Genomic DNA, 224,250 nt, shown 5'->3' with positions numbered 1-224,250 from the left:
TCAGCTTGACGTGGGCCGCGGCCCCGTTGCGACTGTTCTGGTGCAAAACGGCACGCTGCGTCAGGGCGATATTTTTGTTGTCGGCGAACAGTGGGGCAAAGTCCGTGCGCTGATCAACGACAAGGGTGAGCGCGTCAAGGAAGCCGGTCCTTCGGTCCCGGTCGAGGTTCTTGGCCTCAACGGCACCCCCGAGGCTGGCGATGTGCTGAACGTCACCGAGACCGAAGCACAGGCCCGCGAAATCGCCGAATACCGCGAGAAGGCCGCCAAGGAGAAACGCGCCGCCGCCGGTGCCGCGACCACCCTTGAACAGTTGATGGCCAACGCCAAGGCGGATGAAAACGTCAGTGAACTTCCCATTTTGGTCAAGGCCGATGTGCAGGGTTCTGCCGAAGCAATCGTTCAGGCGATGGAGAAAATCGGCAACGATGAAGTCCGCGTGCGCGTGCTGCATTCCGGTGTCGGCGCGATCACGGAAACCGACATTGGACTTGCCGAAGCGTCCGGTGCGCCGGTGTTCGGCTTTAACGTGCGTGCGAACGCATCCGCCCGCAACACCGCCAACCAAAAGGGCGTCGAGATCCGGTATTATTCGGTGATCTATGATCTTGTGGATGACGTCAAAGCGGCTGCGTCGGGCCTGCTGTCAGCCGAAATCCGCGAGAAGTTTATCGGCTACGCGACGATCAAGGAAGTGTTCAAGGTTACGGGCATTGGCAAGGTTGCTGGTTGTCTTGTGACCGAAGGGGTTGCGCGGCGTTCGGCAGGTGTGCGCCTGCTGCGCGATGATGTTGTGATCCACGAAGGCACGCTCAAGACCCTCAAGCGTTTCAAGGACGAAGTCCCCGAAGTGCAGTCGGGTCAGGAATGCGGCATGGCCTTTGAGAACTATGACGATATTCGGCCCGACGATGTTATCGAGATTTTCGAGCGCGAAGAAATCGAACGCTCGCTGTAATCGGTCCGATACCAAAAACGAAAAAGGGGACGCTAGCGCGTCCCCTTTTTATATCGAAATGAAGTGCGCGTGCCTAAACAGGCTTTCCTTCAAATGTCCGCTCACCAACGCTGATGACCACTTTGCCATTTGCGAGGGTGCGCACCAGAATACCTTGAACCGAAACACAGCTGCCGACCATGATGGTGCGAAGCATGTTGAATCCTCCCAGATGAAAACCTGTGGGTAACTTAGGGGTATTTTGGTTAATGGTCGATTAATTTTCGACACATTGTCGCCTTATTTGACACAATTTTGCCTTAATTCGGTCAAAGCCAGTCTCTGAGGATCGAAATCAGCGGGATATCGGCGGGTGGCATCGGATAGGTTCGCAGGTCGCGGGCGCGCACCCAGGCCAGCGTTTGTCCTTCCTGTGCGACAGGCGTGCCCTCCCATTTACGGCAGGCAAACAGCGGCATCAGCAGGTGAAAATCGTCATAGGCATGACTGGCAAATGTGAGCGGTGCGAGGCAGGATTGCCAGGTGTTGATCCCCAGTTCCTCGTGCAGTTCGCGGATCAGGGCAGCCTCGGGCGTTTCGCCTTGTTCGACCTTGCCACCGGGAAATTCCCACAGACCGGCCATAGATTTACCCTTAGGGCGCTGGGCAAGCAGCACGCGCCCATCCACGTCGATCAAAGCAACCGCCGAGACGAGTATCGTTTTCACGAACGGTAATCCGCATTGATTTTGATGTAGTCGTGGGTCAGATCGCAGGTCCAGACCGTCGCCATGCCACCGGCGATTCCCATATCGACTGCGATGCACAGGTCTTGCTGTTTCATATAGGCGGCGCCAGCGGCTTCAGTGTAGTCGGGCGAAACCCAGCCGTTTTCAGCGACGATAATATCGCCAAATCGGATCGTGAGTTTGTCACGGTCCGCCTGCGCGCCCGATTTTCCCACGGCCATGACGACGCGACCCCAGTTTGGGTCTTCGCCAGCGATGGCGGTTTTGACGAGCGGGCTATTGGCGATGGCCAAGCCGACCTTGCGCGCGTCCGTGTCCGACGCCGCGCCACTTACCCGGACCTCGACGAATTTCGTCGCCCCTTCGCCGTCACGCACAACCTGATGTGCAAGGTCCAGCATGACATCGTGCAGGGCCTGGGCAAAGGCGACGCTCTCGTCAACATCGACACCCGAAGCACCCGTCGCGCCCATCAAGAGCGTATCAGACGTGGATGTGTCGCTATCAACTGTAATGCAGTTGAACGTTTGATCGGTCAGGGTGCGAAGCAGTGTTTGCAAAGCTGTCTGGCTGATCACGGCGTCCGTAAAGATATAGACCAGCATTGTCGCCATATCGGGGGCGATCATTCCGGACCCTTTCGCGATTCCGGCGATTTTGACAAGTTTGCCATCAATCGAAACCGTGCGCCCGCTGCCTTTGGCAAAAGTGTCGGTCGTCATGATGGCCTTGGCGGCGGATTGGATCCCGTCAGCGCCAAGCGTAGCGTTCAGATCGGCCAGCTTGGCGGTGATCCGATCATGGGGCAAAGGCTCGCCGATCACACCCGTCGAGGAGGTAAAGACGCGGTCGGCGCCGATACCTGTCACATCCGAAACGGCCCCGACAATCGCGGCGACCGACCCGTCACCGGCGGCCCCTGTAAAGGCGTTGGAATTGCCGGAATTAACCAGAAATGCCGCGCGCCCCGTGCCATTCAGGCCGATCTTGCTCTCGCAATCGAGAACCGGGGCAGACCGGGTCGAAGACCGCGTAAAGACTCCTGCGACAACCGACTCTTCCGCCAGTTCAGCAAGCATGACGTCGGTGCGGTTCTTGTATCGCACCCCCGCCGCCACGGCCGAAAAGCGCACCCCGTCGATGACGGGAAGATCCGGAAAGCCAGCCGGGGCGAGGGGCGACAACGCCATTCTTATTCGTCCATCAGGAGGTCGAGGTTGACGAGAACTTCGGGATCAAAAGCGCCCTCTTCGGGCATCGTGATCTCGGCTGCGTCTTGCAATTCTGTCAAGCGCGATTCAATCGCGGCTGATTGCAACTGACCGGTCAGTTCTTCACGGACATCATCGAGGCTTGGCAGTTCCTGGGCGCGGCTCTCGTTCAGTTTGATGATGTGCCAGCCGAATTGCGTTTCCACTGGGCCAGAGATTTCGCCAACCTCAAGTGCGACGACCGCTTCCTCGAACGGCGCAACCATCATGCCAGCACCAAACCAGCCCAGATCGCCGCCGTTCGGGCCAGAGGGGCCGGTCGAGACTTCACGCGCGGTTTCGGCGAAATCGGCACCGCCATCAACGCGGGTCTTGACGGCGACGGCTTCTTCTTCTGTGTCGACCAGAATATGCGCGGCGTTGTATTCCGTGGAAGGCTCTGCACCCGCAAAACGTTCGTCATAGGCGGCCTGCAGGGCTTCATCGGTCACGGCATTATCGGTGATTTCAGTGATCACCTCGCCAGCGCGAAGGCTGCGCGCTTCGTTCAACAGAGCGATGGCAACGCGGCTTGGATCGACCTCAAGCTGGTCGGCCAAAAGTTGCTGCTGGATCAACTGGTCGAGAATGCCCGTGAACAGCACGTCATTGGGCAGGGACTGATATTGCTGTGGAAGCTGCGCGCGGGTGATGATCATTTCACCCAGTGTGATATCGGTGCCATTCACCGAAGCGACAACATCGCTCGCGGATTGCGCATGCGCAGCCGTGGAAATAACCAGCGAGAGTGCCGCGGAAGCCATAAATTTCGCCTTAAAGTGCATATTAACGATCCCTTGATGGGCCACGCGGGTGCGTGACGTTGACAGTGTGTATGTGGCCCCTTACATCGCTTTATGGTCCTTAGGGGGCCGGTCTTGGCGCTATTTCTAGGGGCCACGCCCGACAGGGGCAACCAACCTCCTCATTTTTTGACCAAGGCAGGCGGCGGAGAGAATATGCTGGGTATCGGAACTATGGCCAAAAAGGTGTTTGGCACACCGAATGACCGCAAAATCAAGGCTACGCGGCCGCTGATCGAAAAGATCAACGCGCTCGAGCCCGAGTTTGAAAAGCTTGATGACGATGGCATCAAGGCCAAGACCGAGGAACTGGCGAAACGCGCTATGGGCGGTGAATCGCTTGATGCGATCCTGCCCGAGGCCTTTGCCAACTGCCGCGAAGCCGCAAAACGTGCGCTGGGGTTACGCGCCTTCGATACACAACTTATGGGCGGAATTTTCCTGCATCAGGGGAACATCGCCGAGATGAAAACCGGCGAGGGCAAGACCCTTGTCGCGACCTTTCCCGCCTATCTGAATGCGTTGACCGGTAAGGGCGTGCATATCGTCACTGTCAACGACTATCTTGCCAAACGTGACGCCGAATGGATGAGCAAGGTTTATGGCGCCTTGGGCCTGACCACCGGCGTGATTTACCCACAGCAACCCGACGACGAAAAGAAGGCCGCGTATCAGTCTGACGTGACCTATGCGACAAATAACGAGCTTGGGTTCGACTATTTGCGCGACAATATGAAGTCCGAGCTGAACCAGATGCACCAACGCGGTCACAACTTTGCGATTGTCGACGAGGTGGACAGCATCCTGATCGACGAGGCGCGCACGCCACTGATTATATCCGGCCCCGCGCAGGATCGCAGCGAGCTGTATAAAACCATCGACGCCGTGATCCCTTTCCTAAAGGACGATCATTATTCGTTGGATGAAAAGACCCGCAACGTGACTTTTACTGACGAGGGCAACGAGTTCCTTGAAGGACGTCTGCAGTTCGAAGGTATCCTTCCCAAGGATCAAACGCTTTATGATCCCGAAAGCACCACGATCGTGCACCATGTCAATCAGGGTCTGCGCGCACACAAGCTGTTCACGCGGGACAAGGATTACATCGTACGTGACGGCGAAGTTGTGCTGATTGACGAATTCACCGGTCGGATGATGGCGGGCCGCCGTTTGTCGGACGGGTTGCATCAGGCGATCGAGGCCAAGGAAGATTGTAAGATCCAGCCAGAAAACGTCACGCTGGCCTCTGTTACATTCCAAAACTACTTCCGGCTTTATGACAAACTGGCCGGTATGACCGGCACGGCGCTGACCGAAGCCGAAGAATTTGCCGAAATTTATGGGCTTGGCGTGGTCGAAGTGCCGACAAACCGCCCCATTGCCCGCGTTGACGAGCATGATCAGGTTTATCGCACGGCCAAGGAAAAATTCGATGGTGTCGTGAAGGCCGTCAAGGAGGCGAACGCCAAAGGCCAGCCGATCCTTGTTGGCACGACCTCGATTGAAAAGTCTGAATTCCTGAGTCAGATGCTGACCGCCGAAGGGATCATACACAACGTGCTGAACGCCCGTCAGCACGAGCAGGAGGCGCAGATCATTGCTGACGCCGGTAAGCTGGGCGCGGTGACGATTGCCACCAACATGGCGGGTCGCGGCACCGACATCAAACTGGGTGGCAATGTCGAAATGCAGGTGATGCAGGCGATTGATGCCGATCCCAATGACGACAACGAAGAGGTGCGCCAGCGGATTGAAGCTGCGCACAAAGCCGACGAAGAGGCCGTCAAGGCCGCCGGTGGGTTGTTCGTTCTGGCCACCGAACGCCACGAAAGTCGCCGGATCGATAACCAGCTGCGTGGCCGGTCGGGCCGTCAGGGCGATCCGGGCCGTTCGTCGTTTTTCCTGTCACTGGAAGACGACCTGATGCGCATTTTCGGGTCCGAGCGTCTGGACAAGGTATTGTCCAGCCTGGGCATGAAAGATGGCGAAGCGATTGTGCATCCTTGGGTCAACAAGTCGCTGGAACGCGCGCAGGCCAAGGTCGAAGGCCGCAACTTTGATATTCGCAAGCAGTTGCTGAAGTTCGATGATGTGATGAACGATCAGCGCAAGGTCATCTTTGGCCAACGCCGTGAGATCATGGAAGCGCAGGACTTGGCCGAAATTGCACAGGACATGCGTCATCAGGTGATCGAAGACCTTGTGAACCAGTATCTGCCGCCGCGCAGCTATGCCGACCAATGGGATACCGAAGGCCTTTATGCGGCCGTGATTGCCCAGCTTGGCATTGACCTGCCGGTCATGGCCTGGGCCGATGAAGACGGCGTTGATCAGTCTGACATCCGCGAGCGTCTGGAAGAGGCGACCGACGAATTCATGGCCGAAAAGACCGAAAGTTTCGGTGCCGAAACAATGCGCAACATCGAAAAGCAGATCCTGCTACAAACGATTGATGCGAAATGGCGCGAGCACCTGCTGACACTGGAGCATCTGCGTTCGGTCGTAGGGTTCCGTGGCTATGCCCAGCGCGATCCCCTGAATGAATATAAAACCGAGAGCTTTCAGTTGTTTGAAGGCTTGCTTGATAGCCTGCGCGAGGATGTGACACAGAAACTGGCGCAAATCCGCCCGATGACCGAAGAAGAGCAAAAGGCAATGATCGCGCAGGTCACAGCGCAGCAAAAGCAGATGCAGGCGGCTGCGGTGGCTGCGGGTGCGGCTGCGCCGACCTTGGCCGCGGCCAAGGATGGGTTTAACGAAAACGATCCCGCAACATGGGGAAATCCGGGCCGCAACGATGAATGCCCCTGTGGATCAGGCAAGAAGTTCAAGCATTGTCACGGGCGGCTGGTCTAGGGCCAGAGTCCGGATTTTGCCCGAATTCAGCCTTGAACATACCCTTGTCGTGACCTTCTAAGGCCACCATCACTTGGCACATTGCCTCCAAATCCGTCAGGAGAAGGAGGCATATCATGTCCCGAGTGAAGCAGATTGTCATGGCAGGCGGCACCTTTGCGGTGGCGCTTGGTATTGGTTTTGTGATGCAAAATGGCGACGCGCTTGCGTCCCGTCTGGGCAATGACGCCTCGCGCCCTGCGGCTGCAACCGTTGCCCCCATCGCGATGCCCGAGGAGGTCAGCGAAGCGGCGCCCATGACCGTCGAGGATATGGCACCCGTCCAAGAAGCCGGTTTGACACCCAAGCCTGAGGAAGGCCCGATGATTGTCGCGCCCAAGGCCGAAGATATCATCGCCGCGATCGCCGTCCCCGAGGCAGAACTGGCACCCGAACGCATTGAAGCTCCAGTGCAGATGGCCGCTGTGGAAACGGATGCGCCCGTCATGGACGCAATCCTTGAAGATCCAGTTGCAGCCGAAGCTTGCACAGTCGACATGACCGGCGTTGCAGGCGACATGGCTATGGTTGACCTGGTGTTGTCCGCGCCATGCCAGCCCAACGCCGCCGTTACGATCCACCATCAGGGCATGATGTTTACGGTCGTCACCGACGATGAAGGCAACGCTGAATTCTCAAGCCCCTCGCTTGCTGAAATGGCAGTTTTCATTGCCGCATTTGACAGCGGTGAAGGCGCAGTTGCGACCCTTTCAACGCCTGAGGTCGCGGATTATGACCGTGCCGTCTTGCAGTGGAGCGGTGACACCGGTCTGCAACTTCACGCGCTGGAATTTGGTGCCGACTATGGTCAGGACGGCCACATTTGGGCCGCTTCACTGGGCAACAAGGATGGGGCGACGACGGGCGCGAACGGCTTTATGTCGCGCATGGGCGCTGCCGAGGTTGATTCTGCCTTTATGGTCGAAGTCTACTCTTTCCCATCAGGTAAGGGGGTGCTGAATGGCGATGTTGCCCTGAGCGTCGAAGCCGAAATCACCGCAAACAACTGTGGCCGTGACATCGCTGCGCAATCTATCCAGATTATCCCGGGTGCCGAAACCCAGGCGCTTGATCTGACGATGACGTTGCCGGGTTGCGACGCGGTTGGTGACTTTATTGTGTTGAAAAATATGTTCCAGGACCTGACACTCGCGTCGAGATGACGTGTAGACAGATTGGTGACAGCTTTTCAGGATGGAAGGGTGCGGCATATCTTGCCGCACTTTTCGTTTTTCTGTGCTCATCCGCCTGGGCGCAGGATGATGACATCCAGCTTGCTTTGCCAGACAGTGATTTTGCAGTGTCAGGCCGGTTTCTTGGCTTTGACGGACAGTTCATTCGGGTCGAAACACCTGCGGGAGAAGTCACGCTTGCCTATGATAGCTTGACCTGTGTGGGTGCGGCCTGCCCCGATGCGAATTTCGTTCCGATTGTCCGTTTTTCTGGGTCGCAGCGTATAGGGCAGCTCATCATGCCGCCGCTGATAGAAGCTTATGCGCGCGACGTTGGGGCCACTGTCGCGATTGCGCGCCGGATCGATGGCGTAGTGACCTTTCAGCTTCACAGTGTCGATTCGGGCAAGGGCCTGATGCAGATTGTCGTGCGATCAACCACCAGTGCGGATGGGTTTGCGGACCTGGTTGCCTCCGAGGCTGATATCGTCATGTCCGCCCGTGAAGTGACCGCCGCTGAACTTGCGCTTGCGCGTGAAGCCGGCCTTGGGCAGCTTGACCGGCAGGGGCGCAGCCGGATTATCGCGCTGGATGCTTTGGTGCCTGTGGTGTCCCCGGAAACGGGCCTGGCGCAAATTTCGCTCGAGAATGTGTCGCGTATCTTCGCGGGCGAGGTCACGAACTGGGCTGATATTGGCGGGTCAGACGCCGCGATTGCCCTGCATCTATTGCCCGACTGGCTGGGTCAGATGCAGGGGTTTCAGGCACGGGTTCTTGCGCCTGCTGGCCGCACTGTTTCCCCTGATGTGCAGCGTCATGCCACCCCCGAAGGACTGGCGGCCGCCCTTATGAATGATCCGCGCGGCTTTGGGGTTTTGCCGTTTGGCGCGCTGGGCGATACACAGCCAATGCGGTTGGTTGGAAGCTGCGGGATCGGCGTTGCGGCGCGCCTGATGACGCTCAAGACCGAAGATTATCCGCTAACCATGCCATTGTTTCTATATTTGCCCGCGCGCCGCCTGCACCCCGAAGTTGACGCGTTTCTTGGTTGGTTGCGTCGCCCGTCTGCGCAGCTGGTGATCCGGCGCGCCGGGTTTGTAGATCAGACGGCGATAGCGATCCCTGTTGCGCAGCAGGGGGACCGATTTGCGCAGGCCATCACAGCGGCGGGCGCAGAAGTTCCCTTGGCCGAGTTGCAGCGCATGGTGCGTATTTTGGGGCCACAGGTGCGGCTGTCCACGACTTTCCGCTTCGAGGTGGGATCAACCCGTTTGGACGCGCAGTCGCGCTCGAATGTGCTGCAACTGGCGCGTGATATTCGTGACGGACGACATGATGGGTATGTGCTGATGTTGGTCGGGTTCAGTGATGGGCGCGGCCCGGCAAATGCGAATCGTGACCTGTCCAGCGCGCGCGCGCAGGCTGTCCGCCGCGCAGTCATAGCGGCCCTGGAGCCGGGGTTGCCGCCGCAAGTCTCGCTTGAAACCGAGGCATTTGGCGAAGCCTTGCCGATGGCCTGCGATGACACTCTGTGGGGCCAGCAGACTAACCGCCGGGTTGAATTGTGGGTGGCTGACCGCCGCTAAAGCAGCCCGGCGGATCGAAAACTGAGTTCGCGTGATTTACCAATGATCAGGTGATCATGGACCGTGATATCAAGTGATCCCGCCGCCTCGTTTATTTGCCGAGTCATATCGATATCGCTGTCCGATGGCGTTGGATCACCCGAAGGGTGATTATGCACCAGAATCAGCGCGCTCGCGTTCAGTTCCAGAGCGCGTTTCACGACCTCGCGCGGGTATACCGGCACATGATCAATGGTGCCTTTACCCTGCGCTTCATCGGCGATGAGGGTATTCTTGCGGTCAAGATAAAGCACGCGGAACTGTTCAGTATCGCGGTGCGCCATCACCGTATGGCAATAGTCCAGAACGGCATCCCAGCTTGAAATCACGTGCGTTTTCATCACTTTGGCGCGGGCTAGGCGTTGCGAGGCGGCCTCAACCAGTTTGAGTTCGCAAACGACGGCATCGCCAACACCGTTGATCTGGGTTAGGCGCGCGGGCGGGGCCGACAGCACGCGGTTAAAATCGCCAAAGGTGTCGATCAGGGTGCGCGCCAGCGGTTTGACGTCTTGACGCGGGATCGCGCGGAACAGCACCATCTCCAGCATTTCGTAATCGGGCAGGGCATCCGCGCCACCAGTCATGAACCGTTCGCGCAGACGTTTGCGGTGGTCACTGATATAGGATGGAATTTTTGCAGCCTTGGGCATGGCTGGCACGATCGTGACCTCGTCCTGCCCCATCAGATCGGGTTCAAGCAAGGGGAGGGGCATTTCGCCCATTGAGCGGAGTTGTTTCATGCACCCAGACTGGCGCGATTCGCTTACCGTTTGGTTAATGATTGGCTAAGATCAGCCCTTCATTCCGTCCCAGAACGATTTGACCGAGCTAAAAAAGCTGGAGCTTTGCGGATTGTTGTCCTCGGCCAGCTTGTCGAACTCGCGCAGCAGCTCTTTTTGCTTGCTGGTGAGGTTCACAGGTGTTTCGACGGCTAGTTCGATGAACATATCGCCCGCGCCGGCACCGCGCAGGGCTGGCATACCCTTGGCGCGCAGACGCATCTGGCGGCCCGATTGGCTGCCTTGGGGGATTTTCACGCGCGAACGGCCACCGTCGATGGTTGGCACTTCGATATCGCCACCAAGGGCGGCATCGGTCATCGACACGGGCACGCGGCAAAACAGGTTGTTGCCTTCGCGTTCGAACAGCTTGTGTTCACGCACTTCGATAAAGATATACAGATCGCCGGTCGGACCGCCGCGCATGCCCGCCTCGCCTTCGCCAGCAAGGCGAATACGGGTGCCGGTTTCGACGCCCGCGGGGATGTTGACCGACAGCGATTTTTCTTTTTCGACGCGGCCCTGACCGTGACAGGATTTACAGGGGTTCTTGATCGTCTGGCCCATGCCGTTGCAGGTTGGGCAGGTGCGCTCAACGGTGAAAAAGCCCTGTTGCGCACGCACCTTGCCCATGCCCGAGCAGGTCGGGCAGGTTTGCGGCTCAGCGCCGCCTTCAGCACCGCTCCCGTGGCAGGTGTCACATTCCACGGCTGTCGGGACGGTGATGGTTTTTTGCAGGCCGGTATAGGCTTCTTCGAGGTCGATGCGCAGGTTGTAGCGCAGGTCGTTGCCACGCGCCGCGCGACGTCCGCCGCCGCCGCGCTGGCCACCCATGAAGTCGCCAAAGAGGTCGTCAAAAACGTCGCTGAACGCGCTGGCGAAATCGCCTTGGCCACCGCCACCGGGGCGCCCGCCGCCGCCGCCCATGCCGTTTTCAAACGCGGCGTGGCCGTAGCGATCATAGGCCGCCTTTTTGTTGGCGTCTTTCAGGACTTCGTAGGCTTCGTTCGCTTCTTTGAACTGGGCCTCGGCCTTGGGATTGTCGGTGTTACGATCAGGGTGAAGTTCTTTCGCCTTGGTGCGATATCCCTTCTTGATCTCGTCGGCGCTTGCGCCCTTCGAGACCCCGAGAATTTCATAATAATCGCGTTTTGCCATGACTTTGTGTTCCCTTGGGAAGGCAAAGACCGGCCCGGCAGTGCTGCGGGCCGGTCTTATTGTTCACCTGCGCTTAGTCGCGCTTGTCGCCATCAAGGTCTTCGAAGTCGGCATCGACGATATCGTCGTCCACGTTCTCGGGGCCTTCTTCGCCGGCTTCGTCTTGGCTGGCCTTGTAGATTGCCTCGCCCAGCTTCATGGCAGCTTCGGTCACGTTCTGGATACCCGACTTGATCTTGTCGGCAGTGGCGTCGCCTTCGAGGTCGTCCTTGAGGGCGGCAACAGCCAGTTCGATCGCTTCGATCGTTGTCGGATCAACCTTGTCGCTGTGTTCCTCAACCGATTTTTCGGTCGAATGGATCAGGCTTTCCGCCTGGTTGCGGGCCTCGACCATCTCGCGGCGTTCCTTGTCGGCGTCGGCGTTTGCCTCGGCGTCCTTGACCATCGCTTCGATGTCTTCGTCCGACAGACCGCCCGAGGCCTGGATCGTGATCTTTTGCTCTTTGCCGGTGCCCTTGTCGGATGCGCCTACCGACACAATGCCGTTGGCGTCAATATCAAAGGTCACTTCGATCTGGGGCAGACCACGTGGTGCGGGCGGGATATCTTCAAGATTGAACTGGCCCAGCATCTTGTTGTCCTGCGCCATTTCGCGTTCACCCTGGAATACCCGGATTGTCACCGCGTTCTGGTTGTCTTCGGCCGTGCTGAAAATCTGCGACTTTTTCGTCGGGATCGTCGTGTTGCGGTCGATCAGACGGGTGAACACACCACCCAGCGTTTCAATCCCAAGCGACAGTGGCGTGACGTCCAGCAGAACCACATCCTTGACGTCGCCTTGAAGAACACCGGCCTGAATGGCGGCACCCATCGCGACGACTTCATCCGGGTTCACGCCCTTGTTCGGCTCTTTGCCAAAGAACTTGGTCACTTCTTCGATCACCTTTGGCATGCGGGTCATCCCGCCAACCAAGACAACTTCGTCGATGTCGTTGATCGACAGGCCAGCGTCTTTCAACGCGGCTTGGCATGGCTTGATCGAGGCCTTGATCAGATCGCCCACAAGGCTTTCCAGCTTGGCGCGGGTCAGTTTCACAACAAGGTGCAACGGCTGACCGGATGCGCCGTCCATCGAAATAAACGGCTGGTTGATTTCGGTCTGGCTGGACGAAGACAGCTCGATCTTGGCCTTTTCAGCAGCTTCTTTCAGACGCTGGAGGGCCATCTTGTCCTTGGTCAGGTCAACGCCGTTCTCTTTCTTGAACTGCTCGGCCAGATAGTTGACGATGCGCATGTCAAAGTCTTCACCACCAAGGAACGTATCACCGTTGGTGGACTTCACTTCGAACAACCCGTCGTCGATTTCCAGAATGGTCACATCGAACGTGCCACCACCAAGGTCATAAACCGCGATGGTGTGCGTTTCGGTCTTATCAAGACCATAGGCCAGCGCGGCGGCTGTTGGTTCGTTGATGATGCGCAGCACTTCAAGGCCGGCGATCTTGCCGGCGTCCTTGGTGGCCTGACGCTGGGCATCGTTAAAGTAGGCAGGCACCGTGATGACGGCCTGCGTCACTTCTTCGCCAAGATAGCTTTCGGCGGTTTCTTTCATCTTGCCGAGGATGAAAGCGGAAATCTGGCTGGGAGAGTATTTTTCGCCCTTGGCTTCAACCCAGGCATCGCCATTTCCGCCGTCAATTACGTTAAACGGCATGTTCTTTTTGTCCTTGGCCAGATCTGCATCGTCAAAGCGACGTCCGATCAGGCGCTTGACACCAAAGACGGTGTTTTCGGGGTTCGTGACAGCCTGACGTTTGGCCGACTGGCCGACAAGGCGTTCATCGTCGGTAAAGGCGACGATCGACGGCGTTGTGCGCGCACCTTCCGAGTTTTCGACAACGCGCGGTTTGGAGCCATCCATGATGGCAACGCAAGAGTTGGTGGTTCCGAGGTCAATACCGATGACTTTGGCCATGTTTCAAATCCCTTCTTAAGGCAGTTTGAGCGGAGCGGACCCGTTCCGGCATCCGCGCCCGATAGTTAATGCGATAGGGGGCAAGCCCGTCTCGCGGATCACTGGGGTATATAGGGATGGGTTTGGGGCGCTGCAACCTATGCCAGCACAGCATTTTCGCCAATTTTGCAGAAGTGGCAGTTCGGTGTCGGTTCTGTCTAGCGTTCTGCGATCGAACAACAGCCACGCAAGACCGCACCATCGCGCAAGCCACCCTCGGACCCGTCAATGATCATGCGCAGGCTCAGGCCAAATTCACGGTCCGACATGCCGTCATTGCATGACTCTGCCTCGATATAGCTGACGATCTCCCCATCGGGGATGTCGTGGCGCAGGATCATGCGCAGCGGATTACCCCAGGCGCCGCTTTCCCAGACCGGGATCATGGGACCGTAGGCGTCCGCGTTGAGGGTAAGCGTCGACGGTGCGCGCGGGGTTAGCATAACATCCCAAAACGGTTCTGTTCCGTAGCAGGCCAAGGGTGATGACATATTTGTCCACATCGCGTCAGGCACCAGTCGCAGATAGGCCAAAGACACCCAGCCCGCTTGTTCCCCCGCATTGACGATGGCCCAGTCTTTGGCGTCGTCCGTTCCGACAACCTCAATGCCCTTGGCATCGTGTTGCAAGGTTGCGATGATGTCTGACGACGCCTCCGGGGCGCTGCGGATATTGAGAACATCATCGCTGGCCACCCCTGACACATCATATAGGGCGGGAAAGTTAGTAGTTTCCGCCCAAGCCGCCGTTGCCCAAAGGCACAAGGCGGCGCACAGGCGCCAGATCACCGTGCCGCTTCCCAGCTGATGGATGCGTTCTTGCGTGTGTAGAACTCCAGCATCATGCCGATCATGATCAAGACAACGCTGACGGTCACAGGATAGCTGATCGAGCTATAGTGCGGATTGTAGTTGATAAAGACGAAGCCGCGCGACTGATCGATGCTGTGAAACAGCGGGTTCCAATCGAACAACGGGAGCATCGTGCTTGGCAGTGAATTGGCCACAAACATCTTGCCCGATGCGATCATGTTGGCGCGTGCATAGATCGACGACGCGATCTGCGTGAACCCGGGCAGCCAAGGTTTGAGCGACAGAAAGATCACGCCGACAGCGACGCCCGAAAACCACGCCAGCAAGAGGGCGCCAAAAGCGCCGATTGGCTTGTCGATGTAAACCGGCGTGATCGCTACGTGGTAGACGAACAGCACCGCCGCCATCGACAGCACCTGAATGTAAAGCGAACTGAGTGCGGCAGCCGTGATCGCGATGATCGTGTTCATCGGCGCGTGTTTCATCATCGCCGAGGATGGCCCTTCAGAGCGGAACACGGCTGTCATGGCTTTGGTATGGGTCAGGAATAGAAAAATGCCTGACATGATATAAAGCAGGAAATCACCGCGGATCGCGCTGCCCTTGAGCCCCAGCACCGAAAACATGAAATAGAACGCCGCCACAAAGACGATCGTTTGCATCATGTTCATCAACAGCCCGACAAGCGCATTGCTGCTATCCTTGCGGATATCGCGCACGATGCTGTGGTAGATCAGCCCCAGCATGGAAAAGGCCGTGCGTGACCTTGTGACTGGTCGTGTGTCTTCAAACATTGTGGGCCTGCCTTTGCCGCTGTGCCTCTGTTTGGCACGAAAATCTTGCCGATCTCTTAGCACAGGACCATAAGGGGATTGCCCCCTTTTTTCAATAACAAGGCCGTGGGGTGTTTGTGTGGCCACATGAGGAACCAAAGGCATGGATTTTGACAAGCTGGGCCGGGTGATGCGCCGTCTTTCCCTGGAAGCGGGCGACAAGATCATGGAGATCTATAATGGCCCCGATTTCGAAGTGAAGACCAAGAGCGATGAGAGCCCCGTCACCGCTGCCGACGAAGCAGCGGACGAGATCATTTCTGCGGGTTTGCGCGCCGCCTTTCCAGAGGTGACACTCGTGACCGAGGAACAGGCCGCGACTCATGCGCAAAGCGCCAGCACCTTTTTGATTGTTGATCCGCTGGATGGAACCAAGGAGTTCGTCCATCGCCGTGGCGATTTTACCGTGAACATTGCTTATGTCGTTGACGGTGTGCCTGTGCGCGGCGTGGTCTATGCACCCGCCAAGGGGCGCCTGTTCTACACCCTTCCCGACGGCCAATCCGTCGAAGAAACCGGCGCTTTCGCCAAGGATACCCCCGGCCCGACTGCGCCGATCAGCGTGTCATCGCCCGATAACGCGGCATTGATGGTTGTCGCGTCAAAATCGCACCGTGATCAGGCCACGGACGACTACATCAACAAATACGCCGTCAAGGATATGAAAAGTGCAGGCTCGTCCCTGAAATTCTGTCTGATCGCTACGGGCGAGGCTGATATTTATCCGCGCGTCGGCCGCACAATGGAATGGGACACCGCCGCTGGGCACGCTGTTCTTACTGGTGCAGGCGGCCATGTTGTGCGCTTTGATAATCACGAAACGCTTGCCTATGGCAAAGCGGGTTTCGCGAACCCGTTTTTTATCGCCTATGCCCCCGGCGTTGACCTGAAGCAGGCGTAACATGGGCACCCTGATCGTCATTCCCGCCCGCTATGCCAGCACCCGTTATCCGGGCAAGCCCTTGGTCGAATTGCGCGGTGCGGACGGTCAGGCCAAAAGCCTGATCAAACGTTCGTGGGAGGCGGCGATGTCGGTGCAGGGCGTGGATCGTGTGGTGGTGGCCACCGATGACGATCGCATCAAGGCGGCGAGCGAGGCGTTCGGCGCCGATGTCGTGATGACATCCCAAGACTGTCAAAACGGGACCGAACGCTGCGCCGAAGCCTATGATGCCTTGGGTGGCGGCTATGATGTGATTGTCAACTTGCAGGGCGATGCCCCTCTGACGCCCGCATGGTTTGTCGAAGATCTTGTCAGTGCCTTGCGCGTGCACCCGGTCGCCGAAGTTGCAACGCCTGTGTTGCGCACCGAAGGGCGTGCCTTGAACGGGTTTCTCGAGGACCGTCGCGCGGGGCGTGTTGGTGGCACAACGGCCGTGTTCGGGGCTGATCACAACGCACTTTATTTTTCGAAAGAGGTTATTCCCTATACCGGCAAGACCTACGCCGATACTGATGAAACGCCCGTGTTTCATCACGTTGGCGTCTATGCTTATCGCCCCTCGGCGCTTGCGGCCTATCCCCGTTGGGCGGCTGGACCGCTTGAGCAGCTTGAAGGGTTGGAGCAGCTCCGGTTTCTTGAACGCGGCGCGCATATGCTTTGCGTCGAGGTCGTGGCGCGTGGCCGCCAGTTCTGGGAGCTGAACAACCCCGAAGATGTGCCGCGGATCGAGGCGATGTTACAGCAGATGGGGGCAGTGTGAGCGCAGAAAACGTCAGCATTGTCGTTGTCAGCCGTGGCCGCCCCGATGCTTTGCGTTTGTGCCTGATGGGTATCAGCCAACTGCGTTATCCGCATTTCGAGGTGATCGTCGTTGCGGACCGCGAGGGGCTGAAAGCCGTTGACGGGTTGGCTGACCGGATCAAGACGGTTGCCTTTGACGCGCCGAATATCTCGCAGGCCCGCAACCTTGGCATTGCGCAGGCCGCCGGCAAGATTGTTGCTTTCATCGACGATGATGCCGTGCCCGAACCCACGTGGCTGTCCTACCTGGTGGCGCCCTTTGGTGATGCGGCTGTCAGCGCTGTGGGTGGTTTTGTCATCGGGCGCAACGGCATCAGTTTCCAGTGGAAAGCCCGCGATATTCGCCCCGATGGCAGTTCGGCCCCGATTGCGATCGATGAGACCCGCCCGACCCTGTTGCAAGGCACGCCGACGCGCGGGATCAAGACCGAAGGCACGAACATGGCGTTTCGGCGCGACGTTCTGGCGCGGCTTGGCGGGTTCGATCCAGAATACGCGTTCTATCTGGACGAAAGCGATCTGAACATGCGCCTTGCCGCAACCCAAGCCAGCACTGCGATTGCGCCGCGCGCGCAGGTGCATCACGGGTTCGCGGCCAGTGCCTATCGCGCCGCCAATCGGGCGCCCAAGGATTTGACCCACATCGGCGCAAGTCTTGTGGTGTTCTTGCGTCGCAATGCGCCCAATGCGGATCATTCCGGTGTTGTTGCTATGGAGCGCGCGCAGCAACGCAAACGGCTGCTTCGTCACATGATCGCGGGCAATCTGATGCCAGGCGATGTGACGCGCCTGATGCGCGGTTTTGACAAAGGCTGCGCCGAGGCGGAATCGCGCGACCTTGCAACGCTGACCCAGCTTCCCCCCCCGCAATCGCCCTTCCTTGCGTTTGCGCCAACCGTGCAGGCCAAAGGCCATATGGTGCTGTCGGCGCGGCGCTGGAACTGGCGTGAACGGCGCGCCGATGCCGTGCGCGCCGTGCAGGATGGCGCGATTGTCAGTCTTTACCTGTTCTCCACTTCTGCGCGTTATCACAGGGTCGGCTTTCATCAGGATGGCTACTGGGAACAGTGCGGCGGGTTGTTCGGACGGTCGCTGCGCAGTGATCGTATCTGGTGGCCTTACCGTTGGAAAAGCCGCCTGAAACGCGAGGTTAATCGCGTTGCGCCCGTGCGGAGCGGTGCGGATTGACAACTATGACCGGATTTTCCCCGCCGATTATGGGGATTGGTCATTCTTTTGACGGGGGTTTCCGTGTTAAGATTAACCAAACGATCCCGAAGGCATCGGGGCTAGTGAGTGGGTGGCGCGATGAAAAAGAAAGTAACCAAGGCAATCTTCCCTGTGGCCGGGTTGGGGACACGCTTCCTGCCCGCGACGAAATCCGTGCCCAAGGAAATCATGACGTTGGTGGACCGTCCACTCATTCAATACGCCATTGATGAAGCCCGCGCGGCCGGCATCAAGGAATTCATTTTTGTCACGTCACGCGGAAAATCCGCGTTGGAAGACTATTTTGACCACTCTCCCGAGCTTGAGAATACGCTGCGTAAAAAGGGCAAGAGCGACCTGCTGGAGACTCTTAAGACAACAAACATGGACAGCGGCGCGATTGCCTATATCCGCCAGCACAAGGCGCTGGGTCTTGGTCACGCCGTCTGGTGTGCGCGCCGTCTGGTGGGTAACGAACCCTTTGCCGTGATCCTGCCTGACGATGTGATCGCGGCGGAAACGCCCTGTCTGCAGCAGATGGTCGAGGCGCACGCTGAAACCGGCGGCTGCATGGTCGCCGCGATGGAAGTGCCGCAGGACAAGGCATCATCTTACGGTATGCTGGACATTAGGGAAGACATGGGTGGCATGGTGTCGGTCAAGGGTATGGTTGAAAAGCCCCCGGCAGACGAGGCGCCATCGAATCTGGCCGTTATCGGCCGCTACATCCTGACCCCGAAAATCATGCAAAACCTTAACCGGATCAAATCCGGCACGGGCGGTGAAATTCAGCTAACCGACGCTATTGCCGAAGAAATCGCACAGGATCGCGATGTTTATGGGTTCCGGTTCCGTGGCCAGCGGTTTGATTGCGGGTCCAAGGCCGGGTTCTTGCAGGCGACCGTGGCGTTCGGCCTAGCCCGCGAAGACCTGCGTGAAGAATTCGGCCAGTATCTGGCCGAGATGATGTCGATGCGTCAGGCTGCGCAGTAGGTCCCGTTGGACCGGAATCCAAAACCCCGCTTGCTGAATCTTTCGCGGCTATTGTCGCGTGCCGGGCGTGTCCTGACCGGGGTTGATCGGGTCGAGCTGGCTTATCTGCGCCGCTTTTTGGCAGATGATCGGCCTGCCTTTGGGTTGATCCGCACGTCGGTCGGATATCTGTTGGTGGATCGTGTTGGTATGGCCGCAATCCTGAACGCGACGCAGTCCGGTGACTGGGGCCACGCGAACACCTTTGCGCGCCTGTCTTACCGTCTGTCGCGTCATCAGCAGGCCGCCTTGACCCTTGCGCGCCGTGTTTCTGTCGCTCGGTGCGGGCGGTTTGGTCTGGCAAGGATGCTGCGACAGTTTCAAGGCGGCGTCGATTACTATGCCGTGGCCCACAGCAATCTGACCCGTCGCACGCTTGCGCCGATCAAGGCGCTTAGGGGTAGCAGGATCAACGTGCTGATCCATGACATGATCCCGATTGATTTTCCACAGTACCAGCGCGCCAGTGTAAAGGAAACCTTCACGCGCAAGATCGCGGCGACGGTCGAATTTGCGGACCGCGTGATTTTCAACTCGCAAGACACGCGCGGCAGGTTTCACGCGCATGTCGGGACCACCAACGGCGTCGAGGTCGTGGCGCATCTGGGTGTTGATCTGGCGGCCCCCGATCCGGCGGCCCTTCCCAAAGGGGTCGACCTGTCGCGCCCATATTTTATTACCGTCGGGACGATCGAACCGCGCAAGAACCAAGCGCTGTTGCTGGATATCTGGGAGAGGTTGGGCGCAGATGCACCGCAGTTGTTCATCTGCGGCAGCCGCGGCTGGCAGAATGAAGATGTGTTTGCCCGCCTCGATACGGGTATCGTGGGCGTGACGGAAATGCCGGGTTTAAGCGACGGTGCGATTGCCGCTCTGACCCAAGGCGCGCGCGCCATGCTGTTCCCTTCATTTGCCGAAGGATTTGGCCTGCCTCCGGTCGAAGCAGCTGTGCTGGGCACGCCTGTCATCTGTGGCGATCTTGCCATCTGGCGCGAAGTGCTCGGCGACAGGGGCGTTTACCTAGACGTCACAGGCAGTTATGAGTGGGAAAAGATAGTTAAGATGATCGCAGAGCAGCAGGATTGTCGCCCCAATGACAAGATGATCGCGCCCACTTGGGCAGATCACTTCAAGATCGTGTTAAGCATGACATGATATCGCGGGTGTGCGAGGCTGGGTGCCTCTGAAGATCAAGGGAAGTAAATGGGTGCTTGGCAGTCATATCGGCTTAGGTTGCAGCGCAAGCGCTGGCGCATCCGTGCGTTCCGCAAGCGTCGGCAACTGAAGCCCGTTCAGGACCGCACCAAGCAAATCAAAAAGGGTGATATCCTCGTCTTTTCGACCTTCCGAAACGAAGATATCCGCCTACCGTATTTCCTGAAATATTATCGCGACAAGGGCGTGAACCATTTTCTGATGGTCGACAACGACAGCGATGATGGCGGGCGCGAATATCTTGCTGATCAACCCGATGTGTCGCTTTGGACGACCAAGGGCAGCTATAAACGCGCGCGGTTCGGGGTTGATTGGCTTAACTGGCTGCAGATGAAATATGCGCACGGGCATTGGTGCCTTGTTATCGATCCCGATGAATTTCTGGTCTATCCGTTTTGCGATACGCGCCCGCTGCGCGCGCTGACCGATTGGCTTGATGCATCGTCGATCAAATCCTTCGGGGCGATGCTGCTGGATATGTATCCCAAGGGGCGCATCGATGATGTGCCTTATCAACGCAATCAGGATCCGCTTGAAATCGCGTCATGGTTCGATGCGGGCAACTATTCGATCTACAAGAACCGAAAATTTGGCAATCTGTGGATTCAAGGCGGGCCGCGCGCGCGCAAGTTTTTCCCCGATGAACCCTGGCGCGCGCCTGCTCTCAATAAAATCCCGCTTATCAAATGGGATCGCAACTATGCCTATGTCAGTTCCACACATATGGTGCTGCCGCGGGGATTGAACCTTGTTTACGACGAGTGGGGTGGCGAAAAGGCGAGCGGCGTTTTGCTGCATACCAAGTTTCTCGACACCTTTAGCGTCAAGGCCGCCGAGGAACTGTCGCGCAAGCAGCACTATGCCAATAGCCACGAATACAAGGCCTATGCTTCGGGCCTGTCGGACGATCCCGATCTTTGGTGCAAGTGGAGCGAGAAATATATCAACTGGCGGCAGCTGGAAATTCTGGGACTGATGTCTAAAGGGAACTGGGCATGACCGTCGGGATTGTCATGCTGGTGCACGACGCGCTGGATCGCGCTGAACAGGTGATCCGGCATTGGGCCGCAAGTGACTGCCCTGTCGTCGTTCACGTCGACAAATCCGTTGATCGCGCAACCCATGATGCTTTTGTCGCCGCACTGGCGGATCTGCCCGATGCGCTGTTTTCCAAGCGCCACCGCTGTGAATGGGGTACATGGGGCATCGTCGCCGCATCACAAAGCGCATCCGAGCTGATGTTGGAAAAGTTCGCGCAGGTCAGGCATGTTTATCTTGCGTCCGGGTCATGCATGCCGCTGCGCCCCGTTGCCGAACTTCAGCGCTATCTTGATGCCCGGCCGCGCACCGACTTCATCGAAAGCGCGACAACGGCGGATGTGCCGTGGACAGTTGGCGGACTTGACCATGAACGGTTCACGCTGCGGTTCCCGTTTTCATGGAAAAAGAACCGGTTTCTATTTGATCGCTACGTTGAATTTCAGCGCCGCTTCAAACTTTATCGCCGCACACCTGACGGAATCGTTCCGCACATGGGTAGCCAGTGGTGGTGCCTGACGCGGCAAACGCTTTCGGCCATTTTGCAAGACCCCGATCGCCCGACCTATGACCGCTATTTCAGCAAGGTCTGGATTCCTGACGAAAGCTATTTTCAGACGATTGTGCGGCTGTATTCGCAGAATATCGAAAGCCGTTCGCTGACCCTGTCCAAGTTCGATTTTCAGGGCAAGCCGCACATCTTTTACGACGATCACCTACAGCTTTTGCGCCGGTCCGACTGTTTTGTAGCGCGCAAGATCTGGCGTCATGCGGATCGGCTTTATGATACTTTTCTTGGTGACGATGCTGGCGCGATGAAGGGCGCCGAGCCCAACCCTGGCAAAATTGATCGGATCTTCGCCAAGGCCGTCGATCGCCGGACGCGAGGACGCGCGGGCCTTTATATGCAAAGCCGTTTCCCCAACGAAAACTGGGAAAACGGTTTCACGTCGGCGCCCTATTCCGTGTTTCAGGGGTTTGGCGACTTGTTCGAGGATTTCGACACTTGGCTGGCCAAGGCCACGGGTGCGCGAGTGCATGGCCATCTGTTCGCGCCCGATGTCGTCGAATTCGAGGGTCGGCAAGAAACCTTTAGTGGTGCGCTGTCCAACAACCCCAATGTGCGGGATTATAACGCGCGGATGTTTCTGACGAACCTGATCTGGAACACCCGTGGCGAACGCCAGTGTTTTCAGTTCGGCCCGCGTGATACACAGATCATCAACTGGGATATGGCCAAAGACCCCAACGCGCAAATCAGCGTCATTTCCGGCGCCTGGGCCGTGCCCTTGTTTCAATCCAACCGCAACTTTGCCGATCTGCGGGCCGAAGCAGCCGCGCTGCAAAAGATCGAAAGCGATCATTTGAATGTCCTGCGGTCGCCCTATGCCAAGGCGCGTATTCGAATCTGGAGCATGGCAGATTTTATCGAAAGCCCGATGGAAGCATTGCAAGGAATCGTCGATGAAATGGGCGGCAAGAGCCTGCGCCGCCTGGCCGAAGCGCCGCGCCTTGTCGATTTGACAGGCTTTGGCCAGTTTCTTCAGAACCTCAAGAACCAGGGGATGCACCCATATTTGATGGGTGATTTTCCAACCGAAACGGCCCCCGACAACGTGCAGCCCAAACCGCGCAAACCCTATTTGGTCAGGTAACTCATGGCGTCTTTTGACTATTTTGTTGTGTTCGCCGAAATGCGCACCGGGTCCAATTTCCTGGAAACGAACATCAATGCATTCGATGGGCTGGCGTGTGTTGGCGAGGCGTTCAATCCGCACTTCATCGGGTATCCCAACCGCGAGGAAATCCTTGGCGTCACGCAATCGGAACGTGATGCAGACCCTGATCGGCTGATGAACCGGATCAAGGATAATCCCGACACGCTAACTGGTTTCCGGTTCTTCAATGACCATGACAAACGCGCGCTTGACGTTTGCCTGCCCGATCCGCGCTGCGCCAAGGTGATCCTGACCCGCAATCCGGTCGAAAGCTATGTGAGCTGGAAAATCGCTCAGGCCACGGGTCAGTGGAAGCTGACAAACGTCAAACATGCGCGTGTCGAGAAAATAATCTTTGATGCCAAGGAATTCGCGGCCCATTTGGCCGCGCTTCAGGAATTTCAGGTGCATCTGCTCAATACGCTGCAACGGTCAGGTCAGACAGCGTTTTATCTGGCCTATGAAGACCTGCAGGACGTCGCGGTGATGAACGGTTTGGCTGCCTATCTGGGATGCGATACGCGCCTTGATGCGCTGGACAATAGCCTGAAGAAACAAAACCCAAGCCCGATGTCTGACAAGGTCAAGAACTATGACGAGATGGAAATTGCGCTGGGGCAGATCGACCATTTTAACCTGACCCGAACGCCGAATTTTGAACCCCGCCGTGGCCCTGCGGTGCCGACATTCGTGGCCGCTCCGCAAAGCCCGCTGCTTTATATGCCCATCCGTTCCGGTCCCGAAGCTGTGATCAATCAGTGGCTCGCCGCACTGGATGGGCAGGACCAGGACGCGTTGATGTCCGGCTTTAACCAAAAAAGCATTCGCCAATGGAAACGCCAGCACGCAGGCCATCGCAGTTTCACTGTTGTGCGCCACCCTGTTGCCCGTGCCCACGCCGCGTTTTGTGATCGTATCCTGCAAACGGGGCCAGGCAGTTACGGTGAAATCCGCGCGACCCTACGCCAGCGGTTCAAACTGCCGATCCCAAAGAGCATGCCTGACGACAGCTATGACAGGCAGGCGCATCGCACGGCGTTCCTTGCATTTCTGGGGTTCCTCAAGGCGAATCTCGCATCGCAAACCGGCATCAGGGTTGATGCCGCCTGGGCTTCACAAGCAGGGGTCTTGCAGGGGTTCGCGCATTTCGTGCTGCCTGATCTGATCCTGCGTGAGGACCGGCTTGGCGAAGACCTGGCGATACTTGCGGCCCAAATCGGCAAGGACACCATGCCGCGACCCGCAGAGGCCAGTGACCCGCATGCGGCGCGTCTGGCGGAAATCTATGACGCCGAGATCGAAACCGCGACCCGCGCCGTATATCAGCGCGACTACATGACCTTTGGTTACGGTGATTGGGGTTAGGCCGCCTGCGTAGCGTGCACTTCGGTCAAAATTGAATGAAGGGTATCGGGGTCCGTGTTTGCGCGCAGTTTGGCGCAGACATCGGCGTCACGCATGGTGCGAGAGACAAGCGCCAGCGCCTTGAGGTGTTCCGCGCCTGCCGCTTCGGGGGCAAACAGGGCAAACACCAGATCGACCGGCTGGCGATCCACAGAATCAAAATCCAGTGGCTTTTCCAAACGCACGAATAACCCGCAGACCTTGTCCAGCCCCGGCAGGCGCGCATGGGGCAGGGCGACACCATGCCCGACGCCGGTGGGACCAAGCGCTTCGCGGTCAAGCAGTGCATCGACCACGTCAGTCTGCGAGAGATCGAACGAATCAAGCGCCATTGCGCCAAGATCATGGAACAAACGTTTCTTGCTGGTGGCAGCGCCAATTACCTTGACGCCGTCCAGTCGCAACAAATCCGATAGCTGCATTGGTCTTGTCCCTTAGCCGGGCATCTGCCGACCTTTAGCCTGAATTTCGTGGATCAACCCAGCCGATGTTTCCATCGTCGCGCCGGTAAACAACGTTGACCCCGTTATGTCCTTCGTTGCGGAAAACCAGAACCGGAGCATTTGCCAATTCCATCTGCATCACCGCCTCGCCGACAGATAGCGAAGGAATCTTCGCTTCCATTTCGGCCACGATCATCGATGTGACATTCTCAGGTTCGGCGTCTTCCGACTCCTCCGATGCGGCGAGGATATATGAGCCTGCGTCCGAAAGTTCAACAGGTTGCGAACGATCCTTGTGATGATCTTTCAACCGGCGCTTGTAGCGGCGCAGCTGTTTTTCCATTTTTTCGCTACAGCCGTCAAAAGCCGCATAGATTTCAGTAGCATGGGCCTTGGCCTGTGCCGTCAATCCAGTTGACAAATGCACAACAGTCTCACAAACAAATTCGTGCCCCGACTTGGAAAAGACCACATAGGCCTCGGTCGGACGGCCCGCATATTTGTCGAAAATTTCCCCCAGTTCGGTTTTCACGTGGGTTTGTAGCGCTTCGCCAATGTCGATTTGCTTGCCACTGATCTGATACCGCATCGTTCCTCCTTTATGTTCAGGCACGCGCAATTTTCCGAACGGGCCAAGGCCCGGCAAAAAACTGCAGGTTACGGGTATGATGGCAGAATCTTGGTTCTATGACACAAGTCTGGCCCAAAAGCCCGACGTGTGGTGCAGGAGAAAACCAAGTGTGTCATCACCTTCATTTGGCGACAGATCAACCAAGGTGTCAATGGCCTGCCACGACATTCAGCGACAACAATTAGTTGACGCGAAAACTCTGGCCAAGATAGACGCGGCGCACGTTTTCGTCCTGAACCACCTCATCTGCGGTGCCGGTCATCAGGACTTTGCCATCGTGCAAAATATAGGCGCGGTCCACAATTTCGAGGGTTTCACGCACGTTATGATCCGTGATCAGCACGCCGATTCCGCGTTTTTTCAAATCGGCAACAAGGTGGCGAATCTCGCCGACCGCGATCGGGTCGACGCCCGCAAAGGGTTCATCCAACAGCACGTATTTCGGGCCAGCGGCGAGGCAGCGCGCGATTTCAACGCGGCGGCGTTCACCGCCTGACAGGGCAAGGGCAGGCGCGCGGCGCAGGTGTTCGATGGAAAATTCGCTGAGCAGCTCTTCGAGTTTTTCGCGGCGCACGCGACGATCCGGTTCGGCGATTTGTAGAATAGCCAGAATGTTGTCCTCGACCGACATGCCGCGAAAAATAGACATTTCCTGTGGTAAATAGCCGATACCCAACTTGGCACGCCGATACATTGGCAAGGCCGTCACATCGCGCCCGTCGATGATCACATGGCCGCCCTCGGGGGTCACAAGCCCGGCGATGGAATAAAAACAAGTCGTTTTGCCCGATCCGTTCGGACCCAGCAGGGCCACGACCTCGCCGCGCCCGAGATCCATCGATACATCGCGGATCACCACCTTTTTGCGATAGCTTTTGCGCAGGTTGACGATACGCAGCCCAACATCACCATCGGTGACGGTCAGATCAGGAGAGTCGGCCATCAGTTTTCGCCTTGCTGAAAGACGGTGCGCACCCGCCCGTCCATGCGCGCGGCGCCAGTTTCCAGATTTACCGTCATACGGTCTGCGGCAATCGCGCTGGGGCCTTGGGTGACAAGCACTTCACCGCTCAGTGTCAGCTGACCGGTTTCAAGATTATAGGACGCCGTTTGCGATTCGGCGGCTTCAGTTGCCGTTACAAAGGTGACGCCGCCAGTAATGTCGAGCGCGTTGATCTCGCCCGTGGTGTCGTCATAAACCACGCGCACTTCTCCGGCGGACAAGCGCAGATCGCCCTGTCCAACAACCACATTGCCCGTAAAGATCGCTATTCCAGTGTCTTGATCCACGCTCAGGCTGTCGGCGGTAATTTCGAGCGGTGCCGCCGGATCGGCGTTCAGACCACCTAGGGTGATTGCAGTCCCCTGTGCCGATGCGGGCAGGGCAAGAAGTGAAAACAAAGCAAAAGCGAGGGCGCGCGAAAGTGACAATTGAAAAGTTCCTTATTCTTGCGGCGTGTATATCAGGCGAACGCCCTCGTTGAAAAGCATCCGCTGCCCATCGGCCCCTTCGGGTGTTTCGATCACCAATTGCCCCGCTGTCAGCGAGCCAAAAGGCGTGCGAACCTCAAGCGCGCCGTGGGATTCGATCCGACCCGATGCAAGCGAGGCCGTCAGCCCGCTGGTTTCCATCTCGTAGCCATTTGATGTGACCACCCGCGCCAGCCCTTCAAGCCGTGCGATGCGTTGCGCGGTATTTACAAATCCCTCACCGGCGCGAATTTCAATGTGCGTGCCTTCGGCGGTGTCGATTTCGGCGTTTAGGCCATCAACAAGAAAGCTGCTTTCACCTTCGATCGGGCGTGCTGTCTGGGCAGAAATGGAAATCACCGATCCGTCCTCGGACATACCGGTGAAATTGGGTGACGCGATGCGGGGCTCGCGGGCAATGGCCTCGATCTCGGCATAGGGAATTTCGGTTTCACTGCCGCTTCTGTCCGAATAAAGGAACAAGGTTGAAAGCAGCGCGATGGCGGCCAGCGGCAAGGCAACCTTGAGGTAGGCGACGACCTGCGAATACAGGTTATCGGCACCCATCAGTCTAAACCACCCCGGCCCGCAGGCAATCGTGGATGTGCAGAATGCCCTTGGCGTTTCTTGATCCCCTGGGATCGACCACGAACAGGCAGGTGATTTTCTTGTCGTTCATGATCGCCACAGCCTCCTCGGCCAATGAATCGGGTCCGATCGTTGTCGGCGCCTTGGTCATCACCTCGCCTGCGGTCAGGTCAAGCAGCCCGTTCATATTGCGGCGCAGGTCACCATCGGTGACGATACCGCAAAGATATCCTTCGTCATCCAGAACGCCAACCACACCAAATCCTTTTTGGCTGATTGTCAGCAAGGTGTCGCTCATGGGGGCCCTGGTGCTGGCAAGAGGCACCGCATCGCCGCTGTGCATCAGATCGCTGACCTTTGAGAGGCGCGCACCCAGTTTGCCGCCCGGATGGAACTCGCGAAAGTTCTCGGGTGTAAATGCGCGATGTTCCATGATCGCAACGGCCAATGCATCCCCCAACGCCAGAGTCATTGTGGTGCTGGTCGTGGGGACAACGCCAGTGGTGCAGGCTTCGGCGACTTTGGGCAAAAGAATGCCCACATCGGCCTGTTTCATCAACGTGCTGTCGGCGCGGCTGGCGACCCCGATCAACGGAATCCGAAAGCGGCGCGTATAGGCGACCATGTCGGCCAGCTCGGGTGTTTCGCCTGAATTGGACAGCACCAGCACAACATCGCCCTGCGCCATCATGCCAAGATCGCCGTGGCTGGCCTCGGCGGGGTGGACGAAATGCGCAGGCGTTCCCGTGCTTGCGAACGTCGCCGCCATCTTGCGGGCGATATGGCCGGATTTCCCCATGCCGGATACGATCACACGGCCCTTGGCGTTCAGCAGCAATTCCACAGCATCGGCAAAGGGCTGTGACAGGCCGTTGGCAAGCGTGTTCAGCGCATCGGCCTCGGTTGTGATGACGCGGCGGGCGGTCTGAAGGAAGGTTTCTGAATTTGGCATATCAGTGCGCGAATATGTCGATTTCGGGCCAGCCGGTCAGGTCCAGCTGGGCGCGCATCGGCAGAAAATCAAAGCAGGCCTGGGCCATTTCGGTGCGGCCTTCGCGGGCAAGGCGCATGTCCAGTTCGTCGCGCAGCTTGTGCAGGTAAAGCACATCACTGGCGGCGTAATCCAACTGTGCCTCGGTCAGGGTTTCGGCGCCCCAATCTGACTGTTGCTGGTGCTTCGAGATGTCGACGCCGACAAGATCCTGCAGCAGAAACTTCAGCCCGTGCCGGTCGGTAAAGGTGCGTACCATCTTTGAGGCGATCTTGGTGCAGTAAACGGGGGCCGTGACCACACCAAAGGCATGCAGCATCGCCGCAATGTCAAAGCGGCCAAAGTGAAACAGTTTCAACACGTTCGGATCGGCCAGCATCTTGCAGAGGTTGGGAGCGCTGGTCTGCCCCTTGGCCACCTGCACCAGATGGCAGTTGCCATCGCCGCCCGACATCTGGATCAGACACAGTCGGTCGCGATGCGGGTTCAGTCCCATCGTTTCACAATCGATCGCGACGACGGGGCCAAGATCAAGCCCGTCGGGCAGGTCGTTCTGGTAAAGCGTGTTGGTCATCGGCGAAACTCATCTGAAAGGGCGCTGCCCCGTCATATAGCAGCCGTCCGCCACACCACAATGTCTAAGGGGATGAATGGTGCCCAGAAGAGGACTCGAACCTCCACACCGTTGCCAGTACTAGCACCTGAAGCTAGCGCGTCTACCAATTCCGCCATCTGGGCACAGATCACGTGAGGGGCGATGTAAGCGTGCAGGCGGGTGCTGTCAACGCGATTCCGCTGCGACTGTGGATTGATGGCACAAAGTTTGCCTAGCAGGAAACCACCGCGGTAAAACTGCGCAAACCATGCTCAAATGCGCCTTGTTTCACGGGGGGCGTGGGGGTAAACCCAAGCCCAAGCAGCAGCAGGGAAGTTCCTCATGGCCAAACTTGTCACGATTTTCGGCGGATCAGGGTTTGTCGGGCGCTATATTGCCCGCCGCATGGCCAAAGAGGGATGGCGCGTGCGCGTCGCCGTGCGTAACCCCAACGAGGCGATGTTCGTGCGCACTTACGGTGTTGTCGGGCAGGTCGAGCCGGTCTTTTGCAACATTCGTGACGATGCCAGCGTGCGCGCCGTGTCCCAGGGTGCCGATGCGGTTGTGAACTGTGTTGGCGTGCTCGACGAGGTGGGCAAGAACACCTTTGATGCCGTGCAGGCGGATGGTGCCGAGCGTGTCGCCCGGATCGCCGCCGCAGAAGGGATCACCCGCATGGTGCAAATTTCGGCAATCGGTGCCGATGCGGAGTCGGACAGCGAATATGCCCGCTCAAAGGCCGCTGGCGAAGCAGGTGTTTTGCAGCATATGCCCAAGGCCATGATCCTGCGCCCGTCAATCGTGTTCGGACCCGAGGATGATTTCTTTAACCGCTTCGCCGGGATGACTCGTTTCGGACCTGTCGTGCCAGTCGTTGGTGCGGACACCCTGTTTCAGCCGGTCTATGTCGATGACGTTGCGCAGGCGGCAGTGCTTGGCGTGACGGGGGATTTGTCTGGCGTCTACGAGCTTGGTGGCCCCGATGTGCATACCTTTCGCGAATTGATGGGCACGATGCTGCATGTGATCCGTCGCCGCCGCATGGTTGTGAACATTCCCTTCCCGATCGCACGGCTCATGGCGTTCGGCTTCAGCGTTGGGCGTGTGTTGTCGCTGGGTATGGTGCGCGGCCCTCTTACCAAGGATCAGGTGATCAATCTCAAGAACGACAATATCGTCGCGCAGGGTGCGCAGGGATTTGCGGCGCTGGGCATTGCGCCCGTGCCGATGGAGGCGATCCTGCCTGACTATCTGTGGCGCTTTCGCCCGTCAGGCCAGTACAGCGAGATCAAAGAATCCGCGCGTAATCTCAAGGTCTGATATACATGACCGAACCTACAATGTTGATCGCCTTTTTCCTTGGTATCTTGGAGGGGCTGACGGAGTTTATTCCGGTATCATCGACCGGCCACTTGCTGCTGGCGGGGTATTTCCTTGGGTTTGAAAGCGCGGGCAAAACCTTTGAGGTTGTGATCCAGCTTGGTGCGGTTCTGGCAATTCTGACACTTTACTCTGGCAAGCTGTGGGCGGTGTTTCGCGACGCACCTCATGACCCTGCGGCGCGCCGCTTTATCCTGTCCGTGCTGATCGCCTTTTTGCCGGCTGCGGTCGTTGGTGTTTTGGCGCATGGGATTATCAAAACGATCTTGTTTGAAACGCCGATGCTGATCGCAGTCATGCTGATCCTTGGTGGGATTGTGCTGCTGTTCGTGGATCGCATTGCGCCGCCTGCCGTGCATGAGGATGCCACCGAGATTCCGATTGGCAAATCGCTGGCGATTGGAGTGGTTCAGGTTCTGGCGATGATTCCGGGCGTATCGCGGTCGGGCGCGACGATTGTTGGCGCGCTGATGCTGGGAGTTGGTAAACGCGCCGCGGCAGAATTTTCGTTCTTTTTGTCAATGCCGACGATGGCAGGCGCCTTTGCCTATGATCTGTATCAAAACCGCGATGTGCTGGATGCTTCGGCGATGGGCGAAATCGCGGTCGGTTTTGCGATGGCGTTTATCACGGCGGTATTGGTTGTGCGTTGGGTGCTGAACTATGTGACGCACAATGGATACCGGATTTTTGGCTGGTGGCGAATCATCGTCGGCGGCGTTGCGATGGTTGCTCTTTTGGTTGGGGCATAGCTGCTAGGTAAGGCATGCTGACCTAAAATACTGCCGCCTGCGCAAGAATCTTGAGCGCGCCACCGAAAATACCGTATTTAGGTCAGTGTTGCTGACTTTTCATTGCGGCAGACCCATTCTATCAGATACCTCCGGGATCATGACGGAGGATGTGGCATGGCTGGTCAAAAGATGTTGAAATTCGTGACGGTCGGGCGGGATATGCCTGAAAAGCGCGTGCCTGACCTGCGCAGTCAGGATTTCGACGAAATCTACGCCGAATACGCCCGCGACAAGGCCGAAGAACAAGCCAGCCGATGCAGCCAGTGCGGCGTGCCTTATTGTCAGTCCCATTGCCCGCTGCACAACAACATCCCCGACTGGTTGCGCCTGACGGCCGAAGGGCGGTTGGAAGAAGCCTATGAGGTGTCACAGGCGACCAACACGTTCCCCGAAATTTGCGGCAGAATCTGCCCGCAGGACCGGTTGTGCGAAGGCAACTGTGTGATTGAACAGTCTGGCCACGGCACTGTTACCATCGGCGCCGTCGAAAAATACATTACCGACACTGCGTTCGATCAGGGCTGGGTCAAGCCGATCCGCCCTGCGATCGAGCGCACGGAAAGCGTGGCAATCATCGGTGCCGGCCCTGGTGGGCTGGCGGCGGCCGATCGTTTGCGCCGAGCCGGTGTGCAGGTCACGGTTTATGACCGGTATGATCGCGGTGGCGGTCTGCTGACGTATGGTATTCCGGGCTTCAAGCTGGAAAAAGACATCGTCATGCAGCGGATGGCGCAACTGGAAGACGGCGGTGTCGAATTTGTCCTGAATTGCAATGTCGGCGAAGACCTGTCGTTCGACGCCATTCGCGGCAAACACGACGCGGTGCTGATCGCCACGGGTGTTTACAAGACACGCGACCTTCAGGCACCCGGGTCTGGTGCCGAAGGGATCGTACGCGCGATTGATTATCTGACCGCCAGCAACCGCAAAAGTTTCGGCGATGTTGTCGAAGAGTTTGAAAGCGGCGAATTGAACGCGGCTGGCAAGAAAGTGGTTGTCATCGGTGGCGGCGACACGGCGATGGATTGTGTTCGCACCGCGATCCGACAGGGCGCAGAAAGCGTGAAATGCCTTTACCGTCGCGACAAGGCCAACATGCCCGGCTCGCAGCGCGAAGTGCAAAACGCCGAAGAAGAAGGCGTTGAATTTGTCTGGCTCGCTGCCCCCAAGGGGTTCACGGGCGATGCCGTCGAAGGTGTCATGGTGCAGAAGATGCGCCTTGGTGCGCCCGACGTGTCGGGGCGTCAGATGCCGGAATTGATCGAAGGCAGCGATTATGTCGAAGGTTCGGATCTGGTGATCAAGGCGCTGGGCTTTGAGCCCGAGGACCTGCCTACCCTATGGGGCGCTCCCGATCTTGAAGTCACCCGATGGGGAACGATCAAGGCCGATTTTGGCACTGGCAAAACCAACCTCGAAGGTGTTTATGCGGCGGGCGATATTGTGCGGGGCGCCAGCCTTGTCGTCTGGGCAATCCGTGACGGGCGCGAAGCGGCTGATGCAATTCTTGATTACATCAGCCAAGCCGCAAGCGTGGCCGCCGAATGATCCGCGTTGCTTTCATTCTTGCATTGCTGGGCGCACCTGTTTTTGCCCAGTCGTTCCAGCCGCCGCAGGGCTGCACCGGGACGCTGACAGTGCAATATCGCGCGTGCATCGTCTCTAATGTTTGGACCTGCGCGGGCGATGCCGAAGGCGATCAGTGGATAGCCGTGTTCTCCCAGATGGGCCCGTTTCAGGTTCGCAAGGTTGACCGCGAATTTCAGTGGCTCGAAACCTATTATGCGATGCCGCCGCGCACCGAAACAATGGTGCTGCCCGCGCCTGATCCCGAAAGCCTGACGGTGTTGTTCGGTGAAGGTTATGACACATACGACTTCACGACTGTGCCCAGTATCAACGCTGCACCGGAACGCTATGTTGGCTATGACCGTTTGACCGGCGAAACAACTGTGATTGATGGCGAGCCGCTGTTGAACACCGAATACGCCTACGACCAGATCGACCCACAGGGAAATATTATTTCGTCCAATGCGGGCCGCCAATATGTAAGCGAGCGTCACCGCCTGTTCTTTTTTGGCACCTCGTGGAGCACCGACGCGCCTGACGAACAGTTTGATGCATCGCCCGTCGAATTCATCTATCCGGGCGAGGCGGGCTTTTTCACCGATCAACCAAAATACGGTTGCGGCACCATCATGAGCAGCTACGAGGCCACGCGATGATCCGCGCTGCCATGTTCATTTCCGCGCTGGCTGGTCCCGCCGCCGCGCAGACATTCAACCTGCCGCAGGGCTGTGAAGGGTATGTGACAATCCAAAAGCGCGAATGCACGGTGACGCATAACTTCATCTGCGCCACCGATCCCGAGGGGTATCAGCGGCGCGTCGACCTTACGCAGGCGGGCATGGTCTATATGTCGACCATCGATGCAGAGACCCAATGGGTCGAAAGCTACAGCCCGCTGTCAGGCGAAACCGAAATTCTTGGCCCGGTGATCGAAGATCCGGCGTCATTCAGTGATCTTCTCGAAGTTGGTGCGGATTCGTGGAATTTCAGCACCACGTCGGATCAGGTCGGTGTGACACAGTTTACCGGACTTGATCGATTGACTGGCCGCACGGTTGTGATTGATGGCGTGCAGTTGGAAGAAACTGAATATGAGATGACGGCACGCAACATAAGCGGTCAAGAGCTTTGGCGTTCCGAGGGAGGCGAGTTCATCAATCGCGACTGGCGCGTCTTTCTGTCCGGCACGCGCCAGGTCACCACAGCCAACGACTCTTATAGCCGCGACAGCACGCCGGTTGAGTTTTCTTTTCCCGGCGAGCCGGGCTTTCTGGCCGCCGAACCGATCTATGACTGTGACGTTATTCTGTCTTCGGCAGACCCCGTTGATATTCCCTTGCCCACGCGGGCAAGCGCACCATGAAGGAGCATACCATGACGCAATATGATGATCGCTGGGCCGCTGACGAAACCGCCCGCCGCGAATGGTTGGCTGAAAACGGCCTTTATGCCCACGAGGACGAGAAAGCCAACTGTGGCGTTGGACTTGTCGTGTCGATCGACGGCAAGAAGTCCCGCCGCGTTGTGGAAAACGGCATTGCCGCGCTCAAGGCGATCTGGCACCGCGGCGCTGTCGATGCGGATGGCAAGACCGGTGATGGTGCCGGTATCCACGTGCAAATTCCGGTTGAATTTTTCTATGATCAGGTGCGTCGCACCGGCCACGAGCCGCGCAAGAATGAAATGATCGCTGTCGGCCAGGTCTTTCTGCCGCGCACGAATTTCGGCGCGCAGGAAACATGCCGCACAATCATCGAAACCGAAGTCCTGCGGATGGGCTATTATATCTATGGCTGGCGGCATGTGCCCGTCGACATTTCCTGTCTGGGCGAAAAGGCCAACGCGACCCGCCCCGAGATTGAACAGATCCTGATCTCGAATGCCAAGGGTGTGGACGAGGAACAGTTCGAACGTGAACTTTATGTTATTCGTCGTCGCATTGAAAAAGCGTCTGCCGCTGCGGGTATCCGCGAGCTGTATCTGGCATCACTGTCGTGCCGATCTATCATCTATAAGGGCATGATGCTGGCCGAGCAGGTCGCCGAGTTTTATCCCGACCTTCTGGATGACCGGTTCGAGAGCGCTTTTGCAATCCATCACCAGCGCTATTCCACGAACACCTTTCCCCAGTGGTGGTTGGCGCAGCCGTTTCGGATGTTGGCCCATAATGGTGAAATCAACACCCTCAGGGGCAACGTCAACTGGATGAAAAGCCACGAAATCCGCATGGCGAGCGCCACTTTTGGTGACATGGCAGAGGATGTGAAGCCGATTATTCCGCTTGGGTCGTCGGATTCCGGTGCGCTTGATGCTGTGTTTGAAATTCTTGTGCGTGCGGGCCGCAGCGCGCCGATGGCCAAGACCATGCTGGTGCCCGAAAGCTGGTCAAAGCAGGCGACCGAATTGCCGCAGGCCTGGCGTGACATGTATTCCTACTGCAACTCCGTGATGGAACCTTGGGACGGCCCGGCCGCCCTTGCCATGACCGACGGTCGCTGGGTTTGCGCCGGTCTTGATCGCAACGGGCTACGCCCCATGCGCTATGTCGTGACGGGTGACGGCCTGCTGATTGCCGGCTCCGAGGCGGGTATGGTGCCGATCGACGAGGCAAGTGTCGTTGAAAAAGGCGCGCTTGGCCCCGGGCAGATGATTGCGGTGGACATGCGCGAAGGCGGGTTGTTCCACGATGTCGAAATCAAGGACAAACTGGCCGCGGGCCGGTCCTTTGGTGAATGGGTCGGCAAGATCAATGAACTGGACGAGGCGCTAGGATCAGTGACTGAAACGCCGTTGTTTGAGGGTGCTGAATTGCGCAAACGCCAGATCGCGGCGGGCTACACGATTGAAGAGCTTGAACAGATTTTGGCCCCGATGGCCGAGGACGCCAAAGAAACGCTTGCCTCGATGGGTGACGACACGCCAAGCGCGGTCCTGTCGGAGAAATATCGCCCGCTGTCGCATTTCTTTCGCCAGAACTTTAGCCAGGTCACCAACCCACCGATTGACAGCTTGCGCGAATTCCGAGTGATGAGCCTCAAGACGCGGTTTGGGAACCTCAAGAACGTATTGGACGAGGATTCCAGCCAGACCGAAATTCTGGTACTCGACAGCCCGTTTGTTGGTAATGCGCAATGGGACGCCTTGAAGGCCGCATTCAACGCGACCTGCACCGAAATCGACTGCACCTTTGACGCTGATGGTGGCCCCGCCGCCCTTGGCCAGGCGCTGGAACGTATCCGCGCCGAGGCCGAAGATGCCGTGCGTTCGGGAGCTGGCCACCTGATCTTGACGGATCAGTTTCAGGGCCAGGACCGTGTCGGGATGCCCATGATTTTGGCGACCAGCGCGGTGCATAGCTGGCTGACACGCAAGGGTTTGCGCACGTTTTGTTCGCTGAATATCCGGCCGGCTGAATGCATTGATCCGCACTATTTTGCTGTGCTGATCGGCTGTGGCGCGACGGTCGTGAACGCCTATCTGGCCGAAGATTCGCTTGCGGATCGCATCGGGCGTGGGTTGCTTGAAGGCACCCTGACCGAGGCTGTGGCGCGCTATCGCACCGCGATTGACCAAGGCCTGCTCAAGATCATGGCCAAGATGGGGATATCGGTGATTTCCAGCTATCGTGGTGGCCTGAATTTCGAGGCTGTGGGTCTGTCCCGCGCGATGGTCGCTGAATATTTCCCCGGCATGCAGTCACGCATTTCCGGTATCGGCGTCAGCGGTATCCAGAAAAAAGTCGCCGCTGTGCATGAGGCCGGTTGGCGTGGGGGCAGTGATGTGTTGCCCATCGGCGGGTTCTACAAGGCGCGCCGTTCGGGTGAAAAGCACGCCTGGGAAGCGCAGACCATGCACCTCCTGCAGAACGCCTGTAACCGTGCGTCCTATGAGGTTTGGAAGCAGTATTCGTCACTGATGCAGAACAACCCACCAATCCATTTGCGTGATTTGCTGGCGATCAAACCGATGGGTGACGCAATCCCGATCGAAGAGGTCGAAAGTATTACCGCGATCCGCAAGCGGTTCGTGACGCCAGGCATGTCGCTGGGCGCGCTGTCGCCCGAGGCGCATAAAACGCTGAACGTGGCAATGAACCGGATCGGTGCAAAATCCGACAGTGGCGAGGGCGGAGAAGACCCCGCGCATTTCGTGCCCGAACCCAATGGCGACAATCCTTCTGCCAAGATCAAGCAGGTTGCATCGGGGCGTTTCGGCGTCACGGCCGAATACCTGAACCAGTGCGAAGAGCTCGAAATCAAGGTCGCCCAAGGGGCCAAGCCCGGCGAAGGTGGCCAGCTGCCCGGCATGAAGGTTACCGACCTGATCGCCCGTCTGCGCCATTCAACCAAAGGTGTGACGCTGATTTCGCCGCCGCCACACCACGATATCTATTCCATCGAGGACCTGGCGCAGCTGATATATGATCTGAAACAGATCAACCCGCGCTGCAAGGTGACGGTGAAACTTGTCGCCTCAAGTGGGGTTGGCACGATTGCCGCCGGTGTGGCCAAGGCCAAGGCCGATATCATCCTGATTTCTGGCCACAACGGCGGCACGGGCGCGTCGCCCGCGACCTCTATCAAATATGCGGGCCTTCCGTGGGAAATGGGGCTGACCGAGGCGCATCAGGTCCTGTCGATGAACAACCTGCGCAGCCGCGTTACGCTGCGCACCGATGGCGGTTTGCGCACGGGCCGTGACATCGTGATGGCCGCGATGCTGGGGGCCGAGGAATACGGCATCGGCACCGCCGCACTGATCGCGATGGGCTGTATCATGGTGCGCCAGTGCCAAAGCAACACTTGTCCGGTTGGTGTCTGCACCCAGGACGAAGCCTTGCGCGACAAGTTTACAGGAACGGCGGACAAGGTTGTGAATCTGATCACGTTTTACGCCACCGAAGTGCGCGAAATCCTTGCCAGTATCGGCGCGCGGTCCTTGGATGATGTGATTGGCCGCGCTGATCTGCTGACGCAGGTGTCACGTGGGTCGGCGCATCTGGATGATCTTGATCTGAATCCACTGCTGATTACCGTCGATGGCGCGGCCGATATCGTTTACGACCGGAACAAGCCGCGCAATGCGGTGCCTGACACGCTGGATGCTGAAATCGTCAAGGACGCCGCGCGCTTCCTTGATGACGGGGAAAAGATGCAGCTGGAATATGCGGTGCAGAACACGCTGCGCACCATTGGCACGCGCACATCCAGCCATATCGTCAAGAACTTCGGGATGCGCAACGCGCTGCAGCGCGACCACCTGACGGTAAAGCTGAAAGGTTCGGCGGGGCAATCGCTGGGGGCGTTCGCCGCACCTGGCCTCAAGATCGAAGTTTCGGGGGATGCCAACGATTATGTCGGCAAGGGCCTGTCGGGCGGCATGATTACCGTGCGTCCACCAATGGCAAGCCCGCTGGTCGCGTCCGAGAACACGATCATCGGCAACACCGTTCTTTATGGTGCGACCGATGGCTATCTGTTTGCCGCAGGGCGCGCAGGCGAGCGTTTCGCAGTGCGCAATTCCGGTGCAAAGGTCGTGATCGAAGGTTGTGGCAGCAATGGCTGTGAATATATGACCGGCGGGGTTGCGGTGATCCTTGGGTCGATTGGCGCGAACTTTGGCGCTGGTATGACGGGTGGCATGGCCTATATTTATGACGAAAATGGCGATGCGGCTCCACTGATTAATATGGAAACACTGGTCGCCTGTCCGGTAACGGTCGATCACTGGGAAACCCAGCTCAAAGACCTGATCCAAGAACATCTGGCTGAGACGGGAAGCCGCAAGGCCGCAGATATTCTGCAGCATTGGGACTATGAAAAAGGCAAGTTTCTTCAGCTGTGCCCCAAGGAAATGCTGGTTCATATCCCAGCACCACTGTCACATGAAAGCGCTGCGGTGCCTGCCGAATAGCGTTTCCAAATCGCAAACAATAGCGCAGAGCCGGGGTCGATTGGCCACGGCTTTGCCGCAATTTGGCTAAAACTTACCTCAACGTAACCCCAATCGCGGCACAATCGGCCTTCATACCACGCACTGTCCGAAATTTGACAACAGTGAGTATGAGGCAGTCATGCCAACGAGTTATACAGACCAGTTTTTCCTGATGGATCCGGCCAACCCGCCAGCGGGTGGAACGGCGTTGAACTATGTGAATCTCACGCTTGTTGATCAAAACGACGACAATGATTTTGACCGTTTCGACAATGACAGCGTGAATGGCTCTGATATCTCAAGCTCTTATCCGGGTGATACTGTAACGATCAATGTGGCAGGTGTGGGGAACGTGACTTACACCGGAACCACTTTTTATCTTGCCAACGGGCAACAGGTTTTCACGCCGACGGATGGTCAGGCCCTCCAGAACGGAACATTCGTGTCGTCGACCTGGGTCAATGGGCAAGGCCCGCTTCTGGTGTCGGACCTTGGCCCACCCTGTTTTGTCGCGGGAACCCTGATCGAAACCGATCAGGGGCTGCGACGGGTCGAGGATCTGGGCGTTGGTGATTTGATCATGACGCAGGATAGCGGCCTACAACCTTTGGTTTGGACGGGCAGCCGCACTGTCATTGGCGGTGGTGATTTTACGCCGATCCGCTTTGCACCGAACGCGTTGGGCAACGATCGCGCGCTGCTTGTTTCACCGCAACACCGCATTCTGATCACCGGCTGGCGCGCAGAGCTGTTCTTTGGAGAGGACGAGGTTTTCGTGGCAGCCAAGCATCTTGTGAACGGGGATACGATCCATCGGCTGCCGATGCGTGACGTGTCTTACCATCATATCATGTGCGACAAGCACGAGGTCGTTTTTGCCGAAGGGATCGCCACGGAAACCTTTTTCCCCGGCGATGTGATGATGGACGGGGACCCGGAGTTGCGAGCAGAGATTTCGGCGCTCTTTCCCGAGTTTGCCGGCGATGCACCCTGTCACACCATCGAAACCGCGCGCTGTGTGCTGCGTGGCCGCGAGGCAAGCGTGCTTTCTGCACCACTGGCGGCTTGACCACGGGGCGCTGCCCGTGACTTATACCAAGCAATGGCAAAGCGATCCAAAGCGACATCAAAGGCAAAATCCGGCAAGGACGGGCGTGGCCCGATCACGCGGTCAATCCTTTGGGTGCGGCGCTGGATCATCCGAGGGGGGTTGCTTGTCTTGAGCATTGTTGTTTTGGCCGCAGTCGTCTTTGCATTCGTGAATCCGCCAACCACGCCCTACATGTTTTCCGAAGGGCGGCGCGTGGGTGGTGTCGCGCAGGAATGGGTCGCGATCGAAGATATCGCCCCCGTGATGGCGCGATCTGTCGTTGCCGCCGAGGACGCCAATTTTTGCCTGCATTGGGGGCTGGATGTGAATGCCATTCGCGCCGCCCTTGATGAAGGTGGTGCGCGCGGCGGGTCAACCATCACCCAGCAGGTCGTTAAGAACGTCTACTTGTGGCAAGGCCGCAGCTGGCTGCGCAAAGCCCTTGAGGCGGGCATGACCCCGGTGGTCGAGGCTGTCTGGAGTAAACAGCGTATTCTCGAGGTTTATCTGAACGTCGCCGAATTCGACGAAGGCGTGTTTGGTATCGAAGCAGCCGCCGTGCACTACTTTGGTGTTCGCGCTGCCGATCTGAGCGCGGTGCAGGCGGCGCGCCTTGCCGCGATCCTACCTGATCCCAAGGGGCGTTCTGCCAGTCAGCCCTCGCGATATGTGCGTAATCGTGCGGCGGGTATCGTCGATGGTGCAGCGACAATTCTGGCGGACGGCCGCGCGGCATGTTTTGAAAGATGACTCGGGATTGATCACCGCCGCGCAATCGGGCATTGAAGTGGGGTCTTAGTTGGTAAGGTTCCGATGCACAACGCGACCCACAAGCTCTATCATTTTCCGCTTTCGCCGTTTTCGCGCAAAGTTCGCCTTTCACTGGCTGAAAAGCGTATCGAAGTTGAACTGGTCGAAGAACGCTATTGGGAACAAGACCCTGACTTTTTACGCCGCAATCCGGCAGGCAAGGTGCCTGTGTTGCGTATGGATGGCCGGACGTTTGCAGATAGCACCGCGATTTGCGAATATCTTGAAGAAATCCACCCCGAGCCGGCCCTTTTGCCCAAAGCGGCGGAACAGCGTTACGAGGTGCGCCGCTTGGTCGCGTGGTTTGACGACAAGTTCAACGCCGAGGTGACGTCGAAACTGTTGGGAGAGCGGGTGTTTCGCAAGCTCATGGGAACAGGTTACCCTGACAGCGGCAACGTCAAGGCCGGGTCCAAAGCGATCAAGTATCATCTGGATTACATGGCGTGGTTGCTGGATCAGCGGCGCTGGTTGGCTGGAAATGACCTGTCATTGGCGGATTTTGCAGCAGCAGCGCATTTGTCCTGCCTTGATTACGTCAGTGACGTGGACTGGAACCGCTCCGAAGTCGTGAAGGATTGGTATGCCAAGATCAAATCGCGCCCTGCGTTTCGGTCCTTGTTGGCTGATCAGGTGTCGGGTTTTCCACAGCCGTCACATTACGCCGATCTTGATTTCTAGGTGACTGCCGACCTCAAGGAACGATTGCGCGCGCAGGCCTTGTCCGAGGGGTTTGCGCAGATGGGTGTGTGCCGCCCCGATGCCGTTCCTGACCTGCCGGACCGGCTTGCGGCATTTTTGGCCGATGGTCGCCACGGGCAAATGTCATGGATGGCAGAGCGCGCAGGCTGGCGCGCTGATCCAGGTGCCCTTTGGCCTGCGGTGCGATCCGTAATCATGCTGGCCGAACCCTATACGCCTACCCATGATCCACTTGCGGTGCTGGACCAGCCTGACCGCGCGGCGATTTCCGTTTATGCGCAGAACCGTGACTACCATGATGTCGTAAAGAAGCGGTTGAAACGCCTGGCCCGCTGGCTGATTGATCAGGCCGACGGTGCCGAAATCAAGGTGTTCGTCGACACGGCGCCGGTCATGGAAAAGCCCCTGGGCGCGGCGGCGGGTCTGGGCTGGCAGGGCAAGCATACCAATCTGCTGGGGCGCGATCTGGGAAACTGGTTTTTTCTGGGGGCGATTTTTACGACTGTCACGCTTGAACCGGACGAAGCTGGCGTTGAAAGCTGTGGCAGTTGCACGGCCTGTCTGGACATCTGCCCGACAGATGCGTTTCCCGCGCCGTTCCAACTGGATGCGCGCCGTTGTATTTCATACCTGACAATCGAACATCACGGGCCGGTTGACGAAGATCTGCGCGCCTTGATGGGCAATCGGATATACGGCTGCGACGATTGTCTTGCGGTTTGTCCGTGGAACAAGTTCGCGCAAGAGGCGCGCGAGGCAAAATATCACGCACGCCCTGAACTGGTTGCGCCTGATTTGGCAAAACTGGCAACACTTGATGATGCTGTGTTTCGTGCGCTGTTTTCGGGAAGTCCCATCAAGCGGATCGGGCGAAACCGTTTCCTGCGAAATGTGCTTTATGCGATTGGTAATTCCGGTGAGGCGAGACTGATGGATTCGGCCCGGCTCCATGTGGATGATCCCGCCGCCGAGGTTGCCGATGCGGCGCGCTGGGCGATTGCGCGTCTGACCCCCTAGCAAGCCATTGCGCGCGGGCGTATGGCTGGGCTATGGAGCGCGCCGAAACATCCCAACACGCCCCCGCGTGGGGCATCACCTTGATGGTTCTGTCCGTCACAGTGTTCACTGTCATGTCGGCATTTATCAAGGCGGCGGACCGTGTGCCTGCGGGCGAGGCGATGTTCTTTCGCGCCGTTTTCACCCTGCCGGTTATCATCGTGTGGCTGGTGTTGCGCGGTGAACTGGTGACGGGGATCAGAACCAAAAACATGCGATCGCATGCCGTGCGTGGTGTCGCAGGGTCAGTCGCGATGGGGTTGGGTTTTGCGGGGTTGAAATATCTGCCCCTGCCCGAAGTGACCGCGATCCGCTTTGTGACACCGGTGGTCATGCTGGTTTTGGCGGCTGTGCTGTTGGGGGAACGCCTGCGCCTTGTGCGCATTTCGGCCGTGGCAGTCGGGTTGATCGGAGTGCTGATCATCGTGTGGCCGCGCTTGTCCACCGGTGCCGGCACGAGCGAGGCCTTCGGCGCGATGATTGTGCTTGGCTCGGCCTGTCTGGCCGCGCTAGCGCAGGTTTTCGTGAAATCAATGGTGGGGCGGGAAAGCACGGCAGCGATCGTGTTTTATTTTGCGCTCACGGCGTCAGTCTTATCGCTGTTTACCCTGCCATTCGGCTGGGTCTGGCCCACATCGCAGGAGGCCGCACTGTTGATCGGTGCCGGGGTCGTTGGCGGGCTTGGCCAAATTTTGCTGACCTCAAGCTACCGCTTTGCCGAGGCAGGCGTGCTGGCCCCCTTCACCTATGTGTCGATGTTGTGGTCAATCATCATCGGTTATGTCTGGTTCCTTGAAATACCGACACGGCAAATGCTGCTTGGCGCGGGGCTGATCATCATGGCGGGGGTGATTATCGTTTATCGTGAACGCCAGCTTGGCACGCAAAAAACCGCTCGTCGCAAGGTCGAAGCCAAGGGGATTCAGTAGCAGGGGGTGAAATCATGCACCTGATATGCTATCTACAAGTTGCGTCACAGACTGGGAGGACCATTCATGCAACGCCATATCACCGATCAGAAACGCGCGCGGCACAGCGCCATTCGCGCCCGTGAATACCTGCGCATGGAGCGCGAGCAGGTGCCCGACAAGGCAACCGTTGAGCTGCAAAAACGGCCCCACACCGATGGTGCAGGCCGTTTGCGTCAGTTTCTTCGGATCGCGCGAGGCCAGATAACCTAGGCGCGGACCAGTTTTTCGTAAGCTTCGGATATGTCGCGCGTCAGGGCGCCGACCTCGAACTTGTAATCACCGATCTGGCCAACAGGTGTCACTTCGGCGGCGGTGCCCGTTAGCCAGCATTGTTCAAACCCTTCAAGCTCTTCGGGCATGATGTGACGCTCGTGGACCTTGATTCCGCGATCCTGCAACATCCCAAGAACGGTCTGGCGGGTGATCCCGTTCAGGAAGGCATCAGGCGTTGGCGTGTGCACTTCGCCGTCCTTGACGAAAAAGATGTTGGCACCCGTCGCTTCGGCCACATAGCCGCGATAATCGAACATCATCGCATCCGAGCACCCTTTGGCTTCGGCGGCGTGTTTGGACATGGTCGCGATCATGTAAAGACCGGCTGCCTTGGCTTGTGACGGGGCAGTTTCGGGGCTGGGGCGCTTCCATTTGGCGATGTCGAGCTTGGCCCCCTTCATCTTGGCATCTCCATAGTAATTCCCCCACTCCCACACCGCCACAGCCATGCGGACCGGGTTGCGCGCCGAAGCGACGCCCATGTCAGGGCCAGCGCCGCGCCAGGCAACCGCGCGCACATAGGCGTCTTTCAAACCATTGGCATCAAGGGCCGCTTGTTTGGCCGCCTCGATCTCGTCAACTGTATAGGGGATATCGAAGTCTATCAGCTTGCCCGAGTTGATCAGGCGCTGCGAGTGTTCGCGCGATTTGAAGATTTTGCCGCTATAGCAGCGTTCGCCCTCGAACACGCTGCTGGCATAGTGCAGGGCATGGGTGAGGATGTGGACATTGGCTTCGCGCCAGTCGACCAACTGGCCGTCCATCCAGATTTTCCCGTCGCGATCATCATATGCACCAGCCATCATAGCCTCCCTCAGATTTGCATTAGTTGCGCGAATAGGTCCGAAACGGACACAAAGTTGCGCTATTTCGAGGATTCGCTACCAGTCCGGTATTGGAATGTCAACAAGGCTGACGTATTATCGGTGCACCACGAGGGAGACAGGCAGATGGCTGAGGGTGGCATCGAGGGCGGGCAAACGCTTCTCTTTTTGACGGACGAACAGGTCCGCAAGGGGATCGAGGCAATGTTCTTTGCCTACCGTGGGTTCACGGCTGACCCTGATCGAATTTTGGCGGATATGGCTTACGGACGCGCGCATCATCGGGCGATTCATTTCATTCATCGCAATCCCGGAACGACAGTAAATAACCTGCTCGCCATTCTTGGCGTTACAAAACAATCGCTTAATCGTGTGTTGCGCACGCTGATCGCCGAAGGTCTAGTCGCCAGCAAGGTCGGGCGGCAGGACAAACGCGAACGTCACCTGTATCTGACGGAAGAAGGTGCCGCCCTGGAACAGCGCCTGTCGGATGCGCAGCGCGACCGCATGCGTGCGGCCTATCGGGCAGCGGGGCCAACGGCAGTTGCCGGTTTCCGGCAGGTGCTTGAGGCGATGATGGACGACGATATGCGGCGGCAGTTTGAAGCCATGAGGGATCGAGGATAGCAATTTGGACGAACCACATCTTTTGATTGTTGACGACGACGAGCGCATTCGCGGCTTGCTGCAAAAATTCCTGATGCGTTCGGGGTTTCTTGTCAGCACGGCGCGCGATGCCGCCCATGCCCGCCGAGTCCTGAGCGGGTTGGAGTTTGATCTGATCGTTCTTGATATCATGATGCCCGGCGAAGATGGCGTAACCCTGTGCCGGTCGTTGCGCGAAACGGTTACCACGCCGATCCTGCTGTTGACCGCCAAGGGCGAAACCGAAGACCGTATCAACGGGCTTGAGGCAGGCGCGGACGACTACCTTGCCAAACCGTTCGAACCAAAGGAATTGCTGCTGCGGATCAACGCGATCTTGCGCCGCGTCCCTGCGGCTGAACCCGCAGTGCAAGCGCCAAAGGTTCTGCACCTTGGGCCGTTGCGCTACGATATCGAGCGGGGCGAACTTTGGCGTGGCGAAGACCTTGTGCGCCTGACGGCCACTGAAAACCAGCTGATGCGGATATTTTCGGCCGGGCCAAACGATGCCGTGAGCCGTGAATCATTGGTCGAACAGCTTGGCCGGTCTGGTGGGCAGGCGCAGGAACGCGCGGTGGATGTGCAAATCACCCGCCTGCGCCGCAAGCTGGAAACCGACCCTAAACAGCCCCGCTATCTGCAAACGGTGCGCGGCGCGGGCTATATGCTGGCGCCTGATTAATCCCCTTCGGGAAAGAAGCAGGCGGCGGGATGGTCTGATCCGTCCAAGGTCGGGCGTTCCTTGCGGCAACGGTCCTGCGCCTTCCAGCAACGCGGTGCAAAGGCGCAACCGGGCGGCACGTTCAACGGCGAGGGCAGTTCGCCTTCGAGTTTGATACGCTGTTTTTCCGCCGTAGGGTCAGCCACGGGTGTCGCCGATAACAGCGCCCGCGTGTAGGGGTGGCGTGGATTGGTGAGCACATCTTCGATGGTGCCCGATTCGACGGGGCGGCCCAGATACATGACGATGATGTCGTCAGCCATGTGTTTCACGACCGACAGATCGTGGCTGATGAACAGATAGGCCAGCCCCAGACGATCCTGAAGCTCCACCAGCAGGTTGAGGATTTGCGACTGAATCGACAGGTCCAGCGCGCTCACAGGTTCATCCAGCACCAGCACCTTGGGTTCAAGCATCAGCGCGCGCGCGACCGCGATCCGCTGGCGCTGACCGCCGGAGAACATATGCGGGTAGCGATCGAAATGTTCAGCGCGCAGCCCGACCAGTTCCAGCATCTCGCGCGCCTTGGCAGTGATTGCTTCGCGCGACATATCGGGGCGGTTGATCCGTAGCGGTTCCTCGAGGATCGCACCAACACGGTGGCGCGGATTGAGCGATCCGTAGGGGTCTTGAAAGATGATCTGTACGGATTTGCGCAGGCCGGACCAATTCGCGGGCGTCGCTGGTGTGCCATCAATGGTAAATGTGCCAGCGGTCGGTTCTTCGATCAGGGTGATCAACCGTGCGAGGGTGGATTTCCCGCAGCCGGATTCGCCGACCACGGCCAGCGTTTTACCCGGATAAAGTTCAAACGAGGCTTCGGAAAGTGCGCGCACAACCTGCTTGGGGCCGAACAGCGCGCCCTTGACGTTATAATGGCGCGACAGGTCCTTGGCGGTGACAATAGCCTGGGTCATGCTGCACCCGCGGTTTTGGTATTCAACGGATAATGGCATCGCGCGAGTCCCAGTTCAGGGCCGCAGGGTGTGGGCGGAGTGCTGTGGCACCTGGCATCAGCGAAGGCGCAGCGCGGTGCAAACAGGCAGCCCTTTGGACGGTCAAACTGGCCCGGAACAACACCGCTGATCGTTGGTAGCAAACGCCCTGTGGCCCGTTCGGGCAGGGCATCAAGCAGGGCCGATGTGTAGGGGTGGTGTGGGGTTTCAAACAGGCCGACAACGGGTTGTTCTTCGACCTTTTGGCCTGCGTATTGCACGCTGACCCGTTCGGCGGTTTCGGCGACAACGCCCATGTCATGGGTAATCAGGATCAGCGCCATGTCACCGTCGGCCTGAAGCCCTGTCAGCAGATCCAAGATCTGCGCCTGAATGGTCACATCCAGCGCGGTTGTCGGCTCGTCCGCGATCAGCAGGCGTGGCTTGCAGGCGATGGCCATCGCGATCATCACCCGTTGGTTCATGCCACCCGAAAGCTGGTGCGGGAACACCTTGAGCCGACGTTCAGGATCGGGAATGCCGACCTGTTCCAGCAATTCGACGGCCCGCAATTGCCGTTCACGCGACGATAGATCAAGGTGCTGGCGCAGTGCTTCTTTGATCTGAAAGCCGACTGTGAAACAGGGATTGAGCGACGACATGGGTTCCTGAAAGATCATCGCGATGTCTTTGCCGATCAGCCCGCGCCTGTTGCGCGCGGTGACGGTGCGCAGGTCGATCCCGTCGAATTCCAGCACATCGGCGGTGATTGTCGCGGTCCAGGGCAACAGGCCCATCATCGCCAGCATCGACACGGACTTGCCCGACCCGCTTTCGCCGACGATGGCAAGGATATCGCCCTTGTCCACGGTCAGATCCACGCCGTCCACCGCGCGAAACTGGCCGCCCGAGGTTGAAAAATCCACGCTGAGGTTTCTGATCTCCAGTAACGACATATCAGCTCCTTTTCAGCTTGGGGTCGAGGGCATCGCGCAGCCCGTCACCCATCAGATTGATCGCCAACACTGTCACCAGGATCGCGATGCCGGGCAGGGTCACGACCCACCATGCGCGCAGGATAAATTCCCGCGCTTCGGCCAGCATTGTGCCCCATTCGGGTGTGGGCGGTTGTGCGCCCATCCCAAGAAAGCCAAGCGCGGCCGCATCCAGGATCGCGTTGGAAAACGACAGTGCTGCCTGCACGATGATCGGCGCAAGACAATTGGGCAGGACTGTCACGAACATCCGCCGGAACAGACCCGCACCCGCTACACGGGCCGAGGTCACGTAATCTTTCGATAGTTCACCCAGCACCGATGCACGCGTCAGACGCACGTAGTGGGGCTGCAAAACGATGGCAATGGCGATCATTGCGTTGATCAGCGACGGCCCAAGGATCGCCACCAGAACCAGCGCCAGCAAAAGCGATGGAAAAGCCAGAATGATATCCATGATCCGCATGATGATCGTGTCGAGCCACTTTGGGGCAAAACCTGCCAGCAGACCGATCAGAATGCCGCCCGTGGCTGCAACCGCCACAACGACAATCCCCACGAAAAAGCTGAACCGCGCGCCGTGCAGTAGGCGTGACAGCATATCTCGGCCCAGCGGGTCGGTGCCCAGCCAGAATTTGGTGCTGCCGCCTTCCTGCCAGAACGGCGGCACGAGGGTGTAGTCGCGGAATTGTTCCGTGGGACTGTAGGGCGCAAGAATATCAGCACCTGCTGCCATGACGATAAAGGCAACGAACACCCACAGGCCCATCACCGCGCCGCGGTTTTCGCTGAAGTAGAACCAGAATTCGCGTAACCGGCCCGGGCGGGCTTTGGCGGCTGCGGTGGCTTCGGGGGTCAGGTCGGTCATCATTGCTTCCTGATTTTGGGATTGATGAAGCCGTAAAGCACATCGACGGTAAGGTTCACGATCATCACCATCAGTGCGATCAGCAACAGCCCGCCCTGCACGACCGGATAGTCGCGGCGGAAAATGCTATCGACCATCCACTTGCCGATGCCCGGCCAGCTAAAGATCGTTTCGGTCAGGATCGCGCCGGCCAGCAGGGTGCCGACCGACAGGCCGATCACGGTGATCACGGGGATCAACGCATTGCGCATGGCGTGCAAGCCGTTGATGCGCGCGGGGCGCAGACCCTTGGCCCTGGCGGTGCGAATGTAGTCTTCGCTCAGGACTTCAAGCATCGCCGAGCGGGTTTGGCGCGCGATCACGGCCAATGGCACCGTGGCCAGCACGATCGTCGGCAGGATCAGGTGGCGCACGGCGGATGTGAATGCGCCTTTCTGCCCGGACAGCAGGCTATCGATCAGCATGAACCCCGTGACATCATCGAAGTAGTAGATCAGGTCGATCCGGCCTGACACGGGCGTCCATTGCAGGTTGCCGCTGAAGACGATGATCAACAGCAAGGCCCACCAGAAAATCGGCATGGAATATCCGATCAGCGCGGTGGACATCAGCGCGCGGTCAAAGAACTTGCCACGGTTCACGGCGGCAATCACACCGGCGGGCAGCCCGATCAGGATCGCAAGGATCATCGCACAGATCGACAGTTCCAGCGTGGCGGGAAACAGCGCGAAAAATTCGTCCCAGACGGGGCGTTTGGTGACAAAACTGTTGCCAAGATCGCCCTGAATAACGCCGCCCAGATATTCCCAATATTGGACAAGAACCGGCCGATCAAAGCCCATTTCCTGCACCAGTTCGGCATAGCGTTCATCGCTCATCCCGCGTTCACCAGCCATGACGATGATCGGATCGCCGGGCAGGACACGGATGAACGCGAACGATATCAGTGTGACGCCGATGAACGTGGGCAGGAACGTCAGCAGACGTGACAAAAGGTATTTGAGCATCAGGTCTTTCCTACGATCATCAGATCTTTGGGGAAGGTGGTGAGGGAGCGGCAGCCCTCGGTGGTGATCAGCACATCATCTTCGATGCGCACGCCAAAGTTGCCGATCTCGTAAAGGCCGGGTTCGTTGGTATAGACCACGCCAGCGTTCAGCGCCGCATGATTGCCGCGCATGATATAGGGGGCTTCGTGCACATCGCGGCCCAACCCGTGGCCGGTCTTGGTGCGGATACGGTTGGCATAGGGCGAGGCTTCGAGGGTGCTGATCACGGCGTCGTCGATGTCGTGTGCGGTCACGCCTGCCTTGGTCACGGCAAACCCTGCAAGGTTCGCGGCCAGTACGGTTTCATATACAGCGCGACCTTCGTCGCTGACGTGATCCACGAACACAGTGCGGGTGATATCGGCGGCAAAGCCATGTTTGCGCGCGCCAAAATCCAGCAGTAGGGCATCGCCTGCCTTGATCTGGTAATCGGCCCGTGCGTGGGCGTGGGGGCGGGCAGAGTTTTCACCAGCGGCAACGATAGGTTCAAAAGCCAGCCCTTCGGCCCCTTCGGCAAACAGCCGCCCCACAAGAATCGCCTCGACCTCGGTCTCGGTCATGCCGGAGCGGACCTGATCGAGCGTATGGGCAAGGGCGCGTTCGGATATGGCGATCGCGGCCTCGAGCGCTGCGATATCGGCATCGGTCTTAATCATCCGCAAGCCGCTGATCGCCTTTTCGCCGTCGGTAATCTCAAGCTGCGGCATCGCCTTTTTCAGGGCGTGATGCACAAAAACGCGCATCACCTGCCCTTCGACAGCAAGGGTATGGATGTGCAGGTCGCGGGCAAGCGCATCAAAGGCAGGCTGATAGCCGTCCTGATCGCGCCAGTCATAAACCGGACCATCAAATTTGACCTGCTCCCAAGAGCCAAGCTCGAGATTGGGAACAACGGCGGCGGGGTCTCCCTTGGCGGGGACGATCAAGACGAAGGGGCGCTCGTGGCTGGCAAATGACTGCCCCAGTGCGCGCGTGAAATTCGGGCCGGGCACCAGCGCGACAGCGTCGACCTTCAGGTCAACAGCGGTTTGGCGCAGGTCTGCAAAACGGTCTGTCATTTCGGGGGCTCCGGCGGGGGTATCCGGGGCCAGATGCGGCCCCGGACGTCTTTGTGATTATTCGGCGAGCGTCACGCCATAGAAGATGTGACCACCAAGCGGGTGAACAATATAGCCCTCAACCTCGGGGCGCACGGGCATGTAAACCACCGAGTGCGCGATCGTTGCCCAGGGTGCCTGATCCTTGAAGACAACCTGCGCTTCTTCGTAAAGGCGGGTCCGCTCGGCTGGATCGGTTTCGACCTTGGCAGCCTGAATCAGATCCTCGAACGGCTGGTAGCACCACTGTGCCCGATTGGAGTTTTCGATCCCGTCACAGCCCAGCAGAACGGCCAGGAAGTTATCCGGATCACCGTTGTCACCGGTCCAACCCAGCAATACCGCACCATCGCGATCAATCTCGCGCGAACGGGACAGGTATTCACCCCATTCATAGGATACGATTTCAACATCAACGCCGATTTCGGCAAAGTCAGCCTGCATCAGTTCCGCCATGCGGCGGGCGTTGGGGTTGTAGGGGCGCTGAACCGGCATGGCCCAGATCTTCATCGACAGATCGGTGACGCCGGCGGCTTCGAGAGCGGCGCGCGCTGCTGCGGGGTCATAGACATCATCGACGATTGCGTCGTTGTAGGACCACATGGTCGGCGGGATCGGGTTCTTGGCGATCTGACCGGACCCCTGGAACACCACGTCGATGATTGCCTGCTTGTCGATTGCCATGTTCAGGGCACGACGCACCGCCGGATCGTCGAACGGCGGAATCTGCGTGTTATAGGCAAGGTAGCCGACGTTCAGGCCTTCCTGCTCGAGCACGTTGATATTTTCGTCCGCGACCATCGCTTCGATGTCGGCAGGGTTCGGGTAAGGCATGATTTGGCATTCGCCAGCCTGAAGTTTCTGATAGCGCACGGATGCATCCGGCGTGATCGCAAAGATCAGGTTGTCAAAGCCGGCCGCGCCACGCCAGTAGTCGGCGTTGGTTTCATAGCGGATCACGGCGTCCTTCTGGTAGGCGACAAAGCTGAACGGACCGGTGCCGATTGGCGCCTGGTTCAGCATTTCGGGCGTGCCCGCGTCCATCATCGCATCGGCGTATTCAGCCGATAGGATCGAGGCGAAATCCATCGCCATATTGGCAACGAACGGCGCTTCGGGACGGGTCAGGACAAATTTGACTGTGTAGTCATCGACCTTTTCGACCGAGGCAACCAGATCAGGCATGGACATGCCTTCAAAGTATTCCCAGGTGCCGCCCGAAACCTCGTTGTAGGGATGATCGGCTAGGCGCTGGCGCTCAAAGCTGAAAATCACGTCGTCGGCGTTGAAGTCACGCGACGGGGTGAATGAATCGTTTGAGTGGAATTGCACGCCACGGCGCAGGTTAAAGGTATACTCCAACCCGTCAGCAGAGGCTTCCCAGCTTTCGGCCAAGCCGGGAATCACGTTTGTGGTGCCGGTTTCGAATTCCGTCAGGCGGTTGTAGATCGGGTGGGACGAGGCATCAAAAGTCGTGCCAGCCGTGTAAAGTGCTGGGTCAAAACCTTCGGGTGATCCTTCGGAGCAATAGACAAGCGTCTGCGCCGAAAGGGCGGTGCCGCCTAGGATGGCCATTGTGAGGCCGGCAGCGAGGTTACGTTTCATAGACATTTTTCTCTCCTGTCTGGTTATCGTTCGTATTGGTGGCAGGCGGGTCTTACCGCGCTGCGCTGCGCCTAGTTTGGCGCCAGGGCTGACATGACGGATGGCTTTCCGCGCTGCGCCCCGTTTTCTGGTTTTGCCTTGCCCGATTTCTCGTATTGCATCCGGCCCACCCAAAGGATGCGGGCCGGTGCGTCGGTCTTGTTGGACCAAGAATGCGGACTGGTGCCCAAGTAGTGAAGGCTGTCCCCCGCCGTCATGGTATGTTCGACCCCATCCACGACCTGCGCAATAGCGCCATCAAGGATATAGATCATTTCCTCGCCCTCGTGGCTGACCTCTTCGGAGGTGTAACCGGCGGGAACGTGAAGGATAAACGACGTCAACTCGTGACCGGGAAAATCCGCACCGATCTGCTCATAGGCGATCGAAGAACCGGATACGGAAAACTGTGGGCGCTGTGCGGCGCGCGTCAGGCTGTCGACAGTCTTGGGGGTCGCGATAAAGAAATCTACACCAACATGCAGCGCCGCAGCAATTTGCGACAAGGTGCCAAGGGTCGGCGTGGCATTCCCGCGTTCGACCTGACTAAGGTAGCCAACCGACACACCCGAATCAGTGCCCAACTGCTGTAGGGTCAGCCCAAGCCGATGGCGCTGGCGGCGCATACGAGGGCCAAGGTCATTCACGCGGTTGGACTGGTCTTTGGTCACAAAATTCCCCCAAAATCGCGCCATTCGTGTTTGTTTTTGGCAGGGCGCGACCCGACTCAGCCTGTTGAAAAATCCATTTTGCGTCAACACAATTTTTTTACTGGACTTCGACGTGCCCCGAACCTTTCGCTTGAGTTCGCCCATCAGGAGGTGTTCCTTTACACAATGGTAACTGCCCTGATCACCCATGCTGATTGCTATGATCACGTCACCCCGCCCGGCCATCCTGAGCAGGTCGCGCGGCTTGATGCGGTGCTGGGCGCGCTTGTGGAAATGGATCTGCGTCGTGTGAATGCGCCGCTTGTCGCGGACGATGATTTGCTGCGCGTCCACCCCCAGGGCCACATCAATTCCATCCGCAACGCCGCCCCGCGCGAGGGCTGGCGCTCGCTTGATGCCGACACGCATATGTCTGTTGGGACTTTGGCAGCGGCGTATCGGGCGGCGGGTGCTGTCGTGCGGGGGGTTGATCTGGTTCTGGGCGGCGAGGTTGCCAATGCCTTTGCTGTCGTGCGCCCGCCCGGTCACCACGCCGAACGCGAGACGGCGATGGGGTTTTGTTTTTTTGGATCGGTCGCTGTGGCGGCGAAGCATGCGCTGGACCATCACGGGTTGAAACGGGTCGCGATTGTCGATTTCGACGTGCATCATGGCAACGGCACGCAGGATCTGGTCGAGGACGATGCGCGCATTTTGTTCTGTTCCACCCATCAGTCGCCACTTTATCCTGGCACGGGGGCGGCGCACGAGGTTGGCGGGCATGACAATGTGCTCAATGTTCCGCTGCCTGATGGTGCGGGATCAAAAGCCTTTCGTGATGCGATGGAGCGCGTAATCCTGCCGCGTGTTGATGCCTTCGCCCCTGAACTTCTGCTGATTTCAGCCGGATTTGATGCACATCAGGATGATCCATTGGCCGGGATGATGCTGAAAACTGATGATTTTGCGTGGATAACTGGCCGGTTGTGTGATTTGGCGGATAAACACTGCGCCGGGCGCGTGGTATCCAGCCTTGAAGGCGGTTATGATCTTGAGGCATTGGCCGAAAGCGCCGCCGCCCATGTTGCCGTTCTAGAGGAGAGAGGCCGATGACCGACCAGTCCGTTGACAAGATGAGCTTTGAGGATGCGATGCGTGAGCTTGAAGGCGTTGTTGGCCAGCTTGAACGCGGTGATGTCCCGCTTGAGGAATCGATCACACTTTATGAGCGGGGTGCCGCGTTGAAAAAACGTTGCGAGGCCAAGCTGAAAGAGGCCGAAGAAAAGGTCGCCAAACTGACACTGGATGGTGACGGGCAGCCCACGGGAACTACCCCGCTTGACGCGGGTTAAGCCAAGCTAAATGCGCTCCTTTGCAGACACTTTGGCCGCTGCGTCAGGCATGGCCCAAGACCAGATTGGTCAGGCGCTGCACGGTGTTGATGGCCCTGTTGCCGATGCCATGCGCCATGCGGTCAAGGGCGGCAAAGGGCTGCGCGCCTTCCTGGTGATGGAAAGCTGCCGGTTGCATATGCGGCCGATTCAACAAGCCGCCGCCTGCGCAGGCGGGATCGAGGCGCTACATGCCTACAGCCTGATTCATGACGATCTGCCTTGTATGGATGATGACGATCTGCGCCGCGGCCAGCCAACCGTGCATCGCAAGTGGGACGAAGCAACGGCGGTTCTGGCGGGCGATGCGCTTCAGGCGCTGGCGTTTGAACTGGTCGCGCGGGCCGGTTCGGTCGATCTGCTGCGTGCCATGACCACGGCGGCGGGTATTCGCGGGATGGTTGGTGGGCAGGCGCTGGATATCGCGGCTGAAACGTCCGACACAGCCCTGACGATCGACCAGATTACGCAGCTTCAGCATGGCAAGACCGGCGCGCTGATTACATGGTCTGCAACGGTCGGTCCGGTTCTGGATGGTGCTGACGCGGCACCCTTCATGGCCTATGGTGAAGCCATAGGGCTGGCGTTCCAGATCTGGGACGATGTGCTGGATGTGACTGGTGATGCGGCAACGGTCGGCAAGGCGGTGCGCAAGGACGCGGCGGCGGGCAAGGCGACATTCGTGTCCCTGCTGGGGCTTGATGGGGCGAAGCGCCGCGCCCAAGACCTCGTGACTGAAGCCTGTGATGCGCTATCATCTTATGGCGACGACGCGGAAACCTTGAAGGAGGCTGCGCGTTTCGTTATTGCCCGCGGGCATTGATGAAAGGCCGAACATATGGCTGACCGACCCAAAACACCCACGCTTGACCGTGTTCATCTGCCCGCCGACCTGCATGAAATGTCGGACGGTGATCTGTATCGTGTTGCGGATGAACTGCGCGCTGAAACCATTTCGGCAGTGTCGGAAACCGGCGGGCATCTGGGTGCCGGCCTTGGTGTGGTCGAGCTGACGGTCGCATTGCACGCGGTCTTCGATACACCCCGCGACAAGATCATTTGGGACGTGAGCCACCAATGCTATCCGCACAAGATTATCACGGGGCGGCGCGACCGTATCCGCACCCTACGCCAAAAGGACGGACTCAGCGGATTCACCAAACGTAGCGAATCCCCCTACGACCCCTTTGGTGCGGCCCATTCCAGTACCTCGATTTCCGCCGCGCTTGGCTTTGCGGTAGCTGCCGATCTGGGTGGTGATCCGGGCGATGCGATAGCGGTGATCGGCGACGGATCCATGTCAGCGGGCATGGCCTATGAGGCGATGAACAATGCCGGTCATCTGGGCAAGCGGTTGTTCGTTATTCTGAATGACAACGATATGTCGATTGCGCCGCCGGTTGGCGCGATGTCATCCTATCTGAGCCGTCTTTACGCGGGCGCGCCGTTTCAGGATTTGAAAGCCGCCGCCAAGGGCGCGGTATCTTTTCTGCCGCCGCCTCTGCAAGAGGGCGCGCGCCGCGCCAAGGAAATGCTGAAGGGCATGACCGTTGGTGGCACCATGTTCGAGGAACTGGGATTCAACTACGTCGGCCCGATTGACGGGCATGATATGGAACAGTTGTTATCTGTCTTGCGCACCGTGAAGGTGCGCGCCGATGGGCCGGTGTTGATCCATGCGATCACGAAGAAAGGCAAGGGATATGCCCCCGCCGAGGGCGCGATGGATCGCGGCCATGCCACGGCAAAGTTCGATGTGGTGACGGGCAAACAGGCCAAGGCAAAAAGCAACGCGCCCAGCTATACCAGCGTTTTTGCCGAAGCCTTGTTGAAGGCTGCTGCCGCCGATCCGAAAATTTGCGCTGTCACGGCCGCCATGCCCGATGGCACTGGGTTGAACCGGTTTATGGAACGCTATGCCAGCCGTTGTTTTGACGTGGGGATCGCCGAACAGCACGCCGTGACATTCTCTGCCGCACTGGCGGCGGGCGGGATGAAACCGTTTTGCGCGCTTTATTCGACGTTCCTGCAACGCGGTTATGATCAGGTCGTGCATGACGTCGCGATCCAGCGCCTGCCGGTGCGGTTTGCGATTGATCGCGCTGGGCTGGTCGGGGCCGATGGCGCGACCCATGCGGGTAGTTACGATATCGCCTATCTGGCTAATCTGCCCGGTTTCGTGGTGATGGCCGCCGCGGACGAGGCGGAACTGGTGCGAATGGTTGCCACCGCCGCTGCCCATGACGATGGCCCGATAGCCTTTCGTTTTCCGCGCGGTGAGGGTGTGGGCGTGGACATTCCCGAGGATGCGCAGCCACTTGAAATTGGCAAGGGCCGGATCATCCGTGAAGGTAAACAGGTTGCGATCCTGTCGTTCGGCACCCGCCTGCAAGAGGTCGAAGCGGCCTGCGAGGCACTGGCGGCAAAGGGGATCACGCCGACCATCGCAGACGCCCGTTTCGCCAAACCTTTGGACGCTAGGATGATCCTGAAACTGGCATCAGATCACGATGCCCTGATTGCAATCGAAGAAGGGGCCGTGGGTGGCTTTGGCAGCCATGTGGCGCAACTTTTGTCAGATGAGGGCGTGTTTGATCACGGCCTGCGGTTCCGCTCTATGGTCCTGCCCGACACCTTTATCGACCAATCCAGCCCGCGCGATATGTATGCTACTGCTGGTCTTAATGCCGCAGATATCGAACGCAAGGTCTTGCAGGTTCTGGGCGTTGGCGTGATCAATCAGCGGGCCTAGGACTTGGGCGGCAAACGGTCTTCAATCGCCTTGAGCCGCTCCAGCACTTCGTCGCGGTAGGTATCGGTGCGGGCCACGTCGTCTTCGTGATGGGCGTCTTGCATTGAGTTGACGATCAGACCGACCAACAAATTAACGACCGCGAATGTGGTCATCATGATGAAGGGCACAAAGAACGCCCATGCGTAGGGGTAGGTTTCCATCACCGGGCGCACGATGCCCATCGACCAGCTTTCCAGCGTCATGATCTGAAATAATGAATAGGCCGACAGCCCCAAGTGGCCGAACCATTCGGGAAAGACATCGCCGAAAAGTTTTGTGGCCATGACGGACCCGATATAAAAGATGATCATCATCAGCAGGAATACGCTGCCCATACCAGGCAAGGCTGTCACGAACCCTTCGACGACGCGGCGCAAACGGGGTGCTGCGGACAGCACGCGCAGCACCCTTAGGATTCGTAGCGCGCGCAGGACCGTAAATGCCTGTGCGGCGGGCACCAGCGCAACCCCGACGATCACGAAATCAAAGATGTTCCAGCCCGAGCGAAAGAAACGCGGGCCATAGGCATACAGCTTGGCCGTGATTTCGATCACAAAAATATAAAGGCAAAAGGCGTCGAGCGCGTAGATCAGCGTGCTGAAATTCGCCATGACTATATCAGAGGTTTCCAGCCCAAGGACCACCGCGTTGAACAGGATCACGCCAATAATTCCGTTGCGCACGAAATCACGTTCAAGGTAACGGGCGGTCTTTTCACGCAGAGTCATCGGTGTCTCGTTCAGTTTCATTCGGGTGATATGAGTTGTCAGGGTCAGGGACGCAAGCCTATCCATCCACCGAAAGCATGGTCTGCAATCCGCGACGGTAGTCCGGATAGATCAGTCTGACGCGAAGTTCATGCTTGATCCGGTCATTTCGAACCTTCTTGCTTTCTGCGTAGAAACTGCGCGCCATCGGAGTCATGTCGGCGTTTTCAAAGGCCACGGCGGGCGGAATGGGCAAGCCCAGCAATTCGGCAGCATATGCGATCACGTCTTGTGGAGGGGCAGGATCGTCGTCGCACAGGTTGTAGATTGCGCCGGGGTTGGGGTGCCTGATTGAGGCCGCAAGCACCTGCGCGATATCGTCAACATGGATGCGGCTGAAGACCTGTCCGTCTTTGATGATGCGCCGTGCGGTGCCGTTACGCACCTTGGCAAAAGGGCCACGACCGGGGCCATAGATACCTGCAAGGCGGAAGATATGCAGCGGCAGGTCAAGTGATTGCCAATCTGCCTCGGCTGCGACGCGCATTTGCCCGCGTTTGGTCGATGGTGACAGAGGGGTGGTTTCATCGACCCAGCCGCCTTCATGATCGCCGTAGACACCCGTCGTCGACAGGTAGCCAACCCATTCAAACTGATTGCGCCGCGCCACAATTTCATCGCGCAGGGCGTTCAGCACAGGGTCGCCCTCGGCGTTTGGGCCTGCAGAAATCAGCAGATGCGTGGCCTGATCCAACTGCGCAGTGATCGACTTGCCGGGCCAGATCAGCGGGGTTGCACCTGTGCCGCGCACCCTGTCGGTTTTATCAGAAGAACGGGTCGTGCCATAGATGGTCCACCCCTGACGCAGCAGGATCGGGGAGAGCGCGCCAGCGCTATACCCGTGCCCAAAGGACAATAAGGTCTTAGCTGGCATAGGTCGCGCCTTCTTCATCAAGGATCGCGCGCAACTCGGCCAGATGGCGCACATCCTGTTCGGGGTAGTTTTCCAGTTCGCGCGCGGTCTTTTCGGCAATGTCATCGGGCAGGATACGCAACGGCTGGCCGGTTTGCAGCGCGCGGATATAGGTTTCGGCAGCCCGTTCAAAATAGAACATGCGGTTGAATGTTTCCGCAACCGTGTCGCCAATCACCATGACGCCGTGATTGCCCATGATCATGACCTTTTGTTTCGGGTCGGTGAACAGGGCGGCACAGCGCGCACCCTCGTCCTCGAATGCCAGCCCACCATAGTTGTCGTCAATCACGTGGCGGTTAAAGAAGGTGGCGCAATTCTGATCAATCGGGGGCAGGCGGCTGTCGGCAAGAGACGCCAAAACGGTTGCGTGGATAGAATGCACATGCATGGCGCAGCGTGCGTGGGGGCAGTGCCTGTGCAACCCGCCGTGCAGACCCCACGCAGTCGGGTCCGGTGCATTCGGGCCGGTCAGGGTTTCGGGATCATTGGCATCGACGACGATCAGATCGCTGGCCTTGATCCGGCTGAAATGCATCTGGTTGGGGTTCATCAGGAACCGCGTGCCGTCATCATTGATCGCCATCGAAAAGTGGTTCGCGACGCCTTCGTGCATATCGAGCCGGGCAGTCCAGCGAAACGCGACGGCAAGATCACTGCGTTCATCCCAATGGGTCAGGTTGTGATGGCTGGGCATCTCGGTGGCTCCGCTGTTCATTTTGCCCAGTTTGGCAGTTTGGCTTTGCAGGTTACAGTGATTTCACGTCACGTCTTGCAGACCTGCGCCGGATCGTGTCAGATTTGGTGATGTTGATCACCCCTACATATCCAAGGATCCCGCTGCATGAGCGCTGATACGACTCTGCCCGTAGTTTCGCCTGCACTGGCCACCCCCGAGGTCTATACCGATGCCAAGGCTGCGGTCGCGCGCTTGATTGCGCTTTATGACGAGGCAACCGAGTTTCTGTGCGCCTCGTTCACCGAAACCCTGCAATCCGGCCAGCCAGCCTCGCGATACCGCGCGTTCTACCCCGAGGTGCGTATTCGCACGACAAGTTTTGCGGTGGTCGATAGCCGGTTGTCATTTGGGCACGTGGCCCAGCCGGGTAGCTATTCCGCGACGATCACGCGCCCGCGCCTGTTCGCCAAATATCTTGAGCAGCAGATCGGCTTGCTGATCCAGAACCACAATGTGCCGGTTGAAATCGGGCAGTCGATGACACCGATGCCGGTGCATTTCGCCGTAGCGAACGAGCAAGACGTGTCAGTCCCTCAGGAAGGGGCGGGCGATTTCACATTGCGCGATGTGTTTGACGTGCCCGATTTGGCCACAACGAATGATGATATCGTCAACGGCCTTGGCTTTACCTTTGAGGACGGGTCACACCCGCTTGCGCCATTCACAGCACAGCGCGTCGACTATTCGCTGGCGCGGCTTTCGCATTACACAGCCACAGCGCCCGACCATTTCCAGAACCACGTGCTGTTCACCAACTACCAGTTCTATGTCGAGGAATTCGAAGCCTACGCCCGCCATATGCTGGCCGACAAGGACAGTGGTTATACTTCATTTGTGGCCACCGGAAATGTCGAGATCACCGATCCGGATGCGCCGCTTGATGTGCCCGCCAAGATGCCGCAAATGCCGACGTATCACCTGAAACGCGCTGGCGGGGCGGGGATCACGCTGGTCAATATCGGCGTTGGCCCGTCAAACGCGAAAACCGCAACAGATCATATCGCCGTGCTGCGGCCTCATGCCTGGTTGATGGTTGGCCATTGCGCGGGCCTGCGCAATTCGCAGCAATTGGGTGATTTCGTGCTCGCGCACGCCTACTTACGTGAAGACAAGGTTCTGGACGACGATCTGCCCGTTTGGGTGCCGGTGCCGGCCCTTGCAGAGATCCAGATTGCGTTGGAGACCGCCGTGGCCAAGGTCACCGAACTGGAAGGCTTTGATCTCAAGCGGATCATGCGGACTGGCACCGTGGCCAGCCTTGACAATCGCAACTGGGAACTGCGCGATCAACGCGGCCCTGTGCAGCGCCTCAGCCAAAGTCGTGCCGTGGCACTGGACATGGAAAGCGCGACAATCGCCGCAAACGGGTTCCGGTTTCGGGTGCCCTACGGAACGCTGCTTTGCGTCAGTGACAAGCCGCTGCATGGCGAATTGAAGCTACCCGGCATGGCCTCGGATTTCTACAAAACGCAAGTTGCGCGCCATTTGATGATCGGAATTAGGGCGATGGAACATCTGCGTGAAATGCCACTGGAACGGCTCCACAGCCGGAAGTTGCGCAGTTTTGAGGAGACAGCCTTCCTTTGAGGCCCAAAAAACGGCACAAAATGCATGTTTTTATGGGCGGAGGCGATACTATTCGTTGTGGTCTGACACCATATGACGTTAAATGCGCAGACATGAGGCCCCAGAGTTTGGGCAGAAGATGGAGAGAATAACATGGCAAAACCAATGACCAAGACGCAGCTTGTAGCTGCACTGTCCGAAGATATGGGCACCGACAAGAAATCCGCTGCTGCCGCTCTGGAAGCGATCTGCGGCCTGATCACACGTGAAGTGTCCGGCGGCGGTGCTGTCACCCTGCCCGGCGTTGGCAAAATCTACTGCCGCGAGCGCCCCGAGCGTATGGTCCGCAACCCTGCCACCGGTGAGCAGATCAAGAAAGACGCCGACAAGGTCGTGAAAATGACCATCGCCAAAGCGCTGAAAGACAGCGTGAACGGCTAAGGTCGCGCGCCGGGGCTTGCACCCGGAACGAGATTTCGAAAGGGTCGCCCAAGTGGCGGCCCTTTTGCTTTGCGGGTCTTGTTTGGGGACACCTTCATGGACCTGCGCGCGATTATTCTTGGGCTTGCATTTGCATTAATGTGGTCGTCGGCCTTTACCTCGGCGCGGGTCATCGTTGAATACGCGCCACCGCTCACGACGCTGGCCCTGCGGTTTGCGATATCTGGCGGATTGGGAATCGGGATTGCGCTGCTGTTGGGGCAGTCGGCGCGTCTGTCGCGGCGCCAATGGATTGGTGTGCTGACCTTTGGAATTGCGCAAAATGCCCTTTATCTGGGTCTGAATTTCGTGGCGATGCAGACGGTCGAAGCCTCGTTCGCGGCGATCATCGCCTCGACCATGCCCCTTCTTGTAGCGCTGGTTGGCTGGATCGGTTTTGGTGATCGTATCCGGCCGCTTGGCATGGCCGGACTGGTGGCTGGCGTTCTTGGCGTCACCTTGATCATGGGCGCAAGGTTGCAAGGCGGCGTCGACCCGTTTGGCGCACTGCTTTGCGTGATCGGTGTGGCTTCCCTGACCGTGGCAACCCTTTCAGTGCGCGGCGCGTCCTCGGGTGGCAACCTGTTGATGATCGTCGGCCTGCAGATGTTGGTGGGCAGTGCAGTGCTTTGGGTGCCAGCATTGGCCCTTGAAACCCTTGCGTTTGACTGGAACTGGAAACTGGGCGTGGCGTTCACGTACACTGTGTTGGTTCCGGGGTTGGCGGCCACATACATCTGGTTCTTGCTGGTCGACCGGCTCGGCGCGGTCAAAGCGGCGACATTCCATTTTCTCAACCCGTTTCTTGGGGTGGCCACTGCGGCGATGCTACTCGGGGAAAAGCTTGGCCCGCTTGACGTCGTCGGCGTGCTGATCATCGCCGCAGGCATTCTGGCGGTGCAACTGTCAAGACAGGGCGTAAAGGTCGTCTAGCCGATCTTGCCGCGGATGCCGCCGGTCTGGCCGCGATCCAACAGGATGTGATCAAGGATCACCGCTGCCATCATCGCCTCGCCCACGGGCACGGCGCGGATGCCAACACAGGGATCATGGCGGCCCTTGGTCACGACTTCGTAGGGGGTGCCATCCATGCGGATTGACTGGCGCGGCGACAGGATACTGCTGGTCGGTTTCACAGCAAAGCGCACGACAACGTTTTGGCCGGTGCTGATCCCGCCAAGGATGCCGCCGGCGTGGTTTGATGAATACTCCGGCCCGTTCGGCCCCATGAAAATCTCGTCGGCGTTATCGCGGCCCGTCAACGCGGCGGCGGCCATGCCTTCACCAATTTCGACGCCCTTGACCGCGTTGATGCTCATCATTGCGGCGGCCAGATCAGTATCTAACTTGGCATAAACCGGCGCGCCGATGCCTGCTGGAACGCTCCGCGCGACAACCTCGATCACGGCACCAACGCTGTTGTGATCATCCTTGCGAAGCCATTGCAGGTAGTCTTCCCATTCGACGGCGGCCTGCGCGTCCGGGCACCAAAAATCGTTCTGGTCGATTGTGGCCCAATCAAACCGGTCGCGGTCGATGGTCTTGTCGCCCATCTGCACCATGTAGCCCTTGATTTCGACAGCGGGGGCGATCGCGGCAATCGCCTGACGCGCAATCCCGCCCGCGGCGACACGCGAAGCGGTTTCGCGCGCACTGGACCGGCCACCGCCGCGATAGTCCCTGATCCCGTATTTCTGGTGATAGGTGATGTCTGCGTGCCCAGGGCGGAATGTGTCGGCAATGTCACCATAATCGCGCGACCGCTGATCGGTGTTCCGGATCATCAGCTGGATCGGTGTTCCCGTGGTCTTGTCGTCAAACACACCCGACAGAATTTCGACCGCATCGGGTTCCTGGCGCTGGGTTGTGTTTTTGTTCAATCCGGGGCGACGTTTATCCAGCCACTGCTGAATCATCGGCGCGGTCAGTGGCACGTTGGGCGGGCAACCATCGACTGTCGCGCCAAGGGCAGGCCCGTGGCTTTCGCCCCAGGTAGTCACGCGAAATAGGTGTCCGTAGCTGTTCATCGACATGGGCCGCTCCTTTTGCCTGATCGGTCTAGCGGGGCGTTGCCGATGCCTCAAGACCTTTCCCTTGTCTTTACTCGGTCACGGCCCTAGGTTTCGCTTTACCTCGGGGGGCCAATCATGGCTGAGATGCGCAAGCGGACCCGTTGAACCTGAACCGGTTAAGACCGGCGGAGGGAAGGTCTTGCATCCAAAGATGCTGCCCCCATCCGTCCGGCACATTTGGAGGATGACCATGTTTAAGACCCATCTGCCGACTGTTGCGGGACTTTGTCTTGGTGCCACTGGCGCTTTGGCTGAAGTGCCTGTTCTCACAGTCTATACCTACGACAGTTTCGTGAGCGATTGGGGCCCCGGCCCCGTGATCGAGGAAGCATTCGAGGCAGAATGTGCCTGTGATTTGCAGCTCGTCGGTAACGGTGATGGCGCGGCCTTGCTGGCGCGCTTGATGCTGGAAGGGCCGCGCACTGATGCCGATATCGTGCTGGGCCTGGATACTGCGCTGATCGCAGGTGCGCGCCAAACGGGTCTGTTTGCCGATCACGATGTCACGGGGGCATTTGATCTGCCGGTTGCATGGGACGATCCACAGTTCCTGCCCTATGACTGGGGCTACTTCGCCTTTGTCGGTAATGCGGGCGGGGATGCCCCATCAAGCATCGCCGAGCTGGCTGCCAGCGACATCAAGATTGTGATCCAGGACCCCCGTTCATCGACCCCGGGCCTGGGTTTGCTGATGTGGGTAAAGGCGGCCTATCCCGATGAGTCCGCCGCAATCTGGGAGGCCTTGGCTGACAATATCGTCACAGTCACGCCAGGCTGGAGCGAAGCCTATGGGCTATTCCTTGAGGGCGAGGCAGATGCGGTTCTGTCATACACGACGTCCCCCGCCTATCACATTTTTGCTGAAAATGATGATACCAAGGTCGCATGGCCCTTTGATGAAGGTCACTACATGCAAATCGAGGTAGCCGCGAAACTGGCCAGCACCGATCAGCCTGAACTGGCGGACCAGTTCATGGCATTTATCGTATCCCAAGGGTTCCAATCTGTGATTCCGCGCACCAACTGGATGTATCCTGCTGTCACGCCTGACGGGGGGCTTCCGGCGGAATTTGAGGGTCTTATCAAGCCTGAAACGTCGCTTTTGCTTGCCCCCCAAGAGGCGGCGAGCATCCGCGACACGGCAGTAGAAGAATGGCGCACCGCGCTGTCGCAATAAACGAAACACCCCGTTGGCCCGGCAGGATCGTTGTCGGGCTGGTGTTGGTGGTTCTGTTCGGGCCGTTGATTGCGGTGCTTTGGCGTGCCGAAGGGATCGCCGCCTTGTCGCCTGCGGATGTGTCTGCGATCTGGTTCACGGTTTGGCAGGCGGCTTTATCGGCGCTGATCAGCATCGCGTTTGCCATTCCGGTGGCGCGGGCCTTGGCGCGGCGGCAATTTCGCGGACGGCAGGCGTTGATTACCCTGCTTGGCGCGCCGTTTTTGCTGCCGGTGATTGTGGCAATCCTTGGGTTGCTGGCCGTGTTTGGCCGCGCAGGCATTCTCAATGGGTTTCTTGCCGCGCTGGGCCTGCCGGATGTGTCGATCTATGGCGCGCATGGTGTGATCCTGGCGCATGTGTTTTTTAACATGCCCCTTGCGGTGCGCCTGATCCTACAGGGATGGGTCGCGATTCCGTCCGAGAGGTTTCGACTGGCCGCGAGTTTGAACGCGCCGATTTGGCAAGTGTTAGAAAAGCCGATGCTGCGCAATGTTCTGCCCGGTGCCTTTATCGTCATCTTTCTAATTTCCCTCACCAGTTTTGCGGTCGCGCTGACTTTGGGCGGAGGCCCGCGCGCCACGACGATTGAACTGGCGATTTATCAGGCAATGCGGCTGAGCTTTGATCTGGCGGGCGGGGCGACACTGACATTGGTGCAGATCGCCATCTGTGCCCTTGTTGCGCTGCTTGCCTTCGCGATCACGGCCCCCGATGCCATGGGGCGTGGATTGGACCGCGTTGTCGCCCGTTGGGACGGATCGCTTTGGGGTGATGCGTTATGGATTACAGCTGCGGCGCTATTTTTGCTGGTGCCTTTGATCATGGTCATTTGGCGTGGCGTGCCCGGCCTTTTTGACTTGCCAGTATCAGTCTGGTCGGCAGCGGCACGATCGGTTGTGATTGCAATGGCGGCGGCAGGTTTGACATTGGCGCTGGCCCTGGCGCTGGCCCTGCGCGGCGGGCGGTGGGCTATGATCATCGGCACCTTGCCGATGGCATTTTCGGGGCTGGTGTTGGGGACTGGATTGTTTTTGATTGCCTTTCCTGTGGTCAATCCGGCCAAGCTGGCGCTGCCTGTGACGGCCCTGGTGAACAGCTTGATGGCGCTGCCCTTTGTGATGCGGGCCCTGGTGCCAGCGGTCGCACAGATTGACGCGCAGTTTGGCCCACTTGCAGGGGCGCTGGGATTGCGTGGGTGGGCGCGGGTTCGGATCGTGCTGTTGCCGCGCCTGCGCCGCCCGCTTGGGTTTGGTGGGGGGATCGCGGCGGCCCTATCGATGGGGGATCTTGGCGTTATTACCCTGTTTTCCACCGGTGAGCGGTCGACTTTGCCTCATGAAATGTATCTTTTGATGGGTGCGTATCGGATGGATGCGGCGGCAGGGGCCGCGTTGGTGCTTGTGAGCCTGAGTTTGGGGTTGTTCTGGCTGTTTGACCAAGGGGGGCGGATGGATGCTGACGCTTGATAAACTGATGCTGACCTTCCCAGACTTTTCGCTTGCGGCCGACCTTACCGTGCCCGCAGGGGGAATTACCGCCGTGATCGGCCCCTCTGGCGAAGGGAAATCAACGCTCCTATCGGCTATCGCGGGGTTCATTCAACCAAACGCCGGACGGATTGTGTGGGACGGGCTGGAGATCACCGGCAGGCCGCCAGCAGAGCGCCCCGTCAGCCTGTTGTTCCAGGATAATAACCTGTTTCCGCATTTGACCGTGGCGCAGAATGTGCTGCTTGGGTTGCGCCCGGCGATACGGATGCAGGCGGGGGACGCAGACAAGATCGCGGTCGTCCTGAACAAGGTGGGGCTTGCGGGGCTGGATGCGCGCAAGCCCTCGGCGTTGTCAGGTGGGCAGCAAAGCCGCGCGGCCCTTGCCCGTGTCCTGCTGGGGGGACGTCCAGTCGTGTTGCTGGACGAACCCTTTGCCGCACTGGGTCCGGCGCTGCGAGACGAGATGCTGGACCTTTGCGCCGAAATCCTGGCGACCCAGGGGCGCACTGTCCTGATGGTAACCCATGATCCACGTGATGCTGCCCGCGTGGCGGGGCAGACGATTGTTGTGATGGACGGACAGGCGCAAAAGCCCATCAAGACGGGACCGCTGTTGGACGATCCGCCGGATGGTTTACGCGCCTATCTGGGCGAATAACGAAAAAGGCGCGCCCGGTCGGGCGCGCCTTTATTCAATTGCCGCAGCGTGATTTACGTGTCGCCGCTCTTGGCTTTTTTCTTGTGAGGTGCCCACAGTCGCTTGTTGGTTGCATAAAGCAGAACCGACAGGATTGTCAGGAAGATCACGCCGGTCAGGCCAGCCTGCTTGCGTGCCATCATCTTGGGTTCGGCGGCCCACATCAGGAAGGCGGCGACGTCTTGTGATTCGCTGCGGATATCCGAAGGGCTGCCATCGGCAAAGATCACGTCGTCACCCCAGAGGGGTTGACCCATTGCGATCCAGCTGCCCGGAACCATGTGGGCGCCATCTTCGTCGATGCATTCCTCGGGGAAGCCGCCATAGGCGAAGGCCACGTTATAGCTGCCATCCATGTCGTCGGGCGCACATTCGGGTGGTTCTTCGTAACCCGCCATGAGAGAGGCGATGTATTCCGCGCCGCCCATACCGTTGAACAGTTGTGACAAACCGGTCCCATACGGGCCGCTGAAACCCTTACGGGCCTTGGCCATCAGGCTTAGGTCAGGGGCGCTTTCAACTGCGCCGACGGGAAATTGGTCGGCTGGCGTTGCCGGGCGATAGTCCTCGAGTTCTTCATCATAGACTTCGAAAAACTGCTCGGCGTAGGCCCGAACCTGATCTTCGGGTAGCTCGGGGCCGCCTTCATCGCCGATTGTGCGGATCGGCACATACTTCAATCCGTGACAGGCCGAGCAAACCTCGGTGTAGATTTGCAGGCCGCGTTGAAGCTGCAATTGGTCAAAGGCACCGAACGGGCCTTCAAACGAGAAGTCGAAGTCTTCGATACGTGTTTCGACAGCAGCGTGGACTGCGCCTGCGCCAAGGCCCAGGGCAATTGCGGCGGAGAGGGTGAGTTTGCGGAACATCTGTTTCTCGTCCTTTCTCACTCGGCCGGAGTTTCGGCCGAGGCGCCGTAGTGCGCGTTGAAATCGTCTTCGATGGTTGCTGGCGGTGTGTCGGGCTTTTCGATCACACCCAGCAGCGGCAGGATCACCAGAAAATAGGCGAACCAATAGGTTGCACCGATCAGCGAAATAATCGGGTAAATGCCTTCGGCGGGCATAGCGCCGCCCCACATCAATACGATGAAATCGATCACGAGCAGTGCAAACCACCATTTGAACATCGGGCGGTAGCGACCCGAACGCACCGATGATGTATCCAGCCAAGGGGCCAGCGCCATCACGGCAATCGCGCCAAACATCGCCAACACACCAAAGAATTTGGCGTCAATGATGCCAAAGCTGATCCAGTCAACGAACATCACGACCCATACATCGGCAGTGAATGCCCGCAGGATGGCGTAGAAGGGCAGGAAATACCATTCAGGAACGATGTAGGCCGGTGTCGCAAGCGGGTTCCCCTCGATGTAGTTGTCGGGGTGGCCAAGGTAGTTGGGCATGAAACCGACAACCGCGACAAAGATCGCCAAGATCACGGCAAGCGCGAACAGGTCCTTGATCACAAAGTATGGCCAGAATGGCAGGGTGTCTTTTTCCGCTTCGGCTTTGGAGCCGCGGCGCACTTCAACACCCGTTGGGTTGTTGTTGCCGGTGTGGTGGAACGCCCAGATGTGAACGATCACAAGGCCCGCGATCACAAAGGGCAGCAAATAGTGCAGCGAGAAGAAGCGGTTTAGCGCAGGCTGACCCACTGAGGAGGCGCCCAAAAGCCAGGTTTGGATCGAATCGCCGATGAAGGGGATTGCGCCAAACAGGCCAGTGATCACGGCAGTGCCGTGGAGCGACATCTGACCCCAGGGCAGAACGTAGCCCATAAAGGCGGTGCCCATCATCAGCAGGTAAATCAGCATGCCGATGATCCACGTCACTTCACGTGGGGCCTTGTAGGAACCGTAATAAAGACCGCGGAAAATGTGGGCATAAACCGCCAGGAAGAACAGCGAGGCGCCATTCATGTGGAAATACCGGATCATCGCGCCGCCATTCACGTTGCGCATGATGTGTTCGATACTGGCAAAGGCCAGATCGACTTGGGGCGTGTAGTGCATCACCAACACAACGCCGGTGGCAATTTGCAGCACCAGACAGAATGCAAGCACGATACCCCAGATCCACATCCAGTTCAGGTTCTTGGGTGTGGGAATCATCAAGGTGCTGTAGATCAGGCTGATCACGGGCAGGCGGCTTTCAAGCCACTTGGCACCGCGCGAATTTGGTTCGTAGTGGTCGTGGGGGATACCGGACATGAGTCTCTCTCTCCTTAACCGAGTTTAATCGTTGTGGCGTCGATGAATTCGGCGACGGGAACAAGCAGGTTCTCTGGAGCAGGGCCTTTGCGGATACGGCCCGCGACATCATAGTGCGACCCGTGGCAGGGGCAGTACCAGCCGCCAAAGTCACCTGCGCCATTTCCAAGCGGCACACAGCCAAGGTGGGTGCAAATGCCGATTTGAACTAGCCATGCCCCTTCGGCGTAATCAGACCCTTCGGGCGCCTGAAGCGTCCGGTTGGCGTCGGTCGCGGGTGTTTCAACGTTGTCAAAGTTCTCGTTGCGCGCAACCTGATCTGGCATCGAGTCAAGATCGGCCTCCTGTTCCATGGCCAGGGCGATCTCTTCTTCGGTGCGATAGCGGAAAAAGACGGGTTTGCCCTGCCACAGGACAGTAAGCTGTGTGCCGGGGCTAACAGCGCTCACGTCCACGCGGATCGAGGAAAGTGCCTGCACATCTGCGGAAGGGTTCATTTGATTGACCAGCGGCCAAACGGCGGCGCCGGTGACAACAGCCCCTGCGCCAGCGGTGGCGTAGTAGATGAAGTCGCGGCGTGTGCCTTCGTGTTCGTCTGCGTGTGACACGGGGTGCATCTCCGGTTTTATTCAGGGCCGTAGCCCCAAGAAAAGACAGACAGGGCGCACCCCATCACTTCCGGCGTTTATTAGCCCTTCAAACCTTGCCCGTCCAGCAGACATTCGCCCATTTTGCCCAACTGCGGCGAATAGACCTGTCTTGGGGTCCATTGAAGCATGCTGAAAAAGAGCTTATCCTATCATAAGCCGCTCTTGTTTTAGAAAGAATCGTCTGATGAAACGCGCCGTCCTTGCCGCACTGGTGGCCGCAGCCCCCACGTTTGCGGCAGCCGAAACCGAGTTGAGCTTTTACCTTGGGATACAGGAAAGCCCGCATAGTCAGGTTGATGGCACAGACCCGGGCAACGGGGTCGATCCCAATCTGGATTTCACAGCCGGCTGGGATGGGCTTTCGTTTGAAATGCCGCCCTACTATGGCGTTCGCGCGACGTTCTGGCGCACCGACACTTTCGGCTGGGGCGCTGAAATTACTCATACCAAGGTCTATGGCGATGCGGCGACCCTGACTGATAACGGGTTTACGCGTTTCGAGCTGACCGATGGGCTTAATATCATCACGTTGAATGCCATGCGCCGTTGGCCCAATCAGTGGGGCAACGTCACGCCCTATGTGGGCGGTGGCCTTGGGATTGCGGTGCCGCATGTGGATATCGAATCTGCTGGCGGCAAGACATTTGGTTATCAACTGACCGGCCCTGCCGTGCGGTGGACCGCCGGCGCCAGCTATGACCTTAATGATCAGTGGGCGGTATTCGGCGAATACCAAGGCACCTATTCGATGAACCAGATTGATCTGGACAGCGGTGGCAGCCTTGAAACCGATATCATTACCAATGCCCTGAACCTTGGGGTCAGCTTTAGCTTTTAGGGTTTATACCGGCGCTGTCAGTTTCATCGAATCGCGCTGCGCAAACGTTGTATACCACGTGGCGAGCGTGTCGTTTGCGCCGCGCCAGTCCCGTTCGGGGTGCCTGAAATCAAGATAGCCCAGCGCGCAGCCTACAGCGATATGTGACATATCAAGAGGGCCGTTCAGGTGGCTCATCCATCGGGTATTGATCGCGGCAAGGGCGCGCGTGATTTTGGCCCACTGCGCTTCAATCCAGTCACCGCTTGCGCCTTCGGTGCCCTTGAAACGGGCCTCATAGACCATGCCGACAGCGGCATCCATGATCGCATCACCGGTCGCTTCAAGGGTCAGGACTTCCCAGATGCGTGTGTGAGGGTAGAGAGGGCCATTCACCCGTTCATTCAGGAAGCGCGTGATGACGCGGCTGTCGTATATGGCAGGGCCATCGTCGCGAACAAGCGCGGGAATTTTGCCAAGCGGATTGGCAGAAATGGCTACCGGATCAGAAACAAGCGGCGTGGTGGACACATTCACCTCTTCGACCGCGTCCTGCTGGCCGGTTTCGATTATCATCGCGCGGACCTTGCGCACAAACGGCGAGGGAGGAGACATGATCAGTTGCATGGGGGCCTTTCAGGTTGGCGCGTCAGTCGCGCGGTGGGGCAAGCATCAAGGCGGCAAGCATGGCAGGTTCGCTACCTATACCATAGCCGTTCACGAAACCGGCGGCGCTTTCGCGCACCGTGTCGGGTTTATTCTGGTTCAGTTTCCACGTGCCATCGACGCTTTCAACCCGCATCCGGAACGGTACAATTTGACGCATCATCTTTTCCAGCACGTCGGGGGTCATTTTGGCGGTGGTCCAGGGCGCTTTCGGCGCCAATTGATCCTCGAAACGGGCCGACTGGCGGTCAATCACATCGCGCAACTCGCTGTCGGGCAGGCGCTCCAACGTGCCACGCAGATGCACGGCGACATAATTCCACGTCGGCACCTGATCAGTGACACCATACCAGTCGGGCGAAATATAGCTGTCCGGCCCGGTTACAGCGATCACGGCCCTGACGGGGGCATCCAGCGCGCGGGCAATCGGGTTTGAACGCACAAGATGTAGATCAAGGCTTTGATTGTTCTCGGCCAGCAGGAAAGGGACATGCGACATCAATGGCCCGTCATCACCGTTGATCGACAGCGCCCCGAAACTGCGATCACGGGCAAAGTCGAAATTGCGACTTGCGTCCGTCTTGCGGAAAATCGGGTTGGGGTGCATCGGCCTCTCCTGTGGTCAGGGGAAATGAACGGTATCCTGCCCCGCTTGCCAAGGGGGGTATTTGGTCATGATGCTGACAAAAGCGTCCGATGTCAGGAAGGCCTCAAGCCAGCGGATCAGATTTGGCCAAGGCTGTGCATCAAACCACGCGTGGTCAATATTGGCGAATTGCCGCACGAAGGGCGCGATGGCCATATCCGCCAATTTCGGGGATGGGCCAAACAGATAGGGCTGATCACCCAAGCGGTCGTTCAGGTCATGCAGGAAGTGCGCCGCCTTGACGCGTTCCACCGCCGTGTCAAGGTCAGGGTAGCGCACCGCATACTTCGTGTGATCCAGCGCCGTCTTGAACGGCCCATCACATCTGTCGATCAGCACGTGCCCCGCTGGCGGCATGTCCAGCCAGCCTTCGGGATCGTTCTGGCCCAGCGCCCAGACCATCACATCGCGGCTTTCCTCGATCACCGTTTTGCCCGTGTCGATTACCGGCACAGTGCCCTTGGGCGAGGACGCCAGAAACGCGGCCGGTTTGTCGCGCAACAGGATTTCGCGCAGGTCCACCTGCACGCCTGCGCTTTGGATCGCAAGGCGCGCGCGCATGGCATAGGGGCAGCGCCTGAATGTCCAAAGGATCGGAAGGTTTGCCATATCAGGAGCCTCCGGCGGGAGTTGTATTGGCCAAGATGAAGTTCAAGCGGTCAGTTGATGACCTGACTGGCCGGTGATCACGGCTGAGATGATTGCACTTTCAGGGTGGTCGCTGGCGAAAGAAACTTCGGTGAATTGTTCGGTGCGGCCCATTCGGGTGTTCTCCATCAGGATGTGATGGGTTTTACCCTGCTGCGCGGCAAGATGGCGCTGCACTTGCGCGTCACCCGCAGCGCGCAGGCGGGCGGCCCGGGTCTTGATGTCTTTGCCGTTCACCGCGGGCATTTTCGCGGCGGGAGTGCCTTGGCGCGCGGAATAGGGAAAAACATGCAGCCAGGTGAGGGCGCAATCATCCACGAGTTTCAGTGAGTTTTCGAAATGCGCTTCGGTTTCGGTCGGGAAACCGGCGATGATATCCGCGCCAAAGGTCATATCGGGGCGCAGTTTGCGCGCATCTTCCGAGAATTTGATTGCATCATCGCGCAGGTGGCGGCGTTTCATCCGCTTGAGGATCAGGTCGTCGCCGTGTTGCAGGCTAAGGTGCAGGTGAGGCATCAGGCGCGGTTCGGTGGCGATGGCCAGCATCAGGTTATCGTCCACTTCGATACTGTCGATACTGCTGATCCGCAGGCGGCGCAGATCAGGCACAAGGCGCAGGATGCGCATGACCAGATCGCCAAGTTTGGGCTGAGCGGGCAGGTCGATACCCCAACTTGTCAGATCGACGCCGGTGAGGACGACTTCGTTATAGCCGCGATCCACAAGGCGTTTGATCTGATCGACAACAACGCCAGCGGGGACCGAGCGGGAATTGCCGCGCCCGTATGGGATGATGCAGAAGGTGCAGCGATGATCGCAGCCGTTCTGGACCTGAACATAGGCCCGGCTTCGGGTGCCGAAGCCGTCGATCAGGTGGCCTGCGGTTTCGGTAACCGACATGATGTCATCAACCTGCACGGGTTCGGTCGTGCCGATCAGGTCGGGGGTCATGCCTGCCCAAGTGGCCGCCTGCATCTTTTCAGTATTGCCGATGACGCGGGATACTTCGGGCATGGCCGCGAATGTCGCCGGTTCGGTCTGTGCGGCGCAGCCTGTGACGATCACGGTCGCATCGGGATTCTCGCGGCGCAGTTTGCGGATTTCCTGTTTGGCTTTGCGCACGGCCTCGGCGGTGACGGCGCAGGTGTTCACGACCACGGCGTTTTGCACGCCAGCGGTGGTGGCCAGTTCCTTCATTGCCTCGGTTTCATAGGCGTTGAGGCGGCAGCCAAGGGTGGTGAATTTCGGAGCGGTCATGGGCGCCATACACCGTCAAAGACATGGGCCGTTGGGCCGGACATCCAGATGCCATCGTCGCGCCAGTCAATCATGATCTGGCCACCATCAAGATCCATCGTGACCTGGCCGTTGACCAAGCCGCGCCGCCGTGCGGCAACGGCAGTCGCACAGGATGACGACCCGGATGCCAGCGTGACGCCCGCGCCCCTTTCCCAGACCCGCATGCGAATGTGGTTTTCACCGATGATACTGGCGAACTGGACATTCGTGCGTTGCGGGAAAAGCGGATCATGTTCGAACCGCGGGCCTTCGGTTTCAAGTTCGATCGCTTCGGCGTCATCGACAAAGAACGTGCAATGGGGGTTGCCCATTCCTGTCGCCACGGGCTGTCCGGGCAGGGGGAGCTTCAACGTGTCCATTTCGCGGGCCAGCGGGATGTCCTGCCATTCCAGCGAGGGATGTCCCATGTTGACCGTGATCGTGCCGTCTAGATCGCGCGCCAGATGCGCGCCCCGTTCAGTCGTCACGGTCACCTCGGTCACGCCTTTTTCCTGCATCAGGTAGCGAGCGATGCAGCGTGTCGCGTTTCCGCAGGTCGCCGAATGGGAGCCATCGCTGTTCCAGAATGTCAGATGTGCGTCACCATCCGGACTGTTCGAAATGACCGCCAGTTGATCGAATCCGATACCACGATGCCGATCAGCCATCGCCATGACAACGGGTTGCGTGGCGCGCACGATGCCATCGCGTTCGTCGATGACGACAAAGTCGTTGCCGAGACCGTGCATCTTCATGAACGGCAGGCCTGAGGGGGTCTGTCCTTGGTGCATGGGGGGCATATAGACTCCGCGTGAATATGAATCCAGAGGTAGGTGCATTTGGGGGTTGACCCCATGTGTTGCGCTTTCTAGATAGCGCCCCTAGTGGGCCGTTAGCTCAGTTGGTAGAGCAACTGACTTTTAATCAGTAGGTCGATGGTTCGAACCCATCACGGCTCACCATTTTTTCACTGAATATCAGGCGTTGGGGTTTGTTGGTGCGGTGGAATTGCCGCTGTGCAATCCGCTCTGGGCCCGCGTCCAAAGAATCGCTGTTCCCGGAGGACCGAGCGTTTGACGCGTAAATGCTGTTTGTGCCGCAAGTCTGGTTTGTTCACTATTGTAGCTGTGCTAGCATTTTGGCGGTGGGGGGCTTGAAAAAATGACCTATCGTGACGCAGGTCAGCCGGTTGATGACAGAGTCGTTGATCTGCTTGACCGGATGACGCTGGACGAAAAGATTGCGCAGCTTCATGCCTTGTGGCTGCATTTGTCCGAGGATGGCAATCACACGGTGCGCAGCGATGCGTTCACGGGCGCGAGTGATGGGCAAAGTGTGAATGCTGCGCTGACCCACGGGCTTGGCCAGATCACCCGCCCCCTTGGCACCCGTGCGGTTGCGCCGCAAGCAGGTGTGCGCGCGCTGAATGCCCTACAGCGGTTTCTGGTCGAGCAAACCCGCCTTGGCATACCTGTGCTGGCCCACGAGGAATGCTTGTCAGGTCTGATGGGTGATGGTGCGACGCTGTTCCCGTCCTCGCTCGCTTATGGGGCGACGTGGAATCCCGACCTGATCAAACAGGTTGGCGCGGCGATTGGTGCTGAGTGCCTGTCGGTTGGTGCGCGTCAGGGTCTTGCGCCCGTACTTGATGTGGCCCGCGATGCCCGCTGGGGCCGGACCGAGGAAACCTTTGCCGAAGATCCCTATCTGACGGGTGTTTTGGCGACGAAATATGTGCAGGGCCTACAGGGCGAGGACCGTCAGGTGCTGGCAACCCTCAAGCATTATGTCGGGCATTCCTACAGCGAAGGCGGGCGTAACCATGCGCCGGTGCACATGGGCTGGCGCGAGTTGAACGACGATTTCTTGCTGCCGTTCGAGATGGCCGTCAAGTTGGGCAATGCCGGGTCGGTGATGCCGGCCTATCACGATATTGATGGCGAACCTGTCCATGCCTCGGGCCACCTGCTGACCGAAGTTTTGCGCAATCAGTGGGGCTTTGATGGGTTGATCGTTGCGGACTATATCGGTGTGAGCCTGCTGCACACCCATCACGGTGTAGCGGCGGATGCGGCCGAAGCGGCAGCGCTGGCGTTCAATGCAGGTCTGGACGTTGAACTGCCCGGTGACGATTGCGCACCGCATCTGCGTGCGGCCCTTGATCGCGGGCTGATTTCGATGGACACGATCGACGCCGCCGTTGGCCGCGTGTTGCGCGAAAAGTTCCGGTTGGGGTTGTTCGAGCACCCCTATGTGGACGATGCGGCGATTGCCCTTGCCCAGCAGCCCGCACTTGATCTTGCACGCGAGGTCGCGTCGCAATCGGTGACGATCCTGGACAATAACGGTGTGCTGCCGCTGGATCCGACAGCGCGGATCGCCGTGATAGGCCCGACTGCGGATGATCCTTTGGCGATGCTGGGCGATTACAGTTTTCCGGTGCATCTGATCAATCTGGATCGACCTGGCAATGCAGATCGGGTTGTCACGCCGCTTGCAGGGCTGCGTGCCGCGCTGGGCGACGAAAACGTTGCCTTTGCGCAGGGCTGTTTCATTCTGGAAACCCGCAGCGCCGGTGCGCCAGTCTTTCCCGGTGACGTGTCCGATAGCACGACCCTTGATCAAACGTCGCCCCTGTCCACGCGGCGCGACCTGATCCCCGAAGCGGTGGCCGCGGCCAGTGCCGCCGATATTGCGGTGGTCTGTGTCGGTGATCTTTCCGGCATTTTCCAGACCGGCACGGTTGGCGAAGGGTCCGACGTTGATACGCTTGATCTGCCCGGCATTCAGCAAGAGCTGCTGGCGGCAGTGGTTGCGACGGGAACGCCCGTGGTTGTCGTGCTGACAAGCGGGCGACCCTATACACTTGGCGGGCTTGAGGGCGCGCTGGCAGCGCAAGTCATGGCGTTTTTCGGCGGTGAGCAGGGCGGTGCGGCATTAGCTGATGTTTTGACCGGGGCGGTCGAACCCTCGGGACGATTGACGATTTCGGTGCCGCGCAGTGCTGGCGCCGCGCCCTATTACTACAATCACAAATTCAAGGCGTCCGGGACGCCTATCGCGCGGCATTTCGGCAGCCAGTATCCGTTTGGGCACGGGCTTGGCTATACCAGCTTTGCCTATAGCGATCTGTCGCTTGCGGCCGATCCGGTGGATATTGACACTGGCACCATCGATCTGTCTTTCACCCTGACCAACACGGGCGCGCGGGCGGGTGTTGACGTGCCGCAGCTTTATGTGCGCGACAGACTGGCGTTCTTTGTACGGCCCGTGAAGGAGCTCAAGGCCTTTGGTCGGGTGAACCTGCCTGCGGGCAGGGCTGCGCGCGTCACCTTTCGCGTGCCCGTGGACATGCTGAATTTTACCGGCGCAGCGGGCAAACGGATCGTTGAACCGGGGGATTTTGATCTGATGATCGGTGCTTCTAGCAATGACATAAAACTGGAAACGCGCGTGACAGTCACCGGCAATACCCGCACACTTGCGACCCATTGGCGGATGGAAAGCGATTGCAAGGTGCAGCCGCTGCGGCGCCGCCCATAGTGAAAGGACAACTGATGGCGACCGGATTTTTTAACGGCCTCAACAAGGTCACCTTTGAAGGGGCCGACAGCACAAACCCGCTAGCCTTTCGTCACTATGACGCCGATGCGGTGATCATGGGCAAGCGGATGGAAGACCATCTGCGATTTGCCGTTGCGTGGTGGCATTCTTTTGCGTGGGAAGGCGGTGATCCTTTTGGTAGTCAAACGTTTGAGCGCCCGTGGCACCCCCAGGACAACATGGCCAACGCCCGCCTCAAGGCTGATGTGGCGTTTGAGATGTTTGATCTGCTGGATGTGCCTTACTTTTGCTGGCACGATCTGGACCTGCGCCCGGATCAGGGTAATTTTGCCGATAACCTCGCGACCCTGAACGAGATCACGGATTACATCGCCGACAAGATGGCATCGGCCAAAGCGGGCTGCCTTTGGGGCACTGCGAATATGTTTAGCCATCGGCGCTGGATGTCAGGCGCGTCGACAAATCCTGACCCGGATGTCTTTGCCTTTGCCGCTGCGACCGTCAAAAGCAATATGGACGCGACCCACAAATTGGGCGGGCAGAATTATGTGTTGTGGGGTGGGCGTGAAGGCTATGAAACCCTGCTCAATACAGACCTCCGGCAAGAGATGGACCACATGGGCCGGTTCCTCAACATGGTGGTCGATTACAAACACAAGATTGGCTTCAAGGGCACGATTTTGGTCGAACCAAAGCCGCAGGAACCTTCAAAGCACCAGTATGACTTTGATGCGGCGACCTGTATCGGCTTCCTGCGGAAATACGGGCTTGAGCGCGAAGTGAAGCTGAACCTTGAACAGGGTCACGCGATTTTGGCGGGCCATTCGTTTGAACACGAACTGGCGGTGGCTGCCTCCGAAGGGATGCTGGGCAGCATCGACATGAATCGCAACGACTACCAATCGGGCTGGGACACGGACCAGTTTCCCAACAATGTCCCCGAGGTTGCGCTGGCATACTATCATGTGCTGAACGCGGGCGGGTTTGATACGGGCGGCACCAATTTTGACGCGAAACTACGGCGTCAGTCGCTTGATCCGCAAGACCTGATTGCGGCGCATGTCGGTGGGATGGATATCTGCGCACGCGGCCTCAAGGCGGCGGCGGCAATGATCGAGGACGGCGGGCTAAGCGACGTGTTGCGCGATCGTTATGCCGGGTGGGACAACCCCGAAGCGCAAGCGATGCTTGGCAGTGACCTTGGGGCGATCACGCAGCGCGTTCTGGACCTGGGGATCAATCCCGCCCCGCAGTCGGGCCGTCAGGAAATGCTTGAAAACTACGTAAACCGGTTCGTTTAACGGCGACGCAGCGTGTCACCAAGGCTTAGCGTGGGGCTAAGTTCGATCCGCTCGCCCTCTGGTTCGGTCGGGTCGGTGTTGCGGCGCGCGATAATTTCGGCCGCCTTCTGGCCGATGTCACGACGGCAGGCATCCATCGTGGCCAACTGGCGGGGCAGGCCGTCCAACAGCTCAACGCCATTGAACCCGGCGAGGCCGATTTGGGTCGGGATATCGACACCTTTTTCCAGCAGGTAGAGCAACCCGCCAGCGCCGATCATGTCGTTGGAATAATACAAGAAATCGATGTCGGGCGTGCGATTCAACATGGCCTGGGTCATCTCGCGACCCTTGGCTAGCGCCGATCCACCTGAATAAAACTCCTGATCCGCGATCTCGATCCCCGACTTGGCGAGGGTTTGCGTAAATCCTTCGAACCGTTTGCGGGCGCGGTGATCAAGCGGCATTTTCGTTCCCAGGAAACCGATCCGCTTGTAGCCCGCTTTCAGGATTTCCTCGGCCATGATCCGGCCCGCGCGGCGATGGGAAATGCCCACGCTTGCGTCGATCGCTTCGCCGTCTACATCCATGATTTCCACAACGGGAATATCGGCCTGCGACAACATTGCGCGCGATGCCTCGGTGTGTTCCAGCCCGGCGATGATCACGCCCGAAGGACGCCACGACAGCATCTCGAACAGGACTTTTTCCTCTTTTTCGGGCATGTAGTTGGTGACGCCAACGACGGGCTGCAAGTCTGTGCCATCAAGGGTCTCCGAAATACCCGACAGCACTTCGGGGAATACCATATTGCCAAGGCTGGGGATGATCACCGCGACAAGGTTCACCCTTTGACTGGCCAGAGCGCCTGCGATCTTGTTGGGCACATAGCCAAGCCGCTTGGCGGCATCCTGCACCTTGATGCGGGTCGCTTCGCTGACGTCACCCTTGTTGCGCAACACGCGGCTGACGGTCATTTCGCTGACGCCGGATGCTTCGGAAACATCCCGCAAGGTAAGTGGTCTTTTGGTCCGTGTGGTCACGCTGTCGCCGCCCTGAAATTTCTTCCCTGCCCCTTGTTACTCTGGCAAGCGCGCCTTGTCCAAGCCCGATGCACAACGTTGACCTTGGCGCCAATTACAGGCATTCACATTCCCCGTGGTCCCGTGGCTCAACTGGATAGAGCAGCCCCCTCCTAAGGGGCAGGTTGCAGGTTCGAATCCTGCCGGGGTCGCCACTTCTTTCGGTTTGAAATGGCTCGTCATTTTGATTTGGCTACCGTTGTGGGCGTTGCCGATGTATGACGATGGTGGATGGATTAAGTGGTAGCGTTTTATGCATCGGGGAAATATCGATCTGATGATCGAATATTCGGTCGCGGTTCTTGCCACGGGTGAGGCAAAAAGCATTTGTGCGCTTGTGCGCGACCTGGCGCGCAAATGGCCGCGCGAGAAGGCGCTGAGCATTTGTTTTGCGATAACGTCTGCGGCGTCTCAGTTCGAGGATCTTGTAAAAGGTCAGGCCGCGCCCGCTGCCTTGGCCTACAAGCTGTCGGCGCTTGTTGCTGCCGACATTCTTGCGATTGAAGCGTTGGGTCGTCATCCGGCTACGGGTCAGGATTTATTGCACTTCTGGCGCCGAGTTGATCCGTATTTCTTTGAGATTTGATGAAATTGCCGCTTCTAGCCGACAAGATCAGCGCACTCGCGAAGGGCCCAGTCAAGAATACGATGGTCTGCCCAGGCTGCCCCTGTCGCCGACGTGAAACCGATATAGGCGCGGTCGGTCGCGAATAGCGCGGCCAAGTCAATATCAAGTGTCAGCAATGCTTCAGTTGGACGTTCGTCATCGCGGCCCAGGCGCAACTCCAGAATTGGATTCCGGTAGTCGACCCAGGCAATCCATGCGCCGCCGTCCTCAAGTTTGCCGGGGACTACGGCAGGAGTTCGGATCACCGACCCGTTTGCGTAAGTGGCAACGATTTCGGTGTGGTTGTCGTTCGGGTCGCCACGATTTCGGTAGGTGTCAAATTCGATGGCAAGGCTTGGTGACGATCCAACATAGCCTATGCCGCCGCCAATACGGCCAAGCTTGGTCGGAGTGTCTTGAAGGACCAGGGCCAGACCGTCGGCTCCGGAATTGCCGGGGTCCGAAATGGCAAAAGTGAATTTGGTCGAGAAAGAACTCAAACAGATCGGATCGGCGCGAAATCCACCCCCGACCTGCCCTGCGAGCGAGGGAACCAGCTGGATTGAACCATCTGCCATCGTCGCATCACCGCTCATAAGGATCGGACCAATTGTTGAGAAACGCATCGTCTGATCGGACTGCGCAGTTGCGATGTTTGCAGCTGCCAGAAAAAGCAATCCGAGTAAGACGAAACGGCAGTGTTGAGCAACTCGCACAGACATCCGGGTCACACCATGCGAATGACATCTTTGTCGATTGCCAGCATATAGCCGCGCCGTGCGATGTTTTTGACCAGCAATTCGCTGATCATCTGGTTGCCAAGGGTGTCGCGGAGGCGCTTGATCCGTGTGGCACCGGCAGCCTCGTCGCAGTCAGCGGCACTTCGCCCTGAAATGACGCCTTCGATCTCGGCACCCGACAGCACTTCGTCGTCCATGCGTGCCTCGGCCAGCACGGACAGGGTTTCGATCGCGGCTTCGGTCAGTTTGAATTCAAAGTTGTTCAGGTAAACGGTGTTCTGGTCACGGCTGATCAGGAGCGAGTTCACCTCGATCCCCTGCCGTTCGATTTTGCCCATCCGCCTGTTCAGCGCCACCAACATCACAAGGAATGCTACGGCGGCGATCAACATGGCCGTGGCAAAGATCAGCAACACGAAGATAACGAAACGGTAGCTGGACAATGTATCGCTGAATGCGGTGCCGGACTGGGCAAGGATTTCCAGCAGCTTGATTTCCGCGTTACCGGTCAGCGTATCGTTTTCGATGAACAGTTGCTCGACCCGCGCATTAAAGGCGTTCGCATCAGGAAGGTTCATGAACAGCAACACCGCCGCGGCGAGCAGAATCAGGACGATCGCCGCGATTCCGGCGGCGACCACGCGGCTGCCTGTCTGGCGCGCTTCAATAGCGGAGGTAGTATTGTCCTGCACTCTCTCTCCTCTCGTCCAGACCGGCATCGTCAAAGACCCCCAGCACGTTCAGCAGTTGCCAGCCGTCTGCCGCAAGCGCGCCCCTAAGCTGCGCCGCTGCATTTTCGACATTACAGGCCCCGTCGATTTCCGCCACCCCGTAGTGGAGGCGCAAGGGATCGTCCTGTTTGGCCTTGTAATCTGCATAGCAGGCGGCCTGCGCGGCCCCTGTCATCAGCCCAAGGGCGAGTATGGATAAGATGAGGTGTTTCATGGGTCCAAGATGCGCCGGAACGCCTGTGATATTCAATAACCGATCCGCCCTGCGGCTTTGTCAGCCGATAGCAGTATGGCGTTATTGTTTGGCATGCATTACCGCCGTCAATCTCCTTTCATCGCGTCGGGCCCGCTGCCCAGGGCGCCCAACCGAAAGGAAACGCTATGTATAAGACAATGATTGCAGGTGCACTTGCCCTGACCCTTGGTATGACCAGCCTTGCCCCGACACAGGTGCGGGCCGAGATTTCAAACGAGGAAGCATGGGGCGCACTATTGGGCTTGTTGGTTCTTGGTGCCGTCATTCGTGAAAGCCGCAAGAACGATCCGGCGCCCGTGGTGAACCCGCGTCCGAACCGCAATGTGATTCCTGCGCAGTGCCTGCGCCGGATCGAAACGCGTCGTGGTGAAACGGTGCGCCTGTTTGGTCGCCGCTGTATGCAGAATAACTATCGCGGGTTTGATCGTCTTCCCGAACGCTGCGAAGTCACGGTGCGCACCGACAATGGCCGCCGCAACGGGTTCCGTCCGCGTTGTTTGCGTCAAGCTGGTTTTCGCTGGAATCGTTAAAGAGGTCGAGCAGAGCGCACCTTCCTCCAGAGGGCGCGTGACAGGGGCAGGGGCGGGTGCTTGGACATGGTCGCCCGCCCCTGTTCTTTTTGGCGGTGATGGTGTTGATTGCGATCATGGCCAAACAGTCCCCCGATTTCAGTTTTGAACAATCCGCGTTTCAGCGCGGGTTGCTACGTGTCGCGGGAGTGGACGAAGTGGGGCGTGGGCCCCTGGCGGGGCCGGTAACGGCAGCGGCTGTGGTGCTGGACCCGGCGAACATTCCGGAGGGCCTGAACGACAGCAAGGCGCTGACGGCCAAACGCCGCGATGTGTTGTTTGATATTATCATGGATGTGGCCGAGGTCAGCATCGCCCATGCGAGTGTCGCCGAGATTGACGCGCTGAATATCCTGCGCGCTAGCCATCTGGCGATGATGCGCGCGATTGCAGGGCTTGGTGGGGTCGATCATCTGCTGATTGATGGCAATATGTTGCCGCGTGATCTGACAGGTTCTGCCGAAGCGATCGTGAAGGGCGATGGGCGATCCGTGTCGATTTCGGCGGCCTCAATTATGGCAAAAGTTTGTCGCGATCGGCTGATGGTGGATTTGGCGCAACAGCATCCTGGCTATGGCTGGGAGACAAACGCCGGATACGGATCGAAAAGCCACATGGCGGCGCTTCAAAATCTTGGTGTGACCCCTCACCATAGACGTTCGTTCAAGCCAGTCCACAATATCTTGTATCAAGAAAAAATCGTAAGTGATTGATTCAATAAAGTTTTTGACACCGAATCGCCTCTGACTCACATTGGGTGCAACCAACGAGCGGATCAACCGCCGGGACAGAGGCAAAAAATGACAACGAAAACCAAGGTTCAGAGTGCGCGAGCGCTCCCTCTCAATACGATTATCGACGGCGACTGCATCGACGTCATGAACAGCCTGCCCGAGGGCAGTGTTGACCTGATTTTTGCGGACCCGCCCTATAACCTGCAACTTCGTGGTGATCTGCATCGCCCTGATAATTCTAAGGTGGACGCGGTTGACGATCACTGGGACCAGTTCGACAGCTTTGCCGCATACGACAAGTTCACACGCGAGTGGCTGGCTGCCGCCCGACGGCTGTTGAAACCCAGTGGCGCCATCTGGGTGATTGGCAGTTATCACAACGTGTTTCGCATGGGCGCTGAATTGCAAAATCAGGGCTTCTGGATTTTGAATGATGTTGTCTGGCGCAAGTCGAACCCGATGCCCAATTTCCGTGGCAAGCGTTTTACCAATGCCCATGAAACGATGATCTGGGCGTCGAAATCCGAAGGCGCGAAATACACCTTCAACTACGAAGCGTTGAAGGCGCTGAACGAAGGCATTCAGATGCGAAGCGACTGGGTGCTGCCGATTTGCACGGGCCACGAACGCATCAAGAATGACGAGGGCGACAAGGCCCATCCGACGCAAAAACCCGAAAGCCTGTTGCACCGTGTTTTGCTGGGCAGCACCAATCCCGGTGATGTGGTCCTCGATCCGTTCTTTGGCACGGGCACCACGGGTGCAGTTGCGAAAATGCTGGGCCGCGATTTTATCGGCATCGAGCGCGAGGCCGAATACCGCGCTGTCGCGGAAAAGCGCATCAGCAAGATTCGCAAGTTTGACAAGGAAGCGCTTGAGGTATCGACATCGAAACGTGCCGAACCGCGGGTGGCATTTGGTGTGCTGGTCGAACGCGGCATGTTGCGCCCCGGCGAGGAGTTATGGAGCATGAACGGCCGTCACAAGGCCAAGGTCCGCGCTGACGGCACCCTGATTGGGGCCGATGTCAAAGGGTCGATCCATCAGGTTGGTGCCGCCTGCGAAGGTGCGCCAAGCTGCAATGGCTGGACATATTGGCAGTTCAAACGCGAGGGCAAGAAAGTCCCGATTGATCTGCTGCGCCAGCAAATCCGCTCGGAAATGCGCGCAAACTAAACTTACAGAATTACCGCCGGTGCCTGTGGCCAAATCCACGGCACTAACTTTCACCCCGCCGTCTATTCGTAGCACGGCGGGGCTTTTTCTTTTGTTTTGCTTGTCCCTTGGGCCGTCCCGCCTTAGGGATTTGGTTAACGAGTATGAGGCGAGAATGAGCAAGACAGTCCTATTGACGGGTGGCGCAGGCTATATCGGGTCACATACCTATCTGGGATTGGTCGCAGCCGGTTACGATGTTGTCATCCTCGATAATTTCTCCAACGCACAGGAAGACGTGCCGCTGCGGCTTGCGCGGATCACCGGATCGCCGGTGAAACTGCACCGTGGTGACGTGCTTGATCCGGTGTTTCTGGCAGGTGTCTTTGCGGCGCACAATTTTGATGCTGTCATTCATTTCGCGGCAAAAAAGGCGGTAGGGGAATCTGTGGCCAAACCGCTGGATTATATCCAGACCAACATCGGCGGTTTTGTGAACCTGTTGCAGGCGATGGATGCGGCTGGTGTGCGCCACATTGTGTTTTCATCAAGCGCAACGGTCTATGGTGATACGCTGGTCCAACCCATTCCCGAAGATCACCCACGCACCTACACCAGCCCCTATGCCTATACCAAGATTTCCGGTGAGCAGATATTGGAGCAACTGGTCGCCGCTGATCCCCGCTGGGCGATCGGAACGTTGCGATACTTCAATCCCGTTGGAGCGCATAATTCGGCGCTGATCGGCGAAGACCCGCAGGATATTCCCAACAATCTGGTGCCCTATATCGCCAAGGTCGCGATGGGTGAATTGCCCCGGCTGCAGGTTTTCGGCGATGATTACGACACACCCGATGGCACCGGATTGCGCGACTATATCCATGTTGAAGACTTGGCTGAGGGCCATGTGCTGTCGGTTAATGCGCTGATCGAAACGGGGCGGTCGCATACGGTAAACCTTGGCACCGGCGAGGGATCGACCGTTCTGGAAGTGCTGCGTGCCTATTCCGATGCCTGCGGCAAGAACCTACCGTTCGAGATCGTGCCGCGTCGCGACGGGGATGTCGCGGTGCTGACGGCCCGCCCTGATCTGGCGCGCGAGATCCTGGGATTCAACGCCACCCGCACGCTGGATGATATGTGCCGATCAAGCTGGGCATGGGTCAGCGGTCAGTTGCGCAACGATCCCAAACCTTAACGGGGCATCGGTGTCGTGCCGTTCTTGTAAGGCTGCCAGTCGGTGATTTCGGGATAATACATCGCCCGCCATTTGCGCACCCGGGGGTTCATCACACGCCGCCAGATCGGTGGCACCATCGCCGCCATCGTCATGATCGGATAGCCGTAGGGCAATTGCGGGGCCTCTGCCTCGCCGTAGGTTTGCAGCAGCGGAAACCGGCGATCGGGCTTGTAGTGATGATCGGAATGGCGTTGTAAATTGATCAGCAGCCAATTTGACGCAAGCTGCGATGCGTTCCACGAATGGCGCGGCAAGACGTGTTCGTATTTGCCGTTTCCCAGATGCTTGCGGGTCAGCCCGTAGTGTTCGACGTAGTTTGTCAGTTCCAATTGCCAAATCGCCACGAAGGCCTGCACCAGGAACAGCCCAAGACCGGCCCAGCCACCGATGATCACGGCGAGGGCGATGAACGCGATTTGCAGCGCCCAATATTTCCAGAACGGGTTGCCGCGGTCATGCCACGGCAGGTTTTTACGTTTCAGCATCGCTTTTTCGGCGCGGAACGCCGAGACAGGTTGTTCGCGGATCACACGGAAAAAGAAGCGGTGGAACCCTTCGTTATATCGTGCAGTCACAGGGTCGCGCGGGGTGCCGACATAGCGGTGATGCACCAGCAGGTGTTCGCTGCGGAAATGGGAGTAGAGCACCATCGCCAGCAACAGATCGCCCATCCAGCGTTCCAGTTTCGGTTTCTGGTGGCAGAGTTCGTGCGCATAAACGATCCCGACCGCGCCGGAAATCACGCCGATCCCAAAGAATAGCACGATCTGTTCCAGCGTCGTCAGATGGCCTGATTGGGTCACATACCAAAGCACGCCAAAGACCGTCACAAACTGGATCGGAAACCAGATGAGCGTGACAAGCTTATACCAGAACAGCTCGTCCTCGGTGGTTTCAAGATCGGCGTTTTCTTCGTAAAGACCCGCGATTCCGTCGATGATCGAAAACAGATACCACGTTGAAATCGGCAGCAGGATCACCGTCCAGCCGCCATAGACCGCACCGATCCATGCAAGCGGGACAAGCGCGAGGGACACCCAGAACGGCAGCGCGCGCGAGAGTTTGGCCATATTGTCGTGCGGGATCATGGGGTGCTCCGGTTATTGTTGCACGCAGGTTATCGCGGGGCCGCACCGCACTCAATCGTGGCGTAGCGTCGCGTCGGCAAGGTCAAACACCTTGCGCATGACGGTGGGCAGATCAGACGGGCGGAAATCGGTCGCGGAGATGAACCGGCCGCGGGACGGCGTTGTATCACTGACGGTCGTCGTGAGAATCTGCAAGCGAAGGTGAAAATGGGTGAAGGTATGGCGGGCCTCAGCGCCCAGATCGGTCCAATCCGCGTCAAGCGGTGGGGCGGGTTGCGGCGCATCGCCCCAATCGGACACGGGCCACCCCAACATCCCGCCCAGCAACCCTTTGTCGGGGCGTGTTTCCAACAGCCATGCCCCATCATCACGCCGCGCGACATAGGCGATGCCAAAGCGCGTTGGCGTTTTCCTTTTTGGGGTCTTTTTTGGCAGGTCTGCGGCTGTTCCCGCGCGCCGCGCCGCGCAGGGTGTCCGCCACGGGCAAATGCCACAGGCGGGCGATTTCGGGGTGCAGATCGTCGCGCCAAGGTCCATCACCGCCTGGGCATAATCGCCCGCGCGCCGGGCGGGTGTGAGGGCGGCTGCCCGCGCGGTTAATTCCCCCTTGGCGGCAGGCAGTGGTGTATCGATATCATGCAGCCGCGCCATGACGCGTTCAACGTTGCCGTCGACGACTGTGGCCGGTTCATCAAAGGCGATCGCGGCGATCGCGGCGGCCGTATAGGGGCCGATACCGGGCAAGGTGATCAGCGCGTCACGGGTGTCAGGAAATGCGCCGCCATGATCAGCGACAACCGCGCGAGCGCACTTCAACAGGTTGCGCGCACGGGCATAATACCCAAGGCCGGCCCATTCCCCCATCACATCCGCATCGGCGGCGCCAGCTAAATCCTGCACTGTTGGCCAGCGCGCGGTGAAGCGTTGGAAATAGTCGCGCACAGCAGCAACGGTGGTTTGTTGCAACATCACCTCGGACAGCCAAATGCGGTAGGGATCGGGGCGTTGACCCTCCTTGCGGTCTGTCGGGGCGACGCGCCACGGCATCACGCGGGCGTGGGCATCATACCAGTCAAGCAGGTCCGCGCTTAGGTCGTCGTGCAATGTTTTTGTCCTTGGATGCAGGGTTTCGCTGGCATGGGCGCGCTGGTGCTTTAGAATAGAGCTCTAGAATGGCAGAACAACGCAAACATAGCACCACACGAGGTTTTTCCCGCGCTGCGTCCTTGATGCAGACACGGATTCGCGGCGCGAGCGAGGCTCGGGGCTTTGCCGTGACCCGCCTTTTGACCCATTGGGCCGAGATTGTCGGCGAAGAAACCGCCCGCATCGCGCATCCCGTCAAAGTTGGCTACGGGCAGGGCGGATTGGGCGCAACGTTGTCGATTTTGACGACCGGGGCGCAGGCGCCCATGCTGGCAATGCAAAAAGACCAGATTCGCGACAAGGTGAATGCCTGCTACGGCTATCGCGCCATTTCACGCGTGCGCATCACCCAGACAGCACCAACAGGATTCGCCGAAGGGCGCGTGGCGTTTGATCACAACCCCAAGGAAAATCCCGGCCCGGACCCAGAGGCGCTTGCCCAGGCTGATATCCTTTCATCCGATGTGGCAAGCGACGATTTGCGCCTTGCACTTCGCGCGCTTGCGGCCAATGTTCTGACCAAGCGGAAACGCCAGAAAAAGGCAGATTGATATGACAAATAAACTCTCAATAGCGGCGCTTGCCCTTGCCATCATCGCAGGTGGCACATGGTTCCTGAGCCGCCCCACGGCACCAACCGATCCATTGTTCGGGGCAGCGTTGGCACAGGACGCCGAAGCCGATACCAGCGGTATCATCGAGATGGTTCAGGGCAGCGAAGACGCCACCGTTGAAGTAATCGAATACGCGTCATTCACTTGCCCGCATTGTGCCAATTTCCACGCTGATCAGTATCCACAGATCAAAGCAAACTACATTGACACCGGCAAGGTCCGCTTTGTTTACCGCGAGATCTATTTTGATCGCCCTGGCCTTTGGGCATCGATGGTCGCGCGCTGTGGTGATCAGATGCGGTTTTTCGGAATCGCCGATATGATCTACGATCAACAGCGCGACTGGGCCAGTGCTGGTGATCCTGCGACGATTGCCAACAGTCTTCGCAACATTGGTAAGATCGCCGGTTTGACGGACGAAGACCTTGATGTCTGCATGGCTGACGCCGAAACGGCGCAGGCGCTTTACACGTGGTCCGAAGCCAACCGCGAAGTGGATAATATCAGCAGCACGCCCAGTTTTGTCATCAACGGCGAACTTTATTCGAACATGGCATATGCCGAGTTTGCAACCATCCTGGACGAAAAGCTGGCTGAATAATGTCCGCCCCGCTTGACGGTTTGAAAGTCGTCGAACTGGCGCGGATATTGGCTGGCCCCTGGGCCGGTCAGACCCTCGCTGACTTGGGGGCCGAGGTGATCAAGGTTGAATCCCCCGATGGCGACGACACCCGCACTTGGGGCGCGCCATTTGCGACCCCGAATGGTGATACATCGGCGGCCTACTTCCATTGCTGCAACCGCGGCAAACGGTCGGTTGTGATCGACTTTCGCACCGTATCGGGGCGGGCGCAGCTACTGAAGCTGATCGCTGACGCTGATATCCTGATTGAGAACTTCAAGGTTGGCGGGCTGGCGAAACACGGGCTTGATTATGACAGCCTGCACGAATTGAATCCGCGACTGATCTATTGCTCGATAACGGGGTTTGGGCAGGATGGCCCTTATGCCGAAAGGGCCGGATACGACTACATCATTCAGGGCATGTCCGGCCTGATGTCGGTCACGGGCGATCCGGCCGGACAACCGCAAAAGGTGGGGGTCGCCTTTACGGATATTTTCACCGGAGTTTATGCCACTACGGCGATTTTGGCGGCGGTGCACCAGCGCGCGGTGACGGGCAAGGGGCAGCACATTGATATGGCATTGATGGATGTCGCGACCGCCGTGATGGCCAATCAGGCGATGAATTACCTGAGTTCCGGCCAGGTGCCGCAGCGTTTGGGGAATGCCCACCCCAATATCGTGCCCTATCAGGTGTTTGAATGTTCTGACGGGCATATCATTATTGCAGTGGGCAATGACGGGCAGTTTCGCAAGTTTTGCACGGTGTTGGGCTTGTCGGATATTGCCGATGATCCCGCCTATGCGACCAACCCCGCGCGCCTGAAGAACCGCGATGCCATCACCGATATTCTGGGGGCGGAAGCAATCAAGATGACCAAGAAGGCGCTTTTGGCCGCCTGCGAGGCGCGTGGTGTTCCGGCGGGGCCGATCAACGCAATGGATGATGTCTTTGCCGATCCGCAGATCGTGCATCGCGGGATGCGGGTTGAACTGGATGGTGTTCCCGGTGTGCGCTCGCCGATCAAGTTTTCTGATGCCGAGCTGAACCTGCGTCATGCCTCGCCGAAACTCGGCGAGGGTCAGGACCTCATCGAGGAGTGATCCCGAGCTTTGCGAGTGCTGTATCAAGGGGGGACCAATCCGATATTTCCAATCGCACCGGAAGCGTCAGCACCTTTGGCCGGAATGATGCAGGCAGGCGGACGGCATCTTTTTCAGTTGTGACCAGTTGGGCGGTGCGGGCCTTGGCTTCAAGTTCGAGGCGTTTCATCAGGGTGTCCGTCAGCGGCTGATGATCGTTCAGCGGTTCACCATGAAGCACCTCGGCGCCAAGGTCGTGCAGGGATTGGAAAAACTTTTCCGGATGGCCGATCCCGGCAAAGGCCAGCACGCGCAGGCCGGTCCACGACATCCCTGTTTCAAGCGGAGCAAGGTGACCGCGCAGATGGGGGGTGCCGTTGATCTGGTCGTGCCAAAGGGTGCCGAACCGGTCCTGATCCTGATGTGATCCGATAGACAATAAGACATCCGCGCGCGCCAGACCGGTCGACACCGGTTCGCGCAGCGGTCCCGCGGGCAAAACCCGCCCATTTCCAAAACCGCGGCGCGCATCAACGACAACCACTGACAGGTCCTTGTGAACAGACGGGTTTTGAAACCCGTCATCCATGACGATTACATCCGCGCCAGCCTCTTGCGCCAAACGCACGCCGGCGGCGCGGTTTCGGGCCACCCAGGTGGGGGCGAAGGCAGCAAGCAAAAGCGGTTCGTCACCGACATCATGGGCGCTGTGCTTGGCGGGATTTACGGCAACTGGCCCCGCAAGCGCGCCGCCGTAACCACGGCTCACGACATGCGGGAGATAGCCCCAGGCGATCAGGCGCTGGACAAGCGCAATGGCCGTAGGGGTCTTGCCGGTGCCGCCCACGTTAATATTGCCAATGCAGATCACCGGCACATCGGCGCGCATCGGCGTCCCCGCGGCCAGTCGGCGCGCGGTTGCCGCGCCATATAGCGCCGCGATCGGCGCAAGGATACGGGCGCGCAGGGCGGGCTTGGCCGGATCGGTAAACCAGAAACGGGGCGTGGCCATGACCTAGCCCCCTTTTGCGTCAAGGTGCGCGCGGATCATCGCCAGCACGCGATTGGTGACCTCTGCGCCGTCGGTCACGACAGCCCAGCCCGCTTGGGCCATTTGCGCCATGCGATCGGGCGTGTTCATAAGCCCCACGGCCTCGGCAAGGCGTTCTGGTGTGTTGGCCGCGCGGCACGCCGCTGCGGCGGTTAACCGTTCATAAGCCGTGCCGTGCCGTCCCGTTGCAGGGCCGTGGATCACCACGGACCCAAGCGCTGCGGCTTCGAACGGGGACCGACTGGCGCTGCCCGCCAGCGTGCCGCCCATAAAGGTCACGGGGGCAAGACGATACCAAAGACCGTGTTCGTTATCGAGATCGGCAATATAGATCTGCATTTCGTCGTGCGGTTCGTCACCATCACCACGCACGCCGACCTGCAGGCCAAGATCACGCAGTTTCTGTGCCATATCGGCGGAATCGTTGACGTCTCGCGGCGTGATCACCAGCAACAGTCGATAGCCACGTTTGCTGGCCAATTGATAGGCTTCGGCAATCGCTTCGATTTCGCTGGCGGCAAGGTCAGATGCGAACCACACCGGGCGCGCGCCAATCAATGCCGCCATCTCGTTGCGCTCGGCTTCATTGAACGGCAGGGCGATGCTTTCTTCTTCCAGCGCGCCCGTCACTTCGATCCGATCCGGATTGTATCCTGCGCGCCGCAACCGCGCTGCGGCACCCGTGTCCACGGCCATGACCGCCGTAAATTCTTCCAGAATTGCGCGTGAGGCGACCCGTTTCCAACGCCCCGCCCAGTTCAAGGCTGTTGTTTGTTTGGCATTCAACTGAACCATCGGGCATTTGCGCGCGACGCATTCGGCCAGCAAGACAGGCAACAGCGTATCCTGCATCCAAAACAACATGTCGGGGTGCCAGTGATCCATAAACGCCCGCGCGCCGGTTTGCGTGTTGGGCGGATCGGGCTGGAAAATCACGTGCCGGTTTTCGGGGATCGCGCCCGAATCAAGCAGCGCGCCGGTGATAAGAAACGTTGCTTGATCACTTTCACTGGCAAACCGACTGGCAAGGGTTGTGATAGCCCGCAGGTTGCCACCTGCCCCAATGTGAAACCAGATCAACGGCCCGCCGGGTCGATTGGGGCGTGCCACGCCTTCTTGTTTGGGCGCATCCTTTGCGGGACGTTGGCCAATGAGCGAGCGAAGCGAAAGGGCGCGCGCCATTCGGGTGTGCCTAGCTGCCCAGTTCTTCGGTTGGCGAGGCCTCGACGCCCTCGTCGCGCAGACGGTGAATATGCGCGATGAAATAACGCATATGGGCGTTATCCACGGTGCGCTGGGCGTTTTCCTTCCACGCATTAAAGGCGGTCTCGTAGTCGGGAAACATGCCGACGATATGGATGTCGTTCACATCCTTGAATGCGTTTTTGGTCGGGTCGATCAATTCGCCACCAAAGACGAGGTGCAGGCGTTGGGTCATGGAAGCCTCATGTTGCAAAACGGTGTTCGGGGGCAACCTAGGGCTTTGGGGTGATGTGGTAAAGCGATCAGGCGAGGGCGGCGAGCAGCGGTGCATGAAGTCCGCCACCTGCAATAACCCCGTCCACTTGCGGATGCGGGTTGTTGAACCTCAGCGGCGCGCCCTTGCGGGTGGTGGCGGTGCCCGCGGCCTCGGTCACGATCAGCGTGCCTGCGGCAATGTCCCATTCCCATGTCGGGCGCAGTGTCAGCATCGCGTCGAACTGCCCGTTTGCAACCAGGGCCATGCGGTAGGCAAGCGACGAGCGAAAGTGGCGTTTGAACGAAGGCGCACCGTTTTCCCAATGTTTCGGATCCATGTTGGGGCGGGTGGCCAGCACGTTGCTGGCGTCCAGGCTTGCCTGCACTGTCGTCGTGATAGGAGCGCCGTTCAGCGTTGCACCACCCCCTTTTTGGGCTGCAAACAGCAGATCGCGCAGGGGCAAATAGATTACCGCCGCCGTGATTTCTCCGCGCTGTGCAATGGCAAGAGAATGCGACCAGTCCTTGCTTTTTTCGATGAATGCCCGCGTGCCGTCGATCGGGTCGACGATGAACAGGCGGTCGGTGGTCAGACGGGCAGGCGTGTCTTCGGTTTCTTCAGACAGCCAGCCATAATCGGGGCGCGCGGCGCACAATGTGTTGCGCAGCATGGTGTCGACGGCCAGATCGGCCTCGGTCACCGGGCCAGCACCATCGGGTTTGTCCCAAACCTCGGGCGATTCGGCAAAGTGGGCGGTCGCGATGTCCCCGGCAGCACGCGCGGCGTCCACCAGCAGATCAAGATCAGTTGCCGGCAAGGGTCATTCCTTCGACCAGCAGCGAGGGCACGACCCGCGTCAGATGCGATTGCGCATCGTTGGCCGGTGTCAGCCGCTTCAGCATATCGCGCAGATTTCCGGCGACGGTGCATTCATTGACGGCATAGGTTATTTCGCCGTTCTCAACCCAGAACCCGCTGGCACCGCGCGAATAATCACCGGTGTTGGGATTGATCGTCGAGCCGATCATCGACGTCACAAGCAGGCCGGTTCCCATCTCTGCCATCAATGCGGCAGGGGATTTTTCGCCTTGGGTGAGCGCGATATTCGTCAAACCGGGTGACGGGGCCGAGGAGGTGCTGCGCGAAGCGTTTGCGGTGCTGGTCATGCCCAACTGGCGCGCTGTGGCCAGATCGAGGGTCCAGCCGGTCAGCACGCCGTTATCGACGATTGCGCGTCTGGTTGTTGGTAGGCCCTCGCCATCGAATAGTCGCGATGCGGCGATGCGCGCGCGGTGCGGGTCTTCGATGAGGCTAAGGCCTGTGGGCAATATTTGTTCTCCCATGGCATTGCGCAGCCAGCTTGATCCGCGCGCGACCATTGCACCATTTACCGCTGAGAGCAGGTGTCCGATTAACGAACCGGCGATGCGTTCGTCGAGAAGGACCGGATATGCGCCGGTCTTAGGTTTGCGCGCCCCCGAACGGGCCACGGCGCGGGCTGCGGCCTCGGTTCCGATGTCTTCAGGGCGGCGCATGTCGCTACCATAGACGCGGCTGTCGAAGTCATAGTCGCGCTCCATGTTTGCACCTGTGCCGCTGATTGCGACGCACGACAGGCTGTGGCCCGTGCGTGCGTATCCGGCGGAAAACCCGTTGCTGGTGCCGAGGTGAACGCGGCGACGGCCATAGGATGCACTGGCTGATTGCACCTGACTGATCCCGGGGTTTGCCTGTGCGCCGGCCTCGGCGCGAGCGGCGGCGTCTTGCAGGGCTTGCGGATCCGGTTCGGCGCCCGGGTCGAAGAGGTCAAGGCTTGCCGTATCCGTGTCCGTTGCAAATTGTGATGGATCGGCGAGGCCGATATGGGGATCCTCGGGCGCTTCGCGGGCCATCAGCACGGCGCGCTGCGCCATTTGCTGCATGGTATCCGGGCGCGTGTCAGAGGCCGACACATTTGCCTGCCGCCGGCCAATCATCACGCGCAACCCGATATCAATGCCTTCGCTGCGTTCCGCCTGTTCCAGTGCGCCGCCACGCACGTCGATCGACACCGATGTGCCATCCACGACGATCACGTCGGCAGTGTCGGCACCGGCCTTGCGCGCGGCGTCAAGCAATCGGTCAGCGAGAGTGGCGAGAGGTTCTGGCATGCGGGCTCCTGATATCTGGCCCTGAGGTAGTCCGCAATGTGGTGCCTCGCAAGGGGGAGGGTGCAATGGGGGCTGCCAGCGCAGCCCCCGGAACCGGTTAACGCAGGCGCTGGCCGTTGGCGAGAACGTGGCCTTCCCCGTTGATTTCGATCGTCGACGTCAATTCGTCGTCACCGACAGGTGTCGCAAACATGCCCAGCATCAAGCGGGGTGTCATCAATTGTTCCTCGGGGATGAAGCCGAGCGCGGAAAGTTTGTCCATCAACCCGTTGACGCCTGTCAACGTCATTTCAAGCGCACCTTCGGGACGCGGAAACCCTTGGAAGGTCGCCATATCGGTATTGTCGAGGCTAAAGGCACCCGCGGCAGTGACTTCGGCACCGGCGGCGGCAATTGTCATGCTGTTCAGCGTCACTTCGTCAACCAGCACAGGTACATCGCCACCTGGGGACAAAGACATCATCGCCGCAATATCCAGCAGATCAAGGCCAGTCACGCCGTAGCCGGACAGATCAAGTGCGACGGTCGCCGGATCGCGTGGCAGTTCCCCGGATGGGTCAAACAGCCCCCAGATTTCTTCGCTGACCGTGATGCCGTTCAGACCAAACGCATAGCGGAATTCCTGCTGTGCCTCTGATGCGTTCACGGGCAGGGCGTAATTTGCGGTGATTTGTTCAATCGCGGCTTCGATGGGAAAAGGCATCAGTTCTGCCATCGTCATGGCCACCGCGATATCTTCGACACTGCCAACAACCGCCAGCCCGTCTTCACCCAAGCGGAGCGTGACTTCGGATGCACCAGTGGTCGTGTCCTGATCGGTCACGATCTGGCCGTTCATCGTTGTTGTCGCGGTGCCTTGTGACCCAGTGCCGCGCGATGCGATATCGACTGACAGGCCGTCACGGATTGCCTGTGACAGGTTCATGATATCCGAGCCGCCAACGGGCAGCGCAAGCGACATCGTCGCATCCGTGGTGCCATAGCTGCCGGTGTTGGTCGACTTGAGTCCATCAGGGCCTACAATGTTGAAAGAATAAGCGTTTTCGCCCATCGTTTGCGTGCTTTGCGCGGTGATCAGGTTGCCTTCGGTCACGCGGGTTTCATAGCTGAAACTGGCGATGGTGCCGGTTGCATCAATCGTCCAGTCTTCGCTGCCATCAAATGTGATATCACGTAGGGTATAGGTCATGTTGGTGGCCGTGCCCGTGTAGGTCACATCGCCCGCGTCACCGGATGCGGTGACGACATAAGCGTCCTGTTCGCTTTGGACCGTCGCAGCAAACGCGCCAACTTCTTGCAGGTTGCCGGATACGGCGACGGTCATCGGCGAAGGGTAGGTAATTGTTACGGCCCCATCGCCGGTTTCTGTCATCGTGATGTCAGAAACAGCCACCGCGATATTGCCAAAGCCAAACGGCAGAACAAAATCCACCTTGGCGTTCGCGATTGTTGTGACGGCGCCGCTTGTCGACAGGTCGCCCGATATGGCGCCACCAACCGAAGCGAGATAGGCATCGTAGTTCGACCAGACGTCAGCGGCCGAAACTTCGGCCATTGCGGTGGTCGCGCCGAAACCAACGGCGATCAGGGAAAGTGTGGAAACGCGTGTGCGCAGGGTCATAAGCCGGAGTCCTTTGACAGAAAATTGGGCCGCGCAGTCTGGCGCGACGCCTCACATTACGGAAAACATCTAGCGCAGGCGTTGGCCGTTGGCCAACACATGTCCTTCGCTATTCACTTCGATGGTCGAGGTCAGCATATCATCGCCGACCGGGGTAGCGAACATACCCAGCATCATGCGCCCGCCCATCGCCTGTTCCTCGGGCAACAGGCCCATCTGGATCAGCTTGTCGATCAGGCCGTTCACGCCGTTGATACTCAGCTCAAGCGCCCCCTCTGGGCGGGGAAAGCCGTCAAAGGTGGCAAGGTCGTCGTTATCAAAGGTAAAGCTGCCGTCACCAGTGATCAGCGCACCGGCAATCGCCAGTTTCAAGCTATCAAGCGAAAGGCTGTTCAGCTCTCCCGGGATATCGGACATGGCGGCGGCCTGCGCCTGTTCGGGATCAAGCAGATCAAAAAATGGGGTCGCTGTGCCCGACAGTGCAAGAGATGCGGTGGCCGGATCGCGTGGCAGAATTTCGCCGGGATCGACCATGTTCCAAATGCCGTTGCTGACGGCAAGATCGGCAATGTTCAGAGACAGTGCGAAATCACGCGGTTCGTCGGCGCTGCTGAGGGGGACTTCCATCGCAAAACCATAAGCGCCCAATTGGGCCTCAACAGGGAAAGGCAGTTCGCCCGGAATGTTGAGCAGGACATTCAGTCCACGGGTTTCGCCTTGGTAAAGCAACCCGTCAATGTCCATTGCGACGGTCAGCGACCCACCTTCGATGCTGGCGGCGCCGTCGGCCTGTTCGCCGTCAGCATCGATTGCAAAGTCATAGCTGGTCGCGCCGAAGGAATAGCCGCCTGCGATCGACAACCCGTCAATAAATGCGGTTTCGGGCGCGTCCATATCCATATCGATCGGGAGGGCAATCTTTGCCTGTGCTGTCACATCGGCAAAGGTGCCGTTCATCACGAACATGCCGTCACCGCCCGGTTCGCTCACGTCAGCCGCGATATCAACGGATTCGACCGCAAGGGCGTAGTCCACCCGTTGCAGATTGTCTGAGCGGGTGACGTATGTGCCCGACAGATTGGTCATGGTAACCGCAGCGGCGTTGATGTCGATTTCGTCGGCGCCGTCACCTGCGATCCCTTCAAGCGCGATCACGTAGCTTGGCGCGTTGAGGGCGTATTCCATGACGTCCGGTGTGCCGCTGACGATCACCGACATGCCCTCGTTGCGTGCGACGATATTCAGGGTGGTCGGATCGCCAGACGTGGGGGTGAAGGTCACTGTCATGGGATAGGTATCGGACATCGTGATCGACACTGTGCCATCGCCCATCTCGCTAAGCTGGATTTCATCAAGGGTGGCGGTGATGTTTGCTTCCGGGTCGCTCATCTGGATCGAAAGGTCGCTTACGGTAAGCGTGCTACCGGACATCGTTTCGCTGCCGATGGTCACGCCGCCTTCGCCGTAAAGGTCCAACTGATCTTTCCAGTTATCCCATACCTGCTGCGCGGTGACTTCTGCGAAAGCGGTCGAACCTGCCAAGATTGCGGCCAGACAAACCGCGCTGCGTGCACCTTTGAAAACGATCATTTGAAAACCTTTCCTGATATCCAATGACGTAAATGTCCAATGCCTGCCCCCTAAGGTCAAGGTCAGGAAATCTGGACCTTTAGGTAGGGGCAGATTAGCAGGTTGGAAAGATGTGAAAGGGATGAAGCATGGATATGACAGATCAAGCCGTGATGATTACGGGTGCAAGCCGCGGAATTGGGGCCGCGGCGGCGCGGGCATTTGCCGCGCAGGGGGCCAGGGTTGCGCTGTTGGCACGCAGCGCTGAGGCCCTCGCCGCACTTGCCGCCGACATTGGCCCGAATGCCATCGCCATTGCGTGTGACGTAAGCGACCGCACGTCGATGGGAGCCGCTGTGGACAAGACCTTGCAGCGTTTTGGCCGCCTTGATGTGTTCGTTGGCAATGCAGGTGTCATTGATCCGATTGGCCAATTGGCCGACACGGACCCTGACGCATGGGGCGCGCTGATTGATGTCAACCTCAAGGGGGTGTTCCACGGGATGCATGCTGTTCTGCCTGTCATGCAAAAGCAGGGGCGCGGCACGATTATCACCATATCGTCGGGTGCGGCACATGGGCCGGTCGAAGGCTGGTCGGCTTACTGTTCGTCCAAGGCGGGTGCCTATATGCTGACGCGTGTGGCCGACAAGGAATATCGCCAGCACGGTGTGCGTGTACTCGGCCTGTCGCCCGGCACCGTCGCAACCGATATGCAGCGCGAGATCAAGGACTCGGGCATCAATCCGGTCAGCCAGCTTGACTGGTCCGATCACATTGCGCCCGAATGGCCAGCGCAGGCCCTGGTTTGGATGTGTTCCCCGGCAGCAGACGGTTTTCTTGGCGATGATATATCACTGCGTGATCCCGAAATTCGCCGCACGGTGGGGTTGATATGATCCGCAGTGCGACCGCTGATGGCGTGCTGACGCTGACCCTTGCGCGGGCTGACAAGGCGAATGCGCTGACCGAAGGTATGCTGAACGAACTGACTGATGCGGTGCTTGCCACGAACGCTCAAGTAATTGTTTTTACAGGGGAAGGCCGGGTTTTCAGTGCCGGTGCTGACCTTGAGGCGGTGGCGCGTGGACTTGCCGCCAGCCCCGCTTGGGAAAAGCTATCAGGTGCAATTGCGGGATTTCCTGGGCTGACCATTGCGGCGCTCAATGGCACGGTCGCGGGTGGCGCGCTGGGCATGGTGCTGGCCTGCGATCTGCGTCTGGCCGTAGACGGCGCGAAGTTCTTTTATCCCGTGGTCAAAATGGGCGTCTTGCCGCAGCCATCTGACCCTGCCCGCCTGCGTGCCCTTGTCGGGCCAGCGCGCGCGAAGATGATACTATTGACCGGTGCCAAACTGACCACCGCCGAAGCCTTCGCCTTTGGGATGGTTGATCGGGTGGTCACTGATCAGACCGCGCTTGGGCCAGCGATTGATGCGCTGAGCGAACCTGCCAAGACCGCCAAAACGGGCCTCTTGGCGCAGATAAAGGCAATGATCTAACGTTGTGCGCTGCGTCAAAGCAGTGCAAAACCGATGCGAACCGGCGCGGAGGGTGTGATGGGCCAAGGCAATGATATTGTCGCGATGATCCAAGGGTATCTGGATCAGGGGATCGCGCTTGCGCGTGACTGGTTGCTAAGTCCGGCGGCCTGGTCGCAGTTTGGTATTCTGGTGGCGGCCTATCTGCTGGCTTTGATCATCTCTCGCAAGGCCACGCCCCGGCTGACGAAACTGCTTGAACCGGCGCCAGAAAGTCAGAACCTGATCGCTAAGGCGCGCCGGTTTGTATTGGTCTTTCTGCCGTTGTTGCTGCCGCTTCTGGCCTATGCCCTAACGGCGATTGGCGAACAGATCACGGTGTCGCTGTTTGGCTCGGGTGCGGTGATCGCCTTTGGCAAGCGGGTGTTTCTATTCCTTGCAGTCCGCGCTCTGGCGCAGGACATGCTCAGGGATCCGTTTCTTAAAATGCTGGGCAAATATGTGCTCGTGCCTATCGCCGCGCTTTATGTGGTGGGGCTCACTGGACCGGCGGCTGCCAGGCTTGAAGCGACTGTCGTGCCGTTGGGCAATCTTTCGTTTGACCTGCTTTGGTTGCTAAAGTTCATCGTTGTTGCAGGCGTGATTTTCTGGTTTGGCCGCTGGTCGAATGACCAATCGACACAGTTCTTGTCGGGTCAAAAGGAAATGCGCCCCGCAACCCGCCAATTGGCTGTGAAAGCCGCCGAGATCGTGATTTTTGGCGCGGCATTTCTTGTTTTGATGAACATCATGGGGATTTCGCTGACCTCGCTTGCCGTCTTGGGCGGGGCCATTGGTGTAGGCCTTGGTTTCGGTCTGCAAAAGATCGCGTCCAACTTTATTTCCGGTGTGATCCTGTTGCTTGAGGGGCAGGCCACGGTGGGCGATTATGTTGAGCTGGATGGCGGCGAAGCGGGCACAATCGTCAAGATGACTGCGCGCGCCGCGATTCTGGAATCTTTTGACGGGCGCTGGATCGTTGTCCCGAACGAGGATTTCATCACCACACGGGTCGTGAATTATTCGGATTCCGGTTCGGCAAACCGTTACGAGGCCGCGTTTTCCGTCAGTTACGATACCGATATCAACCTTGTTCCTGCCCTGGTCGAGGCAGCGGTGGCGACCCACAAAGAAGTCCTGGACAAACCATATCCGCCGGACTGCGAATTGCGCGGATTTGGCGATAGCGGCGTTGATTTCGCTGTTGAATTCTGGGTGAACGGGCTGGACGACGGGCGCAATAAATACACCTCTGATGTGCTGTTCCTGATCTGGAACGCCCTGAAGGCGGAGGGCATCGAAATCCCATATCCGCAGCGCGTCGTCGAGATCAAGGGCGGGCTACCGGTGCCGTCGTCGTCGTGAAAGTGGCACTGGTGATCGGGGCTGGCCCCGCTGGCCTGATGGCCGCCGAGGAACTGGCGGCGGCAGGTCTGCAGGTCATTGTCAGCGATGCAATGCCTTCGGTCGGTCGCAAATTTCTGATGGCAGGAAAGTCCGGTCTGAATCTGACAATGGATGTCGATCAGGGCGCGTTCCTCGGGGCTTTCCCGACGTTGCCACCTGCATTGCGCACGGCCTTGGACGGTTTTGGGCCGATGCAGGTCAAGGATTGGGCGCAAGGTTTGGGGCAGGATGTATTTACCGGATCTTCGCGGCGGGTTTTCCCGACCGCGATGAAGGCATCGCCCTTGCTGCGCGCATGGTTGCGGCGTTTGGTGGACGCGGGGGTGACGTTTCGTTTGCGGTGGCGCTGGACGGGATGGAGCGGCGGGGACGCGGTTTTTGATACACCGGAGGGTCAACAGACCGTAGCGCCAGATGTGACGGTTTTGGCAATGGGCGGCGCGAGTTGGTCGCGGCTGGGATCGAACGGAACCTGGGTGGCGCAATTTGTTGATTTGACCGCGCCGTTTCAGCCCGCGAACGTGGGCTTTATGGTGTCGTGGTCCGATCACATGGCCCGTCATTTCGGAAGTGCCGTAAAAGGCTGCGCCCTGTCGGCCAGGGGCCAGCACGTGCGCGGTGAATTTGTTGTCTCCGCGCGCGGGATCGAGGGTGGCGGCGTTTATTCGGTGTCAGCCGCGATGCGGGACGGGGCCGAACTCACGCTCGATCTGTTTCCTGATCTTGGCCATGACGATATTGCGCAACGTCTTGCGCGCCCGCGTGGCAAGGCAAGTCTTGCAAATCACCTGCGCAAGGTCTTGCGTCTTGAGGGGGTGCGCGCGGCTTTGGTGAACGAATTTGGGCGACCGTTTCCGCAGGATATGGCGGGTCTGCTCAAGGCGTTGCCTGTGGCCCACCTTGGGCCACGGCCCTTGGACGAGGCGATATCGACTGCAGGTGGTATTCGGTTCGATGCGCTGGATGCGGACCTGATGTTACATACGCACCCCGGCGTATTCTGCGCTGGTGAAATGCTGGATTGGGAAGCCCCGACCGGCGGTTATCTGATTACCGCCTGCCTGGCCACGGGGCGGCGCGCGGGGCGGGCTGCGGCGCGATTTACCTAGCTTTGGTAGTAGCCGGATGTGCCGTAATTCCCATAATCCTGGCCGTAGCCATATTTCTTCATGCCACGCGCATTAATCTGGCTTAGCACGGTCCCCGTGACCTGCACGCCCACAGTTTCAAACGCACGGATCCCCTGAAGCACCTGTTTTTCGCGGGTTTTATCCCAGCGGACGGTGTAAAGAACAGCATCGGCGAGCCTGCCAATGACCCTTGCGTCCGGTACCAGCAGCACCGGCGGCGTGTCGATCAGGATTACGTCATAGGATTTGCGTGCAGTTCGGATCAGTTGACGAAACTGGCGCGACGAAAAGAGATCGGCGGCGTTGGCGGGGGCTTCATCACCAAAAAGCACGTCAAACCCCAAATCGGGGTTGCGCCAGACGGCCTCGTCCAGTTTGGCCTTGCGGGACAACACTTGCATCATGCCGGGTGTGTCGTGCGCGCCGAAATAATCCTGAAAGACGCGGCGGCGCAGATCCCCTTCGATGACCAGCACCTTGTCGCGCACACCCGTCAAGTTGTGCGCTAGCGCCAGCGTTTGTGTGGTTTTTCCTTCGCCCGGCAGCGACGAGGTTGAGACGATCACACGAGGCACGGGGGCGTCACCCGCCATGAAAAGGGACGTGCGTAGATTGCGAAATGCCTCAACCGGGGCCGAGTTTGGCTTTTGCCGGATGTAATCAAGAACGTTTTGCCGCCGCCGCGCGGGAATCCGTGGAATTTGCCCCATGACAGGCAAACCTGTGGCCATTTCAAGCGCGTCTGCGGTGCGGAAGGTTGCGGTGCGCGCTTCAAGGACAATCAGGGCGATTGTCGCGACAAATGCGCCAAGGGCCGCGCTAAGGATCGCAACAAGTGTCGGGCGTGGCGCAGAGGGCACTTCGGGGACCATCGCAGCCGACATCAGGCGCGCATCCGCTTGCTGGATGCCTTCTTGCACCGATGTTTCCTTGAGCCGACCAAGGAAATACTCGTAAATCTGGCGGCTTGCCGCGGCTTCGCGTTCGAGTTGTTCCAGCGCAACCAGATCTTGGGATTGGCGTGCAATTTTTTCCGACAACTCGGCCTCAAGCACCCGAAGTTGATCAATCCGTCCTTGCGCGCGTGTGGTTGAATCGCCGCGATCAATGGTTGCCTGCCGTGCCGCGATACGGTCGCGCACTTCCTTGAGCTGCTGTGAAAGTATATCAAGCGTTTCTGCGCTGATCAGCTCCATCTGCGCGGCAAATTGATTCGTCGCCCCCTCGGCCGTTTCCAGCTCGACCTCAAGCACGGCGACCTTTTCGCTAAGCCATGTCGTGGCGCGCTGCGTGGCCTCGAATTTGGTTTCCAACTGGCGCACGAGATAACGCTCCGCAAGCAGGTTCGCGAGAGTGGCCGACTTTTCCGCATCACCTGTTTCGAGCGCGATTTCAAATACCATGCTGTCAGGGACGTTTCGCACGATCAGCGCGTCGCGCAAGGATGCAATGGTCGCCGTCATCGCGCGCCTTTCAATGCGTTCCGTGGCGAGGGGTGGCGCGGGTGGCACGCCAATCAGATCAAGCGCACCGTTAATCGCCAGATCTGACAGGCCTGCGGGGCGTAGCGCCGGATTGAATTCCGGATCGGCCGTCAAATTGGCCTGCGTGACGACATCGGCCAACAAACTGACAGAGCGCAGCACTTCCAGTTCCGTGTTCACGACCGTTGCATCGCCGGTCATCATCGGCAGAAAATCTGAAAATTCGACCACCGGCTCGCGGCCACCGTCGAGCACCACGACGGCCGTTGCACGAAACCGGGGATCGGCCACGCCGATGGCCCAGACCAACCCAGCAATCGTGGTGAGCAAGGCGGCGCTGACGATCCAGAATTTCCCGCGCCACAGGGTCAGCAGCATTTCACCAAGGTCCATCACATCGTCGCCCCGTGCGGCAACTGGCATGCGCGCAACAGGTTCCATCGCGGCGGGGTCTGGCAAGGCGTTCATACAGCGCACCTTTCTGGAAACATCTATTTTGAACGACTTTAGGCGCGGGGAGTGGAGGATTTCTTAACCGCAACCCGAGAAATTGAAAGCGGAGTGAAAAAGAGGGTGACCAAATGAAACACGAGGTTTTCGATGTTCCCGGATTTGTGCAGCGCAATCCAGCGCGTGTGCGGTCTGCGCGCTATCTTTCCAACGGAAAACGCGCGCTTGATGTTATCGGTGTGCTGGCGCTCGCGCCGATTGCCGCCCCGCTTGTCGGGGCGTTGTGGTGCGCCGTACGGCTGGATGGCGGTGCGGGCTTTTTCGGGCATGAACGTGTCGGGCAGGACGGGCGGGCGTTTCACTGCTGGAAATTGCGCACGATGGTGCCGGATGCCCGCGCGCGCCTGCGCGACCACCTGCGGCACGATCCGGCGGCTGCCCGCGAATGGGCCCAAACCTACAAGCTGCGCAACGATCCGCGCGTTACGCGTCTGGGTCGGTTCTTGCGCAAAAGCAGCCTTGATGAATTGCCGCAGCTTTGGAATGTCCTGAGGGGCGAGATGAGCCTTGTTGGCCCGCGCCCCGTGCCACGTGCGGAACTGTTGGAATACGCAGGTTTCGAGCGTGCGTATTATGCGATGCGCCCTGGCATCACGGGCCTTTGGCAGGTGAGCGGGCGCAATAAGGTCGCATATGCTGATCGGGTTCAGATGGATATGACCTATGCGCGCAAGGCATCTTTGTTAATGGATTTGCGTATCCTTGGCCGGACGATCGGTGTCGTGCTGCGCCGCACAGGGTGTTGAGCAGTCAGGGCTGCGGCCGGAATGGCAAGCCATAGCCAGTTTGTGTAGACGCCACGGTATCCCGTCACCAACAGCGCTGTCAGAAAACTGCCGACAGCGATGACCGTGAGCGCCGCGATGATCGGATCCTGGGCGCGCGTGAACGCCGTGCGCAACAGAAAAGACAATGCAATTGCAAAGCTGATCACGGCGGGCCACCCTTCTTCAAAGATGCGGGCGATGATCTGGGAACTGACCCCTTGGGGTAGCTGGCCAAACCGGAGATCAAGTGCGCGACCGATGTCATAGGCGCGGCGCAGGATTTCCTGATTTTCACCGAGACCGACACCAAAGACCTCCCCTCTCCAGAGTGTTGAAAGCCCGCCCAAAACAGAAGCAAGGCGCATGGCAGCGGACCGCGAGGCCGCGGCGGTTTCAAGCCGTTCAGCGTAAAAGGTGTTGAAAAACACCGTCAATAGAAACGCCCCCAAGCCAGTGATCAACACAAGCCATAACAGCGTGCGTGAATCGAGCTTGCGCGCGTGTCCCGCCGCCAGTGCGCATAGGAGGGGCGCGATCACAAGAAAGCTGGTCGAGCGACTGAGGAGAAGAGCCAGGATCAGACCTGTCGCGAGCGCGATCAATGTTCGGGGTCGGTGCGCGGTTTTTTCCGGGTGAAGCAGCAGACAGATGCAAACGGCCAAGGCAATGATGCTATGGGTCGCGTATGTGGACACTTCGGGGAACAGAGCAAATCCGCGCCGATATTGTGGGGGCAGACTAAAGGCGGTGTTGGTGCGAAAATCAAGTGCTTCTGCCCCGATCAGGATTTGAGCGAAAAACAGCGCTACGGAACCGCCCGCACCGATCAGAAAGCCGTTCAGGAGACCCAGGCGCGCGTTGGGATACCGTAGCGTGATACCGACCAACAAAATGAACGGGAGCGCCAGCGCCAGCGCATGTAACAACACCAGCATTTCCCCGCCCGCCACGAAAAATGACATGCCAACAGATGCGACAAAGGTCATGGCGATGGCCCCAAGGCGAACGCATAGTTTCCGCCAGTTGATTGCGATGAGAGGGACACCGGCAAGCACGAGAAAATCCATTGGCTGCAGGGGCAGGGCGACCATTGGAACCCCTACCGCTGGCACCCAAAGAAAAAGACCCGCAAGGCAGGCCCAGGCCGTGATCAAACGTTCACTGCGCCGCATGTCGAACCCATCCTTCGTCAAGCCAGTCGCGCAGGACATGCAAGGCATTTTCGTCAAAGTTTACCGCGGCATTCAGGGCCGCACCGCGTTGAAGATCGGTTAACATCCGGTCTGCGCGGTCCGGGCGCAGGCAAAGTGCGGCGAGCTTGCTCGCGGCCTCACGGGTATCGCGGAACCGCAGCTGCGGCGTGGTGACCAGTTCGCAGATACCGCCATCGTCGAACACCAATGGGGTGACGCCGTGCAGGATCATCTCGGCCACGGCGATGCCAAAGTGTTCGCCGCGAAACATATGCAACCCAAAGCGGGCCTCGGCCAGCGCGCGGGCGCGGGTTGCACCATTGGCGTTTGGCGTGACGCGGACATGTGCCTTGCGCGATAGCTGCGCGACAAGGCGGCGGGCATATCGGCTATCTGCACGCCCCAGCACTTCGACTTCGATGGGGAAACCCTGCAAATGCAGGGTTTCGCACACCGCGATCGCATCTTCGATCCGCTTGTTCGGGACGATCCGGCCCAGAATCAAAACGCGGTAAGGCTTGCGCATGTTTAGCGGCGCGGTGGGGCGGTCAACTTTGGGGTAAAGGATGCCGTCACTTGGGAAGCCAGCGACATCGGCGCAGATCTGCGCGGTCCAACGAGTATTGCACAGCGTTGTCGTTTGATGGGGGCCTGCGATCGGCCCCGCAACCCGCCGACAAAGCTGAATATAGGCGCGCCGCACCCCGGTCGGTCGCGCGCCGACACAGGCAAGCAAACGGGCATCGGTTGCGAATAGTGTCGGGGAATGGCGCAGGGTCAGTGTGGGGACGGGCAGCGGTGGCCCTTCGCCATAGGCAAGAATGACGCGGTCATAATCCAGCGCGATCTTTGGAAGTGCGCGGCAGACCTGCGCCCAGTTCCACAAGGCACGACCTGTGATCGCAAGCGGCAAACGGCTACGCTTGCCGCCCGGAGGTGTATGGCCGCGCACATCAATGGTGCCAACCGCGTGCCCATCGTTGATGAGTACGTGCCTGAGGGCAGCTGCATAATTCTCGGCCCCGCCCTTCGCTGCGGCGCTCGCTTGGGCAATCAGGATGCGCATTGTGCCTCGAGCGCGGATTTCAGCGCTGCGATTTCAGCGGCATTTATGGGCGCGCGGCAATTGTCGTTAAACCAGAGCCGGCGCAGATAAGGTTTTACGGGTGCTGGCAGGATCTGCCGGAGTCGCGTTTTTAACCCGCTGCGCATCAAGAGAGCGTTCAGCTGCGCGAACCGGGGTTCGGCACCTGCGTTTTGTGCCCGGGCGGTGACATCAAAGCCAGTCGGGTCAATATCAAGGAGACGCGCAACCTGGGCCAACGCGGCTTGCGGCGATTTAATCATGGCCTCGAATTGCAGGGTTGTGGACCGTTTTGGAAAGATCCGTTCAAATCTGGCAACCCCCGGCAATTGCAATGACGGGCGCAACAGGTAGCACGCTGCGCATGGCAATTGGCCTGATATTTCTGTCTCTAGTTCGTCCATCAAGCTGGCCTGCGTTCGCCCCGTGCGCCGTGCCAATTGGTAATGCGACAGCGCGCGGGCAACCGGTTCACGGTGCAGCAGGATCACCCGTGCGTCGGGGCAGGCTGCGGCAATCAATTCTGGGGATTGCGGGCACGACAGGTAGCTTGTCGATGCCTCCATCCGCCAGCGTGTTGTCATGTTTTCAAACAACGCGCCATAGCGGGCTGGATCGCGGAAAACGGCAAATTGTGTGGGGCGCGTCACGGGCTTGGTGGGGTCGACGTCATCCAGGTGCGATGCACTGACATAGGCGGAGTCAAATTCATGGGCGGCAAAGAAGTTGGGTTCTTTGACAAGAGAGAGTGAAATGTCCGGATGGGTCGCCAGCCAGCGCGCCAATTGCGTTGACCCAGCGCGCGGCGCGGCGATCAAAAACAGGTTCGGCATGGTCATGCGGCGGCCTGACTGATCGTGCTGGTTGCGGACCTGATGCGCAATGCGGCAAGGCTGCCGAGTCCGAAACCAAAGTGCATGAGAATGCCAAGCCAGATGATGCGGAGGCCTGTGCGGGGTGCCAAACCTGCAGCGCGTGCTGCCAGCATTGCGAGCGCGCCAAGGTAGGCAAGCGCCGGGATTGTGAACGGAAACCAAATCCAGCCCAGGGCCAGTGATAGAGGGCAGGTGACCGTGGCGACAATCGGAAGAAGCTGGCGCAATGCGGGCCGCCGGCGGTGATGGCGCAGCATCCGCATCCGCCAAAACCCGTTGCGCCAGTATTGACGGAATACATCGTGGGGTGTCGCGCGCGGACAATAGCGCACAGGAAGATGTCCGGCGAGGAATATGCGACCGCCTGCCTTGATCAGGCGATGGTCATATTCGGCGTCTTCGTTGGCGCCGAAGGATGTATCATATCCGCCAAGTGCCCGAAATGCGGCCAATCGAAAGGCGGCGTGATGGCCATGCCCGACCCAGCCGGATTTCGCGGCGTTGCGATGGAGCGCCCCGCCATTCCCAAGCCACGACCGTTGCAGCAAGGCAGAGGCTTGCGCCCAAGGGTCGCGCTGGTCGGTGGCAATAAGGGGCGTGACGACACTATCGGCGCGCTCATCTTGAACCAGGCGGACCAGCGCATTGACGAACCCTTTTGGATATCGCGCATGCGCATCCACGCGCACCAGAACTTGCGCGCCCAGCGTTTGCGCCAGATGCGCGGCCGCGTTTATCGCATGTGCCTGCGTGCGTTGCGGATTGCGCCGGAGCGACACGCGCGCATGCTGCCGCGCAAAACGGCGCACGATGTCGCAGGTTCTGTCGCTGCTTCCGCCGTCGAACACGACAATCGGGAAGGCGTGGCAATCTGACAGAAGGTCCGAAAGCACCGCTGCGATTGTGTGTTCTTCGTTAAGGGTTGGGATGGCGACCAAGGCATGTGTCATGGGTCAAGCCGCACCTAGCAGGTTCGGTCTGGCATAGCCGAAATGCGCAATGTCCCATGCGTATCGCCGTGCCACAAGCGCGCTGGTCGAGGGCGAATACCACTGCGAGACATCGACCGGATCACGCGCGTTGTGTTGCGGTAAAGCAGCTGTCGGCGCCGCGATATCCAACGCATCGAGGAGTGGCGGAAGATCATGTGCGAGTGTTTCAAGGCGCAAGGTGTCACTGATCCTGTCACCGCACCAATGCTGCGCGGACCACGTGCCATAACGCCGCCAGCGTTGATGCGCCCGCCCACCGCCGCCGCGCCCGTTGGGCCGCGTGCTGCGCAACCAGGTTTCAAAATCCGGTTGTCCAAGTCCGGCCCTGCGCCGCAACCGCCAAAGCCCGTCCACATCGGCGATCATCCGGTAAAGCGATACGAGCCGCGTAAAAGGGTCGCGCACGCAGGTGATGCGCCGATAACTGCGAAAGGCGAGGCCGAGCGCATCAAACGTCCATTCCGCCTCGACGGGGGACATATGTGGGTAGAATGGCCGCTCCCGCGTGCGGGCGCGATAGGCCACGACGGGTTCTTCGGCGAAGGGGGCCAGAAGCGCGCGCATGGTTTCCGAGCCCGTCTTGGGGTTCGAGAAAAAAATGAATCGGCGACTGTGGCAAATGATCATGCCACTTTGCTAGCGCAGGGATGGTTAAGATTTGGTGGCTGTCAGCCGCCTAGACATCATAATATTCGCGATACCACGCGACGAAGGCGTCGACGCCGTCCTGAAGGCTGGTTTGCGGCGCATATCCCGTCAGCTCGCGCAGCAGGTCTCCGTTGGCCCAGGTTGCGGGCACATCTCCCGGCTGCATATCGACCATATTGCAGATGGCTTTCCTGCCAGTGGATTTTTCGATGGCTTGGATGAACGCAATCAACTGCGTGGGTTCGCCATTGCCGATATTCACGATGCGGTAGGGCGCGACGGGGGACAGGCTATCGCCCTTGGCGGGCGTATCTTTGGGCCGTTCGGGTGCCGCATCAATCAGCAGGCGGATCCCCTCGACCAGATCGGACACATAGGTGAAGTCGCGGCTCATATCCCCGTGATTGTAAACGTCAATCGGATCTCCGCTCAGCATCGCGCGGGTGAACTTGAACAGGGCCATGTCGGGACGGCCCCACGGGCCGTAAACCGTAAAGAACCGGAACATCGTGATCGGGATGTCATAAAGGTGGGCATAGGAATGGCCCATCGCCTCGTTGGCCTTTTTTGTGGCGGCGTAGAACGACATCTGGCTGTCGGCCTTGTCGGTTTCGCCGTAGGGCATATCGGTATTGGCCCCGTAAACCGATGAGGTGGAGGCCATCAGCAAATGCGTGCAAGGCGTGGCGCGCACAGCTTCGAGCAGATTGAAGGTGCCGATCAGGTTGCTTTCGACATACGAGCGCGGCGCGTCGATGGAATAGCGCACACCAGCCTGCGCAGCGAGGTGGACGATGATGTCGGGCTTTTCCTGCGCGATCAGATCATGCAGCACACCGTCATTTTCCAACCGGTCGTTCACAGCGCGAAAGCGTTGCGATTGCAGCAGGTTTGCTTGCCGCCGCTGTTTCAGCCGCACATCATAATAATCGGTCATCGCGTCAAAGCCGATCACATCAAACCCGTCCGCCAACAGCCGCTGACACAAGTGATATCCGATAAATCCGGCGGCGCCGGTAACTAGGGCTTTGGGCATTTCGACCTCTTTGTGCGTGCGGGTCTGTGGTGTGGCACCCTCGCCGCGCTGTCAACCTTGTGATCGGTTTGGACCTGTTAACCCATGTGTGCCACAGTGCTGTCAAACTCAGCTGTTAACTACGATTGAATCGTAAGGGAGAGGGTGCAAGTGATAACCCCGATCATTTTGGCAGGCGGATCAGGAACACGGCTCTGGCCGCTATCGCGCAAAAGCTTCCCCAAGCAGTTTTCGTCGTTCGGCGGCGACAAATCCCTGTTCCAGGACACGGTGTTGCGCCTGTCCGGCAAGGGGATGAACCGCCCCATTGTGCTGACTTCCGAAGATTTTCGTTTCGTCGTGACCGAACAGTTGGGCGAGGTTGGCGTGCTGCCCGAGCAGGTATTCATTGAACCCGAGGGGCGCGATACGGCGCCTGCGATTTTGCTGGCGGCGCTGTCGTTACAGAATGACCCCGACGCGCTGATGCTTGTGGCCCCGTCCGATCATGCGATCCCTGATGGCCCGGCATTTTGCGCAGCGGTTGCTGCGGCACAAACGGTGGCGCGGGACGGTGCGATTGTGACATTCGGAATTTTGCCTGACCGCCCCGAAACGGGGTATGGCTATCTTGAGGTCGGCGGCGCACCCAAGGGCGGCGCGATTTCCCCGCTGACCCGTTTTGTTGAAAAACCAGATCGCGGCACCGCCGAACAGATGCTGGCGACGGGTCGGTATCTTTGGAATGCCGGGATTTTCCTGTTCAGCGTAAGACGTATTCTGGATGCCTTTGCCGCCCATGCGCCTGATCTGATCCCACCGGTGCAAGCAGCCCTTGACGGGGCCGAACGCGATCTGGGCTTCAAGCGACTGGATGCGCGCGCCTGGGCGCAGGCGGACAAGATCAGCATTGATTACGCGATCATGGAAAAGGCTGACAATCTGGTGGTGATGCCTTTCCCCGATGGGTGGACCGATCTGGGTGATTGGGAGGCTGTGCGCTGGACCAACGCTGACAAAGATGGCGTGATGGCGCAGGGCGATGTCACGGCGATCGATTGCAGCGATACGCTGCTGTGGTCGGAGGCCGAAGGGCAGGCGCTGGTCGGGCTGGGGCTTGAGAATATCATTGCCGTCGCTATGCCGGATGCCGTGTTGGTGGCCGATAAGCGCCGCAGTCAGGATGTGAAAAAGGTTGTCGATGCCCTGCGCGCCAAGGGTGCCAAGCAGGCCGAAACCTTTACCCGTGATCACCGCCCTTGGGGGTGGTTTGAAAGCCTTGCGATGGGGCCGCGGTTTCAGGTGAAACGCATTTGCGTGCACCCCGGCGGCAAGCTGTCCCTGCAAAGCCATGTGCACCGCGCGGAACACTGGATCGTTGTCGAAGGATCGGCGAATGTTACCGTGGGCGACACGCAAAAGATGGTGTTCGAGAATCAGTCGATCTATGTGCCTCAGGGTGATCTGCACCGTCTGGAAAACCCCGGCAAGGTCATGCTGACCCTGATCGAAGTGCAGACCGGCAGCTATCTGGGCGAGGATGATATCGTCAGGGTCGAGGATGTTTACAGCCGCCGCTAGCACCTAGAACAGAAAATCATCGTCGGTCAGATCGGCGATCAGCAATTGGCCGCTGTCGGCTTCAATGCGGAAACGGTCATCGCCGATGGTGATTAGCACGCCATAGCCCTTTTGGGTCATGTCCAGTTGTGCCATCGAGTAAAGCATCGGAAAATCACGCAGGTCGAGCTTGTCCTCGCCGGGGGTGAAATCGGTGACGATATCCATGCGTCCGTCGTCCGTGAACATGAATACGTCCGCACCCGTGCCGCCTGTCATCGTGTCCGCGCCCGCGCCGTCGATGATCCGGTCATTGCCACCCTTGCCGTCCAGTGTGTCATTGCCATCCTTTCCGGCGATCAGATCGTCCTTGCCGTTGCCGGTGATGAGGTCGGCATTATCGGTGCCGGATTTGATATCGGCGATATTGCCCATGTTGATGGAGAATTGGGTAAAGCCGGTCTGCGACCCACTGACGAAAACGATCACTTCACCGTTGATGACGGTGGCGGTGATTGCTTCAACGTCCATCAGGGTGGTGTTCAGTTCGTCGGGGATGCTTTCAATGAGATAAAGGCTGCCGCCCGGTTCGATTTCGAACAGCGACAGCCCGTCATCAGATCCGCCCGCCAGCAGGAAGGTGCGATTGCCGATGCTGAAGGTTTCCAGCGCGCTGACACCTGCGAAACGCGAGTTCAGGTCGTCCATTACATGATCTTCGATGAACAGGCTGCCCCAGTTATTGACGCGCAGAACGCTGAGTGTGTTGCTGCCGGCGGAACCGACGATAATGTAGAGCTTGCCATCAACGGTTGCCGTTGCCAGGGCGCTGGGCGCGGATACCCACAGCCCGTCCGACACGCCAATTGATCCGCGCTCCTTTACGTTGCCCCACTTGCCCATCCAGAAGCTGGTGACGCCTGCGTCTTGGGCCGAGGCCGCAAAAAAATAGCTGCGCCCGTCCACCGTGGCCGATGTCAGCGCGGAAATGTCGCCGACATAGGTATTGGCCGTGTCGCCCCATGTGCTCTTGTGTTCCAGCGTGAGGTTGTCGCGGATTTGGTAGGCCTGAAATCCGGCCTGACCCATCTGCGACGAGACCAAAAACGTCTTGCCCGCCACCTGAAGCGTGACCGACTGGTCAAGGTTGCCGATCAGGCTGGGGCTAGCCCCAAGGATCGTGACACCGTCAAATTCACCGGTCGCATTAAGTTCGTGAAAGGCGAGTCTGTCGTCATAGCTGCCCGATGGCACCAGAATATCCTGTCCGTTGACAGTGACCACATCCAGATCATTGACGCCGTAAGTGCCACGGTTTGGGGCGGCACCGATCTTGTCAAGGTAAGTCGTGCCCGTGCTTTCAACCAGATATGCGGTCAGGCCACCGTCAGCCTTGCTGGCGGTGTAAAGATAGGTCTCGCCATTGATCACGGCCAGCGCCATTGCGCTGATCCCGTCAAGATGCGGACCTGATTCCACTGTCGAGACGTGACTGAAAACGGACAAAACGTTCACCCCAATGGTGTGTTACCTGCGGGGGATAGATTGCCAGTGCCGTGGGTATTCGGTCGGGCAGAAACGTGGCCCAAAGTTGGCGTTTCAGGCGGTTTTGAATCAATCGCTGCCAGATTGCATCGGCAGGCGACCGATCGACACATAAGACTGAAAGCCCGCCTTCTTGGCGTCCTTGTTGGCATAGATATTGCGCAGGTCGGCCATGCGGGGCGTTGCCATGTGTTTGGCGATGCGTTTGAGGTCAAGCGCGCGAAATTCGTTCCACTCGGTCAGCAGGACGACCAGATCGGCGTTGCGCGCGGCCTTGTAGGCATCCGCAACCCAGTTGACACCGGGCAAGAGCGCCTCGCCCTCGTGGTGTCCCTGTGGGTCGGTGACACGCACTTTGGCCCCGCCGCCAACCAGTGCGGGAATGATCGTCAGGGATGGGGCGTCGCGCATGTCGTCGGTGTTGGGCTTGAAGGTCACGCCCAGCACGGCGACGACCTTGCCGTTGAAACTGCCGTCACACAGATCAAGTAGCTTGTCGACCATGCGGCGCTTGATCTCGTCGTTGACCTTGATGACGGCCTCGGTGATCTGCATCGGGACAGCGTTTTCCTGCCCGATGCGGGCCAGCGCCTTGGTGTCCTTGGGAAAGCATGACCCGCCATAGCCGGGACCGGCGTGCAGGAACTTGTTGCCGATGCGCCCGTCAAGACCCATGCCCTTAGCGACCTGTTTCACGTCGGCACCGGTGCGTTCACACAGCGCCGCAATTTCATTGATAAACGTGATCTTGGTCGCCAGAAATGCGTTGGCGGCGTATTTGATCATCTCGGCACTTTCCAGATCGGTCACGACAATTGGAAAATCGCGCAGGAACAGCGGGCGATAGATTTCGGCCATGACATCGGCGGCGCGGTCGGTCTGAACGCCGACAACCACCCGATCAGGGCGCATGAAATCGTCAATTGCCGCGCCTTCGCGCAGGAATTCGGGGTTCGAGGCCACGTCGAATGCCAAGTCGGGGTTGGCCTTGTGGACGGTCTGTTTGACCTTGCGGTTGGTGCCCACAGGCACGGTCGATTTGGTAACGATGACGATGTAATCCCTGACGATCCCGGCGATTTCCTCAGCGGCGGCCATCACGTAGGTCAGATCGGCGTGACCGTCGCCGCGCCGTGTCGGGGTGCCAACGGCGATGAACACAGCCTCGGCCCCGTCCAGCGCGCTGGGCAGATCAAGGGTGAACGACAGGCGGCCCGCCTCAACGTTTTTGGCCATGAGTTCTTCGAGGCCCGGTTCGTAGATCGGCACCTGACCGGTGTTGAGTTTGTCAATCTTGGCGGGGTCTTTGTCGACGCAGACAACATCATGCCCGAAGTCGGAAAAGCAAACACCCGACACAAGGCCAACATAGCCGGTACCAATAACTGCAATCTTCATGCTCGGACCCTTGTTTTTCTTTTTTGTTTGGGCGTTGGTGGCCCTTGTGTCAACTGATCCTGCTTAGGTTTGCAGGAAATCAACGGTGCCAGTGGGGCTGATTTTGGCGGCAGTCAGGGTGCCGGAATAATAGGCACCGGTGTCCACGGCGATCCGGCTGGCGGCGAAGTGCGGCTGGTCGATGATGGTGTGACCATGCGCGACCCAAAGCCCGTCGCGGCGCGGAAGTGTCAGGAAGTCGCGGTGCCCCCAGATGCGGGTGCGGTCGCTTTGCCCGTCGGGCGGTGCGTTTGGATCAAGGGCGGCGTGGACAACCACGAGATTGCCGCTGTCCCACTGCGTGGGCAGCGCGCGCAGCCATTCAAACATGGCCGGTTCTGTTAGGTTCAGGAATTGATCGCGCGCCGCCATCAGGCGATCAGGCGGGGCACTTTCAGTGATTCCCGACACGCCCATACTGGCGAGCGTCTGCAAGCCCCCGTTCCGCAACCAGCGCTGGCCCCGCTCGGCGGTCCGGTCAATGAAATCAAGCAGCATGCGTTCGTGATTGCCCATCAGGCAGACGAATGTTGCGGGTGTTGCGGTTTGGCGCGCGCGCAGCAACTCAAGCACCGCGCCGGATTGTTCGCCCCGGTCGACGAAATCGCCAAGGCAGATGCAGACCGCATGAGGGTCATGCCTGCGATCTGCGTCGATTTGCACAAGCAGGTTTTCCAACAGGTCCGCGCGCCCGTGAATGTCACCCACCACATAGGTGGTCTGCAGGGGGCGTGGCGCGCCAAGGTCGGTTGGGGCAGTGGCTGGCTTGGTGCCAAACAGACGCTTGAGCAGTGACATGACGGACCTGTGCGCGGTGGAAACGGTTAACCAAACCTATAGCGCCAGTTCGCGCGCTTAGGAATGCCACAACTGCTTTGCCGGAATGTTGCGCCAACTTGCAACAGCCCGATGGACACAGCAAATGCCAGATACAACGAACCGTCTTTCCCTGCCGACGATCCTTCCGGCGCAGGCACAAAAGCACGTCACCCATAACGAAGCCCTGCAAATATTGGATGCGATTGTGCAGTTGGTGGTGGTGTCTGATGACCAGGTTGCCCCGCCCTTTGGCGCGCTTGATGACGAGGTTTACATCGTCGCGCCCGGCGCAACGGGTGACTGGGCGGGGCAATCGGGTGCTCTGGCGATCCTGCAAGGTGGGGCTTGGATGTTTCTTGTGCCACGTCCCGGGTGGCGTGCGATGGTGCTGTCGCGCAACACGATGGTTTCCTTTGACGGCACGGCCTGGTCGGCGATGACGGCGTCGGAACTGGGCGATGTGCAGTCCATCGGTTTGGGTCAGGCAGTTGATCCTGCGGCGCCATTTGCCGCAACGCTGAATACCGCCACCTGGTCTGCGGTGACGGTGGGCGACGGCGGCAGCGGTGATATGAACATGGTCCTGAACCGCGAGGGATCGGGCGATGACCTTGGGTTCACATTTCAGACGAGCTTTACGTCGCAGGCGGTGCTGGGCCAGTTTGGCAGTGATGAAATCCGTCTTTCGGTATCCGATGACGGGATCACGTTCCGCGACGGCTGGTCGGTTGATCTGGCCAGCGGGCGGGTGGCGCAGCCCAACCTGCCGCGGTTCAAGGCACATATGAATTTCGACCAGCTTGTGCTCGCCGATACATGGGCCAAGTTGAGCGTGAACACCGTCGATCACAATGCCCAAGGCGTGTTCGATGCCACGACCAACCGTTTCGTTGCGCCGGTGATGGGGACCTATCTGATCGGCGGGTCGATCATTTTTGTCAAAGACTTTGGCGTGCCGCGCCATTCGATCCGCCTGGTCAAGAATGGTGTCACTGAAATTTATGGCACCTTTGCCGAAAACTCGGGTGGACATGTTGACGGGCGCACGGGCATGACGACCCACACGCTGGAAATGCTGAACGCCGGCGACACGGTCGAACTGCAAGGCCACAGTCGCATCTACGATTCCTACTTTGGGGCCAATCATACGGCCATGTGGGGTGTCTTGATCGGCTAGTGCGCCGATCGAGGGTGGTATTGTCGTCACATTCCTTGTGCCCGTCACTTTTGGCGGGCACTTCTCTTTCTTGGATCGTGATGCTGCTATAGGGTCGCTTCGAACGCGTCGGAGATCGGTCATGGGTAGTGTTATGCAAATCGCCAGACGAGGTGTTTGGGGCCTTGCTTTGGGCCTTGGCGGCGCTTTTGGCGCGCAAGCCGAAGACTGGCGGTCGAGTTACACAATTTTTGGCACACCCGGTCTAATCGAAATGCCCAGCGCGGGCGTGGCGCCAGACGGTGAAATTGGCATGACACTTGGCGGATTCGCGCTGCAGCAGCGTGGGTCATTCACCTTTCAGGTCGCACCACGCCTAAGTGGCACTTTTCGCTATTCCCGCTTTGATGAATTTACCGGTCCGGGGACCGACGATCTTTTTGATCGTAGTTTCGACATCCATTATCTGCTCATGGATGAGGGGCGCTTTCGTCCGGCCTTTGCCATTGGCCTGCGCGACTTTCTGGGCACGGGGCTTTACAGTTCCGAGTATGTCGTCGCGACCAAAACCGTCACCCCAGATCTGCGCGTGACTGCGGGCCTTGGCTGGGGGCGCATGGGAACACGCAATGGGTTTACGAACCCTTTGGGCGTGCTGGACAGCGGCTTTGAGGTGCGACCGTTCAACGATTTCGGTCTTGGTGGCAATGTTGCCTTTGATCAGTATTTCCGTGGTGATGCAGCCGTTTTCGGCGGTGTCGAATGGCGAGTTGCTCCCGATTATACGCTCAAGCTGGAGTATTCGTCCGATGCTTACACCGAAGAGACAGCCGACGGCACCTTCGCGGCCAATTCGCCGTTCAACGTTGGTCTGACATACAGCCCGCGCCCCGGCTATGCGCTCAGCGTTTATTATCTTTACGGTAGGGAGGTTGGCTTTAGCGCGACGACCTATTTTAACCCGCGCGGTGCCGATTATGTCAGCGGTCTGGATGTCGCGCCGATCCCCGTTGCCGTGCGTGCCCAAGACCGCGCAGCCGCCGCAAGTTGGGATCGCACCGCCGAACCCGCCGGCGAAATTCGCGCGACTTTGGCCGAGGTTCTGGCCCGTGACGGGATCATTCTGGACAGCACCGAAATCACTGACCAGCGGATGCGCGTGCGCTATACCAACACCCGCTATCGCGCCGAAGCGCAGGCGATTGGTCGTGTCGCGCGCGTATTGACTCAATTGGCACCTGCGTCGGTTGATACCTTTGTGCTTGAACCCATGCAGCGCGGAATTGCAATGTCAGCCACGACGATCCAGCGCGGCGATATGGAAGACCTCGAGAACGAGCCGGATGCCGCGTGGACATCCTTTGCCCGCGCCCAGATTGGCGAAGCCGAGGGCGCTGACGGTTTGGTCGATGTTGCACCTACAGAGCCCACCTTCTTGTGGGGGCTTACACCTTATACCGAGGTGGCGCTGTTTGACGGCGATCAACCCGTCCTATGACGGGCTGATGGTGGCTGGCCTGCCGGTCAAGTCGCCCGGCGTGTTGCGCAGCGCTGCGGCCAGCTGGACGCCCGCCGAACCGACGCCATAGATTGCAACTGGAAGGCGAGTTGTTCCACGTTCACGTAACTTGTCGAGGATGGCAATCGCGATCAAACGCGTCCCAAGCGACATACCAAAGAACAGGGCGCCAAAGATAAGTGGAACCGAGCGCGGCTCGCCCGAGGCAATGAGATAGCTGGCAACGATAGCCGTGACCGAAAGTATCGCTGCCGTGAGGGCAATGCGCGCGACCGCTTGCACTTCAAGTGACTGAAGTTTGATACGTGGCAGCCCCATAGCGATGATGATCGCGCCTGACAAAATCGTCACCAGCACCACCAAAGGAGTTTCGTTCAGGACGACTGGTGTAGGATTTGGCATGCCGTATCGCAGCGCAAATGCACTCACCAGCGCGACCGGCACAAGGGCAACATCCATGATCAAAAGAATGGTGCGCTTTACTGGTCGAGAGAGACTGTCAAGAAAATCGATCATACCGGGGGCCAATTCGCTAACATTCACCCTCGAAGGTATACAACTAGAGCGCGCGGATCGCAAAATTTTTGCGGCGGTGCTGTTTTTCGCAATGATCCGCCCAAAAGCAATTCTTAACAGATTGCGTGATAGCTTGGTTGCGAAGCGCTGCGTTCCCCGCTGCGTGGCCACATCAACTTGGGAAAAAATGCCAAAACGCCTGTTAAATAACGTGCTTGTCAATGCGATCCGCCTGTTAGTGACACTTGGCATAGGCCTTTGGATGATCCGTCTGGTCGCAGGCTTGGGACAGGATGCGCTTGCGCTTTATCTTATGGTTCTGGCGTGGCGATGGATTGCAATGTTGCCGGGCAACATCGCCGAAACGGTCTCTGTGCCTCTGCTCGCACGCGCACAGGCCCATGTGAACCAAAAGATTCGCCGGTTTCTGGTGATCCTGCTTGTGGCTGCGGGTCTGGCATCGGGTGTCGTGCTTTTTGCGGGGCAGGGCCGGTTTGCGACCAATGCCTTGGCTTGGGGGTTGGCCAGTTCGCTGATTTGGGGGCTGGTGCACACCGTCCTGTCGCCCAAGATGGCGGGTTTTCTAATCGCCGGCCAGCAGTTGACATATACCTGTCATATGGCTTTGCGGCGCGGTGTTGAAGTGGTTTGTCTGTTGGCAATCAGCCGAGCAATCGGTGACGCTCCACCTGATCAAATGATGCTGTGGTTCTTTCAGGCGCTAAGTCTCGCTTTGATTGGGGTGATGGGTGTTGGCCTTGTCTGGCCCGTTCCGGCGATCACCCGACAGGATCTGGACCCGGTAAATCCCTGGGTATTATTACGCCAAACCGCCCTTTTGGCGGTGTCGGGGCAGTTCACCTTGCGGTTGCCGGTGATTGCTGCAGGGGCGCTTGTGGCACCGGCGAAATTTGTGACACTGGCGTTGATTTTTGTGCTGTTGGGGTATCTTCGGCAATTGGCGACCGTGCTATTGATCGGGCTTGACGGTCTGGCAGCGCGGCTTGGACCTTTGCGCGCGCATCGGCTGCTCTGGCGCGCCACAGCGGTGCAGGTGATTGGGATCGGGGCGGCGGGCCTGACGCTGGCGATCTGGCTGCCCGAAGCTCTGGCGATCCTGTCGCCATATGGCCCCGCACCGCTGCCATCGGATCTGCTGTTTGCACGATTGATGCTGGTCGCGTTGGTCTTGCGGGCCGTCACCGAAACATGGGTCAAGATTGCGGTCGGTCGCGGCAGTTTGGACAAAATCGCAGGCCCGGTCGTGTGGACAAGCGTTGGATTTTTCGGCGCTGTGGTCCTGGGCGTTTGGGTTGCGGGCGCTGCGATTGGTCTCAATCTTGCGGCTGGCACGCTTTTGGTCGGCCAGCTTTGGCTTGTGATCCGGGTCTTGCCGCCGCGGATCGGGCTAGCGCGCGGTGCGTCGGGCCAACATGGCGATTCGGATCAACATTCTTTCGACCAGCGCGCCTTTTGGCGCCGTATCGGCCGAGCGTAGCTGGAGATCGGTATCAATCAGATGCGCCAGGGCCTCTTCAAGGTTGGCGCGGCCCCATTTGCTGGCCTGGCGCGCCATCCTTTCGCGACGTGGGCCAAAGACGGGTGGGCGCAGCCGACCGATACCCGCATTCACGCCGCCGGGATCACTGGCAACGGTGTGGAGCGCGCGAAAATGCCGGTTTGCACCAATGCACAGCGCGACAGGGTTCACACCCTGGGCATAAAGTTTGCGCAGGGTCGGACCGATCTGGTCCGCTTTGGCCTCGGCCACGATATTGAGGACATCGTCCAGCGCGGCCTCGCTTGATTGGGGTGCGCAGGCGTTGATGTCGGCGATGCTCACCTCGGTATCATCACCATGCTTATACAAGCCCAGCTTTTCCACGGTCTGGCGAAAATCGCCGGGTTCAAGCATGCGCGACAGCACGGTCAACTGCTCCATCGCGTCGCGGCCAACGGTGGGAAGCCTGGCAGATTTCATGATCGCCTCGATCTCCTCACGTGACGGTGGATCGTCATAAAGGCCTACGCAATAAGCGTTATTGTGCCCCTCGAACAGCTTGCGCAGGGCCGACTTCGCGGTCAGTTGGCTGGCGGTGACGATGATCTGCGCGTCTCCCTTTTGCCAATCATCCAGCGCGGCCCCGATGGGTTTGGCCAGCGCATCGCTCGCGCCCTCAACAAAGGCCACGCGCGCGCCCGGGAAAAACCCTTGTTCCTTGATCGCGTCCCCCAGCAGGGCGGGATCCTTGCGCAGATCACCCGCGTTGATGCGGGTCAGGCGCATCTCGGCCTCGCCCTCGGGGCCGACAAGTGCGGCAATGACCTCTTGGCGGCGGGTGGCCACGCGTATGGCGTCGGCGCCGAAAATCAACAGGCCGGTGCGGTCGGGATCTGGCTTGCGGAAATAGCGGGATGCGTCGCGCGGGGATAGCTTCATCGCGCTACAGGTCCTGCGCGGCGATCATCAAGCGCGTGATGATCAGGTCGGCGAGGGCCGTGCCAAGCCGGTCGCGCGCATCCCCTTCGGCTTCGCGGGTTGCAACCGTGGTGCCTGCCGCGGAATAGGCGGTAAAGGTGTCGACTCGCCCGCTGGCGATGGCGGTATCGTCACCCATTTCCATCAACGTCCATGTGGCGATGCCGGGTAGGTTATAACGGGTCGTGTCTTGCTGCGTCGTGATCGCGATTGGGCTTGCGTCAATATCCAGCGTAACCCGCAAGCGGTAGCGGGGCGATGTCGTGCGTCCCAACCGGTCTTCAACGCGGGCGCGCAGCCGGAACCCTTCGCGGGTGGCGGGCGTTTCGATATCGACGGCGTTGCGCAAGACCCCGCCCGCGCCCTGCGTGCCATAGACCGGCGTAAAGCCGCAGCCGCCCAAGGCTAGCGCCCCAAGGATCACGGCGCGGCGGGCGATGGCAGGACTAGATGACGACATTGACGATCCTTCCGGGCACGACGATCAGCTTTTTCGGCGCGGCCCCGTCAAGGGTGCGCAGCACAGCTTGGTCCGCGAGCACAAGTTTTTCAATCTCATCCTTTGCCATATCCTTGGGCACGGTGATTTCCGAGCGCCGCTTGCCGTTGATCTGGATCGGCAGGGTTACGCTATCCTCGACCAACATCGCATCATCCGCAACGGGCCAGGGGGCGTTGGCGATCAGGCCGTCACCACCCAGCATCGCCCAGATATCCTCGGCCAAATGCGGCGTCATCGGCGACATCAGCTGCGCAAGGGTGCGCATGGCCGTGCGTTTGGCCTCTGCCCCCGCCTTGGATTTCGCAAGGGTGTTGGTAAAGGCGTAGAGTTTCGCGATAGAGGCATTGAAGCCAAAGGACTCAACGCCTTGGGTCACATCAAAGATGGTTTTGTGCATCTCGCGCGCAAGCTGCTCGTCAGCTTCGCGGGTGGCGGATTCGCTGGATTGCGCAATATCATTTGCAATCCGATGCACCCGCGACAGATGTTTGAACGCCGCTTCGGCACCCGACGCGGTCCATTCCACATCGCGTTCGGGTGGGCTGTCGGACAACACGAACCAACGCGCGGTATCGGCGCCGTATTGGTCGATGATGGCAACGGGATCGACCACGTTGTTCTTGGATTTCGACATCTTGGCCGATGGGATCACCTCGACCTGCGTGCCATCCGCAAGGAACGCGCCACCGTCACGCAGCTCAACCGTTTCGGGATAGTGATAGACAGGGCGGCCATCTGCGCCGGTCGTTTTGTAGATCGCGTGCGTCACCATGCCTTGGGTGAACAGCGCATTGAACGGCTCGATTGCCTTGGCAGGCAAGTGGCCTGTTTTCGCCATCGCGCGGGCAAAGAACCGCGAATAAAGCAGGTGCAGAATCGCGTGCTCGATCCCGCCGATATATTGATCGACGTTCATCCAATAGGCAGCGTCTTCGGCATCGGTGGGCGTGGCGGCATGAGGCGAGGTGAAGCGCGCGAAATACCAAGACGAATCCACAAATGTGTCCATCGTGTCGGTTTCGCGTTTCGCGGGCTTGCCGCAGGACGGGCAGGGCGTGTCGCGCCATGTGGGGTGGCGGTCAAGCGGGTTGCCGGGGATGTCGAAACTTACATCATAGGGCAGCTCGACAGGCAGGTTTTCCTTTTTCTCGGGCACCACACCGCAGGCATCACAATGCACAACGGGAATCGGGCACCCCCAATAGCGCTGACGCGAAAGGCCCCAATCGCGCAGGCGGAATTTGGTCACGCCCTGCCCCACGCTATTTGCTTCGCAGAACGCGATCGCGGCGTCGATGGCATCGGTGCCGGTGGTCGCGGGTTCCCAATTGAATGGTGCGACCCAGTGCACCATTTCGGTCTTCGTCGGCACGAAGGCCTCGACCAATTGCGGATCGCTATCGGCGCTGGGCAGGAAGGTCGGGATGATGGGCAGACCGTATTTCGTGGCAAAGTCGAAATCGCGCTGGTCATGCGCGGGGCAGCCGAAAATCGCGCCAGTGCCGTAATCCATCAGGATGAAGTTGGCGACATAGACCGGCAATTCCCATGCGGTATCAAACGGGTGGCGCACCCGCAGGCCCGTGTCGAACCCCATTTTGTCGGCTTTTTCCAACGCTTCTTCAGTGGTGCCACCTTTGCGACATTCGGCGTTGAAGGCGGCAAGGTCGGCGTTGTTCTGTTCCAGCTGTTTGGCCAGCGGGTGATCGGGCGAAATACCGATGAATGACGCACCCATCAGGGTGTCGGGGCGGGTGGTATAAACTTCGATCCGGTCATGGCCTGCGGGGCCGTCGATCATCGAAAAGGCGAACTGCAGGCCGCGGGATTTGCCGATCCAGTTGGCCTGCATCAATTTCACCTTGGCAGGCCAGTCGTCCAGCCCGTCAAGCGCGTCCAGTAGTTCTTCGGCCATGTCTGAGATTTTGAAGAACCACTGGGTAAGGTCTTTGCGTTCAACCTCGGCACCGGACCGCCAGCCTTTGCCGTCGATCACCTGTTCGTTGGCCAGCACGGTCATATCGACCGGGTCCCAGTTCACGGTGGCGTTCTTGCGGTCAATCAGGCCCGCATCCAGCATGTCGATGAACAGGGCTTGCTGCTGGCCATAATAGTCGGGATCGCAGGTCGCGAACATGCGCGACCAATCAAGCCCGAACCCCAGCGGTTTCATTTGCGTGACCATGTCGTCGATGTTTTGATAGGTCCAGTCCTTGGGGTGGCCGCCGCTGGCCATCGCCGCGTTTTCGGCGGGCATTCCAAAGGCGTCAAAGCCCATTGGATGCAGCACGTTATGCCCCGTTGCCAGTTTATAGCGCGCGATCACGTCACCCATCGTGTAGTTGCGCACATGGCCGATGTGGATACGACCCGACGGATATGGGAACATCTCAAGCACATAGTATTTCGGTTTGTCGGCGCTGCGCACCGCCCTGAAGGTGCCGGCCTTATCCCATGCGGCTTGCCACTTTGCTTCGATTTCGGCGGGAGTGTAGGGGGACATATGTCGCGGTCCTTGAATATGAAACGCCGGGCGCGTTGCAGGCCCGGCGTGGTCGTTAAGAGAGGTGCCGTGCGGGCCTAGAGACTACCGTCCGCGATGCGAAGCTGGCGCGCGCGTGCGAGGATCGCATCCTCGACCGCGCGGGTTGTTTCAACGCTGGCGGGGCCAGAGCGCGTCAACAGTGACAGGTTCAGCGAGCGGGCATCAAGCGCGGGATCGGTGATGTAGATCGTCGCGCGATAGCTGCGGCTGCCACCGGGCGGCGTGCCATAGCCCGTGGAAATCACGCCGGTAAAGGGATCAACGCTTTCGATCGGCAGAAAGCTCAGCACATCAATCGACGCAGCCCAAAGATAGCGGTTCACAGCCACATTTTCAGCGCCGCGTGTGCGCACGGCCTGGCGGGTCGCCGTATCTGTCGAACGCGCACCCCCGCCGGAAATGCCAAGACTACCGATGCTACCCAGCGGGTTGCTAGCAAGGCTGCCCGAACTGCCACAGGCCGTCAGTGCAGTCAGCGCGCCTACGGCGACGAGTGAACGAAATGATAGGATATGTGCCAAAACCCGGCCCCCGTTGTATTTGTCCCTGAATACCTAGCCAATGTTGCCAGTCCTCACAAGAGTCTGTCGCGTGCCTTAGTCGGGCAAAGGCACGCCAAATTCCCGCAACGCATCAAAGAGTGGTGCAAGATCGTCCGCATATCTCTCCCAACTACGCACAGAACTGCGGTAAATTGGCTGCCGGACCTGATAAACTGACAGGGTGCGCACCGAATTGTCGGACTTGTGAAAGTCGAGCACGCCATCTTCCCAAGGCAGGTCACAATAATCGAGCAGCTTGCGCGCTTGCCCCTCGGGGTCAGCGGTGAGTTCGTCATAGTCCAGCACATGGAAACTGTCGGGCCACAGCTCCTGCCAGAACTCCAGCCATCTCAGGAAACGGGAATAGTAATAGGCGAGCGCTCGCAGGTCAGTGTTGTAGTGCAGCCCGTGCGCGTTGAACCGGTTCTTGTAGATTGAAAGCAGGTTGTCGCGCGGGTCACGTTTCATCACCACAACGCGTGACTTTGGCATCGCCGCCCCAAGCAGGCCGATATGCTCGTGGTTTCCGACGACCTTGTCGACGATGCGCAGCGCATTCGGGGCTTCTTCGTCAGACATCGCCTGATAGGCTTGGCCCGCCGCAATCAGCGCAGTGTTGATCTGTGCTGCGCTCCATTTTCCGGACTCGCCGTTGGCAATGAGCGGATGCAAGGCGGCACGGCTCCAGAACGCCTCGCCCACACCCGTGGTTGTGCTATGCGCCCCAATGATCTGTTCGGTCAGCGTCGTGCCCGAGCGGGGCAAGCCAGTGACAAAAATCGGATCAACCGGATTCCTGTTGGTCGTTCCAAGCGCGCGCAAGTCGGTGCTTGTCGCAATCGTTTTGATATGATCCTCAAGTCGGTTGTATTCGTCGTGGTTCCAGGGGGTTTGCGCCGCGAGCGCATCATTTGCGGATCGAAGATAGGTGAATACCTTGTCATACTGTTTGGTATCTTCGTGAATCTTGGCCATTGCATATGATGTGCCGGGATCCTGCGCTGCTGCCGGAGATCGTGCGATCCGGTCTTCGATTTCCGTGATGAGCGGGTCGCCAGCCGTAAATTTTGTGCCCATGACAAGCTGATAGTAAAGATCGGTAAGCGTTGGATCGATATCGATTGCGCGTATAAAATCAGCGACGGAGGCCGCGAATGCACCAACCTGTTGATAATGACCGGCTCGCAAAACAAGCGCTTGTGGCAAGCCACGGTCATGCGCGATCAAATCATCGAAAAGCGCTTCGGCCTCTTTTGTTTTGCCATTAAGCGAACACGCGCGGGCAAGAATCATCTGGCAGTAGGCGTCTTGCGGCAGTAATTTGACGGCTTTGTGCGCGGCATCTTCGGCTTGCTGCGTCTTGGAGGTTTCGCAAAGCGTATCGGCAAGCAACGCGAACAGTATGCCGTTTTCGGGTTGAAGCTGTGTGGCGCGCTGCAAGTGCTGTTCGGCTGGCAGATACTGTTTTTGTTCTTTCAGAAAGCGGGCATAATTGGCGCGAACCGACACTGCGAATGGATCGCGCAAAATCGCGCGGCGAAAAAGCAGGTCCGCGCTGACAGTATCGCCCAACAGATCGTGCGCGCTGGCAAGGCCGTTGATGATCAGGGCGGTTCCTGGGTGTTTGCGATCAAGGGCCGTCGCAAGCGTCAGGGCCATGTCACCGTCACGATTCACCAGTGCGCGAATGAGAGCGTCCATGTCGGCCTTGCTTGCGCCGCCGAATTCCGGTGGCCGGTTGATTGCCATCTTGGCTGTCAATTCAGCTTTGACCGTGGCGGGGATCGGGGCGGACTTGAGTTCGGATTTGAAACGCTCGATTTTTACGGCATCACCCAAGACACCCAAGGCAATCGCGCTCAGCTGCCAGACGGGGGGCTGTTTTGGTGCGGATTTACGTGCGGCGGACAGGTGTTTTGCCGCGCCCTGGGGGTCGTTTGCGTCCAGCAGGATTCGGGCCAGTTGAAACCGCGCCTGTGCCATGTTGGGAACCGCTTTGACGATCCGCTCAAAGCCCGCCTTGGCCTCCGCCAGCTTGCCGGCTTTGTGGGCGGCTGCGGCGCGCGCGAATGCTTGATCAAGCGCTTGTTTGTTCATGGATGTCATTGCGGTCGCGGCCCTTTGGTTTTGTCAGCCCTGCATAGCCCGCCAGCGGCACAAAAGAAAAGAGCGGCCCCGAAGGACCGCTCTCTCTTTAGGATAACTTCGGAGTTCTTAGAACTCGAAGGAAACCTCAACAGTTGTGCCAACCTGGTATTCGCCAGCACCGATTTCGTCTTCATCAACGTTGTCGTCGTCTTCAGCATAAGAGACGAGGAGCGAAGCGCCGCCACCAAGGTCATAGCCACCTGCAACGTAGAAACGATCTTCAGTTCCGTCTTCGGTCAGGTAACCAGCATAGACCATCAGGCCGTTGCCAACATCATACGAACCTTCGACTTCGATCTTCTCGACGCCTTGGTCGTCCTGGTAATCAAGACCAACAGAGATTGGGCCGTTTTCGTAGGCTACGTTGATGCCCCAGTTGTCGCCGGTTGGGTCGGACTCGGACACGTAGTATGCGCCAAGAACAACAGGACCGACAGGGTAAGAAACGCTCAGACCGGTTGAATCTTCACCAGAAGTTTCGTTCGAGGCATAGGCCAGACGGAAGTCTGCACCAGCGAAAGCTGCGCCAACGGAGATACCGAAGATTTCGTCATCGCTGAAGTCGCCGTTTGCAGCATAGAAACCGCCAGCTTCACCGGAAGCTTCCTGATAGGCCACAGCAACGTCAAAGTTACCGAAAGTTGCGACCATACCCAGCGACAGCTGGTTCAGATCGTCAACCATGTTAATTGTGCCACCGCTTTCGGCCAGAACGTAAGAAACAGATGCTTCAACGGGACCATAAGAGATGTCGCCGCGCAGTGCTACTTCACCGTCAGCTTCGGAGAAGCCGTCAGCTTCCATGTCACCGGCAGAAACCCAGCGGGTTTCAGCAGCAAATGCTGTGTCGCCAAAGAACAGGCCAGCTGTGTCGGATTCGACGAACAGAACATAGCCGCCGGTCGTCAGTGTTGTGCCCAGGTTTGTGGCTGCAACGTCAAAGTCGAAAGTTGCGCCAGCGGTCAGGCCGTTGTCCAGTGTCTGCGACAGGGTCACAGCAATGTTTGCTTCCCAATAGAAGCCGAAGTTATCACCGGTTCCGTTGTCAAAGTCGTTGTAGCCCAGGGTGGCTTCGCCACCGAAGGACACTTCAGCTGCAGCAGCGCCGGCCAGGGCGATTACGGCAGTCGAGGCGAGAAGGATGCTTTTCATGGATATATTCCCTCGTGTTGTGCATTCTCAGAATGCCAGATAGCCCAGCATTGAGGATGTCTTTGCGCGCATCGGGCCGCTCACTCAAGTCAATTGCGCCTATTTTCGGGCAGTCCGTTAAAAATGATGCATCAGTGCCACACACCAATTTCGACAGTTTTACCCATGACAGAGGGCCGATTGCCGCCTATGACCAAGGGAACAAGGAAAACCTGAACGATAACAGGAGGCTGGGAATGTCCCTGCAAGAGATACGCGAGAAAGTCGCCAAGCAAGAATCCGCCTGTGGCCGTGTCCCCGGGGCAACGACCCTGATTGCCGTGTCCAAGATGCAACCCAACGAGAGGGTGCAGGCGATTCTTGATGAGGGCCACCGCGTCTTTGGCGAGAATCGCGTGCAAGAGGCCGCAAGCAAATGGCCCGCCTTTCGCGAACGCTATGACGGAATCGAGCTGCATTTGATCGGTCCCTTGCAGACCAACAAGGCGCGTCAGGCGATGGAACTGGCCCAGGCCATTCACACGCTTGATCGCCCCAAGCTGGCCGGGACCATCGCGCGCCTTGCTCAGGAAATGGGCGCGTGCCCGGATTTGTTCGTGCAGGTCAACACCGGAGAGGAGCCGCAAAAGGCGGGCGTCCTTCCCGCCGCGGCCGATGGGTTTATCAAGGAGGCGCGGGCCTTGGACCTGCCGGTGCGCGGACTGATGTGTATTCCGCCCGTGGATGAAGAACCCGCGCTGCACTTTGCCCTGTTGGCCAAGATTGGGGCACGCAACGGGCTGACGGGCCTCTCGATGGGGATGAGCAGCGATTTTGAACGCGCGATTGCGCTGGGGGCGACGCATATTCGTGTCGGCTCCGCCATTTTCGGTGAACGGGCGCCCGCCTAAAGCACGACCAGCCGGGTGTGATGCCGGATGCGCGGGGCGATCCAGTGCAGATCGGTGCGACGTAAGCCGATGCAGCCTTCGGTTGGGTAACCGGCGCGCCGCCATTGATGGATGAAGATGGCCGATCCACGCCCCTTGACCGCATAGGGCCAGTTCCAATCGGTCACGATCACCAGATCATAAAGCGGATCCGCGCGATCCAGCCTTTCGTGACTATATAAGTGTGGCACGCGGACCATTGTATTATAGGCGGGGTCTTTGACGTCATCGGACCAGCGGTCACCGGGGCGGATCGGCACGGCCCAATCGCTTGGCTTTGCCAGCCGGTCAGGACGATACAGCATTCCGACAAGGCGGTGTTGCCCGCGCGGGGTGGCGCCGTCACCTTCCTGTTTGCGATCCGAGATCCCGCCTTTCCCCCGGGTGCAGGGAAACCTGCGCCCCAAAAAGCGCAGATGGGTCGGCGTTACGATCAGATCACAGGGTGTCATGGTGCGGACACTAAGCGCGCGACGTCAGGTGGCGCAATCCTTGCAAAACGGGGTTGCGGGCAACAGATCGAGCCGCAGTTCGCTGATTTTCGCCCCACATTTAACGCAAAAGCCGTATTCTCCGGTCTCAAGGCGGGCCAAGGCGGCGTCGATCTGCGCGATCTCGGATTGCGCGGCGTGGCCAATCCCTTCGAACACTTCGTCCTGTTCGCGTTCAGTCGCGCTGTCTTCCCAATCCTTGCTTGTGTGGGAATCAAGCTCGGCATCGGCATCAATCATGCGCTGTTGCAGTTCGGCGCGGCGCTTTTCCAGCTCGGCCTTGCGTTTGTCATGGGTCGTCATTGCAACTCCTCCGTTTTGTGAAAGCATGGCGCAAGACGCTGGCCCGCACCTTGATCCCAATCAATCCATTGCCAATCAGGCACAGATTTGCACATCTAGGCAAATGACAACATCCGTGATCCTTGCTGTTCTTCTGGCCGCCGTGCTTCACGCGTCGTGGAATGCGATGGCCAAGGGTGGCAAGGACAAGACCCTGAGCATGGCGGCGGTGATTATCGGTCACTCGCCTTTTGCGCTGGTTGCCTTGGTTTTCGTGCCGCTGCCGACCGTGGCCAGCCTGCCGTATCTGGCGGGCGGGATGGTGCTGCACTTTGGCTATCAGGTGTTTTTGATCAACTCCTACAAGATCGGTGATCTGACACAGGTTTACCCCATTGCCCGCGGAATAGCGCCGCTGATCGTGGCGGCGGTGTCGGTGCTGTTCTTGAATGTGCATCTGGGGTGGACGGAAACTTTTGCCGTGCTGTTGATCGGTCTGGGAATCCTGAGCCTTGGTCTGGTGCGCACACATGGCGGCGGGCGCAACCCCAAGGCGGCAATGCTGGCCGTTACGACGGGTTGTTTCATCGCAGGGTATTCGCTGGTTGATGGGATGGGCGCGCGGGTCGCGCAAACGGCCGTCGGGTTTTACAGCGTGTTGGCCCTGCTGAACGCGGTGGTGTTTGCGATCTATCTGCGCTGGCAGCGTCCCGGCGTGCTGTCACGCTTGCCCCGCGAGGGCGCGCGCACGTTTGTCTTGGGCGGGTTTGCATCATTCGCCGCCTATTCGCTGGTGGTCTGGGGGTTCACGCAGGCCCCGATCGCGCTGGTCACCGCCCTGCGCGAAACAAGCATTATCTTTGCACTGTTGATCGGTGTATTCTTCATGAAGGAACGGCTGGACCTTGCCAAAGTGCTGTCCACTTTTATGACTTTGGCGGGCGCGATCCTGCTACGCTTCGCAAGATCCTAAAGCAAATGCCCTGATTTCGTGGCCTTGGTGGCAAGGTAGTGATGGTTGTGGCGGTTTTCGCCGACCTTCAGCGGCACGCGTTCAACCACTTTGATGCCGGCTTCCTCCATCCGCGCGACTTTGGCGGGATTATTGGTCAGCAGGCGTACACTGGCAAACCCCATCCGTTTCAGGATTTCGGCACCGATGCGAAAATCGCGCTCGTCATCCTCGAATCCCAGCCGGTGATTGGCCTCGACCGTGTCAAAGCCCTGATCCTGCAGGGAATAGGCGCGCATCTTGTTGGCAAGGCCGATGCCGCGTCCTTCCTGGTTCAGATATAGCAGCACGCCCGTGCCTTCGGCCCCCATTTGTGCCAAGGCACCACGCAGTTGCGGGCCACAGTCGCATTTCAGGCTGCCCAAAAGGTCGCCGGTAAAACAGGCGGAATGCAGGCGCGACAGGACAGGCTGGCTGCGATCCGGGTGGCCGATTTCGATGGCGTAGTGTTCTTCGGCGCCGTCATCGGGGCGGAAGATGTGCAAGCGTCCTGCTTCGGAGACTTCGAGCGGCAAGCGGGCGCTGATCACCGGGTTGAGCGGGCTAAAGTCCGTGTTGAGGGCCGCATCGACAGGCAGGACCGTCAAATCGTGGGCGGCAGCAAAGCCGGTGACATCGCTGAGCGGGGCCACCACAGCCGCGGGCAAAAGCCGCGCGGCCTTGGCCAGGGCAATCGCGGCGCGGTGAAGGTCGGCAGGCCCATCACGCTGGCTGCGCAACGGGCCCTTCATCGGTGACTTCAGATCATCGGCGGGGTCGGCCACTGCACGTACCCAGTGCAGCGCAACATCCGGCGGCAGGACAATCCGCGCAACATCACCGTCATAGGCTGGGGCGTGCAGGGTCTGCGCGCGCCACGATGTGATCGCCAGCACGCCGCCGCCCAGTGCGCGCAGTTGCGCCAATCGGGCAGCGTCAAGCGTTTCGGCGGCCAGCACAATCGCCCCTGTGCCACCCGCGTCAGACAGCACAACCGGCACCCCCATGCGCAGATCAGCGCGGGCGCGGGCAAGGCGTTCTGTAATGTCGGGCGCAAATGTCATGGCAATCCGTAACCTGTTCGCCCCTCAGATAGTGGATTTTGCCACAAAGTGAAACATTTGCGGCATTTGCCACACGAGGGCGTGAGCAATTTGCAGCATCACTTGTCGGAACCGTGTCTTCGTCACATTTGTAACGCAACAATACCGGAGACTGTTATGGCACAACTCAAGAAAATTCTGCTTGTCGACGATGACGAAGACCTGCGCGAGGCGCTGAGCGAACAGCTGATCATCACCGAAGATTTCGATGTTTTCGAGGCTGGTAACGGTTCCGAAGCGATGAGCCGTGCCAAGGAAGCGCTTTATGATCTAGTCATCCTTGATGTGGGCCTGCCCGACACGGATGGTCGCGAACTGTGCCGCCTGATGCGCAAGCAAGGCGTGAAATGTCCGATCCTGATGCTGACGGGCCATGACACCGACAGCGACACCATTCTGGGCCTTGATGCCGGTGCCAATGATTATGTTACAAAGCCGTTCAAGTTTCCCGTTCTTTTGGCCCGTATCCGCGCGCAGCTGCGCACACACGAACAATCCGAAGATGCGGTGTTCCAGCTTGGGCCATATACGTTCAAGCCCGCGCAAAAGATGCTGTTAACGGATGATGACAAGAAAATCCGTCTGACGGAGAAAGAGACAAATATCCTCAAGTTCCTCTATCGCGCGACTGAAGGTGTTGTCGCCCGTGACGTGCTGCTGCACGAGGTTTGGGGCTATAACGCCGGCGTCACCACGCATACGCTGGAGACCCACATCTACCGTCTGCGTCAGAAGATTGAGCCTGATCCGTCAAACGCGCGCCTGCTTGTAACAGAAAGCGGCGGCTATCGTCTGGTTGCTTGATCTGGATCAATTCGCGGTATGCGAATGCATACTATCAAGATACTGTTCCCCGTGGTGATGGGGCAAATCACCAACCTCCCTGTTGGACTTCGCCCCGGCCCTTTGGTCGGGGCTTTTTTCTGTTTGGGGGGGGGTGTGTAAATGACCACTTTGCGGACAAAGCGACGGGACAGAGCTTTACGACAAAGGTCTGCTTTAGGCGTAAGTAAGAAAAATACGCTGCCAAACTCACGCAGGCTGAATAAGCTGAAAGTTAACCACATTTCTGGACACCAAAAAAACGCGTATGCGTTAGCTTACTTGAGTTGTGACCTTAAAAATGGATTGGATGGAGAATGAACCGAGATGTGACAATGACCGGTGGCTGTATGTGCGGCGCAGTACGATACGCAACCACAGGAGACGCATTTATCGTTGGCCATTGTCATTGTGAGAGCTGTCGCAAACACAGCGGTGCCGGGGTTGGGACCCTCGTGGGTTTCAAGGCCGATCAGGTGACCTTCAACGGTAAACCGCGCGACATCTACGAGTCCTCCCCAGACGTTGGCAGGGCTTTTTGCAGTAAATGCGGCACACCTTTGACATGGGAGGGCGAGGGCGGCGACATCGGGCCGATTGTGGAAATTCACATCGGCACTTTTGACAGCCCTCACATTTTTGTACCAACGAGCCATGCGTTTTACAATGAACGTTTGCCTTGGGTCGACAAACCGGAACAGTTGCCGCGTTACGAGGGTTTTCCGGGCGATAGCCCGATCCTGCAACACGGACCAACAAAGGAGGGTCCGCTCAAAGCTTGAATGCAAAGCAATCCTGTGCGGAACGTTTCCTCAAGCGGACGGACAGACTTATTGTAGCATCGGTCAAAGTGGGCCCAGAGCCGACCTTTGGCATAACCGAATTCTCTTGAGCACTTCCCCTCCTCCACGCTCCTGCTATGCTTTACGCAATACCAGTCAGGAGCAGCCTCATGTCATTTACCCTCGCCACCTGGAACATTAATTCGGTGCGGTTGCGCGAGGGGTTGGTGGCGCGGTTGATGACCCAGGAAATGCCGGATGTTTTGTGTTTGCAGGAATGCAAAAGCCCTGTGGAGAAGATGCCTTTGGAGGCCTTTGCCGCACTGGGCTATACCCACCACGTTGCGCGGGGTCAGAAGGGGTATAACGGCGTTGCAATCCTGTCGAAACTGCCCATTGCGGAGGTCGGGGCCGAGGATTTCGCGTCCCTTGGCCATGCCCGCCATATCGCGGGACGGTTGGAAAACGGTGTGACGATCCACAACTTTTACGTTCCCGCAGGCGGCGATAAACCCGACCGCATGATCAACGACAAGTTCGGTCAAAAGCTCGACTACCTTACCGAGATGCGCGATCATTTCCACGCCAGCGCGCCGAAAAAATCCATTCTTGTCGGGGACTTGAACATCGCCCCGCGTGAAGATGACGTATGGGACCACAAGAAACTTCTCAAGATCGTCAGCCATACTCCGGTCGAGGTCGAACACCTTGCCCAGACGCAGGATGCGGGCAAATGGGTCGATATCACGCGGCAGGATATTCCGCAGGGTAACCTTTACAGCTGGTGGTCGTACCGTGCCGCCGATTGGGACGGGGCCGACAAGGGCCGCCGCCTTGATCACGTTTGGGCCACGCCCGATATTTCCAACGCCGCCCATTCCAGCCGTGTTTTGCGCGATGTGCGCGGATGGCAACAGCCCAGCGATCACGCACCGGTTTTCGCGACGTTTGACCTTTAGGTAATCGCTGCAGCGACCGCTTTGGCCAAAACCGCGTGGCTTTCGGCCTCGAAATGCACACCGTCTGACGGGCTGACAGCGATATGCGCGCCCGCGTCCAGAAACCGCATACCCCGTGTTTTGGCATAGATTTCCAGCAGGGGCGCAAGCGCGCGCGATTTCGCCTCGCAGCCGATGAATTCATCCGCAAGCAAGCCAGCCTCGACACAAACGGGCGGACAGATCAGCAAGATGTCAAAGCCGCCATGGCGCTGCTGGATGTCCTCTTGCATCGCGATATCGACCAGCGAGGCGAGGCCCGCAGTGATTGCTTCAGCAGATGCGCCAAAGCGCGCCTTGCTGTCGTTGGTGCCCAACATGATCGTCAGCCAGTCAATCGAGCCGTGGCTGGCCAGCGCCATTTTCAGCCCCTCGCGCCCGTCCATATGCGCGCCCATCACAGGGTCGGGCATTGCGGTCGTGCGGCCGGGCAGGCCTTCCTCGATCAGGGTCCAATCATCACCAAGGGCGCGGGCCGCTAACGTGGGCCAGCGGGTTTGCGGATCAAAACGCTGATAGTCGCGTGTATCGCGGAACGGCGCATTGCCGTGGGTGTTGCTGTCGCCGAATGTTAAGAGTGTTGGCATGGGACCCCCTGTTTTGCCCGAGGCTATGTTGCCATGCGAATTGGGTAAAGCCTCCCCCTTGGCCTTTGCGCCATCACAGCCCATATAGGGCGCAACACAGCAATTGATGGGGGCTAAAATGCTCAACCTTGGTGATACGGGCGCGGAGGCGCCAGCAACAGATTTGATCAAAGACGGTGGCGATGCCACATTCATGCAGGACGTGATCGAGGCCAGCAAGACGGTGCCGGTGATCGTCGATTTCTGGGCGCCGTGGTGTGGTCCGTGCAAGACCCTTGGCCCCGCCCTTGAGGCGGCGGTGACCAAGGCAGGCGGGCGCGTCAAGATGGTTAAGGTCGATGTGGACCAGAACCAGCAGGTCGCGGGCCAGTTGCAGGTGCAATCGATCCCGACGGTTTACGCGTTTTATCAGGGCCAGCCGGTTGACGGGTTCCAGGGTGCGCTGCCCCCGTCCGAGATCGAGGCCTTTGTGAACAAGGTTGCCGATATGGGTGGTGAAGAAGACAACGGCCTTGCCGATGCATTGGACGCCGCCGAAACAATGCTTGCCGAAGGCGAGGCGGCTGACGCGATTGAAACATTTGCCGCGATCGTCGACGAGGATGGCACGAATGCCGCCGCTTTTGGCGGTCTGGCCCGTGCGCACATCGCGCTTGATCGGCTGGACGAGGCCGAAGCCGTGCTCAATGGTGCGCCCGCTGAAATCGCGACAGCGCCGGAAATGGAAGCGGCCCATGCGCAGCTTGATCTGGCCCGTCAGGCCGCAAATGCCGGCCCGCTGGACGCCCTGCGCGCCGCGGTCGCCGCCGACGAGGGCAACCATCAGGCGCGGTTCGATCTGGCCACGGCGCTGCATGCCTCGGGTGATGTCGAAGGTGCGATCGCGGAACTGCTGGAACTATTCCGCCGTAACCGCGAGTGGAATGACGGCGCAGCGAAGGCACAGTTGTTCACGATCTTTGATGCGTTGAAGCCAACCGATCCGGTTGCGTTGAACGGGCGGCGCAAACTGTCGTCAATGATATTTGCCTGACGGGTTTCACACGCTAGGTTAAGGGCATGATCACAGAGACCGACCTGCCCGACACGATTCCGGTTTTTCCATTGCCCGGTGCGTTGCTTTTGCCGCGCTCGCGGCTGCCGCTGCATCTGTTCGAGCCGCGCTATCTGGCGATGCTGGATGATGTGCTGAAATCGCCCGCGCGCCTGATCGGGATGATCCAGCCGTTTGATGGGCCCCATGGCACCAGTAAACTGCACAGTATCGGCTGTGCGGGCCGTGTTACCGCGTTTTCGGAAACCGAGGACGGGCGCTATATGATCACCCTGTCGGGTGCCTCGCGGTTCCGCATCCTGAAAGAGGTTGAGGGGTTTACCCCCTACCGGCGCTGCGATGTGTCATGGGAAGGGTTTGGTCGCGATCTGGGGCCTGACGAAAAAGACCCCGGCTTTGATCGTGCGAAACTGATGGCGCTGCTGGAACGGTTCTTTGAGGAACGTGGGTTGTCGACCGATTGGGACAGCATGAAAGAGGCGGACGATGAATTGCTGATCAATTCCCTGTCGATGCTGTGCCCGTTTGATCCCGAGGACAAGCAGGCGCTGCTTGAGGCCCCGTCGCTGACGACCCGCCGCGAGACCTTGTTCACCCTGATCGAATTTGCAATGCGTGGCGGCGACAACGAGGAGATCATGCAATGAGCGACACGCAGGCCTTCGACCCCAAGATGCTCGAGGCTTTGGTTTGCCCGCAAACGCAAGGGCCGCTGAGCTACGATGCGGAAAAGCAGGAATTGGTTTCCAAGGCCGCGCATCTGGCCTATCCGATCCGCGGCGGTATCCCTGTGATGCTGATCGATGAGGCGCGGGAACTGGATTAGGTTTTCATCAGGCGGGGCAAGTCACCGCTTAGCCCTGCTGCCTCGCGGATGAATGACCGCCGCGCGGAGGGGATGGCGTTGACCACGCCCATGCCGATGTCGCGGATCCCGCGAAGCAGGGGATTATCGTTTGAAAACAGGCGGTTGAATGTATCCGTTGCCACGGCGAGCGTGGCTGTGTCGAACCGCCGCCATTGTTGATAGCGCTGCAAGACTTGCGCGCTGCCGATGTCTTCGCCGCGCGCACGGGCATCTGACAGAACCTCGGCCAGAGCGGCCACATCGCGCAGGCCCGCATTCAGTCCCTGGCCTGCAATCGGGTGCATCCCATGTGCCGCGTCCCCCACCAACGCGACGCGATCAGCGATGAAATGATCGGCGAGCGTCAGGTTCAGGGGGTAGCTGAACCGCGCACCCGCAAGGCTGATGTCCCCTAGGAAACTGCCGAATGCGGGGCGCAGGGCATTCAGAAAACCGGCGCCGTCCATCGCCGTCAGTTCGGCCGCGCGGGCGTCTGTTTCGCTCCAGACAATCGAACTGCGGTTGCCCGTCAAAGGCAGGATCGCAAGTGGGCCGTGCGGCATAAAGAACTGATGCGCGATGCCGCCATGGGGTTTTTCATGATTTACGGCGCAGACAACGCCGGTTTGCCCATAGCCCCAGCCGGTGCGGGTGATCCCGGCGCGCTGGGCGGTGCCGCTGCGCCGCCCGTCCGAGCCGATCAAAAGCGCAGCCGTCAGTGTTTTGCCAGAGGCAAGCGTGACCGTGACGCCCGCCGCGTCGACGGCTTGCGCGACCACGGTTTCACCGGCGAGTTGGGTGATCCGGTCGTCGGCGGCCAGCGCATCAAGGAAGGTGCGGCGCAGGTGGCGGTCCTCGACCATATAGCCCATCGGTCCTTCTTCGATTTCGGCGTGATCGAAATGCAGCATCCAGGGGCTTGGCCCTTCGCCCGCGCGCCCGTCTGTGACCTTGATTTCCAGCATTGGTTGGGCGTGATCGGCCACACCGCCCCAAACGCCCAGGTTTTTCAGCAACCGCTGCGAGGCGAGCGCAAGCGCATAGGCGCGCCCGTCGAAATCCGGGTCTTTGCGCGTATCAAGGGCCAGCGTGTCGATGACCGTGACGCAAAAGCCGCTTTGGGCTAGGGCCAGCGCAAGGGCCGGGCCGTTCAGCCCGCCGCCGACAATCGCGATGTCTGTATCATGTGTCATGCCCTTGCATATGACGCGGCGGGCGGGATTGTCCATGCGCCCCTTGGCCGCTACCCTGCGGCAAAACGGGGGCTTTTATGCAAGACTGGGTGTGGATGTCGGCGGCGGATCTGGGTCGCGGGATTGGCGCGGGTGACATCGACGCCGTGGCGTTGACGGACACATATCTGGCGGCGATTGACGCCCACCCCCTGCGCGACCGGATCTATGCGCGCGTCACGGCGGACCGGGCGCGGGCCGAGGCGCGCGCGGCAGCGGCGCGGGCCAGGAATGACCAGCGGTTGTCGCCGCTCGATGGTGTGCCGGTATCGTGGAAAGACCTGTTCGACACTGCGGCCGTTGGTACCGAGGCTGGCACGGCCCTGATGGCGGGGCGTGTGCCGCAAATGGATGCCGAGGTATTGCGGAATGCCACGGCAGCAGGACTGGTCTGTCTGGGAAAGACGCATATGTCGGAAATCGCGTTTTCCGGTCTTGGCTATAACCCGATCACCGCCACGCCGCCCTGTGTGAATGACGCAGATGCGGTGCCCGGCGGGTCGTCATCGGGTGCGGCGGCCTCGGTTGCGTTTGGGTTGGCGGCGGCGGCTGTTGGCTCGGATACCGGCGGATCGGTGCGGATTCCGGCGGCGTGGAACGATCTGGTGGGGCTGAAAACCACACACGGGCGGCTGTCGCTGCAAGGTGTCGTGCCGCTGTGCCTAACGTTCGATACGGTCGGCCCGCTTTGCCGCACGGTCGAAGATGCGGCGCTGATGCTGGCTGCGCTTGAAGGATCAAAGCCGGTTGATCTGGCTGGTGTAGACCTGAAGGCCGCGCGGTTCATGGCGCTGGATACGATTGTCATGGATGATATCGAACCCGCCCCGGCTGCCGCCTATCAGGCAGCGATTGACCGCCTGCAGGACGCCGGTGCCCAAGTGGTGCGCGCCGAGGCGCCGGAATTGGCGGAAGCCTTTGATTTATCGGCCGTTCTTTATACCGCTGACGCCTATGCCAACTGGCGTGAGTTGGTCGAGGATGCGCCGGAAAAGATGTTTCCACAGATTCTCGAACGGGTCAGAGCCGGGCGCGACGTGCTGGCGCATGACTATCTACATGCGTGGAAACGCCTGCATGCGATCCGCGCGGACTACGTCGCGGCAACGGCGGGGTTTGATGCGGTGATTTGCCCGACAGCGGCGAATATGCCGCCAAACCTGGACCGTTTGATCAGCGATAATACGTATTACAAGGCGTCCAACCTGATGACCCTGCGCAACACACGGGTGGCAAATTTGATGGGTTTGGCAGCGCTGACCCTACCAACGGGCCAGCCCAGCACTGGCCTTATGCTGAACACCGCACCAGAATCTGAGGCGCGATTGCTGCGTCTTGGGGCGGCGGTTGCGGCGGCTCTGGCCTGATCGCCTGACCCAAAAGACACAATCGCTTTTGGCAACCCCTAAAAATCGCGGTGTTTTTCTGGACAGCGCCCTGCGATGCGCGCTAGTTTGAGAAAAAGCGGGACACTAATGATCCCGTAACCAGAGGCAGCGATGTTGTACCCCGAGCGGTTCTCGAACCTACCGGCCTATGCGTTCCCGCGTTTGCGGGCTTTGCTTGACGTCCATGAACCGGGCGGCGCGCCCATCGCCATGTCCATCGGTGAACCGCAGCATGATTTCCCTGTCTGGGTGGGTGATGTTCTGGCCAAACACGTTGACGAATTTGCGAAATACCCCCCCAACGAAGGTGCGCCTGAACTGCTGGCTGTCATCGCGGGCTGGCTTAATACCCGTTATGGGGTGAGCATCGCGCCTGATCAGATTATCGCCCTGAATGGCACCCGCGAAGGGCTATATAATGCGGCGATGGCGCTTTGCCCTGAAACCAAGAACGGCAGAAAACCGGTGATCCTGACGCCGAACCCGTTTTATCAGGTTTATGCCGTGGCGGCGCTGTCGGTCGGGGCCGAACCTGTTTATGTGGCGGCCACGCCCGAAAGCGGAAATCTGCCCGATTATGCCCGGTTAGACACTGAAATTCTGGAGCGCACGGCCATTGCCTATGTCTGTTCGCCCGCCAATCCGCAGGGTGCGGTGGCCGGTGAGGATTACTGGCGCGACCTGATTACGCTGGCGGAAAAGCATGATTTCCGCATTTTCGCGGACGAGTGTTATTCCGAGATTTACCGTGATTCCCCGCCTGCGGGCGCCTTGGAGGTTGCGGCCAAGATGGGCGCTGATCCTGAACGGGTCGTGGTGTTTCACTCCCTGTCAAAGCGGTCGAACCTGCCCGGTTTGCGGTCAGGCTTTGCGGCCGGTGGTGTCGAGAGTATCGCGCGGATGCGGCAGTTGCGCGCCTATGCGGGCGCGCCCTTGCCCCTGCCGTTGCAGCGTGTGGCCGAAAAGCTCTGGGCCGACGAGGCGCATGTGATCGAGAACCGGGCGCAATACTGCGAAAAATACCGTCTGGCGGACAAGATCCTAGGCCACATCGACGGCTACTCCAGCCCCGAAGCGGGGTTCTTTTTGTGGTTGCCCGTCGATGACGGCGAAGCGGCGGCCCTTCGGTTGTGGAAAGAAACAGGCGTGCGGGTCCTGCCCGGCGCTTATCTTAGTCGCGATGTTGCGGGCGATAACCCCGGCACGGGATTTATTCGGGTTGCGATGGTGGCCCCAATACAAGAAATGCAGCGCGGTCTGACCCAGATCCGCGACTGTTTGTACGGTTAAGGCGAGGCACGAGAATATGGCGTATCAAACACGACAGCGCGACCCATTGCTTGATAGCAAAATGCAGGCGGCCATCGAAAAGCGTGGCAAGGAACTGCTGGGGCTTGGCCTGATCGTGCTGGGTGTGCTGGCGGCGATGATGTTCGTATCCTACAGCCCCGACGATCCCAACTGGATGTCGGCCACCGATGCACCCGTGCAGAACTGGCTGGGTCGGTTCGGGGCCTCGGTTGCGGCACCGATCTTTATGATTGTCGGCTGGGGTGCCTGGGGTATTCCGGTGACGCTGGTCGGCTGGGGTGCGCGGCTGGCGTTGCATCGCGGTGAAGAACGCGCGCTGGGCCGTTTGATTTTCGCACCGATCGCGGTCGCGGTTCTGGCGGTTTATGCATCGACATTGGTGCCCGGTGCGGGTTGGAATCACTCGTTTGGTTTGGGTGGCATGTTTGGTGACACGGTTCTGGCGCTAGCCCTGACGATTGTGCCGTTCAGCGCTGCATTCGGAGCCAAGTTGATGTCGTTCATCACCGGTGTTTCCATCGTTGCACTGGGTGCGTTCGTGCTGGGTTTCACCTGGCGCGAGATCAAGGTTCTGGGCCGGGTTCTGCTGATCGGCTTTATTATGCTTTATGCGTTGTTTTTACGCTTGTTGGGGCAGGGCGCCTCGGCGTCGATGCGCGCGGCCCAAGGGACCTATGCCAGCGTGCAGCAACGCCGTGCCGCCGCGGCCGAACGTGCCGAGGCCGCACAAGAAACCGCCGCGTATCACGCCGTTCCCGCGCCACAAAGTGAAGCGGCCCGCGTGGCCGCCGTGGTGCGCGCCGCCCCGGCCATGCCGACGCGGGAGGCACCCTTGACCGCCCCCGAACGTATGGCCGAACCGCAATCGGGCGGCTTGCTGGGCGGCTTGATGCCGTCCCTGCGCAAGCGTGAAGCCATGCCCGAACCCGAACTGGTTGAACCACGTCTTAGCGTGAATCTGGCCGAACAGCCCCCTGACGAAGACCGGATCAGAAGCAAGATCAGCGATGTGATCCGTTCGCGCGTGCGCCAGCCGATGCAGGCCACGCCGCCGCCTGCCGCCGCCCCTGCGGGTCGTGTTGAACCCGTGCTGGCGCGACGCCGTGGCCCCGATCCGCTGTTGCTCAATACCAATCGCACGCCCGAAGGGTTGCCCGCCGAACCGCCGGTGATGGCCGCCTTTGACGAAGCGCCGATGGATCTTGATGTGATCGACGATGACGTTGCAGTTGCGCCGGAAATGCCCGTTGCGACGCAGCCAGTGTTTGTCGCTCCCGAGCCGCGCAAAGTTGTGCAGCACCCTGTGAAAAAGCCCGTGCAGCCCAGCCAGAAGGCGAGGGCCGAGGCACAGCCAGCGCTGCAATTTGAAGAAAAGCGCGTGGCCTATGAAATCCCGCCGCTGGGCCTGCTGAGCAGCCCCGAAACAGTCGAACGCCATCACCTGTCTGACGACGCGCTGGAAGAAAACGCGCGGATGCTGGAAAGCGTGCTGGATGATTACGGTGTGAAGGGCGAGATTGTGTCGGTGCGCCCCGGTCCTGTCGTGACGATGTATGAATTGGAACCCGCCCCCGGTTTGAAAGCCTCGCGCGTGATCGGTTTGGCCGATGATATCGCACGGTCGATGTCGGCCCTGTCGGCCCGTGTGTCCACAGTGCCCGGACGGTCGGTGATCGGGATTGAACTGCCCAATGAAAACCGCGAAATGGTGGTGCTGCGCGAAATCCTGTCGGCCCGTGATTTTGGCGATAGCAACATGCGCTTGCCGTTGGCGTTGGGCAAGGATATCGGCGGTGATCCGATCGTTGCCAACCTTGCCAAGATGCCCCACCTGTTGATTGCGGGGACAACCGGTTCGGGTAAGTCCGTGGCGATCAACACGATGATCCTGTCGTTGCTTTACAAGCTGACCCCCGAGGAATGCCGCCTGATCATGATCGACCCCAAGATGCTGGAACTGTCCGTCTATGACGGCATCCCGCATCTGCTGTCGCCCGTTGTGACCGACCCGAAAAAGGCGGTTGTGGCCCTGAAATGGACCGTGGGCGAGATGGAGGAACGCTATCGCAAGATGTCGAAGATGGGCGTGCGCAACATCGAAGGTTATAATGGCCGCGTGCGCGATGCGCTGGCCAAGAACGAAATGTTCAGCCGCACTGTGCAGACCGGTTTTGACGATGAAACCGGCGATCCGATCTTTGAGACCGAAGAATTCCAGCCCGAGGTTCTGCCCTATATCGTCGTGATCGTTGACGAAATGGCCGACCTGATGATGGTCGCGGGCAAAGAGATCGAAGCCTGCATCCAGCGCCTTGCGCAGATGGCGCGTGCATCGGGTATTCACCTGATCATGGCCACGCAGCGTCCGTCGGTGGATGTGATCACCGGCACGATCAAGGCGAACTTTCCAACGCGGATATCGTTTCAGGTTACATCGAAAATCGACAGCCGCACCATTTTGGGGGAACAGGGCGCCGAACAGCTGCTGGGCATGGGTGACATGCTATATATGGCGGGTGGCGCCAAGATCACCCGCGTCCACGGCCCGTTCTGTAGCGACGAGGAAGTCGAGGAAATCGTCAACTACCTTAAAGGGTTCGGCCCGCCCGAATATATGTCCGGCGTGGTCGAAGGCCCCGACGAGGACACCGAAAGCAGCATTGATCTGGTGCTCGGTCTGGGTGGCAATACCGATGGCGAAGACGCGCTTTATGACACGGCGGTGGCCATTGTCGCCAAGGATCGCAAGTGTTCGACGTCCTATATCCAGCGCAAACTGGCGATTGGCTATAACAAGGCCGCGCGACTGGTTGAACAGATGGAAGAAGAAGGAATCGTGTCCGCCGCCAACCATGTGGGCAAACGCGAAATCCTGATCCCTGAACGGCAATAAGGTGCGGCACAGAATTGGCGGGGTCCGGGATTACCCTTCGGACCCCGTTTTTGTGTCGGCTGCGGCTGCGATAATGGCTTTGATTTCGGCCTCGAGATCGCTCTGCCAGTCGTCAGACATCGCGCGAACACGGGTCATATAGGCTTCGTTCTCGGTCGGACGCACGTCTGGGTCGTAATGCTCGGCCATTTCGATCATGACTTTGCGGTCCATTTCGTCAAAGGTATCGCGGATCTGTTCGGCGGTCTGGCGCGAATGGCCCAAAGCCTCGAACAATGATCGCCCCATGCGCAAAGAACTGTCATAGGTTTCGCGGATAATATCGCGGCAACCGGCAGCATAAATTCGTAGACGTGGTTGCGATCTACCGCGCGGGCGATGATGTGAACATGCGGGTGGTTCATGTGCACGTAGTGGACCAGTTCCGTGGTCTGGTCTTTGCCGTCGATGGCGATGACCAGCACCTTGGCGTCCTCGATGCCAGCGGAATGCAATAGATCGGGTCGCGTCGCATCGCCGAAATAGGCACGGAAACCGAACTTGGCGAGCATGTCGATCTGGGCGGCCGAGAAATCAATTACCGTCGCGCCGACCCCCGCGCCGCGCAGCATACGGGCCACAATACCGCCCACGCGGCCGTGGCCTGCGATAATGATGTGGTTGGATTCTTCGATCGTGTCCGTGTCGCGGTCTTGATCGGTGTGAGAACGCGGCACGATCACCCGGTCATGCAGAATGAACAACAGCGGCGTGAGCAGCATCGACAGCGCCACGACCAGCAGCAATTGGTCGGCCACGCCCGTCGGGATCACATTGTTGGCGACGGTAAAGGACAAGAGCACAAAGCCGAATTCACCGGCTTGGGCAAGGCCCAGACCGAACAGCCACTTATCGCTGCCTTGCAGTTTGAATATTTGCGCGAGCGCCAGCAACACGACAATTTTCAACGCGATCAGCCCGAAGGTCAGCGCAAGGGTCACCCCAAGGTTTTCCGACAAAAGCGCAAAATTGATGCCTGCGCCGACCGTCATAAAGAACAGCCCCAAGAGCAGCCCCTTGAAGGGATCAATGTCGGATTCAAGTTCGTGGCGGTATTCACTGTTGGCCAAAACGACCCCTGCAAGGAAGGTGCCAAGCGCCGGGGAAAGCCCGACGAGTGACATGAGCAGAGCGATGCCGACGACCATCATCAGCGCTGTCGCGACGAACAATTCACGCAGGCGAGCGGCGGCGATAAAGCGAAAGACAGGCCCCGTCAGGAAAGACCCGCCAAAGATCACGACGGCGATTGCGCCAATGGTGACGCCCGCAGTTTGCCAGCCATTCAGGCCCGCGACCAGGCTCAGCTCTGCCTCGTGGTCTTCGGTCACGGCTTCGCTAGCAGTTTGCATCAGATCGGGCATGGCCAGCAATGGGATCAGCGCCAACATCGGGATTACGGCGATGTCCTGGAACAGCAGCACGGAAAAGCTGGACTGCCCGCCATCGCTTTTCATCAGGCCCTTTTCGTTCAGGGTTTGCAGCACGATCGCGGTGGATGACAGCGCCAGCACCAAACCGATTGCCAGCGCGATCGTCCAGGGTTGCCCCAGCACCAGCGCCACACCCATCACGGCCAGTGCTGTCAGTCCGACTTGCCCGCCGCCAAGGCCCAGCAATTTGGCGCGCATGTCCCAAAGCAGGCGCGGTTCAAGTTCGAGCCCCACGAGGAACAGCATCATCACCACGCCAAATTCCGCAAAGTGCTGAATGGCAACCACATCCACCTGCAGTAACGCCAGCACCGGACTGATCAGGATACCGGCAATCAGATACCCAAGTACCGATCCAAGCCCAAGCCGCGAGGCAATCGGCACGGCGATCACACCCGCCACCAGAAAGATAAACGCCAGCATCAGAAAATCGATCATGAAACAGCCCCCCGCTTTCACATCTTGGTTAGTCTAGGCGGGAAAGGCGTTTGCTGTAAGCGCGAATTTTCCAGCGTTCCTGTCGCGTTATCCCATAGCATCTGGCGTGATATCGCCTAGCGGCTGACAATGCGCCATCTTTCCCCCTATGTGATGGGATGCAATGATGCCCCCAAAGACTTAGGTAGGGTTTATGAAACAGTTACGCCTTCTTTTATTGCTTGTGCCGCTTGGCTTGGCCGCACTTGCCGCACCGTCCCATGCGCAACAATTGTCGCTGGCGGCGATCTCGCAGTATTTGAACCAGTTGCAGACGGCGACGGGGGAATTCACCCAGATCAACAGCGACGGCACCATTTCGACGGGCACGATCTATATCAAGCGGCCCGGGCGCGTGCGGTTTGAATATGCGCCGCCGGAACGGTCGCTGGTGGTTGCCGGCGGTGGGCAGGTCGCGATATTCGATGCGCGCTCTAACGATGGGCCGGATCGCTACCCGCTAAACCAGACGCCGCTGAGTGTCATTCTGGCGCGCAATGTTGATCTGACCCGTGCAAGTATGGTCACGGGCCAGACCAGTGACGGCACGACGACGACCGTGACGGCCCAGGATCCCGATAATCCCGAATACGGCACGATCCAGCTGGTGTTCACAAGCGATCCGGTCGAGCTGCGCCAGTGGGTCATCACCGATGACCTGGGCGAGCAGACAACCGTGATTTTGGGTGATCTGGCCACGGGCGGCAATATCCGTGACATCCTGTTCAACATTCAGGCCGAGATGCGCAGCTGGCAAAACTAGCCCCGCCGACATGATAGAAAGGGGCGTCCGGTCGGGCGCCCCTTTTTTTGGTTCAGCGGCGGTTACAGGTCCGCAGCTGGGCGTCATACATCACCGCGCGGTCGGCGACTTCGCCCGCGATACGCACCAGCCATGCCTTGCTGTTGTAAGTCCCGCGCTTAAAGCCCGAGCGCCCTTCGTGATAGGCAAGGTATTGGTTGCGCGTGTCTGACAGTGCCACGCCGGTTTCACGCACGGTCTGCGCCATATACCAGCCCATGAAATCGGTCGCATCGCGGATATTGTCGCGGCGCGCGCTGCGTCCGCCTTGCCGGCGCTGGTATTCTTCCCATGTGCCGTCAAGCGCCTGCGAATAGCCATAGGCCGACGATTGCCGCCCCATCGGGATCACACCCAGCGCATATTGATGCGGCGGGCGGTTGTTGCCGATGAATTTGCTTTCCTGATAGATGATCGCCATCAGGGTAGGGATTGGCACACCCCAGTTGCGTTCGGTTGCGCTGAATGCGCGCAAATAGTCGGGATTCTGGCGCACAATACTACAGGCGTTATCAATGTCGCGCGGCGCAGAGTATTGCCTGCTGCCGCAGCTAGCCACCAAGACCAGTAATATCATCGCGCGAAAGATTTTGCTCATCTGCCTCTCGCTCGTTTTGTTTTTATTGCGACTATTCTAGCTGATCAAAGACGGTCTGGAAACAGGCTTGTCATGACACAAACGCGATGACGCGCCTGACTGTCTGGCGTGGGTTCACAGACTGTTTCCCTTAATTTGGCCGCGCAGGCGTGGACAGTGCCCCTCTTGAACGTCTAGTAACGGGACGGGAGCTGTGAATCGATGCTGAAAACGCGCGCGAAATATCATCTTGGGCAGGTTGTCCGTCATCGCAAGCACCCCTTTCGTGGGGTGGTGTTTGATGTGGATGCGATGTTTGCCAACACTGATGAATGGTACGAGGCGATCCCTGAAGAGGCGCGCCCCGAAAAGGACCAGCCGTTTTACCATCTGCTTGCGGAAAATGACCAAAGTTACTACGTGGCCTATGTGTCCGAGCAGAATTTGGTGGCTGATTATTCCGGCGAACCGGTCGATCACCCTGATCTTGACGATCTGTTCGGCCCGTTCGAGGACGGTGGCTATCCGTTGCAGTTCCAGATGAATTAGGCTGGTGGGGGAAACCCCGCCCGACGCCTAATACCCGATTGCGCAACCGTCCTTGCGCGGATCGCTGCCGCCTTCGAGAACTTCGTCGTGAATCCGGATCGCCTGTGCGCCGCCAATGGGGCCGGCGGGCCGCTGCACGTTGTGGCCAAGGTCCGACAGGGTGCGGGCCACGTCATCGCCATAGCCGGTTTCCAGTTTCAGAATGCCATTTTCGGCAAAGGCGCGCGGAGTGTCGATCGCGGTCTGCGGGTCCATGCCGAAATCGGTGATGTTGCTGACGAACCGTGCATGCCCGGTTGACTGATAGGACCCGCCCATCACACCGAACGGCATGATGGTTTTGCCATCCTTGCGCAGCATCCCCGGAATGATCGTGTGCATCGGCCGCTTGCCTGCACCCGCTTCGTTGGGGTGGCCCGTTTCAAGGGTGAACCCCGCGCCACGGTTCTGGAACAGGATGCCGAACCTGTCACTGGCCAGTCCTGACCCAAAGCTGTGAAAGATCGAATAGATGAAGGAAACCGCCATGCGGTCGCGGTCGACAACGGTGATATAGACCGTGTCCTTGTGCACGGCCCCGGCGCCTTTCAGATCAACGGTGAGCGCGCGTTTGGGGTCAATCAGCGCGGCGAGCGATATGGCGGTGTTCTTCGACAGCATATGATCGACGCGACTGGTATGATCAGGGTCGGCGATAAAGCGGTTGCGGGCATCATAGGCAAGTTTTGTCGCCTCGGCCTCGATATGCAGGCGCTGGGCACCCAGCGGGTCCATCGCCGACAGATCGAACTGTGACAGGATGTTCAGCAGCAGGATCGCAGTGGCACCCTGACCGTTTGGCGGGTGTTCGACCAGTTCGATGCCTGCGTAAGTCCCGCTGACTGGCGTTGTGTAGTCGCAGACGACCTGCGCGAAATCATCCAGCGTGTGGCTGCCGCCCATCGCGCGTAGCGAGGTGACCATGTCTTCGGCCACTTCGCCCTCGTAGAACCCTCTGCGCCCCTCGGTGGCGATGCGGCGCAGCACCTTGGCCTGATCCGGCGCACGGAATATCTGGCCGATGCGTGGCGGTTTGCCGTTCCACAGGTAGGCGCGTTTTGCCGCGCCCTGCAACACGCCGGATTCCTGGGCATAGTCGCGCGCGACGCGGGGTGCGATCGGCACCCCTGCCTCGGCGTAATGGATCGCGGGGGCCAGCGCGGATGCCAGCCCGATCCGCCCCCAGTCTTTGGACAGGCGACAGATCGCATCGATTGCGCCGGGCAGTGTCACGGCTGCGATATCATTGAGCGGCACGGTGGTATGACCCGCCGCGCGCAAAGCGTCCGCGTCATAGCCCGCTGGGGCGCGGCCCGATCCGTTCAGCGCGACGATCCTGTCGCTGTCAGGCGGGGAGATCAGCGCAAAGCAATCCCCGCCGATGCCGGTCGATTGCGGCTCGCACACCCCAAGCAAGACCGCGCCTGCGATGGCGGCGTCTACGGCGTTGCCGCCAGCTTCGAGGATTTGCACAGCCACCTTGGCCGCAAGCGGGTGCGAGGTGGCACAGATGCCGTTGCTGGCAAAAACGGCGGATCGTCCGGGTTGTTGGAAATTGCGCATGAGCCCCCCTGTTTTTCGACAACCCTAGGGGCGGGATCGCGCAAGGGGAAGTATCCCGACGGCCCGCACTGGGTGGGGGCTGTTCACGCGCCGCCGGGAGAAGCCTATGCAGCTACGGGGATCAGGGTGCACCGGGTTTCGGGCGGTCGTGTGATTGTGTCATGGCGCTTTTGTGGCTTTTCGTTTCAATTGCGTCCTTGTCGGTCTTGTGTTCAAGAATGTGCAAGTTCCTGCCCAGCCAAAGGTTCAGCCCATGCCTGATTACGCGACGCTTGCCAAAACCATCGCCAGCCTGACCAAGGGCGAGGACGATCCGGTTGCATTGATGGCGACCGTGACCTGCGAGGTGCATCACAGCGATCCGCGCTTTGACTGGACGGGCTTTTATCGTGTGACGGCGCCCGAGATGCTGAAAATTGGCCCCTATCAAGGGGGGCACGGCTGTTTGCAGATCCCGTTTTCGCGCGGGGTTTGCGGTGCGGCGGCGCGCACGGGGCAGGTGCAACTGGTGGCCGATGTTGACGCCTTTCCGGGGCATATCGCCTGCGCCAGCTCCACGCGGTCGGAACTGGTCTTGCCGGTGTTTAACGGTTCGGGGCAGGTGATTGCCGTCTTTGATATCGACAGCGACCAGCCCGATGCCTTTACGCAGGCGGATGCCGATGCGCTGGTGGCGATTTTGCACGATGTCTTTGCGCGATCGTGAAATTTTGCTTTGAGATTTCACGGAATCATGGCAGCGTGAAATTCCGGGCAATAATTTCACGACGGTTCCATGATTCACGCTACCCCACAGCACGGAACACTGGGCGCTGATCTGCGCGCGTTGCGCCGTGCGCGGGGGGTGACGCTGGCCGCCTTGGCCGATCAGCTTGGTCGCTCGGTGGGGTGGCTTAGCCAGGTTGAACGCGATCTTTCCCAACCCTCGATCACTGATCTGCGCGAGATTGCGGGACTTCTGGATGTGTCGGTCAACAGCCTGTTTCGCTCTGACGCGCCAAGTGGCGAACAGGGCTTTATTGTGCGCCGCGATGCACGCCGCCCGATCGGGTCGCGCGCTGCGGGTCTGGTCGAGGAGTTGTTGTCGCCCGATCTGACGGACGATTTTGAGGTGGTGCATTCCACTTTCGCCCCGCATTCCCAGATCAAGACCCCGGTATGCCGCGCCACCCAAGAGGTCGGCTTTGTGATGAGCGGACGTATGGATATCTGGATCAAGGGCCAGACCCATCACCTGAATGCAGGCGACAGTTTCCGTGTGCGCGGAGAGCCGTTTCGCTGGATGAACCCCTATGATGCCCCTTGTGTCGCAATCTGGGTTATCGCCCCGCCGGTGTATTGATGACCTTTGCGGGGTGGAGCATTTTCGCGACCTTCTGGCTGGTGTTTGTCACTACGCCCGGGCCGAATGCCGTCAATTGCATCACCAACGGCATGACGCTGGGATTTTGGCGCAGCCTGCCTGCGGTCGCGGCGATCCTGACGCAGGCGGCCTTGTTTCTGGCGCTGTCGGCATTTGGGGTCACGGCGCTGATAGCCGCGTCACCACAAGCGTTTTCGGCCGCAAAGCTGGTCGGTGCGGGGTTTCTGGTTTTCCTTGGGCTACGCGGCTGGCTTTTGGCCAATCGTGCGCCGAAAATCGCGCAGGGCGGCGGGTCGGTCTATTGGCGTGCCTTTGCCATCGCGACGATCAACCCGAAAAGCGTGGCCGGATATCTGGCTGCGTTCAGCCAGTTCGTGCAGCCTGATGTGCCGCTGGGCACGCAGATGTGGGTGATTGTCCCCACGGCGCTGACCCTAACCGCCTGCAGCTATATGACCTATACCGCGCTTGGTGCGGGGTTGGGCCGTGCGGCGCTGGGGGCTGTGTTCAACGTCTGGCTGCGGCGCGGGCTGGCGGTGTGTTTCATTATCTACGGTGTGCTGCTGGGCAGCGCGCAAACCCCGGGGAGGGTCTGATGCAAGGATCATGTTTGTGCGGCGCAGTGATGTTTGAGGTAAAGGGCACCGCCCGCGACCCCGCCGCCTGTCATTGTTCACAGTGTCGCAAGCAGTCGGGCCATTACTGGGCCGCCGTGCAGGTGATGGACGATGATCTAACGATCAAAGGTGATGTGCGCTGGTATCGTGCCAGTGACGCCGCCAAGCGCGGGTTCTGCCCGACCTGCGGGTCGTTCCTGTTCTGGAAAGGTCACGCCGACCCGGACACAGGTGTTGCCCTAGGCGCGGTTGATGGCCCCACGGGTCTGCACCTTGAGCGCCATATCTTTACCGCCGACAAGGGCGATTACTATGACATCACGGACAACGTCCGCCAAGAGGAGCAAGAAAATGGCTGATTTCCCGACAACGGCCCGCGTGGTCATCATTGGTGGCGGTGTCGTCGGCACCTCGACGCTGTATCATCTGGCGCTGGCGGGCTGGACCGATTGCGTGCTGCTGGAAAAGAACGAGCTGACCGCCGGGTCCACGTGGCATGCCGCGGGCAACTGCCCGTCGTTCAGCACGTCCTGGGCGGTGATGAACATGCAGCGCTATTCCCTGGGTCTTTATGCGGGTCTGGCCGAGGCCGTGGATTATCCGATGAATTACCATGTGACGGGATCAGTCCGGCTGGCCCATGACAAGAACCGGATGATGGAATTTGAACGCGCCCGTTCTATGGCGCGTTATCAGGGTCTGGACGTCGAGATGATGTCGATTGCCGATATGAAGGACGCCTATCCCTTTCTGGAAACGCATGATCTTGCGGGCGGCCTTTGGGATCCCGATGATGGCGATATCGACCCGGCACAGCTGACTCAGGCTTTGGCCAAGGGTGCCCGCAGCCTTGGCGCGCGGATTGAACGGTTCTGCCCGGCCACCGGCGTGACCCGCGATGGTGATGAATGGATCGTGCACACCGAAAAGGGCGATATCCGTTGCGAAAAGGTGGTTAACGCTGCCGGTTATTATGCACAGCGCGTCGGTGAATGGTTCAAGCCCTATGGTGGCCGCACTGTGCCGATGACGGTGATGTCGCACCAGTATTTCCTGACCGAGGAAATCCCCGAACTGGCCGCCTGGACCAAGGCGCAGGGCCGCAAGGTGCCGCTGCTGCGCGATGTCGACAGCTCGTATTATCTGCGTCAGGACAAGAATGGCCTGAACCTTGGCCCCTACGAGCGCAACTGCAAGGCGCATTGGGTCACCCCCGACGATCCCATGCCCGAGGATTTCAGTTTCCAGCTATACCCCGACGATCTGGAGCGGTTGGAGTGGTATATCGAGGACGCGATGGCACGTGTGCCGCTTCTTGGCACCGCCGGTGTTGGCCGCGTGATCAACGGCCCGATTCCCTATGCCCCCGATGGCTTGCCGCTGATGGGGCCGATGCCCGGCGTGCCAAACGCCTATGAGGCTTGCGTGTTTACGTTCGGGATCACCCAAGGGGGCGGCGCGGGCAAGGTCATGGCCGAATGGATCATCGAGGGCCAGACCGAGTGGGATATGTGGGCCTGCGATCCGCGCCGCTATACTGACTACACCGATCAGGATTACTGCGATCAAAAGGCGCGCGAGGTTTATGGCCACGAATACGCCATGCATTTCCCGCAGCACGAGTGGCCCGCCGGGCGCGACAAGAAACTGTCACCCGTCGATGCCAAGGTGCGCGCGCTTGGCGGTGTTATGGGTGCCTATAACGGCTGGGAGCGGGCGAATTGGTTTGCCAGGCCGGGCGATGATACCTCCGAGGACTCAACGCATACATGGAGCCGCAAAGGCCCGTGGGAGGCCCGCGTGCGCGAAGAATGTGAAGCGGTGCGGGATCATGTGGGTGTGCTGGATCTGCCAGGGTTTTCGCGCTTCAAGTTTGAGGGACCAGGTGCGGACGAATGGCTGCGCGGTCTTGTTGCTGGTGCCTTGCCCAAGGTGGGTCGTGCGGGGCTGGTCTATTTTGCCGATGATCGCGGCCGCATTCTGACCGAGATGAGTGTATCGAGAGAAGCGGAGAACCTGTTCATTCTCGTGACCGCCGCCACTGCACAATGGCATGACCGGGAATGGCTGGAACGCCATATGCCCAGCGACGCCGCTTTCACAATGACTGATTGGACCAACAAAATGTCCACTCTGATCGTCACTGGCCCCGCGTCACGCGATCTCATGGCGCAGATTTGCGAGGCCGATCTGGATTTGCCGTGGCTCAGCCTTCAGGAAACCGCGATTGCCGGAGGGTGGGCGGCGCTGGTTCGGCTTTCGTTTGCGGGCGAACTGGGTTGGGAAATACACGCGGAAAACGCAGATATCGCCGCCATTTATGATGCAGTGCTGGCCGCGGGGGCGAAACCGTTTGGCATGTATGCGCTGAATTCCTTGCGGATCGAAAAGGGGTATCGCGCGTGGAAGGGCGATCTGTCGACGGATTATTCCCTGCTCGAAGGTGGGCTGGACCGGTTTATCAAGCTTGATAAGCCGCAGGATTTCCCGGGCAAGGCGGCGATCATGGCGGAAAAACAACGCGGTGTGGCCAAGCGGTTCGTGACCCTGATCGTTGATGCGGGTGATTGCGACGCGCCCTATATGTCGACCCTGTCATACGATGGGCAGATCGTTGGCGAAACCACTTCGGGCGCTTATGGGCACCGCGTTGGCGCATCCATCGCGCTGGGCATGGTGCGCGCCGATCTGGCGGTGCCGGGCACCCAATTGCAGGTCAATATCTTTGGCGAAATGTGCCGCGCGGTGGTGCAGGAGGATGCGCCGCTGTGGGATCCGTTGAACGAAAGACTCCGTGCATGAACATAGCCCTTCTGGATGGCGGCATGGGGCAGGAACTGGTGCATCGCGCCGGTGACCGGCCGACCCCGCTGTGGTCAACGCAGGTGATGGTCGATCACCCCGGCATGGTGCAGCAGGTGCATGCGGATTACTTTGCCGCCGGTGCCACGATCGCCACGGCCAACACCTATGCGATCCACCATGACCGGCTGGCGGGCACGGCAATGGACGGGCAATTCGCCGCGCTGCATGACGCGGCGCTGGCCGAGGCCGAGGCCGCGCGCGCAGCCCAGGGCAGTGGGCGCATCGCGGGTGCGATTGGCCCGCTTGTCGCCAGCTATCGCCCGGACACCCACCCGCCGCACGCCGAGGCCGTGGCGAAATACGCTGAAGTTGCGGCATTGATCGGCCCGCGCGTTGATCTGATCCTGTGCGAAACCGTTGCATCTGTGGCGCATGCGGTGGCGATTGCCCAAGGCGCGCGGGCGGCGGGAAAACCTGTGTGGCTGGCCGTAACGGTGAGCGATCGCGACGGCACTGTTCTGCGATCAGGTGAACCGATTTCGGCGCTGGCGGGATTGGCAAAGACCGGACAGGTTGCCGCCTTTCTGGCGAATTGTTCGGCCCCCGAAGTCATGGCGGATGCGGTGCGTGAACTGGCGGCGTTCGGGCTGCCGGTGGGCGCCTATGCGAACGGATTCACCCAGATCACCGAGGATTTTCTAAAGGAAAAGCCGACCGTTGATGCCCTGTCGCCGCGCCGTGATTTAGGGCCGGATGTCTATGCCGACTATGTTCTGGACTGGGTTGATGCGGGCGCCACAATCGTCGGGGGCTGCTGTGAGGTTGGCCCGGCGCATATCGCTGAAACGGCCCGCGCGTTGCGCGCGGCGGGCCATGAAATTGTCTGAGGTGCCATTATGACTCTTCCAACCCACGCCCGCGTTGTCATCATTGGTGGTGGCGTGATTGGCTGTTCCGTCGCCTATCATCTGGCCAAGCAGGGCTGGAAAGACATTGTCTTGCTGGAACGCAAGCAATTGACCAGCGGCACGACCTGGCACGCGGCGGGGCTGATCGCGCAGCTGCGCGCGACCGCGAATATGACGAAACTGGCGAAGTATAGCCAAGAGCTTTACGGCAACCTTGAGGCCGAAACCGGTGTTGCCACCGGGTTCAAGCGCTGTGGATCAATCACGGTGGCGCTGAGCGCGGAGCGGCGCGAGGAGATTTTCCGCTCTGCGGCGATGGCACGGGCGTTCGGCGTGGATGTGGACGAAATCTCGCCTGACGAGGTCAAGGCGATGTATCCGCATCTTAATATCGCGGGCGTCGCGGCAGGTGTTTATCTGGACAAGGACGGGCAGGGCGATCCGGCCAATATCGCGCTGGCACTGGCCAAGGGCGCACGCCAGAACGGCGCGGTCGTGGCCGAGCGAACCAAGGCCACAGGCGTGACACGCGACGGGCGGCGCATCACCGGCGTTGACTGGCAAAGCGGCGGCGAAAACGGCCATATCAGCTGTGATCATGTGGTGAATTGCGCAGGTATGTGGGGCCACGAGGTTGGCCGGATGCTTGATACCAACGTCCCGCTTCATGCTTGCGAACACTTTTATATTGTGACCGAGGCGATCGCGGGGCTGACGCAAATGCCGGTGCTGCGGGTGCCTGATGAATGCGCCTATTATAAGGAAGACGCGGGCAAGATCCTGTTGGGTGCGTTTGAACCCAATGCGAAACCCTGGGGTATGGAAGGCATATCGCCGGACTTTGAATTTGATCAACTGCCCGAGGATTTCGACCACTTCGAACCGATCCTCGAACAGGCCGTGAACCGTATGCCGATGCTGGCCGAGGCCGGGATACATACGTTCTTTAACGGGCCGGAGTCGTTCACGCCTGATGATGCCTATCACCTTGGGCTTGCGCCCGAGATGGACAATGTCTGGGTTGCTGCCGGGTTCAATTCCATCGGCATTCAATCGGCGGGTGGGGCCGGTATGGCGCTGGCGCAGTGGATGGATGAGGGCGAAAAGCCCTTTGATCTGGGTGACGTCGATATCAGCCGGATGCAGCCATTTCAGGGCAACAAGACCTATCTTTTTGAACGCTCCAAAGAAACGCTGGGACTGCTTTACGCCGATCACTTCCCCTTTCGGCAAAAGGCCACGGCGCGCGGTTTACGGCGCACGCCCTTCCATCAGCAGCTTTTGGACCAAGGCGCGGTGATGGGTGAATTGGCCGGGTGGGAGCGGGCCAACTGGTTCAGTAATCTGGGTCAAGACCCAGCTTACGCCTACAGCTGGAAGCGCCAGAACTTTTTTGACAATGTCGCTGCCGAACACCGCGCGGTGCGTGAAAATGTCGGCATTTATGACATGTCGTCGTTCGGTAAAATTCGTGTCGAGGGGCGTGATGCCACGGCGTTTCTGAACTACATCGGCGGCGGCGAATATGACGTGCCGGTGGGCAAGATCGTCTATACGCAATTTCTGAATAGTCGCGCTGGGATCGAGGCGGATGTGACCGTGACGCGGTTGAGTGAAGTCGCCTATCTGGTGGTCACGCCTGCGGCCACGCGGCTGGCCGATGAAACATGGATGCGCCGCCATCAGGGTGATTTCAACGTGGTGATCACCGATGTGACCGCGGGCGAAGGTGTGCTGGCCGTGATGGGCCCGAATGCGCGCAAGCTGTTGCAGACCGTGTCGCCCGCTGATTTCAGCAATGACGCGAACCCGTTTGGCACAGCGCAAGAGATCGACATTGGCATGGGCCGCGCCCGCGTTCATCGCGTGACCTATGTGGGCGAGCTGGGTTGGGAGGTTTACATCAGCACCGACATGGCGGGCCATGTGTTCGAGGTGTTGCACGGTGCCGGGAAGGATATGGGTGCGAAACTGTGCGGGATGCACATGATGGACAGCTGCCGGATTGAAAAGGGTTTCCGCCACTTTGGACATGACATCACCAGCGAGGATCACGTGCTTGAGGCGGGTTTGGGCTTTGCCGTAAAAACCGAAAAGTCGGCGTTTCTCGGGCGTGATGCGGTCTTGCGCAAAAAGGACGAAGGGCTGAACGCGCGGATGGTGCAGTTCCGGCTGACGGACCCCGAACCGCTGCTGTATCACAACGAGCCGATCGTGCGGGACGGACAGATTGTCGGCTATCTGTCGTCGGGGGCCTATGGCCATCATCTGGGCGGCGCGATGGGGCTGGGCTATGTGCCGTGCAAGGGGCAAAGCCCGGCGGATGTCTTGGCCAGCACCTACGAGATCGACGTGATGGGCACGCGCGTGCGCGCCGAGGCGTCATTGCGGCCGATGTATGATCCCAAATCGGAGCGGGTGAAGGCGTAACGTGGGTTGAAACCCACTTTACCACTGATATGAGGGGGCATGAGCCATCCCAACGCCCTTGCAACACCGATCCAGAGCGGTGATAGCCCCGCTGGTCTGGGTTTTGCCATTTCGGCCTATGTGCTGTGGGGGTTTCTGCCGCTTTACATGAAGCTGGTGGCGCATATCCCATCCGCCGAAGTTGTCGCGCATCGGGTGATCTGGTCGGTGCCGATCGCGGCGGCAGTGCTGGTTGTCCTAGGCCGCACGGGTGACATTCGCGCCGCGCTGTCATCGCCACGCACGATCCTTTTAGGGTGCCTGACAGCGGGTCTTATTTCCATCAACTGGGGGATATACGTCTGGTCCATCGCCAATGATCAAGCGCTCGAAGCTGCGCTGGGCTATTATATCAACCCGCTGTTCAGCATGTTTTTGGGCGCGGTGTTTCTGGGTGAGAGGTTGAACCGTCTGCAATTGGTCGCCATCGCGCTGGCCGCCAGTGCGGTGCTGGTGCTGACCTTTGATCGCGGCGGGTTGCCGGTTGTGGCTTTGGCGCTGACCCTGACCTGGGGGCTTTATGCGCTGTGCAAGAAATCCCTGCCGATTGGCCCTAATCAGGGTTTTCTGCTGGAAGTGCTGATCTTGCTGTTTCCGGCGCTGGCCTATTGGGGCTGGCTGGAAAGCACAGGCGCAAGCCACTTTACCGTGTCGGGCGGTGATGTCTGGCTGCTGCTGGGCTGTGGTGTGGTCACGGCGGTGCCCTTGTTGCTTTATGCCAATGGGGCGAAACGTCTGCGCCTGACCACCATCGCGATCCTGCAATATATCGCGCCGACGATGATCTTTCTGGTGGCGGTGTTCCTGTTTGACGAACCCTTTGGCCAGGCCCGCGCGATTGCCTTTCCGATGATCTGGGCGGCGGTTGCAATCTATTTGCTTTCCGTGTTCCGGCGCCGACGATGAGCAGCAGCGACTATGACCCCCCAACCGATCCGCTGGTGATCCTGCACGAGGACCATGAGGTTATTCTGGTGGATAAACCTGCGGGTCTGCTTTCAGTGCCGGGCAAGGGTGAACATCTGGCCGATTGCCTTTTGGCGCGGGTGCAGGCGGTGTTTCCCACGGCCCTTCTGGTGCATCGCTTGGATCGCGATACGTCGGGTGTGATGATTTTTGCCGCGACGCGCCATGCGCAGCGCCATTTGGGCCTGCAGTTTGAAAAACGCCAGACGAAAAAGACCTATGCCGCCCGTGTCTGGGGCGAGATGGCGGAGAAGACCGGCACGGTCGATCTGCCCTTGATCGTCGATTGGCCCAACCGGCCGCTGCAAATGGTCTGTCACGAAACGGGCAAACCAGCGCAGACTGATTGGCGTGTTGTGCGCAGTGGCGGCGGGGAAACAAGGGTGCGGTTGATGCCAAAGACCGGGCGGTCGCACCAGTTGCGCGTGCATATGCTGTCGCTGGGCCATCCGATTTTGGGCGATCCGTTCTATGCGACGGGTGTGGCGCGCGATTATGACCGGATGATGCTGCATTCGGAAACCTTGCAGTTCCGCCATCCTGACGGCGGCAAGGGGATGCGGATCACGGCCGCTGCGCCGTTTTAGGGTGGAACACTCGGCCCGGACTCAAGCCGAAGCCGCCGATCACCCGTCTTGCATCGAATCAAAGAGAACGGGCGCGAGGTTTCCCCCGCGCCCTGCTAACCTGCGGTGTGCCTACTTGGAGACCCATCCGCTGACGGCTTTGACTTCAAGGAAATCTTCAAGCCCGAACGTGCCGCCCTCGCGCCCGTTGCCGGATTGTTTGTAGCCACCAAAAGGCGAGCCTTGGGCAAAGCCCTGACCGTTGGTTTCCACCATGCCCGAACGCAGGCGCCGCGCGACCCGCTGACGTTTTTCGTCGTCTGGCGTCTGGATGTAATTGGTCAGCCCATAGGGCGTGTCATTGGCGATGGCGATGGCTTCTTCTTCGGTATCAAAGGGGATGACCGACAGGACCGGGCCAAAGATTTCCTCGCGCGCGATGGTCATGGTGTTGTCCACATCGGCAAAAACGGTCGGCTTGACGTAAAAGCCGCGGTTCAGCCCGTCAGGGCGGCCAAGACCACCGGCGGTCAAGCGCGCCTCGCCCATGCCGACCTCGATCAACCCTTGGATCTTGTTGAACTGTGCCTCGGACACGACGGGACCGATATGCTTGCCTTCCTCGCTGGCGGGGCCGACGCGGGTGTTGTTGGCGACTTCGCTCACGACCTCGACGGTGCGGTCATAGACGGACCGTTCGACCAGCAGGCGGGTTGGCGCATTGCAGGACTGGCCCGAGTTGCGGAAACACCGGTCGGCGCTGTAGTGCATCGCGTTTTCGCCCGCATCCGCAAAGAGGATATTCGCGCCCTTGCCACCCAGTTCAAGGCTGACCCGTTTCAGCGTATCCGCAGCGGCCTTGGAAATGGCGATACCTGCGCGCGATGATCCGGTAAAGCTGACCATGTCGACCTCGGGGTGGGTTGAAAGCTGGGTGCCGACACCCACGCCGTCCCCGTTCACAAGGTTAAACACGCCTTTGGGGAAACCGGCCTCATCGCAGAAATCTGCGAACAACAGACCAGACAGCGGAGCGATTTCCGATGGTTTCAGCACAACAGTGCAGCCCACGGCCATCGCAGGCACGGCCTTGAGGACGATCTGGTTCATCGGCCAGTTCCACGGCGTGATCAGCGCACAGACGCCGATCGGTTCCAGCAGGGTCTTTTCGGTCGCGGTGAAGTCGCGCTCGAATTCGAAGTTTTCAAATGCTTTCAGGAACCCTTCAAGGTGCCAACTGCCCGCGCCGACCTGATTGACGCGGCTCATGGAAATGGGGGCGCCCATTTCCATCGACATGGCCTGCGCCATTTCTTCCTGCCGGTCGTTGTAGACTTCAAGCAGGCGCTTGATCAGGGCGATGCGGTCGCCCTTGGGCGTAAAGGCCCAGCCATCAAACGCGGCGCGTGCGGCGGCGACGGCTGCGTCGGTATCGGCTTGACCACCCAGCGAGATTGTCGCGCAGACTTCCTCGTTGGAGGGGTTGATGACATCAAAGTCATTGGCTTTGGCCGGGTTCACCCATGCACCATTGATGTAGAATTTGCGGTTGTCGACCATGACAGCTCTCCCTTGAAATTTGCGTCACACTGTCACCGCACAAAACGAGGTGCAAGCGGTGGTAGTAGTGCAGGTTTCGCCCCCTTATATAGGTGGATGAGACGGCCGATACGAGTGGCCGCGACATTGGCATAAGGAGTTACGACATGAGTCTGCGTATCAACGACACGATCCCGAATCTGACAGTTGAAACCGATCAGGGCACATTCGATCTGCACGAATGGATTGGCGACAAATGGGCGATCCTGTTTTCCCATCCCAAGGATTTCACGCCGGTTTGCACAACGGAATTCGGTGCCGTGGCGCAACTGGCCGATGAATGGGCTGCGCGCGACACCAAGGTGATGGGCATATCTGTGGACGGCGTGGCCGAACACAAGGAATGGAAGACCGACATCGAAGCTGTCGGGGGTGCCAAGGCCGGTTTTCCGATCATCGCTGACGAAGACCTCAGGGTTGCCAAGGCGTTCGATATGCTGCCCGCCGAGGCCTATTTGCCCGATGGCCGCACGCCTGCTGACAGCGCGACCGTGCGCGTGGTTTTCATCATCGGTCCCGATAAAAAGCTGAAACTGTCGATGACCTACCCGATGAACGTAGGCCGTAACTTTGCCGAGGTGCTGCGCGCCCTCGATGGATTGCAGACAGCGGCACGCGAAAACGTGGCCACGCCTGCAAACTGGCAGGTTGGTCAGGATGTGGTTGTGCCGACAACTGTGTCAGACGCCGATGCGATCGCGAAATACGGTGCGATCGATACGAAACTGCCCTATCTGCGGATGGCCAAGCTGCCGTCCTGAGCCGGTTGAAATTGCGAATGAAAGGCCCCGTTAAGGCGGGGCCTTTTGCGTTTCGACGGCTGGACAAATGCTGGCGCAGGCGTAGTGTGGATAAAACTGAACAGGACGGTTTAGGTGCAGGATATCAAAACCAATACCGCCACAGACCTGCCCGATCTGGTTGTGCGCCATGACGGCACTGAAAACGAAATGTCACAGGTCGCCCCGCCAAAGCCAAGCCGCTGGCGGCATCTGCGCCTTTTGGCGATTCCCGCGTTGTTGTTTCTGGGCGCTGTTATCGGGCTATATTTTCAGCCTCCGGGCCTGCAAAAGTTTTTTCAGATAACTGGCCTGCAACCCGGTGCGGGGACCAGCGCGCCGATTGCGCTGCCGCCTGAAATTTCCCTACCCGCTGACGTGATGCAGACCCTGCAGGTGACTGATGTGATCGGTCTGGCCCGTCTGATGCCGCGTGGCGATATTTCGACCGTCGCGCCGCCTTTTGGTGCGGGCGATGCCCGTGTTGCGCAGGTTTTGGTGGCTGAAGGTGACCGTGTCGCCGCTGGCGATGTAGTTGCCCTGCTGGATAACGCTGCGCAGTTGGAAAGTGCGGTTGCCCGCGCCCAAGCAACCGTGGCGGTGCGCGCCGCGAGCCTGCTGCAGACCCGTCAGGCCGTCCAGATTTCCACTGACGAGGCCCGCGCAAGCCTGGAGCAGGCCGAGATTGCAGCGCTTGAGGCGCAATCGGAATTGATCCGCAGTCAGGAATTGTTCCAGCGCGGTGTGACCACGCAGGCCGCGCTTGATGTCGTGCAATCGGCCAGTCTGCAGGCCGATCGCGCGGTTGATCGCGCCCGTGCCACGCTTGCCCGCTATGAAAGTGCCGATATCGATGCCCAGCCCGACGTCCTGGTGGCGGCGCGCAATCTGGACGCCGCGCGCAGTGACCTGGCCAGCGCACGCCGCGATTTGTCGCGTGCCCAAGTGGTCGCGCCGATTGATGGCGTCGTGCTGGATGTGCATGTCCGCGCCGGTGAAAAACCGCCCAGCGACGGGATTCTGATGATGGGCGATACCGAAGTGATGATGGCCGAGGTCGAGATTTATCAGGATCGCATTTCGATGGTGGCAGTCGGTCAGCCGGTTGAACTGGTGGCCGAAGCGATCCAGCGCACCCTGTCGGGGCGGGTCGTCAGTATCGGCCTGACGGTTGGCCGCCAATCATTGTTGTCAGACGAAACGGCGGCAAACACCGATGCGCGGGTTGTTACGGTGCTGGTGGAACTGGACGCGGAGTCTTCGGTGATAGCGGCGCGGTATACCAATCTAGAGGTCATCGCGCGGATCGACACGCGGGCGGCGCAATGAGCCGGTTACTTGCTGTGCTATTCGGGCGCTTGCCGATTGGCTGGCTACAGCTGACCCATTCCAAGGGGCGGTTGGCGGCGGCGATTACCGGCGTCGCCTTTGCCAATGTTCTGGTGTTTGTGCAGCTTGGGCTGGCGTCGTCCATTTCGACGGCGACGCTGCGCCCTTATGACTTTTTCAACGTCGATATCATGATCTCGGCGCAGGACGCGAATGCGTTGACCGAAGGTGACAATGTTGCCCGCCAATGGATGTTTCAGGCTTTGGCCGACCCGGATGTCATTGCCGCCACGCCTGTCTATATCGGCATGATGAACTGGCAGCAGTCCGACCAGACACTGGGGCTGTTGGCGTTTGGGATTGACCCCAACAGCGATGGATTTCTGTCACCTGATCTGCAGCGCAAACTTGCGCCGTTGCGGCTGCAAAACGGTGCGATCATCGACATGAACACGCGCGGATTGTCGCCCGATATCGCCGCGGCTATCCGCCCGCAATCACCGCAGACATTCGAGGTATCGGGCCAGACTGTGACCCTGTTCGATACCTTTCAAGGTGGCGGCGGATTTATAAGTGACGGGCATATGGTCATGTCGGACCAGTCGTTTCTGGCGTTGTCGAACGGGCGCAGTGCGGGTGCGCCCGATCATATCTTTTTGCAGGTCGCAAGCGGGGCCGATCCGGCAATTGTGGCCGACCGGTTGCGCGGCGAAATATCGGATAAAAGCCTGCGCATCCGTAGCTACGCGGACGCCATGCAAGAAGACATTACCTATCAAAACACGCAGCGCCCGACGGGGATCATTTTCGGCTTCGGTGTGGTGATTGGCATTCTTGTGGGGATCGTCATTGTCTATCAGGTGCTGTCCACGGATGTGGCCGATCACATGCGCGAATACGCGACCTTCAAGGCAATGGGATACGGGCAGATGTTCTTTCTTGGGATCGTTCTTGAGGAGGCGCTGATCCTTGCGGTCTTTGGCTTTATCCCGGGGTCTATCATCGGCTATGGACTTTTGTCGGGGATGCGCGAGGTGACAACACTGCCGATCGTTTTGACGGGTACGATGGCATTTCAGGTGTTCTTCGGCACGCTCGCGGCCTGTGCCCTGTCGGGTGTTCTGGCCACACGCAAGCTGGCTGCCGCCGATCCGGCCGATCTGTTCTAGGGGCGTCGCATGGGTGATGAAGTGTTGCAGATCGCGGGGCTGAACCACTGGTTCGGGACGGGCGAGGCGCGCAAACAGGCGATCTTTGATTTTGACCTGAACATAGCACGGGGCGATCTGACAATCCTGATGGGGCCGTCCGGGTCGGGCAAGACGACGATCCTGACGCTGGCCGGTTGCTTGCGTGATGTGCAGGACGGATCAGTGCGTCTGCTGGGCCATGAATTGAATGGCGCCCTCAAGGCGACGCATGAAATGCTGCGTAAGCGTTTGGGGTTCATTTTTCAGGCGCACAACCTCCACGAAAGCCTGACCGCAGAACAGAACGTGCTGATGGGATTGCAGGTGCACGGGCTGCAGGGGCCGACCTATACGCAGGCGGCACGCAAGGCGTTGGAACTGGTGGGTTTGGGCGACAGGATGACCTATCTGCCGCAGAACCTGTCGGGAGGGCAAAAACAGCGGGTTGCGGTGGCGCGTGCGCTGGTGGGCAACCCCGATATCATCTTTGCCGATGAACCAACTGCCGCGCTGGACAAGGACAGTGGCGTTAATATCGTGCGGATGCTTAAGGAACTGGGCCGGGTGCGCGGGACGACCACGGTGATGGTGACCCACGACAATCGCATTTTGGACATGGCCGACCGGATTTTAACGATGGAGGATGGCCGCCTGATCAAGGATAGTGCGGCGTCAGTGTAGAACCGCGCACGGGATTTTTTGGTTCGTCGTTCCGTCCGGTTTGTTTGGGTCGGATGCATCTCACATCAAAAAAGCCCCGATGGTTCCATCGGGGCTTTCTAAATTTCGCAAAGAGTTGGGGATTAGCCCTCGGCTTTTTCTTCTTTGGCCTCTTCACCGGTTTCCTGATCGACGACTTTCATCGACAGGCGCACCTTGCCGCGGTCGTCAAAGCCCAGCAGCTTGACCCAGACGTCCTGACCTTCTTTCAGCACATCCGAGGGGTGGTTCAAACGGCGGTTTTCGATCTGGGAGACGTGCACAAGGCCGTCCTTCTTGCCAAAGAAGTTCACGAAGGCACCAAAATCGACGATTTTGACGACGTTGCCCTTGTAGATTTTGCCTTCTTCTGGCTCGGCGACGATGGACCAGATCATGTCGTAGGCTTTCTTGATCGCCTCGCCGTTTGGCGATGCGATCTTGATGATGCCTTCGTCGTTGATATCGACCTTTGCGCCGGAGACTTCGACGATCTCGCGGATCACTTTCCCGCCCGAGCCGATCACTTCGCGGATCTTGTCGGTGGGCACCTGCATCGTTTCGATGCGTGGTGCGTGAACGCTGAAATCGCTGGCCGAGGTCAGGGCCTTGGACATTTCACCAAGGATATGCATGCGCCCGTCCTTGGCCTGCGCGAGTGCCTTTTCCATGATTTCGGGCGTGATGCCCGCAACCTTGATGTCCATCTGCAGCGAGGTGATGCCGTTTTCCGTGCCGGCAACCTTGAAGTCCATATCGCCAAGGTGGTCTTCGTCACCCAGGATGTCCGACAGAACCGCATATGAGCCGTCATCTTCGAGAATCAGACCCATCGCAACACCGGCAACTGGTGCCTTGAGAGGCACACCGGCGTCCATCATCGACAGCGAACCGCCGCAGACAGAAGCCATTGAGGACGACCCGTTGGATTCGGTGATTTCGGACACAACGCGGACTGTGTAGGGGAAATCGGTGGCGGCGGGCAGAACAGCCTGAAGGGCGCGCCAAGCCAGTTTCCCGTGACCAATTTCACGACGACCCGTGAACCCAAAGCGGCCCACTTCACCAACCGAATAGGGTGGGAAGTTATAGTGCAGCATGAAGTTTGACTTGTAGGTGCCATGCAGCGCGTCGATCATCTGTTCGTCGTCGCCTGTGCCCAATGTGGTCACAACCAGACCTTGGGTTTCGCCACGTGTGAACAGGGCCGACCCGTGCGTGCGGGGCAGGATGCCGACTTCGCTGATGATCGGACGGATCGTATCAAGGGCGCGCCCGTCGATCCGCTTGCCGTTCTTGACCACGTCACCGCGCAGCACGCCAGCTTCCAGCTTTTTCATGGCTGACCCAAGGTTTTCATCAGCAAGCTGTTCTTCGCTCAGCGCGGCTTTGATGGTTTCGCGGGCCTCGGCAACAGCGGTCGTGCGCTCTTGCTTGTCGGTGATCGCGAACGCGGCGCGCATTGCTTTTTCGCCAGCCTTTTTGACTGCAGCAGACAGGTCGCTGTAGTCAGGTGCCTGAAAATCAAACGGCTCTTTGGCGCAATCTTCGGCCAGATCAATGATCAGGTCGATGACGGGCTGGATCTGGTCATGGGCGAATTTCACCGCACCAAGCATTTCAGCCTCGGAGAGTTCGTAAGCTTCGGATTCGACCATCATCACGGCGTCTTTGGTGCCTGCAACAACCAGATCAAGGCGCTGCTCGGGGTTGTCACGCAGCTTGTGCATGTCGTCGATTTCGGGGTTCAGCGTGTAGTCGCCATCCTCGAAACCAACGCGGCACGCCGCAATCGGACCCATGAAGGGTGCGCCGGAAATTGTTAGCGCAGCGGATGCGGCGATCAGGGCGACAACGTCGGGGTCATTGACCAGATCGTGGGACAGCACCGTGCAGATCACGAGGACTTCGTTTTTGAAGCCTTCGACGAACAGCGGGCGGATCGGACGGTCGATCAGGCGGCTTGTGAGCGTTTCCTTTTCGGTCGGACGCGCTTCGCGCTTGAAGAACCCGCCGGGAATTTTGCCGGCAGCATAATACTTTTCGTTGTAGTGCACGGTCAGCGGAAAGAAGTCCTGCCCCGGCTTTTGCTGTTTTGCGAACGTCACGTTCGCCATCACAGAGGTTTCGCCATAGGTGGCGATCACGGAACCGTCTGCCTGACGGGCAACCTTCCCCGTTTCCAGTGTCAGCGTTTCTTCGCCCCACTGAATGGATTTTTTCACTTCGTTGAACATCTATCGTTTCCTATCCGGGCCTATCTTGGCGTTCCAAGTGCCCTATTGCATGGCGGCCCCATTGCCGCCGATCCCTGTCCTTTGCACGATGCCGGGATCAAGCATCACGTCTCAGATGGCTGCGCCATATACTGGATTGGGCGCTTTGGGAAGGGGAAGGTGAGTCTGTTGGGGGGGACAAGGGAGGCCTTCATCGCACGGTGCGCCAAAGTCTGCCTTGGAAGGCGGGTCAATTGGCGGCCGTTCTTACGACGAATTGCCCATATCCTGATCATAAGCTTCGCGCGCTGCTGCGATCCTGGTCAGATTGTTAAGGGCCCAATGGCCTAGCGCGCTCACTGGTTCACGAAAGGACTGCCCCATCTCGGTGAGGGTGTATTCCACCTTGGGCGGGATCGTCGGATGGTAGGTGCGGTGCACGAGGCCGTCGCGTTCCAGTTCTTTCAATGTCAGGCTTAGCATGCGTTGCGAAATGCCAAGGTTCCGCTTGAGTTCATTGAACCGCAGCGTTCCGTATTGAGACAGCGAGATAATTACCAGAACGCTCCACCGGTCGCCGACGTGTGACAGAACCTCGTTGATCTGTTTGCAGTCGGGGCATTGTTTGCTGTCCAGCATGGCGGTTCCCTTTTTGTGACCGAGGCTCAGAAATGTGCCTTCTTGTAGCGCAATACGGTTCTCATTACATCGTCGGTTACAAATGTATACTGCCCGTGACGGGCTTTGCCAAGAGGACCAAAACCATGACGACTAAGACTCTGAACGACCATCTGAACTGGCGTTACGCCACCAAGAAAATGGACCCCGCAAAAGCCGTGCCGCAGGATAAGGTCGAGGCCATAATCGAGGCGGCCCGCATGGCCCCTACTTCGAGCGGGACCCAGCCGTTTGAAATCATCGTCGTGACGAACCCGAAGATACGTGGCCAGATCGCCGAAGCCGCTGGTGGGCAGGCACAGATCATCGATGGGTCACACCTTTTGGTGTTTGCAGCCTGGGACAACTACACTGACGCGCGCATTGATGAGGTTGTTGGGCTGAACGTCGATGCCCGTGGCGATCTGCCGATGCTGCATGCCTACTATGATCAACTGAAAGCCAACTACCTGCCGCGCGAGGCCGAGGTGAACCATGCTCACGCTGCGCGCCAAGCCTATATCGCGCTGGGTGTCGCGCTGGTGGCCGCTGCCGAACAGGAAGTAGACAGCACGCCGATGGAAGGGTTTGACCCAGAAGCCGTGGACGCGATCCTTGGTTTGAAAGAACGCGGCTTGCGGTCGCTGGTTTTGATGCCTTTGGGTTACCGCGATGCGAGCGGCGACTGGTTGTTGCCGATGAAGAAAGTGCGCAAATCGGTTGATACGATTGTCACCCACGTCGACTGAGGCAAAGCCGTTACCATAGAACGGGCGTTCGGCGAAGATTGGCCGCCCATTTTCAGCAGTGGCCCGCAAGGCGCATCACATACCCTGGTGCGCCTTGTGGCATTCCGCAAACCGGACAGTCACCCCACCAAACGCAAAACGCCCGCCAGAGTGGCGAGCGTTTCAAATCGTAACCGATTGTGCGTTTAGCGGCGGATGCCAAGGCGTTTGATGAGGTCCTGATAACGGGCTTCGTCTTTGGCTTTGGTGTAGTCCAGCAGCTTGCGGCGCAGGGCGACCATTTTCAAAAGGCCACGGCGACCGTGGTTGTCTTTCTTGTGGGTCTTGAAATGCTCGGTAAGGGTCGCGATGCGGGACGACAGGATAGCAACCTGAACTTCGGGCGAACCTGTGTCGCCTTCTTTGGTTGCAAATTCTTTCATCACGCGTGCTTTTTCTTCAGCAGTAATCGACATCGGGGTCTCCTTGGTTAAGGGTGATGGCGCAAGCCGGGATGTCGTCCAGCAGGGCCCTTGGAGGGTATCGCGGATTCGCCCGCGATGGGTGCTGATAGGGGCAATCGCACCAAAAGAAAAGGGTGTTTATCCCGCGACCAGTTGCACGGTGGCCAGATCAAGCGTGTTGATGCCAGCAAGCATGGCCACGGGCATCCCGTTGGCAAACAGCGTCAGGCCGGTCGCATCGGTCGCGGTGGTCAGGACAGGGGCGGCGCCGCTGTAAAGCACGACCAGCGCGTCTTCGCCCGCGTCATAGTCCATGACCGACAGGCTGCCCTGTGTGTTGTCCATCGCAAAGATATCGGCACCTGTGCCGCCGCTGAGGATGTCACCGGCGTTACCGATCACGGTATCATTTCCCGCGCCGCCATTGAGGTAGTCAACCGCTGCCGTATCTTCGCCGGTAGCGCCGTCGATCACATCGTCGCCGGACCCGCCGTGCAGCACGTCCTGACCGGCGCCACCGATCAGCATGTCATCGCCCAGCGATCCCAGCAGCGCATCGTCACCGGCGCCACCCATCAGCGTGTCATCGCCGCTGCCGCCATTCAACTGATCGTCGCCTGTGCCGCCATCAAGCGTGTCGTTGCCGATATGGCCGAACAGGCTATCGCTGTCATTGCCGCCATCGATCAGGTCATCGCCCGCCCCACCATGCAATTCATCGGTGCCATCGCCACCCGCCAACGTGTCATTTCCGCCTTCGCCAGCGACATAGTCGTCGCCCCCCAGCGCGTCGATATCGTCATCCCCGTCGCCGGAATAGATCACGTCGCCATCGTCTGAAGGGCTGTCGATCAGTGGCGGGTCTTCGTCCATATTCGCCGTTTCCGCTGCCGCATCGTCGGCTTCGGGGCTAATCAGCGCGGCACCGGCAAATGCAATTCCAAGAAGTCCAAGAAGGGCAAGCATCGTGATCTCGATTTCATGAAGGGGCGGGCCAGCTTTGGGCCGCAACGGTTTTCAGGAAATTTCATAGCACTTTTCGATAGTTTCGCGGCATGCAAAGTTACCAATTGGTTAATCCGACTGTGCCGCCGTCCAAAGAGCGGGTTGCTGCGTGTAGGCGATATAAAGCGGGTGTTTTGGGTGGCCCGCCTTGGTGAGCCCAAGGTGAAACAACGGCTGGCTGGTGGCGCGCAGCAGTGTTTCGACCGCCGCCCCACGTTTCATGTGATCCCCATGCGCGCCCCATGCGGCGATGATCTGATCGGCCCATCGCGTGCCCTCGAGGATTGCCGCGTCATTGGCGGGGCCAACCGGATCGGCGACAGCGCGCATCTTGCGCGGATCAGTGTCGCGCCATGCAAAGATATTGGTCACACAGAACCCGCCAAAGCCCAGCGCACGGGCGCGCCTTTCACAGCGCTCGACGGTGGGGTCGTTTTGCACTTCGGTCGCTGTTGACGGGTTCAGCATCACGAAAAGCGCCTTGCGGCCGCCTGTGTCCCAGACTCGCGTCAGGCTATAGCGATAGCGCTCGCAATCGGAATAGACAGCGGTGCTGGGCGCATCGCCCTTGGTATGTGTGCGGATGATCATGAGGCTGTTTAGCAAGCCTTTTGGGTGTCGTCACGGCAGCATCTTGATTTCTGTGGAAAGAATATGTATATTCCTTGCCAAGGAGGTGCATCATGCAGCTTGAAACCAAATCCGTCTTTGATGCCAGTCCCGAAAGGGGCCGGGTTTTGGCCAAGGCCACGTTCAACGCCGCGCGTGAATTGGGCATGACCCAAAAGGAACTGGCCGAGGTCATTGGCGTCAGCGAGGCGACCGTATCGCGGATGAAAGACGGCGGTTTTGACCTCAGTGGCAAGCCGTTCGAGTTGGCCGCCTGTCTGGTGCGCCTGTTCCGGTCACTGGATGCAATCGCGGGCGGTGATCCCGATACGATCCGTGGCTGGATGAAAAATCCCAACAGTGACCTGCATGGCGCGCCGCGCGCCCTGATCATGCAGGCGGCGGGGTTGGTTGGCGTTATGAACTATCTTGACGGCGCCCGTGCCCCGACCTGATACGCCTTATGCCCCCTATCATCGCAATGTCTGGCGCTTGATCGAGGGGCAGTATCGGTCAGCCACGGTGCGCATCGTCGATACCGATCCCGAACATGCGGTGCTTGAGGATATTCTTGAGGAGTCCAAACCGCCGGTTCCCGAGGCCTGCAAGCATCTGGATTATCAATTCTGGTCGCCGTTTCGATATGGTTGCTATCCGCGCGCATCACGGTTTCGCCGCGCGGGGCAGACGCCGGGTGTGTGGTATGGGGCCGAAACTGCGCTGACGGCTGTCATCGAAAGCATCTGGGGCGCGGTTGCGTTCTTTCGTGCCTCGCCCAGCACGCCGATGCCGCGCCGCCCCGTCGAACATACCGCCGTTCAGGCGGATATTCGCGCCGCGGTGGCGGTGGATTTGACCGATCCGGTGATGGTCGGGCAGGGGCGCTGGGCTGACCCAAGCGATTACAGCGACTGTCTGGCACTGGCTGATCAGGTGCGCAGCGATGGCTGCGAGGCGATCCGCTATCAATCAGTGCGCGATCCGGCACGCCGCGCCAATGTCGCCGTGCTGTCCTGCGCCGCCTTCGCCCAACGCGCGCCGATTGCGCAGCAGACATGGCATATCATCCTGCGCCCGACCCTTGTGCGCGCCCATTGCGAAACCCTGCGTCAGCGTCACCAGTTCGCGCTGGGGGCGGATGCGCTCGAATTGTGCTAGGATGTGACTGATAGCTGAAAGGACAGGCGATGAAGCTAGGTGCATTTTCGATCAGTCTTGGGGTCAAGGACCTGCAGGCCTCAAAGGCATTCTACACCAAACTGGGGTTCAGCCAGTTTGGCGGCACGGATGAACACCACTACGCGATCATGAAAAACGGCGACACGCTGGTCGGGCTGTTTCAGGGGATGTTCGAGGGGAATATGCTGACATTCAATCCCGGCTGGGATCAAAGCGCGGGCGAGGTGGACCCCTTTACCGATGTGCGCAAGATCAAGGCCGCGCTGGCAACTGCGGGTATCGCGATTGAACAGGAACAGGGCGAGGCTGAAGGCCCCGCCAGTTTCGTGGTGATTGATCCGGATGGGAACCCGATCCTGATTGATCAGCACCGGTAAGACGTTTCGAATTAACATTGAATCGCTTGTTCGCCGCCTCTCCCTTCGGGCGAACGCGAAAAGCGATCTGCGGTGTCTCGATGTAAAATCGAAACGCTTTAGGCGGCGAAAACCCGGCTTGGGTGCAGTTCGCCGCCCTTGAACACGCCCACAGCGATCGCACGGCCATCGTGGGCGGCCCAACATTCGTCGCCGTATTCCACATCGCCCATGACCATCGCCGGATTGCCGTTGCGCAATTTCGTGACACTGTCGGCAGGGCAGTGGACCTGTGGCAGGTCTTGGAGTCCTTCCTCAAGCGGGCGCAGAAAGGCATCAAGCGCGGGTGATTTGGCATGCGCGTCGATCTGGTCCAGCGTGATGGCATCGGCCACATCAAAGGGGCCAGACCAGATGCGGCGCAACTCGCGCACATGGCCATAGCAACCCAGTGCCGCCCCCAGATCGCGGGCGATGGCACGCACGTAGCCGCCTTTGCCGCAGGTCATCTCGAGCGTGACATGATCGGGGTCGGGGCGGTCGATCAGCAGCAGTTCCTCGACCCAAAGGGCGCGCGCGGCGATCTCGAAGTCCTCGCCGTCGCGGGCGCGTTTGTAGGCGCGTTGCCCGTCGATTTTTACGGCGGAAAATGCAGGCGGCACTTGCATGATATCGCCGACGAACTGACCCAGTGCGGCTTTGATTTCATCATCTGTGGGGCGGGTGTCACTGGTGGCGGTCACTTCGCCCTCGGCGTCATCGGTGTTGGTAGATTGGCCCAGCCGGACAGTAAAGGTGTAGGCCTTGAGCGCATCGGTGATATAGGGAACGGTCTTGGTCGCCTCGCCCAGGGCGATAGCCAAAACGCCGGTCGCATCGGGATCGAGGGTGCCGGCATGGCCCGCCTTCTTGGCGTCAAAGGCCCAGCGCACCTTGTTCACCACGGCCGTTGATGTCAGGCCCGCGGGCTTGTCCACGACCAGCCAGCCGGAAATGTCGCGCCCCTTGCGTTTGCGTGCCATCGAAGTCTCCGAAGGTAAAAGGGCGGGTTAGTCGGTCGCGTCCGCGCCGTCAACCGGGGCCAGAACGCCAACGATCGGACCCATCTGCCAGCCAAAATCATTGCGCCCTAACACGGGCGAAAAGAGGCGGCTGACCTTGCCGTCAAAATATAGCGCATTCGGCAAGTCCAACGTGTCGCGGAACAGCGTCGCGAAATCGTGGAAGTTGACCGGTTCGTTTGAAATGGCAAAGACGGCGCGGGTGCCGCTGGCATCGGTGCCAACGCCATTGCGATAGTATCGCGATGTGCCGTTCGGGATCAGGCTTGGGTGCAGATTGCCGTTCTGCACCAGCAACGGGCCGGATTGGGTGGCATAGGTGCAGGCGGGGGTATCGTTCAGATAGTCACCGGTTTCGATAACCTCGATCACGCCGGGTCGGATGCAAAGGACCCCGTTCGGAAGCATCCCGAAATTGCCCGGCCCCGCATTGGGGATCACGCGCATTTCCTCGATGCCGTCCTCGATGTAGTGGCCCACCGGCGCACGGTCGGGGTGATACATGCCCGCGTTCATCGCAAACAGCAACGCGCGTCCCGTAGCCTGTTCAACCGCGCCAAACGAACCAAGGATGCTGCCGTCCGTGTCGCGCAGGAAAAGTTGCAGATCGTCGGCGGGATCGACCTCGCAGATGGTGTAAGATTGACCAAGATGGGTGATATCGGAACAGACGACCGCCCAGGCGGGGGCGGCAAGCAGGCCAAACAGAACGGCAAGTCGCAGCATCAATCGTCCAGATCCTGACGCACGTGATCTTCGGCCAGCAAAGCACGGGTGTGATCCATCCGGTCAAAGGTTTCATCGATAAAGAACCGCAGGTCGGGCACGTGTTTCAACGCCAGCGCCTTGGAGACCAGATGGCGCAACTCGCCCTTGTTCTTTCGCAGGGCAAGCAAGGCTTCCTCGGCGTTATCCCCGCCCAGGGGCAACACATATGCCGTGGCGATGGACAGATCGGGCGTCACCCGCACCTCGCCCACGGTGATCATCATCCGCCCGAGGTCAAGGTCATGCACTTCGCCGCGCTGCAGCACTTCGGACAGTCGGCGCCGGATCAGTTCCCCGACCCGCAGTTGCCGCTGGGAAGGGCCGCGCCCTTCGTGTGATCTGTTCTTTGCCATGACGCCCATGTAAGGAATTGCGTAACACTTGCCAAGACACAGCTTGGCGGGGTGCCAAAGACGTGAGGGAAAGACTATGCATCATCAGGACGGAATAGTCATCACCGGCGCTTCGGGGCGCATGGGGCAGATGTTGATCAAGACGGTCATGGGGTCTGACAAGGCCAAATTGGTCGGCGTGCTGGAGCGCGCGGGCCACGATTGGATCGGCCGTGACGTGGGCGAGGCAATGGGCGGGCCCGCACTTGGTATCACTGTGACCGATGACCCGGTCGAGGCATTCGCACGCGCGCAGGCGGTGATTGATTTCACAGCCCCCGCCGCCACCGTTGAGTTTGCCGGATTGGCCGCACAGGCCCGTGCGGTGCATGTGATTGGCACGACAGGGCTATCGGATGATGATCTGACCAAGATCAGGGCCGCCGCGCGCCATGCGGTGATTGTGCGGGCGGGGAATATGTCGCTGGGCGTGAACCTGTTGGTGCAGCTGACGAAAAAGGTCGCCGCCGCGCTGGACGATGATTTCGATATCGAGGTGATCGAGGCGCATCATAACGAAAAGGTCGACGCGCCGTCTGGAACGGCCCTGATGCTGGGCGAGGCTGCGGCCGAGGGGCGCGGCGTGGTTCTGGCAGATGTGCGCGACAGCGGACGGGACGGGATCACGGGCGCGCGCAAACGGGGTGACATTGGTTTCACGGCCATTCGTGGCGGCGATATCGTCGGCGAACATGACGTGCTGTTTGCCGCTGCCGGCGAACGGATCACCCTGCGCCACGTGGCGACGGACCGCGCGGTGTTCGCCCGCGGTGCGCTCAAGGCGGCGCTCTGGGGGCAGGGCCAGAAACCGGGAGAATATGACATGGTGGATGTGCTGGGGTTATAGAGGGGCGGACGGAAAGGCTGGTTTGAGTCCGACCAGGTGGGGTTTCGACTTGCGGCGAATGTCTGCTATTTGATCCCTGCCAACTTGATGGCATCGGTCATACGCCTGCGGTGCTCATTGTTGGAATAAGGATAGCGCTCGTCATAGCGTTGAAACGAGTAGTCGGAGTCAATGGCCAAGAGATCCGCGATCTGCTCTTTGGCTTCGTCGAGACGTCCAGCTTCGACAAGTATCGCAGACATCACGATTCTTGCCGGCGGGAATGAGGGCGCCATCCGAATGGCCCGTTTGTTATACTCCTCTGCTGCGTCAAGGTCTCCGGACAAAAAATAGCCATGCGCGATGTGATACAGCGCATTGGGCGGCGCAACCGGGTCGAACTGCAGACCTGTCAATCCGGCTTGGATCGCACGTTCGGGTTGCCCGGCGTAATTCAACGCCTCGCTGAACCAGCAGTATGTATCTGCATTGTTCGGATCAATTTCCAATGCCGTTTCGAAGCTTTTGATAGAAGCCTCTGGATTGCGAAGAAATGTTTGGACCCAGCCATAGCGGCTGTTGGCCAATGATGACCTCGGCGCTAGATTGATGGCCTGTTGGGCCTTTTCAGCCGCGTTCTTGAGGCCGTCATCGTAACCCGGCCAAGCGAAGGACCATCCGCTTTGATAAGGGAAAACCAGTCCAGCCCATGCGTCGGCAAAGGTCGGGTCAATCGCCAGCGCTTGCTCAAAAAGCGAAATGCACTCTCGATTTGTTTCTGGGGAGAACATGAAAAACTTGGCACGTCCCTTAAGGCTCAGCTCGTAGGCCTCGACACTATGAGTGCTACGGTTCTTGTCCAAGCCTTGCTTTAGATTGACTTGTAGGGCGGCGATTATCTTGTCCGCGATTTCGTCCTGAAGTGCGAAAATATCCTGAACGTCGCTGTCATATCTCTCGGCCCAAACATGCCCCCCCGAGCTTGCATCAATTAATTGCGCGTTGATCCGAACGCGATCGCCTGCCTTGCGAACGCTTCCTTCTAGAACATGGCGAACGTTTAGCTCCTGCCCGATTTGCACGACATTCTTGGGCGAGTTCCTGTAGGCGAATGACGAATTTCGAGCGATGACGAACAAGTCATCAATCTTGCTGAGATCCGTAATCAGATCTTCTGTAAGCCCATCGGCAAAATACTCCTGCTCCTGATCGGCGCCTATATTGACGAAAGGCAGCACAGCAATGCTCGCACGCGGTCTGGTAGTGTCAATGACCGGAGCGGTGGCGGCCGGTTCTTGATGTGTATCGCCAAGTTCAGCGACAAACCGAAATCCCTGGCGCGGAAAGGTCTTGATTACGGACTGCGAGTGCCCGTCATCGTTCAACGCCCGCCGCAATGCATTAATGCGGGCATTCAACGTGCCATCGCCAACAATTCGGCCCTGCCAAACCGTTTCAAGAATGTCGTCTTTGGAGACAACCCGATCCGCATTTTCAATGAGATATACAAGCAGCGAAAAGGCCTGTGGTTGGAGCGCAATGACCTCGCCAGCTCGTGCAAGCTCAAGGCGTTCTGTGTCGACGCAGAAGTCTCCAAACTTGAAATTCATGTGCCAGCAAGCTTACGGCAAGCAAAATTCATGAATTGGCAATGCATTAATAATCTTCCGTTCAAGCGCTCGGTGACCCGGCTCTGTAGTTTGGTTTCATAGCAACACAATGAGGCCAACATGAAACTCGCAGCAACCACAGCAAATGCTAACATCCATCCGCAATCTCTCAAAGCTATTTCAAATGATCGCGACAAGCCAACGACGACTGACAACAGTCCCCGGCTATCATTGGCGGCACGCTTTTGGGCCTATACCGAAGAAACCGGCAAGGCCGATACGACATCTTTTGAAGGTCTGCTCTGATTGCATCAAGTCAGTATCGTTGCAGATTCGGCGCGCTTCGAAGCAGCCATTGCGATAGTCAAAGCCAACGGTAATCAAGACCGCCACGTAAAGCATGCCAACCGTCCCAAAGGGCCAACGCAATCGTCGGCCCTTTTGTTTTTTACTTTAGGTAATCAAGCCACGGGCTTTGTTCGGCGATCATGTGATCGACCAGTTCGGGGATGCCCCTGGACACGGTCACGACCGGATCGACCAGCAGCGCCTGCACTACGAGGTCTTTCTTTTTCTGCAAGATCGCCTCGGCGGTCATGTTGTGGATGCCGATCTGGTTGGACAGCAACCCACGGATACCGGCGGGGATGTCCACGGCGATGCCATGCACGCCGTTCTTGTCCACGTTGGCGGGGACTTCGACGGCGATCCAGTCGGGCAGATCCTTGATGAAACCGGCGTTGGGGATGTTCACGGCGGCCTCTTCGTAGGCGTTGCCGGTCACCAGCCCTTCCATGATCGGGACGACACGTTCGTGCAGGTCCTTTTCGATGGTCGGCGTCACGTGGCCCAGGTAGTTGCGGTAATAGGTGTAGAAATCGAGGATTCCGCGATGGTCGGAACAATCATGCGCCCACTGGATGTATTCGCCAAAGTGGCTGTCATATGTGATTGGCAGCGCGCCGAAATTGTCCAAAATCACCTTGAACAACCAACGGTCGGACCACGGGCGCACTTCGGTGATGTGTGACAGGTCGATGTCCATCCAGCCTTCAGTATCCACGGCCTTGCCGGTCTTGCGCGAGGCTTCGAGGATTTCGGAATAACCGGGCTGTTTGCCAAAGTAGTCTTCGGCTTTGGCGCGCACATCGCCGTAAGCCGATTTGCCGCTGTCCAGATACGTCACGTCGGTCATCACCGAGAAGTGGTTGAGGCCGCCGGCGCGGTAATGAATCTTGTCACGTGCAACGCCCAGAAGCGGCGGCAGGTGACGTTCGAGCGAGGCGATTTCGTGGCACATGCCGATGAATTTGATGCCGGGGTAGGCGCGGTGCACGGTGGTCGTGATCCGGCTCATCGGGTTGGAATAGTTGAACACGGTCGCGGTGGGCGCGTGTTCCATCACCTTGCCGCAGATGTCCAGAATGGGCGGGATGATGCGCAGGGCGTGGAACAGCCCGCCGGGGCCACCGTTTTCGCCGTAAACCTGACCGATGCCGTATTGCTGCGGGACTTTCCAATCCATGTCCCAGAGCTTGAAACGGTCACCGACTTCGATGGAAATCACTACGAAATCCGCGCCGGGCAGGGCCTTGGCAAGGTTGGATTCCACGCTGACCGTCTGTTTCAGGCCGTTATCGGCAATATAGGCGTTGGCCACCGTTTCGGTGCGTTTGGCCGCTGCTTCGTTGATGTCATTGAGGATGATCTGCGCATCGGTCAGATGGGCGGATTGAAAGATATCCCCCAGCATGCCTGATCCGAATTGCAGGCTGCCTGCGCCGACGAGAACAATTTTAGTCATTTTCCATAACCTCTGAGTGTCCGGAATCCCACCGGAGCGAATTTAGGTTGCGATTTCAGTTTCGTTTCAGCCGAGTGGCTTGTCGTCCTGCCCAAAGCGGTGAACGTTACCGTCCACCGGCCTGAGCGATACTTCGGCGCCCAGTTTGCCAAACCATTTGCCTGATTGGCGCACGATGACCGGTTCATCCGAACCGATTTCGACAAACAGGAAGTGGTCCGAACCAAGGTCTTCGGTGTGGATCACCTTGCCGTTCCAGATGCCGCTGCCATCTTCGACGATTTCGATGTGTTCAGAACGGATACCAAGCGTCTTGCAATCAAATGCGTCCGCAAAAGCGCCGGTCATAAAGTTCATCTTGGGCGAGCCGATGAACCCTGCGACAAACGTGGAATTTGGGCTGTCATAAAGTTCGGCAGGGGTGCCGACCTGTTCGACCATCCCGTCACGCAACACGCAAATCCGGTCGGCCAATGTCATGGCTTCGACCTGATCGTGCGTGACGTAAACCATCGTCACGTCCTGCATGTCGTGGTGCAGTTTGGCGATTTCCAGGCGGGTCTGCACGCGCAGCGCGGCGTCAAGGTTGGACAGCGGTTCGTCAAACAGGAACACACGCGGATCACGCACAATCGCGCGGCCAATGGCGACGCGCTGGCGTTGACCGCCGGACAGCTGTTTGGGCAAACGATCGAGCAGGTGATCAATCTGCAATAGGTCTGCGGCCTTGCGCACGCGTTCGTTCTGTTCGTCCTTGGTCGCCTTGGCCAGTTGCATCCCGAAGGCCATGTTATCAAACACGGTCATATGCGGATAAAGCGCGTAGGACTGGAACACCATCGCGATGCCACGCTTTGACGGGATCACGTTATTCACGCGTTCGCCGTCAAACATCATGTCACCCGAGGTGATTTGTTCCAGCCCGGAAATCAGGCGCAACAAGGTGGATTTACCGCAGCCCGAGGGGCCGACGAACACCATGAATTCGCCTTTTTTGATATCAAGGTCGATGCCTTTGATCACTTCGACCGCGCCATAGGACTTACGGACAGCTTTGAGTTCGATATTTGCCATGAATACTCTCCGATTAGCCTTTGACGCCGCCAGCGGTCAGACCCGCGACGATCTTGCGTTGGAAAATGAGGACCAGAACGATCAGCGGAACCGTGACGATAACGCTGGCCGCCATGATCGAGCCCCAGGGGATTTCCTGCTGGCTTGCACCCGACAGCAAGGCGATGGCCACGGGCACGGTGCGCTGCGTTTCGGAAATCGTGAAGGTCAGGGCGAACAGAAACTCGTTCCAAGCGCCGATGAAAGCCAGAAGGCCGGTTGTCACAAGTGCTGGCCACAAGAGCGGCAGGAACACCTTGGTGATGATCACCCAAGGGGTTGCGCCATCGACGATCGCCGCTTCTTCGATCTCGACGGGCAGGTCACGCATGAATGTGGTCAGCACCCAGACCGTAAAGGGCAGCGTAAAGATCGTATAGCTGAGGATCAGTGCGTAGGGTTTATTGTAGATGCCCAGCAGGTTGACCAGTTCATAAAGGCCCGACAGCACGGCGATCTGCGGGAACATCGACACGCCGAGGATTGTCATCAACAGTAATCCGCGCCCGCGAAAACGCACGCGTGCCAAAGCATAGGATGCCGTCACCGCCAGAAGCAGCGCAAAGCAGACCGTTACACCGGCAATGAAGACCGAGTTGACAAGCGAGCGAATAAAGCTGCTTTGCCCCAGCACATTCTTGTAGTTGGACAGCGAGAATGACTCAGGCAGGAAGTTCGGCGTGAACAGCGCGGTGCCACTCTCAAAGCTGGTGATCACCGCATAGTAGAACGGATAAACCGCGATCACGACGATCAGAAAGACCGCGAAGTAGAACATGATGTTCCAGAAAAGGGTGCGTTCCATCAGCTTTTCTCCCCTGACAGATCGACCTTGCCGAGCTTGATATAAAGCAGCACGAACAGGGTGATGATGAGGAACAGCAGCGTAGACATGGCCGAACCTTCGCCGTAGTCGCCAAATTGCTGGAGTTCACGATAGGACAGCACAGACATCGTCACCGTCGAATCCGATTGCGGTGTCAGCAGGTAGATCAGATCAAAGATGCGCAGGGCATCCAGCGCGCGGAAAATCACCGCCACAAGGATCGCGGGCCGTAGCAATGGCAGCGTCACGCGGAAGAACACCTTGACCGGATGGATACCGTCAAGTTTTGCGGCTTCATACATGTCGCGCGGGATCATTTGCAGACCGGCCAGCATCAGAAGCGCCATAAAGGGCGTGGTTTTCCAGACATCGACGATCAGCACGGCAATCATTGCCGTATCCGAACTGGCGGTCCAGGCAATCGGTTTGTCGATCAACCCCACGCCCATCATCATGTAATTGATCACGCCGAACTGGTCGTTCAGCATCCAGCCCCACATCCGGGCCGACACTACTGTCGGGATCGCCCAAGGGATCAGGATGGCGGCGCGGACAAGCCCGCGGCCCCTGAACTCCATGTTCAAAACAAGGGCGACAAGCAGGCCCAGAACAGCCTCGAGCGAGACAGACACGACCGAGAATCGCACCGTGTTCCACACCGCGTTCCACCAATCGCCATCCACCAGCACACCGCGCCAGCGCACATCGCCGTTCGAACGCACGCGCCGTTCAAGGTAATTGTCAAAGCCGATCCATTCGGACTGCCCATTGAAGATGGTGTCCGCCGTGGCATCGGTGAAAGAAAAGCTGATCGAGCGGAACAGCGGCCAGGCCGCCACCAGCGCAAGCATGATCAGCATCGGGACCAAGAAGGTATATGCGGCGCGGACCCGCTGCTGTTGCAGGTTCAACTCGCGCTTGCCGCCCGTCCCGGGCGCTTTGATATCTGTAGAAGCCATTGTCCCTCCCAGGTCTTGCTTGCCCCGTTTTGTCGGGGTCGGTGCAAGGGGTGCATCGGGCAAGCTGGCCCGCCCGATGCATTATTGTGGGTCGGCAGATTATTCGAGCAGATCTTCGAGATCGAGCTCGAGGTCAGCCAGCGCTGTTGCGGCATCTTCGTCGCCTGACAGAACCGAGTGAACGGCCGAGAAGAACAGTGTCGAAACTTCGTTGTAGTCCTGACGGGTAGGGGCCGATGGACGTGGCACAGCCTGCAGAAACACGTCTTCCCACTGTGGGATGATCGGCTGCTGTTCGGCGATATCAGCATCTTCGTAGAGGCTCATGATCGTCGGCAGGTTGGATGCTACCAGCGCGCGGGTTTTCTGTGCTTCTTCCGATGCCAGATAAATGGCAAGACTGATCGCCGCTTCCTGGTTTTCGGAATACTTGGATACGGCAACGTTCCAGCCACCCAGTGTGGCGGCGGATGTGTCATAGCCCTGGCCAGTTGGCAGGGTTGTCACGCCGAACAGGCCCGCAACCGCGGAATCATCGCCGTTGCCCAGACCGTAGGCATAGGGCCAGTTCCGCATGAATACAGCGTTACCGGTCTGCCAGACGCCACGCGAGTCTTCTTCCTGATAGGAAATTACACCCTCGGGCGAGATTGTCCCGACCCAGCTCGCAGCCAGTTCGATCGCCGCGATCGCCTTTTCGTTGTTGATCGAGATTGTGCCATCGGGTTCGATGATCTGTCCGCCGCCCGAGGATTTAACCCACTCGAGCGCGTCAGCGGTCAGACCTTCGTAGGCGTTGCCCTGCCAGACGAAACCCCAGATGTCGTCGTCGCCTTCGGAGCGTTCGCCATCCTGGATCATTTGTGCGGTGACTGTCAGTTCTTCCCAAGTGGTTGGCACATCTGCGCCATATTTTTCAAGCAGGTCGGCGCGGTAATAGAGCGCCGGTGCATCGGTAAAGATCGGCAGGGCGACAAGTTTGCCGTCAACGGTTTGCGATTCGATGATCGACGGGAAGTGCAGGCCGACAAGGTCGGCAGCAGCCTCGGACAGGTCCACAAAGTGGTCGGCCAGTTGTGGTGCCCAGATCACGTCGGTCTGATACAGGTCGATGTCGCCGTTTCCGGCAGCAAGCCACAGGCGATACTGGCCAAACTGGTCAGTGGTCGACGAGGGCATCGGCACCAGCGTCACGGTGTTACCCGTCGCTTCTTCCCAAGGGGCGACGATTGTTTTGAAGTCTTCGACGGCGTTGCCGACGGCACCCGAAACATAGGTGATCTCGACGGCCGCGACAGCGGTCGCGCCAAAAGCCACGGCAAGAGCCGCAGCAGTGGTCCGCATCATTGCGGATTTCACAGTGATAGTCATGGATTTCCTCCCAGTTGCGTGAAGCAGGGTCTCCCAACCCCGGTCCGAAAAACGATTCATCGGAAAAGATCACCCGAAACGTTTAGGTAACGTTAGAGCCAACACCCCCGATGCGTCAATATGATTCCTTGCGAGCGTTATGTCGGCCTATGACGCCATCGTGGTTTCTGGTGCCGGGGCCTAAATGTTGCGCACCGAGGCGCGCTCGAAAAAGTAGTGCGCACCGATTTCCTGCACCGTTTCAAGCCGTGCACCATTGAGCGCGGCATCAAGATATCTTGCCAGCGGTTCCCAGCTTTCGATCAGGGGTGATCCTGTCCCGGTGAGGGACACAGGAAGCTGGTCGGGCGTCACATCCGGCAAGGCGTCATCGTGCCCCACAACCGACACATCATGCGGAACACGTAGTCCCAGCGCGGCAAGGCCGTCGAAAATACCCTTTGCAATCCGTGTGTTACTGGCGATTATCCCGGTTGGGTGCGGTCCCTTGGCCTGAAACATCCTGATGGTTTCGCGCAACCCCAGTTCGGCCGTCATGGTGCCGGTGACCTGAAACGATTTGCGCGGCTTCAGTCCGACTTCGGCAAGCGCGCGGGCATAGCCGATGAAGCGCCGCTGCACAAAAGAGGCCTTTTCCTGGCCGTTGATAAAGGCGATTTCCGTGTGACCTGCGCGGATCAGACGTTTTGTCAGGTCATACCCCACGGCGATATTGTCGATGTCATAAAAGGGATAGTCGGGGTCTTCCATCGTTTGCCCATGCAGCACAAAGGGAACCTTCTTTTCACGCAGGAAATCGACCCGCGCATCGGCCACTTCGGGGATAATCACGACGAAACCATCAATCGAGCGGGATCTGACGAGGCTGTCGTAGACCTCGACCCCGTGATCAGAGTCTTGCGACATGTGCAGCATGAACTGTCGCCCAAGGTGCGAGAAGTTGCTGGAAAGACCCGCGACGAACTGCGTGAAATACCATGAATCCGACGGGTCGGGCATTTCCGGATAGACCAGACCGACAATCCCCGACCGCCCTGTCACAAGGCGGCGCGCCATAAGATTTGGGTGATATTCCAACTCCTTAGCGGCCAGCATGACACGTTCTTTGGTGCCTTTGCTGACATCACTGTGGTCGTTCAGCGCGCGACTGACCTGCGTGACGGACAGGCCCAGATGCCGACTTAGATCCTTGAGCGTTGTCATGAAATTAATCTCCCTATCTTCGCCAGACTGCCAAACCGAAACGTTGTGGGCAAGGTCGCAATAGCGCCCGAAACGTTTGGGAGCATGCCGCTGCTGTCAGGTTTTGACCAGAAATTGAACCAGTTCGTCATTTGGCCCGTAAATCTTGCATAAAACAGCGAGGTTTGAATCATGCGCCAAGCCATTTTGAATATCACCGTTGCGGCGGGCCTTGCCCTGCCTGCGTCCGCTCAAGCATTTGAAACGGTGACCGAACGCGAGACGTTTCTTGCCATTTTAGAGGGGCGAGAACTGCGCCTGGGCTTGTTTGGCATTTCGCTTGACGTGCGCCCGGACGGCAGCATCGTCGGCCGCGCAAGTGGCTGGGACGTGGTTGGCACCTGGGCCTGGCAGGATGGCTATTTTTGCCGCGAGATGGACTGGAGCGGCACGCCGATCCCCTACAATTGCCAGCTGGTCGAGGTGCGGGATAACGCCAAGATGCGTTTCACGGTCGATCGCGGCGCCGGTGACGATGCGACGTTCAACCTGCGGTGAGGCTCAGAAATCGACCGCGATCCCTTTCTTTTCCCAATCACCAAAGCGCACGGGTTCCGGCCCGTCACGCCCACCCAGCTCAACCGGTAAGGGATCGGTCTTGGTGGCCTTGCGGCGCGCCTCGGCCTCTTGCAGGGCGCGGATTGCGGCGGCGGGCAAGTCTTTTGGCATGTCTTCAGTCATGGCGCGTCCTTGTGGCGGGTGTCCCCTTGATATACGCCGCGACCAGCTTTGAACAAGAGGACAGCACATGAGCCAGCAAGGCCTTGCCCCGCGCCGCGCCGCCCTGCATCTGATTGATGAAATCACGGGCAATGGAAAGCTGTTGTCCGAGCTGGTGGGCGCAGGGGCGCTGCAACACCTTGCCCCCGAGGACCGCGCGCGCGCCCAGCGTCTGGCGCTTGAAACCCTGCGCGGGATGAATCGCGCCGACCGGATGCTGGGCCGCTTTCTGCAAAAGACCCCGCCGCTGACAGTGCGCAACGTTTTGCGTCTTGGCACGGTGGAAATTGCTGGCGGTGCGGCAGGGCATGGCGTTGTGAATGCCTGCGTCGAGTTGGTCGCACGCGACAAGCGCACATCGTCAATGAAGGGGCTGGTCAATGCGGTGATGCGCAAGATTGCAGCTGATGGCCCCGAAGGCTGGGCGAAACTGGCCGTTCCGCGCCTGCCCGGATGGCTGCGCGGCCCGCTTAGTGATGCTTATGGCCGCGACGTTGTGATCGCGATGGAGGCAGCGCATTTCGCTGGCGCGCCGCTGGATCTGACCGCCAAAGGCGACCCAAAGGTGGTTGCCGATGCCGTGGGCGGCAAGGTTTTGCCGACCGGTTCGGTCAGGTTGGCCGACGGGGGCCAGGTATCGGCTTTGGCCGGTTATGACGCTGGCGACTGGTGGGTGCAGGACGCGGCCGCGGCGATCCCCGTGCAGGTTCTTGCGCCGCAAGAAGGCGAGGTGATCCTTGATCTATGCGCCGCGCCCGGTGGTAAAACCATGCAGATCGCCGCGGCGGGTGCGCAGGTCGTTGCGGTTGATGCCTCGGCTGGACGCATGGCGCGCGTGGTCGAAAATCTGAAACGCGTCGGATTGGATGCGGAAAGCATCGTCTCGGATGCGTTTTCCTATGAAACTGACGGGTTTGACGCTGTTTTGCTGGACGCGCCCTGTTCGGCAACAGGCACGATCCGTCGCCACCCCGACTTGCCCCATGCCAAGGACGGGTCGGAATTTGGCGCATTGATCGCACAGCAGGGCCGGATGATTGATCACGCGCTTGCCCTGCTGAAACCCGGCGGCCGACTGGTGTTTTGCACCTGTTCCCTGCTGCCTGATGAAGGCGAGGTTCAGATTGATCAGGCGTTGGAGCGGCATCAGGGACTGACAGTTGATCGCGCCGCCGTGCTGGTTGATGGCGTTGATCCCGCATGGCGCACCGAGGAGGGTGGCCTGCGTTTGCGCCCCGATTATTGGGCCGATCAGGGCGGGATGGACGGATTCTATATTGCGATGCTGCGAAAGCCTGCGTGACACGAATCCTCTTGGACGGTATGGTCTAGAGAAGGCCAAGATGCGCAAAGCACGACCAGAGGCAGCAGAGACGTGACACATTCGCAGATATTGCGCGCCAATGGTGCGCGTCTGATGGACCGCATTCATGCGCGTCTTGCGGCGCGTGCGCGTCCCGCGACCGGCTTTGTATCACAGCCTGAACCACGCACGATTGGCCATTATGCCCGTGGTCGTCAGCTTATGGCGGGGAATTTCCTGTTTGCCGGACAATTGGTTGAGGCCAAGAATGTCTCGATCTGGGACGTGGCGCCGAATGATCCGCGTGTGGCCAGTCTTGTGCAGGGGTGTGTCTGGCTTGATGATCTTGCGGCGGTTGGCGATGCGCGCGCGCGGGCAGCGGCGCAAAGCTGGATCGCCGATTGGATTGCACGTTTTGGCAATGGCAAAGGGCCGGGCTGGACGCCTGATCTGACAGGCCGCAGGCTGATCCGCTGGATCAATCACGGCTTTTTCCTGATGCGGGGACAAGAGCGCGATTTTACCGATGCGTATTTTCGCAGTCTTGCCCGTCAGACGATCTTTTTGTCGCGCCGCTGGACATCGACCCGCAGCGGTCTGCCACGGTTCGAGGCGTTGACCGGAATGGTCTATGCGGGACTATCCCTTGAGGGGATGGAGCGCCACGTCGATCCGGCAGTGCGCGCCCTGGCGCATGATTGTAAATCGCAGGTCGATACCGAAGGCGGGATTGCTACCCGCAACCCCGAAGAACTGCTTGAAGTCTTTACCCTGCTGACATGGGCCGCGCAGGCCCTGGCCGAGGCTGACCGTGACGTGCCCGATACCCTGTTGGCGGCCCAGGCTCGGATCGCGCCGACCTTGCGCGCGCTGCGCCACGCGGATGGTGGCTTGGCGCGGTTTCACGGAGGCGGGCGCGGGCTTGAGGGCCGATTGGATCACGCGCTGGCCCTGGCGGGGATGAAACAGCGTCCGGGTGAAGGCCTGCACATGGGTTTCGCCAGATTGTCGGCGGGGCGCACATCTTTGATCGTGGATGCAAGCGCGCCGCCCGTCGGCCCTGCGTCCTTTGATGCCCATGCGTCGACGCTGGCGTTTGAACTGACCTCGGGGCGCAGGCCGGTGATTGTGAACTGCGGGTCGGGGGCAAGTTTTGGCGAAGACTGGCGCCGTGCCGGGCGCGCCACGCCCAGCCATTCGACCCTCGCGATTGACGGCTATTCATCGTCGCGCCTTGATCCGCCGGGGCGTGGGGCGACCTTGCGGGGTGAATTGCTAGCGGAAGTGCCGCGCGATGTGCCTTTTGTTCAAAGCACCGTCAGTGACGGGATGCGCCTGGAGCTGGGCCATGACGGGTATCGCAGCACCCACGGGCTGACTCATGCGCGCACGCTTGATCTGGCCTTTGACGGACGCGCGATTGCTGGCGAGGATTTGCTGGCAACACTCACCCGCGCCGACGAGGCGGCGTTTGACCGCGCTATGGACGCGGGTGCCTTGCAGGGGATTGCCTTTGCCGTGCGCTTTCACATTCACCCCGAAGTGGACGCGGCGGTGGATTTGGGTGGCGGCGCAATCAGCATGGCCCTGAAAAGCGGTGAAATCTGGGTGTTTCGCCAGGACGGCAGTGCTGAAATGACGCTTGAACCCTCAGTTTATCTGGAAAACGGGCGATTAAAGCCACGTGCGACACAACAGGTGGTTTTAACTGGCCGCGCAATGTCTTATGCGACGCGCGTCAGATGGTCGTTGGCCAAGGCCCAGGATACCCCGACTGCCCTGCGCGATGTGGGGGTCGAGGACTTTGATGCGCACCTGACGGACGTGGATGAAACTGCCTGAGGGGGCCGCCTGAATGACCGATATGCAACCCGTGCGCCGCGCACTTCTTTCCGTTTCCGACAAGACCGGTCTGATTGATTTGGCCCGTGCGCTGGATGGCTACGGTGTTGAATTGCTGTCGACCGGCGGAAGCGCTAAGGCGCTGCGCGATGCTGGTTTACCGGTGCGTGATGTGGCGGATGTGACGGGCTTTCCCGAAATGATGGACGGGCGTGTCAAAACCCTGCATCCGGCGGTGCATGGCGGTTTGCTGGCGCTGCGTGATAACGGTGATCACTTGGCGGCAATGGACAAGCACGGGATCGGCCCGATCGATCTGTTGGTTGTGAACCTTTACCCGTTCGAGGAAACCGTGGCCAAGGGGGCCGATTACGACACCTGCATTGAAAACATCGACATTGGTGGCCCTGCGATGATCCGTGCGGCGGCCAAGAATCATGCCTTTGTGACTGTCGTTGTCGATGTTGAGGATTATGACACATTGCTGGGTGATATGGCGCAGCACGATGGAGCGACCTGTCCGAAGTTTCGCAAGAAACTGGCGCAGCGCGCCTATGCCCGCACGGCTGCCTATGATGCGGCTGTATCCACGTGGATGGCCGATGCGATTGGCATTGAAACGCCGCGCCGCCGTGCCTTTGCCGGCACCCTTGCCCAGACCCTGCGCTACGGCGAAAATCCGCATCAGCGTGCCGCGTTTTATCTGGACGGGTCGGACCGTCCCGGAGTTGCCACGGCACAGCAGGTGCAGGGTAAGGAGCTGTCCTATAACAACATCAACGACACGGATGCCGCCTTTGAGCTGGTCAGTGAATTTGCGCCCGCTGATGGCCCTGCCTGCGCGATTATCAAACATGCGAACCCCTGCGGCGTGGCCCGTGGCGACACGCTGAAAGATGCCTATACCCGTGCATTTGATTGCGACCGCACCAGCGCGTTTGGCGGGATTATTGCCCTTAATCAGATGCTTGACGGGGCGACAGCCCAAGAAATCGCACAGATATTCACCGAGGTGGTGATTGCGCCTGCCGCTGATGATGATGCCCGCGCCGTGTTCGCGGCCAAGAAAAACCTGCGCTTGTTGGTGACTGGCGATTTGGCCGACCCGACAGCGCCGGGTCGGGCCTACAAGCAGGTTGCGGGAGGTTTGCTGGTGCAGGACAAGGACACAGGGGCCATCGGCATGGATGACCTGAAGGTCGTGACCAAGAAAAAGCCGACCGAGGCCGAAATGGCCGATCTGTTGTTCGCATGGACCGTGGCGAAACACGTCAAATCCAACGCGATCATCTATGTCAAGGACGGCGCGACCGTGGGCGTTGGTGCAGGGCAGATGAGCCGCGTTGACAGCACGCGCATCGCCGCGCGCAAGGCCCAGGATATGGCCGAGGCGATGGGTCTGTCCGCGCCGCTGACCAACGGGTCGGTCGTGGCGTCGGATGCGTTCTTTCCTTTCTCGGACGGTTTGTTGACCGCAGCCGAAGCGGGCGCGAGTGCGGTTATTCAACCCGGTGGCTCCATGCGCGACGACGAAGTGATTGCCGCCGCCGACAAGGCCGGTCTGGCGATGGTTTTTACAGGTATGCGCCACTTTAGGCACTAATCACTGCCACTTGGGGGGCAGGACGAAAGGACGTGCCATGCGGCTGACATTTTGGGTGGGATTTTGGGTGTTCCTGTTGGATCAGGTGACCAAATATATCGTGTTGTATCCGTTGGATCTGCAAACGCGGTTGTCGATTGACGTGCTGCCGCCGCTACTGAACCTGCGGATGGCTTGGAACCGTGGCGTGAATTTCGGCCTGTTTGCGGGGGCCGACATGCGCTGGGTGCTGATCGGTGTTGCGGTCGTGATTTCGGCGCTGGTCATCTATTGGATACGCAAGGAAAAGGTCGGGAAATGGGCCTATGTATCTGCCGGTTTGCTCCTGGGCGGTGCGCTTGGGAACGTGATTGACCGGATTATTTACGGGGCCGTGGCCGACTTTTTGAACATGTCCTGCTGCGGGCTTGAAAACCCTTATGCGTTCAACGTCGCGGACATCTCGATTTTCGCCGGCGCACTTGGCCTTGTGATCTTCACGGGCGAAAGCAAAAAGAAAGCCTGAACACCCGTGACGCCGCCCCCAAGCTGCGCTAAACAGGCGGGGAAACCGACGATGATGAGGTTCGCAACATGCGCGCAATGATCTTTGCAACGGCTGCTGTTTTGACGCTTTCTGCCTGTGCTGGCGGGGACCGTGGCTTGCGTGATTTGCGCAGCAGCAGTGGCGGACCAGACGAATTTACCGTGCTGCCGGTCGGCCCCCTGGCCCTGCCTGACAGCCTGAGCACATTGCCCGCGCCCACCCCGGGCGGTGCGAACCTGACTGATCCAAACCCCGGCGGTGATGCGATTGTGGCCCTTGGTGGTCGCGAGAGTGCGGCGCGTGCGGGCGGTATTCCGGCGGCAGATTCAGCCCTTGTGGCTCGCGCTGGCCGCTATGGCACCGATCCCAACATCCGCGCCACGCTCGCTGCCGAAGACCAAACGTTGCGCAATCGTCGCGCGCGTGCCGGGTTCCTTGGTCTTGGCGGGCGTGATCGCTATTTTCAGGCCTATGCCGCGCAGGCCTTAGATGCCTACAGCGAACTCACGCGGTTCCGTAATCTTGGCGTTGCAACACCCACCGCACCGCCCGCGCCCTAACGCCTTTTCACATAAGCGTTTGCCGACTTGAAGCGGGCGAGAACCAGCGTAAGTTACGGGCAACGTCATTGATAGGAATTGCCGATGTTGCGCGCTTTGACCGCCGTTTTTGCCCTGCTGACCAGCTCTGCGCTCTATGCTCAGGAAGTCACCACCTATACACTTGATAACGGCATGGATGTCGTTGTGATCGAGGATCATCGCGCCCCCGTTGTCGTGCAGATGGTCTGGTATCGGATCGGGTCAGCCGATGAACCGGTGGGCGCATCCGGTGTGGCGCATTTTCTAGAACACCTGTTGTTCAAAGAGACTGAAAACATGGCGAGCGGCGAGATGTCGGCGACCGTGGCCGCCAACGGTGGCAGTGACAATGCCTTTACCAGCTATGATTACACCGCCTACTACCAGCGTGTGGCGGCGGACCGGCTTGAGCTGATGATGCGGATGGAAAGTGACCGCATGAACAATCTGCGCATCACCGAGGCCGACATTGAGACAGAACGCAATGTTGTCCTTGAAGAACGCGCGCAGCGCACTGACAACAACGCAGGTGCACTGGCCCGTGAACAGATGCGCGCGGCCCAGTATATGAACCATCGTTATGGGGTGCCGATCATCGGCTGGCGTCACGAGATGGAGGACCTGAGCCTGCAGGATGCGCTTGATTTCTATGACCTCTATTATTCGCCCAACAACGCGATTCTGGTCGTTGCAGGCGATGTCCAGCCCGACGAGGTTCTGGCACTGGCCGAGCAATATTACGGGGTGATTCCCGCCGAGCCAGACCTGCCCGAGCGCCTGCGCCCCGAGGAACCACCGCAAAACGCCGAACGCCGTCTGATCTTTGAAGACCCGCGCGTGGCGCAGCCCTATATCACCCGTAGCTATCTGGCCCCCGAGCGTGACAGCGGCGCTCAAGAGGACGCAGCCGCGCTGGTTTATCTTGCTGATATCATTGGAGGATCGTCATTTACCTCGGTGCTGGGCGAAGCGTTGCAGTTTGACACGCAGACAGCCGTTTACACAGGTGCCGGATATGATGCGAGCAGCCTGGATGACACCACCTTTGGGATCACCGTTGTGCCTGCGGTGGGCGTGTCGTTGCAAGACAGCGAAGATGCGATGGACGCGGCGATTGCTGCCTTTATGGAAACGGGCGTGGACCCCGATCAGCTTGAGCGTCTGCGCACCCAGTTTCGCGCATCCGAGATTTATGCGCGCGACAATGTCGAAGGTATCGCCAACCGGTATGGTGCGGCCCTGACCCAAGGGTTGACCGTGCAGGATGTGCAGGACTGGCCCGATATTTTGCAGGCCGTCACAGCCGACGATATCATGGCTGTTGCCGCCAAAGTTCTTGACCGCAAACAGTCCGTCACGGGCTGGGTCATTCCCAACCGCGAGGCGTTGACCCAATGATCCGTTTTATATTTGCCGCCCTTTTTTCTGTCGTCGCTGTCTCTGCGCAGGCCCAAGTCGAAATTCAGGAAGTGACATCGCCCGGTGGTATCAATGCCTGGCTTGTGGAAGATCGTTCGATCCCGTTTCTTGCACTGGAAATCCGGATCAAGGGCGGTGCCTCGCTGGATGTCGCAGGTAAACGCGGCGCTGCAAACCTGATGACAGGCCTGCTTGAGGAAGGATCGGGCGACATGGATGCCCGCACGTTCCAAACCGCCCGCGAAGGACTGGCCGCGTCTTTCGGGTTTGACATATATGATGACAGTTTTTCGGTCTCCGCCCGCGTTCTGACCGAAAACCGTGACGAGGCCTTGGCGTTGTTGCGCAGCGCGTTGATCGACCCGACATTTGACGATGATGCCGTGGAGCGTGTCCGTGCGCAGGTGCAGTCGATCATTGCCAGCGACGAAAAGAACCCCAACCGGATCGCCGGAGCGGCCTTTGATGCGGCGGCCTTTGGCGACCATCCTTATGGGTCTTCCCTGACTGGCACCGCCGAGAGTATTGCGGCGCTGACCCGCGACGATCTGATTGCGGCGCACCGCAATGTCCTGACCCGCGATCGCGTTTACGTGGGCGCGGTGGGCGATATTTCGGCGGATGAACTGGGCGTGTTGCTGGACGATCTTCTGGGCAATTTGCCCCAAGCAGACGCGCCGCTGCCAGATGATGTGCCCTTTGGCCTTGCGGGTGGTGTAACCGTGGTGCCGTTCGAGACGCCGCAATCTGTCGCCTATTTTGGTCAACAAGGCATCAAGCGGGACGACGAAGATTTCTTTGCCGCCTATATCTTGAATACCATTCTTGGGGGCGGCAGTTTCGAAAGCCGCCTGATGACCGAAGTGCGTGAAAAGCGCGGTCTGACCTATGGCGTCTATACCTATCTTGTCCCCAAGGATTACGCTGAAATGATGGTTGGGTCGGTCGCTTCGGGCAATGATCGGATCGGCGAGGCAATTGCCGTGATCCGTGATGAATGGGCGCGTATGGCGACCGAGGGCGTCACCGCACAAGAGCTGGACGCCGCCAAAACGTTTCTCACGGGGGCCTATCCGTTGCGGTTTGACGGAAATGCGCCGATTGCCGATATTCTGGTGGGCATGCAGATGACGGGCCTGCCGCCGGACTATGTGGTCAATCGCAACGACTATGTGAATGCGGTGACTTTGGACGAGATCAACCGCGTGGCCCGGGAATTGCTGCGCCCCGAAGACTTGCATTTTGTCGTAGTCGGGCAACCTGTGGGCGTTGAGAATACGAACTAGGCGGACACAAAACCCCCTGTCAGAATCGCGCGCACTGCGCTATCCGTTGGGGTATGGCCATTCCTGACCCCAAGATAGGCGAAAACCGCCCAGTTATTCGACAGCTTGACGATTCCGCGATCAACCGGATTGCAGCAGGTGAAGTCGTGGAAAGCCCTGCGTCGGCCGTCAAGGAATTGGTGGAAAATGCGATAGATGCGGGGGCCAGACGGATTGATATTGCCGTGGCCGATGGGGGCAAGACCCTGATCCGCGTTACCGACGATGGCTGCGGCATCGCGCCGGGCGATTTGCCGCTGGCCATGTCGCGCCATGCCACGTCAAAGATCGACGGCTCGGACCTGCTCAATATCCACTCGTTCGGATTCCGAGGCGAGGCCTTGCCGTCACTGGGCGCAGTGGGCCGTTTGTCGATCACCAGCCGTGTGGCGGGGGAAGATGCAGCGGTTATTCAGGTAAATGGCGGCAAAACCGAGGCCGTGCGCCCCGCTGCGCTGTCAAACGGCACTGTCGTGGAATTGCGCGATCTGTTCTATGCCACGCCCGCGCGTCTGAAATTCCTGCGCACGGATCGGGCCGAGGCGCAGGCGATCGGTGATGTCGTCAAGCGCCTTGCGATGGCCGAGCCCTTTGTCGGGTTCACCCTGCGTGATGTGTCGGGCGGTGGCGAAGGGCGGGTGACCTTTCGCGCCGACCCCGAAAGCGGCGATATGTTTGATGCGCTACATGGGCGGCTGGCCAGCGTGCTGGGCCGCGATTTTTCCGATAATGCGCTGGCGATTGATGCAGAACGCGACGGGTTCCACCTGACCGGATACGCCGCCCTGCCGACCTATTCGCGCGGGTCTGCCGTGCAGCAATTCTTGTTCGTCAATGGCCGCCCAGTGCGGGATAAATTGCTGATTGGTGCGCTGCGCGGGGCCTACATGGATTTCCTGTCGCGTGACCGTCACCCCGCAGCGGTGCTGTTTGTGGATTGCGATCCACATATGGTTGACGTGAACGTGCATCCCGCCAAATCCGAAGTCCGGTTTCGTGATCCCGCCACCGTGCGCGGGCTGATCGTCAGCGGTTTGCGTCACGCGCTTGCGGGTGCTGGACATCGTGCATCGACGACCGTGGCAGGCGCGACCCTGGGGGCGATGCAACCTGAACAGGGCCGCGTGTATCAGATGGACCGTCCGTCACAGGGTTTCACGCGGCCCACACCGGGATTTGCGGAAATGGACGCGCCTTCGGCCCGGTTTGAACCGGCCTCACAGGTGGTCGAGACCGCGCATCTGCCGCTGGGGGCCGCCCGCGCGCAAGTACACGAGAATTATGTCATCGCCCAAACCGAAACCGGTATCGTGATCGTCGATCAGCATGCGGCGCATGAACGGCTGGTCTATGAAAAACTGAAACGCCAGATGGCAGAGAATGGGGTGGCGGCGCAGGCGCTGCTGATCCCCGAGATCGTCGAGCTGTCCGACAGCGACGCCGCGCTTTTGCTGGATCTGGCCGACGATCTGGCGCGCCTTGGCCTGGTGATCGAGCCTTTTGGCGGCGGGGCGATTGCGGTGCGCGAAACCCCTGCGATTCTGGGTGAGGTCAACGCCGAGGCGATGTTGCGAGATGTGCTGGACGAACTGGCCGATTTGGGCGACAGCCAGTCGGTGCAGGCCAAGATCGAGGCGATCCTGAGCCGCGTGGCCTGCCACGGGTCGATCCGGTCGGGCCGGTTGATGCGCGCCGAGGAAATGAACGCCCTGCTGCGCGAGATGGAGGCCACACCCCACTCCGGCCAGTGCAATCATGGACGCCCGACCTATGTTGAACTGAAACTTTCCGACATTGAAAGGCTGTTTGGACGCACATGATCACGATTGGCGATACCATGTATGACCTTGGCGATCCGGCGACACTGCTGGTGTTGTTTGGCCTTGTCGTCGCGGCGCTGGTCGTGATCCTGTTGATTGTCTCGGTGCGCCGTGCGGGTGCGCAGGCGCGTTCGGTCGCCGAGGTCGCACAACAGGTCGGGCGGTTGAACATGGATGTGCAGACGCTGGGACAGGGGCAGCAGCAATTGTCCGGTAGCCTTTTGCAGGTCAGCGAAACGCAGGCCAAAGTGTCGGAAAACGTTACCCGCCAGATGGGCGAGGTCAAGCTGCACGTGAACGAACGGCTGGCCGAAAACATCGCGCGGTCGCAGCGTGCTATGGTGGAAATGCAGGAACGCATGAAGGAAAGCCTGCATGGTAGTTCGGAAAAGACCACCAAAAGCCTGACAGAATTGCAGGAACGCCTCGCGACCATCGATAAGGCGCAGGACAATATCACCAAGCTGTCGGGTGATGTTCTGTCTTTGCAGGATATTCTGAGCAATAAACAAACGCGCGGCGCGTTCGGGGAAATCCAACTGTCCGATATCGTGCGCAAGGCGCTGCCGTCCGACAGCTACGCGCTGCAGGCAACCCTATCCAACGGCAAGCGTGCCGACTGTCTGATCCACCTGCCCAATCCGCCGGGGCCAATCGTGATTGATGCCAAGTTCCCGCTTGAAGCCTACGAGGAATACCTGCGGGCGGACGGGCGCGAGGCGCAGGATCGTGCCTTGAAAACGCTGGGCGCGGCGGTGCGCGTGCATATCAGGGCAATCTCCGAGAAATACATCATCGAAGGTGAAACGGCCGATGGCGCGCTGATGTTCCTGCCCTCCGAGGCAGTTTATGCCGAACTGCACGCCCGATTGCCTCATATCGTACGCGAGGGGTTTGATGCGCGGGTCTGGATCGTGTCGCCGACCACGTGCATGGCCACGCTGAACACCATGCGCGCGATCCTGAAGGATGCGCGCATGCGGGAACAGGCTGGCACGATCCGCAAGGCGTTGAAACAACTGCACCGTGATGTGGAAATCATCGGTGAAAAGGCAGGCAAGCTTGAGGTGCATTTGCGGCAGGCCGGGGATGATGTGGGGGGGATTCTCACGGCCAGCACGCGGGCGGGCAAACGCGCCGACCGTCTTGACAACTTTGATTTCGAAGAACTTGCGCCCGATGATGACACACCCAACGTGGTGCCGCTTACCCCGCCCAAGCCGTGATCAGGCGTTGCGGTGACGCGGGGTGAACGCTAGCCTAGGGTCAACAGACAGGGGATTGATCATGCAAAAACGTGCAGCCGGTATCTTGGGCGCTCTGATCTTGGCGGGATGTAGTGAAGGCTTTGACGCTTCCCAGCTTGAGTATGGCAATATCGAACGCGTTGTGGCGCGACAGATTGCCAGCACCAGCGATATGCAGCCCTTTGCCGAGGGACCGGTTTCAATCGTCGTGACGGAACAGGATGCGCTGCGCACCTATTCCCTGTATCCCTGCCGTGGCGACACGCATATATGCGCCGGTGGCCCGGGCGGACGGGCCGGGCATTTGCAGGATGGCGCCGAATGGGATGTGGTGACAGGCGCATATGCCAATCGCGCGTTTTACCTGTCCCCGGGCGGCAGTGGCTACATGAAGCGCGGCGCGCAATATTTGCCACTGGCCTGGGACTGAGCGTTTAAATTCGCAAGAAAGGCTGGGCGAGGCGCGGAATCAAGCTGTTAAAACGCAGCGGCGCATCGGTTGCTGCAAGGCAGATGCAATCCAACCCTTCTTCGGCCACGGGTGTGTGCACCATTTCTTCGTTCGCGACTTCAATGTCGCCTTTGCCGAACCGGTCGCTTTCATCGCGAAACGCGCCTTGCAGCACCAGTGTGAGTTCTGTCCCGCGATGCCCGTGGTCGGGCACAGCGGTGCCGGCGGGGATGCGGAGCAGGCGCACAGACGCGCTTTTGTCGGTTTTCAGGATCGCCTGTGACACGCCACCACCGATCTTGCGCCATTTCACCGCACTTAGGTCGCCACCGGTGTAATCCCGCAGAGGCGCAGGGAAAATGCCATCATGTTTGGCTGGCAGGGCGGGAGACGTTTCGAAAGTCTTGTCCTGACGGATCAGTGCGAGGGTTGCTGCCAAGGCATCGTCACCCATATCGCTGGACGTCATCTCCATGACCTCGCCACCGACTGCGTCAAATTCGTGCATCCGCGCACGGCATTCGTCACACAGCGAGATATGCGTGGCGACCACGAGGTTGAATGCCTCGGGGAGGGAGCCAGCCGAATAGCCCATCAAAAGGGCGTCGGTAAGGTGATGTTTGATCTCGGTCATATCCATCTTCATTTCATCGTGTGGCGCAGTCGGTCCAGCGCCAATCTAATCCGCGATTTGATCGTGCCCAGAGGCAGACCGGTTTCCTGTGCAATTTCACTGTGCGTCAAGTCGCCGAAATAGGCGCGCTCGATCAGGTTACGTTGCTTTTCGGGCAGGGCCGCAAGGGCGGCACCCAACCGTTCGGTGTCTTGTTGCAGGGCCAGCACATCTTCCTGGTCGGGCTCTGCTTCGGGGCCCCAAGTCAGATCCTCCGGCTCGGGGCGGCGTTGTTTGCGCAGAAGGTCGATCTTGCGGTTTCGGGCGATCGTAAAAATCCATGTGGACACGCTTGCGCGGGTCGGATCGAACATATGCGCCTTTCGCCACAGGGTCGCCATGACGTCCTGCGTGCATTCCTCGGCAAGCTCGGCGCTTGCTCCGGACTTTATCAAAAACCCCTTCACGCGCGGCGCGAAATGCTGGAACACCTCGGCGAATGCCTGTTCATCCTGCTTGTCGCGGATTGCCGCAAGTTGGGCGACCCATATCGTGCGGTCGGGTTGTTCAGTCTTGGCCACTTTGGCCCCTCCATTGCGTTCAGCGCGCGCCTTGCTTCCCCCATTATAGGGGACAGGGAAGGCGGGTGCATCCGCAATTGTTGGGGCGTCTGTAGCCATCAACATACACAATCTACGCGGCGCGCCCGCAGTTGGATCACAACATTTGCGAATTTTGCTTTCATCCAATCGGCGCGGTGCAACGTAATAGAAATACAACAAAAAATTCGGGTAACGGGAAACACAGATAATGCCTTTCGAAACCGGGGCCAGTGCCTCAAAGAATATCGCCGTGATCGGTGCTGGAATATCAGGCATGGGCGCCGCGCACATGCTGGCCAAAAGTCACCGTGTCACGCTGTTCGAAGCGGAGGATCGGCTTGGCGGTCATGCTCGCACGCGGATGGCCGGGCCTCAGGGCGATCAGGCCGTGGACACGGGTTTTATCGTGTTCAACTATGCCAACTATCCCCATCTGGCGGCCCTGTTTGACGAACTGGATGTGCCGGTGATCCCGTCGAGCATGAGTTTTGGCGCATCGATTGACGGCGGCCGCTTTGAATATGGGTTGGCGTCACTGAATGCCTTGTTCGCGCAAAAACGAAATGCTGGGAACCCGCGGTTTTTGCGCATGGTCCGGGATATCTTTCATTTTAATGCCAAGGCGCTGGCAGCCTCGCGCGAGGACGGGCTGACCGTGGGCGGCCTTCTCGACAAACTTGGCACAGGTCCTTGGTTTCGCGACTATTATCTGCTGCCGCTATCGGGTGCGATCTGGTCCACGCCGGTGGAAAAGATCATGGATTTCCCCGCGCACGCGATGGTGCAATTCTTTGAAAACCACGCCCTGCTGCACCACACAGGTCAACACCAATGGTTCACCGTGCAAGGTGGTAGTCATGAGTATGTGTCCCGTCTGGGCAGATCGATGGAAAATCGTGGCGTGCGTCTGCGTCTTGGTGCGCCGATTGATGCAGTCAAGCGCGACCCGATCGCCGTGTCGATCAAAGCCAGAGGTGGGGATTGGGAACAATTTGACGAAGTAGTTTTTGCCACCCACTCCGATGATACCCTGCGTTTGCTGGCTGATCCGTCGCCGCAGGAAAAATCCGTTTTGGGCGCGGTGAAATACCAGCCCAACAGGATTGTTCTGCATTCCGACGAAACGATCATGCCCAAACGCAAGCCGGTCTGGTCGTCGTGGGTTTACGCCGAGGATGCGGGTAAGCAAAGCGACCAGATCGACCTGACCTATTGGATGAATTCGCTGCAACCCTGGCTGAGGCGGGACAATTTCTTCGTGACGTTGAATACGACCCGCCCGATCCGCGATGACCTGATCTGGGACGAGGTAACCCTGCGCCATCCGGTCTATGATCTGGCGGCGCTGGATGCCCAGCGGGCGGCTGCGGCGATGAATGGCGCGAACCGCACATGGTTTTGCGGTGCGTGGATGAAACACGGCTTTCACGAAGACGGGCTGGCAAGCGCGGTTGATGTGGTCATGGCGATGAACACCGCCGAACTGGCCATGGCGGCCGAGTGAGCTGCGTTCAACATATCGCGGGCGAGACCTATCATGGTCGGCGCGGGGGCACGAAAAATGCCTTTCGCTATTCGATTGACTATGTGCTGCTGGACGCTGAGGGCATGCCGGATCATCCGGCGCTGTTCGGGCGCAATGCGCGCGGTCTGATGTCGGTGCATGACGTTGATCATGGCGGCGCGCCACATTCCGGGCGCGGTGCGCCCTGGGTGCGTGATGTGCTGGCGCAGCACGGGCTAGACGTGACGGGACGGGTTGATCTGCTGGCCCAGCCGCGTGTGCTGGGGCATGTGTTCAACCCGGTGTCGTTCTGGCTGATCCACGACGACGCCAGCGTCTTGCGGGTGGTGATCGCAGAGGTGACAAACACATTTGGCGACCGACATTCCTATCTGTGCCATCACGCCGATCTGCGCGAGATCACCAAGGCTGACACTATATCGGCACAAAAGATTTTCCATGTTTCGCCGTTTCAGCCGGTCGCGGGCGGGTATGAATTCCGGTTCGATATCCGGCCCGACAGAATCGGCATCTGGATCGACTATTCGCGCGGCAACGGCGGGCTGATCGCCACGCTCACCGGTGCGCGCAAGCCATTGACCAATGGCGCTATCCTGCGCGCGATGCTGCGCCGCCCGTTTGGGTCGCGCCGCGTGCTGGCGCTGATCCACTGGCAGGCGTTGGTGCTGTGGTGGAAGGGCGTGGCCTATCATTCGCGCCCCGCGCCACCCAGCGACGAGGTGTCGAAATGATCGCGCTGGAGCAACGGTATCCAGCCTATACCGGCTTTGCCGCTGTCCTGTCGGGCGCCGGTCTGCCGATCTATATCTACGCGCCGAAATACTACGCCGATACCTTTGGCGTGTCGTTGACGGTGCTGGGCGCGGTCTTGTTCGGGCTGCGCCTGTTTGACGTGGTGCAAGACCCGGTGCTGGGCTGGATCAGCGAGCGTTTGCGCAAGGGACGCGCCCTGGCTGTCAGCATCGGTGCGGCTGTATTGGCCGCGTCAATGTTGGGCCTGTTCGCCGTGGCCCCGCCGATTGATCCAGTCTGGTGGTTTGGCCTCGCGATCACGGGGTTGTTCACCGCATTCAGCTTTTTGACGATCAATTTCTATGCCCAGGGCATCGCCAAGGTTGGCGATGAGGCCAAGGGCCATGTGCGGCTTGCAGCATGGCGCGAAAGCGGGGCGTTGCTGGGTGTGTGTCTGGCTGCCGTTGCGCCGACCGTTCTGATGGGTGTCAGCGCTGCGCCGTTCGCCACCTTTGCATGGGGTTTTGCCGCCGCCACTTTGGTCGCGGCCCTGTTCATGTGGCCTGAATGGACAGGCGCGCGGGTCGATCAGCCACCCAGTCCGGTGGGCGATATTCTGGGTGACCCATTGGCGCGCCGGTTGCTGATCCTTGCGCTTGTCAATGCGACGCCGCTGGCCGTGTCCTCGACGCTGTTCCTGTTCTACGTCGAAAGCCGCCTTGGCGCACCGGGATGGGAAGGGCCGTTGCTGGTGCTGTTCTTTCTTGCCGCTGCCCTTTCGGCCCCGATCTGGAGCGCGCTTGCACGCCGCTATGGTGAAAAACCCGTGCTGCTGGCGGCGATGGTTCTGGCGGTGGCGTCATTTGGTGTGACGCTGACTCTGGGGCAGGGCGATACAACTGCCTTTGCCGTGATCTGCATCGCATCGGGCGCGACAATCGGCGCGGATCTGACACTGCTGCCCGCCATGTTCGCACGACGCCTGGCGACGATCTCTCCCAACGGCGGGCAGGGGTTTGGCCTGTGGTCGCTGGTGTCGAAATTCACCCTGGCCTTTGCGGCTGTGTTGTTGCTGCCGCTGCTGGAAAGATCCGGCTTTGCCGTCGCGGCGGTCAATCAGCCCGAACAGGCCCTGATGATGTTGACGGTGCTCTATGCGCTTGTGCCGTCGGTTCTGAAACTAGTGGCAATCGCGCTTTTGCTCGCCACCAAACTCGAGGATTAAGGTATGACAATCTTTCTCTCTTTGCTTGCGGGAATTGCTTTGACGATCATCGCGACCCTGTTGATCCAACGCCGCTTTTCCTTTCAGGCGCAGCGCCCCGAAGACTACGCCGCCGCCGGCCCCGCGTTCAGTCTTCGCGAACATCTGAATGGCCCGATCCAATGTGAAGGCGTGATCTATGGCCCGACCGGGCGGGTCACATCGCGGTTCGTCGCGGATTTCGAGGCAAGCTGGCAAGGCAATGTCGGCCGCATGGTCGAAACCTTTGCATATGATAGCGGCACGGTCCAAAATCGCGAATGGACGCTGACCGTTGGTAATGACGGGTCGATCAAGGCCACAGCACCCGATGTCGTTGGCACGGGTCATGGTCAGCAGGCCGGCAACAGCGTTGTCTTGAACTACCGCATCAAGTTGGCAGACGAGGCTGGCGGGCACGTGCTTGATACCGTCGACTGGATGTATCTGACGGCGAATGGAACCATCATGAACCGCAGCCAGTTTCGTAAATACGGGATCAAGGTGGCTGAACTGGTTGCGACGATGCGGCCCAAAGCGGCCTGAAACAAAGGATAGAACGTGCGAGAGTGGCAAGGAAAACGCTATTGGTTGGTCGGCGCAAGTGACGGGTTGGGGGCCGCCCTGGCTCAAGTGATGAGCCGCGCTGGTGCCGAGGTGATCCTGTCGGCCCGGTCGCGTGACAAGCTGCGCGCGGTCGCCGCCACCTTGCCGGGTAAATCGCATGTGCAGACTGTCGATATTGCCGATCATGACAGCGTTCGCGACGCGGCCAAGGCGATCGGACAAATCGATGGTGTCGTGCTGTTGGCGGGAGTTTACTGGCCATTTGGTGCCGATCAGTGGAACGCTGAACAGGCGGTCGCGATGGCCGATATCAACTTTACCGGGTTCATGCGGGTCCTGGGGCAGGTCGTGCCGCAGTTCGTGGAACGTGATGCGGGCCATATTGTTGTCACGTCGTCGCTCACCGGATTTCGCGGTTTGCCCGGATCAATCGGCTATACCGCATCCAAGGCCGCGACCATGTCATTGGCGGAATGCATGTATGCCGATCTGCGCAAGACGGGTGTGACCGTGCAAGTCGCCAACCCCGGATTTATCAGGACGCAGCTGACCGATAAAAACGATTTCAAGATGCCGTTCATCATGGAGCCGGAACAGGCCGCACATGAAATGTTTGATCACATGAACAGTGACGGGTTCAAGAAGAGCTTTCCCGGCCTGTTTTCACTACTGTTTCGCGGTAGTCAGTTTTTGCCGGACTGGCTTTATTACCGGATATTTGGTGCGCGCTAAGCTTGCGCCAGATCAAAGCGGGTGTAGGGTAGGAACGGCATGGTCGTTTAGCTGCAACCCCCCGAAAGGATCCGCGCGATGTTGAAAATTAGCACCGACAAAATTGCCGAGGTGATTATCCTTGCGCGCGACATGCCCCGAGGAGAGCGTGAGTTCGACGCATTCGTGTCCAACCTGCGGGACGAGGAAAAGTTCAGCCTTGTCGCCCTTATGTGGATCGGGCGCGGCAGCTTCGAGCCAGAGGAGCTTGAGGAGGCCATCGACACTGCCGCGAGCGAGGCGACAACGCCGACCCAGACCTATCTGAAGGGATCGCCTCATTTGGCGGATCATCTTGAGAATGGGCTTGATGCCCTGGGGATTTCCGCAAGCGATGCCGAGGACGATCTTTACTAAACGTGATCGGCAAAGGTTGCGCGGGCACGGCCCCAGACACCTGTGTCGATTTTTCCCAGCGTCCTGAGATGTGGTAAAAGCTGCGCTGCGAAATCCTGTGCGCTTTCCAGCGGCATGAGGGACGGCAGGTTGTCGATCGCCATCACATCCAGCGGCGGCGCATCATGCACGCGCAGCGCGGGTGCAGCCCAAGTGGTCGCGCGGTCATAAACTTTGACGGGTGAAAAATCGCTGTCGGGATCGCAGGCGATATCACCGATGACGCGCAGTTTGCGCGGTTGTGTGCCAGCATCGGCGGGCACGAATACAGGCGTGCCGGGTCGCGCAAGGATGCAATTGAAAAACAGGTCGTGCTGCATGACTTGTGGGAAAGGGCCGCCGCCTGCGGTTTCGGCCATGTCCCACAGGGTCACCGTCACGCCCATCGCGCGGCACAGATCTGCCGCACCGGTGCCAACGCGCCCCAATGCGCCGATGATCAGCGCGCTGGTCGGGGTGCCGTCCAGTTGCGCGCGCAGGTCGTCGCGCATGGCCTGTGCCGTTGGATAGGCGCTGACCGGTCCTTGCAGGTTGCCATTGCGCCGCGCCGTCAGACACATCAGCGACACCGCCGCTCCCGCATAGCCCGCCCAGTAGCCAAAGGCGGCCACGCGCCGCCCGTTTTCATCAGTCAGGTATTCCAGGTCATAAAGTGTGCCGCCCCCCATCTTGAACCGGTCCAGCAGCACACGCCCGCTGGGTTGCCCCTTATAGGCATGGCCGAACATGATGTGGCGATGTGTCAGGGGCGCGTCATCTTCGGGCAGTTCCTTGAGGCCGAAAATAACCGCCTCGGTGGGTGCGCCGGGCCACGAACCCTCGGGCGCGATCGTGCATCCGGCCGCGCGATAAGCGTCCGTTGGAATGATCCGTGTCGCGCTGTCTTCGACGGTAACGTGCAATCCGGCCGCGATCAGCTGTGCCGCTCCGTCGGGCATCAACCCGACCCGTTGTTCATTGTCACGTTGTTCGGCGCGGACCCACAGATGCATGGCTGACCCCTTGTTGGTGTTCGCGCCCTGCATAGGCGGAGTCGCGAAGGCGCGCTAGTAGGTGGTGCCGATCATGCCACGCAAAACGGGCAGCGCAATCGCGGCGATCACACCAATTCCCGCGCCAACGGCCAGCCGTGGCACAAGCCCGCCAAGACGCGGCGCGGCCATGCCAAGGCAACCGCAAACCACGGCATAATAGGTGATTGAAATCGGGTCCATCGCGCCTGTTTAGCACAAATTCGCCGAAACAGGTCAAATAACGTCGGTTACGATAAACCCGTTTGACGTCAGGTGCGCCCCTACCTCACAATCGGCGCAAGCATTGAAGGAGAGCCTATTATGGCCAAGCTTGTTGCAATCTTGAACGTTGTCGCGTGGGGCGGATTCTGGTCGTTCGGCTATCTTGCGCTGACGGCTGGTGATGAAAGTGCGGCGCATTTGGTCACGGCCATTTTGCTGGCATTTGCCGGGGCTGCCGTGGGGATTGTGGCGTTCTTCTGGCTTGCGCGCCACGCCGAGGAAATCGGCTATGCCAAGAAACCCAACCGTGTTTTGCCTGAACATCTGCGCGAGGGATAGGCGCGGGGTTATTGTATAACAATCGGTCACGGGCGTAGCCTGAGCTAATGCGTGCTACCCAATATCCGACGCGAAAGGACGAGCTATGCGCCATCTTTTGATTACGACGATTCTGGCCGCGCTGCCCCTTGGGGCGATGGCCGAGGACGCGGCCCTTGTTCTGGGCGTGGAGCGCTATGAACGGCTGGGCCGTCTGTCGCGGGCTGACGATGTTGTCGTGGCGGCCCAAGGGCTTGAGACGCTTGGGTTTGACGTGACTTCGCTTGCGAACGGGCGGGCCGATACCACGCTTGCGGCGCTAAACGATTTTGTGGCCGAGGCCGAGGACGCAGAGCGGCTCGTGGTGGTGATGTCGGGCCGTTTTGTGACCGATGGCTCCCGCACATGGTTGTTGACCGCTGATGCGGAAACGCCAACGCTTTTGTCGCTGGGCGACAAGGCGGTCTCGGTCGAAAGCGTGCTGCGCATTCTGGCAAGTGCGCAGGGGCGCGCTGTCTTGATGATCGGGGCCGAGGCAGATGACGGCACCGAAACCGGTGATGCGTATCTACGCGCCGCGATCGGGGTGCTGGACATTCCCCAGGGCGTGACGGTTTTGCGTGCAGCACCGGCCGACGCCGCGGCATTCCTGGCCGAAGAGCTGTCCGCCCCCGAGGCTGATCTGGCAGTGTTGATCGCGGCGAACCCGCGGGTGCGCGCTGCGGGATACCTGCCAGCGACATGGCCGTTCATGCCATCCGAAGTCACGGTCGAACCTGCTGATCCGCTTGGCACGCCCGTGGTTGATACCAGCGTCGAGGATGCCTTGTGGGAAGAGACAACCGCCCTTGATACGGTCGATGCCTACCGCGCATATCTGCGCCGTTTCCCCGACGGAAATTACATCGAAGCAGCAGAAACCACGATCGCTGAAATCCTTGCCGAACCCAACCGGGCGGATCGTTTGATCGAGGAAGAGTTACATCTGTCCCGCGATGCCCGCCGCGAAATCCAGCGCGATCTGACCGCGCTTGATTTCAATACGCGCGGCGTCGATGGGATTTTCGGCCCCATTTCACGCGGCGCAATTCGCAACTGGCAGCAAGAAAACGGCTATCCGCAGACCTCATATCTGACCACGGAACAGATCAGCCGACTGGACGCGCAGGCCGAACGCCGCGCCGCTGAATTGGCCGCCGAGGCAGAGCGCGAGCGTCTTGCGCAGGCGCGCCTTGATCGTGCGTTTTGGGATGAAACGGGCGGGCGCGGCGATGAACCGGGCTACCGCGCCTATCTGGGGCGCTACCCCGAGGGGCAGTTTGCTGCCCTTGCCCGTCAGCGTTTGGCCGCCATAGTAGGCGAGCGTGAAGCCGCGGCAACTGCCCTTGACCGTGCGGCGTGGGATCGCGCCCTTGCAACCGAAACACTTGCGGGCTTTCAAGCCTACCTTGCTGCCTATCCCGAGGGGGCGTTCAAGGCAGAGGCCGAAGCGCGCATTGCCGAACTGACCGAACCTGCTGAGGACACGGCAGCCATTGATGCTGCCCGTGCGCAGGAAGAAGCGTTGGGCCTGCCGCAAATTCGCGCCCAGCTTGTCGAATTGCGATTGCGCGAAATGGGCCTGAACCCCGGCGTTGTAGATGGCGAATTTGACGCGGATACCCGCACGGCGCTGCGTGCCTATCAGGAGAACGCGGGGCTAGGTGTCACGGGGTATCTTGATCGGGCGACAGCGGTGCAACTGCTTGCCGATAGCTTTGGTATCCGGATCGAGCGGCAGTGACACCTGACATCCGTCTGCTTGCGGATGTTCCCGAATTTGCCGCTGATACAGCCCGCCTTTTGGCGCACACTTGGCCGCAACACTATGGCGCGGTTGGGGCCGGTGACGCAGTTAGTGATCTTGTGCGGCGCATACGGCACTCCGGGCTGCCAATTGCGGTAGTTGCTTTGCACGGCACGCGGATAACTGGTACCGCAACCCTTTCCGCAAATTCGTTTGGTAAGTTGGACGATGAAGTCCCGTGGTTGATCGGGCTATGCGTTGCCCCCGATATGCGTGGGGGCGGTTTGGCGTCCGCACTTGGTGCCGCAATCGAGGGAATCGCGCGGGATCAGGGATTCGGACAGGTTCACACCACAACCCAAAGCGCGCGCGGACTACTTTTGCGGCGAAACTGGCAAGACTTGCGGACCGTGCCCAATCAAACCGGTGCGCACTGGACGGTAATGCGCAAAAGTCTGGCATAGAAAAAACCCGCCCCCAAAACTGGAGACGGGGCTATTTTCCGAACCACGGCTTTACTGCGCGGGGACGAAGCGTTCCGCAAGGATACGGATGAACCCCTGGACAGTTTCGTCAAGTTGGCGCACGCCGATCATATAGGTGCCGCGCTGCACGCGGGCTGTGACCTGGCTATCAAGGCCGCTTCCGAAATCGTCGTTATAGGCGATTTCACGGCCCAGATCGTCGAACAGCACCAGCACGGGGTCGCCGTTACCTTGGGCAATTGCCTCGATCAAAAGCAGGCCCGCTTCTTCGACCTCGACCGCGAACCAGGATGTTTCGCCGGTGACCTGGGCGTCCTGACGGATGCGGCTGGCGATTACGCCAAGGCTGGTCACAGGATAGCTGCCATCAAGGGGCGGGCTCGCCTCGCCGCGGGCGTAAAGGGTGTTCAGAACCTCTGCGGCGTCATAACCCTTGATCGTCAGTGTGACCGGTTGAAATGCGTCCGACAAGGCGCGCAGGCCAACGCAATAGGTGCCTGCGGGCAGGGCGGTTTGCATATCAATGCGCGAATTCAGCCCGTCGAAATCATCGTTTTCAGCCAAAAGGTTGCCGTCATTGTCATAAAGGGTCAGCACCGGATCGGCATCGGGGTTTTCCGCCGTCAGCGTGATGGGCGCGTCCACGGCAAGGGTAAAGCGGTAAAATGGCGTGCCGTCGATCGTGTTGATTGCCGTGATATCTTGGGCAACCACATCGCCACTCAGGTCCATCGCGGGGGTATCGGCGGTGCAGGCTTCGCCACCCATCATCGGTTCGCTGTCGAACCCCTGTGTCAGGGCTTCATGTTCCATGCGTCCGACACGCACAAACCCAGTGAGGGGCGAACCATCATAGCTGCTCATCGATACGCAGTAAGTACCCGGATCAAGGAACAATTCGCCGCGCGACGCCCCCATGCCGCCGGAATCGTCATCCGACAGGATAATTTCGCCGGTTTCGTTGCGCACATCAATGATCGTATCGCCGTTGCCACGGCCTGCGGCCTCGATCCGGACTTCGGTGCCTGCGCTGACGGTGAACAGTGACACATATTCGTTGCGTAGCAGCACAAGCGCCATTTGTTCCATATAGTCGGGGGCGGTTGTGATGTCAGAGTTTATGGCATCCCCGCCGATCCACTGACCGTTGTCGCCGGTTCCACCACAGAGGTTTTCCTGTGCGGCGGCGGGCAGCGCGGCCGCGAATATCAAGCCTGCGGCGAATTTGAAAATATGTCTGGGCATGAAATTTGTCCTTTGGTTGGGCTATCGCGCATAGGTTAATGCCACAGAGTCAGGCTGGCTAGCACCAAGACTGCAAAGTCTGGAAAACCCGCACATGGTTGTCCAGTCGGCGCATTTACGCGACCATAGCTTGCGCCCATAATCGGCATCATGAGAACACAGTATCATTGCAGGCAGGTTGGCAGCGACACGCTGATCTGGGATATCCACCGTCTTGTGCGGCTTGCCCGCGGGATCGCGCCGCATACGATCCCGTTGTCGGATATTGCCGAATTGTATGAGAACTGGTGGTTCAAGGACCAGACGATGATCCCGACCCCAAAAGCAATCGCTGCACATATGGCGCTGGTGCAGGCCTGTGATTTGGCGCATCCGCTGATTTTGTGCAGTGAAGGACGGTTGATGGATGGCATGCACCGCGCCGTGAAAGCCGTGCTGGAAAACCGCAGGACGGTTCAGGTCGTGCAATTTTTGCAAACGCCGGAACCAGACTTCATGAACGTGTCGTTGGATGATCTGCCTTATCGGGACGAGCACATCTGATTTGTGCCGGTCCTGCCAAAGAAAAAGGCCGCCCCCGTCTCCGGATGCGGCCCTGATCTGTGTCAAGCGGTGTCCGCTTAGCCCTGACGGGCCTTAAAGCGGCGCTGCGTCTTGTTGATTACATAGACGCGGCCCTTACGGCGCACGACGCGGCAATCGCGATGACGCTGCTTGAGCGAGCGGAGTGAGTTGCGAACCTTCATTGGTCGTCTCCTCTTTCGCGGCGCGGTCGGGGCGCCTTGGTTACATTTTGACCCGGTCTAAGGGGCCGTTAAAATTCATGGTGGGCACTACAAGGTTCGAACTTGTGACCCCTTCGATGTCAACGAAGTGCTCTACCGCTGAGCTAAGCGCCCATGATCCCTTAACAATTTGCCCAGTCCATAACGAAACAGGACGCGGGCAAACCGCGTCAGGTGTGCGGTCTATAAAAGGAGTCGGACAGGTGATCAAGGGCTTTTGGAAACCTATTCTTATGCGCTATCGTTTGTGACAAAGGAGCGTTGATGTCAGAACCGTCATTCAGTCTCGTGTCGCCCGTGCAGCGCACTACCAGCGTGGTTTTTGCTTCGCCCCATTCCGGGCGTGACTACCCGACCGCGTTTTTGCGCCGTGCTGTCCTTGATGCGCAGCAGATTCGCTCGTCAGAGGATGCGTTTGTCGATCAGTTGTTTGATGCGGCGCCCCGCCACGGCGCGCCACTGCTATTGGCGGGTGCACCGCGCGCCTATGTCGATCTGAACCGCGCCCCCGAAGAATTTGACCCGGCCCTGATCGACGGTATTCGCCGCGCGGCCCATAATCCGCGGATTGCCAGCGGTTTGGGCGTGATCCCGCGGGTCGTGTCAAACGGGCGGGCGATCATGCGCGGCAAGATCAGCCTCGCCGAAGCGCATATGCGGATCACCGATCATTGGCGTCCCTATCACGATCAGTTGCAGACCCTGCTTGATCAGGCCCACGGCGCGTTCGGAGAAGCGATCCTGATTGACTGTCATTCCATGCCCCATGAAGCCATTGAAAGCGTCAGCCCTGCGGGCAGTGCGCGCCCCGATGTGGTTCTGGGTGACCGGTTTGGTGCCGCCGCCGCCGGATCAGTGGTTGAAAGGGTCGAAGCCGCCTTTGCCAGCGCGGGCTTTAAAGTCGCACGCAACATGCCCTTTGCTGGTGCCTATATCACGCAACACTACGGTCGCCCTTCGCGGCGCCAGCACGCGGTGCAGGTCGAAATCGACCGGGCACTGTATATGGATGAACAGTCCGTGCGCCCGAATGGCAACTTTGCAGCCTTCAAGACAGCGCTGGATGGAGTTGTTGCCGAACTCGCCGCGATTGGCGAAGCGGGTGATCTGCGGGTGGCGGCAGAGTAAGGCGGGTCTCGACCCGCGTTACCGCAGCGCCCGCCCTTTCAGGATCGCATCTTTGCCGAATTTCCTGCGGATCGTGTCGGCGGCTTCTTCGGCTTTGGCGCGTTTGCCAGCTTCGGGGTCAAGCAGGTCACCTTCGCGGTCGGCGTCTGTGGCTGCCACCAGATCGCTGATCCCGACACCCAGCAAGCGGTATGGCCCCTTATCTCCCACCTGATCAAACAGCCCGCGCGCGGTGCGGTAGATTGTGTCGGCCAGTTGGGTGGGCTGATGCAGGCTCAGGCGGCGGGTCAGGCTGGTGTGGTTGGACCGCTTCAGTTTCAGCGTTACAACGCGGCCCGCCTTGTCTTGCGCCTTGGCCCGTCCACTGACTTTTTCCGAAAGCCGCCAGATGTGGCCATCAAGGATGTCGGGATCGCTGGTATCGTCGAAAAACGTGGTTTCATTCGACAGCCCCTTGACCGGCGTGTGGCTGCTGACGCGGCGCGCATCTTGCCCCCGCGCAAGGTGCCAAAGCCGTTCGCCCATCCCGCCAAAGCGGTCTGACAGATCGCGCCGGTCCCAGCGCAGCAGGTCGTTGAATGTGCGGATACCGGCCGTATCAAGCGAGGCTTGGGCGGCAGGGCCGATCCCCCAGATCAGCCGAACGGGCTTGTGGCGCAGGAATTCAGTGGTTTCAGCCGCACCGATCACCGAAAAGCCGCGCGGTTTGTCCAGATCGCTGGCGACCTTGGCCAGAAATTTGTTGTGAGACAGACCGATGGACCCCGTGATCCCGATTTCATCGCGCATCCGTTTGGTCAGCTGTGCCAGCATCACCGCAGGCGGCGCGCCGTGCAAACGTTGCGTGCCGGACAGATCCATGAACGCTTCGTCCAGCGATAGCGGTTCGACGATGGGCGTTAGCTCGTCCATGAGGGCGCGCACTTGGCGGGAAACTTCGACGTAGCGCTCCATCCGGCCCCGCACGACCACCGCTTCGGGGCAAAGTTTCAGCGCTTGAAACATCGGCATCGCGGATTTCACGCCTTTAATCCGCGCCACATAGCAGGCGGTGCTGACAACGCCGCGCCGCCCGCCACCGATGATCACGGGCCTGCCCTCGAGCTCGGGGTGATCACGCTTTTCGACGCTGGCGTAAAACGCATCGCAATCCATATGCGCGATGGTCAGGTCAAACAATTCCGGGTGCGCAGTGATGCGGGGGCTGCGGCAAGTCGGGCAGCGGGCACCAGCGTCAAACGTGGCCAGACAATCGCGACATAGTGCAGGCATAGCCCTGTTTACGCCTGACCAGACACCACTGCAATTGATATACACGCGAGTCTTGCGGGCAACACACCGCACGGATTGGCTGTAAACAGTGCGTTTCCGGCTTCTATTTCATACCCGCACGCCCTATTTGAAAGCAAAGCTGAATAGGGAACGCATCATGGATTTTGAACAAATCATTACGCAATTTGTGGGCGGGAATATTCTGCTGCTATTGCTCGCTGCATTTATTATCGTTTGTATTCTGGTCGGTGTGCGCATCGTCCCGCAGTCGGAAAAGTTCGTTGTGGAACGGTTCGGGCGTCTGCGGTCCGTGCTTGGGCCCGGTATCAACTTTATCGTGCCGTTTCTGGACCGCGTGGCCCATAAGATCTCTGTGCTTGAGCGCCAACTTCCGGTGATGAGCCAGGACGCGATCACAAGCGACAACGTGCTGGTGCAGGTGGAAACATCGGTGTTTTACCGCATCATTGAGCCTGAAAAGACCGTTTATCGTATTCGCGACGTCGACGGGGCGATTTCCACGACTGTGGCCGGTATCGTGCGCTCAGAGATCGGCAAGATGGAACTGGATCAGGTGCAGGCCAACCGCACGGGCCTGATCCTGGCCATTCAGGATCAGCTTGCCGCGCAGGTGGATGACTGGGGGATCGAAGTGACCCGCGCTGAAATTCTGGACGTGAACCTTGATGCCGCCACCCGTGCTGCGATGTTGCAGCAGCTGAACGCCGAACGGGCCCGCCGCGCCCAGGTGACCGAGGCCGAGGGTAAAAAGCGCGCCGTGGAACTGTCGGCTGACGCTGAACTTTACGCCGCCGAGCAAATCGCCAAGGCCCGCCGGATCGCCGCGGATGCCGAAGCCTATGCGACAGGTGTTGTGGCCGAAGCAATTGCCGCCAACGGCCTTGAAGCCGCGCAGTATCAGGTTGCCCTGAAACAGGTCGAAGCACTGAACAAGCTGGGCGAAGGCAATGGCAGCAACACGATCCTTGTGCCCGCCAATGCACTTGAGGCGTTTGGCGATGCCTTCAAAATGTTGAAAGGGCGTTAATCATGGAACTCTGGTCAGTCTGGTGGGTCTGGATGTCAGCAGCCGTTGTGCTGGCCATTCTTGAAGTTGTCATTCCCGGTTATATCTTTCTGGGCTTTGCGGCGGGGGCGGCCTTTGTCGGAGCGATCCTGTTGCTGGGTCTGGGCGGGTTGACCCTGCCCTGGGCGTTGCTGGTGTTTGCCGCATTTTCACTGGTGTCGTTTATCGCCCTGCGCAAGATTTTCGGTATCCGCCACGGGCAGGTGAAAATCTGGGATCGCGATATTAACGATTAGACCGCGCACGGGGACTTTGAGATGAAGGTATTGCGCAAGGTCATTCAACAGCTTGAAACCCCACGTGACCAACGCCCGCTTGGTAGTGGCTGGCTGTCGGGGTCACTCGCACTTCTGGCATCTATCGCTGGCCTTCTGATCGTCCTGCTGCGCTGGTTTCCCGAGACATTTTCATACCCCGAAATCGCGTTCATTCAAGACAGTGGCATCGTCACGGCCGCCCTGCGGTTCGTGCTGCTGGCTGGCTACGCGCTATCGCTCCTGAGCCTGATCCTCAGTAGCCGCAAGTCATTGGGATGGACGGCCTTGGCCGTGTCGGTTGTGGCGTCCCTAATGGCGACCACACAACCGCAGCACGCCAGTGACGTGCCGCAAAGTTTCTATTTCGGTCTGGACTACTTCATCATCAACGTCCTGCTTGTCGGCTTCCTGTTTGTCCCGCTGGAACGGTTTTTCCCGGCGCGCGGCGAACAGACCGTGTTTCGCGCAGAATGGCAGGAGGACATGTTTTACTACCTTGTCAGTTCGATGTTGGTGCAGGTTCTGGGGTTCATCACGCTGGCGCCGTCCAACTATGTGAATGCACAAGTCCCGCTGGACGATGTCCGCATCCATATCGTCAATCTGCCGTTCTGGATGCAAGTTGCGATTATCATGGCGGCGACGGATTTCGTGCAATACTGGGTGCACCGCGCCTTTCACACGTTCCCGGTCTTGTGGCGGTTCCACGCGATCCATCATTCGACAAAAAAGATGGACTGGCTGGCAGGCGCGCGGATGCATCTGATTGAAATTGCCGTGCTGCGCAGTCTGACAGCGGTGCCGATGTTTACGCTTGGCTTTGATCCGGTGGCGATTCAGGCTTATCTTTTGATCGTCTATTTCTATTCCAGTTTCATCCACGCCAATATCGGCTGGAAGCTGGGGTTTGTTGAACGGTTCTTTGTCACGCCGCGCTTTCATCATTGGCACCACGGCAGTGACCGAGCGGCGATTGATATCAACTATGCCAGCCATTTCCCGATCTATGACTGGCTGTTTGGCACGCATCACCTGCCCGAAACGGAATGGCCGGAAAACTATGGTGTGGTTGGCAACACGGTCCCGCGCGGATACTGGCGGCAGTTCATCTATCCGTTCACCAAGCCCAAGCCGCAGGACACGGACGAGCAGGGCTAAGACCTTAGGCGTTGGGCCGCGCGGCCTGTGGCGAACGCAATTCGGCGGTGATGGATTGCGCAGCGATGCGGGGGTTTGTGGCTTGCCAGATGGGCCGCCCGACAACCACGTGATCCGCGCCGTTGGCGATGGCCTGCGCGGGGGTCGTCACCCGCTTCTGATCACCCAGATCGGCACCGGCGGGGCGCACGCCAGGGGTCACGATCAACTTGCCCTCGGCTTCGGGGAGGGCGCGGATCAAGGCCGCTTCTTGTGGCGAGGCGATCACCCCGTCGGCCCCGTTGGTCAGGGCCAGCCCGGCGCGTTCCAGCACCAGATCGGTAATACTGCCGGGTTTGATGCAGGAGGCATCCAGATCGGCGCGATCCAGCGATGTCAGGATGGTAACGGCCAGAATTTTCATGTCCGACCCTGCTTTGCCCGTGGCGGCGGCGCGCACCACATGCGGGTCGCCATGCACCGTCAGGAAATCGTGGTTGAACTGGGCAAGGCCACGCACGGCGGCTTCAACGGTGGCGCCGATATCAAACAGCTTCATGTCGAGAAAGATGCGCTTGCCGTGCTCGTCCTTCAATTCGTTGGCAAGGGCCAGCCCGCCCCCCGTCAGCATCCCCAACCCGATCTTGTAGAACGACACCGCATCACCGATCTGTTCGGCCAGTTCCAGTCCGGCGATTGCGTTTGGAACATCAAGGGCGACAATCAGGCGGTCATCGGCGGGCTGTGGCATCGGGCTCTCCTGCTGGCATGTTCGGGCGGTGATGGGGCGCAGGGCGTGGCCTGTCAAGTCGCCCGCGCGGTGCGCCGTCAATTTCAGTGCGGATGCTTGAAGTAACGCCGCTGTGACCCCATCTTTTGTGCAAGGCCCATAAAGGGGTGTGCTGCGATCGCGGGCACCCAATGATCCGGGCGCTTGATAAGGAGAACGAAATGAATTTGGAAAAATTCACCGAACGGTCGCGCGGTTTTGTGCAGGCGGCCCAAACGATTGCAATGCGCGAAAGCCATCAGCGGCTTTCGCCCGAACACCTCCTCAAGGCGCTGCTTGACGACGAACAGGGGCTTGCGGCCAACCTGATTGATCGCTCGGGTGGGAATGCCAAGCGCGTGCTTGAGCAGGTTGATCTTGCCGTCGGAAAATTGACCAAGGTCACAGGTGACGCCGGGCAGGTCTATCTGGACAGCGCGACCGGCAAGGTGCTGGACGAGGCCGAAAAGATTGCCACCAAGGCTGGCGATAGTTTTGTTCCTGTCGAGCGTATCCTGATGGCGCTGGCGATGGTCAAATCCAAGGCCAAGGATGCGTTGGATGCCGGGGGCGTCAATGCCCAATCCCTGAATGCGACCATCAATGATATCCGCAAGGGCCGCACAGCTGACAGCGCAAGCGCCGAGGACAGCTATGACGCGCTCAAGAAATATGCGCGCGACCTGACCGAAGCCGCCGAACAAGGCAAGATCGATCCGATCATTGGACGGGACGAGGAAATTCGCCGCTCCATGCAGGTCTTGTCACGCCGCACCAAGAATAACCCCGTTCTGATCGGTGAACCCGGCGTGGGTAAAACAGCCATCGCCGAAGGGTTGGCCCTGCGGATCGTCAACGGCGACGTGCCCGAGTCCCTGCGCAACAAGAAACTGATGGCGCTGGATATGGGCGCGTTGATTGCCGGTGCGAAATACCGAGGCGAATTTGAAGAACGCCTCAAGGCGGTCTTGAACGAAGTCACAGATGCGGCGGGCGAAATCATCCTGTTCATCGACGAAATGCACACCCTTGTGGGGGCAGGCAAATCGGATGGTGCGATGGATGCCGCCAATCTGATCAAACCTGCGCTGGCCCGCGGTGAATTGCACTGTATCGGTGCGACGACCCTCGATGAGTATCGCAAATACGTGGAAAAGGACGCGGCCCTTGCGCGCCGTTTCCAGCCGCTTGTGGTCGAAGAACCCACCGTTGAAGATACGGTGTCGATCCTGCGTGGCATCAAGGAAAAATATGAACTGCACCACGGTGTGCGGATCAGCGATAGCGCGCTGGTCGCGGCGGCAACCCTGTCGCACCGCTATATCACGGACCGGTTCCTGCCCGATAAGGCAATCGACCTTGTGGACGAGGCGGCGAGCCGTTTGCGTATGGAAGTCGACAGCAAGCCCGAAGAGCTTGATGCGCTTGACCGCCAGATCCTGCAGCTTCAGATCGAAGCCGAAGCGCTGAAAAAAGAAGACGATGCGGCCAGCAAGGACCGTCTTGAAACGCTTGAGAAGGAGTTGGGTGATCTTGTGGATCGCTCGGATGCGATGACGGTCAAATGGCAGGCCGAACGTGACAAGCTGGAAGGCGCGCGCGGCTTGAAAGAACAGCTTGATCGTGCCCGGGCCGAGCTGGATATCGCCAAGCGCGAGGGCAATCTGCAAAAGGCGGGCGAATTGTCTTACGGCGTCATCCCCAAACTGGAAAAGCAGATCGGTGAGGCGGAAGGCGGCGAGACTGATTTGATGGTCGAAGAAGCCGTGCGCCCCGAACAGATCGCCAGCGTGGTCGAACGTTGGACCGGCGTGCCCGTGTCAAAGATGCTGGAAGGCGAACGCGAAAAACTGCTGCGTATGGAAGACGGATTGCACAAACGCGTCATTGGTCAGGACAGCGCCGTCAAGGCGGTGGCCAATGCCGTGCGCCGCGCCCGGGCTGGTTTGAACGACGAGGGGCGCCCGCTGGGCAGTTTCCTGTTCCTCGGGCCGACTGGCGTCGGGAAAACCGAGTTGACCAAGGCCGTGGCGGAGTTCCTGTTTGACGACGACAACGCAATGGTGCGGATCGACATGTCGGAATTCATGGAGAAACACGCCGTGTCGCGTTTGATCGGTGCGCCTCCCGGGTATGTTGGCTATGACGAAGGCGGGGTGTTGACCGAAGCCGTGCGCCGCCGTCCTTATCAGGTGGTGCTGTTTGATGAAGTCGAAAAAGCCCACCCTGATGTGTTCAACGTGCTGTTGCAGGTGCTTGATGATGGTGTGCTGACCGATGGTCAGGGCCGCACTGTCGATTTCAAGCAGACGCTGATCGTGCTGACATCCAACCTTGGGGCGCAGGCCCTGAGCCAGCTTCCCGATGGTGGCGATATGGCCGAGGCCAAGCGCGATGTGATGGACGCCGTGCGCGCCCATTTCCGCCCCGAGTTCCTGAACCGACTGGATGAAACGATCATCTTTGATCGTCTGGCCCGCGCGGACATGAACGGCATCGTCGATATTCAGCTTGGACGTTTGGAGAAACGTCTGGCGGGGCGCAAGATCATGCTTGATCTGGACGAAGGGGCACGCAAGTGGCTCGCTGACGAAGGTTATGATCCGGTGTTTGGGGCGCGTCCGCTCAAGCGGGTGATCCAGCGCGCGTTGCAGGATCAACTGGCCGAGATGATCCTTGCCGGTGATGTGCTTGATGGCGATACGGTGCCGGTCAGCGCAGGTGCTGACGGGTTGATTGTCGGGGACCGCGTGGCAGGGTCGAACCGCCCAAAACCCGATGACGCAGTGGTTCACTAGCTGCTGAAAAACAAAGGCCTCGCATAAACTTGCGGGGCCTTTTGCGTATGGTTTGTCTTAAATCTGCTTGAAGTTCCCGGCCCGTGTTAAGCCGGTATTATTGACGCGCAGGCGAAAAGGTTTCTGATCAAGGAGCCTGCCGTGCCATATACCTATACCCCGCCTGACCATGAATTTGCCATCGCAACGGGCGACAACGTTAATTCGGGGCCCGGAACATCGACGTTCGACAATCCGCCTACCAGCTCAATGGATCTGATTGTAACGACAAATCCGGGTGACCCAACCCCGACGATATTTAGCGTGGGCGATACTTATGATGTGTCATGGGGGGGTGCGGGCGGCGGCTATATCGAAGATGCCGAGGTTGTGCGCAGCGATGAGGCACCGGGTGGTGGTGGCGCGATCGTTTTTGAAGGTTTGGACGAAAACGGTGACTTGACGCAGGTCGTCTACACCCCCGGTTTCAATCTTGAGGAGTGGTATAGCGACAACTACAACCCGTCGATGGAACCGGGCTTTTACGTTACCGACCAGAATCCAAATTACACCCACCAATTTGTCTGCTTTGACGCGGATACCGGTGTGCTGACCCCGAATGGCATACGCGCGGTGGGCGAACTTGAGGCGGGCGATCCGGTGCAAACGCTTGATCACGGGATCAGCCCGGTCTGTTGGGTCGGACGGCAGGATATGCTGGGGCATGGAACAAACACGCCGGTGTGTTTTGCAGAAGGATCAATCGGAAACGACCAACCGTTGCGATTGTCGCAACAGCATCGTGTGTTGGTGCGTTCTCCACTGGCTGAGCTTTACTTTGGCTCATCCGAAGTCTTGGTGCCCGCGGTGTCGTTGGTCAATGATGCTACGGTGACTTTCGCGCCCTGCACCCTGATCCGATATGTTCATATTCTGTTGCAGGCGCACGAGGTCGTCTTTGCCGAAGGTGCGCCGTGTGAAACACTGTTCCTTGGCAAACAATCCCTGGATTGGCTGGGGGATGAGGATGGGTTGATGCGGGCGATGGCCGCGCGATCGTCGCCTATCCGGCACTCCGAAACAGCCCGTCCGGTCTTGAGCGTCAAAGAAGCGCGACTGGTGATGCGGGATGGCGCGACCGCAGTGCGCGCGACCGACCGATATGCAATGGTATAGGCTCGCGTTTCCGGATGTGTCACGGCCTGAATGAGACGGGCCCCCGCCACGGCACGCGGCGGAGGCCCTGAAACTTGCGGGCTGCTTTACATCCCGGGCATGATCACCTTGTCGATGACGTGGATCACGCCGTTGCTGGCTTCGATGTCGGCGCTTACGACATTGGCGTCATTCACCATCACGCCGCCCATCATGGACACCATGATGTCGTCACCGTTCACGGTGGTGGCCATCATGTTGTCGGACAGGTCGCCCGACATAACTTTGCCCGCGACAACGTGATATGTCAGGATCGCGGCCAGCGCCTCGGGGTCCGCCAACAAGCCTTCGACGGTGCCTTCGGGCAGGGCGGCAAAGGCTTCGTCGGTAGGGGCGAAAACGGTAAATGGGCCGTCGCCGCGCAAAGTTTCCTCAAGGCCAGCAGCCTGAACAGCGGCAACCAGCGTGTTGAAAGATCCGGCCCCGATCGCGGTGTCGACGATATCCATCGAGTGGCCTTCGGAGAAGGCGGCAGTGGCGAGAGCGGTTGCCGCAGTCGCGGCAATGAAAGTTCTACGAAGCATGAGTCTGTCTCCCAAAAATGTTGTTCTTGCCGTGGTGGCAATAATAGGGTTACGCAGCAGACCGTTGTCAGATCAGCGGGGAAAACTGCCGATGGGATTTGACGAAACAGAAACCCGCGCTAAGCCAGCGCTGTGCAGGATTTCCAGTCACATTTGGTTGATCGATCGTGTGATATCTGTGACGAGAACGCAAAACGGCCGGGCCGTGAACCGGGCCGTTTTTTACTTGGGCCAGACCATATCGGGTAACAACTGTCCGTCTTGCCTCTTGTGCCTGGTCGGATCATTGACGATTTGGGTTCAATCCCGTCTGTTGGCTATGATTGACCCAACACCGGGGTGTCACAAAGGGGCGGCGCATGTTTTCCGAGTTCACGATTAACGTCATTCAAGCGCTGGCGATGTTGTTCATCGTGGTTGTCGGATCTGCGATTCTGGTGGCGGTGGTCTTGTTCGTGATCGACCGGACCCAGCGGGCCGATGCGGTGCGGCGCAATTATCCGGTGATCGGCCGCTTCCGGCATTTGTTCTCCGAGCTGGGCGAGTTCTTCCGCCAGTATTTCTTTGCGATGGATCGCGAGGAACTTCCCTTTAACCGCGCACAGCGTGACTGGGTGGACCGCGCGGCCAAGGGGGAAAGCAACACAGTCGCATTCGGATCGACCCGCAACATGAGTATTGTCGGCACGCCGATTTTCGTGAATGCCGCCTTTCCACCACTGGATGATCAATATGCCAGCACCGACCCAATGCTGATCGGGGCGGGGGCGCGCCAACCTTATCTGGCGGGGTCTATCTTCAACCTCTCGGGCATGTCGTTTGGCGCGATTTCGAAACCTGCCGTTCAGGCGCTAAGCCGCGGCAGCAAGGCGGCAGGTATCTGGATGAGCACGGGCGAGGGCGGGTTGTCCCCCTTTCACCTTGAGGGCGGTTGCGACATCGTTTTTCAGATGGGCACTGCGAAATACGGTGTGCGCGATGCTGACGGGCGGTTGGATGATGACAAGCTGCGCGCTGTCGCCGCTCATGATCAGGTCAAGATGATCGAGATCAAGCTGGCCCAAGGTGCCAAGCCGGGCAAGGGTGGTATTCTTCCCGGCGCAAAGGTAACGCCCGAAATTGCTGCGATCCGGGGCATTCCAGTGGGGCGCGACAGCATCTCACCAAATCGCCACGTCGAAGTGGATGACTGGGACGACCTGCTGGATTTCATCGCCCATGTGCGTGATGTGAGCGGGCTGCCCACGGGCATCAAGACGGTTTTTGGTGACGCCACCACAATGCGGGAATTTTTTGATACGATCATGGGGCGGGGGATCGAAAGCGCCCCCGATTTTATCACCATTGATGGCGGCGAGGGTGGCACGGGTGCCTCGCCGATGCCGCTGATTGATCTGGTCGGCGTGTCGATCCGCGAGGCTTTGCCGCAAGTTGTTGATCTGCGCAACGCCGCCGGATTGCAGGACCGTATTCGCATCATTGCCAGCGGCAAGCTGGTCAATCCCGGTGATGTGGCTTGGGCATTGTGTGCGGGGGCCGATTTTGTGACATCGGCGCGCGGCTTCATGTTCAGCCTTGGCTGCATTCAGGCGCTTAAATGCAACAAGAACACCTGCCCAACGGGGATCACTACCCACGACCCGCGATTCCAGCGCGGTCTGGACGTCGCTGAAAAGTGGGTGCGTGTGGCACATTATGCCAAAGGAATTATCAAGGATGTCGAAACCATCGCCCATTCCGTTGGCGTATCCGAACCGCGCAAGATGCGGCGCAGTCACGTGCGGATCGTGCAGTCTGACGGGTCGTCCAAACCGATGTCCGATCTGGTGTCGTAATGCGCAGGGTTGATCCTATCCTCGATCTTTACGAGGAAAGTCACAAACACCCAGCAAACATCAAGATTCATTGGTTATTCGAGCCTCTGGCGATCTGGGCGATTTTGGCTCTTATATATAGTGTGTCTGGCGCGCTGGTTCTGACGGGGTTTCTGGTGGTGCTGTTGATCTATTTTGCGCTTCTATCGGTGCCGATCGCACTGGACTTTGTTCCGGTCATTGCGGGCTTTGTCTGGATCGTGGTTCTGGCGTCGCTGCATTGGGCGGTGGCGCTGGCGATCTTTGCGGTCTGCTTTGTGGCATTGCTGGGTGGGCACCGGATCGAGGGGCGCTCGCCAGCGGTGTTTGAAAACCCGCAGTTGATCATCGTCGGCCCCGCATCGCTGGCGCGGCGTGTGTTTCGGTGGCTTTCCATCCACTACTAACGTTACAATTCCCAACGCCATCGTGAAAACAGTTCGGGTGCTTTTTGAGCAGGCTCGTCTAAATAAAGTAGTAGCTCAAAGGAGACGCAGATGGCCCACCGCTGGAAAAATGACCTGACATCGGCAGATGTGACACCGCAACAGATGTTTCTGAACCGTCGCCAGATCATGGCCGGCGCTTTGGGTCTTGGGGCGTTGGGTGTGGCCGGGGCCGCCGACGCGCAAGCGGCACTCAAGCCCAATACCTGGGAAGAGATCACGAGCTACAACAACTATTACGAATTTGGCACCGGCAAGGACGATCCGTCTAAAAACGCCAGCGCGCTGGACCTGACCAACTGGACAATTCAGGTGGACGGGCTTGTCAACAACCCCGGCACCTATTCGGTTGCCGATCTGACATCGGGGCTACGCGAGGAAGAACGCATCTACCGTCTGCGCTGTGTCGAGGCATGGTCGATGGTTGTTCCGTGGAACGGGTTTGAACTGGCAGATATCCTGAACGCGGTCGGTGTGCGCGCCGGTGCGACCCATGTAGCCTTTGAAACAGCCGTGCAGCCTGACAATATGCCCGGTGTGCGCCGCGGTGTGTTGGATTTCCCCTACCGCGAGGGGCTGCGGCTTGACGAGGCGATGCATCCGCTGACGATGATGGCCACGGGGATCTACGGTGAACCGATGCCCAAACAAAACGGCGCGCCAATCCGGTTGGTGGTGCCGTGGAAATACGGCTTCAAGTCGATCAAATCCATCGTGCGGATCACCCTGACAGATGAACAGCCCTACACGACATGGAACGCGATCAATGCGCGTGAATACGGCTTCTATAGTAATGTGAACCCGCAGGTGGATCACCCGCGCTGGTCGCAAGCCACCGAACGGCTGATTGGCGGCGGGCTGTTTGCCGCCCGCCAGGATACCCTGATGTTCAACGGATATGACGAAGTGGCCGGCCTTTATGCTGGCATGGACCTGCGCGCGAATTACTGATGGATGTTGTTGGTCAGGTAAATGGCGCACTGCGCCGCGTTCCCGCGTGGACGATATATGTCGTGTTTGCGATTTATGTGGGGTGGCAGTTCTGGCTCGCCCTCAATCAGTCGGGCCGTTATCTGATCGAGCCGATCAACGAGCTTGAACGTGAATATGGCGCAACGGCGCTCAAGTTGATTGTCGCGGGGTTGCTGATTACGCCGCTGCGCCGGTTCACGGGGCTGAACCTGCTGAAGTTTCGCCGCGCGATCGGGGTCAGTGCCTTTTTTCTGGTGCTGGCGCATCTGCTTGTCTTTGCGGTGCTCGATGTCCAAAGCCTGTCGCGGGTCTGGACCGAGGTGGTCAAGCGTCCCTATGTGACCGTTGGCATGGCCGCGTTCCTGATGATGCTTCCGCTGGCGGTGACATCCAACAATCTGTCCCTGCGCAAACTGGGTGGGGCTGCGTGGCGCAAGCTGCACAAATTGACCTATCCCATCGCCGTGCTGGGGGCTGTGCACTATCTCTGGCTTGTCAAAGGGTTTCAGATTGAACCGCTGATCTATTTGACGGTGATTATCGGGCTGCTGGTAACGCGGGTGAAATTCGCGCAGCGCCGCGTTACCGCCTAGGGCTCGTTTCAACTTGCTGCCTGGGTGGTTCTTACTATGGCTGCGATAGCCTTGATCGCGCCACGTAGATGAGATTCGTGCTGACAGGGTGGCTGGCGCAGAGGGGAATCGCCCGTTTTTCTGACTCACAGCGATTCATTTTGGGCTGATTTGGGGAATCGCGCAGTGAATCGCTGCGATTCAGGCGCGATTCATCCCAGAGTCGCCAGAGATTCCGGATGGCAGTTGTGTATAGGCCGGTGGATAACCCCAAATCTGGGGCGGCAGGGTAGGTCTGGCGCTAACAATATTGCGAATTGACCCAGGGTCGGCGAACAAAAACAACTCTAAACCCCCATAAACATGGGGAAA

At 59.2% G+C, this 224,250-nt stretch carries 218 protein-coding genes, 4 tRNA genes, 1 pseudogene and 1 riboswitch (1 of these 224 running past the window's edge); of the genes and pseudogenes, 121 read left to right on the top strand and 102 right to left on the bottom strand.

The window, feature by feature from the left end:
- Positions 1–958: the 3' end of a translation initiation factor IF-2 gene (infB, locus tag FTO60_RS15865; RefSeq protein WP_148056865.1), read on the top strand. It extends 1,526 nt beyond the left edge of the window; only the last 958 of its 2,484 coding nucleotides appear in the window; the start codon falls outside the window, past its left edge; it ends in the stop codon at positions 956–958.
- Between the two features lie 73 nt (positions 959–1,031).
- Here the strand turns inward: infB and FTO60_RS17985 are convergent, their stop codons facing one another.
- The 4 genes from FTO60_RS17985 to FTO60_RS15850 all read right to left on the bottom strand — a co-directional run bounded on the left by FTO60_RS17985 (position 1,032) and on the right by FTO60_RS15850 (position 3,700).
- The gene (locus tag FTO60_RS17985; protein WP_302849694.1) at positions 1,032–1,154 is read right to left on the bottom strand and encodes a hypothetical protein; all 123 of its coding nucleotides are present in this window, start codon (positions 1,152–1,154) and stop codon (positions 1,032–1,034) included.
- A gap of 112 nt (positions 1,155–1,266) precedes the next feature.
- Entirely contained in the window at positions 1,267–1,665 is a 399-nt protein-coding gene (mutT, locus tag FTO60_RS15860; protein WP_148056864.1) for an 8-oxo-dGTP diphosphatase MutT, read from the bottom strand.
- Entirely contained in the window at positions 1,662–2,876 is a 1,215-nt protein-coding gene (argJ, locus tag FTO60_RS15855) for a bifunctional glutamate N-acetyltransferase/amino-acid acetyltransferase ArgJ (protein ID WP_148056863.1), read from the bottom strand. The genes mutT and argJ overlap by 4 nt, the downstream gene beginning before the upstream one ends.
- A 2-nt stretch (positions 2,877–2,878) precedes the next feature.
- A complete protein-coding gene (locus tag FTO60_RS15850) occupies positions 2,879–3,700 on the bottom strand; it encodes a peptidylprolyl isomerase (RefSeq protein WP_254696832.1) in 822 nt (273 codons plus the stop codon).
- 195 nt (positions 3,701–3,895) lie between these two features.
- Here FTO60_RS15850 and secA point away from each other — a divergent pair, with 195 nt between their 5' ends.
- The 3 genes from secA (at position 3,896) to FTO60_RS15835 (ending at position 9,392) form a co-directional block, all read left to right on the top strand.
- Entirely contained in the window at positions 3,896–6,595 is a 2,700-nt protein-coding gene (gene secA, locus FTO60_RS15845) for a preprotein translocase subunit SecA (protein WP_148056861.1), read from the top strand.
- Between the two features lie 116 nt (positions 6,596–6,711).
- Positions 6,712–7,797: a hypothetical protein gene (locus tag FTO60_RS15840; protein ID WP_148056860.1), complete on the top strand. Its 1,086-nt coding sequence runs from the start codon at positions 6,712–6,714 to the stop codon at positions 7,795–7,797.
- On the top strand, positions 7,794–9,392 hold the full coding sequence (locus tag FTO60_RS15835; protein WP_148056859.1) for a substrate-binding domain-containing protein: 1,599 nt from the start codon (positions 7,794–7,796) through the stop codon (positions 9,390–9,392). The genes FTO60_RS15840 and FTO60_RS15835 overlap by 4 nt, the downstream gene beginning before the upstream one ends.
- On the opposite strand, the gene radC is transcribed toward FTO60_RS15835, so the two are convergent.
- The 5 genes from radC to FTO60_RS15810 all read right to left on the bottom strand — a co-directional run bounded on the left by radC (position 9,389) and on the right by FTO60_RS15810 (position 14,988).
- A complete protein-coding gene (radC, locus tag FTO60_RS15830) occupies positions 9,389–10,114 on the bottom strand; it encodes a DNA repair protein RadC (protein WP_254696959.1) in 726 nt (241 codons plus the stop codon). The two genes, FTO60_RS15835 and radC, sit on opposite strands and share 4 nt — an antisense overlap.
- A gap of 108 nt (positions 10,115–10,222) precedes the next feature.
- A complete protein-coding gene (gene dnaJ / locus FTO60_RS15825) occupies positions 10,223–11,368 on the bottom strand; it encodes a molecular chaperone DnaJ (protein WP_148056857.1) in 1,146 nt (381 codons plus the stop codon).
- Between the two features lie 73 nt (positions 11,369–11,441).
- On the bottom strand, positions 11,442–13,343 hold the full coding sequence (gene dnaK / locus FTO60_RS15820) for a molecular chaperone DnaK (protein WP_148056856.1): 1,902 nt from the start codon (positions 13,341–13,343) through the stop codon (positions 11,442–11,444).
- 197 nt (positions 13,344–13,540) lie between these two features.
- Positions 13,541–14,077: a hypothetical protein gene (locus FTO60_RS15815; protein ID WP_148056855.1), complete on the bottom strand. Its 537-nt coding sequence runs from the start codon at positions 14,075–14,077 to the stop codon at positions 13,541–13,543.
- A gap of 89 nt (positions 14,078–14,166) precedes the next feature.
- Complete coding sequence (locus tag FTO60_RS15810; protein ID WP_148056854.1) at positions 14,167–14,988, bottom strand: ABC transporter permease; 822 nt, start codon at positions 14,986–14,988, stop codon at positions 14,167–14,169.
- A 142-nt stretch (positions 14,989–15,130) separates the two neighbouring features.
- On the opposite strand from FTO60_RS15810, the gene cysQ reads away from it, so the two are divergent.
- From cysQ to FTO60_RS15770, 8 genes are all read left to right on the top strand, one after another.
- A complete protein-coding gene (cysQ, locus tag FTO60_RS15805; protein ID WP_148056853.1) occupies positions 15,131–15,928 on the top strand; it encodes a 3'(2'),5'-bisphosphate nucleotidase CysQ in 798 nt (265 codons plus the stop codon).
- Between the two features lies 1 nt (position 15,929).
- Entirely contained in the window at positions 15,930–16,730 is an 801-nt protein-coding gene (locus FTO60_RS15800) for a 3-deoxy-manno-octulosonate cytidylyltransferase (protein WP_148056852.1), read from the top strand.
- Positions 16,727–17,959: a glycosyltransferase family 2 protein gene (locus FTO60_RS15795; protein WP_148056851.1), complete on the top strand. Its 1,233-nt coding sequence runs from the start codon at positions 16,727–16,729 to the stop codon at positions 17,957–17,959. Before FTO60_RS15800 ends, FTO60_RS15795 begins: the two co-directional genes overlap by 4 nt.
- 120 nt (positions 17,960–18,079) lie before the next feature.
- Entirely contained in the window at positions 18,080–18,973 is an 894-nt protein-coding gene (gene galU, locus FTO60_RS15790) for a UTP--glucose-1-phosphate uridylyltransferase GalU (protein ID WP_148056850.1), read from the top strand.
- 30 nt (positions 18,974–19,003) lie between these two features.
- Positions 19,004–20,167: a glycosyltransferase family 1 protein gene (locus tag FTO60_RS15785; RefSeq protein ID WP_148056849.1), complete on the top strand. Its 1,164-nt coding sequence runs from the start codon at positions 19,004–19,006 to the stop codon at positions 20,165–20,167.
- Between the two features lie 48 nt (positions 20,168–20,215).
- On the top strand, positions 20,216–21,226 hold the full coding sequence (locus FTO60_RS15780) for a glycosyltransferase family 2 protein (protein WP_148056848.1): 1,011 nt from the start codon (positions 20,216–20,218) through the stop codon (positions 21,224–21,226).
- Positions 21,223–22,920, top strand: a complete 1,698-nt coding sequence (locus FTO60_RS15775) for a beta-1,6-N-acetylglucosaminyltransferase (protein ID WP_148056847.1) — start codon at positions 21,223–21,225, stop codon at positions 22,918–22,920. Before FTO60_RS15780 ends, FTO60_RS15775 begins: the two co-directional genes overlap by 4 nt.
- 3 nt (positions 22,921–22,923) lie before the next feature.
- Positions 22,924–24,348 (top strand): sulfotransferase family 2 domain-containing protein, encoded by a 1,425-nt coding sequence (locus tag FTO60_RS15770; RefSeq protein WP_148056846.1) that lies wholly within the window; start codon positions 22,924–22,926, stop codon positions 24,346–24,348.
- On the opposite strand, the gene FTO60_RS15765 is transcribed toward FTO60_RS15770, so the two are convergent.
- The 8 genes from FTO60_RS15765 to FTO60_RS15730 form a co-directional block, all read right to left on the bottom strand.
- Complete coding sequence (locus FTO60_RS15765) at positions 24,345–24,809, bottom strand: PTS sugar transporter subunit IIA (RefSeq protein ID WP_148056845.1); 465 nt, start codon at positions 24,807–24,809, stop codon at positions 24,345–24,347. The genes FTO60_RS15770 and FTO60_RS15765 overlap by 4 nt on opposite strands.
- A gap of 34 nt (positions 24,810–24,843) precedes the next feature.
- A complete protein-coding gene (gene raiA, locus FTO60_RS15760; protein ID WP_148057185.1) occupies positions 24,844–25,419 on the bottom strand; it encodes a ribosome-associated translation inhibitor RaiA in 576 nt (191 codons plus the stop codon).
- A gap of 223 nt (positions 25,420–25,642) precedes the next feature.
- Positions 25,643–26,404: an LPS export ABC transporter ATP-binding protein gene (gene lptB / locus FTO60_RS15755; RefSeq protein ID WP_148056844.1), complete on the bottom strand. Its 762-nt coding sequence runs from the start codon at positions 26,402–26,404 to the stop codon at positions 25,643–25,645.
- Positions 26,404–26,862 carry an LptA/OstA family protein gene (locus FTO60_RS15750; RefSeq protein WP_254696831.1) on the bottom strand — a complete coding sequence of 153 codons (459 nt, stop codon included), beginning with the start codon at positions 26,860–26,862 and terminating at the stop codon, positions 26,404–26,406. Before FTO60_RS15750 ends, lptB begins: the two co-directional genes overlap by 1 nt.
- A gap of 42 nt (positions 26,863–26,904) precedes the next feature.
- Positions 26,905–27,498 carry a hypothetical protein gene (locus FTO60_RS15745; RefSeq protein WP_254696830.1) on the bottom strand — a complete coding sequence of 198 codons (594 nt, stop codon included), beginning with the start codon at positions 27,496–27,498 and terminating at the stop codon, positions 26,905–26,907.
- A gap of 4 nt (positions 27,499–27,502) precedes the next feature.
- The gene (locus tag FTO60_RS15740; protein ID WP_148056841.1) at positions 27,503–28,471 is read right to left on the bottom strand and encodes an SIS domain-containing protein; all 969 of its coding nucleotides are present in this window, start codon (positions 28,469–28,471) and stop codon (positions 27,503–27,505) included.
- Position 28,472: 1 nt separating this feature from the next.
- Complete coding sequence (locus tag FTO60_RS15735) at positions 28,473–29,084, bottom strand: ribonuclease D (RefSeq protein ID WP_148056840.1); 612 nt, start codon at positions 29,082–29,084, stop codon at positions 28,473–28,475.
- Between the two features lie 77 nt (positions 29,085–29,161).
- Positions 29,162–29,248 (bottom strand) — tRNA-Leu (locus FTO60_RS15730).
- A 199-nt stretch (positions 29,249–29,447) separates the two neighbouring features.
- Here FTO60_RS15730 and FTO60_RS15725 point away from each other — a divergent pair.
- From FTO60_RS15725 to FTO60_RS15670, 12 genes are all read left to right on the top strand, one after another.
- A complete protein-coding gene (locus tag FTO60_RS15725) occupies positions 29,448–30,425 on the top strand; it encodes a complex I NDUFA9 subunit family protein (RefSeq protein WP_148056839.1) in 978 nt (325 codons plus the stop codon).
- A 5-nt stretch (positions 30,426–30,430) separates the two neighbouring features.
- Positions 30,431–31,237, top strand: a complete 807-nt coding sequence (locus tag FTO60_RS15720) for an undecaprenyl-diphosphate phosphatase (RefSeq protein WP_148056838.1) — start codon at positions 30,431–30,433, stop codon at positions 31,235–31,237.
- 156 nt (positions 31,238–31,393) lie between these two features.
- Positions 31,394–32,827, top strand: a complete 1,434-nt coding sequence (locus FTO60_RS15715; protein ID WP_148056837.1) for an NAD(P)-dependent oxidoreductase — start codon at positions 31,394–31,396, stop codon at positions 32,825–32,827.
- On the top strand, positions 32,824–33,504 hold the full coding sequence (locus FTO60_RS15710) for a hypothetical protein (protein ID WP_148056836.1): 681 nt from the start codon (positions 32,824–32,826) through the stop codon (positions 33,502–33,504). Before FTO60_RS15715 ends, FTO60_RS15710 begins: the two co-directional genes overlap by 4 nt.
- Positions 33,501–34,211 carry a hypothetical protein gene (locus FTO60_RS15705; RefSeq protein WP_148056835.1) on the top strand — a complete coding sequence of 237 codons (711 nt, stop codon included), beginning with the start codon at positions 33,501–33,503 and terminating at the stop codon, positions 34,209–34,211. The genes FTO60_RS15710 and FTO60_RS15705 overlap by 4 nt, the downstream gene beginning before the upstream one ends.
- Positions 34,212–34,222: 11 nt before the next feature.
- Positions 34,223–38,761 (top strand): glutamate synthase large subunit, encoded by a 4,539-nt coding sequence (gltB, locus tag FTO60_RS15700; RefSeq protein WP_148056834.1) that lies wholly within the window; start codon positions 34,223–34,225, stop codon positions 38,759–38,761.
- A gap of 160 nt (positions 38,762–38,921) precedes the next feature.
- A complete protein-coding gene (locus FTO60_RS15695; RefSeq protein ID WP_148056833.1) occupies positions 38,922–39,851 on the top strand; it encodes a Hint domain-containing protein in 930 nt (309 codons plus the stop codon).
- A 33-nt stretch (positions 39,852–39,884) separates the two neighbouring features.
- Positions 39,885–40,622: a monofunctional biosynthetic peptidoglycan transglycosylase gene (mtgA, locus tag FTO60_RS15690; protein WP_148056832.1), complete on the top strand. Its 738-nt coding sequence runs from the start codon at positions 39,885–39,887 to the stop codon at positions 40,620–40,622.
- Positions 40,623–40,685: 63 nt separating this feature from the next.
- Positions 40,686–41,363, top strand: coding sequence for a glutathione S-transferase family protein (locus FTO60_RS15685; protein WP_148056831.1), 678 nt, complete (start codon positions 40,686–40,688; stop codon positions 41,361–41,363).
- Positions 41,364–42,401: a tRNA epoxyqueuosine(34) reductase QueG gene (gene queG / locus FTO60_RS15680; protein ID WP_148056830.1), complete on the top strand. Its 1,038-nt coding sequence runs from the start codon at positions 41,364–41,366 to the stop codon at positions 42,399–42,401.
- Between the two features lie 32 nt (positions 42,402–42,433).
- Positions 42,434–43,369, top strand: a complete 936-nt coding sequence (locus FTO60_RS15675) for a DMT family transporter (RefSeq protein WP_148056829.1) — start codon at positions 42,434–42,436, stop codon at positions 43,367–43,369.
- 66 nt (positions 43,370–43,435) lie between these two features.
- On the top strand, positions 43,436–43,621 hold the full coding sequence (locus tag FTO60_RS15670) for a hypothetical protein (RefSeq protein WP_148056828.1): 186 nt from the start codon (positions 43,436–43,438) through the stop codon (positions 43,619–43,621).
- Here the strand turns inward: FTO60_RS15670 and FTO60_RS15665 are convergent.
- Positions 43,618–44,487, bottom strand: a complete 870-nt coding sequence (locus tag FTO60_RS15665) for a branched-chain amino acid aminotransferase (protein ID WP_148056827.1) — start codon at positions 44,485–44,487, stop codon at positions 43,618–43,620. The two genes, FTO60_RS15670 and FTO60_RS15665, sit on opposite strands and share 4 nt — an antisense overlap.
- A gap of 147 nt (positions 44,488–44,634) precedes the next feature.
- Between FTO60_RS15665 and FTO60_RS15660 the strand changes: the two genes are divergently transcribed.
- Together FTO60_RS15660 and FTO60_RS15655 are read left to right on the top strand one after the other, a co-directional pair.
- Entirely contained in the window at positions 44,635–45,135 is a 501-nt protein-coding gene (locus FTO60_RS15660) for a MarR family winged helix-turn-helix transcriptional regulator (RefSeq protein WP_148056826.1), read from the top strand.
- Between the two features lie 4 nt (positions 45,136–45,139).
- Positions 45,140–45,835 (top strand): response regulator, encoded by a 696-nt coding sequence (locus FTO60_RS15655; RefSeq protein WP_148056825.1) that lies wholly within the window; start codon positions 45,140–45,142, stop codon positions 45,833–45,835.
- Here the strand turns inward: FTO60_RS15655 and FTO60_RS15650 are convergent.
- The 7 genes from FTO60_RS15650 to FTO60_RS15620 form a co-directional block, all read right to left on the bottom strand.
- A complete protein-coding gene (locus FTO60_RS15650; RefSeq protein WP_148056824.1) occupies positions 45,832–46,791 on the bottom strand; it encodes an ABC transporter ATP-binding protein in 960 nt (319 codons plus the stop codon). The genes FTO60_RS15655 and FTO60_RS15650 overlap by 4 nt on opposite strands.
- Complete coding sequence (locus FTO60_RS15645; protein ID WP_148056823.1) at positions 46,788–47,765, bottom strand: ABC transporter ATP-binding protein; 978 nt, start codon at positions 47,763–47,765, stop codon at positions 46,788–46,790. The genes FTO60_RS15650 and FTO60_RS15645 overlap by 4 nt, the downstream gene beginning before the upstream one ends.
- Before the next feature lies 1 nt (position 47,766).
- On the bottom strand, positions 47,767–48,672 hold the full coding sequence (locus tag FTO60_RS15640; protein ID WP_148056822.1) for an ABC transporter permease subunit: 906 nt from the start codon (positions 48,670–48,672) through the stop codon (positions 47,767–47,769).
- Entirely contained in the window at positions 48,672–49,679 is a 1,008-nt protein-coding gene (locus FTO60_RS15635; protein ID WP_148056821.1) for an ABC transporter permease subunit, read from the bottom strand. The genes FTO60_RS15640 and FTO60_RS15635 overlap by 1 nt, the downstream gene beginning before the upstream one ends.
- Positions 49,679–50,779, bottom strand: coding sequence for a Xaa-Pro peptidase family protein (locus tag FTO60_RS15630; protein ID WP_148056820.1), 1,101 nt, complete (start codon positions 50,777–50,779; stop codon positions 49,679–49,681). Before FTO60_RS15630 ends, FTO60_RS15635 begins: the two co-directional genes overlap by 1 nt.
- A 57-nt stretch (positions 50,780–50,836) precedes the next feature.
- Positions 50,837–52,429, bottom strand: a complete 1,593-nt coding sequence (locus tag FTO60_RS15625; RefSeq protein WP_148056819.1) for an ABC transporter substrate-binding protein — start codon at positions 52,427–52,429, stop codon at positions 50,837–50,839.
- 65 nt (positions 52,430–52,494) lie between these two features.
- On the bottom strand, positions 52,495–53,133 hold the full coding sequence (locus FTO60_RS15620; RefSeq protein ID WP_302849693.1) for a helix-turn-helix domain-containing protein: 639 nt from the start codon (positions 53,131–53,133) through the stop codon (positions 52,495–52,497).
- A 165-nt stretch (positions 53,134–53,298) separates the two neighbouring features.
- Here FTO60_RS15620 and FTO60_RS15615 point away from each other — a divergent pair, with 165 nt between their 5' ends.
- The 4 genes from FTO60_RS15615 to dxs are packed head-to-tail and all read left to right on the top strand — an operon-like array spanning position 53,299 to position 57,255.
- Positions 53,299–54,225 carry a histone deacetylase family protein gene (locus FTO60_RS15615; RefSeq protein WP_148056818.1) on the top strand — a complete coding sequence of 309 codons (927 nt, stop codon included), beginning with the start codon at positions 53,299–53,301 and terminating at the stop codon, positions 54,223–54,225.
- Positions 54,222–54,464, top strand: a complete 243-nt coding sequence (locus FTO60_RS15610; protein WP_148056817.1) for an exodeoxyribonuclease VII small subunit — start codon at positions 54,222–54,224, stop codon at positions 54,462–54,464. The genes FTO60_RS15615 and FTO60_RS15610 overlap by 4 nt, the downstream gene beginning before the upstream one ends.
- Positions 54,465–54,474: 10 nt before the next feature.
- Positions 54,475–55,326: a polyprenyl synthetase family protein gene (locus tag FTO60_RS15605; RefSeq protein ID WP_148056816.1), complete on the top strand. Its 852-nt coding sequence runs from the start codon at positions 54,475–54,477 to the stop codon at positions 55,324–55,326.
- A gap of 15 nt (positions 55,327–55,341) precedes the next feature.
- Positions 55,342–57,255, top strand: coding sequence for a 1-deoxy-D-xylulose-5-phosphate synthase (gene dxs / locus FTO60_RS15600; RefSeq protein ID WP_148056815.1), 1,914 nt, complete (start codon positions 55,342–55,344; stop codon positions 57,253–57,255).
- Here dxs and FTO60_RS15595 read toward each other — a convergent pair.
- From FTO60_RS15595 to FTO60_RS15585, 3 genes are read right to left on the bottom strand one after another with little or no spacing between them, the layout of a single operon-like run.
- A complete protein-coding gene (locus FTO60_RS15595) occupies positions 57,252–58,025 on the bottom strand; it encodes an ion transporter (RefSeq protein WP_148057183.1) in 774 nt (257 codons plus the stop codon). The genes dxs and FTO60_RS15595 overlap by 4 nt on opposite strands.
- A gap of 58 nt (positions 58,026–58,083) precedes the next feature.
- Positions 58,084–58,938 carry an SDR family oxidoreductase gene (locus FTO60_RS15590; RefSeq protein ID WP_148056814.1) on the bottom strand — a complete coding sequence of 285 codons (855 nt, stop codon included), beginning with the start codon at positions 58,936–58,938 and terminating at the stop codon, positions 58,084–58,086.
- Positions 58,928–59,695: a class II aldolase and adducin N-terminal domain-containing protein gene (locus tag FTO60_RS15585; RefSeq protein ID WP_254696829.1), complete on the bottom strand. Its 768-nt coding sequence runs from the start codon at positions 59,693–59,695 to the stop codon at positions 58,928–58,930. Before FTO60_RS15585 ends, FTO60_RS15590 begins: the two co-directional genes overlap by 11 nt.
- Positions 59,696–59,821: 126 nt before the next feature.
- On the opposite strand from FTO60_RS15585, the gene FTO60_RS15580 reads away from it, so the two are divergent.
- The 3 genes from FTO60_RS15580 to FTO60_RS15570 all read left to right on the top strand — a co-directional run bounded on the left by FTO60_RS15580 (position 59,822) and on the right by FTO60_RS15570 (position 62,695).
- On the top strand, positions 59,822–61,303 hold the full coding sequence (locus FTO60_RS15580) for an AMP nucleosidase (protein WP_148056813.1): 1,482 nt from the start codon (positions 59,822–59,824) through the stop codon (positions 61,301–61,303).
- 132 nt (positions 61,304–61,435) lie between these two features.
- On the top strand, positions 61,436–61,723 hold the full coding sequence (locus FTO60_RS15575) for an HU family DNA-binding protein (protein WP_148056812.1): 288 nt from the start codon (positions 61,436–61,438) through the stop codon (positions 61,721–61,723).
- 96 nt (positions 61,724–61,819) lie between these two features.
- The gene (locus FTO60_RS15570; protein WP_148056811.1) at positions 61,820–62,695 is read left to right on the top strand and encodes a DMT family transporter; all 876 of its coding nucleotides are present in this window, start codon (positions 61,820–61,822) and stop codon (positions 62,693–62,695) included.
- On the opposite strand, the gene aroC is transcribed toward FTO60_RS15570, so the two are convergent.
- The gene (aroC, locus tag FTO60_RS15565; protein WP_148056810.1) at positions 62,692–63,795 is read right to left on the bottom strand and encodes a chorismate synthase; all 1,104 of its coding nucleotides are present in this window, start codon (positions 63,793–63,795) and stop codon (positions 62,692–62,694) included. The two genes, FTO60_RS15570 and aroC, sit on opposite strands and share 4 nt — an antisense overlap.
- Before the next feature lie 91 nt (positions 63,796–63,886).
- A riboswitch (TPP riboswitch) is annotated at positions 63,887–63,985 on the top strand.
- 39 nt (positions 63,986–64,024) lie between these two features.
- On the opposite strand from aroC, the gene thiB reads away from it, so the two are divergent.
- From thiB to FTO60_RS15550, 3 genes are read left to right on the top strand one after another with little or no spacing between them, the layout of a single operon-like run.
- Positions 64,025–65,011 (top strand): thiamine ABC transporter substrate binding subunit, encoded by a 987-nt coding sequence (thiB, locus tag FTO60_RS15560; protein ID WP_148056809.1) that lies wholly within the window; start codon positions 64,025–64,027, stop codon positions 65,009–65,011.
- Positions 64,987–66,519, top strand: a complete 1,533-nt coding sequence (locus FTO60_RS15555; protein ID WP_148056808.1) for a thiamine/thiamine pyrophosphate ABC transporter permease ThiP — start codon at positions 64,987–64,989, stop codon at positions 66,517–66,519. The genes thiB and FTO60_RS15555 overlap by 25 nt, the downstream gene beginning before the upstream one ends.
- Entirely contained in the window at positions 66,506–67,201 is a 696-nt protein-coding gene (locus FTO60_RS15550; RefSeq protein WP_148056807.1) for an ATP-binding cassette domain-containing protein, read from the top strand. Before FTO60_RS15555 ends, FTO60_RS15550 begins: the two co-directional genes overlap by 14 nt.
- Positions 67,202–67,254: 53 nt before the next feature.
- Here FTO60_RS15550 and FTO60_RS15545 read toward each other — a convergent pair whose 3' ends face one another.
- Genes FTO60_RS15545 through petA form a run of 3 tightly spaced genes read right to left on the bottom strand, consistent with a single transcriptional unit; the run spans position 67,255 to position 70,060 of the window.
- Positions 67,255–68,109, bottom strand: coding sequence for a cytochrome c1 (locus tag FTO60_RS15545; protein ID WP_148056806.1), 855 nt, complete (start codon positions 68,107–68,109; stop codon positions 67,255–67,257).
- 17 nt (positions 68,110–68,126) lie between these two features.
- A complete protein-coding gene (locus tag FTO60_RS15540; RefSeq protein WP_148056805.1) occupies positions 68,127–69,452 on the bottom strand; it encodes a cytochrome b N-terminal domain-containing protein in 1,326 nt (441 codons plus the stop codon).
- Positions 69,453–69,466: 14 nt separating this feature from the next.
- Positions 69,467–70,060 (bottom strand): ubiquinol-cytochrome c reductase iron-sulfur subunit, encoded by a 594-nt coding sequence (gene petA / locus FTO60_RS15535; RefSeq protein ID WP_148056804.1) that lies wholly within the window; start codon positions 70,058–70,060, stop codon positions 69,467–69,469.
- A gap of 226 nt (positions 70,061–70,286) precedes the next feature.
- Here petA and FTO60_RS15530 point away from each other — a divergent pair, with 226 nt between their 5' ends.
- On the top strand, positions 70,287–70,940 hold the full coding sequence (locus tag FTO60_RS15530) for an outer membrane protein (RefSeq protein ID WP_148056803.1): 654 nt from the start codon (positions 70,287–70,289) through the stop codon (positions 70,938–70,940).
- A gap of 3 nt (positions 70,941–70,943) precedes the next feature.
- Here the strand turns inward: FTO60_RS15530 and FTO60_RS15525 are convergent, their stop codons facing one another.
- The 5 genes from FTO60_RS15525 to dapF are packed head-to-tail and all read right to left on the bottom strand — an operon-like array spanning position 70,944 to position 74,912.
- The gene (locus FTO60_RS15525) at positions 70,944–71,546 is read right to left on the bottom strand and encodes a glutathione S-transferase (RefSeq protein WP_148056802.1); all 603 of its coding nucleotides are present in this window, start codon (positions 71,544–71,546) and stop codon (positions 70,944–70,946) included.
- 22 nt (positions 71,547–71,568) lie between these two features.
- Positions 71,569–72,192 carry an FMN-binding negative transcriptional regulator gene (locus tag FTO60_RS15520; protein ID WP_148056801.1) on the bottom strand — a complete coding sequence of 208 codons (624 nt, stop codon included), beginning with the start codon at positions 72,190–72,192 and terminating at the stop codon, positions 71,569–71,571.
- A 15-nt stretch (positions 72,193–72,207) separates the two neighbouring features.
- A complete protein-coding gene (locus FTO60_RS15515) occupies positions 72,208–72,840 on the bottom strand; it encodes a glutathione S-transferase (protein WP_148056800.1) in 633 nt (210 codons plus the stop codon).
- A gap of 42 nt (positions 72,841–72,882) precedes the next feature.
- Positions 72,883–74,136, bottom strand: a complete 1,254-nt coding sequence (gene mtaB / locus FTO60_RS15510; RefSeq protein WP_148056799.1) for a tRNA (N(6)-L-threonylcarbamoyladenosine(37)-C(2))-methylthiotransferase MtaB — start codon at positions 74,134–74,136, stop codon at positions 72,883–72,885.
- Positions 74,133–74,912: a diaminopimelate epimerase gene (gene dapF, locus FTO60_RS15505; protein WP_254696828.1), complete on the bottom strand. Its 780-nt coding sequence runs from the start codon at positions 74,910–74,912 to the stop codon at positions 74,133–74,135. The genes mtaB and dapF overlap by 4 nt, the downstream gene beginning before the upstream one ends.
- A 131-nt stretch (positions 74,913–75,043) precedes the next feature.
- Here dapF and FTO60_RS15500 point away from each other — a divergent pair.
- The 3 genes from FTO60_RS15500 (at position 75,044) to xylA (ending at position 79,022) form a co-directional block, all read left to right on the top strand.
- A tRNA-Lys gene (locus FTO60_RS15500) sits at positions 75,044–75,119 on the top strand.
- Between the two features lie 199 nt (positions 75,120–75,318).
- Entirely contained in the window at positions 75,319–77,700 is a 2,382-nt protein-coding gene (locus FTO60_RS15495; RefSeq protein ID WP_148056797.1) for a glycoside hydrolase family 3 N-terminal domain-containing protein, read from the top strand.
- A gap of 14 nt (positions 77,701–77,714) precedes the next feature.
- Positions 77,715–79,022, top strand: coding sequence for a xylose isomerase (gene xylA, locus FTO60_RS15490; protein ID WP_148056796.1), 1,308 nt, complete (start codon positions 77,715–77,717; stop codon positions 79,020–79,022).
- Here the strand turns inward: xylA and FTO60_RS15485 are convergent.
- A complete protein-coding gene (locus FTO60_RS15485) occupies positions 79,019–80,044 on the bottom strand; it encodes a LacI family DNA-binding transcriptional regulator (protein WP_148056795.1) in 1,026 nt (341 codons plus the stop codon). The genes xylA and FTO60_RS15485 overlap by 4 nt on opposite strands.
- A 117-nt stretch (positions 80,045–80,161) precedes the next feature.
- On the opposite strand from FTO60_RS15485, the gene FTO60_RS15480 reads away from it, so the two are divergent.
- Positions 80,162–80,238, top strand: a tRNA-Arg gene (locus FTO60_RS15480).
- Positions 80,239–80,360: 122 nt separating this feature from the next.
- Positions 80,361–80,669, top strand: a complete 309-nt coding sequence (locus FTO60_RS15475; RefSeq protein WP_148056794.1) for a hypothetical protein — start codon at positions 80,361–80,363, stop codon at positions 80,667–80,669.
- Between the two features lie 14 nt (positions 80,670–80,683).
- Here the strand turns inward: FTO60_RS15475 and FTO60_RS15470 are convergent, their stop codons facing one another.
- The 3 genes from FTO60_RS15470 to FTO60_RS15460 are packed head-to-tail and all read right to left on the bottom strand — an operon-like array spanning position 80,684 to position 82,375.
- Complete coding sequence (locus FTO60_RS15470; protein ID WP_172623914.1) at positions 80,684–81,367, bottom strand: hypothetical protein; 684 nt, start codon at positions 81,365–81,367, stop codon at positions 80,684–80,686.
- Positions 81,368–81,417: 50 nt separating this feature from the next.
- Positions 81,418–82,122 (bottom strand): hypothetical protein, encoded by a 705-nt coding sequence (locus FTO60_RS15465; RefSeq protein WP_172623913.1) that lies wholly within the window; start codon positions 82,120–82,122, stop codon positions 81,418–81,420.
- Positions 82,094–82,375: a hypothetical protein gene (locus FTO60_RS15460; protein ID WP_148056792.1), complete on the bottom strand. Its 282-nt coding sequence runs from the start codon at positions 82,373–82,375 to the stop codon at positions 82,094–82,096. Before FTO60_RS15460 ends, FTO60_RS15465 begins: the two co-directional genes overlap by 29 nt.
- Positions 82,376–82,542: 167 nt before the next feature.
- Between FTO60_RS15460 and FTO60_RS15455 the strand changes: the two genes are divergently transcribed.
- The 4 genes from FTO60_RS15455 (at position 82,543) to galE (ending at position 86,073) form a co-directional block, all read left to right on the top strand.
- Positions 82,543–82,947: a hypothetical protein gene (locus FTO60_RS15455; RefSeq protein ID WP_148056791.1), complete on the top strand. Its 405-nt coding sequence runs from the start codon at positions 82,543–82,545 to the stop codon at positions 82,945–82,947.
- 116 nt (positions 82,948–83,063) lie between these two features.
- Positions 83,064–83,699, top strand: coding sequence for a ribonuclease HII (locus FTO60_RS15450; protein ID WP_148056790.1), 636 nt, complete (start codon positions 83,064–83,066; stop codon positions 83,697–83,699).
- An 87-nt stretch (positions 83,700–83,786) separates the two neighbouring features.
- Positions 83,787–84,896: a site-specific DNA-methyltransferase gene (locus FTO60_RS15445; protein ID WP_148056789.1), complete on the top strand. Its 1,110-nt coding sequence runs from the start codon at positions 83,787–83,789 to the stop codon at positions 84,894–84,896.
- A gap of 154 nt (positions 84,897–85,050) precedes the next feature.
- Positions 85,051–86,073, top strand: a complete 1,023-nt coding sequence (galE, locus tag FTO60_RS15440; protein ID WP_148056788.1) for a UDP-glucose 4-epimerase GalE — start codon at positions 85,051–85,053, stop codon at positions 86,071–86,073.
- Here galE and FTO60_RS15435 read toward each other — a convergent pair.
- Both FTO60_RS15435 and mutY read right to left on the bottom strand, forming a co-directional pair.
- The gene (locus FTO60_RS15435) at positions 86,070–87,203 is read right to left on the bottom strand and encodes an alkane 1-monooxygenase (protein WP_148056787.1); all 1,134 of its coding nucleotides are present in this window, start codon (positions 87,201–87,203) and stop codon (positions 86,070–86,072) included. The two genes, galE and FTO60_RS15435, sit on opposite strands and share 4 nt — an antisense overlap.
- A gap of 51 nt (positions 87,204–87,254) precedes the next feature.
- Positions 87,255–88,307: an A/G-specific adenine glycosylase gene (gene mutY / locus FTO60_RS15430; protein WP_302849692.1), complete on the bottom strand. Its 1,053-nt coding sequence runs from the start codon at positions 88,305–88,307 to the stop codon at positions 87,255–87,257.
- A 68-nt stretch (positions 88,308–88,375) separates the two neighbouring features.
- Between mutY and FTO60_RS15425 the strand changes: the two genes are divergently transcribed.
- From FTO60_RS15425 to FTO60_RS15415, 3 genes are read left to right on the top strand one after another with little or no spacing between them, the layout of a single operon-like run.
- The gene (locus tag FTO60_RS15425) at positions 88,376–88,900 is read left to right on the top strand and encodes a DUF721 domain-containing protein (protein ID WP_148056786.1); all 525 of its coding nucleotides are present in this window, start codon (positions 88,376–88,378) and stop codon (positions 88,898–88,900) included.
- Between the two features lies 1 nt (position 88,901).
- Positions 88,902–89,564, top strand: a complete 663-nt coding sequence (locus tag FTO60_RS15420) for a DsbA family protein (protein WP_148056785.1) — start codon at positions 88,902–88,904, stop codon at positions 89,562–89,564.
- Positions 89,564–90,691 (top strand): CaiB/BaiF CoA-transferase family protein, encoded by a 1,128-nt coding sequence (locus FTO60_RS15415; protein ID WP_148056784.1) that lies wholly within the window; start codon positions 89,564–89,566, stop codon positions 90,689–90,691. The genes FTO60_RS15420 and FTO60_RS15415 overlap by 1 nt, the downstream gene beginning before the upstream one ends.
- On the opposite strand, the gene lpxK is transcribed toward FTO60_RS15415, so the two are convergent.
- The 7 genes from lpxK to FTO60_RS15380 form a co-directional block, all read right to left on the bottom strand.
- Positions 90,678–91,682: a tetraacyldisaccharide 4'-kinase gene (gene lpxK, locus FTO60_RS15410; protein ID WP_148056783.1), complete on the bottom strand. Its 1,005-nt coding sequence runs from the start codon at positions 91,680–91,682 to the stop codon at positions 90,678–90,680. The genes FTO60_RS15415 and lpxK overlap by 14 nt on opposite strands.
- A gap of 3 nt (positions 91,683–91,685) precedes the next feature.
- Positions 91,686–92,903 (bottom strand): 3-deoxy-D-manno-octulosonic acid transferase, encoded by a 1,218-nt coding sequence (locus FTO60_RS15405; protein WP_148056782.1) that lies wholly within the window; start codon positions 92,901–92,903, stop codon positions 91,686–91,688.
- A 10-nt stretch (positions 92,904–92,913) separates the two neighbouring features.
- Positions 92,914–93,159: a DUF4170 domain-containing protein gene (locus FTO60_RS15400; RefSeq protein WP_148056781.1), complete on the bottom strand. Its 246-nt coding sequence runs from the start codon at positions 93,157–93,159 to the stop codon at positions 92,914–92,916.
- Positions 93,160–93,226: 67 nt separating this feature from the next.
- Positions 93,227–93,997, bottom strand: a complete 771-nt coding sequence (locus FTO60_RS15395) for a 3'(2'),5'-bisphosphate nucleotidase CysQ (RefSeq protein WP_148056780.1) — start codon at positions 93,995–93,997, stop codon at positions 93,227–93,229.
- Positions 93,984–95,330, bottom strand: a complete 1,347-nt coding sequence (locus FTO60_RS15390) for a TldD/PmbA family protein (RefSeq protein WP_148056779.1) — start codon at positions 95,328–95,330, stop codon at positions 93,984–93,986. The genes FTO60_RS15395 and FTO60_RS15390 overlap by 14 nt, the downstream gene beginning before the upstream one ends.
- 97 nt (positions 95,331–95,427) lie before the next feature.
- The gene (locus FTO60_RS15385) at positions 95,428–96,951 is read right to left on the bottom strand and encodes a DUF2125 domain-containing protein (RefSeq protein ID WP_148056778.1); all 1,524 of its coding nucleotides are present in this window, start codon (positions 96,949–96,951) and stop codon (positions 95,428–95,430) included.
- Positions 96,952–97,020: 69 nt separating this feature from the next.
- Positions 97,021–98,541, bottom strand: a complete 1,521-nt coding sequence (locus tag FTO60_RS15380; RefSeq protein ID WP_148056777.1) for a DUF2125 domain-containing protein — start codon at positions 98,539–98,541, stop codon at positions 97,021–97,023.
- 128 nt (positions 98,542–98,669) lie between these two features.
- Here FTO60_RS15380 and FTO60_RS15375 point away from each other — a divergent pair, with 128 nt between their 5' ends.
- Genes FTO60_RS15375 through FTO60_RS15360 form a run of 4 tightly spaced genes read left to right on the top strand, consistent with a single transcriptional unit; the run spans position 98,670 to position 102,555 of the window.
- Positions 98,670–99,419 carry an SDR family oxidoreductase gene (locus FTO60_RS15375; protein WP_148056776.1) on the top strand — a complete coding sequence of 250 codons (750 nt, stop codon included), beginning with the start codon at positions 98,670–98,672 and terminating at the stop codon, positions 99,417–99,419.
- On the top strand, positions 99,416–100,021 hold the full coding sequence (locus tag FTO60_RS15370) for an enoyl-CoA hydratase/isomerase family protein (protein WP_148056775.1): 606 nt from the start codon (positions 99,416–99,418) through the stop codon (positions 100,019–100,021). Before FTO60_RS15375 ends, FTO60_RS15370 begins: the two co-directional genes overlap by 4 nt.
- A 57-nt stretch (positions 100,022–100,078) precedes the next feature.
- On the top strand, positions 100,079–101,404 hold the full coding sequence (locus FTO60_RS15365; protein WP_148056774.1) for a mechanosensitive ion channel family protein: 1,326 nt from the start codon (positions 100,079–100,081) through the stop codon (positions 101,402–101,404).
- The gene (locus FTO60_RS15360; protein WP_148056773.1) at positions 101,401–102,555 is read left to right on the top strand and encodes a TIGR03862 family flavoprotein; all 1,155 of its coding nucleotides are present in this window, start codon (positions 101,401–101,403) and stop codon (positions 102,553–102,555) included. The genes FTO60_RS15365 and FTO60_RS15360 overlap by 4 nt, the downstream gene beginning before the upstream one ends.
- On the opposite strand, the gene FTO60_RS15355 is transcribed toward FTO60_RS15360, so the two are convergent.
- On the bottom strand, positions 102,552–104,528 hold the full coding sequence (locus FTO60_RS15355; RefSeq protein WP_148056772.1) for a polysaccharide biosynthesis tyrosine autokinase: 1,977 nt from the start codon (positions 104,526–104,528) through the stop codon (positions 102,552–102,554). The genes FTO60_RS15360 and FTO60_RS15355 overlap by 4 nt on opposite strands.
- A gap of 113 nt (positions 104,529–104,641) precedes the next feature.
- Here FTO60_RS15355 and FTO60_RS15350 point away from each other — a divergent pair, with 113 nt between their 5' ends.
- Positions 104,642–105,316, top strand: a complete 675-nt coding sequence (locus FTO60_RS15350) for a sugar transferase (protein ID WP_148056771.1) — start codon at positions 104,642–104,644, stop codon at positions 105,314–105,316.
- Here FTO60_RS15350 and FTO60_RS15345 read toward each other — a convergent pair.
- From FTO60_RS15345 to FTO60_RS15320, 6 genes are read right to left on the bottom strand one after another with little or no spacing between them, the layout of a single operon-like run.
- Positions 105,232–106,530, bottom strand: a complete 1,299-nt coding sequence (locus FTO60_RS15345; RefSeq protein WP_148056770.1) for a hypothetical protein — start codon at positions 106,528–106,530, stop codon at positions 105,232–105,234. The genes FTO60_RS15350 and FTO60_RS15345 overlap by 85 nt on opposite strands.
- The gene (locus FTO60_RS15340; protein WP_148056769.1) at positions 106,496–107,596 is read right to left on the bottom strand and encodes a glycosyltransferase; all 1,101 of its coding nucleotides are present in this window, start codon (positions 107,594–107,596) and stop codon (positions 106,496–106,498) included. Before FTO60_RS15340 ends, FTO60_RS15345 begins: the two co-directional genes overlap by 35 nt.
- Positions 107,584–108,453 carry a sulfotransferase gene (locus FTO60_RS15335; protein WP_148056768.1) on the bottom strand — a complete coding sequence of 290 codons (870 nt, stop codon included), beginning with the start codon at positions 108,451–108,453 and terminating at the stop codon, positions 107,584–107,586. Before FTO60_RS15335 ends, FTO60_RS15340 begins: the two co-directional genes overlap by 13 nt.
- Positions 108,450–109,439, bottom strand: a complete 990-nt coding sequence (locus FTO60_RS15330; protein ID WP_148056767.1) for a glycosyltransferase — start codon at positions 109,437–109,439, stop codon at positions 108,450–108,452. The genes FTO60_RS15335 and FTO60_RS15330 overlap by 4 nt, the downstream gene beginning before the upstream one ends.
- Before the next feature lie 3 nt (positions 109,440–109,442).
- Positions 109,443–110,108, bottom strand: a complete 666-nt coding sequence (locus FTO60_RS15325; protein WP_148056766.1) for a sulfotransferase family 2 domain-containing protein — start codon at positions 110,106–110,108, stop codon at positions 109,443–109,445.
- Between the two features lie 49 nt (positions 110,109–110,157).
- Complete coding sequence (locus FTO60_RS15320) at positions 110,158–111,165, bottom strand: NAD-dependent epimerase/dehydratase family protein (protein WP_148056765.1); 1,008 nt, start codon at positions 111,163–111,165, stop codon at positions 110,158–110,160.
- A 150-nt stretch (positions 111,166–111,315) separates the two neighbouring features.
- On the opposite strand from FTO60_RS15320, the gene FTO60_RS15315 reads away from it, so the two are divergent.
- A complete protein-coding gene (locus tag FTO60_RS15315) occupies positions 111,316–112,725 on the top strand; it encodes a mannose-1-phosphate guanylyltransferase/mannose-6-phosphate isomerase (RefSeq protein WP_148056764.1) in 1,410 nt (469 codons plus the stop codon).
- Between the two features lie 3 nt (positions 112,726–112,728).
- Here the strand turns inward: FTO60_RS15315 and FTO60_RS17980 are convergent, their stop codons facing one another.
- From FTO60_RS17980 to FTO60_RS15300, 3 genes are all read right to left on the bottom strand, one after another.
- The gene (locus FTO60_RS17980; protein ID WP_148056763.1) at positions 112,729–114,183 is read right to left on the bottom strand and encodes a calcium-binding protein; all 1,455 of its coding nucleotides are present in this window, start codon (positions 114,181–114,183) and stop codon (positions 112,729–112,731) included.
- Positions 114,184–114,318: 135 nt separating this feature from the next.
- Complete coding sequence (locus FTO60_RS15305) at positions 114,319–115,647, bottom strand: UDP-glucose/GDP-mannose dehydrogenase family protein (RefSeq protein WP_148056762.1); 1,329 nt, start codon at positions 115,645–115,647, stop codon at positions 114,319–114,321.
- 63 nt (positions 115,648–115,710) lie between these two features.
- Positions 115,711–116,484: a metallophosphoesterase gene (locus tag FTO60_RS15300; protein ID WP_148056761.1), complete on the bottom strand. Its 774-nt coding sequence runs from the start codon at positions 116,482–116,484 to the stop codon at positions 115,711–115,713.
- A gap of 124 nt (positions 116,485–116,608) precedes the next feature.
- Between FTO60_RS15300 and FTO60_RS15295 the strand changes: the two genes are divergently transcribed.
- Both FTO60_RS15295 and FTO60_RS15290 read left to right on the top strand, forming a co-directional pair.
- A complete protein-coding gene (locus tag FTO60_RS15295; protein ID WP_148056760.1) occupies positions 116,609–117,682 on the top strand; it encodes a DUF2793 domain-containing protein in 1,074 nt (357 codons plus the stop codon).
- Positions 117,683–117,803: 121 nt separating this feature from the next.
- Entirely contained in the window at positions 117,804–119,159 is a 1,356-nt protein-coding gene (locus FTO60_RS15290) for a YjbH domain-containing protein (protein ID WP_148056759.1), read from the top strand.
- On the opposite strand, the gene FTO60_RS15285 is transcribed toward FTO60_RS15290, so the two are convergent.
- Positions 119,154–119,696, bottom strand: coding sequence for a nucleoside-diphosphate sugar epimerase/dehydratase (locus tag FTO60_RS15285; RefSeq protein ID WP_148056758.1), 543 nt, complete (start codon positions 119,694–119,696; stop codon positions 119,154–119,156). The two genes, FTO60_RS15290 and FTO60_RS15285, sit on opposite strands and share 6 nt — an antisense overlap.
- A 238-nt stretch (positions 119,697–119,934) precedes the next feature.
- On the opposite strand from FTO60_RS15285, the gene FTO60_RS15280 reads away from it, so the two are divergent.
- Positions 119,935–121,194, top strand: coding sequence for a hypothetical protein (locus tag FTO60_RS15280; RefSeq protein WP_148056757.1), 1,260 nt, complete (start codon positions 119,935–119,937; stop codon positions 121,192–121,194).
- Here the strand turns inward: FTO60_RS15280 and holA are convergent.
- The 6 genes from holA to FTO60_RS15250 form a co-directional block, all read right to left on the bottom strand.
- A complete protein-coding gene (holA, locus tag FTO60_RS15275; RefSeq protein ID WP_148056756.1) occupies positions 121,105–122,136 on the bottom strand; it encodes a DNA polymerase III subunit delta in 1,032 nt (343 codons plus the stop codon). The genes FTO60_RS15280 and holA overlap by 90 nt on opposite strands.
- A 4-nt stretch (positions 122,137–122,140) precedes the next feature.
- A complete protein-coding gene (gene lptE, locus FTO60_RS15270; RefSeq protein WP_148056755.1) occupies positions 122,141–122,635 on the bottom strand; it encodes an LPS assembly lipoprotein LptE in 495 nt (164 codons plus the stop codon).
- Positions 122,622–125,180, bottom strand: a complete 2,559-nt coding sequence (gene leuS, locus FTO60_RS15265; RefSeq protein ID WP_148056754.1) for a leucine--tRNA ligase — start codon at positions 125,178–125,180, stop codon at positions 122,622–122,624. The genes lptE and leuS overlap by 14 nt, the downstream gene beginning before the upstream one ends.
- A gap of 77 nt (positions 125,181–125,257) precedes the next feature.
- On the bottom strand, positions 125,258–125,743 hold the full coding sequence (locus tag FTO60_RS15260; protein WP_148056753.1) for a DUF3576 domain-containing protein: 486 nt from the start codon (positions 125,741–125,743) through the stop codon (positions 125,258–125,260).
- Between the two features lie 75 nt (positions 125,744–125,818).
- A complete protein-coding gene (locus FTO60_RS15255; RefSeq protein WP_172623912.1) occupies positions 125,819–127,861 on the bottom strand; it encodes a sulfotransferase in 2,043 nt (680 codons plus the stop codon).
- Positions 127,862–127,978: 117 nt separating this feature from the next.
- On the bottom strand, positions 127,979–129,064 hold the full coding sequence (locus FTO60_RS15250; RefSeq protein ID WP_148056751.1) for a porin: 1,086 nt from the start codon (positions 129,062–129,064) through the stop codon (positions 127,979–127,981).
- A 236-nt stretch (positions 129,065–129,300) separates the two neighbouring features.
- On the opposite strand from FTO60_RS15250, the gene FTO60_RS15245 reads away from it, so the two are divergent.
- Positions 129,301–129,954 carry a YggS family pyridoxal phosphate-dependent enzyme gene (locus FTO60_RS15245; RefSeq protein WP_148057179.1) on the top strand — a complete coding sequence of 218 codons (654 nt, stop codon included), beginning with the start codon at positions 129,301–129,303 and terminating at the stop codon, positions 129,952–129,954.
- On the opposite strand, the gene FTO60_RS15240 is transcribed toward FTO60_RS15245, so the two are convergent.
- A complete protein-coding gene (locus tag FTO60_RS15240; protein ID WP_148056750.1) occupies positions 129,951–130,445 on the bottom strand; it encodes a L,D-transpeptidase in 495 nt (164 codons plus the stop codon). The two genes, FTO60_RS15245 and FTO60_RS15240, sit on opposite strands and share 4 nt — an antisense overlap.
- 24 nt (positions 130,446–130,469) lie before the next feature.
- Positions 130,470–130,787 (bottom strand): TraR/DksA C4-type zinc finger protein, encoded by a 318-nt coding sequence (locus tag FTO60_RS15235; RefSeq protein WP_148056749.1) that lies wholly within the window; start codon positions 130,785–130,787, stop codon positions 130,470–130,472.
- A gap of 103 nt (positions 130,788–130,890) precedes the next feature.
- On the opposite strand from FTO60_RS15235, the gene FTO60_RS15230 reads away from it, so the two are divergent.
- The gene (locus FTO60_RS15230; protein WP_148056748.1) at positions 130,891–131,739 is read left to right on the top strand and encodes a DMT family transporter; all 849 of its coding nucleotides are present in this window, start codon (positions 130,891–130,893) and stop codon (positions 131,737–131,739) included.
- Here FTO60_RS15230 and ribA read toward each other — a convergent pair.
- Positions 131,736–132,821 carry a GTP cyclohydrolase II gene (gene ribA / locus FTO60_RS15225; RefSeq protein ID WP_148056747.1) on the bottom strand — a complete coding sequence of 362 codons (1,086 nt, stop codon included), beginning with the start codon at positions 132,819–132,821 and terminating at the stop codon, positions 131,736–131,738. The genes FTO60_RS15230 and ribA overlap by 4 nt on opposite strands.
- Positions 132,822–132,977: 156 nt before the next feature.
- Here ribA and FTO60_RS15220 point away from each other — a divergent pair, with 156 nt between their 5' ends.
- The 3 genes from FTO60_RS15220 to FTO60_RS15210 all read left to right on the top strand — a co-directional run bounded on the left by FTO60_RS15220 (position 132,978) and on the right by FTO60_RS15210 (position 135,423).
- Positions 132,978–133,664, top strand: coding sequence for a response regulator transcription factor (locus FTO60_RS15220; protein ID WP_148056746.1), 687 nt, complete (start codon positions 132,978–132,980; stop codon positions 133,662–133,664).
- 335 nt (positions 133,665–133,999) lie between these two features.
- Positions 134,000–134,464, top strand: a complete 465-nt coding sequence (locus FTO60_RS15215) for a GFA family protein (RefSeq protein ID WP_148056745.1) — start codon at positions 134,000–134,002, stop codon at positions 134,462–134,464.
- A 170-nt stretch (positions 134,465–134,634) separates the two neighbouring features.
- On the top strand, positions 134,635–135,423 hold the full coding sequence (locus FTO60_RS15210) for an exodeoxyribonuclease III (protein ID WP_148056744.1): 789 nt from the start codon (positions 134,635–134,637) through the stop codon (positions 135,421–135,423).
- Here FTO60_RS15210 and FTO60_RS15205 read toward each other — a convergent pair.
- A complete protein-coding gene (locus tag FTO60_RS15205; protein ID WP_148056743.1) occupies positions 135,420–136,049 on the bottom strand; it encodes a GDSL-type esterase/lipase family protein in 630 nt (209 codons plus the stop codon). The two genes, FTO60_RS15210 and FTO60_RS15205, sit on opposite strands and share 4 nt — an antisense overlap.
- 118 nt (positions 136,050–136,167) lie before the next feature.
- On the opposite strand from FTO60_RS15205, the gene trxA reads away from it, so the two are divergent.
- The 3 genes from trxA to FTO60_RS15190 are packed head-to-tail and all read left to right on the top strand — an operon-like array spanning position 136,168 to position 137,929.
- Positions 136,168–137,082 (top strand): thioredoxin, encoded by a 915-nt coding sequence (trxA, locus tag FTO60_RS15200; protein ID WP_148056742.1) that lies wholly within the window; start codon positions 136,168–136,170, stop codon positions 137,080–137,082.
- 26 nt (positions 137,083–137,108) lie between these two features.
- Positions 137,109–137,750 (top strand): LON peptidase substrate-binding domain-containing protein, encoded by a 642-nt coding sequence (locus FTO60_RS15195; protein ID WP_148056741.1) that lies wholly within the window; start codon positions 137,109–137,111, stop codon positions 137,748–137,750.
- Positions 137,747–137,929: a Trm112 family protein gene (locus FTO60_RS15190; RefSeq protein WP_148056740.1), complete on the top strand. Its 183-nt coding sequence runs from the start codon at positions 137,747–137,749 to the stop codon at positions 137,927–137,929. Before FTO60_RS15195 ends, FTO60_RS15190 begins: the two co-directional genes overlap by 4 nt.
- Here the strand turns inward: FTO60_RS15190 and FTO60_RS15185 are convergent.
- Complete coding sequence (locus FTO60_RS15185; RefSeq protein WP_148056739.1) at positions 137,926–139,179, bottom strand: UbiH/UbiF/VisC/COQ6 family ubiquinone biosynthesis hydroxylase; 1,254 nt, start codon at positions 139,177–139,179, stop codon at positions 137,926–137,928. The two genes, FTO60_RS15190 and FTO60_RS15185, sit on opposite strands and share 4 nt — an antisense overlap.
- Positions 139,180–139,220: 41 nt before the next feature.
- On the opposite strand from FTO60_RS15185, the gene FTO60_RS15180 reads away from it, so the two are divergent.
- The 3 genes from FTO60_RS15180 (at position 139,221) to FTO60_RS15170 (ending at position 144,774) form a co-directional block, all read left to right on the top strand.
- Entirely contained in the window at positions 139,221–140,549 is a 1,329-nt protein-coding gene (locus tag FTO60_RS15180) for an amidase (RefSeq protein ID WP_148056738.1), read from the top strand.
- A 132-nt stretch (positions 140,550–140,681) separates the two neighbouring features.
- Entirely contained in the window at positions 140,682–141,860 is a 1,179-nt protein-coding gene (locus FTO60_RS15175) for an aminotransferase class I/II-fold pyridoxal phosphate-dependent enzyme (protein WP_148056737.1), read from the top strand.
- Between the two features lie 16 nt (positions 141,861–141,876).
- Positions 141,877–144,774, top strand: coding sequence for a DNA translocase FtsK (locus tag FTO60_RS15170; RefSeq protein ID WP_148056736.1), 2,898 nt, complete (start codon positions 141,877–141,879; stop codon positions 144,772–144,774).
- Positions 144,775–144,804: 30 nt separating this feature from the next.
- Here the strand turns inward: FTO60_RS15170 and FTO60_RS15165 are convergent.
- A pseudogene (locus FTO60_RS15165) lies at positions 144,805–146,684 on the bottom strand (cation:proton antiporter).
- 193 nt (positions 146,685–146,877) lie between these two features.
- On the opposite strand from FTO60_RS15165, the gene FTO60_RS15160 reads away from it, so the two are divergent.
- On the top strand, positions 146,878–147,486 hold the full coding sequence (locus FTO60_RS15160) for an outer membrane lipoprotein carrier protein LolA (protein ID WP_148056735.1): 609 nt from the start codon (positions 146,878–146,880) through the stop codon (positions 147,484–147,486).
- Between the two features lie 52 nt (positions 147,487–147,538).
- Here the strand turns inward: FTO60_RS15160 and FTO60_RS15155 are convergent, their stop codons facing one another.
- Entirely contained in the window at positions 147,539–148,123 is a 585-nt protein-coding gene (locus FTO60_RS15155) for a transglycosylase SLT domain-containing protein (protein ID WP_148056734.1), read from the bottom strand.
- Positions 148,124–148,324: 201 nt separating this feature from the next.
- Here FTO60_RS15155 and hspQ point away from each other — a divergent pair, with 201 nt between their 5' ends.
- Positions 148,325–148,651: a heat shock protein HspQ gene (gene hspQ, locus FTO60_RS15150; protein ID WP_148056733.1), complete on the top strand. Its 327-nt coding sequence runs from the start codon at positions 148,325–148,327 to the stop codon at positions 148,649–148,651.
- A 27-nt stretch (positions 148,652–148,678) separates the two neighbouring features.
- On the opposite strand, the gene FTO60_RS15145 is transcribed toward hspQ, so the two are convergent.
- The gene (locus tag FTO60_RS15145; RefSeq protein ID WP_148056732.1) at positions 148,679–150,253 is read right to left on the bottom strand and encodes a gamma-glutamyltransferase family protein; all 1,575 of its coding nucleotides are present in this window, start codon (positions 150,251–150,253) and stop codon (positions 148,679–148,681) included.
- Between the two features lie 253 nt (positions 150,254–150,506).
- Between FTO60_RS15145 and FTO60_RS15140 the strand changes: the two genes are divergently transcribed.
- The 9 genes from FTO60_RS15140 (at position 150,507) to FTO60_RS15100 (ending at position 159,968) form a co-directional block, all read left to right on the top strand.
- A complete protein-coding gene (locus FTO60_RS15140; RefSeq protein ID WP_148056731.1) occupies positions 150,507–150,959 on the top strand; it encodes a GAF domain-containing protein in 453 nt (150 codons plus the stop codon).
- 69 nt (positions 150,960–151,028) lie between these two features.
- The gene (locus FTO60_RS15135) at positions 151,029–151,595 is read left to right on the top strand and encodes a helix-turn-helix domain-containing protein (protein WP_148056730.1); all 567 of its coding nucleotides are present in this window, start codon (positions 151,029–151,031) and stop codon (positions 151,593–151,595) included.
- Positions 151,595–152,212, top strand: a complete 618-nt coding sequence (locus tag FTO60_RS15130) for a LysE family translocator (RefSeq protein ID WP_148056729.1) — start codon at positions 151,595–151,597, stop codon at positions 152,210–152,212. The genes FTO60_RS15135 and FTO60_RS15130 overlap by 1 nt, the downstream gene beginning before the upstream one ends.
- A gap of 29 nt (positions 152,213–152,241) precedes the next feature.
- Positions 152,242–152,592 carry a GFA family protein gene (locus FTO60_RS15125; RefSeq protein WP_254696826.1) on the top strand — a complete coding sequence of 117 codons (351 nt, stop codon included), beginning with the start codon at positions 152,242–152,244 and terminating at the stop codon, positions 152,590–152,592.
- Positions 152,585–155,035: an FAD-dependent oxidoreductase gene (locus FTO60_RS15120; protein ID WP_148056727.1), complete on the top strand. Its 2,451-nt coding sequence runs from the start codon at positions 152,585–152,587 to the stop codon at positions 155,033–155,035. Before FTO60_RS15125 ends, FTO60_RS15120 begins: the two co-directional genes overlap by 8 nt.
- The gene (locus FTO60_RS15115) at positions 155,032–155,925 is read left to right on the top strand and encodes a homocysteine S-methyltransferase family protein (protein ID WP_148056726.1); all 894 of its coding nucleotides are present in this window, start codon (positions 155,032–155,034) and stop codon (positions 155,923–155,925) included. The genes FTO60_RS15120 and FTO60_RS15115 overlap by 4 nt, the downstream gene beginning before the upstream one ends.
- A 9-nt stretch (positions 155,926–155,934) precedes the next feature.
- Positions 155,935–158,376, top strand: a complete 2,442-nt coding sequence (locus tag FTO60_RS15110; RefSeq protein WP_148056725.1) for an FAD-dependent oxidoreductase — start codon at positions 155,935–155,937, stop codon at positions 158,374–158,376.
- A gap of 39 nt (positions 158,377–158,415) precedes the next feature.
- A complete protein-coding gene (gene rarD, locus FTO60_RS15105; protein WP_148056724.1) occupies positions 158,416–159,321 on the top strand; it encodes an EamA family transporter RarD in 906 nt (301 codons plus the stop codon).
- Complete coding sequence (locus tag FTO60_RS15100; protein ID WP_148056723.1) at positions 159,318–159,968, top strand: RluA family pseudouridine synthase; 651 nt, start codon at positions 159,318–159,320, stop codon at positions 159,966–159,968. Before rarD ends, FTO60_RS15100 begins: the two co-directional genes overlap by 4 nt.
- Positions 159,969–160,079: 111 nt before the next feature.
- Here the strand turns inward: FTO60_RS15100 and FTO60_RS15095 are convergent, their stop codons facing one another.
- Positions 160,080–161,507, bottom strand: coding sequence for an aldehyde dehydrogenase family protein (locus FTO60_RS15095; protein ID WP_148056722.1), 1,428 nt, complete (start codon positions 161,505–161,507; stop codon positions 160,080–160,082).
- 146 nt (positions 161,508–161,653) lie between these two features.
- On the opposite strand from FTO60_RS15095, the gene FTO60_RS15090 reads away from it, so the two are divergent.
- The 4 genes from FTO60_RS15090 (at position 161,654) to FTO60_RS15075 (ending at position 165,525) form a co-directional block, all read left to right on the top strand.
- Positions 161,654–162,307 carry a peroxiredoxin gene (locus FTO60_RS15090; protein ID WP_148056721.1) on the top strand — a complete coding sequence of 218 codons (654 nt, stop codon included), beginning with the start codon at positions 161,654–161,656 and terminating at the stop codon, positions 162,305–162,307.
- Positions 162,308–162,421: 114 nt separating this feature from the next.
- Positions 162,422–163,654, top strand: a complete 1,233-nt coding sequence (locus FTO60_RS15085) for an HlyD family efflux transporter periplasmic adaptor subunit (RefSeq protein ID WP_148056720.1) — start codon at positions 162,422–162,424, stop codon at positions 163,652–163,654.
- Entirely contained in the window at positions 163,651–164,823 is a 1,173-nt protein-coding gene (locus tag FTO60_RS15080; RefSeq protein ID WP_148056719.1) for an FtsX-like permease family protein, read from the top strand. Before FTO60_RS15085 ends, FTO60_RS15080 begins: the two co-directional genes overlap by 4 nt.
- Positions 164,824–164,832: 9 nt before the next feature.
- Positions 164,833–165,525 carry an ATP-binding cassette domain-containing protein gene (locus FTO60_RS15075; protein ID WP_148056718.1) on the top strand — a complete coding sequence of 231 codons (693 nt, stop codon included), beginning with the start codon at positions 164,833–164,835 and terminating at the stop codon, positions 165,523–165,525.
- Between the two features lie 122 nt (positions 165,526–165,647).
- On the opposite strand, the gene pnp is transcribed toward FTO60_RS15075, so the two are convergent.
- A complete protein-coding gene (pnp, locus tag FTO60_RS15070; protein WP_148056717.1) occupies positions 165,648–167,780 on the bottom strand; it encodes a polyribonucleotide nucleotidyltransferase in 2,133 nt (710 codons plus the stop codon).
- Between the two features lie 246 nt (positions 167,781–168,026).
- Positions 168,027–168,398: a helix-turn-helix domain-containing protein gene (locus FTO60_RS15065; RefSeq protein WP_148056716.1), complete on the bottom strand. Its 372-nt coding sequence runs from the start codon at positions 168,396–168,398 to the stop codon at positions 168,027–168,029.
- Positions 168,399–168,523: 125 nt separating this feature from the next.
- On the opposite strand from FTO60_RS15065, the gene FTO60_RS15060 reads away from it, so the two are divergent.
- Entirely contained in the window at positions 168,524–169,165 is a 642-nt protein-coding gene (locus FTO60_RS15060) for a nitroreductase family protein (RefSeq protein ID WP_148056715.1), read from the top strand.
- A 185-nt stretch (positions 169,166–169,350) separates the two neighbouring features.
- On the opposite strand, the gene rpsO is transcribed toward FTO60_RS15060, so the two are convergent.
- From rpsO to FTO60_RS15045, 3 genes are all read right to left on the bottom strand, one after another.
- The gene (rpsO, locus tag FTO60_RS15055) at positions 169,351–169,620 is read right to left on the bottom strand and encodes a 30S ribosomal protein S15 (protein ID WP_148056714.1); all 270 of its coding nucleotides are present in this window, start codon (positions 169,618–169,620) and stop codon (positions 169,351–169,353) included.
- Between the two features lie 126 nt (positions 169,621–169,746).
- The gene (locus tag FTO60_RS15050; protein ID WP_148056713.1) at positions 169,747–170,574 is read right to left on the bottom strand and encodes a calcium-binding protein; all 828 of its coding nucleotides are present in this window, start codon (positions 170,572–170,574) and stop codon (positions 169,747–169,749) included.
- Positions 170,575–170,682: 108 nt separating this feature from the next.
- Positions 170,683–171,204 carry a DUF1643 domain-containing protein gene (locus FTO60_RS15045; protein WP_148056712.1) on the bottom strand — a complete coding sequence of 174 codons (522 nt, stop codon included), beginning with the start codon at positions 171,202–171,204 and terminating at the stop codon, positions 170,683–170,685.
- A gap of 92 nt (positions 171,205–171,296) precedes the next feature.
- Here FTO60_RS15045 and FTO60_RS15040 point away from each other — a divergent pair, with 92 nt between their 5' ends.
- From FTO60_RS15040 to FTO60_RS15030, 3 genes are read left to right on the top strand one after another with little or no spacing between them, the layout of a single operon-like run.
- A complete protein-coding gene (locus FTO60_RS15040; RefSeq protein WP_148056711.1) occupies positions 171,297–171,677 on the top strand; it encodes an XRE family transcriptional regulator in 381 nt (126 codons plus the stop codon).
- The gene (locus FTO60_RS15035) at positions 171,664–172,380 is read left to right on the top strand and encodes an RES family NAD+ phosphorylase (RefSeq protein WP_172623911.1); all 717 of its coding nucleotides are present in this window, start codon (positions 171,664–171,666) and stop codon (positions 172,378–172,380) included. Before FTO60_RS15040 ends, FTO60_RS15035 begins: the two co-directional genes overlap by 14 nt.
- 29 nt (positions 172,381–172,409) lie before the next feature.
- Complete coding sequence (locus tag FTO60_RS15030) at positions 172,410–172,778, top strand: VOC family protein (protein ID WP_148056709.1); 369 nt, start codon at positions 172,410–172,412, stop codon at positions 172,776–172,778.
- A 98-nt stretch (positions 172,779–172,876) separates the two neighbouring features.
- Here FTO60_RS15030 and truB read toward each other — a convergent pair whose 3' ends face one another.
- The 3 genes from truB to rbfA are packed head-to-tail and all read right to left on the bottom strand — an operon-like array spanning position 172,877 to position 174,939.
- A complete protein-coding gene (gene truB, locus FTO60_RS15025) occupies positions 172,877–173,779 on the bottom strand; it encodes a tRNA pseudouridine(55) synthase TruB (RefSeq protein ID WP_148056708.1) in 903 nt (300 codons plus the stop codon).
- A 27-nt stretch (positions 173,780–173,806) separates the two neighbouring features.
- The gene (locus tag FTO60_RS15020; protein ID WP_172623910.1) at positions 173,807–174,544 is read right to left on the bottom strand and encodes a phosphodiester glycosidase family protein; all 738 of its coding nucleotides are present in this window, start codon (positions 174,542–174,544) and stop codon (positions 173,807–173,809) included.
- Positions 174,544–174,939, bottom strand: a complete 396-nt coding sequence (gene rbfA / locus FTO60_RS15015; RefSeq protein WP_172623909.1) for a 30S ribosome-binding factor RbfA — start codon at positions 174,937–174,939, stop codon at positions 174,544–174,546. The genes FTO60_RS15020 and rbfA overlap by 1 nt, the downstream gene beginning before the upstream one ends.
- A gap of 76 nt (positions 174,940–175,015) precedes the next feature.
- On the opposite strand from rbfA, the gene dapB reads away from it, so the two are divergent.
- Positions 175,016–175,825, top strand: a complete 810-nt coding sequence (dapB, locus tag FTO60_RS15010; protein ID WP_148056706.1) for a 4-hydroxy-tetrahydrodipicolinate reductase — start codon at positions 175,016–175,018, stop codon at positions 175,823–175,825.
- Positions 175,826–175,890: 65 nt separating this feature from the next.
- Here the strand turns inward: dapB and FTO60_RS15005 are convergent, their stop codons facing one another.
- Positions 175,891–177,414, bottom strand: a complete 1,524-nt coding sequence (locus FTO60_RS15005; RefSeq protein ID WP_148056705.1) for a winged helix-turn-helix domain-containing protein — start codon at positions 177,412–177,414, stop codon at positions 175,891–175,893.
- Positions 177,415–177,534: 120 nt separating this feature from the next.
- On the opposite strand from FTO60_RS15005, the gene FTO60_RS15000 reads away from it, so the two are divergent.
- The gene (locus FTO60_RS15000; RefSeq protein ID WP_148056704.1) at positions 177,535–177,720 is read left to right on the top strand and encodes a hypothetical protein; all 186 of its coding nucleotides are present in this window, start codon (positions 177,535–177,537) and stop codon (positions 177,718–177,720) included.
- A 142-nt stretch (positions 177,721–177,862) separates the two neighbouring features.
- Here FTO60_RS15000 and FTO60_RS14995 read toward each other — a convergent pair whose 3' ends face one another.
- From FTO60_RS14995 to FTO60_RS14970, 6 genes are all read right to left on the bottom strand, one after another.
- Positions 177,863–179,218: an alpha-glucosidase gene (locus tag FTO60_RS14995; RefSeq protein ID WP_148056703.1), complete on the bottom strand. Its 1,356-nt coding sequence runs from the start codon at positions 179,216–179,218 to the stop codon at positions 177,863–177,865.
- Positions 179,219–179,284: 66 nt separating this feature from the next.
- Positions 179,285–180,292 (bottom strand): ABC transporter ATP-binding protein, encoded by a 1,008-nt coding sequence (locus FTO60_RS14990; protein ID WP_148056702.1) that lies wholly within the window; start codon positions 180,290–180,292, stop codon positions 179,285–179,287.
- Between the two features lie 13 nt (positions 180,293–180,305).
- On the bottom strand, positions 180,306–181,136 hold the full coding sequence (locus FTO60_RS14985; protein ID WP_148056701.1) for a carbohydrate ABC transporter permease: 831 nt from the start codon (positions 181,134–181,136) through the stop codon (positions 180,306–180,308).
- Positions 181,136–182,116, bottom strand: a complete 981-nt coding sequence (locus FTO60_RS14980; RefSeq protein ID WP_148056700.1) for a carbohydrate ABC transporter permease — start codon at positions 182,114–182,116, stop codon at positions 181,136–181,138. Before FTO60_RS14980 ends, FTO60_RS14985 begins: the two co-directional genes overlap by 1 nt.
- 99 nt (positions 182,117–182,215) lie before the next feature.
- Positions 182,216–183,487: an ABC transporter substrate-binding protein gene (locus FTO60_RS14975; RefSeq protein WP_148056699.1), complete on the bottom strand. Its 1,272-nt coding sequence runs from the start codon at positions 183,485–183,487 to the stop codon at positions 182,216–182,218.
- A 180-nt stretch (positions 183,488–183,667) separates the two neighbouring features.
- The gene (locus tag FTO60_RS14970) at positions 183,668–184,690 is read right to left on the bottom strand and encodes a LacI family DNA-binding transcriptional regulator (protein WP_148056698.1); all 1,023 of its coding nucleotides are present in this window, start codon (positions 184,688–184,690) and stop codon (positions 183,668–183,670) included.
- 171 nt (positions 184,691–184,861) lie between these two features.
- On the opposite strand from FTO60_RS14970, the gene FTO60_RS14965 reads away from it, so the two are divergent.
- The gene (locus tag FTO60_RS14965) at positions 184,862–185,227 is read left to right on the top strand and encodes a dihydrodipicolinate reductase (RefSeq protein WP_148056697.1); all 366 of its coding nucleotides are present in this window, start codon (positions 184,862–184,864) and stop codon (positions 185,225–185,227) included.
- A gap of 3 nt (positions 185,228–185,230) precedes the next feature.
- On the opposite strand, the gene FTO60_RS14960 is transcribed toward FTO60_RS14965, so the two are convergent.
- Positions 185,231–185,410, bottom strand: a complete 180-nt coding sequence (locus FTO60_RS14960; RefSeq protein WP_148056696.1) for a DUF1674 domain-containing protein — start codon at positions 185,408–185,410, stop codon at positions 185,231–185,233.
- A 67-nt stretch (positions 185,411–185,477) separates the two neighbouring features.
- Here FTO60_RS14960 and FTO60_RS14955 point away from each other — a divergent pair, with 67 nt between their 5' ends.
- From FTO60_RS14955 to FTO60_RS14910, 10 genes are all read left to right on the top strand, one after another.
- Positions 185,478–186,752 (top strand): RsmB/NOP family class I SAM-dependent RNA methyltransferase, encoded by a 1,275-nt coding sequence (locus tag FTO60_RS14955; protein ID WP_148056695.1) that lies wholly within the window; start codon positions 185,478–185,480, stop codon positions 186,750–186,752.
- 114 nt (positions 186,753–186,866) lie between these two features.
- A complete protein-coding gene (locus FTO60_RS14950) occupies positions 186,867–188,594 on the top strand; it encodes a heparinase II/III family protein (protein WP_148057177.1) in 1,728 nt (575 codons plus the stop codon).
- Between the two features lie 13 nt (positions 188,595–188,607).
- A complete protein-coding gene (gene purH, locus FTO60_RS14945; protein ID WP_148056694.1) occupies positions 188,608–190,197 on the top strand; it encodes a bifunctional phosphoribosylaminoimidazolecarboxamide formyltransferase/IMP cyclohydrolase in 1,590 nt (529 codons plus the stop codon).
- A gap of 37 nt (positions 190,198–190,234) precedes the next feature.
- Complete coding sequence (gene lspA, locus FTO60_RS14940) at positions 190,235–190,702, top strand: signal peptidase II (protein WP_148056693.1); 468 nt, start codon at positions 190,235–190,237, stop codon at positions 190,700–190,702.
- Between the two features lie 68 nt (positions 190,703–190,770).
- Positions 190,771–191,283 carry a DUF3035 domain-containing protein gene (locus FTO60_RS14935; RefSeq protein WP_254696825.1) on the top strand — a complete coding sequence of 171 codons (513 nt, stop codon included), beginning with the start codon at positions 190,771–190,773 and terminating at the stop codon, positions 191,281–191,283.
- Between the two features lie 84 nt (positions 191,284–191,367).
- Positions 191,368–192,702: a pitrilysin family protein gene (locus tag FTO60_RS14930; RefSeq protein WP_148056692.1), complete on the top strand. Its 1,335-nt coding sequence runs from the start codon at positions 191,368–191,370 to the stop codon at positions 192,700–192,702.
- Positions 192,699–194,009 carry a pitrilysin family protein gene (locus FTO60_RS14925; RefSeq protein ID WP_148056691.1) on the top strand — a complete coding sequence of 437 codons (1,311 nt, stop codon included), beginning with the start codon at positions 192,699–192,701 and terminating at the stop codon, positions 194,007–194,009. Before FTO60_RS14930 ends, FTO60_RS14925 begins: the two co-directional genes overlap by 4 nt.
- A gap of 53 nt (positions 194,010–194,062) precedes the next feature.
- Positions 194,063–195,868 carry a DNA mismatch repair endonuclease MutL gene (gene mutL / locus FTO60_RS14920; RefSeq protein WP_148056690.1) on the top strand — a complete coding sequence of 602 codons (1,806 nt, stop codon included), beginning with the start codon at positions 194,063–194,065 and terminating at the stop codon, positions 195,866–195,868.
- Complete coding sequence (locus FTO60_RS14915; RefSeq protein WP_148056689.1) at positions 195,865–197,094, top strand: DNA recombination protein RmuC; 1,230 nt, start codon at positions 195,865–195,867, stop codon at positions 197,092–197,094. Before mutL ends, FTO60_RS14915 begins: the two co-directional genes overlap by 4 nt.
- Positions 197,095–197,155: 61 nt before the next feature.
- Positions 197,156–197,545 carry a hypothetical protein gene (locus FTO60_RS14910; protein ID WP_148056688.1) on the top strand — a complete coding sequence of 130 codons (390 nt, stop codon included), beginning with the start codon at positions 197,156–197,158 and terminating at the stop codon, positions 197,543–197,545.
- A gap of 4 nt (positions 197,546–197,549) precedes the next feature.
- Here FTO60_RS14910 and FTO60_RS14905 read toward each other — a convergent pair whose 3' ends face one another.
- On the bottom strand, positions 197,550–198,206 hold the full coding sequence (locus FTO60_RS14905; RefSeq protein WP_172623938.1) for a ChrR family anti-sigma-E factor: 657 nt from the start codon (positions 198,204–198,206) through the stop codon (positions 197,550–197,552).
- A 2-nt stretch (positions 198,207–198,208) separates the two neighbouring features.
- A complete protein-coding gene (locus tag FTO60_RS14900) occupies positions 198,209–198,865 on the bottom strand; it encodes a sigma-70 family RNA polymerase sigma factor (protein ID WP_148056686.1) in 657 nt (218 codons plus the stop codon).
- A gap of 124 nt (positions 198,866–198,989) precedes the next feature.
- Between FTO60_RS14900 and FTO60_RS14895 the strand changes: the two genes are divergently transcribed.
- The 6 genes from FTO60_RS14895 to FTO60_RS14870 all read left to right on the top strand — a co-directional run bounded on the left by FTO60_RS14895 (position 198,990) and on the right by FTO60_RS14870 (position 203,976).
- The gene (locus FTO60_RS14895; RefSeq protein ID WP_148056685.1) at positions 198,990–200,285 is read left to right on the top strand and encodes an NAD(P)/FAD-dependent oxidoreductase; all 1,296 of its coding nucleotides are present in this window, start codon (positions 198,990–198,992) and stop codon (positions 200,283–200,285) included.
- Positions 200,282–201,037: a DUF1365 domain-containing protein gene (locus FTO60_RS14890; RefSeq protein ID WP_148056684.1), complete on the top strand. Its 756-nt coding sequence runs from the start codon at positions 200,282–200,284 to the stop codon at positions 201,035–201,037. Before FTO60_RS14895 ends, FTO60_RS14890 begins: the two co-directional genes overlap by 4 nt.
- Positions 201,034–202,263: an MFS transporter gene (locus tag FTO60_RS14885; protein WP_148056683.1), complete on the top strand. Its 1,230-nt coding sequence runs from the start codon at positions 201,034–201,036 to the stop codon at positions 202,261–202,263. Before FTO60_RS14890 ends, FTO60_RS14885 begins: the two co-directional genes overlap by 4 nt.
- A gap of 3 nt (positions 202,264–202,266) precedes the next feature.
- Positions 202,267–202,827: a DUF3833 domain-containing protein gene (locus FTO60_RS14880; RefSeq protein WP_148056682.1), complete on the top strand. Its 561-nt coding sequence runs from the start codon at positions 202,267–202,269 to the stop codon at positions 202,825–202,827.
- A 15-nt stretch (positions 202,828–202,842) separates the two neighbouring features.
- Entirely contained in the window at positions 202,843–203,580 is a 738-nt protein-coding gene (locus FTO60_RS14875) for an SDR family oxidoreductase (RefSeq protein ID WP_148056681.1), read from the top strand.
- Between the two features lie 78 nt (positions 203,581–203,658).
- Complete coding sequence (locus tag FTO60_RS14870; protein WP_148056680.1) at positions 203,659–203,976, top strand: DUF3775 domain-containing protein; 318 nt, start codon at positions 203,659–203,661, stop codon at positions 203,974–203,976.
- On the opposite strand, the gene FTO60_RS14865 is transcribed toward FTO60_RS14870, so the two are convergent.
- Together FTO60_RS14865 and FTO60_RS17770 are read right to left on the bottom strand one after the other, a co-directional pair.
- Positions 203,973–205,007: a saccharopine dehydrogenase gene (locus FTO60_RS14865; RefSeq protein WP_172623908.1), complete on the bottom strand. Its 1,035-nt coding sequence runs from the start codon at positions 205,005–205,007 to the stop codon at positions 203,973–203,975. The two genes, FTO60_RS14870 and FTO60_RS14865, sit on opposite strands and share 4 nt — an antisense overlap.
- A gap of 54 nt (positions 205,008–205,061) precedes the next feature.
- Positions 205,062–205,229 (bottom strand): hypothetical protein, encoded by a 168-nt coding sequence (locus tag FTO60_RS17770; protein ID WP_172623907.1) that lies wholly within the window; start codon positions 205,227–205,229, stop codon positions 205,062–205,064.
- A 120-nt stretch (positions 205,230–205,349) separates the two neighbouring features.
- Here FTO60_RS17770 and FTO60_RS14860 point away from each other — a divergent pair, with 120 nt between their 5' ends.
- From FTO60_RS14860 to FTO60_RS18055, 3 genes are all read left to right on the top strand, one after another.
- A complete protein-coding gene (locus FTO60_RS14860) occupies positions 205,350–205,589 on the top strand; it encodes a hypothetical protein (protein WP_148056678.1) in 240 nt (79 codons plus the stop codon).
- 85 nt (positions 205,590–205,674) lie between these two features.
- Positions 205,675–207,351, top strand: coding sequence for a peptidoglycan-binding protein (locus FTO60_RS14855; protein WP_148056677.1), 1,677 nt, complete (start codon positions 205,675–205,677; stop codon positions 207,349–207,351).
- Entirely contained in the window at positions 207,348–207,818 is a 471-nt protein-coding gene (locus FTO60_RS18055; protein WP_148056676.1) for a GNAT family N-acetyltransferase, read from the top strand. Before FTO60_RS14855 ends, FTO60_RS18055 begins: the two co-directional genes overlap by 4 nt.
- Positions 207,819–207,869: 51 nt before the next feature.
- Here FTO60_RS18055 and FTO60_RS14845 read toward each other — a convergent pair whose 3' ends face one another.
- Positions 207,870–209,084: a pre-peptidase C-terminal domain-containing protein gene (locus tag FTO60_RS14845; RefSeq protein ID WP_148056675.1), complete on the bottom strand. Its 1,215-nt coding sequence runs from the start codon at positions 209,082–209,084 to the stop codon at positions 207,870–207,872.
- Between the two features lie 150 nt (positions 209,085–209,234).
- On the opposite strand from FTO60_RS14845, the gene FTO60_RS14840 reads away from it, so the two are divergent.
- The gene (locus tag FTO60_RS14840; protein ID WP_148056674.1) at positions 209,235–209,627 is read left to right on the top strand and encodes a hypothetical protein; all 393 of its coding nucleotides are present in this window, start codon (positions 209,235–209,237) and stop codon (positions 209,625–209,627) included.
- Positions 209,628–209,704: 77 nt separating this feature from the next.
- Here FTO60_RS14840 and ykgO read toward each other — a convergent pair whose 3' ends face one another.
- Together ykgO and FTO60_RS14830 are read right to left on the bottom strand one after the other, a co-directional pair.
- Positions 209,705–209,830, bottom strand: coding sequence for a type B 50S ribosomal protein L36 (gene ykgO, locus FTO60_RS14835; protein ID WP_010141322.1), 126 nt, complete (start codon positions 209,828–209,830; stop codon positions 209,705–209,707).
- 78 nt (positions 209,831–209,908) lie between these two features.
- Positions 209,909–209,983 (bottom strand) — tRNA-Val (locus tag FTO60_RS14830).
- Positions 209,984–210,133: 150 nt separating this feature from the next.
- On the opposite strand from FTO60_RS14830, the gene FTO60_RS14825 reads away from it, so the two are divergent.
- Positions 210,134–210,997: an N-formylglutamate amidohydrolase gene (locus FTO60_RS14825; RefSeq protein ID WP_148056673.1), complete on the top strand. Its 864-nt coding sequence runs from the start codon at positions 210,134–210,136 to the stop codon at positions 210,995–210,997.
- An 18-nt stretch (positions 210,998–211,015) separates the two neighbouring features.
- Here FTO60_RS14825 and FTO60_RS14820 read toward each other — a convergent pair whose 3' ends face one another.
- Positions 211,016–212,269, bottom strand: coding sequence for a DNA polymerase IV (locus FTO60_RS14820; protein ID WP_148056672.1), 1,254 nt, complete (start codon positions 212,267–212,269; stop codon positions 211,016–211,018).
- Positions 212,270–212,426: 157 nt separating this feature from the next.
- Here FTO60_RS14820 and FTO60_RS14815 point away from each other — a divergent pair, with 157 nt between their 5' ends.
- From FTO60_RS14815 to FTO60_RS14805, 3 genes are read left to right on the top strand one after another with little or no spacing between them, the layout of a single operon-like run.
- Positions 212,427–213,317 (top strand): SPFH domain-containing protein, encoded by an 891-nt coding sequence (locus FTO60_RS14815; RefSeq protein ID WP_148056671.1) that lies wholly within the window; start codon positions 212,427–212,429, stop codon positions 213,315–213,317.
- Positions 213,318–213,319: 2 nt separating this feature from the next.
- Positions 213,320–213,592 carry an NfeD family protein gene (locus FTO60_RS14810; protein ID WP_148056670.1) on the top strand — a complete coding sequence of 91 codons (273 nt, stop codon included), beginning with the start codon at positions 213,320–213,322 and terminating at the stop codon, positions 213,590–213,592.
- A 21-nt stretch (positions 213,593–213,613) separates the two neighbouring features.
- Complete coding sequence (locus FTO60_RS14805) at positions 213,614–214,771, top strand: sterol desaturase family protein (protein ID WP_148056669.1); 1,158 nt, start codon at positions 213,614–213,616, stop codon at positions 214,769–214,771.
- Between the two features lie 4 nt (positions 214,772–214,775).
- On the opposite strand, the gene pyrF is transcribed toward FTO60_RS14805, so the two are convergent.
- Positions 214,776–215,501, bottom strand: coding sequence for an orotidine-5'-phosphate decarboxylase (gene pyrF, locus FTO60_RS14800; RefSeq protein ID WP_148056668.1), 726 nt, complete (start codon positions 215,499–215,501; stop codon positions 214,776–214,778).
- A 200-nt stretch (positions 215,502–215,701) separates the two neighbouring features.
- On the opposite strand from pyrF, the gene clpB reads away from it, so the two are divergent.
- Both clpB and FTO60_RS14790 read left to right on the top strand, forming a co-directional pair.
- Positions 215,702–218,317: an ATP-dependent chaperone ClpB gene (gene clpB / locus FTO60_RS14795; RefSeq protein ID WP_148056667.1), complete on the top strand. Its 2,616-nt coding sequence runs from the start codon at positions 215,702–215,704 to the stop codon at positions 218,315–218,317.
- A 141-nt stretch (positions 218,318–218,458) separates the two neighbouring features.
- Entirely contained in the window at positions 218,459–219,472 is a 1,014-nt protein-coding gene (locus tag FTO60_RS14790; protein ID WP_148056666.1) for a Hint domain-containing protein, read from the top strand.
- 86 nt (positions 219,473–219,558) lie between these two features.
- Here the strand turns inward: FTO60_RS14790 and FTO60_RS14785 are convergent, their stop codons facing one another.
- Positions 219,559–220,035, bottom strand: a complete 477-nt coding sequence (locus FTO60_RS14785; RefSeq protein WP_148056665.1) for a fasciclin domain-containing protein — start codon at positions 220,033–220,035, stop codon at positions 219,559–219,561.
- Between the two features lie 359 nt (positions 220,036–220,394).
- Here FTO60_RS14785 and FTO60_RS14780 point away from each other — a divergent pair, with 359 nt between their 5' ends.
- The 4 genes from FTO60_RS14780 (at position 220,395) to msrQ (ending at position 223,899) form a co-directional block, all read left to right on the top strand.
- Entirely contained in the window at positions 220,395–221,870 is a 1,476-nt protein-coding gene (locus tag FTO60_RS14780) for an FMN-binding glutamate synthase family protein (RefSeq protein WP_148056664.1), read from the top strand.
- A complete protein-coding gene (locus tag FTO60_RS14775) occupies positions 221,870–222,295 on the top strand; it encodes an Mpo1-like protein (RefSeq protein ID WP_148056663.1) in 426 nt (141 codons plus the stop codon). Before FTO60_RS14780 ends, FTO60_RS14775 begins: the two co-directional genes overlap by 1 nt.
- Positions 222,296–222,385: 90 nt before the next feature.
- Positions 222,386–223,285 carry a protein-methionine-sulfoxide reductase catalytic subunit MsrP gene (msrP, locus tag FTO60_RS14770; protein ID WP_148056662.1) on the top strand — a complete coding sequence of 300 codons (900 nt, stop codon included), beginning with the start codon at positions 222,386–222,388 and terminating at the stop codon, positions 223,283–223,285.
- Entirely contained in the window at positions 223,285–223,899 is a 615-nt protein-coding gene (msrQ, locus tag FTO60_RS14765; RefSeq protein ID WP_148056661.1) for a protein-methionine-sulfoxide reductase heme-binding subunit MsrQ, read from the top strand. Before msrP ends, msrQ begins: the two co-directional genes overlap by 1 nt.
- Positions 223,900–224,250 lie beyond the last annotated feature (351 nt).

The organism is Octadecabacter sp. SW4, assembly GCF_008065155.1.
Lineage (GTDB): Bacteria > Pseudomonadota > Alphaproteobacteria > Rhodobacterales > Rhodobacteraceae > SW4.
The sequence above is the reverse complement of the archived record's forward strand: the minus strand, read 5'-3'. Positions and strand labels throughout refer to the sequence as shown.

What these genes read in the sequence shown, in the direction of transcription:
- FTO60_RS17985 (WP_302849694.1), bottom strand. Translation starts at nt 1,154, where the DNA reads ATGCTTCGCACCATCATGGTCGGCAGCTGTGTTTCGGTTCAAGGTATT.
- argJ (WP_148056863.1), bottom strand. Translation starts at nt 2,876, where the DNA reads ATGGCGTTGTCGCCCCTCGCCCCGGCTGGCTTTCCGGATCTTCCCGTC.
- FTO60_RS15850 (WP_254696832.1), bottom strand. Translation starts at nt 3,700, where the DNA reads ATGGCTTCCGCGGCACTCTCGCTGGTTATTTCCACGGCTGCGCATGCG.
- secA (WP_148056861.1), top strand. Translation starts at nt 3,896, where the DNA reads ATGCTGGGTATCGGAACTATGGCCAAAAAGGTGTTTGGCACACCGAAT.
- FTO60_RS15840 (WP_148056860.1), top strand. Translation starts at nt 6,712, where the DNA reads ATGTCCCGAGTGAAGCAGATTGTCATGGCAGGCGGCACCTTTGCGGTG.
- FTO60_RS15835 (WP_148056859.1), top strand. Translation starts at nt 7,794, where the DNA reads ATGACGTGTAGACAGATTGGTGACAGCTTTTCAGGATGGAAGGGTGCG.
- radC (WP_254696959.1), bottom strand. Translation starts at nt 10,114, where the DNA reads ATGGGGCAGGACGAGGTCACGATCGTGCCAGCCATGCCCAAGGCTGCA.
- dnaJ (WP_148056857.1), bottom strand. Translation starts at nt 11,368, where the DNA reads ATGGCAAAACGCGATTATTATGAAATTCTCGGGGTCTCGAAGGGCGCA.
- dnaK (WP_148056856.1), bottom strand. Translation starts at nt 13,343, where the DNA reads ATGGCCAAAGTCATCGGTATTGACCTCGGAACCACCAACTCTTGCGTT.
- FTO60_RS15810 (WP_148056854.1), bottom strand. Translation starts at nt 14,988, where the DNA reads ATGTTTGAAGACACACGACCAGTCACAAGGTCACGCACGGCCTTTTCC.
- cysQ (WP_148056853.1), top strand. Translation starts at nt 15,131, where the DNA reads ATGGATTTTGACAAGCTGGGCCGGGTGATGCGCCGTCTTTCCCTGGAA.
- FTO60_RS15800 (WP_148056852.1), top strand. Translation starts at nt 15,930, where the DNA reads ATGGGCACCCTGATCGTCATTCCCGCCCGCTATGCCAGCACCCGTTAT.
- galU (WP_148056850.1), top strand. Translation starts at nt 18,080, where the DNA reads ATGAAAAAGAAAGTAACCAAGGCAATCTTCCCTGTGGCCGGGTTGGGG.
- FTO60_RS15780 (WP_148056848.1), top strand. Translation starts at nt 20,216, where the DNA reads ATGGGTGCTTGGCAGTCATATCGGCTTAGGTTGCAGCGCAAGCGCTGG.
- FTO60_RS15775 (WP_148056847.1), top strand. Translation starts at nt 21,223, where the DNA reads ATGACCGTCGGGATTGTCATGCTGGTGCACGACGCGCTGGATCGCGCT.
- FTO60_RS15770 (WP_148056846.1), top strand. Translation starts at nt 22,924, where the DNA reads ATGGCGTCTTTTGACTATTTTGTTGTGTTCGCCGAAATGCGCACCGGG.
- FTO60_RS15765 (WP_148056845.1), bottom strand. Translation starts at nt 24,809, where the DNA reads ATGCAGCTATCGGATTTGTTGCGACTGGACGGCGTCAAGGTAATTGGC.
- raiA (WP_148057185.1), bottom strand. Translation starts at nt 25,419, where the DNA reads ATGCGGTATCAGATCAGTGGCAAGCAAATCGACATTGGCGAAGCGCTA.
- lptB (WP_148056844.1), bottom strand. Translation starts at nt 26,404, where the DNA reads ATGGCCGACTCTCCTGATCTGACCGTCACCGATGGTGATGTTGGGCTG.
- FTO60_RS15745 (WP_254696830.1), bottom strand. Translation starts at nt 27,498, where the DNA reads ATGGGTGCCGATAACCTGTATTCGCAGGTCGTCGCCTACCTCAAGGTT.
- FTO60_RS15740 (WP_148056841.1), bottom strand. Translation starts at nt 28,471, where the DNA reads ATGCCAAATTCAGAAACCTTCCTTCAGACCGCCCGCCGCGTCATCACA.
- FTO60_RS15735 (WP_148056840.1), bottom strand. Translation starts at nt 29,084, where the DNA reads ATGACCAACACGCTTTACCAGAACGACCTGCCCGACGGGCTTGATCTT.
- FTO60_RS15725 (WP_148056839.1), top strand. Translation starts at nt 29,448, where the DNA reads ATGGCCAAACTTGTCACGATTTTCGGCGGATCAGGGTTTGTCGGGCGC.
- FTO60_RS15720 (WP_148056838.1), top strand. Translation starts at nt 30,431, where the DNA reads ATGACCGAACCTACAATGTTGATCGCCTTTTTCCTTGGTATCTTGGAG.
- FTO60_RS15715 (WP_148056837.1), top strand. Translation starts at nt 31,394, where the DNA reads ATGGCTGGTCAAAAGATGTTGAAATTCGTGACGGTCGGGCGGGATATG.
- FTO60_RS15710 (WP_148056836.1), top strand. Translation starts at nt 32,824, where the DNA reads ATGATCCGCGTTGCTTTCATTCTTGCATTGCTGGGCGCACCTGTTTTT.
- FTO60_RS15705 (WP_148056835.1), top strand. Translation starts at nt 33,501, where the DNA reads ATGATCCGCGCTGCCATGTTCATTTCCGCGCTGGCTGGTCCCGCCGCC.
- gltB (WP_148056834.1), top strand. Translation starts at nt 34,223, where the DNA reads ATGACGCAATATGATGATCGCTGGGCCGCTGACGAAACCGCCCGCCGC.
- FTO60_RS15695 (WP_148056833.1), top strand. Translation starts at nt 38,922, where the DNA reads ATGCCAACGAGTTATACAGACCAGTTTTTCCTGATGGATCCGGCCAAC.
- mtgA (WP_148056832.1), top strand. Translation starts at nt 39,885, where the DNA reads ATGGCAAAGCGATCCAAAGCGACATCAAAGGCAAAATCCGGCAAGGAC.
- FTO60_RS15685 (WP_148056831.1), top strand. Translation starts at nt 40,686, where the DNA reads ATGCACAACGCGACCCACAAGCTCTATCATTTTCCGCTTTCGCCGTTT.
- FTO60_RS15675 (WP_148056829.1), top strand. Translation starts at nt 42,434, where the DNA reads ATGGAGCGCGCCGAAACATCCCAACACGCCCCCGCGTGGGGCATCACC.
- FTO60_RS15670 (WP_148056828.1), top strand. Translation starts at nt 43,436, where the DNA reads ATGCAACGCCATATCACCGATCAGAAACGCGCGCGGCACAGCGCCATT.
- FTO60_RS15665 (WP_148056827.1), bottom strand. Translation starts at nt 44,487, where the DNA reads ATGGCTGGTGCATATGATGATCGCGACGGGAAAATCTGGATGGACGGC.
- FTO60_RS15660 (WP_148056826.1), top strand. Translation starts at nt 44,635, where the DNA reads ATGGCTGAGGGTGGCATCGAGGGCGGGCAAACGCTTCTCTTTTTGACG.
- FTO60_RS15650 (WP_148056824.1), bottom strand. Translation starts at nt 46,791, where the DNA reads ATGACCCAGGCTATTGTCACCGCCAAGGACCTGTCGCGCCATTATAAC.
- FTO60_RS15645 (WP_148056823.1), bottom strand. Translation starts at nt 47,765, where the DNA reads ATGTCGTTACTGGAGATCAGAAACCTCAGCGTGGATTTTTCAACCTCG.
- FTO60_RS15640 (WP_148056822.1), bottom strand. Translation starts at nt 48,672, where the DNA reads ATGACCGACCTGACCCCCGAAGCCACCGCAGCCGCCAAAGCCCGCCCG.
- FTO60_RS15635 (WP_148056821.1), bottom strand. Translation starts at nt 49,679, where the DNA reads ATGCTCAAATACCTTTTGTCACGTCTGCTGACGTTCCTGCCCACGTTC.
- FTO60_RS15630 (WP_148056820.1), bottom strand. Translation starts at nt 50,779, where the DNA reads ATGACAGACCGTTTTGCAGACCTGCGCCAAACCGCTGTTGACCTGAAG.
- FTO60_RS15625 (WP_148056819.1), bottom strand. Translation starts at nt 52,429, where the DNA reads ATGTCTATGAAACGTAACCTCGCTGCCGGCCTCACAATGGCCATCCTA.
- FTO60_RS15615 (WP_148056818.1), top strand. Translation starts at nt 53,299, where the DNA reads ATGGTAACTGCCCTGATCACCCATGCTGATTGCTATGATCACGTCACC.
- FTO60_RS15610 (WP_148056817.1), top strand. Translation starts at nt 54,222, where the DNA reads ATGACCGACCAGTCCGTTGACAAGATGAGCTTTGAGGATGCGATGCGT.
- FTO60_RS15605 (WP_148056816.1), top strand. Translation starts at nt 54,475, where the DNA reads ATGCGCTCCTTTGCAGACACTTTGGCCGCTGCGTCAGGCATGGCCCAA.
- dxs (WP_148056815.1), top strand. Translation starts at nt 55,342, where the DNA reads ATGGCTGACCGACCCAAAACACCCACGCTTGACCGTGTTCATCTGCCC.
- FTO60_RS15595 (WP_148057183.1), bottom strand. Translation starts at nt 58,025, where the DNA reads ATGACTCTGCGTGAAAAGACCGCCCGTTACCTTGAACGTGATTTCGTG.
- FTO60_RS15590 (WP_148056814.1), bottom strand. Translation starts at nt 58,938, where the DNA reads ATGCCAGCTAAGACCTTATTGTCCTTTGGGCACGGGTATAGCGCTGGC.
- FTO60_RS15585 (WP_254696829.1), bottom strand. Translation starts at nt 59,695, where the DNA reads ATGAACAGCGGAGCCACCGAGATGCCCAGCCATCACAACCTGACCCAT.
- FTO60_RS15580 (WP_148056813.1), top strand. Translation starts at nt 59,822, where the DNA reads ATGAGCGCTGATACGACTCTGCCCGTAGTTTCGCCTGCACTGGCCACC.
- FTO60_RS15575 (WP_148056812.1), top strand. Translation starts at nt 61,436, where the DNA reads ATGGCAAAACCAATGACCAAGACGCAGCTTGTAGCTGCACTGTCCGAA.
- FTO60_RS15570 (WP_148056811.1), top strand. Translation starts at nt 61,820, where the DNA reads ATGGACCTGCGCGCGATTATTCTTGGGCTTGCATTTGCATTAATGTGG.
- aroC (WP_148056810.1), bottom strand. Translation starts at nt 63,795, where the DNA reads ATGTCGATGAACAGCTACGGACACCTATTTCGCGTGACTACCTGGGGC.
- thiB (WP_148056809.1), top strand. Translation starts at nt 64,025, where the DNA reads ATGTTTAAGACCCATCTGCCGACTGTTGCGGGACTTTGTCTTGGTGCC.
- FTO60_RS15555 (WP_148056808.1), top strand. Translation starts at nt 64,987, where the DNA reads ATGGCGCACCGCGCTGTCGCAATAAACGAAACACCCCGTTGGCCCGGC.
- FTO60_RS15550 (WP_148056807.1), top strand. Translation starts at nt 66,506, where the DNA reads ATGCTGACGCTTGATAAACTGATGCTGACCTTCCCAGACTTTTCGCTT.
- FTO60_RS15545 (WP_148056806.1), bottom strand. Translation starts at nt 68,109, where the DNA reads ATGTTCCGCAAACTCACCCTCTCCGCCGCAATTGCCCTGGGCCTTGGC.
- FTO60_RS15540 (WP_148056805.1), bottom strand. Translation starts at nt 69,452, where the DNA reads ATGTCCGGTATCCCCCACGACCACTACGAACCAAATTCGCGCGGTGCC.
- FTO60_RS15530 (WP_148056803.1), top strand. Translation starts at nt 70,287, where the DNA reads ATGAAACGCGCCGTCCTTGCCGCACTGGTGGCCGCAGCCCCCACGTTT.
- FTO60_RS15525 (WP_148056802.1), bottom strand. Translation starts at nt 71,546, where the DNA reads ATGCAACTGATCATGTCTCCTCCCTCGCCGTTTGTGCGCAAGGTCCGC.
- FTO60_RS15520 (WP_148056801.1), bottom strand. Translation starts at nt 72,192, where the DNA reads ATGCACCCCAACCCGATTTTCCGCAAGACGGACGCAAGTCGCAATTTC.
- FTO60_RS15515 (WP_148056800.1), bottom strand. Translation starts at nt 72,840, where the DNA reads ATGGCAAACCTTCCGATCCTTTGGACATTCAGGCGCTGCCCCTATGCC.
- mtaB (WP_148056799.1), bottom strand. Translation starts at nt 74,136, where the DNA reads ATGACCGCTCCGAAATTCACCACCCTTGGCTGCCGCCTCAACGCCTAT.
- dapF (WP_254696828.1), bottom strand. Translation starts at nt 74,912, where the DNA reads ATGAAGATGCACGGTCTCGGCAACGACTTTGTCGTCATCGACGAACGC.
- FTO60_RS15495 (WP_148056797.1), top strand. Translation starts at nt 75,319, where the DNA reads ATGACCTATCGTGACGCAGGTCAGCCGGTTGATGACAGAGTCGTTGAT.
- xylA (WP_148056796.1), top strand. Translation starts at nt 77,715, where the DNA reads ATGGCGACCGGATTTTTTAACGGCCTCAACAAGGTCACCTTTGAAGGG.
- FTO60_RS15475 (WP_148056794.1), top strand. Translation starts at nt 80,361, where the DNA reads ATGATCGAATATTCGGTCGCGGTTCTTGCCACGGGTGAGGCAAAAAGC.
- FTO60_RS15460 (WP_148056792.1), bottom strand. Translation starts at nt 82,375, where the DNA reads ATGAAACACCTCATCTTATCCATACTCGCCCTTGGGCTGATGACAGGG.
- FTO60_RS15455 (WP_148056791.1), top strand. Translation starts at nt 82,543, where the DNA reads ATGTATAAGACAATGATTGCAGGTGCACTTGCCCTGACCCTTGGTATG.
- FTO60_RS15450 (WP_148056790.1), top strand. Translation starts at nt 83,064, where the DNA reads ATGGCCAAACAGTCCCCCGATTTCAGTTTTGAACAATCCGCGTTTCAG.
- FTO60_RS15445 (WP_148056789.1), top strand. Translation starts at nt 83,787, where the DNA reads ATGACAACGAAAACCAAGGTTCAGAGTGCGCGAGCGCTCCCTCTCAAT.
- galE (WP_148056788.1), top strand. Translation starts at nt 85,051, where the DNA reads ATGAGCAAGACAGTCCTATTGACGGGTGGCGCAGGCTATATCGGGTCA.
- FTO60_RS15435 (WP_148056787.1), bottom strand. Translation starts at nt 87,203, where the DNA reads ATGATCCCGCACGACAATATGGCCAAACTCTCGCGCGCGCTGCCGTTC.
- FTO60_RS15425 (WP_148056786.1), top strand. Translation starts at nt 88,376, where the DNA reads ATGGCAGAACAACGCAAACATAGCACCACACGAGGTTTTTCCCGCGCT.
- FTO60_RS15420 (WP_148056785.1), top strand. Translation starts at nt 88,902, where the DNA reads ATGACAAATAAACTCTCAATAGCGGCGCTTGCCCTTGCCATCATCGCA.
- FTO60_RS15415 (WP_148056784.1), top strand. Translation starts at nt 89,564, where the DNA reads ATGTCCGCCCCGCTTGACGGTTTGAAAGTCGTCGAACTGGCGCGGATA.
- lpxK (WP_148056783.1), bottom strand. Translation starts at nt 91,682, where the DNA reads ATGGCCACGCCCCGTTTCTGGTTTACCGATCCGGCCAAGCCCGCCCTG.
- FTO60_RS15405 (WP_148056782.1), bottom strand. Translation starts at nt 92,903, where the DNA reads ATGGCGCGCGCCCTTTCGCTTCGCTCGCTCATTGGCCAACGTCCCGCA.
- FTO60_RS15400 (WP_148056781.1), bottom strand. Translation starts at nt 93,159, where the DNA reads ATGACCCAACGCCTGCACCTCGTCTTTGGTGGCGAATTGATCGACCCG.
- FTO60_RS15390 (WP_148056779.1), bottom strand. Translation starts at nt 95,330, where the DNA reads ATGCCAGAACCTCTCGCCACTCTCGCTGACCGATTGCTTGACGCCGCG.
- FTO60_RS15385 (WP_148056778.1), bottom strand. Translation starts at nt 96,951, where the DNA reads ATGACCCTGCGCACACGCGTTTCCACACTTTCCCTGATCGCCGTTGGT.
- FTO60_RS15380 (WP_148056777.1), bottom strand. Translation starts at nt 98,541, where the DNA reads ATGATCGTTTTCAAAGGTGCACGCAGCGCGGTTTGTCTGGCCGCAATC.
- FTO60_RS15375 (WP_148056776.1), top strand. Translation starts at nt 98,670, where the DNA reads ATGGATATGACAGATCAAGCCGTGATGATTACGGGTGCAAGCCGCGGA.
- FTO60_RS15370 (WP_148056775.1), top strand. Translation starts at nt 99,416, where the DNA reads ATGATCCGCAGTGCGACCGCTGATGGCGTGCTGACGCTGACCCTTGCG.
- FTO60_RS15365 (WP_148056774.1), top strand. Translation starts at nt 100,079, where the DNA reads ATGGGCCAAGGCAATGATATTGTCGCGATGATCCAAGGGTATCTGGAT.
- FTO60_RS15355 (WP_148056772.1), bottom strand. Translation starts at nt 104,528, where the DNA reads ATGAACGCCTTGCCAGACCCCGCCGCGATGGAACCTGTTGCGCGCATG.
- FTO60_RS15350 (WP_148056771.1), top strand. Translation starts at nt 104,642, where the DNA reads ATGAAACACGAGGTTTTCGATGTTCCCGGATTTGTGCAGCGCAATCCA.
- FTO60_RS15340 (WP_148056769.1), bottom strand. Translation starts at nt 107,596, where the DNA reads ATGCGCATCCTGATTGCCCAAGCGAGCGCCGCAGCGAAGGGCGGGGCC.
- FTO60_RS15335 (WP_148056768.1), bottom strand. Translation starts at nt 108,453, where the DNA reads ATGACCATGCCGAACCTGTTTTTGATCGCCGCGCCGCGCGCTGGGTCA.
- FTO60_RS15330 (WP_148056767.1), bottom strand. Translation starts at nt 109,439, where the DNA reads ATGACACATGCCTTGGTCGCCATCCCAACCCTTAACGAAGAACACACA.
- FTO60_RS15325 (WP_148056766.1), bottom strand. Translation starts at nt 110,108, where the DNA reads ATGATCATTTGCCACAGTCGCCGATTCATTTTTTTCTCGAACCCCAAG.
- FTO60_RS15320 (WP_148056765.1), bottom strand. Translation starts at nt 111,165, where the DNA reads ATGCCCAAAGCCCTAGTTACCGGCGCCGCCGGATTTATCGGATATCAC.
- FTO60_RS15305 (WP_148056762.1), bottom strand. Translation starts at nt 115,647, where the DNA reads ATGAAGATTGCAGTTATTGGTACCGGCTATGTTGGCCTTGTGTCGGGT.
- FTO60_RS15300 (WP_148056761.1), bottom strand. Translation starts at nt 116,484, where the DNA reads ATGTCACTGCTCAAGCGTCTGTTTGGCACCAAGCCAGCCACTGCCCCA.
- FTO60_RS15295 (WP_148056760.1), top strand. Translation starts at nt 116,609, where the DNA reads ATGCCAGATACAACGAACCGTCTTTCCCTGCCGACGATCCTTCCGGCG.
- FTO60_RS15290 (WP_148056759.1), top strand. Translation starts at nt 117,804, where the DNA reads ATGGGTAGTGTTATGCAAATCGCCAGACGAGGTGTTTGGGGCCTTGCT.
- FTO60_RS15285 (WP_148056758.1), bottom strand. Translation starts at nt 119,696, where the DNA reads ATGATCGATTTTCTTGACAGTCTCTCTCGACCAGTAAAGCGCACCATT.
- holA (WP_148056756.1), bottom strand. Translation starts at nt 122,136, where the DNA reads ATGAAGCTATCCCCGCGCGACGCATCCCGCTATTTCCGCAAGCCAGAT.
- lptE (WP_148056755.1), bottom strand. Translation starts at nt 122,635, where the DNA reads ATGTCGTCATCTAGTCCTGCCATCGCCCGCCGCGCCGTGATCCTTGGG.
- leuS (WP_148056754.1), bottom strand. Translation starts at nt 125,180, where the DNA reads ATGTCCCCCTACACTCCCGCCGAAATCGAAGCAAAGTGGCAAGCCGCA.
- FTO60_RS15255 (WP_172623912.1), bottom strand. Translation starts at nt 127,861, where the DNA reads ATGAACAAACAAGCGCTTGATCAAGCATTCGCGCGCGCCGCAGCCGCC.
- FTO60_RS15250 (WP_148056751.1), bottom strand. Translation starts at nt 129,064, where the DNA reads ATGAAAAGCATCCTTCTCGCCTCGACTGCCGTAATCGCCCTGGCCGGC.
- FTO60_RS15245 (WP_148057179.1), top strand. Translation starts at nt 129,301, where the DNA reads ATGTCCCTGCAAGAGATACGCGAGAAAGTCGCCAAGCAAGAATCCGCC.
- FTO60_RS15240 (WP_148056750.1), bottom strand. Translation starts at nt 130,445, where the DNA reads ATGACACCCTGTGATCTGATCGTAACGCCGACCCATCTGCGCTTTTTG.
- FTO60_RS15235 (WP_148056749.1), bottom strand. Translation starts at nt 130,787, where the DNA reads ATGACGACCCATGACAAACGCAAGGCCGAGCTGGAAAAGCGCCGCGCC.
- FTO60_RS15230 (WP_148056748.1), top strand. Translation starts at nt 130,891, where the DNA reads ATGACAACATCCGTGATCCTTGCTGTTCTTCTGGCCGCCGTGCTTCAC.
- ribA (WP_148056747.1), bottom strand. Translation starts at nt 132,821, where the DNA reads ATGACATTTGCGCCCGACATTACAGAACGCCTTGCCCGCGCCCGCGCT.
- FTO60_RS15220 (WP_148056746.1), top strand. Translation starts at nt 132,978, where the DNA reads ATGGCACAACTCAAGAAAATTCTGCTTGTCGACGATGACGAAGACCTG.
- FTO60_RS15215 (WP_148056745.1), top strand. Translation starts at nt 134,000, where the DNA reads ATGAACCGAGATGTGACAATGACCGGTGGCTGTATGTGCGGCGCAGTA.
- FTO60_RS15210 (WP_148056744.1), top strand. Translation starts at nt 134,635, where the DNA reads ATGTCATTTACCCTCGCCACCTGGAACATTAATTCGGTGCGGTTGCGC.
- FTO60_RS15205 (WP_148056743.1), bottom strand. Translation starts at nt 136,049, where the DNA reads ATGCCAACACTCTTAACATTCGGCGACAGCAACACCCACGGCAATGCG.
- trxA (WP_148056742.1), top strand. Translation starts at nt 136,168, where the DNA reads ATGCTCAACCTTGGTGATACGGGCGCGGAGGCGCCAGCAACAGATTTG.
- FTO60_RS15195 (WP_148056741.1), top strand. Translation starts at nt 137,109, where the DNA reads ATGATCACAGAGACCGACCTGCCCGACACGATTCCGGTTTTTCCATTG.
- FTO60_RS15190 (WP_148056740.1), top strand. Translation starts at nt 137,747, where the DNA reads ATGAGCGACACGCAGGCCTTCGACCCCAAGATGCTCGAGGCTTTGGTT.
- FTO60_RS15185 (WP_148056739.1), bottom strand. Translation starts at nt 139,179, where the DNA reads ATGGACAATCCCGCCCGCCGCGTCATATGCAAGGGCATGACACATGAT.
- FTO60_RS15180 (WP_148056738.1), top strand. Translation starts at nt 139,221, where the DNA reads ATGCAAGACTGGGTGTGGATGTCGGCGGCGGATCTGGGTCGCGGGATT.
- FTO60_RS15175 (WP_148056737.1), top strand. Translation starts at nt 140,682, where the DNA reads ATGTTGTACCCCGAGCGGTTCTCGAACCTACCGGCCTATGCGTTCCCG.
- FTO60_RS15170 (WP_148056736.1), top strand. Translation starts at nt 141,877, where the DNA reads ATGGCGTATCAAACACGACAGCGCGACCCATTGCTTGATAGCAAAATG.
- FTO60_RS15160 (WP_148056735.1), top strand. Translation starts at nt 146,878, where the DNA reads ATGAAACAGTTACGCCTTCTTTTATTGCTTGTGCCGCTTGGCTTGGCC.
- FTO60_RS15155 (WP_148056734.1), bottom strand. Translation starts at nt 148,123, where the DNA reads ATGAGCAAAATCTTTCGCGCGATGATATTACTGGTCTTGGTGGCTAGC.
- hspQ (WP_148056733.1), top strand. Translation starts at nt 148,325, where the DNA reads ATGCTGAAAACGCGCGCGAAATATCATCTTGGGCAGGTTGTCCGTCAT.
- FTO60_RS15145 (WP_148056732.1), bottom strand. Translation starts at nt 150,253, where the DNA reads ATGCGCAATTTCCAACAACCCGGACGATCCGCCGTTTTTGCCAGCAAC.
- FTO60_RS15140 (WP_148056731.1), top strand. Translation starts at nt 150,507, where the DNA reads ATGCCTGATTACGCGACGCTTGCCAAAACCATCGCCAGCCTGACCAAG.
- FTO60_RS15135 (WP_148056730.1), top strand. Translation starts at nt 151,029, where the DNA reads ATGATTCACGCTACCCCACAGCACGGAACACTGGGCGCTGATCTGCGC.
- FTO60_RS15130 (WP_148056729.1), top strand. Translation starts at nt 151,595, where the DNA reads ATGACCTTTGCGGGGTGGAGCATTTTCGCGACCTTCTGGCTGGTGTTT.
- FTO60_RS15125 (WP_254696826.1), top strand. Translation starts at nt 152,242, where the DNA reads ATGTTTGAGGTAAAGGGCACCGCCCGCGACCCCGCCGCCTGTCATTGT.
- FTO60_RS15120 (WP_148056727.1), top strand. Translation starts at nt 152,585, where the DNA reads ATGGCTGATTTCCCGACAACGGCCCGCGTGGTCATCATTGGTGGCGGT.
- FTO60_RS15115 (WP_148056726.1), top strand. Translation starts at nt 155,032, where the DNA reads ATGAACATAGCCCTTCTGGATGGCGGCATGGGGCAGGAACTGGTGCAT.
- FTO60_RS15110 (WP_148056725.1), top strand. Translation starts at nt 155,935, where the DNA reads ATGACTCTTCCAACCCACGCCCGCGTTGTCATCATTGGTGGTGGCGTG.
- rarD (WP_148056724.1), top strand. Translation starts at nt 158,416, where the DNA reads ATGAGCCATCCCAACGCCCTTGCAACACCGATCCAGAGCGGTGATAGC.
- FTO60_RS15100 (WP_148056723.1), top strand. Translation starts at nt 159,318, where the DNA reads ATGAGCAGCAGCGACTATGACCCCCCAACCGATCCGCTGGTGATCCTG.
- FTO60_RS15095 (WP_148056722.1), bottom strand. Translation starts at nt 161,507, where the DNA reads ATGGTCGACAACCGCAAATTCTACATCAATGGTGCATGGGTGAACCCG.
- FTO60_RS15090 (WP_148056721.1), top strand. Translation starts at nt 161,654, where the DNA reads ATGAGTCTGCGTATCAACGACACGATCCCGAATCTGACAGTTGAAACC.
- FTO60_RS15080 (WP_148056719.1), top strand. Translation starts at nt 163,651, where the DNA reads ATGAGCCGGTTACTTGCTGTGCTATTCGGGCGCTTGCCGATTGGCTGG.
- FTO60_RS15075 (WP_148056718.1), top strand. Translation starts at nt 164,833, where the DNA reads ATGGGTGATGAAGTGTTGCAGATCGCGGGGCTGAACCACTGGTTCGGG.
- pnp (WP_148056717.1), bottom strand. Translation starts at nt 167,780, where the DNA reads ATGTTCAACGAAGTGAAAAAATCCATTCAGTGGGGCGAAGAAACGCTG.
- FTO60_RS15065 (WP_148056716.1), bottom strand. Translation starts at nt 168,398, where the DNA reads ATGCTGGACAGCAAACAATGCCCCGACTGCAAACAGATCAACGAGGTT.
- FTO60_RS15060 (WP_148056715.1), top strand. Translation starts at nt 168,524, where the DNA reads ATGACGACTAAGACTCTGAACGACCATCTGAACTGGCGTTACGCCACC.
- rpsO (WP_148056714.1), bottom strand. Translation starts at nt 169,620, where the DNA reads ATGTCGATTACTGCTGAAGAAAAAGCACGCGTGATGAAAGAATTTGCA.
- FTO60_RS15050 (WP_148056713.1), bottom strand. Translation starts at nt 170,574, where the DNA reads ATGCTTGCCCTTCTTGGACTTCTTGGAATTGCATTTGCCGGTGCCGCG.
- FTO60_RS15045 (WP_148056712.1), bottom strand. Translation starts at nt 171,204, where the DNA reads ATGATCATCCGCACACATACCAAGGGCGATGCGCCCAGCACCGCTGTC.
- FTO60_RS15040 (WP_148056711.1), top strand. Translation starts at nt 171,297, where the DNA reads ATGCAGCTTGAAACCAAATCCGTCTTTGATGCCAGTCCCGAAAGGGGC.
- FTO60_RS15030 (WP_148056709.1), top strand. Translation starts at nt 172,410, where the DNA reads ATGAAGCTAGGTGCATTTTCGATCAGTCTTGGGGTCAAGGACCTGCAG.
- truB (WP_148056708.1), bottom strand. Translation starts at nt 173,779, where the DNA reads ATGGCACGCAAACGCAAGGGGCGCGACATTTCCGGCTGGCTGGTCGTG.
- FTO60_RS15020 (WP_172623910.1), bottom strand. Translation starts at nt 174,544, where the DNA reads ATGCTGCGACTTGCCGTTCTGTTTGGCCTGCTTGCCGCCCCCGCCTGG.
- rbfA (WP_172623909.1), bottom strand. Translation starts at nt 174,939, where the DNA reads ATGGCAAAGAACAGATCACACGAAGGGCGCGGCCCTTCCCAGCGGCAA.
- dapB (WP_148056706.1), top strand. Translation starts at nt 175,016, where the DNA reads ATGCATCATCAGGACGGAATAGTCATCACCGGCGCTTCGGGGCGCATG.
- FTO60_RS15005 (WP_148056705.1), bottom strand. Translation starts at nt 177,414, where the DNA reads ATGAATTTCAAGTTTGGAGACTTCTGCGTCGACACAGAACGCCTTGAG.
- FTO60_RS15000 (WP_148056704.1), top strand. Translation starts at nt 177,535, where the DNA reads ATGAAACTCGCAGCAACCACAGCAAATGCTAACATCCATCCGCAATCT.
- FTO60_RS14995 (WP_148056703.1), bottom strand. Translation starts at nt 179,218, where the DNA reads ATGACTAAAATTGTTCTCGTCGGCGCAGGCAGCCTGCAATTCGGATCA.
- FTO60_RS14990 (WP_148056702.1), bottom strand. Translation starts at nt 180,292, where the DNA reads ATGGCAAATATCGAACTCAAAGCTGTCCGTAAGTCCTATGGCGCGGTC.
- FTO60_RS14985 (WP_148056701.1), bottom strand. Translation starts at nt 181,136, where the DNA reads ATGGAACGCACCCTTTTCTGGAACATCATGTTCTACTTCGCGGTCTTT.
- FTO60_RS14980 (WP_148056700.1), bottom strand. Translation starts at nt 182,116, where the DNA reads ATGGCTTCTACAGATATCAAAGCGCCCGGGACGGGCGGCAAGCGCGAG.
- FTO60_RS14975 (WP_148056699.1), bottom strand. Translation starts at nt 183,487, where the DNA reads ATGACTATCACTGTGAAATCCGCAATGATGCGGACCACTGCTGCGGCT.
- FTO60_RS14970 (WP_148056698.1), bottom strand. Translation starts at nt 184,690, where the DNA reads ATGACAACGCTCAAGGATCTAAGTCGGCATCTGGGCCTGTCCGTCACG.
- FTO60_RS14965 (WP_148056697.1), top strand. Translation starts at nt 184,862, where the DNA reads ATGCGCCAAGCCATTTTGAATATCACCGTTGCGGCGGGCCTTGCCCTG.
- FTO60_RS14960 (WP_148056696.1), bottom strand. Translation starts at nt 185,410, where the DNA reads ATGACTGAAGACATGCCAAAAGACTTGCCCGCCGCCGCAATCCGCGCC.
- FTO60_RS14955 (WP_148056695.1), top strand. Translation starts at nt 185,478, where the DNA reads ATGAGCCAGCAAGGCCTTGCCCCGCGCCGCGCCGCCCTGCATCTGATT.
- FTO60_RS14950 (WP_148057177.1), top strand. Translation starts at nt 186,867, where the DNA reads ATGGACCGCATTCATGCGCGTCTTGCGGCGCGTGCGCGTCCCGCGACC.
- purH (WP_148056694.1), top strand. Translation starts at nt 188,608, where the DNA reads ATGACCGATATGCAACCCGTGCGCCGCGCACTTCTTTCCGTTTCCGAC.
- lspA (WP_148056693.1), top strand. Translation starts at nt 190,235, where the DNA reads ATGCGGCTGACATTTTGGGTGGGATTTTGGGTGTTCCTGTTGGATCAG.
- FTO60_RS14935 (WP_254696825.1), top strand. Translation starts at nt 190,771, where the DNA reads ATGCGCGCAATGATCTTTGCAACGGCTGCTGTTTTGACGCTTTCTGCC.
- FTO60_RS14930 (WP_148056692.1), top strand. Translation starts at nt 191,368, where the DNA reads ATGTTGCGCGCTTTGACCGCCGTTTTTGCCCTGCTGACCAGCTCTGCG.
- FTO60_RS14925 (WP_148056691.1), top strand. Translation starts at nt 192,699, where the DNA reads ATGATCCGTTTTATATTTGCCGCCCTTTTTTCTGTCGTCGCTGTCTCT.
- mutL (WP_148056690.1), top strand. Translation starts at nt 194,063, where the DNA reads ATGGCCATTCCTGACCCCAAGATAGGCGAAAACCGCCCAGTTATTCGA.
- FTO60_RS14915 (WP_148056689.1), top strand. Translation starts at nt 195,865, where the DNA reads ATGATCACGATTGGCGATACCATGTATGACCTTGGCGATCCGGCGACA.
- FTO60_RS14910 (WP_148056688.1), top strand. Translation starts at nt 197,156, where the DNA reads ATGCAAAAACGTGCAGCCGGTATCTTGGGCGCTCTGATCTTGGCGGGA.
- FTO60_RS14905 (WP_172623938.1), bottom strand. Translation starts at nt 198,206, where the DNA reads ATGGATATGACCGAGATCAAACATCACCTTACCGACGCCCTTTTGATG.
- FTO60_RS14900 (WP_148056686.1), bottom strand. Translation starts at nt 198,865, where the DNA reads ATGTTGATGGCTACAGACGCCCCAACAATTGCGGATGCACCCGCCTTC.
- FTO60_RS14895 (WP_148056685.1), top strand. Translation starts at nt 198,990, where the DNA reads ATGCCTTTCGAAACCGGGGCCAGTGCCTCAAAGAATATCGCCGTGATC.
- FTO60_RS14885 (WP_148056683.1), top strand. Translation starts at nt 201,034, where the DNA reads ATGATCGCGCTGGAGCAACGGTATCCAGCCTATACCGGCTTTGCCGCT.
- FTO60_RS14880 (WP_148056682.1), top strand. Translation starts at nt 202,267, where the DNA reads ATGACAATCTTTCTCTCTTTGCTTGCGGGAATTGCTTTGACGATCATC.
- FTO60_RS14870 (WP_148056680.1), top strand. Translation starts at nt 203,659, where the DNA reads ATGTTGAAAATTAGCACCGACAAAATTGCCGAGGTGATTATCCTTGCG.
- FTO60_RS14865 (WP_172623908.1), bottom strand. Translation starts at nt 205,007, where the DNA reads ATGCATCTGTGGGTCCGCGCCGAACAACGTGACAATGAACAACGGGTC.
- FTO60_RS17770 (WP_172623907.1), bottom strand. Translation starts at nt 205,229, where the DNA reads ATGGACCCGATTTCAATCACCTATTATGCCGTGGTTTGCGGTTGCCTT.
- FTO60_RS14860 (WP_148056678.1), top strand. Translation starts at nt 205,350, where the DNA reads ATGGCCAAGCTTGTTGCAATCTTGAACGTTGTCGCGTGGGGCGGATTC.
- FTO60_RS14855 (WP_148056677.1), top strand. Translation starts at nt 205,675, where the DNA reads ATGCGCCATCTTTTGATTACGACGATTCTGGCCGCGCTGCCCCTTGGG.
- FTO60_RS14845 (WP_148056675.1), bottom strand. Translation starts at nt 209,084, where the DNA reads ATGCCCAGACATATTTTCAAATTCGCCGCAGGCTTGATATTCGCGGCC.
- FTO60_RS14840 (WP_148056674.1), top strand. Translation starts at nt 209,235, where the DNA reads ATGAGAACACAGTATCATTGCAGGCAGGTTGGCAGCGACACGCTGATC.
- ykgO (WP_010141322.1), bottom strand. Translation starts at nt 209,830, where the DNA reads ATGAAGGTTCGCAACTCACTCCGCTCGCTCAAGCAGCGTCATCGCGAT.
- FTO60_RS14825 (WP_148056673.1), top strand. Translation starts at nt 210,134, where the DNA reads ATGTCAGAACCGTCATTCAGTCTCGTGTCGCCCGTGCAGCGCACTACC.
- FTO60_RS14820 (WP_148056672.1), bottom strand. Translation starts at nt 212,269, where the DNA reads ATGCCTGCACTATGTCGCGATTGTCTGGCCACGTTTGACGCTGGTGCC.
- FTO60_RS14815 (WP_148056671.1), top strand. Translation starts at nt 212,427, where the DNA reads ATGGATTTTGAACAAATCATTACGCAATTTGTGGGCGGGAATATTCTG.
- FTO60_RS14810 (WP_148056670.1), top strand. Translation starts at nt 213,320, where the DNA reads ATGGAACTCTGGTCAGTCTGGTGGGTCTGGATGTCAGCAGCCGTTGTG.
- FTO60_RS14805 (WP_148056669.1), top strand. Translation starts at nt 213,614, where the DNA reads ATGAAGGTATTGCGCAAGGTCATTCAACAGCTTGAAACCCCACGTGAC.
- pyrF (WP_148056668.1), bottom strand. Translation starts at nt 215,501, where the DNA reads ATGCCACAGCCCGCCGATGACCGCCTGATTGTCGCCCTTGATGTTCCA.
- clpB (WP_148056667.1), top strand. Translation starts at nt 215,702, where the DNA reads ATGAATTTGGAAAAATTCACCGAACGGTCGCGCGGTTTTGTGCAGGCG.
- FTO60_RS14785 (WP_148056665.1), bottom strand. Translation starts at nt 220,035, where the DNA reads ATGCTTCGTAGAACTTTCATTGCCGCGACTGCGGCAACCGCTCTCGCC.
- FTO60_RS14780 (WP_148056664.1), top strand. Translation starts at nt 220,395, where the DNA reads ATGTTTTCCGAGTTCACGATTAACGTCATTCAAGCGCTGGCGATGTTG.
- FTO60_RS14775 (WP_148056663.1), top strand. Translation starts at nt 221,870, where the DNA reads ATGCGCAGGGTTGATCCTATCCTCGATCTTTACGAGGAAAGTCACAAA.
- msrP (WP_148056662.1), top strand. Translation starts at nt 222,386, where the DNA reads ATGGCCCACCGCTGGAAAAATGACCTGACATCGGCAGATGTGACACCG.
- msrQ (WP_148056661.1), top strand. Translation starts at nt 223,285, where the DNA reads ATGGATGTTGTTGGTCAGGTAAATGGCGCACTGCGCCGCGTTCCCGCG.